This is a genomic window from Allorhizobium sp. NPDC080224 (genome assembly GCF_050281005.1).
Taxonomy (GTDB): Bacteria; Pseudomonadota; Alphaproteobacteria; order Rhizobiales; family Rhizobiaceae; genus Allorhizobium.
In genome coordinates this window covers 2,177,395-2,401,691 of sequence record NZ_JBNNWJ010000001.1, presented here as the reverse complement: position 1 = coordinate 2,401,691, position 224,297 = coordinate 2,177,395, and the positions used below count along the sequence as shown (strand labels likewise).

The window sequence follows — 224,297 nt, the reverse complement described above, 5'->3', positions numbered from 1 at the left end:
GATCGGCGCGGCGCTGGCGTGCCTCGACGAGATTGTTGAGGGCGGTGCGCAGGAAAGACTTGGCCATCTCTCGGTTCCTTTTCGGTTGCGGACGCTTCGTTGCTCACGTCCTCGATGACCCTGATATAGTCTGATCCGCGATGCTCAGTCAGAGGGCTTGAAGCACGGGAGGTCTGCGAATGCTGCATAGCAGCATAAACTCTGCCTGAATTTGCGGCATAACGATATCAGCGGGCGCGCATATGCTGCGAAAGCGTGCGGCGGTGGTGGTGGGGGCGATGTGGCCTTGCTATAAGCCCTGACAGAATCCGAAACCGATCGCGAGCCATGCCATGTTTCAGTCCTTTGAGGTCAAGTCCACGCCGCTTCACGGCAAGTCCAGGATCGCAGCCCTTCGCGCGCTGTTTGCCGAACTTCAGATCGATGGACTGCTCGTGCCTCGCTCGGATGAGTATCTCGGAGAATATGTGCCTGAGTCTACCGAGCGTCTCGCCTGGGCGACGGGCTTCACCGGTTCCGCCGGCATGTTGATGGTAACTGAAACGCTCGCCGTCGTTTTCGTCGATGGCCGCTATGTCACGCAGCTTGCCCAGCAGGTCGATGCATCGGTGTTCACGCCGGGCGACCTGGTCGGAGAGCCGCCGCACAAATGGATCGAAAACCGTGCACCGAAGGGTTTCCGTCTCGGCATTGACCCTTGGACCCATACGGGTGCGGAAGTCCGGCGGCTGGAAAAGGCGCTGGCCGACAAGGGCGGCAGTCTGGTCTTCCTGCCTTTCAATCCCGTGGATCGCCTATGGACCGATCGTCCGGCCGAGCCGAAGGGCGCGGTGACGATCCAGGCGCTGAACCAGGCCGGTGTTTCTGCCGCCGACAAGCTGAAAACCATAGCAGCCGATCTCCGCGACAGGGACCTGGCAGCCGTCCTGATTGCCGACCCCTCGTCGGTTGCTTGGATTTTCAACCTTCGTGGCAGTGACGTGCCGCATACGCCGCATCCGCTGTCGCGTGCGATCATCAAGGCCGATGGTTCGGCCGAACTCTTCCTCGACAGCGCAAAGACCAACCTCGAAGTCGAAAGCTATCTGCGCGATCTCTGCGAGCAGGTGGATCCGGCAGTTCTTTCCGAACACATCGAGCGGGTTGCGCGGGACGGTGCCCGCATTCTGGTCGACCCCGACCTCACGCCTTACGCACTTTCGCGGATGATCCGCGAGAGCGGTGGTGAAGTGGTCGAGGGCAACGACCCGGCAAAACTCGGCCGGGCAGTCAAGAACATGGTCGAGCTCAACGGCTCGGCGGCCGCACATCTGCAGGACGGTGTGGCGATGGTCGAGTTCCTTCACTGGTTCAACGAACAGCCACATGGCAGCCTGACGGAGATTGCGGCGGCGAAGAAGCTCGAAGCCGTGCGTGCGGCGGTTGGCGAGCGCATGCAGAACCCGCTCAAGGACATTTCCTTCGACACGATCTCCGGTGCCGGCGAAAATGCCGCCATCATGCATTACCGCGTCACCACCGAAAGCGACCGACAGATCCGCTCGGCCGAGATGTTCCTGATCGATTCCGGTGCGCAATATGTGAACGGCACCACCGACATCACCCGCACGCTTGCCGTCGGCAAGGTGCCAGAAGAGCAGAAGCGTTTCTTCACGCTGGCGCTCAAGGGCATGATCGCGATCAGCACGGCGCGTTTCCCGAAGGGCACGCGTGGTTGCGATCTCGATCCCCTGGCGCGCATCGCGCTCTGGAAGGCCGGTGCCGACTTCGCCCATGGCACGGGCCATGGCGTCGGTTCCTATCTCTCGGTGCATGAGGGGCCGCAGCGGATTGCCCGGCTTTCGACGCAGGAGCTGCTGCCCGGCATGATCCTGTCGAACGAGCCCGGCTATTACCGCCCGGGCAGCTTCGGCATCCGCATTGAAAACCTGATCTATGTGCGCGAAGCCGAGGCGATCGAGGGCGGTGACCAGCCGATGCTCGGCTTCGAGACGCTCACCTTTGTGCCGATCGACCGCGCGCTGATCGTCGAGGACCTGCTGACGCGCGATGAGCTGCAATGGCTGGATGCGTATCACGCCAAGACGCGGGCCGAACTCTTGCCGTTGATCCCGGACGCTTCGACGCGGGCGTGGCTGGAGCAGGCAACGGCGCCCTTTGGGCGCTGAGCGTCAGCCGAGGAACTGACGCATCAGCATGACGGCGGCCCAGCCGCCGATCAGCATCGGAATGGCGCCGAAGCGCAAGCCGATCAGGAAGGCCGCCGCCATGGCGACCTTCACGTCGATCTCGCCATAGAAGAAGGCGGGCGCGACGAGCGTCGTCAACACCGCTGCCGGAACGGCGTTCAGCGCCGCTTCCAAGCGGGGCGGCATATGCTTCAGGCGCTTCACCAGAATGTAGCCGCCAATGCGGGTCGCGAAGGTTGCAGCAGCTGCGGCAGCGATCAGCAGCGTCATGTAAGGCGTCAGGAGGGTGGTCATCAGATCGTCTCCTCGCGCTCGGCTCGCTGATCAGGCAGCGGCAACAGGGCCGCGAGCACGACGCCGGCAAGCGCCCCGACGCTGATATGCCAGGGGGAGCCGATCAGATGCTGGGCGATGACCGAGACCACGGCACTGACCGCCACAATCAGCAGGAAATTGCCGCGCTTGCGGAAGCCGAGCACCAGGCCGAGAAAATAGATGGGCAGCAGCACGTCGATTCCCCAGTCCGCCGGGTCGCCCATCGCCTTCCCGACCAGTCCTCCGACGGCCGTCATGGCGACCCAGGGCACATAGATCATCGCTCCGAAACCGAGATACCAGGGGAAGGAAACGCTGCGGCCGCTTTCGCCACGCGCCAGCGTTTCGGCGAATTGCGGATCGGTGAGCAGGAAGAAGCTCAGCATTTTCTGAGGCAGCGTGAAGTGATCCATGAAGGGCGTGATCGCGGCCGAATAGAGGATGTGCCGGAAGTTCACCGCGAGGATCGAGAGCACCACGACCCACATGGGCACCGCCTGACCGAAGAGCTCAATGCCGACCAACTGACTTGCGCCGGCATAGACGGTCGCGCTCATCAGGGCGGCCTCGGCGACCGTCTGGCCGTTTGCCACTGCCACGGCACCAAACAGCACGGCGAAAGGCCCCGCTGATATGATGACGGGGAGGGCCTTCAATGCACCCACGGTGAACTCTGATCGGGACATGGCGCAGTTTCTCACATTTATCTGCTGGCTAGCCGCTGTCGGCTTGTCGGACAAACCAATTCCGCTGATGGAACGACCATCGGCATTGATGATTGCCTATTGGCGTGGACGGTTGTTGGCGTCTTGTCGAAAAGTCGCATTCAAGGAAGATCACGGACTGCCCCGGCTCCGGCTTCATCGACGTGGCTGTCGATTGCGGTCAGATCGTCACCGGGCTTCGCCCGTCAATTACGACCCGCTTGCGCTGTGAAAGCGGCGGATACCTGAAAATACTGTGTTCAGGTTCCTCCTGGATCAGCGTTCCATCCACTTCGACCGCGCTGATCCAGGATAGGCCATATTGGGTGGCAAGATCCCGAACGGCCCTCCAATGCGCCGCTTTAGCAGTGTCTCCGGCTCGGATGGCCGTTCTGATATAGGTGATGCACTCTTCGGACAGTCCCACTGTCAGAGGGTGTCCCCATGCCTCACGCAGCGTACAAAAGTCGCGCCAAACCTCGCCGCTGACAACAAAGATCACGTCGGGGCGATAGTCTTTCATCGTCCCGGCTCGACTGGCAAATAAAGGCGTGTCGCAGCCTCGATGTAAGCGTTCCGCAGCGGCGACCGCGCTTCATCGAACTCCGTAGAGCTACCGGTTAAGTCGGAGAAACCATTCCGGTCAGCTGAGGGACACATCGGAATTTTGGCTACTTCTTCGGCCGGATCTGGAAGGTGTGTTCCTGACCGGGGAAGACGCGCTCCTTGACCTCGGTCGCGTAGTCGCCTGCGGCTTTCTCGATCACCTCGGCGAGCTCACTGTAGTGCTTGACGAAGCGTGGTTTGAACTCGTTGAAGAGGCCCAGCATGTCATCGGAGACGAGGATCTGTCCGTCGCAGGCCGGCGAAGCGCCGATGCCGATGGTCGCTGCCATCACCGTGGTCGTGATTTCGCGCGCCAGGGGCTCGACGGTCCCCTCGATGACCATGGCGAAGGCGCCGGCTTCGTCGATCGCCTTGGCATCGCGGCGGATCTTGTCCTGTTCGGCCTCGCTATGCCCCTTCGAGCGATAGCCACCCGACGTATTCACCTGCTGCGGCATCAGGCCGATATGGCCGAAGACGGGCACGCCGCGGCTGACGAGAAATGCGACGGTCTCGGCCATTTCGGCGCCGCCCTCGAGCTTCACTCCGTCACAGCCGGTTTCCTTCATCAGGCGGACAGCATTGCGGAAGGCCTGTTCCTTGCTCTCCTGGTATGCGCCGAAGGGGAGGTCGACGATGACGCAGGCACGGGATACGCCGCGCATGACCGCCTGGCCGTGGGCGACCATCATGTCCATGGTTACGCCAACCGTCGTGTCCATGCCGTAGAGCACCATGCCGAGGCTGTCTCCGACGAGCAGCAGGTCGCAGTGGCGGTCGAGGATGCGGGCGATCGGGGTCGTGTAGGCGGTCAGCGACACGATCGGACGGTTGCCCTTCAATGCCGTGATGTCGGCCGGGGTCAGGCGTTTCTGGCGGGGGGGTGTGCTCATGTCAGGCGGCCTCCATGCCGGTGGCGGCCGCTTGGCCGATGATACGGTTGTCGAGAAGCTTGGTCTTGCCGAAGCGAACATAGAGAAGAACGAGTGCTGTGGTCGTCACGGTCTCGATGCGCTCCAGCGTGCGCGGATGGCGGATAGCAACGACTTCCGGCTCTGCGAGCGGTTCCGTTTGCAGGAATTCAATGAGTTTTGCTTCCAGGGTCGCGACGTCGCGGATGCCGGTCAGCAGAAGCCTTTCTGCCTCGGCGAGGGTCTTCGGCACGATCACGGCTGCAGCGCGTTCGGCGGGCGAGAGATAGACGTTGCGCGAGGAGCAGGCGAGACCGTCGGCCTCGCGGACGGTTGGAACGGGCACGACGCGCACCGGTTGTGCGAGGTCCACGACCATCTTCTGGATGATCGTGACCTGCTGATAGTCCTTCTCGCCGAAATAGGCGGCGTCCGGCTGGACGATGTTGAAGAGCTTGGTGACCACGGTCGCGACACCGGCGAAGTGGCCCGGACGGGCCTCGCCCTCAAGCTCGGAGCCGAGCTTCGGCAGATCGACGACCGTCTGCATCGGTTCGGGATACATGTCTTCCACGCCCGGCGCGAAGAGATAGTCGACGCCGGCCTCTTCGAGCATGGTGCTGTCGCGGGCGAGGTCGCGCGGATACTTTTCCAGATCCTCGTTCTTGCCGAACTGAAGCGGATTGACGAAGATCGAGACGACCGTCACGTCGTTTTCAGACTTGGCGCGGCCGACAAGGCTCAGATGCCCCTGATGCAGGTAACCCATGGTCGGCACGAAGCCTATGGTCTGGCCGGCGCGGCGGCGGGGCGCGAGCTTCTGTCGCAAAGCGGCGATCGTGGTGACGACTTCCATGACCGGCGTCCTCCCTGTCTTCTCACTGGCTCGGCTCTAGCGCTTGCCGTCAAAAAAGGCAATCGCACGAATCCTTTGCAGAAACTTCCTCAGAAACCGATTCGGCCGCTGTCGATGATCTCGACGCCCGCCTCGCGCATGGCTTCGATCGCATCCTCCACGCCCTTCGCATCGATGCCACGGCAGCCATCGGAGATCAGGCGGACCTTGACGCCCGGCAGCATGTCGACGGCATCGAGAGCCGAAAACTTCACGCAGTAGTCCGTGGCAAGCCCCATGACGTCGAGTTCGGTCACGCCCTTTGCCTTCAGCCAATCGGCGAGACCGGTGAGGGCTGATTTGTCATTGTCGCGGAAGGCGGAATAGCTGTCGACGGCGGGGTTTTCGCCCTTGCGCTGGATGTAATCGATGCGGTCTGTGTCGAGATCGGGGTGAAACTCCGCGTCAAGCGTGCCCTGAACGCAATGGTCCGGCCACATCACCTGCGGCTGCCCGGAGAGTTCGCCCATGTCGAAGGGCTTCTTTCCCGGATGTTGTGAGGCGAAGCTGCCATGGTTTGCCGGGTGCCAGTCCTGCGAGGCGACGACGAGATCATAGGCGCCATGCGCCATCAAACGGTTCGCCACGGGCACGACCGCGTCGCCTTCTGCAACCGGCAGATTGCCACCCGGGCAGAAGCCGTTCTGGATGTCGATGAGTAGCAGAGCCTTGGTCATGATCGCACTCCCATTCTTGTGCGGCGCAAGATGGCAATCGCCAGCCGCGGGATCAAGGCCGAAAGACCTGAATTCAGAGGTTCCGAAACAGGGAACAATCATCTTGTTCCATCGTTCCGTTCAAATCGTCCTCCGACATGACCGCAGGCGGCCATGTCGGCAATTTTCAAAACATCGAATGGATTCGGCATGTTTCTCACCGTTACCGCCGTCGTCTTCGGGATTCTGGGGCTTGTCCTCGGAGCAGGGGGCATTCAGCTCCTGATCCTGGGGGGCAGCTTCTATTTCCTTCTCGCCGGACTTGCGTTTCTTGCGACAGCAGTCCTGCTTTTCCTGAGGCGGGTCGAGGCCCTTTGGGTCTATGGCCTCTTTATTTTGGGAAGTCTTGCCTGGGCCTTGTTTGAAGTCGGACTTGACTGGTGGCAGCTCGGTCCGCGCGGCGGGCTGATCATCGTCCTCGGCCTGTGGCTGATGTTGCCGGCCATTCGCCGAAAACTGGGACCGGCCGATCGACGCGAACGAGCGGCAACTGCCATCCTGCCGATTGCGGTGCCGGTTCTGATTGCCGTGATCGTCGCCGGGATCTCGCTCTTCGTCGAAACCTATGATCGCGACGGCGTTCTGCCGACCGAACAGGTGGCCGCAGCGCCGGCTCTCGGTGGCGCTGTTCCTGACGGTGATTGGCACCAGTATGGACGGACACCCTATGGCCAGCGCTATTCCCCACTGACCCAGATCAATACCGACAACGTTAAAGATCTGAAGATCGCGTGGACCTATCAGACCGGCGATGTGAAACTGCCGGAGGATGTGACCGAGACGACCTATCAGGTCACGCCGCTCAAGATCGACGACACGCTCTATCTCTGCACGCCGCACAATTGGGCGATCGCCGTGGATGCCGAGACCGGTCAGGAGAAGTGGAAGTTCGATCCGAATGCCGGTCTCGAATCCGATCGCCAGCATCAGACCTGCCGCGGTGTCACCTATTACCGTGATCCGACAGCCGTTGAAGGCACCGTTTGCGCCGAGCGCGTCTATCTGCCGACGTCGGATGCCAGGCTGATTGCCCTCGACGCCGGAACAGGCGCCATTTGCGAGAATTTTGCCGACGGCGGTACGCTCAGGCTCGAGCAGAACATGCCCTTCAATCCGGCCGGCTATTACTATTCGACCTCGCCGCCGGTCATCGCTGCCGGCAAAATCATTATCGGCGGCGCCGTCAACGACAACTACTCGATCCAGTCGCCGTCCGGCGTCATCCGCGCCTTCGATGTGAACACCGGTGAACTGGTCTGGAACTGGGACAGCGGCAACCCGACGGAAACTGCTCCGATCGGCCCCGATGAGACCTACATGCCCAATTCGCCCAACAGCTGGTCGATTTTCTCGGTCGATGAAGAGCTTGGCCTCGTCTATATCCCTCTTGGCAATCAGGTTCCGGACCAGCTCGGCATGGGGCGCAGCGAGAGTGTTGAGAAATATTCCTCTTCGATCGTCGCGCTCGACGTCAATACCGGACAGGATCGCTGGGTCATGCAAACGGTGCACCATGACCTCTGGGACATGGACGTCCCGGCACAGCCCGTGCTGATGGATCTGACGAATGCCGAGGGTGTCGTGACGCCCGCGCTGATCGGGCCGACCAAGCAGGGTGACATCTATGTGCTGGACCGCCGGACGGGTGAGCCGATCATTCCGGTGCGCGAGCTCCCGGCACCCGGTGGTGCGATCCCGGAAGATTTCACCGCGCCGACCCAGCCGATCTCGGATCTGACCTTCCGTCCGCCGACCATGACCGAGAGCAATATGTGGGGCCTGACCATCATCGACCAGATGATGTGCCGTATTCAGTTCCATCAGCTGAAATACGAGGGCCAGTACACGCCGCCCTCGCTGGAAGGCACACTCGTCTATCCCGGCAATTTTGGCACCTTCAACTGGGGTTCGGTCGCCGTCGATCCGGAGCGACAGGTGATGTTCGGCATGCCGACCTATCTGGCCTTCACGTCTAAGCTTGTGCCGCGTTCCGAAATTCCGCCGAAGGAAGAGGGCGAAACCGGCTCGGAGCAGGGGCTCAACCGCAACGAGGGTGCACCCTACGGGATCATCATGGGGCCGTTCCTGTCGCCGCTTGGCATTCCCTGCCAGGCGCCGCCATGGGGCACGATTGCCGGCGTCGATTTGCGTTCGGGTGAGATCGCCTATCAGAAGCGCAACGGCACGGTTTACGACATGACGCCGCTGCCGCTGCCCTTCAAGGTCGGTGTGCCCGGTATCGGTGGCCCGATGATCACCAAGGGCGGCGTTGTCTTCCTCGGTGCTGCCGTCGACAACTATCTGCGGGCCTATAACCTGACGACGGGCGAGCAGCTCTGGGAGAGCCGACTGCCGGCTGGTGGCCAGGCGACCCCGATGACCTATGCGCTCGACAACGGCAAGCAGTATGTCGTGATGGTCGCCGGCGGCCATGGCTCCGTGGGCACGGATCCTGGCGACTACATGATCGCCTACACGCTACCTGACTGACCATGGCTTAATAGCCTTGAACCCGCCCGCGACCGCGGGCGGGTTCACTTTCGGCACACTTCAGCGTGTCCGGCCTTGCTGCGAAACGGAACGTTAACCATGTGATTCTACACACATGTCGTAACGTGAGGATGTTTCGCATGAGTAGCCAAGCCATGAACGGCCAGTCCAACCCGACGACAATCGCCTTCTTTCCGCTCGCGAGCCGCCGGGATCTGGTGCGCCGTTCCGCGATCGAACTCGACCGCCTGAATGGCTATGCCGCGACGGAATTCTGGAAGACGACATGCCGTCGGCTCGGCAACGAACTTCTCGAACTCGGTTGCCCCGAGGACGAGATGCGTGCCGAAATCATGGACTTCCAGGCGGCCGTCCAGGTCGAACTGATGTGGCTGCATCGCGGGGAAGCCGCCCAGGGCTGAGCCCTTTGGCGTCACGCGTGATAGTTCCTGTTGGCAACGCTGAGCGGTGCTTGTCCCCCGTCTCACCTCTCCGGTAAGACGGCGGCAGCATCACTCCAGTTCGAGCAGCGCAGCCTTGGCCAAACTCCACTACATCTACGCCACCATGAATGCCGGTAAGTCGACGCTGCTTTTGCAGGCGGCGTATAATTACCAGGAGCGCGGCATGCGGGTGGCGATGCTGATCAGCTCGCTCGACAATCGTGCCGGCAAGGGCTTCATCGGCTCGCGGATCGGCCTGCGGGCCGAGGCTTCGGCCTTCGGCCCAGAGGCTGATCTCTTCACGGCCATCAAGGCGGATCACGATGCGTCGCGGCTTTCTTGTGTCTTCGTTGACGAAGCGCAGTTCCTCACCACCGAACAGGTTTGGCAGCTGGCACGGGTCGTCGATTCGCTCGACATTCCCGTGATGACCTATGGATTGCGGACCGATTTCCGCGGCGAACTCTTCCCCGGCTCGAAAGCGCTGCTCGCGATCGCCGACGAACTCACCGAGGCCCGTTCCATCTGCCATTGTGGCCGCAAGGCGACCATGGTCGTTCGCGTCGGCGAAGACGGCAAGGCGCAGCGGGACGGCGCCCAGGTGCTGATTGGCGGAAACGAGACCTATACCTCTCTCTGCCGCCGCCATTGGCAACTGGCCTTTGCCGCGGAAGAAGTGACCGCCAGCAACTGAGCGCTTGCAGCGTCAGCCGTTCCGGTTGACCAGCTTCTGCCAGAGCAGCAGTCCGCCGCGCGCGAGAACCCGGCTCACTTCCAAATAGGCGCGGTAGGGCAGAACGGTGAGATAGCGCCAGCGCGGCAGCTTATGGGCATTGATATTGCCCTGGATCTGCGATTCGAATTCTGAATCCTGGCTTGCCGCCAGGGGAGTGACGAAAGCGCCCTTCAGGCCCGACAGGTATTCGAGATCGAACGCGATGTCGTAAGCGAGCCGCATCGGCACGAGTTTTTCGGAGATCCAGCGGGCCGCCTTGCGGTTGATCATGTAGGCGCCCGAGCCCTTTTCGCGGGTCAGGGCGATTGAAAGGGAGCGGGCGTTCGTCAGCTTGCGAAAGGGAAACTTCCGGCCACTGCTGACCGTGGTGAGGCGCAGGATATCCCAGGCGTCGGCGTTTTTCGCTGCCGCGTCGATCGTTTCGAGAAAGTCCGGCTCGAATGTCACATCGTCTTCGAGAATGAGACAGAGATCCGCGTCTGAAGCGAGGAAGCGGCGCGCGCAGTCCACATGGCTCAGATAGCAGCCGACCTCGCCGTGTTTCAGGCGGCGACCATGCAGCAGCTTGTAGGAGAGTTCGGAGAATTCCGGGATCGGGAAATTGAGGTTTCGGCCGATCACTGCCGGGACACGCTCGGCGACGATGCCGGCGGCGGCCGTCTCGCGGTTCATCACCTCCATACGGTCTTCCGCGCCATCCATGTTGATCAGGTAGACGGCGAGGTTGAGGCGGCTTTCCGGCAGGACTTGCAATGCGGTCTCCATCGACACGTGCGGGCGCCCAGCCTTCTGCGCAATCTTCACGAAACCGTCAATAGTGCCGGGTGCTTCAGGCTTTCTCAACGAACCCGTCAAGCACGCGTTTCTGGCCCGCCCGGTCGAAGTCGATCGTCAGCTTGTTGCCCTCGATCGCCGAGACATTTCCATTGCCGAACTTCATGTGGAAGACGCGGTCGCCGACGGAAAAGCGTGACGGTTCTGATGTCGTCGACTTGGCGACAAGTTCGCCGTCGATCGTCTTCGCCCTCGGGCCGCTTTCGCCATAACCGATGCGCTCCACAGCATGACCTGAGCGGTTGCCCCAGTTGTCGCGGGTGGCGTCGGTCTTGTTGGCCTGGGCGCGTTTCCAGCCGGGTGTCGAATAGCTGTTCTGGAAAGGCTCCTGCTTGTCGAAGCGGGACTGGCCATAGGGGTTGCGACCATAGCCGCCATAGGAGGTCTCGGCTTCGGCGACCTCGACATGGGCGGGCGGTAGCTCTTCGAGGAAGCGCGAGGGCAGGGTGGATTGCCAGAGGCCATGAATGCGACGGTTCGAGACGAACCAGATGTGGCAACGGCGCTTGGCGCGGGTGATGCCGACATAGGCGAGGCGGCGCTCTTCTTCGAGACCGGAGCGTCCGCCTTCGTCCAGCGCCCGCTGATGGGGGAAGAGACCTTCTTCCCAGCCGGGCAGGAAGACGGTCTCGAATTCGAGGCCCTTCGCCGAATGCAGCGTCATGATCGAGACGGCGTCGAGGTTCTCGTTGGTCTCGGCATCCATCACCAGCGAGACGTGTTCGAGGAAGCCGCGAAGACTCTCGAAGGCTTCCATCGAACGGATGAGTTCCTTCAGGTTTTCCAGGCGCCCCGGCGCTTCTGCCGACTTGTCGTTCTGCCACATGGCCGTATAGCCACTCTCGTCGAGGATCTGCTCGGCGAGTTCGGTATGCGGCGTGGTTTCGAGCAGCGACTGCCAGCGGCGGAAATCGGTGACGACGTCGAAGAGCGCCTTGCGGGCCTTAGGCTTCAGCTCGTCGGTCTCAATGATGTCGGCCGCTGCCGCCAGCATCGGGATGTCGCGGGCGCGTGCATAGTCGTGCAGATTGCGGATCGTCGTGTCGCCGAGGCCGCGCTTAGGCGTATTGACGATGCGCTCGAAGGCGAGGTCGTCGGCCGGCTGGCAGACCATCCGGAAATAGGCCATGGCATCACGGATCTCGAGGCGCTCATAGAAGCGCGGGCCGCCGATGACTCGGTAATTCAGGCCGAGCGTTACAAAGCGGTCTTCGAATTCGCGCATCTGGAAGGAGGCGCGGACGAGGATCGCCATGTTGTTCAGCGGGTGCTGATTGCGCTGGAGCTGCTCGATCTCCTCACCGACAGCGCGAGCTTCCTCTTCCGAATCCCAGGCGGCATGGACAACGACTTTGTCGTCATTCGGATCAACGCGATCGGTGAATAGGGTCTTGCCGAGGCGGCCCTCATTATGCGCGATCAGAAATCCGGCAGCACCCAGGATATGTTCGGTCGAACGGTAATTGCGCTCGAGCTTGATGACCTTGGCGCCGGGGAAATCCTTTTCGAAGCGCAAAATATTGTCCACCTCCGCGCCGCGCCAGCCATAGATCGACTGGTCGTCATCACCGACGCAGCAGACATTCTGCGGCACGCCCGGCGGACGCTGGGCAAGGAGGCGCAGCCACATGTATTGGGCGGTGTTGGTGTCCTGATACTCGTCGACGAGCACATATTTGAAGCGCTGATGGTACTCCTTCAGCACGTCCGGGTTCGCTTTGAACATCCGGATCGGATGCAGGAGCAAGTCGCCGAAATCGCAGGCGTTCAGCGTCTTCAGGCGGTTCTGGTAGGCGATGTAGAGTTCACGGCCCTTGCCGTTGGCAAAGGCGCGGGCATCCCCTTCGGGGATCTGCGCCGGGTCGAGCCCCTTGTTCTTCCAGCCGTCAATCATCTGGGCGAATTGCTTGGCCGGCCAGCGCTTGTCGTCCAAACCTTCGGCCTGGATGATCTGCTTGATCAGGCGCACGACATCATCGGTGTCGAGGATGGTGAAGTCGGAGCGCAGGTCGACAAGTTCGGCATGGCGACGAAGCAGCTTGACGCCGATCGAGTGGAATGTGCCGAGCCAGGGCATGCCTTCGACGGCACCACCGACGAGATGGCCGATGCGCTCCTTCATCTCGCGGGCAGCCTTGTTGGTGAAGGTCACCGCCAGGATCTGGCTTGGAAAGGCTTTCCCGGTTGCCAGGATATGGGCAATGCGGGTGGTGAGGACGCGGGTCTTGCCGGTGCCGGCGCCTGCGAGCACCAGTACCGGACCATCGACGGTTTCGACCGCTTCACGCTGTTCCGGGTTGAGGCCGGAGAGATAATCGGGCGCTCTCGCCTGGTCGCGGGCTGCCATGGCGCGGGCCGCAATGCCAAGGCCACCGGCTGCAGGAGTGCCAGCAGCGGGGGCAGTGGACGCGGCAGGCTTGCGCGGTGCGGGCTCTTCGTCGAAGAAGGGAATGTCGTCGAAACCGTTACTCATGCGGCCCAATGTAGTGATTCGGGTCGGAAAGGCCAGTGACGGCGTTCTGGTTTTATTCCTTCCGCCGTGTTGCGCACGGAATTCGCGACGCTTCGTCCGCCGGATATGTTAGGCTATCCGAAGGACAGCTTTGACCGGCATGCAATCGGTGCAGGATCACGGCGGCGTGAAAAGACGCGAGATTACAAATCAGTAAGTTTGACGTTCTGGCATTGCCACTGCGGGTTTGCGCCCGATACTTAACCGACATCATCCAGTTCGACATTTCGGAGCCCTGCATGCCGCTTTGGAAGCAACTCGCCATCAGTATTGCCCTCTTGTTCATCGGCCTCTGTTCGTGGGTCTACTTTTCCCCCGGTGCCGGCCAGGCACTCGTCTCCATGGGCGTGCCCCAGTCTGTCGTCGGGCTGGTCGCTGCAACCCCGGAAGCCGAGGGGCAGGGCGGTCCGCGGGCGCAGGCAGGGGGCCAAGGTGGAGGTCAGGGACAAGGTCAGGGGCAGGGCAATCGGCGGGGCGGCGGGCAGGCCATTCTTGTCGCAACCGAGGCTGTCGCGATCGGCGTCGTCAATGACCGGCTGAGCGCCATCGGCGACGGTGAGGCCGTGGAGGCCGTCACGGTCATGCCGCAGGCGTCGGGCATGCTGGACGAGATCCTCGTGTCTTCCGGCCAGAAGGTCAGCAAGGGGGACATCATCGCCCGGCTCGATCGTGAGGAGCAGGTCATTCTGCGTGATCAGGCGGCCGTTGCGCTTCGCAGTGCGAAAGAGAAGGCCGAGTCGTATCGTAACCTGCAGAGCTTTTCGCGCCTCGACGTGCTCGACGCGCAGATTGCGGAGGAGCAGGCGCAACTGCAATTGACGACCGCCGAGCTCAATCTGAAACGCCGCGACATCATCGCGCCCATTGACGGTATCATCGGGATCGTCGGCGTGAGCGTCGGCGACAATGTCACCAATTCGACCCCCATCGTATCGCTCGACAACCGCAGCCAGCTGCTGGTCGATTTCTGGGCGCCCGAGCGTTTTGCCGCTGCCGTAACGCCCGGCATGCCCGTGGAAGCCCGGTCTGTTTCCCGTCCGGGGCAGGTGTTTCAGGGGAGCGTCGAGGCGGTGGACAGCCGCGTCGATCAGGCCAGCCGGACCATCCGCATCCGCGCGAAAATCGACAATCCGGACGACGTATTGCGTGCCGGCATGTCGTTCAACGTCGTGATGCGCTTCCCCGGCGATCAATATGCAGCGGTCAATCCGCTTGCCGTCCAGTGGGATGGCGAAGGCTCCTTCGTCTGGCAGATCGTTGATAACAAATCCGTGAAGACGCGCGTCACCATTGTGCAGCGCAACTCGGATCAGATCCTGGTGGACGCGTCGCTCAAGGAAGGCGATGTGGTTGCCGTTGAAGGACTGCAGCGGGTGCGAGAAGGCGGGACCGTCGAAGTCGCCGGGGTACCGCAGGATGGTTCTGAGGAGGTCGCCGCGCGATGAGTTCTACGGGGAACGGTTCCGAACAATCCGGACGCAGCTTTACCGCTCTTTTCATTCGCCGCCCGGTGCTGGCAGCGGTGTTGAACACGCTGCTGGTCGTGGCTGGCCTTGCGGCGCTTGCCGGCATCGAAATCCGCGAACTGCCCGATGTGGACCAGCCGGTCATCACCGTCAGCACCAATTATGACGGTGCCTCTGCGCAGACCATGGACCAGGAAGTCACGCGAACCATTGAGGGCGCCGTCGCCCGGGTGAGCGGACTGAAGTCCATGTCGTCGCGATCCTCGTTTGGCCAGAGCCGCACGACGCTCGAATTCAGCGACAGTGCCGACCTCGCCGTTGCTGCCAATGACGTGCGTGACGCCCTCGGTCGAATCCGGAACCAGCTTCCCGACGATGTCGACGAGCCGCGTATCGTCAAGGCTGATGCGGACTCCCAGCCGATCATGCGTCTCGGCGTGACATCCAGCACGCTTTCCATGGAGGACCTGACGCTTCTGGTCGAAAACGAGATCTCCGACCGGCTGGCCGCTGTCGATGGCGTGGCCGACGTCCAGATCTATGGCGACCAGGAAAAGGTCTTCCGCGTTGACGTCAACCAGGCGGCACTCGCCAGCCGTGGCTTGAGCGTCGCCGATCTGGCTTCCAGTCTGCAGAATGCTTCGCTCGACGTGCCGGCAGGTTCGCTCGAATCGCAGACGCAGGACATCGTCGTCCGTGCCACAGCAAACCTCACCACGGTCGAGGACTTCGAAAACGTCCTGATCGGCGAACGCGTCCGCCTGCGCGACGTGGCCACCGTGACACTCGGCCCCGATGACGGCTCGACGTCGCTGCGCTCCAACGGGGTGCCTGGCGTCGGCCTTGGTGTCATCCGCCAGGCGCAGTCGAACACGCTCAACATTTCGGCCGGCGTTCATGCGGCCGTCGAGGGGATGCAGGACGCTTTGCCCGAGGGCACCCGCGTCATCGTCACCAGTGACGATGCGGTGTTCATCCAGGGCGCCTTGCACGAGGTCGAAATCGCGCTCGGCCTGTCTGCGGCAATCGTGCTGGTCGTCCTGTTCCTTTTCCTGCGCGACTGGCGGGCGACGCTGATCCCGGCGCTGACGATGCCCGTTGCCTTGATCGGCACCTTGGCTGCGATCTATATGGTCGGGTTCTCGATCAACATCCTCACGCTGCTCGCGATCGTTCTTGCCACGGGCCTCGTCGTCGATGACGCGATCGTCGTGCTCGAGAACATCGTGCGCCGTCGTGGAGAGGGCTTGGGCCCCCGTGCCGCGGCCGTGCTCGGTGCGCAAGAGGTGTTCTTTGCCGTTCTCGCAACGACGGCGACCCTTGCCGCCGTCTTCGTCCCGCTGTCCTTCCTGCCCGGACAGCTCGGTGGCCTTTTCCGCGAATTCGGCTTTGTGCTGGCCTTTGCGGTGCTTCTGTCGTCCATCACGGCGCTGACGCTCTGCCCGATGATGGCCTCGCGCATGTTGTCGCGCGAGCAAGAGAAGGATCACGGCGTGCTCGGCGCCGTGGGTCGTCGCTTCGCGAACTTCTATTCGCGGACACTGCGAGGATGCCTCGGCAATCCGCTGATCGTGATCATCGTCGCCGTCGTATTCTCGGGTGCTGCTTATCTGACCTTCACCGCCATTCGCAGCGAGATCACGCCACGCGAGGATCGCTCGATGGTCATGATGCGGTTGACGACACCGCAGGGATCGAGCCTTGCCTATACGCGCGACCAACTCCAGCGGGTCGAGGAATATCTGCAGCCGCTGCGTGACAGCGGTGAAATCCAGAACATTTTCTCGATTTCCGGACAGGGATCGTCCAACAGCGCCTTCATGGTGATGACGCTCGCCCCCTGGTCGGAACGCAGCCGCACACAGGACCAGATCGCCCAGGACATCAATGCGGCGACGGCCAAAGTGCCGGCCTTGCGCGGTAACGTCTTCCAGTCCAACAGCCTGAGGATCCGCGGTGCGGGCAGCGGACTGCAGATGGCCATGGTCGGATCCAGCCATGAGAACCTAACGGAAGCTGTGCTATCGGTGGTCGAGCAGATGCGCGACCGACCGGAATTCCAGACGCCGCGGATCGACAATGAGCCGACGCAGGCGCAGATCTCGGTCACCATCAATCGTGAACGGGCGTCGGACCTCGGCATCGATATCGGTGCGATCGGAACCTCGTTGCAAGCGCTCCTCGAAGGGCGATCGGTGACCGATGTTTTCGTCGACGGCAATTCGATCCCGGTGCGGCTGGTTTCCAGCACGCAGCCGATCAATGACCCGACGGACCTTGAAAACATCTTCCTGACCACATCCGATGGACGGGTGGTGCCGATGTCGTCCATCGCCTCGCTGCAGGAGACGGCCGTCTCGCCCACGCTCAACCGCGAACAGCAGCTCGCGTCGGTGTCGTTCTCGGCGGGGCTCGCCGATGGCGTGGCACTCGGGGATGCGGTCGAAGTTGCGACGCAGTTGGCACAGCCGCTTCTGCCGCCGGGTTCGCGCCTGATCCCGCTCGCCGAAGCGGCGACGCTGGAAGAGAACAGCTATGGCATGGCGCTGACCTTCGGCTTCGCGGTTGCGATCATCTTCTTGGTGCTCGCTGCGCAGTTCGAAAGCGTGGTCTCCTCGCTGATCATCATGGCGACGGTGCCGCTCGGTCTTGCCTGTGCCGTCTTCGCGCTCGTCGTTACCGGATCGACGCTCAACATCTACAGTCAGATCGGCCTCGTTCTGCTTGTGGGTGTTATGGCGAAGAACGGCATTCTGATCGTCGAATTTGCCAACCAGTTGCGTGATCGCGGGCTTTCCGTTCGCGAGGCGATCGAAACGGCCTGCACCATCCGTCTTCGCCCGGTGATGATGACGATGATCGCGACCGTGCTCGGTGGCGTGCCGTTGGTGCTGGCGCAGGGCGCCGGTGCTGAAGCGCGCATCGCGCTTGGCTGGGTGATCGTCGGCGGCCTCGGTTTTGCGACGCTCGTCACGCTTTACATCACGCCGGTCGCCTATCTTCTGCTTGCCCGCTTCTCCAAGCCGCATGCCCAGGAAGAGGCGCGCCTGAAGACGGAACTCGAGGATGCCACGCTGAAGATCGCCAATGATCGTGGCGCGCCGCCGAGGGTTGCGGCCGAGTAACAGGAAGAGCTCGCCTCTGCGGCTGTCTGACGACTGGACAATCTCTGAGCCCTATCCCATAGCAGGGACGCACCATTTTCCCGGTGCGTCCCATGGCTATTATTCGGGAGGTCGCGGATGGCCCGCAAGGATGTGATCGACGGCAAACGCAATGAAGAAGGCATCGCTATGGCCTTGCCGCTCCTCAAGCAGCGTTTCGGAGAGCGCTTCCAGACAGGTCAGTCTTTCCGTAACCAGCACAGCCACACCACCACCTATCTGCCTTCACAGCGACCGGATGGGGTCGTCTTCGCCGAGAGTAGCGAGGATGTTCGAGAGGTCGTGCGGATCTGCGCCACGCATCGCGTGCCGGTCGTGCCCTTCGGCACGGGCTCCTCTCTGGAAGGGCAGGTGAACGCACCTTGCGGCGGGATATCGATCGATTTCAGCCGAATGAACCGGATCCTCGCGGTCAATGCAGAGGATCTGGACTGCACGGTCGAACCCGGCGTGACGCGCGAGGATCTCAACACCTATCTGCGAGACACCGGTCTCTTCTTCCCGATTGATCCGGGCGCGAATGCGTCGCTCGGCGGCATGGCTGCAACGCGTGCATCCGGTACCAATGCGGTGCGTTACGGCACGATGAAAGACAATGTGCTGGCGCTGACGGCGGTGACGGCCGATGGCGAGGAGATCCGCACCGCGCAGCGGGCCCGCAAGTCCTCGGCTGGCTATGATCTGACGCGGCTCTTCGTCGGTTCGGAAGGGACGCTCGGGGTCATCACCTCGATCACGCTCAGGCTGCAAGGCATTCCGGCGAAGATCAGCGGCGGCGTCGTAGCTTTCCCGACGCTCGAAGACGCCTGCAATGCGGTCATCATGACGATCCAGTTGGGGATCCCGGTGGCGCGCATCGAACTCCTGGACGAGATGCAGATCCGCGCCTGCAACGCTTATTCCAAGCTTTCCTATGCCGAGCGTCCGACCTTGTTCATCGAGTTCCATGGGACGGAAGAGACGGTGGCGCTCCAGGCAGAACAGTTCGGCGAGATCGCGGCTGAGTTCGGCGGTGGAGAATTTGCCTATACCGCCAACGCGGAAGAGCGGAACCAGCTCTGGAAAGCGCGCCACAACGCCTATTGGGCAAGCCGGGCGCTGGCACCGGAGCTTTCGGCCCTGTCGACGGATGTCTGCGTGCCGATTTCGCGTCTCGCCGAATGCGTGGCAGCGACGCAGGCTGATATTCGCGAACAGGGTTTTCTGGCGCCGATTGTCGGCCATGCCGGTGACGGCAATTTTCATGTTCTGCTGCTGTTCAACGACAAGGACGCCGCTGATGTCGAGAAGGCTGAAGCCTTCCTGGAGCGGCTGAACGGGCGGGCGCTTGCCATGGAAGGCACCTGCACCGGAGAGCATGGTATCGGACAGGGCAAGATCAGCTATCTCGAGCAGGAACTGGGATCGGCGCTGCCTGCCATGCGTGCGATCAAGGCAGGGCTCGATCCAGACAATATTTTCAATCCCGGCAAGATCTTTCGCCTGTGACTGCAAGAGCTTGCGGGTTGCCCATGCGGTGAATTGCGTTACCTTCGGGCCGTAATCAAGGGAGTGGCATTCGGTGCTCGGACGCATACTGGTAACGTTTGGCGGCCTTCTGGTGGTTGCGCTCTTTGCAGCGCTGCTCGCCCCCTTGTTTGTCGACTGGACCAATTTCCGCCGCGACTTCGAGGACCAGGCAAGCCAGTTGCTCGGCAAGAAGGTCGTCGTGCATGGCAGCGTCAGTGCCCGTCTCCTGCCGTTCCCTTCCGTCACCATGGAGGATGTAACCGTCGGAACCGATGTGGACGGCACACCGCTTGTCCGGGTTTCTCGCTTCTCGCTCGATGCGGAGCTTGCGCCCTTCCTGTCCGGAGAGGCGCGCATCTTCGACATGCGCATCGAGGAGCCGAAGGCACGCATCCGGCTTCGGCCCGACGGGACGCTGGACTGGTTGCGCGGCAGCAGACCCAGCATCCCTGCGCGCACCGTCGTTCTGGAAAAGGTCTCCGTTACCGGCGGCACGGTCGAGTTCATCGACGAGCAGTCGGGGCGCAATCGCATGCTCACCGAGCTCGACGCTGCTCTGTCTGCACGCACGCTTGCGGGGCCCTGGTCGGTCCAGGGCAGGGCGGTGCTCGACGGAGAGGCCGGGCAGTTCGGCCTGACCACCTCGGAATTTTCGAGCGTTTCGCTTCCGCTTCGCTTGCGGATCGATCCGGAAGCGCGTCCCTTCGACCTGATGCTCGAAGGAGAACTGGCGCTGGAAGAGGGCAAGCCGCAATACGCCGGCAGCTTCTCGTCCACCTGGAAGATCGCGAGACCGGCCGAGGCTCTGGAAGCTGGGCAGACGCCGGTGCCAGCGCCTCGGATGCGCGGCGAGTTCAAACTCGCAAATGACAGCATCACGGTTCCGAGCTATCGCCTCGAACTCGGCGATGCCGTCGATCCTTACGTGATCTCAGGCGAAGCCAAGCTCGACACCGGTGCAAATCCGGAGTTCCTGCTGACGGCCGAGGGCCAGCAAGTCGACGTCAACAGGCTGGCTGTCGATGGCAGCCGGGCAAAGACCTCGCGAAACGGTACCGTATCTGTTCAGCAGCGTCTGGCGCTCCTGCTCGCGACCGCCGCAGAAATCCCGATCCCCAAGGTTCCCGGACGGGCGACGCTGCGTCTGCCGGCGATCGTGGCCGGCGATACCGTGTTTCGCGACCTGCAGCTCGATGTGCGCCCTGCGGGCAATGGCTGGACCGTTGAGAAGGCCGTCGCCCTCTTGCCGGGCCGCACACAGGTCGAGGCAAGCGGCCGCCTGGCGCTCGTGGGCACACCCTCCTTCCAGGGCAATTTGCTGATCGCGTCCACCCAGCCTTCGGGCCTCGCCACCTGGATTGCGGGGCGTGTCGACCCGTCGATCCGTGGCCTTTCCTCGGCCGGTTTCTCGGCCTCGGTCAACCTTACACCCGAATTGCAGCGCTTCGAAAATCTGGAGCTTGCGATCGGCTCGGAGCCACTGAAGGGGCGGATCGAGCGGGAATCACCAAGCGGTCAAGCGCCGAGCCTCTCCATCGATCTGACCGGGGACGGTCTCGATCTCGATGCAGCACGGGCGATCGCCGCGCTGGTCGTCGGCGAGGATGCCGAACAGCGGCTGCTCGCCGAACGGGTCGCGACCCGTCTGAAGGTGGGTGCGCTGCGCGCCTTCGGTGTGACCGCCGAAGACGTCGAGGCGATTGCTACATACGAGGCGGGGCAGCTTTCGATCGAGAGGTTCAATCTCGGCAGCGTCGCAGGCAGCGCTATCCGGGTGACCGGCACCCTGCGGAATACGCTGGCCTCGCCAGCCGGGGAGGCGGAAATCAGCTTCGTCTCCGACGACCCAGGTCCGTTCCTTGCGCTCCTCAGGGAGCGCCTGCCGGCGAGTGCTCTCATCGACCGGCTGGCCCAAAGTGCCCAATGGTATCCGCAAACCGACATCAAGGGCCGGCTGCAGGTGACGAAGGCAAGTGCCGTGACGCTTGGCCTGACCGGTCGTGTCGACCAGACTGCGCTTGCCGTGACGGCCGAGGCTGACGCGATCTCCGCGTTTCTCACGGGTGGCAAACGCAGCGTCGAAATCCGGCTGGAGAACGAGGAGGCGCAGGTCCTTCTCGGGCAGGCCGGTTTTGATCCGCTGCCATGGACCACCGGTGAAGGTGGCGTCCTGACCCTGACGATGAACGCTGCGGGCGAAGGCAATGCCGACGCCATGGTGCGTTTTGCGGGGCCTGCGACCACGCTCGAGGCGACGGCGCAGCTGACGGCTTTCGACACACCCGGCATGCTGGATGGCGAGTGGGATGTTTCGCTCGACAGCCAGGATATCGGCCCTTATCTGATGGCTCTGGGTCTTAGCCTTCCCGATGCGGCGACGGGTCTTCCGGTCAAGGGGGAGACCCAATTCTCACTGGCCGATAACCAGCTTGCGATCGAACGCATGACTGGGACGATCGGTGGACAACAGGTCGAGGCTGTGGGGCAGGTGACCCTGACGGGATCCGTTCCCTCGATAGCCGGCACTGTGAGCCTCGATGAACTCGATCTCGGCTGGCTTGCGGCGACCATGGTCGGCCTGCTCACGGATCCGGTTGATGGCGCGTTGTCGGAAGCGGCTCTCGGCGCCGCCAGCTTGCCCTTCGATCTCGATCTAGGCCTGACCGTCAAGCAATTCTGGCCCGGTGCGGCAGAGGCCATGACGGATGTGTCCGGAAGGCTGCGGAACAGGGCCGGCGAACTTAGCTTCGATGACATCGCAGGCGACTGGCTGGGCGGCAAGGCGAAGGGTCGGTTCTCGGTGGCCAACACCGACGGAAACGGCTTTCTGCAAGCCCGCCTCGATCTCGAGGATGGCGATCTGCTGAGGACGATCAATGCGCTGCGTCTCGGCCGTGGAATGACGGAGACCGAAACACCCGCCGGACGCATGGATGTGACTTTGGTTGCCGAAGGCGCCGGCAAGACGCCGGCCGAGTTGATCGGCACGGCCAGTGGCTCTGGCGAGGCGCGGTTCCGCAGCCTCACGCTCGACCGCTTGCATCTCGATATCATGCCGGCACTGACTGCCGAGGTGGACGCCCTGGGGACGGAGATCAGTGAGGACAAGGTTCGGGATATCACCGAGCGGCTGGTCGGGAATGGTCGAACGGAACTGACGGGGTTGATCCTGCCCTTTGCCTTGTCGGACGGGACGCTGCGCATTCAGGCGGCGAGCCACCAGACGGATGCGGCCAAGATCGACGGTGCGCTCCGGCTCGATCTGCGAGCCGCCGTGCTCGATGGTGAAATCGGTGTGGCCCTGAACGCCGGAGAGTCGGCCATGGAGGGAGGAGAGCCTAATTTCCGGCTCCTCTTCCGAGGTGATGCCCTTTCGCCCAGTCAGTCACTTGACGTCACGGAACTCACAAACTTCGTCTCGCTACGTGCCTTCGAGACCGAGCGACGGCGGGTCGAGGCGCTGCAGGCAAGCGTTCTCGAAAAGCAGAGGCTGAGGCGTGAGGCAGCATTGGCGCGGTCGCGTGCCGAAGAGCGGGCGCGGGCAGAAGCCGAACGTCTGCGGCTGGAAGAGGAGGCGCGGCTCAAGGCTGAAGCTGAAGCCCGGGCGGCACAAGAGGCCGATAGCTTGGATGCTCAACCGGAGGTGCCGCCAGCCACACCGGTGGAGCCCCTGACGACCGAAACGGTGCCCGTCGCGCCCGTTCTTCCAGTGGCACCGGAAGAACGCGTGATCCGTCAGCCCTTGCCCGAGATGCGGTTCGAGGGACTGCCTGGGGTCAACTGAGCAAATTGCGTTGGACGTTCGCCTCTGCCGTTCTGTCCAAGACCTTGTCTTACAACGAGGCAGCCGCCTGCTTGAGTTCGCGCAAGACGAACAGGCGAAGTGCAGAGGATAGGTTCGAGTCGAGCGCACGGCCCTCGTCGATTTCGGCGATCAGGGCTGCAAAGCTCAAACCGCGTTTCCTGGCGATGGTTTTCAACTCGTCGAGGAAGGCGTCTTCGACCGAAAAACTGGTGCGGTGTCCGTGGAGGGTGATCGAGCGCTTGCGGATCATGGCGGTCACCGTCTTGAATGTTCGAGGTATGGCTGTGCCGATGCGCCCAGGCACCTTTTCGGATCAATCCTGCTCGGGCTTCTCGATCCGCCCCTGTTCGTGCTGCCGGGCCGCCTTGTCATTGCGTGCTTTGGTCAGCGTTTTTTCCGCTTTGGTTCTGCCATGGCTGATGCGGTTCTGTTCGGCCACGGCCTCCCGCTCGTCGCGGGCTTTCGCCTTGCGGAACTGGCGGAGATTGACGATGTCGGCCATGGCCTAAACTCCACGGAAAAGGCCGGACAGGAGCCCGGCCGTCGTCATGTCACTGCTTCTTGCGGAAGGCGTCGAGCGAAACGACGGAGCCTTCCTTCTTCTCTTTTGTCTTACCGGCTTCCGCTTCTTCCGTCTTGGCGACGGCCTCCAGCGGATAGGCGGTGATTTCGGCTTCGCCTTCTTCCTCGTCGGCCAGCGGTACGTCGAATTCGAGTTCGAAGTTCACCGAGGGGTCGTAGAAGCCGCGGATGGCGTTGAAGGGCACCACGAGCTTTTCCGGCGTGTCGGAGAAGGAGAGGCCGATCTCGAAGAGGCTGTCGGTGACCTTCAGGTCCCAGAACTGATGCTGGACGACGATGGTCATCTGCTCGGCATATTTTGCCTTGAGATGCTGGGAAATGCGAACGCCTGGCGCACCGGTCAGGAAGGTGATGAAGAAATGATGGTCACCCGGCAGGCGCCCCGTCGCGGCAACCTCGGCCAAGACCTTACGGATGACGCCACGGAGGGCGTCCTGGGCCAGAATGTCGTAGCGAATATGGTCGTGCCCCATCAGATCCTGCTTTCGTTATCATGCCGATTTCAGCGGCTTATGCCACGACGCGGCGGCGCGGAAAAGCCCCGACGCGTGAAACTGGTTCGCGCAATGTACATCAAATCTCGGCCTGCTGGTAGCAGCGAAATCCGAAGCAAAGTCATGGAAAAAGACTGAAGGTAAATTGGCCGTGGAGGGTAGGTGAAGGCTTCTGTTGCCAGGCGCCTTCGGACCCCGCCTTAAGGGGCTAACCCTAAGGACTTAGAGCGGGTTTCCCGCACCGCCATTAGGCAGCGAGAGCGTAACCCTTAGCGTTGTTGTCGTTTGCAACTACACTTGTGACCCGATAACGGCGGTATCATGCCGAGCAAAAGTTCGATCTTTACGCCCTTGTCGATCCTATTTCGCCCCCATCAAAAGCCGGTCCGAATAGTCTTCGTCACCGACCGGTTTTTGGTGGAGGCGCCGGGTACCGCCCCCGGGTCCAATAGGTTTATTACACCGACCGTTTATTGCCATAGCCGGAGCAAGCCCCGGCAAGGCTGATATAGGTGTTTCCTTTCCCGATGAAAAGAGGCTAACCGACAGGATCGCGGATTATGCCGCGCGGACCGGGGAAAACCCATGAAGCCGATTGGTTCGCGGCCCGGCCGGCGATAAGATGGCGCCGACAACGACTCGATGATGGACCCATGCACCAGTATCACGACCTTCTGCGCCACGTTCTGGAGACCGGCAGCGATCGCGGTGACCGCACGGGCACCGGCACCCGCTCCGTGTTCGGTTACCAGATGCGCTTCGATCTGGCGGAAGGCTTTCCTGTCATCACGACGAAACGACTGCATCTGAAGTCGATCATTCACGAACTGCTCTGGTTCCTGAAGGGCGATACGAATATCCGCTACCTGAAGGAAAACGGCGTCAGCATCTGGGACGAATGGGCCGACGAAAACGGCGACCTTGGTCCCGTCTATGGTGCGCAGTGGCGTTCCTGGCCGGATTATGACGGCGGGCAGATCGACCAGATGGCGAAGCTCGTCGAGAGCATCAAGACAAACCCGAACTCACGACGCCACATCGTCACCGCCTGGAACCCGGCGCTGGTCGACGAGATGGCACTTCCGCCCTGCCACTGCCTCTTCCAGTTTTACGTGGCCGATGGCCGCCTATCCTGCCAGCTCTACCAGCGCTCGGCCGATATCTTCCTCGGCGTTCCCTTCAATATCGCCTCTTACGCGCTGCTGACCCTGATGATTGCGCAGGTGACCGGTCTCGAGCCGGGAGACTTTGTCCATACGCTGGGCGACGCCCATCTCTATGCCAATCATTTCGATCAGGCGAAGCTTCAGCTGACACGCACGCCGAAGGCGTTGCCGGTCATGAAGCTCAATCCCGACGTCAAGGATCTGTTTTCCTTCGCGTATGACGACTTCACCCTGATCGGCTATGAGGCCGATGCAAGCATCAAGGCGCCGATTGCCGTCTGACGGTGCGGTGAACGGGTTCGGCATGGCTGACATCAAGACCGTCATCATCGTTGCCGTGTCGCGGAACGGGATCATTGGCCGCGACGGCGACATGCCGTGGACGCTTTCGACTGACCTGAAACGCTTCAAGGCGCTCAGCATGGGCAAGCCGTTGGTGATGGGACGCAAGACCTTCGAATCGGTCGGATCGAAACCCCTGCCGGGGCGACCGCATATCATCGTCAGCCGCAGTCAGGCCTTCGATATGCCGGGTGTCGAAACCGTGAAGAGTCTCGACGAAGCTCTCGAACGGGGCAGGGCGATTGCGGCCGAGCTCGGTGTGAACGAGGTGTGCGTCGTGGGCGGTGGCGAGATTTATCGCCAGGCACTGGCGTTTGCCGATCTCCTGCATGTCACCCATGTCGAGACAGTTGTGGACGGGGATACTTCGTTTCCGATGATCGATCCCGCATCGTTCGAATGCGTCCAGGAAATTGGCGTTCCGGCCGGCGACAAGGACAATTACCCCACACGATACGCGATATACCGTCGCAGGGCCGCCTGATAACGCAAAATTTGCCCTTTCCGAAGAAGAAGTTGGCCTCTTCGCGTTGAAAGCAAGGGCTTCGATACCTATAACCCTTTGGAACCTCATGCATGCTGGTCAATCGGCCAGCGGGCGGGGGACTTGGGAGCTTTTACAGCAAAGAGGTATTGATGCCCTGGAGCAATCAAAACGGCGGCGGCGGCGGTCCTTGGGGCGGCGGCGGCGGCGGCGGTAACAATCAGGGCCCCTGGGGGCAGGGGCCAAACCGGCCACGCGGAAACGGCGGTGGCGGCGGCGGCAACCAGCCCCCGGATCTGGAGGATCTGATCCGCAGAGGTCAGGATCGACTGAAGAATGTCGTGCCCGGCGGGTTCAACGGCGGTGCATTCGTGATCGTCGGTATTGTGCTGGTCGCCTTCTGGGCGATGCAGGCCATCTACACGGTTCAGCCGGACGAGCGCGGCGTTGAACTGCGCTTCGGCAAGCCGAAGGAAGAAATCTCGATGCCGGGCCTGCATTTCCATCTCTGGCCGATCGAATCGGTCGAGATCGTCAAGGTCACCGAGCAGCAGCAGAACATCGGCAGCCGTCCGACCTCGAACAATCCTGGCGCCGGCCTGATGCTCAGCGGCGATCAGAACATCGTCAGCGTCCAGTTCTCGGTGCTCTACACCGTATCGGACCCGCAGTCCTATCTCTTCAACCTCGAAGATCCGACCCAGACCCTCCAGCAGGTGTCCGAGAGCGCCATGCGTGAAGTTGTCGGTCGTCGTCCGGCCCAGGATGTCTTCCGCGACAACCGCGAACAGATCTCCACCCAGGTTCGTGACATCATCCAGGGCACCATGGACACCTATGGCGCCGGCATCGCGATCAACGCGGTTCCGATCGAAGACGCGGCTCCGCCCCGCGAAGTGGCCGAAGCCTTCGAAGAAGTGCAGCGCGCCCAGCAGGACGAAGACCGCTTTGTCGAAGAAGCCAACCAGTACGCCAACCAGCGTCTCGGTCAGGCGCGAGGCCAGGCCGCTCAGATCCGCGAAGAGGCAGCCGCCTACAAGGATCAGGTCGTCAAGGAAGCCGAGGGTGAGGCGCAGCGCTTCATCTCGATCTACGACGAATACGTCAAGGCGCCCGACGTGACCCGTCAGCGCATCTACCTGGAGACCATGGAGAACGTTCTGCGTAACTCGAACAAGGTCATCATGGGCGACCAGCAGGGTGTCGTGCCTTACCTGCCGCTCAACGAACTCATGCGTCAGCCGGGCAACCAGGGCGCAGGCCAGTCTACGACGGGAGGGAACTGACATGCAGAACCGTGTTCCCTATTTCCTCGTCGCTTTGGCCGTCGCACTGTTCTTGGCCTATTCGTCGATCTTTGTGGTCAACGAGCGTGAGCAGGCCATCGTCCTGCGCTTCGGTCAGATCCAGGATGTGAAGAACGAGCCGGGCCTCTATTTCAAGCTGCCCTTCGCCTTCATTGATGCCGACCGCGTGCAATATGTCGAGGACCGCGCCCTGCGCTTCGATCTGCCTGACATCCGTGTTCAGGTCCGTGGCGGTGCGTTCTATGAGGTCGATGCATTCGCGGTCTATCGCATCACCGACGCACGGCGCTTCCGTGAAACGGTGTCGGCCGACCGAGAAGCTGCGGAATCGCGTCTTCGTACCCGTCTCGATGCCGCACTTCGCCGCGTCTACGGTCTTCGCAACTTCGACGCAGCGCTGTCCGAAGAGCGTGGCTCGATGATGTCCGACGTTCGCAACGATCTCCAGGCAGCGGCTGAAAGCCTCGGCCTGCAGGTCACCGACGTCCGCATTCGTCGTACCGACCTGACGCAGGAAGTCTCGCAGCAGACCTTCGAGCGTATGAAGGCCGAGCGTCTCGCAGAAGCGGAGCTGATCCGTGCGCGTGGTAACGAAGAAAGCCAGCGTCGCCGGGCGATCGCCGACCGTCAGGTCGTCGAGTTGCAGGCCGGAGCGCAGCGCGATTCGGAAATCCTGCGTGGTGAAGGCGATGCCGAGCGTAACAGCATCTTCGCCGATGCCTTCCAGCGCGACCCGGCCTTCTTCGAGTTCTATCGCTCGATGCGCGCCTATGTCGGTTCACTGAGCAATCAGGGCACGACGATGGTGCTGTCGCCCGACAGCGACTTCTTCCGCTTCTTCAACAGCGGAGCCGGTACGGGCAACTCGGCGACCGTGGCACCTGCACCTGCTGCCGCCCAGCAACCGGCCCCACCGCCGGCGCCTGCCGGCAACTGACATCATGGACGACCTGCTCGCAGGGATCGCCATATTTCTGATTATCGAGGGGCTGGCCTATGCGCTGGCCCCTCGTTTTCTTGTGCGGATGGCGCGGCTTCTGCCACAGATCCCGGAGGATCAGCTTCGATTGCTTGGCCTCACCGCGATCACCACGGGCGTGGCAATCGTCTGGTGGGTGCGCGGCTGACAAGATGTGGTCGCAAGTTGAGGTTAGATCTCTTCCGGCAATTGTGATTTTCCCTCAGCCCATTCCGCCTTATGTTCACTCAGACTCCAGACAATCCAGTGAGGAAGCCGATGATGAAACCTGCCCGCGCGTCGCGAATGATTCTCTCGGCGCTTCTCACGGGAACGGCCGTGACCGTCGGTGCCGTGGCGTCGCCCATCCCGGCGGTGGCGCAGCAAGGGCCTGAATCCGTTGCGGATCTCGCGAGCGGCCTGCTCGGTGCCGTCGTCAATATCTCGACGTCGCAAAGCGTCGCCGAAGAGGGCGAGGGTCCGCGCCCGCAGGTTCCGGAGGGCTCGCCCTTCCAGGAGTTGTTCGAAGACTTCTACCGGAACCGCGAAGGCGGGGGCACGAGCAACAAAGTGAACTCGCTTGGCTCCGGCTTTGTGATCGACCCGACGGGCTTCATCGTCACCAACAATCACGTGATCGAAAACGCCGACGATATCGAGGTCATTTTCTCCGACGGTTCGAAGCTGAAGGCGACGCTGATCGGCACCGACACGAAGACCGATCTGTCCGTTCTCAAGGTCGAGCCGCCGCAGCCGCTGACAGCGGTGAAGTTCGGCGATTCGACGAAGATGCGCATTGGCGACTGGGTCATGGCGATCGGCAATCCGTTCGGCCTAGGCGGTTCGGTGACGGTCGGCATCATCTCGGCGAGCGGCCGCAATATCAATGCCGGCCCCTATGACAACTTCATCCAGACGGATGCGGCGATCAACAAGGGCAATTCCGGTGGACCGCTGTTCAACATGAGCGGCGAGGTGATCGGGATCAACACGGCGATCATATCGCCGAGTGGTGGATCGATCGGCATCGGTTTTGCCGTCCCGACGGAATTGGCGGAGAACATCGTCAATCAATTGATCGAGTTCGGTGAAACTCGCCGTGGCTGGCTCGGGGTTCGCATCCAGCCGGTTTCCGACGAGGTGGCGCAGAGCCTGAATATCGACCGCGCCCGTGGCGCCCTGATCAGCGGCATTGTCGAAGGTGGCCCTGTCGCCAATGGCCCGATCCAGGTCGGCGACATCATCACGCGTTTCAATGGACGTGCGATTTCCGAAACCCGCGACCTCACCCGCATTGTGGCCGAAAGTCCGATCGGCGAACCGCTCGACGTAGTCATCCTGCGCGACGGACAGGAACAGACGGTGAAGGTGACCCTTGGGCGTCTTGATGATGACGAGGTCGCGAGCAACGAGACGGATCCAGAAACCACGGTCGAGCCCGACGAGGAGGGCACGGCGCCCGACGGCGATCAGCAGGCGCCTGCAGAGCCGCCTGCCGGCGAGGAGGCTCCTGACGGAGACGAGCAGGGTGAGGCTCCGGCCACGCCTGATCAAGCCGAACAGAGCGCGCCCGTGACGGAAGGGCTCATCGGCGTCGAGCTGACCGCGCTTACCGATGCGAACCGTGTGAGCTTCTCGATTGCCGAGGGCGTTGAAGGGGTTCTGATCACCCGCGTGCTTCCCGGCTCCAAGGCTGAGGGCAGGGGGCTGCAGGTCGGCGAGGTGATCGTCGAGGTGGCGCAGGAGTTCATGAGAACACCGCAGCAAGTGGCCGAGAAGCTGACCAACATCAAGGGTGAGGGACGCCGCAGCGGCTATCTGATGATTGCCGACAAGGACGGCAATCTCCGTCTCGTGGCGGTTCCACTCGAATAGTTCAGGCGTAGAGCCGCTCGACCGAGATGCTGTTCTGTCTCAAATACTCCTCGAACTGGTCGACCGGCATCGGTCGGCCGACGAGGAAGCCCTGGATCTCGCCGCAGCCCATTTGCCGCAACAGGTCGAACTGACCTCTGGTTTCGACGCCTTCTGCCGCAATGCTCATGCGCAGGTCACGCGCAAGACGGATCACGGCGTCGACGATGGCGCGGCTGTCGGCATTGGTCTCGAGGTCCGAAATAAAGGACTGATCGATCTTCAACTTGTCGAAGCGATACTGGCGCAGGTAGCTCAAGGAAGAGAAGCCCGTCCCGAAGTCGTCGAGCGCAATGCGAAGTCCGAGCCTTGCCAGGGAGGCAAGGGTCTGTTCGACCCCGATTGTGGTTTGCATCAGCAGACTTTCCGTCACCTCCAGTTCCAGACGGTGCGCGGGAAGCCCGTTCTGCTTCAGCGCGCTTTCGACAAGCGGCAAGAGGCCCGGGCTCAGAAACTGACGTGAGGACAGATTGACGGCAACGCGGATGTGGTCCGGCCAGTTGACGGCGTGCTTGCAGGCCTGACGCAGCACCCAGCTACCGATTGCGCTGATCTGGCCGGATTCTTCGGCGATCGGGATGAATTCGCCGGGGCTGATGGGCCCGAGCGTCGGATGGTTCCACCGCAGCAATGCCTCGGCACAGACCACCTGCCGGCTCTGGGCGTCGACGAGCGGCTGGAAGTTGACGGTCAGGCTCTCCTGGGCAACCGCAAGCGCCAGTTCCTGTTCGATCAGATTGCGGCGTCGCGCAGCGGCATCCAGCGAGCTATCGAAGAAGCGGTAACGGTTGCGTCCGTCTGTCTTGGCCCGATAAAGGGCAAGATCTGCATTGCGCATCAACTGGTCCGGATCAGTGCCATCGATCGGGGCGCAGGCAATGCCGATGCTGACGCCGACATGGGCCGTGCCGCAGCGGAGGCTGATCGGCTTGCTGAGGCTTTCGATGATGCGGGAGGCGAGGCTCGCGGCGCTCTGCGGATCGTCGCCCGTCACATGCAGGATCGCGAACTCATCACCGCCAATGCGCGCCAGCGTGTCGCTCTCGCCGCGGATCTGGCTCAGAATGCTGGCAATAGCGCGCAGCAGTTCGTCGCCGCCGGCATGGCCGAAATTGTCGTTGATATGCTTGAAACGATCAAGATCCAGCAGCAGGACCGAGAAAGGGTCGCCGAAGCGTTGATAACGCGATACCGCGCGTTCGAAATCTTCGGAAAGGAGAACCCGGTTGCCGACTTCCGTCAACGGATCGTGTCGGGCCATGTGTTCGATCCGCAGCCGGCTTTCACGGCTGGCGGTGACATCGCGGCCCACTCCGCGATAGCCGCAGAACTGTCCGGTCTCGTCCTGGATCGCCTTTGCGGTCAGCGACCAGATCGCCAGTTCGCCTCCGAGTTCGACACAGATGTCCTGATCACGGAAGGACTGGCGCGCCTCAAGACAGGTGATGAAGTTCTCCTTGCAGTCCATGCCGTCGACCCCGACTTCGGCGAAGGGCATGATCCCGGTCAGCGGCTTGCCGATCACCATGGCTTCCGGAACCTGCATCTGATCGTAGAAGCGGCTGGAGGCGCGCACCAGGTTGAGGTTCTCGTCTGTGCCCCACAACCAGTCAGCCGCATTCTCTTCGAAGTCGTTCAGCAACAGATTGATGACGTCGCGCTGCTCGTCGGCGGCAAGCTTGGCCCGGACGCGCTCCGTCAGGCTCCGGCAGACAGCGAGCGATGAGCGGATGATGATTGCAGCAAAGATCAGGTAGAGGACGAAGAGATAAGCGCCGACAACCGTCGGATCTCGCGAGAGAGCGAGCGCGGCCCCGACGGCAACGGTGCCGCAAAAGACGATCGATGCCGGCGGGATGGTCGCCAGGGCGAAGCCGCCGCCGCCGGCCATACCGACGGTGAGCGCGATCAGCACCATGCGTTGTGTTTCGTCGGCCGTGTGGTAGGCGGCCACATCGAGGGCTGCCCAGAGGCCGCTCAGGATCGCGGCATAAATGATCGCGCGAACTGTCCCGCGCAGGCTTGCCCGCTCGCGCATGCCGCGTTTGCGATTGCGCCACCAGGACAGGGTCGTAAATACCGCAACAGTGAGGATGAGGCCGCAGATCACATAGACTTCAGTCGCGGACGGGCTGCCGTAAAAGGCAAAAACTGTCAGGACCGCGTTGCAGAGGTTGGCCGCCATCATCCATGGCGTGCTGGCGCCGACGACCGACAGTCGGACCGCGCGGATACGCTCGGCCTCTTCCGCGGTCTGGTTGCCTTCACCAAGGCGCAGAAAGCGGTCGTACAGGCTCACAATCGGGGCCGCGACATGCGCGGAAAACATCTTCTGCATACGGGAATTCGTAGCAGATACATTTTAAGTCTGCGTAAATTAGGAATATCATCTTGTTCAGATCGGGGTGGAATCGAACTGAGCTCTGAACAAGACATGCCGCTTCAGGTGCGGATGCGTATCAGGCACCTTGGGATGATCGAAATCCTGGCCAGCCAGACGCTGCATGCCGATCCGTTGCATGACAGCCGTCGACCGATGATTGGCGTCGACGGCAAAGGCGTAGACTGTCGGCAGATGTAGGTCGGTGCGTGCGTATTCGATCAGGCGGGACGCCGCTTCGGTGACGTAGCCGCGGCCCCAGAAGCGGGTGGCCAAACGCCAGCCGATTTCGACCGATCCCTCCGGCAAGATGCCGGGAAGGTCCACGGGTGAGAGGCCGCAGAAGCCCATTGCTTCGTTTGTGGTCCGATCGGCGAGCGCGTAGAATCCAAGGCCCTTTTCACTGATCATGTCCCGGTTCCGATCGAACAGGGTGTCGCATTCCGCATGGGAGCGGCGGAACGGGAAGAACTCCATGACCTTTTCGTCGCGGTTGATCTCGTAGAAGAGGTTTCGATCCTCCTCCTGCCAGTTGCGCAGGATCAGTCGCTCCGTTTCGACGATCAGCATGATCAGCCCTTATGCGGTCACGAAGTCCGACTTGCGGTAGCCCTGCAGATAGAGAAGGGCGGTGAGGTCGCCGTGGTCAATGCGGATCTTCGCTTCGGCGGCAACGGCCGGCTTGGCATGCAGGGCGACACCGGAGCCGGCGATGCCGAGCATGCCCAGATCATTGGCGCCGTCGCCGACGGCAATCGTTTCGTTCGGGCTGATGCCAAGACGGCTTGCGATGTCTAGCAGGGAATCCACCTTGGCCTGCTTGCCGAGGATCGGTTCGGCGACCTCGCCAGTCAGGACGCCGTCCTCTTCGATCAAGATATTGGCACGGTTCTCATCGAAACCGAGCATGGCGGCGATCGGACCGGTGAAGACGGTAAAGCCACCGGAAACAAGCGCGGTATAGCCGCCTCTCGCCTTCATCGTCGCGATCAGTTCCTTGCCGCCCGGGGTCAGGGTGATGCGCTTGGCGATCACCTCGCCGACCACCGAGATCGGCAAACCCTTCAACAGCGCCACGCGTTCGCGCAGGGCGGGCTCGAAGGCGATCTCGCCGTTCATGGCCCGGGCCGTGATCTGGGAGACCTTTTCCTTCAGGCCGACTTCGGCCGCGAGCTCGTCGATGCATTCCTGGCCGATCATCGTCGAATCCATGTCGGCGATCAGGAAGGGCTTGCGGCGAGTGTCGGCATCCTGGACCGCCAGGTCGACGGGCTGACCCGCCAGCACCTGACGCAGGGCGCCTTCGGCCTTGATCGGATCGGTGCCATCGGGAAGGGGAATGTCGCAGGCGATCCCGTCGGCCAGCCAGTAGAGGCGCGAAGACGCGACGGCATCCGCAGCCTTCTCACCGAGGGCGGGGCTCAGAACAGGGTTTGACGGATTGGCGACAAGCGTGGCAACCAAGGCCATGATGGAAGATCCTGACAAGAACAATGACGCGATCCTGATAACCGGGCCGACCGCCAGCGGCAAGTCTGCGCTCGCGCTTCAATTTGCCCGCCGCCATTACGGCGTCGTCATCAATGCCGACAGCATGCAGGTCTATGACACGCTGCGCGTCGTCACCGCCCGTCCTGGTGAAGCGGAGATGGGCGGGGTGCCGCATGAACTCTATGGCCATGTCCCGGCAGGCCAAACCTATTCGACTGGCGACTGGTTGCGTGAAGCGGGCGCGCAGCTGGAGCGACTGAAGCACGAGAAGCGCCTTCCGGTGTTCGTCGGCGGTACCGGGCTCTACTTCAAGGCGCTGACCGGGGGGCTTTCGGAAATGCCCGCGATCCCGGCTGGCCTGCGGTCAGAGATCCGCGACCGGCTTGAAGCCGAAGGGGCCGAAGCGCTGCACGGGGAATTGGCCGATTTGGATCCGGCGATAGCGCAGCGCCTCAATCCAGGTGATGGTCAAAGGATCGTGCGTGCGCTCGAGGTGTTCCGAGCGACAGGGCGGTCGATCGCCGAGTTTCAGAAGCAGTCCGGACCGATGCTGGTCGATCCGGAGCGTGCCCGCAAGCTCGTGGTCCTGCCGGATCGTGCGGTGCTGCACGACCGCATCAACAGGCGCTTCCAACAGATGATGGACGAGGGGGCGATCGAGGAGGTCGAAGCGCTTCTGTCGCTTGGCCTGAAGCCGGAGATGCCTGCCATGAAGGCGATCGGCGTGGCGCAAATCGCCGACATGCTTGCGGGTCGGATAACCCGACAAGAAGCGATCGAGCGGGCCTCTGCCGCGACGCGCCAATATGCCAAGCGACAGATGACCTGGTTCCGCAACCAGATGGATGAAAGCTGGGAACGAGTCGATCCGGCGGTGTTCCGGATCGACTGACCGTCAGTCGCGCTTGTAGAGGCTCGACAGCGGTTTTTTGAGAATGCTCTCGCGCAAGGATGAGCCGCCCTCACGGCGCAGGGGCTGGGAGCCGAAGGTCGCTGGCGGGGGCTCGCCAGCCATGGAGTGAGCCGGCGCCGGGCTTTCCATGCGCGGGCGGGGCGCCTCGTCGATACCAAGGCGCGGCAGCATGTCCGGACGATAGGGTTCGATCGGCGGTGTCTCCGAGACCGGCAACGTCTGTCGCGGCAATGGCGTCTCGAAAGGCTGACGCGTCATGGGGGGTGGTGATGCCGTCGGGAAAGGAGAGGCGGCCGGGCGCGCCGGAGTCTGTGGGGCAAACGACGGACGCAGCGAGTCGAAAGGTCCGTCGTCGTCGTCGAACTCCTCGTCGTCATAGATGCCATCAGGGGCGCTCGGGGTGCCGCCGAAACCGGTCTCGAAGCTCTGCTGGAAGGCCGAGATGTCTGGCCCCGCGATGGCACGCATACGACCGACAATGGTACGCAGATCGACGGTATCAGGCGTTTCCTCGGTCTGCTTGGCGTTGACGCCATTGGCTTTCGGCAGCGCCGATTCCGCCACACGGGTGAAGCGCATCCGCATGGGAACGGCGATCGCCTCGCCGAAGGCGATGGCTTCGCCATTGCCGATCGAGGAAATGAAGCTGGTGGTCGAGATCGAACTGTCGGGGATGGCCGAGCGGATGATCTCCTGGTCGCGGTCGTTGGCAAGGCGCATGGCAAACAGCGTCGAGCACTGCGATAGGATCGTCTGGTCGAGTTCGCCCGGGCGCTGGGTGATCACGCCAAGCGATACGCCGTATTTACGGCCTTCCTTTGCAATACGGGCGATGGCCTGGCGCGTCGGGAAGAAGCCGAGAGTGGGGTCGGCCGGCACATAGCGGTGGGCCTCTTCGCAGACGACGAGCATGTGGATCGCGCCATTCGACCAGAGCGCCAGCTCGAAGGCCATGCGGCAGAGAACCGAGGCGACGGAGTTGACGACTTCCGACGGTATCCCGGCAAGCTGGAAGGTCGAGATCGGGCGGTCGTCTCCCGGTATGCGGAAGATATGCGCGATCGTCTCCATGATCGTGTCGCTGATCGTGTTGTTGGAGAACATGAAGTGATAGCGCGGATCGTTGACCGCCGACATGATGCGCATTTTCAGCGAGCGCAGATAGGGCTTTTCACCACGGCCTTCGAGGCGTCCGATGCGCTCGTCGATGAGCGCGAGCAGGTCGGCGATGCGGTAGGGCACCGGTGTGTCGGCGGTCATCGAGCTCTTGTCGGCCATGCGCCGCATCAGGGCACTCTCATTGCCGCGGAAGGCGCGTTTGGCTTCTGGCATGAGATCGCGCAGGATGTCGAGCTCTTCCGGAACCGGCGGGCGACCGCGGAACAGAACCTCTGCGAATTCATCCAGGCGCATCAGCCAGAAGGGCAGGTCGAGCGTGTCGGTATCGATGACGACGGCCAGCTCGGGAAAGGCGGCCGCGAATTCGTTGTGCGGATCGAGAATGAGAATGCGCAGCTTCGGATCGCTTTCGATGGCCTTGCGCAGAAGTAAGGAGACGGCGGTCGATTTGCCAACGCCGGTCGAGCCGACCACGGCGAAGTGCTTCGACAGCATAGACGGGACATGGATCGTCGCGTCGATCGTTTCGTCCTGGGTGAGCTTGCCGATGACTGCAGTGTCGCCGAGGCGGGTGTCGTAGATGCGCAGAAGATCAGCCGCGCGAATGCGGTGGGCGATGGCGCCGAGATAGGGGTAGCGCGAAATGCCGGTCGAGAAGAGTTCCTGGCCGTCTTCGTGAACGTAGACTTCGCCGAGCAGTTCGACCTCGATGAGAAACTGGTTGTCGGCCCCTTCGCCCCAGTCCTTGCCTTCCGTCTGCATGGAATAGGCGAGGGCGACGACGCGGTTCTTGCCAACGGTGATCGAGATCAGACGGCCGACGGACCACAGCTCCGTGAGATCCGTGCCACCGTCTTCGGCGACGGCTGCGATCGTCGCGCGCGAGCCGTTGCAGGCGACGACGCGTCCGAGCATCCGGTTGCCAGGCCGCATGCCATCGCGGCGGTCTTTATCTCCGGCTGCGCCGGACTTGTGAAGATCATCGTTCAACAAGCGCATTCTCCCTGCTGGCGCAAGTTTATGGGGGCGCGCTTAAAATTTCGTGTAATGCATTAGGCTGGCAGTGATAGTTTATCATTGTCTGCGCAACAAACTTTCGCTTCAGCGTCCGAAAATTTGCAAAAGATGCGTTGACGCTTGAGGGCTTTCTGGCTAACACTTCGCTCCATGAAAAACTCGGTGGCACTTATCGTGGTGGGACGGCGCATGGGCAGGATGGTGTAACCATCCGGCGATAGCCACCCATGCGCTAGATGACAGGCTCCTCAAGGGGCCTTTTTTTATGCCCTGAACCGGGTTATCAGCCCCAAAACCAAGAAGGCAGATGGAAACACAGCATGACGGGTAAAGACAATCAGATGACTGGCGCCGAGATCGTCCTGCGCGCGCTCAAGGATAACGGTGTCGAGCATATCTTCGGCTATCCCGGTGGGGCCGTGCTTCCGATCTATGACGAGATCTTCCAGCAGGAAGACATCCAGCACATTCTCGTCCGCCACGAGCAGGGCGCGGGCCATGCGGCGGAAGGCTATGCCCGCTCGACTGGCAAGGTCGGCGTCATGCTGGTCACGTCGGGCCCCGGTGCCACCAATGCGGTGACGCCGTTGCAGGATGCGCTGATGGACAGCGTTCCGCTCGTCTGCATCTCCGGCCAGGTTCCGACCTCGCTGATCGGCTCGGACGCCTTCCAGGAATGCGACACCGTCGGCATCACGCGCCCCTGCACCAAGCACAACTGGCTGGTCAAGGACGTCAACCAGCTGGCCTCGATCATCCACGAAGCCTTCCGCATCGCCCAGACGGGTCGTCCCGGTCCTGTGCTCGTCGATATCCCGAAGGATATCCAGTTCGCCACCGGCACCTATACGCCGCCGGATGCGCACAAGGCGCTGAAGAGCTACCAGCCGAAGGTCTCTGGCGATGCCCGCGCCATCCAGGCTGCCGTCGAGCTGATGGCGACGGCCCGCCGTCCGATCATCTATTCCGGTGGCGGCGTCATCAATTCCGGTCCGGAAGCCACCAAGCTGCTGCGTGAACTGGTCGGTCTCACCGACTTCCCGATCACGTCGACGCTGATGGGGCTCGGCTGCTATCCGGCCTCGGGCAAGAACTGGCTCGGCATGCTCGGCATGCACGGTTCCTATGAGGCGAACATGGCGATGCATGACTGTGACGTCATGGTCTGCATCGGTGCGCGCTTCGATGACCGCATCACCGGGCGTCTGAACGCGTTTTCGCCGAACTCGAAGAAGATCCACATCGACATCGATCCCTCGTCGATCAACAAGAATGTCCGCGTCGACGTGCCGATCACCGGCGATGTCGGCCGTGTTCTCGAAGACATGGTCCGCGCCTGGCGCGCCCTGCCGAAGAAGCCTGAGGCCTCGCAGACGGCCGAATGGAATGCCAGCATTGCCAAATGGCGGTCTCGTAATTCCTTCGCCTATACGCCGTCCAAGGACGTCATCATGCCGCAATATGCGCTGCAGCGGCTTTATGAACTGACCAAGCATCGCGACACCTACATCACGACGGAAGTCGGCCAGCACCAGATGTGGGCAGCCCAGTATATCGGCTTCGAACAGCCGAACCGCTGGATGACCTCAGGCGGCCTCGGCACGATGGGCTATGGCCTGCCGGCCGCCATCGGCGTCCAGGTCGCGCATCCCGACGCGCTGGTCATCGATGTCGCGGGCGATGCCTCGATCCAGATGTGCATTCAGGAAATGTCCTGCGCCATCCAGTATGAGCTGCCGGTCAAGATCTTCATCCTGAACAACCAGTACATGGGCATGGTGCGCCAGTGGCAGCAGTTGCTGCATGGAAACCGTCTGTCGAGCTCCTACACGGAAGCCATGCCTGACTTCGTCAAGCTGGCGGAAGCCTATGGCGCGGTCGGCATCCGTTGCGAGAAGCCCGACGATCTGGACGGCGCGATCCAGGAAATGGTCGAGGTGAAGAAGCCTGTCATCTTCGACTGCCGCGTTGCCAATCTCGCCAACTGCTTCCCGATGATTCCCTCGGGCAAGGCCCATAACGAGATGCTGCTGCCGGACGAGGCGACCGACGAAGCGGTTGCCACTGCCATCGATGCCAAGGGCCGTCAGCTCGTCTGACCGGGAGGAAAAAGATCATGAACGCTCATCTTCAGCCGACCGGTTCGGCCTATTTCATCGCCAAGGAAACCTCAGCCATCGAGAGCCATACGCTCTCGGTACTCGTCGACAACGAACCGGGCGTTCTTGCCCGGGTCATCGGCCTGTTCTCCGGCCGCGGCTACAACATCGAGAGCCTGACCGTCTCCGAGACGGAGCATGAGGCGCATCTGTCACGCATTACGATCGTCACGCGTGGCACGCCGGGCGTGCTCGAGCAGATCAAGGCGCAGCTCGAGCGCATCGTTCCGGTGCACAGGGTGCTGGACCTGACGGTCCGTGCCAAGGATCTCGGCCAGGAGCGGCCGATCGAGCGGGAGGTGGCCCTGGTGAAGGTCGTATCAACCGGCGAAATGCGGGCCGAGACGCTTCGGCTTGCCGATGCCTTCCAGGCCAAGGTCGTGGATGCGACGGTCGACCATTTCATCTTCGAGATCACCGGCAAGTCGTCGAAGATCGACCAGTTCGTCTCGATCATGAAGCCGCTCGGCCTCAACGAGATCTGCCGCACCGGCATTGCCGCGATGAACCGCGGTCCGCAGGGCATGTAAGGAGTTCGGGAAAATCCCGAAATGAAGAAGGGCGGCCTCGCGGTCGCCCTTTTTGTTGCCTCGCCTCTTCAGTTCATGCCGAGGAGATCGAGGAGGCCCATTTGCTGCGGTGCCGGGGGCAGATCAGCCTCCACCTTTTTCGGCTTTTCCTTGACGGGTTTCTCGCTGGCCTTTGCCTTCGAAGTCTTCTCCGGTTTGTCAGAGCTTGCCTCGACTTCTGTCAAATCGTCCTTCTTCTTCGACGGCTTTTTGGCCTTGCCTACCGTTTCCTCGGCGGCCGACGCGCCTGCCGTCTCGCCATCGAATTCGGTCGTCGTTAGCATGGCAGTCAGTGCGTGACGCAGGGCTGAGGGTCTCAGACTGTAGTGGATGTACTGACCCTTCTTCTCGCCCTCGATGAGTTCGGCATTCTCCAGGATCGAGAGATGCTGAGAGATCGAAGGCTTCGCCATGTCGAAGCGGGCGGCGATCTCGCCGGCGGTCAGGGTCGATTGCGACAGATGCACCAGCATCATGCGGCGGGGATCGGAGGCGAGTGCGTGGAAGACGCGGGACGAGGTCTTGTCCATTGCCGGATGTATTTCGGTTTTTCCGCGCTTTGCCATGAGGCCCTCTGTCAGCCGCAGCCTTCGAGGCTGCCATTTGCGATTTAGGCAATCTCCTAATTTCCTGAGGGGCTGTCGTAAAGCGCTGGAAATGCGGGGGCTGTGGATAGATCGTGATTTTCCGATGCGTGGCTGAGCATATGGAGCCCCAGCTTCTCTCGACTACAGCATTTCCAGCGGTACCTTGCGGGCAGGGGGCGGGAAGGCCGCGTCCAGACGTGACCAGTCTTCATCGGAGACGTCGAGATCGACGGCGTCACGGTTTTCCTGCAGGCGGCGCAAGTTCGAGGTCTTGGGGATGGGAATGACGCCCTCGCGCTCGAGTAGAAAGGCGAGCGCCACCTGCGCCGGCGTCGCCTGATAGGCCTTGGCGACGTGGACCAGTTCGGGATGGTGCAGGATCCGTCCCTGCTCGATCGGTGAATAGGCCATGACCGGGATCTGGTGCTCCTGGCACCAGGGCAGAAGGTCGAATTCGATGCCGCGGCGGGAGAGATTGTAGAGCACCTGGTTGACGGCGCAGTTCTTGCCGTCGGCCACGGAGAACAGTTCCTCCATGTCCTCGACATCGAAATTCGAGACGCCCCAGGCGCGGATGCGGCCGGCTGTTTTCAGCTCTTCCATCGCAGCGACCGTCTCGTCGAGCGGATGCTCCCCGCGCCAATGCAGAAGATAGAGATCGAGATGGTCGGTCCCCAGCCGGTCGAGGCTGGTATGGCAGGCCTTGATTGTGCCATCGTAACTCGCATTCCAGGGCAGGATCTTGGTAACGAGAAAGGCGTCTTCGCGCCGATCCTTCAAGGCTTCACCGACAATGCGTTCGGCACCGCCGTCGCCATACATTTCGGCCGTGTCGATCACGGTCATGCCGAGGTCGAGTGCGAGCCTGATGGCATCAACTTCGGCTTTCGCGGTCGATCGATTCTCGCCCATCATCCATGTGCCGAAGCCGAGGCTCGGAACCTCTTCGCCGCCCGGCAGGGTGACAGTCGGTATGGCGTCGTGCATTGTGAAGCTCCTCGGGGCGGGTCGTGTGAAGGATAGCGAGGTGGTCCCGCGCGGCAAGCGACAAAGTCGCTCTCATTCGTGTCACCATAACAAGACTACGGATGGAATTGGTCCAAAGGGCAGCTAGGCTGACATAAAAATCCGGGAGAAACATCCATGTCGGCCGATACGCTTCTGGCGCTTGTGGTCTTTGCCTTCGCGACCTCGATCACCCCGGGGCCCAACAACATGATGCTATTCGCATCGGGGGTCAATTTCGGCTTCCGCCGGACGATTCCGCATATGCTCGGCATTGGTGCCGGGTTCCTCTCGTTGTTGATCGCGGTCGGCCTCGGTCTCGGCGCGGTGCTCCAAGCCTATCCGCCGGCCTTCCTCGCACTCAAGGTTGCCGGCGGCCTCTATCTTCTCTGGATCGCCTGGAAAATCGGCTCTTCCCGCACGATGGCCGAGGGGGAGGCTAAGGCGCGACCGATGACGTTCTTCGGCGCTGCCGCGTTCCAGTGGGTCAATCCGAAAGCCTGGGTCATGGCCGTGACCGCCATGGCGGTCTATCCGAATCCCAATCATTATGCTCTGACTGTCGGGATCGTTGCGCTCGTCTTCGCGGCCGTCAATGTTCCCAGCGTTTCCACCTGGGCCGGATTTGGCTCGGCGCTTCGGGAATGGCTGTCGGTCCCGGTGCGGCTCAAATGGTTCAACATCACCATGGCCGTGCTGTTGGTTCTCAGCCTTTGGCCCATGCTCTACTAGGAAACTGCGATGTCCGGTCACCACCCTGAAGAACATGATCATCATCACGGGCATGACCACCACCACGACAACCGGTATTCCGATATGGAGGCCCGCGTGCGGGCGCTCGAGACCTTGCTGACGGAAAAGGGCCTGATCGATCCCGCGACGATCGATGCCATCGTAGAGACCTATGAGACGAAGGTGGGGCCGAGAAATGGCGCGCGGGTGGTGGCCAAGGCCTGGGTCGATCCCGAGTTCGCCGACTGGCTGAAGCGGGACGCGACGGCGGCGATCGCGAGCCTCGGCTATACGGGCCGGCAGGGCGAGCATATGCGCGCCGTCTTCAACACGCCCGACACCCACAATCTTGTCGTCTGCACGCTCTGCTCCTGTTACCCTTGGTCCGTGCTCGGTCTGCCGCCCGTCTGGTACAAGGCGCCGGCCTATCGTTCGCGGGCGGTGATTGATCCGCGCGGGGTGTTGGCCGAATTCGGCGTGACCTTGCCGGAGAGCATGGGCATCCGGGTCTGGGATTCGACGGCGGAACTGCGCTATCTCGTTGTCCCCATGCGTCCCGCAGGTACGGATGGCTTCAACGAAGAGCAACTCGCCGATCTCGTCACACGCGACGCGATGATCGGCACCGGCCTGGCGCTCTCACCGGAGGGGGCGCGATGAACGGGCCGCATGATCTCGGCGGGCAGATGGGCTTCGGTCCGGTCGCGCCGGAGAAGGACGAGCCAATTTTCCATGCCGACTGGGAAAAGCGCGCGCTCGGGATCACGCTCTCCTGTGGGGCTTTCGGCGCCTGGTCGATCGACGAGAGCCGGCATGCGCGCGAGACTATTCCGCCTGCCAGCTATCTGGCGGCAAGCTATTACGAGGTCTGGATCCGGGGTGTCGACATGCTGCTTGAGCGGCATGGCTTTGCCACCGCCGAGGAACTGGCATCAGGACATCATCTGGAGCAGGGACGCGCGCCGAAACGTGTCTTGAAGGCCGAGATGGTAAAGGGTGTGCTGGCCCGTGGCGGGCCTTGCGATCGTCCCGTTGAGACCGGGCCGAAGTTTGGCGTGGGCGATCGGGTGCGCACGAGGAACTTCCATCCGACCGGTCATACGCGCCTGCCGCGTTATGCCCGCGCAAAGGCGGGAGTCGTCGAGGCAGTGCAGGGCGGTTTCGTTTTCCCTGATGATAACGCCCATGGACGGGGTGAAAACCCGCAATGGGTTTATACCGTCGTGTTCACGGGAGACGAGATCTGGGGCGAGGGTGCCGATGCGACACTGACCGTCTCCATTGATGCCTGGGAGAGTTATCTTGAGCGCGTGTGACCCGGTGACCGATCTCGCGGCATCACCGGGCCTGCCGCGATCGTCCGAAGGGGCACCGGTTTTTGCCGAGCCGTGGCAGGCACAGGCTTTCGCGATGACCGTGCATCTCCAAGCGCGCGGTGTGTTCAGCTGGGCGGAATGGGCCGACAGCCTGTCAGCCGAGCTGCATCTCCCAGAGCGGGCCGCGGACGGATCTGACTATTTCGATGCCTGGGTCGCGGCCTTGGCCGCACTGCTGGAGGGCAAGGGGCTTGCCGATCGCGACACCGTTGAGGCCTTGCGCGAAAGCTGGCAGCGGGCGGCGGAGGCGACGCCGCATGGTGCGCCGATCGAGCTTTCAAACGACCCGCTCAGGGTCTGATGTCCACGATTTGTTCTGATTTTTCCGGCTTTGACCTTGCATCGGGCCAACGAATCCGCGCATGACCTAGGCCATGCAATTCGCGCCCCAGCAAGACGAGGCCCTCAAGGCCGTTTCGAAATGGCTGAAGGAGGGGAAATCCCCCGTCTTCCGGCTGTTCGGCTATGCCGGAACGGGCAAGACGACGCTTGCCAAGCATTTCGCCGAGCATGTCGACGGTGAGGTGCTGTTTGCGGCCTTTACCGGCAAGGCAGCGCAGGTGCTGCGCTCGCGCGGTGCCTCCAACGCCAAGACCATTCATTCGCTGATCTACCGCCCACGCGGCGAAGAGGCGGTGGAGGACGAGGAAACCGGCAAGACCTCGATTGCGCCGATGTTCTCGATCAACCGACAGAGCCCTGTCGCCAAGGCGGCACTGATCGTCATCGACGAATGCTCGATGGTCGACGAGGCGCTCGGACGCGACCTGATGAGCTTCGGCACGCCAATCCTCGTGCTCGGTGACCCCGGCCAGTTGCCGCCGGTCTCCGGTGGCGGCTTCTTCACCGATCAGGAGCCGGACTATCTGCTCACCGAGATCCATCGCCAGGCGCGCGACAACCCGATCATCCAACTCGCGATGCATATCCGCGAGGGCAAGGAGATCATGTATGGCGACTATGGCACGACGGCCCGGGTGATCTCTAAGAACGAGGTGACGCAGGATCTCGTGCTCGGGGCCGATCAGGTTCTGGTCGGCACCAACAAGACACGGCGGCGCTACAACATGCGCTTGCGCGAGCTGAAAGGCTTTACCGTCGACTATCCGCAGGCCGGCGACAAGCTCGTGTGTCTCAGGAACGATCAGGTCAAGGGCCTGCTCAATGGCTCGCTCTGGCAGGTGATGACCTCGTCGCGCGAGACCGTGAAGCCTGGCATCAATCTTCTGATCAAGCCCGAAGACGACGACATGGATCGCGGCGCCGCCAAGATCAAACTGCTGAAGGCGGCCTTCGAGGAGATCGATACCGAGATCCCCTGGTCGACGCGCAAGCGTTACGACGAGTTCGACTACGGCTATGCGCTGACGGTCCACAAGGCCCAAGGCTCGCAGTGGAATGACGTCGTGCTGTTCGACGAAAGCTGGGCGTTCCGGGATACCCGCGAGCGCTGGCTTTACACGGCTGTCACCCGTGCTGCGGAGACGCTCACCATCGTCCGGTGAGCGCTCCTGTTTGGAGTTATCGCGCCTTCAGGGCGGCAAGCGTTGCCACCAGCGCCATCGTGTCCTTCTCCGATGCCGCGGCAATCTCGGATAACGGTGCCGTGGCGTCGGCGACGGTGAAACCGGCGAGTTTGAGGGCCGCGATCACATCCGCTTCCCCTCGTCCGAGTAGCGGTGCCACCTGTGCCGGCGTGCCGCCGGCCACCAATTTGATCATGGCGAAAGCCGGATTGCCGGCTGCACCGGTCGCGGTTCCGGTGATCGCCGGCCAGGCGAAGGCGAAGCCGGCGACCAGACAGATGCCGAGCGACAGCGCCATCGGCAGGCGCTTGAAATAGGCGGGGAACGGGCGTCAGTTTTTCCAGAGATGCAGGACAAAGGGCAGGATGAGCACCATGCTCAGCCACTCATGCATCTCGCGGAAGGCTGCGGTCCCGAGGTGGAAGAAGAGCGCGATTCCCGAGATCAGTGAGATCAGGAACAGGCCGGTCGTGAAGGGGGTTGCATAACGGGACAGGATATTCGGCATGGGGTGACCTCAGTCTTTGGTTATGACCCGCTCCTAACGCTGCCGCATTTCGCTGTCCCGTTAAACTTCCTCCACTATTGATGATGGGCAAGACCAAGGCGGGTCTTCAATTGGCGACCATGCCGAGAAGAACAGCTTTCGCCACCGCCTGGAAGCGGTTTTGGGCGTTGAGTTTGTCGACGATGCTCGCCTCCACCGCACTGACTTCCTCGGTCTTCATTTCGAGCGTGCGTGCGATCCGGATCGGGGTATAGCCTTCGACCATCAACTGCAGGCAGCGGGCTTCCGTTTCGGTCAGGCTCGGCCCCTTCTGTTCCGTGTTCAACTGGCCGGCCTCGGCTTCTTCGTGGTCGAGCAGGGCGTTGAGTTGCTGGAGCTGGCGATGGATCGTCGAAAGGTTGGACGCCAGTTCACGGCGACGGGCGAGCAGGGCTTCCTCAAGAATCAGGTTTGCTTCGCTTGTCGAGGTGGCGGTCGAGAGTGTCTCGAACAGGTCCTGGATGAGCGAGACTGACATGCCGACCTCTCGGCACACATTGATCAGGGCCATCCGGGCGATCTCATCGCATCCGTAGACCCGCATGAGGCCCATGCGTCGGGCGGTGAGAAGGCCCTTTTCCTCATAGAAATGCAGCGTTCGGTGGGTGACGCCGAAGAACTCAGCCATTTCGGCAATCGCGACCGGCTCTTTTGGTGGGGTTCTTGTCTGGACGAGGTCCGGGAAGAGAAACGCCTTGTTAGGCTGACCGGATACGCTGGTGATCGGTTGCAGATGGTGTGTTCCGTGCGGCATGTACCCCTCCATGTTCAGTGCCAACGCGTCTGCTGAAGCGTAAAGTTCTCTCCTCTTTTGCTGTGCTGTCTCGCTGACCCCGCTGCATCTCGAATCGCTGTCTGGTTGCAGATTATAGTATATTTGAAATTCATAAAATAAGTTTTCGCAAAAGGGCTTCGCGCCTCATGCCGGGAACGCGTGGTTCAGCGTGGCAGGGAGGAAAGGGCGATCAGCCTCGTCATCTCGGTGATGATCTCGCTGCTTTGACACAGGCCGGCCCATTGCTGCTGGGACTGACGGGCATTGATGTAGCTGGCGTCCGAACGCTCCAGCGTATAGCGATAGGTGGCGTCGAGGCACTGCATCTGCCCCGTCGACAGATCGTTCTTGTGACAGAAGCGATAGATCGAACCTGGAAGCGTCAGGTTTGCACCGGCAAAACCGTTGGCGAAGGCGCCGATTTCCAGACTGTCGCCGGAAGTCTCACAGACGCCCATGCTGATCGGCACCTCGCTGCCGGAGCGGAGATGGCGCATGCTTAGTTTCAGTGTGGTCCCGAGGCTTTGTGCCTTCAATTCGAAATGGAGGGGATGCGGTGCTCCGCCTTCGAAACTGGGTTTTTCACTCGGGCCGGCGATGCAGACCGCCCAGAGCCTCGTGCTCCAGAGCCGGGTCGCATTGACGAAGATCGAGGCGATGAGATCGTCGCCGTCCGGACGGCGGATGAAAAGCCTTGGGAGTGAGGCCTTGTCGTCGGCGAGAGCAGGATTTTCGACTTCGGCGAGTTCGGTGTCGAGGAATTTTATGTCGCGCTCACGGGTGTCGATGGCTTGCGATGCGACGCGGTCGTATACCGGAACATAACCGCCGAGCGGAATGCGAATGCGCAGCGGATCATCGCGGCCCTCGCAGGCATAGAACTGGTTGAGCAGCTTGCGCAACTTGCCTGCCTGGACACGGACCAGCGGATCTGTGCCCGGATCGAAGCCGTGGCTGCGGCTGAAAACATCGATGCCGATCGTATAGCCTTTCAACTGATGCGACAGGCCGAGCTGCTCCATCTCGACGATGAATTTGAGGAATGAGCGCAGCTTTTCGGAGCGTGCGAATGTCCTGCTCCGCAGCACCCGCTGCAGGGCGTCCGAAACCTCCCCGCTATCGATCCCGGTTTCCGTCAACATGCTTGCTCCAACCGCTGCAGGGAGGCCTGCGCCGTTATCCGATACTGCGCGTTTGTGCGATCCGTCACAATCGAGACCTGACTAAAGGATGGGGGCTAGGCGTCAATACCTTAAAGTCTAGGGGGTGGATGCGGTTGCCATTCATCAATTTCCCGCATCGGAGCATTTGCGATTCTCGTTGGCCTTCGATACCGCGATGCCGTAAGGATGCCCCAGACCTCTTCATCGCCGGATCATGCCGCCATGCCTGCCAAGCTTTCCGTCAACCTCAATGCCATCGCCATGCTTCGCAACCGCCGGGATCTTCCCTGGCCTGACGTGGCCGGTCTCGGCCGTATTGCCCTTGCTGCTGGTGCCAGTGGCCTGACGGTGCATCCGCGCCCGGATCAGCGGCATATCCGCTTCAGCGATCTGCCGGTGCTGCGGGCTTTGATCGACGACGCGTTCCCCACGGCCGAGTTCAACATCGAAGGCTATCCGAGCGAGGATTTCCTGGCGCTCTGCGAGGCAACCGAGCCGGAGCAAGTTACCCTGGTGCCTGATGACCCGTCGCAGGCGACGTCCGACCATGGCTGGGACCTTGTTGCGCATCAGGATTTTCTCAAGCGCGTCGTGTCGCGGCTTCGCGCCAAGGGCATGCGGGTGTCGCTCTTCGTTGACGGCGATGGGCGCTCCGAACCGATGGCGCTGGCCAAGGCGACCGGCGCCGAGCGGGTCGAGCTCTATACCGGGCCCTATGGCGGTTGCTACGACAATCCGGATGAGGCTCTGCGTCAGGTCGAACTGCTCGGCCTGACGGCCGATGCCGCCCGCGCCGAGGGGCTCGACGTCAATGCTGGCCACGACCTGACGGTGGCCAACCTGCCGATGCTGGTGGAGCGGATCCCGCATCTTGCCGAAGTTTCGATCGGTCACGGCCTGACCGCCGATGCGCTGGAATACGGGATGGCCGAAACCGTCAGGCGCTTCTGCCGCGCCTGCGGTCAGGCGATCTGAACGATCGCTACCTGATCAGGCAGCCCGGATGTCGCGATCGCCTTGCAGTGCGAAGGTCACGGCCGCTTCGGCATGGATGGTCGTCGAGTCGTAGCCGGGCAGCTGAAGCATGGTCGGGTCGAGGATGAGGCAAATCTCCGTGCAGCCAAGAATGACGCTGTCGGCACCCTCCGCCTTGGCCTGTTCGATGATCGCGTTCAGTTTGCCGCGCGATGCATCCAGAACGCGGCCTGCGCAAAGCTCTTCGAAGATGACGTCATGGGTAACGGTCCGCCCTTCGGCATCCGGCACCATGATCTCGATGCCATGGCGCCTCATGCGCTCGGCGTAAAACGGCTGTTCCATCGTGTAGCGGGTCGCGAGCAGCAGCGGGTGTTTGGCGCCGCCGGCCTTCAGAGCATGGGCGGTTTCATCGATGATGTTGATGAGCGGTACGTCGATCCTGGCCTGCACCTCGTCGGCGACGAGATGCATGGTGTTGGTGCAGATGAGAACGCAGTCGGCGCCTGCCTTTTCCAGGCCAGTTGCGACGTCGCCGAGGCGCTTCGCGGCAAGATCCCAGCGGCCGGCCTTCTGCAGTGCGACGATCTCCGCGAAGTTGACCGAGTGCATCAGGACCTCTGCCGAAGTGAGGCCGCCGAGGCGGGCGCGAACGGCCTCGTTGACCTGGCGATAATAGACCGCCGAACTTTCGAAACTCATCCCGCCAATCAAGCCAATCGTCTTCATGTCTCGTCTCCGTCATCTGATGCGAAGATGATGATGCGAACCCGGCGCAATTGGGTTGCAATGATGGGATCGAGAACAGCCCTTGGCGCATGACAGTTGGCGGGATATGAGGAGATTGCGCAGATTATTTGCGCGTTCAGGCGCTTGGGCCGGGGAGATGTGGCGTGATCGACGAAAGAGACAGGAAGATTCTTGATCTGCTGCAGCAGGATTCGAGCATTGCGGTTGCGGATCTCGCTGAGCGCGTGGCCTTGTCAACGTCTGCCTGCTCGCGGCGGATCCAGAAGCTGGAGGAACAGGGCTATATCGCCCGGCGCATCGTCGTCCTCGATCGCGAGAAAATTGGCGTGCCGACCACGGTCTATGCCCTGGTGAAGACAGCCCATCACGCCGACGACTGGATCGAGGAGTTCCGCCGCGCGATCAGCGATATCTCCGAGATTGTCGAAGCCCATCGTTTGACGGGGCATTACGACTATATCCTGAAGCTGGTGCTGCCGCGCGTCGAGCATTACGACGTCGTCTATCGCCGGCTGGTGAAGCGCGTCGAACTCTTCGACGTCTCTGCATCAATCTCGATGGAAATTCTCAAGCAGGGGCTGGCCGTGCCTGTCGATTACGCGCGTTGATTATTCCGGCGAGGGCAGGGCCTTGTCAGCGCGGCACTGGCCGATCGGCACCTGCTTCACGGCGTAGATGGCCGAGATCCTGCCGAGGAAGCTGTCACCAAAATCGCTGCTGCGCTCGGTCTCAGCTTCAATGCAGCCGCAGGCATAGCCGTAGTAGCCGTTCGTCTGGACGAAATCCCCTGTGGTGAAATCGGGCATGTTCTCCATGCCGAGCGGCTCGATCTCGGAGCCTTGCGTCATCAGTATCCATGAGCCTTCGCCGTCATCGAGCCAGTAATTTCCGGGGGTCGGATTCTGGATCCAACCGCAGCGGTTTTCCTTCGCGGCGATAGTCGAGGTCCCGGCAAGTGTGAGGGCGAGGCAGACGAGAAGCTGTTTGGCGCGCATGGTGTTTCCCTTGATTTTGCCGCAACATATTCTTCGCCCCTGGTGCTGGGAATGACCAACTCTGGACACTATGGCAAACGCAAAAAAAAAGGCCCCGGGACTGATGCCCCGAGGCCCACCACGCACCCTTGAATCAGGAAGCGTTGGAAACCGTGCGGGTGACGAGGGTCACCGTCTGGTCGGCATTGACCTTGTAGACTTCGTTGACGTCACGACCGCTGCCGTCTGAGAAGGTGTGGAAGAAGGTCGAACCGACCGGTGCCCGCTCCAGCTGGACGTTCGGGTTGTCATAGGTGATCGAGCCCGGGATCGGCTGGACGGAGGCGAAAGCGGCCGAGCCGGCTGCGAGGGTGATCAGGGCTGCAGAGATGATGGTCTTCATGGTGATATTCCTTGTGTAGCGTTGGGTTGGCGGCGGCCCGGTTGGGGGAAGGGGAGAGGGGACCGAGCCGGCCGCCGAAGGGTGTCACGTCTTGGGACGCGCGTTGATTACGAAGCGTTGGAAATCGTGCGGGTGACGAGGGTCACCGTGTGGTCGGCGTTGACCTTGTAGACTTCGTTGACGTCACGACCGCTGCCGTCCGAGAAGGTGTGGAAGAAGGTCGAACCGGCGGGAGCCTTTTCGAGCTGGGCGTTCGGGTTGTCATAGGTGATCGAGCCCGGGATCGGCTGGACGGAAGCGAAAGCGGCCGAACCGGCTGCGAGGGTGATCAGGGCTGCAGAAATGATGGTCTTCATGGTGATGGTCCTTTGTGCGTTTGTGGGCGGCGGCTCAGTGTCAGAGGGGAGGTGCCGAGCCTGCCGCCGAAGGGTGCGTCCTGGGAGGCGCGCTGATTACGAAGCGTTGGAAATCGTGCGGGTGACGAGGGTCACCGTCTGGTCGGCGTTGACCTTGTAGACTTCGTTGACGTCACGGCCGCTGCCGTCTGAGAAGGTGTGGAAGAAGGTCGAGCCGGCAGGAGCCTTTTCGAGCTGGACGTTCGGGTTGTCATAGGTGATCGAGCCCGGGATCGGCTGGACGGCGGCGAAAGCGGCCGAACCGGCTGCGAGGGTAATCAGGGCTGCAGAGATGATGGTCTTCATGGTGATGGTCCTTTGTGCGTTTTGTGGGCGGGGGCTCGGGGCGGTGGAGAGGGCCGAGCCTGCCGCTGGAGGTCTTTGGCGTCCTGGGAGGCGCGCTGATTAAGAAGCGTTGGAAACAGTGCGGTTAACCAGGGTCACCGACTTGTCGGCATTGACCTTGTAAACTTCGCGAACGTCGCGGCCGTCACCGTTCGAGAACGTGTGGAAGAAGGTCGAACCGGCAGGTGCCTTTTCCAGCTGAACATTGGCGTTGTCATAGGTGATCGAGCCCGGGATCGGCTGAACGGAAGCGAAGGCTGCCGAGCCGGCTGCAAGCGTGATGAGGGCTGCAGAGATGATGGTCTTCATGGTCAGGTTTCCTTATCTAAGATTGAGCCATGCCTCAGGCATTCAGCTCCAGATTGTGGTAATGGGTAGTATCTACCTGTGATGGGGATCGTCCTTGTCCTGTCAGTCGTTCGACATGGAACGGGAGACGAGGGAGACGGTCCGGTCTGCATTCACCTTGTAGATCTCATGGACTTCCGTGCCGTTGAGATGGAAGGTGTGGAAGAAGTTCGAACCGGCGGGTGCCTGTTCGAGCCTTGGCTGCGCACCGCCATAGGTGATTGAGCCAGGGACTGGCTCGATCGCGAAAGCGGCCGAAGCGGCTGCGATGGTGGTCAGGAGTGCTGCTGCGATGGTCTTCATTGTGTTGGCCTTTAGAACCTTGCGTGATCGAACTGCTCGGTTCGATGAGATGTATTTGGCGTATTGCGATTGGGAAATCAATACCCCTTTGCGCACAATCGAACTGATTGGTTCGGTGAAAGTACCCGGTATCATGGAGGATACTTGAAGGAAGGATTGAGGAAAAACAGCGGGTTAGAATGGAAAGACACCGTCATTTAACTATGACATACAACGATTATTTTTTGTCATCATCACCCTTTTGTGACAGTTTGGTGGGCTCCTTGGGGCGTCCGCGGATGCCCAAGACAGCGTCTCCTCTCCGAGGCATCTGCATTCTTTTTTCGCAAAACCTGTCTTGACCTCAGCCCTCCCGCGGGACATAAAGCCTGCGAACCGTACCGTACGGTACCAGGAGGCGCCCATGTCCATCGACAATCAGACCTCGGAATTTACGCCGCGTCAGAACGCTGTTCTGGCCGAGGCTCTGCGTCTGCTCGTCGAGGGCGGCGACAAGGCGGTCACCACGGCCGGTCTGGCGCGCGCCGCCAATTGTTCGAAAGAGAGCCTCTACAAATGGTTCGGCGACCGCGACGGTCTGCTGTCGGCGATGATTTCCTATCAAGCCAGCAAGGTACGGACGTTTGAGCGGCCGGGTGAGCGCCTGACTGTTGCCACCCTGACCGATCATCTGGAGGTCTTTGCCCGGGATCTGCTCGAGGTTCTCGCCGGCGACGTTTCGCTCGCGCTCAACCGTCTCGCCATTGGCCAGTCTAGCCGCGACGGTTCGAAGCTTGGTACATTGCTTCTGGAGCGTGGTCGCCGGCAGATAGATCGTCGGGCACGGGCGCTGCTCGATGCCGGCCAGCGCGACGGCCTGTTGCGTTTCGGCGATGGCGAGGAAGCCTATCGCATTCTTTACGGTCTGATCGTCAGCGATCTGCATGTGCGCATGCTGCTCGGCGAGGCGCCCCAGACTCACAAATTCGGTGTCCGGGCGACGAAGGCGGTTGCCGCCTTTCTCGCTCTCTACGGGACCGACCGCGTACTGGCGGGCCTGGATGGGGCATCCCGTTCCGGCTCGCCGATCAACAACATCCATCACAACTGAAAAGCATAGGGAAGGACACTACAATGCGCGTCTATTACGATCGTGATGCCGACTTGAACCTGATCAAGTCGAAGAAGGTTGCCATCATCGGCTACGGTTCGCAGGGCCGCGCCCATGCGCTGAACCTCAAGGATTCGGGCGCACAGAACCTCGTCGTTGCCCTGAAGGCCGGCTCGCCGACCATCAAGAAGGCTGAAGCCGACGGTCTCAAGGTCATGACGGTTGCCGAAGCTGCCGCCTGGGCCGACCTGATGATGATGGCGACCCCGGACGAACTCCAGGCCGACATCTACAAGGCCGACATCGCACCGAACATCCGTGATGGTGCAGCCATCGCATTCGCCCACGGCCTGAACGTTCATTTCGGCCTGATCGAGCCGAAGTCGACCGTCGACGTCGTCATGATCGCACCGAAGGGCCCCGGCCACACGGTTCGCGGCGAATACCAGAAGGGCGGCGGCGTTCCTTGCCTCGTCGCTATCCACCACAATGGTTCGGGCAACGCCCTTGAACTCGCTCTCTCCTACGCCTGTGGCGTTGGTGGCGGCCGTTCGGGCATCATTGAAACCTCCTTCAAGGAAGAGTGCGAAACCGACCTCTTCGGCGAACAGGTCGTTCTCTGCGGCGGTCTGGTGGAACTGATCCGCGCTGGCTTCGAGACGCTGGTCGAAGGCGGCTATGCGCCGGAAATGGCCTATTTCGAGTGCCTGCACGAAGTGAAGCTGATCGTCGACCTGATCTATGAAGGCGGCATCGCCAACATGAACTACTCGATCTCGAACACCGCCGAGTGGGGCGAATACGTCACCGGTCCGCGCATCATCACGGCTGAAACCAAGGCTGAAATGAAGCGCGTCCTGCACGACATCCAGACCGGCAAGTTCACCTCGGACTGGATGCAGGAATACCGTGCTGGTGCGGCTCGCTTCAAGGGTATCCGCCGCATGAACGACAGCCACCAGATCGAAGAAGTCGGTGCCAAGCTGCGCGGCATGATGCCTTGGATCGCCAAGAACCAGCTGGTCGACAAGGCCCGCAACTGATCTTCATCTCCAGGGATGAACAAGAGGCCGGAGAGGGAAACTTCTCCGGCTTTTTCTTGTGCGCGTGGCGCACTCAGGCGGAGCCGACGAGCCTTTCCTCATGGTCGGTGTCGCAGACCCTGTTCCTGCCGCAGGCCTTGGCATCGTAGAGCCTGCGATCAGCAAGGGCGATCAGGCTGCGCTCATCCTCTTCAGGGCCAGCGGTTGCCACGCCGATGCTGACAGTCAGGTCCGCTGATCCACCATCGGCCGTCGAAAGGAAGAGCGAGGCCACACGCCCGCGCAGATCTTCGGCGAAGACGCCGGCCTGCAGGGCATGGTCACCCTGCAAGACGACGGCGAATTCTTCACCGCCATAGCGTGCTGCCGTGCCGTCGACGTCCCCCATGCTTGCAGCGATCACTTCCGCCACTACCTGGAGCGCTGCATCCCCGGCCTGGTGGCCATGGGTGTCGTTGAAAAGCTTGAAGTGGTCGATGTCGATCAGGAGCAGCGCCAGAGGTTCGCGGTCATTGCGGTATCGACCGAGACGATGGCTGAACTGCTCGTCGAAACCACGCCTGTTGCCGAGCCCCGTCAGGGCGTCGGTCACGGCATGGCGGCGCAATTGCTCGTTTGCATCAGTGAGTTTCTCGTTGCTTTCGGCCAGGGCCGCCACCAGCGTTCGGGTCTTCTTCTCCGCCGCCAGACGTCTCTCGTCCATGGCGATCAGCCGGATCATGTAGCTGGCGAGAAAGCCGACATAGGCGAGGCAGATCGGAACCATGATCCAGTTGCCCTCGCGCACGGCGACCAAGTTGACCGAGGCGATCATCACCAGCATGACGAGCATGGTAGAGCGGGGCGCCATGTAAGCGCGCGCGGCGCTCGACTGAAGGATGCCGCAACCGATGGCGAGGATGACGACCTGCGTGTCAGGGGTGCCGCCGCTATAGAGGATGGCAAGTGAAGCGCCCCAGGCGACGCCTGACAAAACAGAGACGAGCGTGAAGCGCTTCAGCCATTTCTGCGCCGTGTCAGACAATTTCCGCCGCCGGAACCGGAAGTCGGCAACGCCCCGCATGCTCACCTGCAGCGAGAGGATGGCCGCAACGATCCAAACCTCCCATGTCCGACCCTCCATATAGGGGAGGATGGCGGCCGACAGGATTGCGATGGCTGCGACGATGTGGGGGAAGATATGGAAGAGAGTGCTCAGATGCTCCCAGGGCGGATCCGCTTCATTGTCGATGCCGACCATCGGCAGGGTAAGCTTTCGCATCGGCAAGTGGCGGGTCCTTTCACTGTTACGAAGACTATAGAGCGAATCATCTCGCGTTTTAGGCTTGCCTGAAGAAACAGCAGAAACATGGTTGCCAAACGGTAAAGCGCACGAGTTCACCTCGATAGGTCAGTATTGTTGACCTATCGAGATTTTCATGGTCTGCTGCCTCAGATAACAACAAGACTTGAGGAAACGCCGATGCTGAACTGGGATCATGTCTTTGCCACGCGGTCGTCGCGCATGCGCGCGTCTGAAATTCGAGAGCTCCTGAAGCTCCTCGACAAGCCTGATATCATCTCGTTTGCGGGCGGTATTCCCGATCCGGCGCTGTTTCCCGAAAAGGAGTTTGCCGAGGCTTACGCCGGCCTGTTTGCCGATGGAAAGGCCGGCGGCGCGCTGCAGTATTCGGTCTCGGAGGGGTATCTGCCGCTGCGTGCCTGGTTGAAGGAGGAATTGGGGCGGCTCGGCATTGCCTGCGAGCTCGACAACATCTTCATCACGTCAGGCTCGCAACAGGCACTCGACTATCTCGGGAAGCTGTTTCTGTCGCCCGGCGACACGGCGCTTGTGACCTGGCCGACCTATCTCGGCGCGTTGCAGGCCTTCAATGCCTACGAGCCGGCCTATGACCAGCTGTCGATCGGAAACCGGACGCCCGAGAGCTACAGGGCCGAGGCTGAGGCGCAGGGGAGCGCCGTGAAGTTTGCCTATCTCTCCACCGATTTCGCCAATCCGACGGGTCAGACGGTTAGCCTTGAGGAGCGGCACCAGATCCTGGCCTTGGCCGACGAGCTCGATGTTCCGGTGATCGAAGACGCGGCCTATCAGCATCTGCGCTATGACGGGGAGGCTATTCCGCCAATCCTTGCGCTCGACATTGCCCGCAGCGGCGGCATCGACGCCGGCCGGACCACTTATTGCGGCAGCTTTTCCAAGACGCTGGCACCCGGTCTGCGCGTCGGCTATGTCGTGGCCGCCAAGCCCGTCATCCGCAAGCTCGTGTTGATGAAACAGGCGGCGGATCTGCATTCCTCGACGATCAACCAGATGGTCGTGGCCGAGGTAGCAGCAAAGCACTTTTCGGCACAGATTGAGAAGATACGGGCAGCCTATGTGGCGCGCCGCGATGCCATGCTGGCAGCGCTTCAGAAATACATGCCTGAAGGTACCGAATGGACGCGGCCGGAGGGCGGGATGTTCGTCTGGGTCACGCTACCGGAGGGCATGGACGGAGCCGAACTGCTGGCGCGATCCGTCGAGACGGAAAAGGTGGCTTTCGTGCCGGGCCAGGCCTTCTTCGCCGATCGTTCGGGTGCCAATACGATCCGGCTCTCCTATTCCTGTGCGAATGAAGCGATGATCGAGGAGGGCATCCGGCGTCTCGGCAGGCTCGTCGGACATGCGCTGGCACGCGCGGCCTGACCTTGGGTGAGCGGCGAGGCGTGAGCCTCGCTTTGGGTTGCGGCGGCGGAGAGGGCGTGATTGACTGCGCTTGATCCGCCTCCCGCGCCGCTCCTCATTCCCGGGTGCTCATGTCCATTCGCATTGCGACCTTCAATATCGAGAACCTGATCGCCCGCTTCGATTTCACCGGTTATCGCAACCAGTTGAAATCGGACCGGGTGCTGAAGCTGTTCGAGATCAAGTCGGAAGCCGACTATCAGCGGCTTGAGGCCGCCCGAATCGTCTCTTCTACCGACGACACCCGGCAGCTCTCGGCGCTGGCGATCGCCGACACCAATGCCGACATCCTGTGCCTGCAGGAGGTCGACAACATGGAAGCGTTGAAGGCCTTCGAATACGGTTATCTCTTCCGCATGATCGGCTCGGGCTATCGGCAGAAATATCTGGTCGAGGGCAATGACAGCCGCGGCATCGATGTTGCCGTGCTGATGCGGGAAGAAACCCGTGACGGCCAGCCGATCGAGTTACGCGACGTCACCAGTCATGCCGCACTCACCTATCACGATCTCGGCTTCTATCATCCGGGCCTCGGGGAGCGGATCCGGCCGGACGACCGCATCTTCAAGCGCGACTGCCTGGAGCTCGATCTGCGCGTCGGAGGTCGTCCGCTGACGGTGTATGTCGTGCATTTCAAGTCGATGACCAATGGCCGGGACGGGACGGACGGGCGCACCTCGACCATGCCGATCCGCGAGGCCGAGGCGAAGGCGGTGCGACACATCATCGAGAATCGGTTTGGCCCGGACAACGCTTCGCGGCGCAACTTCGTGATCTGCGGCGACATGAATGACTATCAGGAGCGCATCGACGTGATCGGAGATCGCCGCTCTGGATATGAATATGTGCATCGGCCGGATCTACCGAGTGCGCTCGATGTGTTCTCGCATGACGGTTTTGCGGAAAACCCGATGCTGAGACGGGGCGCACTCGATCGCTGGACGCTCTATCATGCGCGGGGTCCCGAAGAGCAGCATCTGTGTCAGCTCGACTATATCTGGCTTTCCAGTGGGCTCGCAGAGGCCAATCCGAAGGCGCTGCCGGAAATCATTCGCAATGGTCAGCCATTCCGGACGCCCTTTCCGCCGGGGCAGGAGGTCGAACGCTATCCGCGCACCGGATGGGACCGGCCCAAGGCATCCGACCACTGCCCGATTGCCATCACCTTGCATCTGCCATGAGCGATCTCTTGACTGACGAGGTTGGCCTGCCCGCCGATGGCAGCCTGCATCCGGTTCGCTCGCTGGCGCTGAGGGTGGCAGCCGATCCGCATCCGCTTGACCTCACTCAGAGCACTGCGATCTCTGCCAATTGGGAGCGTGAGGTGACGGCGAACCCGGCACTCTTCAACGGCCGGATGATCCTGCAACGTCAGATCCGCTACCGCGACGGGCATCTTGAGGCACTCGGCCATGTGTCGAGCTTTGCCACCTTCCTCTGGTGGCGGCGCCAGCCGGAGCTTGCCGGTGCCTGTCATCTCTTCGGCTATCCTGTCCTCGTCTCATCTGACGGGGCGCTGGTCGCGGTCGAGATGGCGCCGCACACCGCCAATCCCGGACAGGTCTATTTCGCTGCGGGTTCGCTCGATTTGTCCGATGTCGTGGACGGGGCTTGCGATATCGAGGGCAATATGCGGCGCGAGGTCATGGAGGAGACAGGGCTTGATCTCAACCTGGCGCATGCGGATCCGGTGCTCTACGCCAGCTATCGCTCGCGACGCCTGACTTTGGCACGCGTCTTCACCTTTTCGGATACGGCGGAGGCTCTTGCCGATCGGATCGACGCCTTCGCCCGCGATTGTCCGGAGCCGGAAATCTCCCGGGCGGTCGTGATCCGCTCTGGTGATCCGGCAGCGCAGCCTTACGGGGCCGCGATGCTGCCGATTCTCGGCTGGTATTTTCAGGATCGGGGATGATCGGGGCTCGGCTTGCCTTGCCGTTTCGCCTCGGGCAGTGTGTGCCGCGAGCGTGACCTTCAACGGAGATAGGCCCGTGGCGAGACAGTATGCCATCTATGACGTGTTCACCGACCGCAAACTGGCGGGAAATCCGCTCGCTGTCATCTTCGACGGCGCCGGCCTGTCCGACGAGATGATGCAAACGATTGCCGGAGAGATGAACCTCTCGGAGACCGTTTTCGTCCAGCCCGCCGATCACGCATCGCACACCGCCCGGATCCGGATCTTTACCCCTGGCCGAGAACTGCCCTTTGCCGGGCACCCGACGGTGGGTACCGCGATTGCGCTGGCAGAGCGCGCCTATAGCGGCGAGACCGCCAACATGGATCTCGTCTCCGTGCTGGAGGAAACCATCGGTCCGGTGCGCTGTGCGGTCCGGGTCAGGCCGGGTGAGGCAAGTTTCGCCGAATTCGACCTGCCGCGCCTGTCGAGCCGCCATGAGTTGCAACTGGATCGGCAAGGGCTTGCCGATGCGTTGTCGGTCAAGGCCAGCGCCATTGGGTTTGAAAACCATGTGCCGATAGTGTGGAGTGCCGGCGTCCCGTTTCTTCTCGTGCCTCTGCATGATCTTGCGACGATCGAGAGCGTCGAATTTGAGCCGCAACTGTGGGAACGCGTGGCGCCGATGAGCGAGGGACGGCTGACGTCAGCTTACATCTATTGTCGCGGCGGGGTGCATCATGCCGCAAAATTCCATGCGCGGATGTTCTCGCCCGATATGGGCATTCACGAGGATCCGGCGACGGGCTCTGCGGTGGCCGCGCTTTCAGGCGCCATCCATCATTTCGACGCGCTGCCGGACGGTCATCACCCGATGATGATCGAGCAGGGTGTGGAGATGGGACGGCCTTCCTACATTCACCTGCATATCGATGTGAAGGATGGCGCAGTCTCGCGGGCGCGGATCGGTGGCCAGGCCGTCCGCCTGGCCACGGGAATGCTGGATCTCTGAAAACATTGGGCATTTCCCGGTTTTTGAAATTTTTTTGACCAAACGGCCAAGAATTTTTGCAGCGGCGCTAGACAAGGTCGCATATCCTGTTTATACGCCCGGTCACGCCACCGGAAACGGGGCGGACGAGACCGGAAACGGTGTCAGGCGGGTGATTAGCTCAGTTGGTAGAGCAGCTGACTCTTAATCAGCGGGTCGTAGGTTCGAGCCCTACATCACCCACCATATTCTTCTTCAAAACAATATGTGGTCTTTCGGCGGAGTTCTGCGCGCATCGGGTTTGTTGTGTCCTCAGGGCGTGGCTGGATGGCGATAACAGAGCCGATTGGTCGTTCGGCAAGCCGTTCTTGGCCTAGGCACACATCAGTTTAGCCGGCTATCAAAATGTCGCGGAAAGAAGTGTGCGGACATCTTTCGCTCTGGGCGCTGATGTTCGTCATACGTTCTCCAGTGCCGTCGCTCATGTTCCGGGTTTGTTGCGGATTTTTGTGCGCGTTCGTCGGTCTTGCCTTGTGGATAACTGTGGACAACTGAGGTAGCCGGCTCAGCGTGTCGCGCTGAACCGGGCCTGGGGCAGAACATAAGGGATCGCAGCACTCGGCAGCCGTCCGACGCTGCCGGCAATGCCGTAGACATGGGCAATCGTCTCGTCGTCGATCGTTTCCTTGGGATGACCTTCACGGATCAGTTTGCCGTGGTGGAGGACGGCCAGGTGATCGGCGAATTCAGCGGCGAGGTTGAGGTCGTGCAGGATGGCCAGGACGACACCGCCGCGTCGGGCAAAGTCACGGGCGAGCTCAAGAACCGAGATCTGATGACCGATGTCGAGGCTTGCCGTCGGCTCGTCGAGGAAGATCGCGCGGGGACGACCATCAAGAACAGGTTCGGGCATCTGTGCCAGAACGCGGGCCAGCTGCACGCGCTGTTGCTCGCCGCCTGATAGCGCGTTGTAGCTGCGCCCCTCGAAGCCACCCAGCCCTACACGGATAAGCGCCTGGCGGCCCGCAAGATTAGGATCGCGGCTGCCATGCGCGACCGCGCCCATGCGCACCACCTCAAGCGCCGTGAAGGGGAAGGAGAGTGCCGTGGACTGCGGCAGCACTGCCCGCTCTCGGGCGAGCTCCACGGGGCTCAGCGAGGCGATACGCCGGTCCTGGTAAAGGATGTCGCCGTGGTCGGGGCGCATCTCGCCCGAAAGGGTCTTTAAGAGGGTGGACTTGCCCGCCCCGTTGGGGCCGATGATCACGGTGACCTTGCCGGCTTGCAGATGGAGGCTGACCTTGTTGACGAGAACGCGTCCACTGCGGCTGATCGTGATGTCGTGTGCGCGGATCATTACAAGCCCTCCATGGCCTGGCGGCCCTGTTTGCCGAGTAGAAGCATCAGGAAGACGGGCGCGCCGAGGATCGCGGTGATGATGCCGATCGGCAGTTCTGCCGGTGCGGCGATGGTGCGGGCGACCGTGTCCGCTAGAAGCAGCAAGGCTGCCCCGCCGAGCGCTGAAGCCGGCAGCAGGAAGCGATGGGACGGGCCGATCGCCAAGCGCAGCAGATGCGGCACGACAATGCCGATGAAGCCGATCGAGCCTGCGGCGGCCACGGTTGCGCCACAGGCGGCGGCCACAGCGAGGATCGTCATGCGCTTCAGCCGCTGCACGGGCACGCCCATGTGGAAGGCTGCGGCGTCTCCGAGGATCAGTGCGTCCAAGCCGCGTGCGACGAAGGGAATGATCGCCAGCACGAAGACCACAAAGGGCAAGATGGCGATGATCTTATCCGTCGTCGCGCCGCTCAATGAGCCGAGAGACCAGAAAGTGATGTCGCGCAGCGCCCGGTCATCGGCGATGAAGATCAGGAGGCCGGTGGCAGCCCCGGTCATGGCGGCAATCGCAATCCCCGAGAGGATGAGGGCTGTCGTCGATGTCTGGCCGTTACGGGTGGCGATGACGTAGAGCAGGAAAGTGTTGCCGAGACCACCGAGGAAAGCCATCAGCGGCAGGAACTGTTGGCCGAACACGACCTGCAGCGGAAAGAGGAGGGTGGGGCCGAGCACGATGGCGATCACGGCGGCAAGTGCTGCCCCGGAGGTGACCCCGACGATGCCGGGGTCGGCCAGGGGATTGCGGAAGAGGCCCTGCATCATGGCGCCGGAGACACCCAGTGCTGCGCCGATCAGGAGGCCCATGCCGGTGCGTGGAAGGCGCACGGCTTCGAGGATAATCAGGTTCTGCTGATCCATGCTCGCATGATCGCCGGTCAGATAGGCGACCAGATGCGGCAGGCCGACGCCGGTCGGACCGATCACGATCGAAACGAAGACGGCAATCGCAAGCAACACAGCCAGCAGGGCAAGAACGATAAACCCGAGAGCAGAGCGATCTCCGTCACGTCTGCCGAGGGTCGACATCAGGGCCAGCGTGTTCACGGTTACTGCCCTTCCGGATAGAGCATGGCGTTCAGGTCACGGGCGGCGTCGGCAGCACGCGGTCCGAGACCGAGGAGATAGAGGCCGTCCATGGTGAGGAAGGCCTTGTTCGCGCCGGCCGGGGTTGCTGCAAGCGCGGGGAGCTCAAAGGCCTTTTCGGCCGTCAGATGCTGGGCTCCGCCGCTCATCACGAGGATAACGTCGGGGGCTGCGGCAATCACCGCTTCATCGGTCAGCGGCTTGTAGCCGGAGATCGTGGACACGGCGTTCTCGCCACCGGCAAGCCGGATCATTGCGTCTGCAGAGCTCTCGCTGCCGGCCGCCATGACGCGTCCATTGGCAAGGGAGAGAGCGAACAAGACTTTCTTCTTCGGGCCTGTTGCCGCCTTCACCTTGTCTTCAATGGCTTTGAGGCTGGCCTCGACCGATTTCGCCAGTTCGTCAGCCTTTTCCGCGCGTCCGATCGCCTGGCCGATGGCGCGGATCTTTGCCGGGATCGCCGATGTTTCAGGGGGCGAGGGGATGCTGACGAAGCTGAGGCCGCTCGCCTTCAGGATGTTGATGGAATCGATAGGGCCTGCGCCGGCTTCAGCGATGATCAGATCCGGTCTCTGGGAAAGGACGCCTTCTGCCGAGACCTGGCGAACATAGCCGATATCAGGCTTGGAGCTTGCCTCCGGCGGATAAAGGCTCGTCGTGTCGACGGCGACCACCCTGTCACCCTCGCCGAGCGCATAGATGATCTCCGTCACGGTGCCGCCGATCGCCACGATCCGCTCGGCATCCTTGGCCGCTGCCGTCTGAGGCAGAACGAGCGGCAAAGAAAGGGCGAAGGCGAGGGTGGAGAGGAGCTTGCGGCGGGATGGGCGAAGGGACAACATGGATGTGCTCGAACCTATGATCCGGGCGCCCGGAGGCCGGCACGATGCCGCTCTGGATCGCCGATGATGAGAAAGCTGATGTGCGGGAAGCTCCCGACATTTAACTTGACTGTGCTACACAAGTTTAAATAGGAAGGCAACAGAGCGCGGTTGTTCCAGTAGGCCGGATTTCGGGGTAAACTCGTCCGCCGAGATCATGCCCGACCGCGACGATCAGATCTTGTCTTGCAGAGAGGGAAACAGACCCATGTACATCGCCATGAACCGTTTTCGCGTCGTCCCGGGCTTCGAGGAAGCCTTCGAGAACCAGTGGAAGGCCCGTGAAGGCCGGCTCGCAGAAATGCCGGGTTACATCGAATTCCACATGCTGAAGGGGCCGAAGGCCGAAGACCATACGCTGTACGCTTCGCACACCGTCTGGGAGACCCATGGCCATTTCGTCGCCTGGACGAAGTCTGAGCAGTTCCGCGCCGCCCATGCGCGCGCCGGCGAGAGCAAGGTTCAGTATCTCTCCGGCCCGCATTTCGAGGGCTTCGACGTCATCATTCATGAAGACCGCTCGGGCAAGCGCTCGGCTTCCGAAGCCGCGTGAGGCTCTGATGGACACGTTGACGCAAAGCAACGGTGACAGACGCGAGCGGGCGCTGGCGGCGCTCGCCGAAAAGCCTGACGGCGTGATCGAACAGATCGCCGCCAAGGCTGAGGTGACGCCTGCCGAAGTGCTCGCCATCCTGCCGGAAGGGGCCGCCGTGGTGGTGCCCTCCGAGAAGTGGGAGCCGATCTGGAAGGACCTAACCTCCTGGGGCGAGATCCTGATGATCGTCCACACTGACGACATCGTACTCGAGGTCGAGGGCAGTCTTCCCGAAGGCAGCGAAGGGCATGGCTGGTTCAACATCCATGGCGACAGTCCGATCGGCGGTCACATCCGCAAGGAACGTTGCGTCTCGATCGCTTTCGTCGATCGCGGCTTCCATGGGCGCCGGTCTTGTTCCGTCTGGTTCATGAATGCCGACGGAAAGGCCATGTTCAAGGTCTTCGTCCGTCGCGACAAGGAGCGCAATCTTCTGGAAGAGCAGGTCGCGCGCTTTGAAGCATTGCGGCAGACAGTCGCCTGACGGATAAACTCGACCCGCCGGACCGTCTGGGACGGCGGGTTCTTCCATTAAGCCCTTCTTTCTTTTGCCTTTAACTGGATCTATTGTCCTGCGGCTTTCATCCACGCACTGGACCACGTTTTGATCCGATTCCGTTCGATTTATTTCGCTGTCACGCTCTGCCTGCTGGCGGCGGGTTCTTCTTTGCTGCTTTCGCCACGCGTTGGCCAAGCACAGAACACCGATGCTGCGCCGGCGGTGACTGAGCCGGCTCCGGTCGAAGTGCCCGAGGGGCCGCAGCTGCAACCGGGGACATCGGCGCCGACTGCGGCCCCGGCTGCCGCCCCGGTCGCACCGCCGCCACAACGCGATGAGCAGATCGTCGCTGCCGAACGGCGCATCGAAGAGGCTCGGGCACGGCTGACCGGTCTGCGCGAGCAGGTCGAGAAAAATCTGCAGGAAGACGGCGTCCTTGCAGACCTGAAGGTGAAGGCCGACGCGCTGGTGCGGGAGGCGCTGGCTATTACCGTCGATTTGCGTCCGCGGATCGATGCCATTCAGGGGCGGCTGACGGAATTGGGCGCGCCACCCGCCGAGGGGCAGCCGACCGAAAGCGCCAGCGTCGCTGAAGAGAGGTCGCGGCTCAACGCCGCGCGGGCGGAAGTTAATGCGCTCACCGGTCAGGCTGAAGACCTGTCGATCGAAGCTAAGACACTGTCCGACCGGATCTCTGACACCCGCCGCGCGCTCTTCACGAGCCGACTGCTTGAACATACCGACATCAATGGTAGCGTGCTTGAGGATGCGATTCAGTCCTTCTCGGCCGATGTCGAGCGGGTTCAACGGAGCATCCTGAGCTGGCTGACCTTCGTCTTCAAGTTCAAGGCCCTGCCGCTGGCCATCGCGGTGCTTCTCTCTATGGCGCTCGCTTCGCTAATCTTGTTTGTCGAGTACCGGCTGTTCGGGCGGATCAACAGGCGTGACCTATCCATCGAATCGCCCTCTTATCTCAGCCGTTTCTCGGTTGCCTTCTTCTCGACGATCCTGCCGTCCCTGGCACTCAGCTTCTTTCTGGCTTCCACCTATTTCCTGCTCGATACGTTCAATGTGCTGAGAACCGACATCGCTCCGATCGTTGCATCGGTCTTTGCATTGATCGGTCTTGTGTTTTTCGTCATGGCCATTTCAAGAGCGGTGCTTGCGCCCGCGGCGCCTAACTGGCGGTTGGTCAAGCTTTCAAACAAGGGTGCACGAGACCTCAGCATCGCAATCTTCCTGATGGCGCTCGTCAACGGCCTCGACTATGTCGTGTCCGTCATGAACGAGAGCTACAGCTCGCCGGTCGTGCTGACCGTGATGCGCAGCTTTGCCTCCTCCGTGGTCATCGGCCTGCTGCTCTTCTTCATGTCCTTCCTGCGACCGGTGCTCGCCGAGTCAGGCGATCCCGCAGTCCGGGGACGGCCCTGGCCACGGGCGGTGGCCATCACGCTTCGGATTGTCGGTGCCGTCCTGATCCTTGCTGCTGCCATCGGCTATGTCGGGCTCGCGCGCTTCCTCGCGACCCAGATCGTTCTCACGGGCGCGGTTCTGGCGACGATGTATATCGGCATCCTGACCGGCAAGGCGATTTCCGCTCCCAATCAGTTCGGGGAAACCAGGGTCGGTCGGTTCATCGGCCGTCGTTTCCGCCTATCGGCTGTCGTGCTGGACCAAAGCGGTATCGGCGCCGGTCTGGTCATCTACGCCTTCGCACTGGTGACCGGCATTCCGCTGATCCTGATGTCCTGGGGGTTCCAGCCGCGCGATCTGCAGCTCTGGCTCTTCAACCTGTTCACCGAGATCAATGTCGGCACAATCCGCATCTCGATCTTCGGAATCCTTGGCGGTATCCTGCTGTTCGCTGCCGGCCTAGTCGTGACGCGCTGGTTCCAGAAATGGCTGGACGGCAATGTCATGGCGCGCAGCCATATCGACGGCGGCGTGCGCAATTCGGTGAAGACTGGTGTGGGTTATCTCGGTACCGGCATTGCCGGCATCATCGGCATTTCCGCAGCCGGTATTGATCTCTCAAGCCTGGCGCTTGTTGCCGGTGCACTTTCGCTCGGTATCGGCTTTGGCCTGCAGAACATCGTCTCCAACTTCGTCTCCGGCCTGATCCTGCTGGTCGAGCGGCCCTTCAAGGTCGGCGACCACGTGATCACCGGGGTCAATGAAGGCATCGTTAAGCGGATCTCGGTCCGCGCGACTGAAATCGAGACCTTCCGGCGCCAGTCTATCATCGTGCCGAATTCCGAACTCATCAATGCGCCGCTCGGCAACTGGACACATCGCAACCGCATGCAGCGCTCCGAGGTGCCCGTGAGTGTGGCATACGATGCGGATCCGCAGGAGGTGATCGATGTGCTCCTGGCTGTGGTGAACGAGCGGTCAGACGTCCTGCGCAATCCCGAGCCGCATGTAGAGTTCCTTCGTTTCGGTGCATCCTCGCTCGATTTCGAACTGCGCTTTCATCTCGCTGATATTGCCAACGGTCTGCGGGTGCGTAACGAAGTCCGTATCGAGATCCTCAGGCGTTTCCGCGCCCGCGATATTGTCATGCCTTACCCGCACCAGGACGTCATGCTGCATATCCAGGAGCATGACCGGCAAGCTCTTGTCCGGCGCAAGACCCGGGCGGACGATCGTCCCGAACTCGCAGAGGAATTGTCTCCAGCGCCGGATGATGACAAACTCCTGCCATGAACGCCGCATTCAGCAGCCATTCAGGCGAAATGGGGCACAAGAGGGGCAGGAGCGGTCGGAGGTGTACCGGGCGCGGTTGAGAGGACGGAGCCTTTGGCTCCGCTATCGGCATGAAGCAGTTCTATGCGCAGCTGGTTGTCGTGGTGGTTAGCAGCCTGTTGGCGGGGCCGACACTGGCAGCCTCGGTGCTCAACACCGGCAGCTCCGCCGTGGTCATTGTCGTGGTTGAAGAGGGTACACGAACCGAGATTTCGCTCGATGCCGGGGGCTCCGACACGATCTGCGCATCCGGGTGTTTCCTCACCCTGCCCAACGGAGACCGGATCGGGCTCACCGGCGAAGAAACCGTCGAAATCAAGGATGGTATCGCCACCATCAAGTGACCGGTTCCAGCACTGCTCGCCGGAGTACCTGGATATTCTTGAATGCTTAACTATGCGGGATTGTTGATGCAGGCGAAGAGCCTGAGTTAACGCTTCCGCAAACGGCCTTTGTTAGATGTCTTACAAATAAACAAGACAGTGAAGGCTGGTCATGGCAGTTCTCGGCATTTCTGGAATGCAGTATTCGGGAGAGATGTTTCCCGACGTTCGGATCGTTCTCGGTGAGGACTCCAATGTCTTCACGCAGATGATCAGTCAGCGCCTGAAGGAACTTATGGGCGTCGACATCGAGATATGCCGCACGTTCGAGGACTTGCAGATGGCCAATGAGCTGTCGCAGGAGCCTGTGGTCCTGGCGATCTCGAACATCAACCTGCCGGGCGCCGAAAACGGCGAAGCGCTGGAATACCTGATCGACTGCAACATCCCGACCGTGGTCTTCACGGGCACGTTTCAGGATGAGATGCGCGAAAAGCTGCTCGCCAAGGACATTGTCGACTACATCCTCAAGGACAATGTCTTCGCCGTCGAAATGTTGGCGGAGTCGGTCTATCGCTTTCTGACCAACCACCGTCACCACGTGCTGATCGTCGACGACAGTCCGACCGCACGCGCCCTTCTGTCCAGCCGCCTGCGCCGCTACAATTTCCGCGTCAGCCTTGCCGAGAGTGGCGCCAAGGCGATCGAGATCCTGAAGGCCAATCCGGATATCGGCCTCGTGGTCACCGACTACAACATGCCCGATATCGACGGTTTCGAGCTGACGCGACGCATCCGTTCAGTGCGCGGGTCGCATGAGCTGCGAATCATCGGCGTCTCGTCATCGACCAACCGACTGCTGTCGGCCCGCTTCCTGAAGGTTGGCGGAAACGACTTCATGCTGCGTCCGTTTATCGACGAAGAGTTCTACTGCCGCGTGAATCAGAACCTGGACACGCTTGTTCAGATTAAAGCGGCGCAAGCCCGCAAAAAATAGGTGCGACTTATAATTAAGGTCGCTAGTGTTCTGCCGAGGGAGGAGGTCGCTTATTGAGCGACCTCGGGAATTCGGTGGATATTTTATGTATTTTTCTGAGAAGTTTGACACCAAGCCCGCTGTCGTGGGTTCAAAACGCGCGGAGCAGGGTCGAGTCCTGATCATCGAGGATTCACGCGCGGTCTCCCAGGTGATGCGTCACCGGTTGGAAAACGACTTCTTCTGCCAGGTGACCCAATGCGCCTCGGCAGACGTCTTTCGCAACGTGATACGCGGCGGCGACACGTTCGATGTCGCGGTTGTCGATCTCAATCTGCCCGGTGCATCGGACGGCGAAATCCTTGATGCCGTGATCGCCGAAGGGATTCCGGCGGTCGTTTTTACCGCTGATTTCAATCATGACCTGCGCGAGCGTTTGCTCCAGAAGGGCGTGGCCGACTACCATATCAAGAATAACGAAGGGGCGATCGACCTCGTCGTCTCGTCCGTCCTGCGCCTACTCGGCAATCGACAGGTCGGCGTGCTTGTCGTCGACGACCTGCCTTCGGCCCGGGCGATGCTGGCCGATCTCCTGCGTGTGCAGAAATTCCAGGTCTACGAGGCGGCCACCGGATATCAGGCCATGGATATCCTGACGCGCCAGCCGCATATCGAGCTCGTGATCACCGATTACAACATGCCCGACATGGACGGCTACGAACTGACGCGACGAATCCGTCGTGATCACAACAGCGACCGTCTCCGGATCATCGGCATTTCTTCGTCCGCCGATCGCCTTCTGTCGGCAAGCTTCCTCAAGGCCGGGGCGAACGACTTCGTCTATCGTCCCTATGTCATCGAGGAGTTGCAGTGCCGGATCCAGCATAACATCGAGACGCTGGCGCAGCTCCGGCAGCTCCGCGTGGCCGCGTTTAGCGATTATCTCACGGGTCTTCCAAATCGCCGCTATTTCTTCGACGAGGGACCGGCGCAAGTGGCAGGACGTCTTGAGCGGGACGAGCCATGCTGCATCGCCATGCTTGACATTGACCATTTCAAGAAGCTCAACGACACCTATGGCCATGAAATCGGCGACCGGGTTCTGCAGGCGGTCGGTGCCAAGCTCGCGCGCCGGCTCGACGGCAGCGGTCACCTCTTGGCCCGGCTCGGTGGCGAGGAGTTCAGCGTCTTGATGTTGGGCCTCGATGTCGAAAAGGGATCAGGGCTCTGCGAGACGTTGCGGCGCGAGATCGAGAGCCTGCGGGTGGCACTCGATGATCAGGATATCAGCGTAACGATCTCGATCGGGCTCGCGGAGATCGCCGGACGGGAGAGTTTCAGCAATTATCTCGCAGCGGCCGATCAGTTGCTATACCTCGCGAAAAGCTACGGTCGGAACCGTGTCTATTCCGAGACCATGCTTTCCTGATCTGAATTCCATTGCGCTCTGGTCGTGTCGCTGGTGCGTGCCTATATGTGACCGACCTTCCGCAGCCCGGAGTGTCAAATGGCTCCCATTATTTCCATCAATTCTCTCTCCAAGATCTATTCCAACGGTTTCAAGGCGCTCGACAGCGTCAGTTTCGATATCGAAGAAGGCGAGATCCTCGCGCTTCTCGGTCCCAATGGTGCCGGCAAGACGACGCTGATCTCGATCATCTGCGGCATGACCAATCCCAGCGGCGGTCAGGTGACCGTCGCGGGCCACGACGTGGTCAAGGACTTTCGCAAGACCCGCGCCGAAATTGGTCTGGTGCCGCAGGAACTGACGACCGACATGTTCGAGACCGTCTTCAATACCGTCAGTTTTTCCCGTGGCCTGCACGGCAAGAAGCCCGATCCCGCCTATATCGAGCAGGTGCTGAAGGATCTCAGCCTTTATGAAAAACGCGACAATGCGCTGCGGGAATTGTCTGGCGGCATGAAGCGGCGGGTGTTGATCGCCAAGGCATTGTCGCACCAGCCGCGCATCCTCTTTCTCGACGAGCCCACAGCCGGCGTCGACGTGGCGCTGCGCAAGGACATGTGGCAACTCGTCGAACGCCTGCGCAAGACGGGTGTGACCATCATTCTCACCACCCACTACATCGAGGAAGCGCAGGGGATCGCGGATCGTGTCGGCGTCATCAACCGTGGCAAGCTGCTGCTGGTCGAAGAGAAGAATACGCTGATGCGCAAGCTCGGGCGCAAGCAGATGACGATCACACTCACCGAACCCATCCAGGCGATACCGGCAGAGCTTGCCGGCTATTTGCTCGCACTCGGCGAAGACGGGCGTGAACTCGTCTACGACTATGAACTCGGAAGCGAAGACGGGGAGATCGCACGGCTTTTGGCGGCGATCGATGCCGCCGGCCTGAAGTTTGGCGATGTCTCCACACGTCAGACGTCTCTGGAAGACATCTTCGTCTCGCTGATCGGAGAGGCTGCATGAACATCGAAGCGATCAAGTCCATCTATGTCTACGAGATGGCCCGGATGCGCCGCACACTGCTGCAGAGCGTGATCTCGCCGGTGCTATCGACCGCACTCTATTTTATCGTCTTCGGCGCCGCCGTTGGCTCGCGCATGGAAGAGATCGGCGGCGTCTCCTATGGTGCTTTCATCACGCCTGGCCTGATCATGCTGGCGCTCATCACCCAATGCGTCTCGAATGGTTCGGCGGGCATCTATTTCCCGAAGTTCACGGGCACGATCTATGAGATCCTGTCTGCGCCGGTGGCGATGACGGAAATCCTGATCGGTTATGTCGGCGCTGCCGCCACGAAGGGCATGATGATTGGCCTGATCATCCTGGCGACCGCCATGTTCTTCGTCGATCTGGAGGTCGCTCATCCAGCGCTGATGCTGTTCTTCATGGTGCTGACATCGATCACCTTCAGCCTGGCTGGTTTCATCATCGGCATCCTGGCGAAGAATTTCGAGCAGTTGAGCCTTGTGCCATCGCTGGTCGTCCCGCCGCTCACCTTCCTGGGCGGCACATTCTATTCGATCGACATGCTGCCGCCCTTCTGGCAGGCGGTCAGCCATCTCAATCCGGTGCTCTACCTGGTGAGCGGCTTCCGCTGGAGCTTCTTCGAGGTGTCGGACGTGCATCCGCTCATCAGCCTCGGCATGATCGGCATCTTCCTCGCCGCCTGCCTCGGTTTCCTCGCCTGGATCTTCAAGACGGGCTACAAACTCCGACCCTGAACTGATCCGTTAATCACGCAGCCTGAGTTCGTCGGTTTGCATCTGCATGGAACTCAGCGTCGAGAGGAAACTCATGCCGAGAAGGCTCTGGTCGAGCAGGCCTTCTTCGAGCACTACGGCATCCACGCCTCTGCGCACGATCGGGCCGAGCCGAATTTCGGGAATACGAAGAGGGGCGGCCGATGCGCGACCGTTGGCGGTGAGGACCGTGCGCGTGAAGCTGAGTTCGCCGGGATCGATACCCATCCGCATCGCGTCCTCGTAACGCAGCGCGATCGAGCTTGCGCCGGTGTCGATCAGCATGGGCACGGTGACGGCTCCGATCTCGACCCTGGTCTCGAAATGCCCGCCCAGGCTCTTGTGCAGGATCACCTCCGCCGAACCGTCGGCGGTCGTGACCGTGATGGCTCGCCCAGGGATCAGTCCTGCAAGGACCCGCTCGCCGACGCTGCGGAAATCGCCGCGATAGAGATAGCCGGTGACCAGCACAAGAGCGATCAGCACCCAGATCGCCATCTGGCGCAGGCTCTGGCCCAGATTGCGCCGACCGACCAGAATGCCGGCCGAGATCATCAGGAGGATAGGAAGCGCGACGACCAGGCGGCCGAAGGCTTCGTTGTCCAGGCCGAAGCTCTGACCGCTATCGTGGTTCATCACGAGAATGACGAGGCCTATGGCGAGAATGGCGATGCCGATAACAAACCGCATCAGCCGCCCTCGCGCTCACGCACCATACGGGTGCGGCGGGTCTCGCGGCGGGGCTTGCGCTCGACGTTTTCGAGGCGCGCCGGCAGTTCAGCCATGATCGATCGCCGCTCGAGGCCGGTATAGCTCGTCCACAGGCCGATCTCTTCGCGCGTTCGGCCGCATCCGAAGCAGTAGCCGGTCTTGTCATCGATCGAACAGATGAGAATGCAGGGAGATTCCATCGCGAGCCCTTTGGTTTCGCCCCTATATCGGTTGCTCAGAGAATGATGGCAAGGGTGACGAGGAAGGCGATCTCGCAGAGTTGTTCACTGGCGCCGATGGTGTCGCCGGTCTGCCCCTCGATGCGCTTGCGGCAATGTCGGGTGAAAGCCGCCACCGTGCCAACGGCGATCAGTCCGGCCGCGAACCAGGCGTGAAATGGAAGAGCGAGGAGGCCGATGCCGGCCGTCAATACGCCACCGAGAACCAAGGCCATGCGCGTCGCCTCCGGATCGGGGGCACCGGCCGATCCGGCCACACCATCAGGCCTGGCCGAGGGCAGAGCAGACCAGTGCCAGACCATCAGGCTTCGGCTGAGGATCGCCGTTGCCAGCCATGCAAGAGCCGTGGCGAGCGGTGGCAGAGTTCCGATGAGGATGGAGAGCGCCGCGACGCGGAGCGCGACCGACAGGATCAGCGCCAGCGCACCATAGGTGCCGATGCGGCTGTCCTTCATGATCGCCAGGACCTTTTCGCGGCTGCGACCGCCGCCCAATCCGTCCGCCGTGTCTGACAGGCCGTCCTCGTGCAAGGCGCCGGTCAGCATGATCTGCAGCCCGACACCCAGGAGTGCCACAAGGACCGGGTCGACACCGGAGGCCGACAGGAGGCCAGTTGTCAGGGCTGCGGGCAGCGCGATGATCAGGCCAGCCAACGGGAATCCAGCGACCGTCCGGCTGAGGCTTCCGTCATGGCCTGCAAAGAAGCGATCCGGGACCGGCAGGCGGCTCAGGAAGGAAATGGCACGCGCCGTTTCCGTGACGAGGTTCTCGACGACCTGCATGGGTCCTTTCCGTTTGTCCTCGACCGACTGCGTCGCTTTTTTGAGTTGAGCAGCGCGGGTCCGGTCTCTATGAGAGAGGCCACAAAGCCTGATTTGCTGGAAGAATACAAGGAAGCCAGACCCATGAGCGTTACCGGCCTGCCATTCGACGATTTCCGCACGCTGCTGCGTGACCTGCCGGGACCCAGCACTGCGGCGCTCGTGGCTGCGCGCGAACGCGACAAGCAACTGACCAAGCCGCCGGGCGCGCTTGGACGGCTCGAAGAGATTGCCATGTGGCTTGCCGCCTGGAGTGGACGGGCCCCTGCGGTCAATCGTCCGCTGGTCGCGATCTTTGCCGGCAATCATGGTGTCACCAAGCATGGTATCACGCCGTTCCCGCCGTCGGTCACCCAGCAGATGGTCGAGAATTTTGCAGCTGGCGGCGCTGCCATCAACCAGATCTGCGTGACGCATGATCTTGGCCTGAAGATCTTCGATCTCGCGCTCGACTATCCGACGGGCGATATCACCTGCGAGGCGGCATTGTCGGAGCGCGATTGCGCCGCGACCATGGCCTTCGGCATGGAGGCGATTGCCGGCGGAACCGATCTGCTTTGCATCGGTGAAATGGGTATCGGCAATACGACGATCGCAGCTGCGATCAATCTCGCGCTCTATGGCGGCGAGGCGGAGGACTGGGTCGGTCCGGGCACCGGCTCGGAAGGTGATGTCCTCGCCCGCAAGGTGGCCGCCGTCAAACAGGCGGTCGAGTTCCACCGGGAGCATCTGTCCGATCCTCTCGAAGTCCTTCGCCGTCTCGGCGGTCGCGAAATCGCGGCGATGGCCGGTGCTATCCTGGCCGCCCGCATGGAAAAGATCCCGGTCCTGATCGACGGCTATGTGGCGACGGCTGCAGCCGCAATCCTGAAGGCCGCCAACCCTGCCGCACTCGATCACTGCTTGATCGGTCACGTCTCGGGCGAGCCTGGTCATCTGCGCGCAATTGAACGCCTCGGCAAGACACCGCTTCTGGCGCTTGGCATGCGACTGGGTGAGGGTACCGGTGCGGCGCTTGCGGCCGGCATCGTCAAGGCGGCGGCGGCGTGCCATTCCGGCATGGCAACCTTCGAACAGGCTGGGGTATCCAACAAGTCGCATGACTGATCGCACATCAAAGTCCGGCGATGCGGAGCCGCTCGCCTCGGCCGTCATCAAGAAGAAGACCGGCATCGCGCATCTGTTTGCCGCCGCTCAGTATTCGGCTCAGGGATTTCGACGTCTGATCCAGGAAGCTGCCTTCCGGCATGAGCTCCTGGGCTTTGTTGGCGGGCTGGTCGTGTTCGGTCTGGTCGGTGCGAGCCTCTTTGAATTCCTCGGCTTCGTCGTTCTGATGATGCTGATGTTTTCGGTGGAGGCTCTCAACACCGCGATCGAGGAACTGGTCGACCGCATCTCGCCGGAGATCTCGACGGTCGGCCGCAATGCCAAGGATCTCGGATCCTTTGCCGTCTTCTGCCTGATCATGGCCAATGGCGCGTTTGCTGCTTACGTCGTGATCAGCCGGCTGTTTCTCGCCTGATCAGGCGAACTGCCGGCGGCGGGGTTCGATGGCTTTGACTTCCGATACGGCAGGCAAGCTTTCGAGCACGCGGCTCGATGGCAGGATGGCGATGACTTCTGTGCCTTCCCGGAGCTTCGACTTCAGCTTGAATTCGCCGCCATGCTTGGCGAGGATCGCCTGGACGATCGGAAGGCCAAGTCCCGTGCCCTGTTCGGCACTCTTGATCGCAATCGAGCCCTGACCGAAGGCGGATAGGACCACGGGGATTTCATTTTCCGGAATGCCCGGGCCATTGTCGCGGATCGAGATGTATTGTCCGCCGCCGGCGGTCCAGCCGGCCTTGACCATGATCTCGCCGCCCTGGGGCGTGAATTTCACTGCATTCGACAAGAGGTTCAGGATCACCTGGCGCAGAGCCTTTTCGTCGGCCCAGAGCGACGGCAGCGCCTTCTCGAATTGCTGCTCGATGCGGATGTTCTTCGATTTGGCGCGCAGCTGGATCATGCCGATGCAGTCTTCGGCCACCTCCAGGAGCGACACACTCTCTTCGCTCAGTTCGTATTTGCCGGCCTCGATGCGCGACAGGTCGAGGATCTCGTTGATCAGTTCGAGCAGATGGCTTCCGGAGCGGTGGATGTCTCCAGCATATTCCTTATAGAGCGGGTTGTTCAGCGGCCCGAGCACTTCCGTTGCCATGACTTCGGAAAAGCCCAGGATGGCGTTGAGCGGCGTGCGAAGCTCGTGGGACATGGAGGCGAGGAAGCGCGACTTGGCCATATTGGCCTCTTCGGCCCTACGCCTTGCCTCATCGGACAGGGACTTGGCGACTTCCAGTTCCGCGATCAGGTCGTCCTTTTCCGTTTGAAAGGACAGGAGCTTGAGATTGGCCTGATGCAGTCGGTTGGTGATGTAGATGAAGAAGATCAGCGCAGTGGTGAAGACAGCCGTCAGGCCGATATCGAGGATGTTGCGGCCGGAGATGGATACGGCCGTGAGTGCAATCACGGTGGGCAGAAAACCGAAGAGCACAGCCTGGCGCAACAGCATGCTTGCCATCGCTGTGATGGAAAGCGCCACCAACAGCACCGCGCCCTTGTAGAAGGTAAAGGCGGTCGGATTGCAGCTCGCGCAGTCCTGGAGCACGAAGATCGCCCAGGACAGTCCCATGGCGGCCTGTGCGGCCAGCAGGATGCGACGCCATTTGATCTGGTTCTCGGGCGTGATTTCGGTCTTCGATGCGCGCTTGACGATCAGGATGCCGATCGCATGCATAGTCAGCGCGAAAAGGCCCCAGATGAGAAAATGTGGCTGGGTGGTGAAATAGGCGCCGGAGGCGGCAATCAGAAGGATGGTGATCGGGATGACGGCCGCGCCCTGCAGGCAGGCGCCGACATGCATGGCGAGGATCTCGGCATCGAAGGCGGGGGAGGTGCCCGGACCCGTCTGCAGACGTTCACGGGTGGAGCGGACAGCGCGGTTCGTTGCCCTGTTGCGATTATGTCGCGTCAGGTCGAGAACGTTTTTGTCCGCCGATGTGTCTACGCCGTTACTCATTGCGTTGCAGTCTTCCGCGCCTTGGTGAACCCTAGCGGCGAAATCTTAAGAAGATCCTGTCTTGGAAGGTTTTGTTTGCCATGTGTGAAAAGGATCTGTTGTTGAAGTGGGTGGAAATGTGACGAGGCATGTTCGACGCCTGCGCGATATGGTTCTGGGGCTCGCCATCCTGGCGCTTGCACTGCTTGTCATCGCCAAGCTTGAAAACGAATAGGCGCTCAGGTTCTTCGGTTCGTTCTCGGTGATCGATGGCGATACGCTCAGCGCAGACGGCGAACGGCTGCGGATCGAGGGCATCGATGCACCCGAGCTTGCTCAGGTCTGCAAGGCGGCGGATGGGTCGCCCTATGCCTGCGGCGAGGAGGCGCGTCGTGCCTTGGCAGCGCTCGTGTCCGGGCGTGACTTCGAATGCAGCGGCACCGGCCGTGATCGATATGGCCGGCTGCTCGTGGTCTGCAAACGTGGCCTCGACGATCTCGGCGATCTGCTGGTGAAGACCGGTTCTGTCTTTGCCGATGGACGTTATCTTGCAAGCGAGGCCAAGGCCCGGCTGGCGGGCGAGGGGATCTGGCGGGGCGAATTCGAGCGCCCAGCCGACTGGCGGCGTCGTCGGCAGATCGAGGAGGCGGAACTCACGGGTTGGGTCGAGGCGTTACTGCCGCGATGGCTGACACATTGGTTTGAGGACGAAAGAGACAATGGCCGCTGACAATCCTTCGCCGCCGAGCATGCCCCGCGGTGACTTGCCGCCGACGATCGACGTCTTGTCGAGCGCGATTGCGCGTTGTCGCATCTGTCGCGATTGTCCGGCCGGTGGGCCTGAGCGGCGGATGCCGCATGAGCCTCGGCCGGTTGCCTGGCTTTCCTCGACGGCACGGGTGCTGATTGCCGGGCAGGCGCCGGGGCTTCGGGTGCATGAAACGGGTATTCCGTTCAACGACGCCTCAGGCGACCGCCTGCGAGACTGGCTAGGCGTCGATCGCGACACCTTCTATGACCGCAGCAAACTGGCGATCGCACCGATGGGCTTCTGCTTTCCCGGTTATGACGAAAACGGACATGATCTGCCGCCGCGCCGGGAATGTGCGCCGCATTGGCGGCAGACGGTGATGGATGCGATGCCCCAGGTCGAACTCATCCTCGCAATCGGGCAATATGCGCAGGCCTGGCATCTGGGACGCTTGCGCCGCAAGACCATGACAGAGACGGTCACTCACTGGCGAGACTTCCTTCTCGCCAATCGCGAGGGGCCGCGCGTCTTGCCGCTTCCCCATCCGAGCTGGCGCAATACCGGCTGGCTGAAACGGCACCCCTGGTTTGAGGCCGAGGTGCTGCCCGTGCTGCGGCGAGAGGTTTCCTTGTTGATAGCTTGAAATGATTTTCCATAATTTTTATGAAATCGGCTATATCAAGGAAAATCAGTTTTATAGGGTTTTTCATGGACCGCCTCGATCGCAAAATTCTCCGGATTCTCCAGGAAGATTCCACGCTTGCCGTTGCCGATCTCGCCAAGAAGGTCGGGCTGTCCACTACGCCTTGCTGGCGGCGCATCCAGAAGATGGAAGAGGACGGTGTGATCCGTCGGCGCGTCGCATTGCTCGATCCGGCCAAGGTCAACACCAAGGTGACGGTCTTCGTCTCGATCCGCACATCCAGCCACTCGATTGAATGGCTGAAGCGCTTCTCCGAGGTCGTGTCCGAGTTTCCGGAGGTGGTCGAGTTCTACCGCATGAGCGGTGATGTGGACTACCTGCTGCGTGTCGTCGTGCCGGACATTGCGGCCTATGATGCCTTCTACAAGCGGATGATCGCCAAGATCGAGATCCGCGACGTGTCCTCTGCCTTTGCCATGGAACAGATCAAGTATACGACCGAGCTCCCGCTCGACTACATGATGATCGACAATCACAAGGCCGGCGAAGAATAAACCGCGCCGGTATCATTTGAGCTTCGCGATCCGTCTGGGGTCGCGCAGTTCACGCAAGGCATCCTTGCCGATCCAACGGGCTGTTGCATCGCTCTCTCCCGCCAGTCTTTCCGCCAGAAGAATAGCAGCTGCGTGGCATGTGCGGCTGCGCTTGCCCGTGTTGCGCAGAGCCCAGTTCACGGCCTTCTTGACGAAGTTGCGGGGATCGGTCGCGTGTCGCTCAATCAGCGGCAACCATTCGAGGAAAGTCGCGTCCGGCTCACTCTTGTTGTGAACGGTCGCGCCTGCGATCATGGCAAAGGCGGCTCGGCGGACGAACTCCCGGTCATCTGCCGCGAAGTCGTCCACCAGTGCGCGCCAGTAGGGCGTCTCGGTGAGCAGATCGGCCGCCGCATCGACGATTTCCCAAGAGTTGAAATCGGCAACGAGCCGCCGGATGTCATCCGGTGACAGGAGCGCCGGGACGAAAGTCCAGATCGCCAACAGGCGCGCTTCGCGTATGCCGGATGCCCAGAGGTCTTCGGCACGCGAATGGTTCGGGCCGATCACCTTGGCGATCTGCCGCAGGGCGGGATTGCCGATGCCAAGGGCATTGTCGGTGACAATCCCGTAGCGAGCCATGCCGGCAATGTTCTCCTCCGACCGCATTAAGCGCAGAGATGCGATGATCTCGGCTGCGGTGGAGGAGGGGCCGATCATTTTTTTTCCAGCCGCGCCAGCAGGGACGAGGTGTCCCAACGGTTGCCGCCGAGTTTCTGCACCTCGCCGTAGAACTGATCGACGAGCGCCGTGACCGGCAGGTTTGCGCCGTTGCGGCGCGCTTCCGAAAGGACGATGTCCAGATCCTTGCGCATCCAGTCGACGGCAAAGCCGAAGTCGTATTTGCCCTGGTTCATGGTCTTGTGACGGTTCTCCATCTGCCAGGAGCCAGCCGCTCCCTTGGAGATGACCTCGATCACCTTCTCGATGTCGAGGCCGGCCTTCTTGCCGAAATGCACACCTTCGGCCAGTCCCTGGACGAGGCCCGCAATGCAGATCTGGTTGACCATCTTGGTCAACTGGCCGGCGCCGGCGGGGCCCATCAGGCCGACCATGCGTGCAAAGGAGTCGATCACGGGTTTTGCGCGTTCGAAGGTGTCCGGTTCGCCGCCGCACATCACGGTGAGCACACCGTTTTCCGCTCCTGCCTGGCCGCCTGAGACTGGGGCGTCGATGAAGCCGCAGCCTTTGGCGGCTGTGGCCTCGGCGAGTTCGCGGGCGACCTCAGCGGAGGCCGTGGTGTTGTCGATCAGGATCGCCCCCGGCTTCATGGCGGCAATTACGCCGTTTTCGCCTGTGGTGACCGAACGCAGGTCGTCGTCATTGCCGACGCAGGTGAAAACGAAGTCTGCGCCCTCGGCCGCCTCCGCAGGAGTGAGACCATGACTACCGCCGAACTTCGCCACCCAGGCCTCGGCCTTGGCTGTCGTGCGGTTATAGACCTTCACCTCGTGGCCACCCTTGACCTTCAGGTGACCTGCCATGGGAAAACCCATCACGCCCAAACCGATGAATGCGACTTTTGACATTTCGTCTCTCCTGCCTTGCGGTATGAGACATGCATAGTCGAAGGCAGGGCAGGGTGAAAGGGCCGGGCTCCCTCAATGCGGCGGGTCCGGCGCATCGGATTTGGCGCCAATCTTGTGGTCCGGCGTCAGTTCGACACTCAACTGTCCGAGGCGGCCTGAAATCTCGTTCCACAGGCGTCGGAGGCGGCGAACGTGGAGGTCATCGCCGATCCAGTCCATGAGATGCTCGATAGCCCTGGATGACATTGCCTTGGTCTCGCTGATGGTGGTGAGCGCCCAGATGCTAAAGTCCTTCGCGTCCACTTCCGTGATCTTGCCATCTGCGCTCGGGATGAGAAACTTCGCCGTACTCTTCTCCAGTATGAGCTTCATCGGGCCAGTCGGTGCAAACAGCACGGATGCGTAGATCCGATCGAAGGCATCGATCGCCTGTTTGTCGGCCTCACTGTCGTCCTTGCGATTTTGCTTCAAGGCACGTTCGAGGTCGAAGATCGTGCGCACGTTGAATTGTCGCAGCAAAAGGAAGCGGTCGAGGCCGACGACGCAGCAGAGCTGTGCCTGGGCGATCCAGTCGACGGTCTGATAGATCCCGTATGGCGTCTCGATATGCAGCATGATCGGATTATAGGTGGCGAGCGACTGAACGTCTGAGATGCCGCATTCTTCAAGGCGGAAGCGGGTGAAGAAGTCTATACCATCGATGGCATCCAGAGGGACGACCCGGGTCATGTCGATGAACCGATTGTCCGACTGCTTGATCCAGTTGATCTGGGTGCCGATCTTGACCAGGATGAACTGCAGGACACTGCCCGGCAGCAGACCAAAGGCGAGGCCGAGAAGGATCCAGAGCGCTGGCAGGTCCCCGATCGGTGTGGTCCGGTCGATGCTCACGGCCGCCTGAAGAGCGCTCAAGTCGGGAATGGCGCGGTAGAGCGTGGCCGAGGCCAGCACCGAAATCACGATCATTGCCGCCTGCCTTATCATCGTATAGCCGTTCAGGTCGAAGACGGCGAGCGCCTGGACGAGATAGCGCAAGGACGAGAGGTAGGCGCCAATGAATGTGATGGCCGCGACCGTCAGGACGTTTTCGGCGAGTTGTCTGACGTCAACTGCGGCGGTTTGATCCGAGAACTTCATGCCGCCTACCGTCAGCAGGTTGAAGGTCGTTCCATCAAGACAGGTCGCCGCCGTCTCGAAACAACCGAAACCCGAGAAGGCGAGGATGAAGCCGGTCGTGACGACGAGAAGATAGGGAATTGCAGCGGTCAACAGCCGCAGGTCGCCCCGGTTCAGAAAGACGCGGGTCCTAGAGATCGTATCATTAATCTCGCTGATGATGTCCTCCGCCGATCGGAGGTTGCCGCTCGAAGCTCTCACTTCCCGTTCGTCATCGCTGCTAACATCGGCGGCGTATTTGCTGCGAACGAATTCGAAAGACGGGCTGGTGCCTTCCTCTCCCAGGTCGATGACAGGGAAGGTTTTCACGTAATCGCGAATGAGACGGAGCCGTCGGAGCCTGATCTCGTATCGGCCGAAGATCAAGGCGAAGACGGTAATCAGGGATATGGCGAAGGCGACGACCACCGTCCATGTCAATGAGGGATCGGTGATCGCTTGAGCGGCAAGTTCTGTTTGCATGGCTTCCCCCTTTTTCTGAGGGAAGCCTAAACTCTTGATGGTAGCTGACTACCAATTAGGCGCGATCTATGATTGAAGATTCAATCAAGGATTGTCTATTTCGTCTTTTTCGCCACCACGAGATGACCGGGAGAGGGCTCACCGTCCTGCATGCGCACGTTGATGTCGGTGATTTCGACCACTTCGAAGCCTGTCGCGGCCAGCCGTTCACGCACATAGGTCTCCGCATGCACGAAGCGCTGGTGCGGGCCGACCATGAAGGGACGGCCGGCCATGACGTCTTCCGGCCGGGTTTCGGAAGAGAAGACAAAGATGCCGCCGTCGGTCATGTTCTCGGCAGCACCAAAGAAGAGCGGTTCCAGCGCGCCGAGATAGGGCAGCACGTCGGTTGCCGTGACGAGGTCGAAGGGTTCGTCGTCATTGTCTTCGAGGAAGTCCTCGAGTTCCGCCACATAGAGCGTCTCGTAGAGATCTTTCTCATGGGCAAGCTCAACCATCTTCTCCGAGATATCGATGCCGGTCATGTCGTCAACCATGTCGCGCAGCGTACCACCGGTCAGGCCGGTGCCGCAGCCCAGGTCGAGCAGTCGCTTGAACGGACCAAGGTTGAGCGCCTGCAAACGCTGGCGTACCATCATCGGAACTGTGTAGCCGAGCTGTTCGACGAGGATGTCCTCGAAGGCATCGGCGTGCTGGTCAAAGAGTGTCTCGACATAGGCGTCGGGTGCCTTTGGCGGGGCTTCGCCGCGGCCGAGCGCTGCAATTCGCACCGATGCGCCGCCGTGGTCATCGGGATCGATCGCCAGCACTTCCTCATAGGCTTTGACGGCTGCGTCGATATCGCCGGACTTTTCGAGGGCGAGTGCGCGGTTATAGGCTTCCGCCAGGGCTTCTTCGTCGATCTTGGCCATGTGAGGCTCCTGTTTTCTTGGCCGCTCATCGGGCCTTTGCCGGTCGTCTAGCGGGTCGGGCCGGGCTTGGCAATGAAAAGGGAACCGCGAGCGGTTCCTGGTGTTTTCTTGATATGGAGCCAAGCATGGAACAAACCGCACAAGACAAAGCCGGTATACTACCGCTGGAGAGCGCAACGCCCGCGCGCCTCGCGCCGGCGCTGCCAGCCAGTTCGGCTGAAAAAGCCAATATGATCATCCACTATTATCGCGGTGAGATCGGTCGGATGACGAGCTGGCGCGACCGGATAGATCGGACCACGAACTGGTCGATGACGGTGGTGGCCGGCCTACTTTCCGTGTCACTGTCGACGCCATCGTCGCACCATGGTGTCGTGCTGTTCGCCATGCTGCTCGTCTCGGTCTTTCTTCTGATCGAGGCGCGGCGCTATCGCTTCTTCGACGTCTACCGGGCAAGGGTGCGCCAGCTCGAGCGGCACTACTTCTCCCAGGCGCTCTGCCCGCAGGCCGAATTGAAGCCCGATTGGGCGGAAGCAATTGCTTCCAGCCTTCGACGGCCCGTATTCCTGATGGCATACCGCGAAGCGCTCTTTCGTCGCATTCGCCGTAACTACATTTGGATGTATCTCATCCTGCTCCTTGCCTGGGCGCTCAAGATATCAAGCCCGAAGCTGCAACAGAACGAAGCCCCCGCCGAGTTCGTCAGCAGTCTGTACCAAATCGTTCAGAACGCCCATCTAGGACCGCTGTATGGCGGCGTCGTGCTGGCGCTGGTCGGCGCCTTCTATGCTGCGTTACTCTTCGCCATCCTCTATCGGAAGCCGAAAGATGGGGAAATTGCCCATGGCGAGGTGCATGTCTGAGCTCAGTGCAGGATGAACTCGCCTTTCAAGGAGCGCCATTCGCTGGCCGCGATCATCTTCTTGTGCACATAGGTCACAGAGTGAAGCGGCCCCTCGATCTTGTCCTGCCAGAAGCGCAGGAAGCCACGCATCTCCGGAAAGTCCGGAGCCAGATCGTAGTGCTGCCAGATATAGGTCTGCAGCAGGGAAGGGTGATCGGGCAGGCGATAGAGGATCTGGGCGGTTGTCAGCCCATAGCCCTTCAGCATCAGTTCCATTTCGCTGTTCATGTGCCAGCGTTCCCCGTGTTCTCGTGGAATACGGATCGACGCGGGCGGTGTCATCGCTTCCGCGACCGACCGGGGCCGCGACCGACGCGGGCCCTGACATGATGGAAACATCTGTTGGTGAAGGAAGTGCTAATGGAGTTGAGGGGCGATCCAGGCCGGGTCGCCACCCGATAGTCATCGTTTCAGGTGACGGGTCAGGCGTGCCTCGATCGCGGCCCATGTATGACGCAGTGCCTCGACGATGGCGAGATAGAAAATCGCCGCCCAGAGATAGGTCTGATAGTCGAAGGTGCGCGAGAAGGCGTAGCGCGTCTGGCCCATGAGATCGAGAACGGTGACGACCGCGACGACGGCCGAGCCCTTGATCATGAAGATGATCTCGTTGCCATAGGGGCGAAGGGCGACGATCAGGGCTTGCGGCAGGATGATCTTCCAGAAGGTAATCGAGGTAGGTATGCCAAGGGATTTGGCACCTTCCGTCTGACCACGCGGTACGCTTTCGATCGCACCGCGCAGGATCTCCGCCTGATAGGCTGCCGTGTTCAGCGTCATGGCAAAGAGCGCGCAATACCAGGCCTCGCGGAAGAACCACCAGAGGCCTATGGCCTCGATCTGCGGACGAAAGGAGCCGAGGCCATAATAGATGAGGAAGATCTGCAACAGCATCGGCGTGCTGCGGAAGACATAGACATAGGCATAGGCGATCGTGTTCAGAATCGGGTTGCGTGCCATGCGCGCGAATGTGACGGGGACAGAAAGGAGCGCGCCGAGCGTGATTGAGCCGAAAGTCAGGATCAAGGTCGTGGCAAGACCGTCCAGGTATCGCCAGCCATAGCGTTCGATCTTTGCCGGGTCCCAACTCGATGCCAGGTACCAGACCAGGGCAAGTCCGAGAACAGCCCAGAGGGTCAGGATGGCATAGCCTGCGACGCGGGCCAGGTTAATACGGCTTGCTTTTGTCGGCGGCGCCGGGCGAGCGGGGATCATGTCCAGCGCATGGCTCATCGGTTTGCCTCCGCGCGGTTTGCCCAGCGTGCGATGGCATTCAGGCCGATCGACGAGACGGTGGCAAGCGCGAGATAGAGGAGGCAGGCAATCCCGTAGAACATGAAGGCTTCCTTGGTGACGCGTGCTGCCACACCGGTCTGCCGTACGATGTCGGCAAGGCCTATGACCGAGACGAGAGCCGTGTCCTTGAGGAGCACCAGCCAGAGATTGCTGAGGCCCGGGAGCGCGATGCGGATCAGTTGCGGCACGATGATCAGCCACATGGTCTTGCGCCGGCTCAGGCCGACTGCGCTTCCAGCTTCATACTGTCCACGGGGAATGGCCTGAAAGGCCGAGAGCAGAACTTCCGAGGCATAGGACGAGAAAACGACGGAGAGCGCGATCATGCCCGCAACAAATGCGTTGATTTCGACGCGCTGGTCGATGCCGAGCGAGGACAAGACGGACTGAACGAGAATCTGGAAGCCGAAATAGACGATGAAGAGGGTCAGCAGCTCGGGCAGTCCGCGAAAGATTGTCGTGTAGACGCCGGTCGCTGCCCGCAGGCTCCATTCTCCAGACTGGCGCGCCAGCGCAATCAGAAAGCCGAGGGCAAGGCCCACGGGCAGGGTCGCAAGTGCCAGCGAGATCGTCACCTTGACGCCGAATGCGATCTCGTCGCCCCAGCCGGTGTCGCCGCAGCCGACGAGCGTGTCCGCTGCAAACAGCCGGAAGAGCCCGATCGGTCCACAGAGCGGATCGAACGCGTAGTTGATCCAGTCCCAGATCGAGCCGAGCGCGGAAGACAATCCGCCCATGCCGTTCCCCCTTGGCGGTTTTTCCCGCCTTTTTTCATGTCGTTACAGTTCAAATGCAAAATGGCGGAAGTGTTGGACTTCCGCCACCTGGTTCTATCGGTTTATGCCGGGATCACTCGCCGTAGACGTCGAAATCGAAATACTTCTTGTTGATTTCGGCATATTTGCCGTTTGCGCGAATGGCCTCGATCGCAGCAGACAGCTTGTCTGCGAGTTCGGTTTCACCCTTGCGCACTGCAATGCCTGCCCCTTCACCATTGATCTCGACATCCACCTCAAGCGGGGTCAGGATCTTGCAGCAGGTGCCGGCGTCTGACTTCAGCCATTCCGACAACACGACGATGTCATCGACGACGGCGTCAACGCGGCCGCCTTCGAGGTCGAGCTTGTATTCATCAGCAGTCGGATAGAGCTTCAGCTCGCTGTCCGCCATGTGCTTTTCGGCATAGTTGGCATGGGTCGTGGAGGACTGCGCGCCAATTGCCTTGCCCTTCAGGCCGGCCAGATCGGTGATCGGGGAGTCCTTGGGAACGGCGACGGCCGGCGGCGTGTTGTAATACTTCTTCGAGAAGTCGACTTTCTCCAGGCGCTCTGGGGTGATCGACATGGACGCGATGATCGCGTCGAACTTCTTGGCTTGAAGGGCCGGAATGATGCCGTCCCAATCCTGTGTGACGAATTCGCAGGAGACCTTCATTTCTTCACAAAGCGCATTGGCGATATCGATGTCGAAGCCAACCAGGGTGCCATCGGCTTCCAGATTGTTGAAGGGCGGGTAAGCGCCTTCAGTGCCGATGATCAGCTTCTCTTGAGCCATCGTCGAGCCGGCAAAGAGCGACAGGGCAGCGATGGAAGCTGCGGCCAGAAAACGTGTCGGAATACGCATGAGATCCTCTCTGTTGGGTGGACGCCGTTTGTTGTTGTAAGGCGGCTATCCGTGATCGTGTGGCATGGTCGACCACACTTGGGCCCAATATTCGTCCGGTTTTACAGCCGAAATCAACAACAAACCGCGTGATCGACAAAATTTGCCCCCTTTAAATCCGCCGGGGGCCACGAAAGACATTTTTTTGTTCCATCCAGCCTTGTTCGGTGGAGCAAAAGCCGTTCCAACTCGTTCAGCCACGGTTAATTATGCGAAATCTAGTTTGGCCGCAGCTTCGGTTCGCACAATCGAGCATGCATTCAACAGCACGGATCCGGATGACACTGTCACTGGCCCGTGCGTAGGGAAGGAAACGCAAGGTATGTTCAAGAAGAGATTGCTCAACACGGTGGCAATCCCGGTCCTGTCCGTCGCGGTACTGGCAAAACCGGTCGCTGCGTCTGTCACCGGACACCCAGAACGCCAGACGCAAACGCGGCAGGCTGAAGAACAGCTGATCCAGCTGGCCCAGGCCGTCACCTGCAACGATGGTTCGGAAGCGCCTGACGCCGAGACTTGTGCTGCCCGCGACGCACAGGCTGCGGCCGAGGAAGAAGCACGCCGCCAGGCGGAAGCCGAAGCGCAGCGTGCGGCCGAAGAGGAAGCCCAGCGCGCCGCTGAAGCTGAAGCTCAGGCTGCCGCGGAAGCGGAGGCGCAGCGTCAGGCAGAAGCAGAGGCTCAGGCAGCCGCCGAGGCCGAAGCCCAGCGCGCTGCTGAAGCAGAGGCTCAGGCTGCCGCAGAAGCGGAGGCACAGCGCCAGGCGGAAGCCGAGGCTCAGGCCGCCGCTGACGCGGAAGCCCAGCGTCAGGCCGAGGCAGAAGCCCAGGCCGCTGCCGAGGCAGAGGCACAGGCAGCCGCTGACGCGGAAGCACAGGCCGCTGCTGAAGCTGAAGCTCAGCGTGCCGCCGAAGCAGAAGCCCAGCAACAGGCAGAAGCCGAGGCGCAGCGTGCCGCTGAAGCGGAAGCCGAAGCCCAGCGCGCAGCTGAAGAGGCTCAGCAGGCCGAGCCGGCCGTCGAAGAACAGCCCGCCACCGTTACCTGCGCCGATGGATCGCAGGCCGCTTCTGAAGCAGAATGCGCTGCACCTGCCCAGCCGGAAGAACAGCCGGTGGAAGAGCAGCCTGCTCAGACGGAAGAGCAGCCTGCGGAAGAGGTGCAGCCTACGCCGGATCCGGCTGCTCCGGAACAGACCGAAGAACTGCCGACCGAAGAGCAGGCAACCGGAGAAGAGGTCCCCGCCGAAGCCCAGCCGGAAGGCGAGCAGGTTCTCGTGCCCGCAGTCGAGCCTACGGAGGATCAGCCGGTTCAGCAGATCACCGATACCCGGACCACTGAGGAGAAGGAGGCTATCGCCGAAGACCCGTCGCAGACGTCTGAAACCGTCGTGCTTCCCGTCGACAACGGTGCCGCCGTCCTCGACAGCGACAAGGATGCCGACAACAGCGGTGGCGAGAATGTCCGTCAGCAGCGCAGCGAACTGAGGGCCCAGGAAGACGTGGCTCCTCCGCCGGAGACGGATGCCGATGCTCAGTCCGAGGCCGTGGCCTTCGATCCGCAGACGTTGCAGGCAACTGTCTCCGAGCAAGGCACCACCATGGATGTCGCGCCGACCTTCGAAGTGCCGACCACGGTTACTAACGTGACCAACAGCACCGTGACCAATAACGTCACCAACAATGTCACGAACAACAACGTGACGAACAACACGGTCATCCAGAACAACGTGGTCAATCAAGTCACGGAAGTCCGGGTCATTGAGCAAGTCGACAACCGCACCGTCATCAATGTCGGCAACCAGATTGTCGTTCGTAGTGACGACCGGCCGCGTCTGCGTTGGGATGCGGACCGTACCTATTACGAGCAGCTGCCGCGTGGTCGCACGCGCGAAACCATCGAGCGTGCCGATGGCAGCAAGCTGGTGACAGTCTACAACCGCTACGGTGACATCATCATCCGCTCGCGTATCTCGCCGCGCGGCCGCGAATATGTCCTGATCTATTCGCCAGAGGCCGATAGCGAACGTCCTCGCGTCCTCGTGGATGTGGGGCTATCGCTGCCGCCGATGCGTCTGACCATCCCGGTCGACGACTATATCGTCAGCACGACGCGTTCGCCAGATCGTGACTACTACGACTTCCTCGCCCGCCCGCCGGTCGAGCGTGTTGAGCGCGTCTACTCGATCGACGAAGTCAAGTCGTCGGCGCGTATCCGTGACAAGGTCCGTCGTATCGATCTCGACACCATCACCTTCCCGTCGGGTTCGGCCGAGGTGCCGCTCGAACAGGCCCGCACCCTGCGCCGCGTGGCCCAGGCCATGGAAAAGCTACTCGAAAACGATCCGGGCGAAGTCTTCCTGATCGAAGGCCATACGGACGCCGTCGGTTCGGATCGTTCGAACCTGATCCTTTCGGACAAGCGTGCGGAAACCGTCGCCAACCTGCTCACCGAGGTCTACGGCATCCCGCCGGAGAACATGTCGGTCCAGGGTTACGGCGAGCGCTTCCTGAAGATCCGCACGGAAGCCGCCGAACAGCAGAACCGTCGCGTGGCCATTCGCCGCGTCACAACGCTGGTTCGCCCTGCGAACGTGTCGAGCAACAACTGATCGACCACGCTCACGAAAGAAAGAAGGCCGCCGGAGCGATCCGGCGGCCTTTTCTTTTGGTGCAATGTCAGGTGCGGGGTGGGAGCTCCGTGACGGCGGCGATGAAGTCCGCAATCGCCTGGGTATCATCGAGGTCGAAGACCGGAAGATCGGTGTCCTCCACCCGGTGATCGGCCGCGATCGCGCGGATGTGCGGATCGGATGGCGCCAAGGGTTCTCGATTGGCGGATGCTTCCCGCCGCGCTTCGATCTTCGGCACGGGCTCGCGCTTGTAGCCCTCGATCAGCACGAGGTCGCAGGGGCCGATGCGGGCGAGGATTTCCTCGAAGCTCGGTTCTGGAGCGCCACGCAGCTCATGCATGATGGCATAACGAGTACCGGACACGATGACGACTTCATGGGCGCCGGCCTCCCGGTGCCGGTAGCTGTCGGCTCCGACCTTGTCGATGTCGAAGTCATGATGGGCGTGCTTGATGGTCGAAATCTTGTAGCCGCGGCGAGTGAATTCCTCGACGAGCCGCACGGCAAGCCCGGTTTTTCCGGAATTCTTCCAGCCGGCAATGCCGAAGATGCGCGGAGCGTTCGTCATACTGTACCCTGTTCGATGATGGCCTCGGCCATTGCGAGGTCCTCGGGCGTGTTGATGTTGAAGAAGGGATCGACCGGACCGAAGGGTCCTTCGAAGGATGCGAACTCCACGGTCTCGTTTGGGTGGCGGGCGACGAAGTCGAAGACGCGGCGGTGATCGGGGTCGTCAAGCCAGCGTTCGAGATCGTCCGCCAGCGTGACCGGCCAGAGGGCGGTGATAGGATGGGTGCGGCCGTTGCAGGCAGCCAGCATGATCGCGTCGCCTCTCACCCCGTCTTGCAGGCGCCTTACCAGGTCGCACGGCAGAAAGGGGTTGTCGCACGGTGTAGTCAGAATATGTGTGGGTCCGCCAGGTAGTTCGGCAAATAGCTTCACGCCTGCGAGCACGCCAGCGAGGGGGCCGGGTCGGTCTGGCCTCGTATCCTGGAGGAGGGGAAGGCGTGCGGCCAGCGGATGACCTTCGGACGCATTGAGGTAGACCGCCGAAGTCTGCGGCCGCAACCGGTCGGCAACCCTCAGGGCAAGCGGCGTCGTGCCCAGGATCAGTTCCGCCTTGTCCCGGCCCATTCGGCGCGACAGGCCGCCAGCGAGAATGACGGCTGGGGGGCGGCTGTCCTGCGTCATGGGGTCACCGCTCTTCGCCCGGGGCAAAGCGCAGGAAAACCACTGCGACGAGGGCGAGAAGGCAGCAGGCGAGCATGACGAGCATCAAGGGCATGGCGCCGCTCTCGACCGACAGGATGCGGGATGCAATCCAGGAGACGAAGGCGCCGCCGCCCATGGTGATCGCGCCACCGAGCCCGGAAGCCGAGCCCGCGAGTTCCGGCCGGACGCTGACGATGCCGGCATTGGTGCTCGGCAGGGAGAGGCCATTGCCGAAGCCGACGACGACCTGCGGGGCGAAGAAGGCCAGATAGGAGACATATCCCTGGGCAAGCAAGATGATCGGAATGGCGGCGCCGACCAGGGCGACCACGCCACCGACCAGCATCATCATATCAATCCCGGCACGACGGGCGAAACGTCCGGAGAGATAATTGCCAGCGATATAACCGGCTGCGATGAACATGAACTGCAGGCCGAGCATGCTGGGTGTCAGGCCCAGCAGCGTGCCACCGACAAAGGGTGCGCCGCCGAGAAAGGCGAAGAAGGCGCCAGAGGTAAAGGTGCCAGCCATGGTGTATCCCCAGAAGCGGGGCGAGGCGAGAAGTCTCGGCCAGGCCCGGAACTGCTCGGAAAAACTGCCGCTCTTTTGCCGGTTGGTTTCGCCGAGGTCGCGATAGACGAGCAACAGAACGGCAAGGGCTGCAATCAGGATGGCTGTAAAATTCGAGCGCCAGCCGAAATTGTCGCTGAGCACCCCGCCAAGCGTCGGGCCGATCATCGGGATCAGCGTCATGCCCATGGTGACATAACCGATCATCGAGGCGGCTTCGTCCATCGGGACCATGTCGCGGATGATGGCGCGGGAGAGAACGAGGCCGGCGACCACGGCCGTCTGGATCATCCGGGCGAAGGTCAGGATCTCGATCGAGCTTGCCAGCAGGCAGACCAGCGAGGAAACAATTAGGATCAGCAGAGCGCCGATCATCACCGGACGCCGGCCGTAGCGGTCGGACAGAGGGCCGATCACCAGCTGGACCAGGGCGGTCATCGCAATATAGCCGGAGACCAGCACCTGCACCCGGTCGTAGTCGACGCCCAAGTCGAGCGCCATGGCCGGCAGCGCCGGCAGAAAGATGTTCATCGTCAATGCCGACAGTCCGGCCACCGCCACGAGACTGACGATATGCGGGGCCGTGGTCCTGTCGAGAAAGCGAGACTGCTGCTGCACGCTCAAATGTCCTTGCACTGCAAACGTGATCAGCCCGGGGAGGCCGGATCGGCGCGGCGGGCGAGGGCCGCCTTTCGCTTGCTCTCGCGATAGAATGTGTAAAGGCCAGAGCCAATGACAATAGCGGCGCCAACGACCATCCAGATATCCGGCACTTCGCCGAAGAAGAGCATGCCGAGCAGAACCGCCCAGAGGAGGCTGGTGTAGCGGAAGGGCGCGATGAAGGAGATCTCGCCGGTGCGCATGGCCATGATGATCGCCTGGTAACCGGCAAACAGGAAGATTGAGGCAAAGGCGAGCTTGCCGAGCGCGCTGCCGGACATGGGTTGCCAGCCGCCAAAGACGGGAATGAGCAGCAGGCCGGCAAAGGAGATGGAGGCTGCGGTGAAAAGCGTGACGGAGAGCGACGAGATGCTCGGATCGATCCGGCGCGTCACGAGATCACGGCCGGCTGCCGTGATGACGCAGAAGACGATGTAGAGCGAGGCGAGCGTGAAGCCCTCCGGGCCGGGCTGGATGATGACGAGCACACCAATGAAGCCAAGGCCGATCGCCGTCCATCGGCGCCAGCCCACCGGCTCCTTGTAGAAGAGCGCGGCGCCAAGGGTCACGGCCAGAGGCAGGGACTGCAGGATTGCCGAGGCATTGGCGAGCGGCACCTGGCCGAGTGCCGCAAGGAAGGCGACGGCTGCGACCGTTTCGAAGGCGATGCGGATCAGGATCAGGGGCTGCAGGATGTTCCTGATGTGGTCGAGCGCGCCCATGCGACGCGCAACGATATAGACCAGAACGGCGGTAAAGGCGCCGCGCACGAACATGATCTGCGCCACGGTCAGTTCCGCGGTAACCGATTTCGTCAGAGCGTCGTTGAAGGTGAAGCCCGCCATCGAGATCGCCATCAGAAGGGCGCCTCGGGTGTTCTCGGATAATGCCATGCTCGATTCCCGTGCGTACCCGCTGGTTCTAAACCAAGCAGCACGCGCGAGAAACCTTATTCCCACTGTAATGACCCTGAAACGATGCTGCAGTGCCAAAAACGCGGTGGCCGGTTAACCTTTGCTCAAGCTCCCGAAGACAAGCTCGCCGATGGAACTGCATGAGGCGGCTCCTTTCCTTCGATCCTGCGCGATGAGCTCGCGGGATTTCGGCCTTTCCGAGGGTCTCATGAGTTTTATTGATCGCCTCCTGCAAAGTCGCAGGATCGTCACCAAAGTTTTGCTTTTTGTCGTTCCTCTTGTTCTGCTCATGGCCGGTGTCGGCCTCCTGGGCTATTGGACTGCCACCACCCTCAACGGCCATATGACCGTCACGCGTGCCACGATCGGCAATATCAGCGACTTGGAAAAGCTGCAGCAGGGCCTGCAGGAGTTCAGCCTTGATCCGACAGAGGAGAGCAGGGCAGCTCTTCTTTCGGCCATCGACGGCCAGGACAGGGGGCTCGGCGTTCTGAACGGCGTGCTCGCCAAGCAGGCTCAGACGGCTGATCTTTCGGCGCTGACGCAGTTGCCGGCGCAGATGCGGGTTCAGACGTCGACGCTTTGGGACAACAAGACCGCGCGAGAACAGCTGGATTCCGGCCTGAATGCGGCCGTTGCCGCCTTGCAGGCGGAGAGCCAGCAGATCGTCAAGCAGGTCGATTTCGTCCGCAACGATCTTGCCGGCAAGGAGCGCTTCGCCAAGGAGTTGCTGTTCGACGCCTCTGCCTTCAAGACGCTGCTTGACCGTCTCGGCAAATTGCGTGTCGGCGTGCAGATGGCTTTCACTCCCGAAGAGCAGCTGGACGAAGCGAAACTCTATCTCGCACCGATGCAGAAGGATCTGGCCAAGGCCAACGAGATCGCCTCCGAAAAGGGCAAGGTTCTGGTCGGCGAAGTCGGCGCTGCGATCGGCAAGATCGAAACGATCCTCGGGCAATCCACCCCAGTTGATGCCAGGGCCCGAGAACTCGGCCTCGTGCTTTCCGAACTCGTCGAGATCGAGCAGAAGATCACGTTGCAGGCCGCCAAGAACAGCGATGTCGCCGCCGACCGCTTCGTCAGCCTTGACCGGCTCGTCGCCGAGCAGAAGGAGCTGATGGCCCTGGTCGATACCGCAGCACTCGGTGTTGCAACCATCGAATTGCGGGTCCAGCAGATGCTGGGGTCGCTGGACGACGCACGCCGTGTGGTGGTCATCAACGAGATGGAAGCACTCCAGACACTGGCCGGCCGGATCTCCGAGCTCGGTGCCAAGAACAGTGCGCTTCGCGACTTCCCCCAGAAGATTGCGCCGCATCTGCTCGCGATCACCGAAAAGTCCCAGGCGATGCTGGACGCAGGCCGGAGCTGGCAGAACGAACGGCTGGCCGCCAATGCGGCAGTGTCGGCCGCCATGGAATCGCTTCGCAATTTCGTCGCCCAAGCTCAGGAAATCGGCCGCGAGGACAGCGAAAGGTCCGCGACGATCTCCGTCATCACCATGGTCGTCGGCACGCTGCTCGCGATCATCGGCGGACTGATGCTGGTGGAAACGCTGCGTGCGCCACTGAAGCGGATCACCGGCGTGATGTCGAGACTGGCGAGTGGCGACCTGTCTGTTCCGATCGAGGGCCGCAATCGCGGCGACGAAATCGGCGATATGGTGCGGTCGGTTACCGTCTTCCGTGATGCGGCGCTCGAAAACCGCCGCCTGGAAGAAGAGGCGGAAGCTGCGCGCACCCGTTCGGAGCAGGAAAGCGCGCAGCGTGCCCAGGACCGGGCCCGTGTCGAGGCCGACCAGCGGTCTGCGCTCGAAGCTCTGTCTTCTGTGCTTGAGGCACTTGCCAACGGTCAGCTCAACGTCTCCATGCGTGACGACCTGCCGGCCGATTTCGTCGCCATGGCCTCGACCTACAACCAAGCTGTGGAAGCCCTGCGGGCGACCCTCGAAGAGGTTCGTGCGGCAAGCGTCGACATCAATGCCGGCACCGAGAACCTTGCTGTCTCCGCCGACGATCTTGCGCGCCGGACCGAGCAGCAGGCCGCGGCGCTTGAGGAAAGCGTGAGGGCGCTCTCGCATCTAAGCGATGTCGTACGCTCGACGGCTGATGGGGCAGGGCGCACCGCACAATCCGTGCAGTCCGCGCGTGATCATGCCCGCCAGTCCGGCGTGGTGGTCAAGAAGGCGGTCGAGGCCATGGCTGAAATCAGCCGTTCGTCTGAAAAGATCTCGACCATCATCGGGGTCATCGACGAGATCGCGTTCCAGACGAATCTGCTGGCACTGAATGCGGGTGTCGAAGCGGCCCGAGCCGGCGAGGCTGGTCGTGGCTTTGCTGTCGTCGCACAGGAAGTGCGTGACCTTGCACAGCGCTGCGCCAATGCAGCTAAGGAGATCAAGACGCTGATCTCCGTCAGCGGTAATCAGGTCAAGTCGGGTGTCGAACTGGTCGAGAATACCGGTGTCGCGCTGCAGTCGATCATCGATCAGGTCGAAGAGGTGCAGTCGCTGGTGGAACGCATTTCGGCTGCGACCCGCGAGCAGTCGACCGGCATCAGCGAGGTGACGTCTGCCGTGCGAGATGTCGAGCTGATTACCCAGCAGAACGCCGCCATGGTCGAGGAGAACAATGCTGAGATCCAGGGCCTGCGCCAGCGCGTCGATATCCTGATGCACAAGATCTCGCGCTTTCGGACCGATACTGAGCGCGGTGCACCGCAGGCCTATCGCCGCTCGGCGTAAGTGTGAAGAATAAGCCGGCGGCGCTTAGCCGCCGGTGACGCTCATGTGGCGGGCCACCGCTGGTTTGCGGTGATTGCGATCGATGATAAAGTCGTGGCCCTTGGGCTTGCGCGAAATCGCTTCGTCGATTGCGGCAGAGAGATAGGCATCATCGTCGGAGGCCCGCAGTGCCGTGCGCAAGTCGGCGGCATCATCCTGACCGAGGCACATGTAGAGCGTGCCTGTGCAGGTCAGGCGAACGCGGTTGCAGCTTTCGCAGAAATTGTGGGTGAGTGGCGTGATGAAGCCGAGGCGCCCGCCGGTTTCCTTCACCTCGACGTAACGGGCCGGGCCGCCGGTGCGGTAGGGAATTTCGTCGAGGGTAAACTGTTCGTCGAGCCGCTGGCGCACGAGGGAGAGCGGCAGATACTGGTCTGTCCGATCCTCGCCGGTCTCGCCCATGGGCATGGTCTCGATCAGTGTCAGATCCATGCCTTCGCCATGGGCGAAGCGCAGCAGCTCAGGTATCTCGTGCTCGTTGAAATCCTTCAGAGCGACAGCATTGAGCTTGATGCCGATGCCGGCTGCCTGCGCTGCGCGGATGCCTTCGAGCACCTTGTCCAATTCGCCCCAGCGGGTGATTTCCTTGAACTTTGCAGGGTCAAGCGTATCGATAGACACGTTGATGCGGCGAACGCCGCAATCCGCAAGCTCCGCGGCATGGCGGGCGAGTTGCGAGCCGTTGGTGGTCAGGGTCAGCTCGTCCAGACCGCTGCCGAGATGGCGGGAGAGGCCGCGTACGAGATGCATGATGTTCTTGCGCACCAGCGGTTCGCCACCTGTCAGGCGCAGCTTGCGCACGCCCTTGGCGATGAAGGCGGAACAGAGCCGGTCGAGCTCTTCCAGCGTCAGGAGATCCTTCTTCGGCAGGAAGGTCATGTTTTCCGCCATGCAATAGCTGCAGCGGAAATCGCATCGATCCGTTACGGAGACGCGCAGGTAGGTCACCGCGCGCCCGAAGGGGTCGATCATCGGGCTTGCTCGATCGACAAGCGGTTCTGCATGGCGCCAATCGGCGGGGCTATGATCCAAAAAAACTCTCCCGGTGTTTGGAGCAATGTGGTGCCAAGGCTAGCAGGCGTCAAGTTGACACCGCCCTGTGCGATCAATTCGGATTGCAAACGGCGCGGGTTCGACCTAGGTCTGCGCCAACCGCCTGGAACACTGCGAGGACTGCATGACCGAGATCTGGCCGACCGAACTGAAGGTGTCCAAGGACAGGCGCCTGCTGACCGTGAGCTTCAATGACGGTGTCGCAGCCGTGCTTCCTGCCGAGATGTTGCGCGTGCTGTCGCCCTCGGCAGAAGTCCAGGGCCATGGTCCAGGCCAGAAAGTCACCGTTCCAGGCAAGCGCAATGTCGCGATCCGGCAGATGGTGCCAACCGGTAATTATGCCGTTCGCATCGCCTTTGACGACGGCCATGATACCGGCATCTTCACCTGGAACTACCTGCGCGAACTCGGCGAGACCGGCGACGAAAAGTTCGCGGCTTACGAACAGGAACTGGCGGAGAAGAAACTCAGCCGCGATCCTCGCTGAGGTCAGGATCGACGAGCCCGTCCGAGGAAAGCATACGCTGGATCAAGAGGTCCATCGTCTCGGCGAGGTGTTGGCACTCGTCGAGCGGTGTTGCAGAGAGCGTCCGCTCGATGAGCTCCGTCTGGATGCGCATCGCCTGTTCGCTTAGGCTCCGGCCCTCTTCCGTCAGGAAAAGTCTCAGCACTCGCTTGTCCCGTTGGTCGGCCCTGCGCTCGAGAAGCCCGCGCTTTTCCATCTGCGGCAGCAGCATACTCATGTTGGAACGACCGACAAGCAGCTTGCGGGCGAGTTCCTGCTGGGAAATCCCCTCGAACCGATAGAGGTTGACCAGGATATCCAGGTGCGGCGGCTTGATGTCGAGGGGTGCCAGCGCGCGTGCGAGTGCCTGCTGCATGAGCTGGCAGGCGCGCGCCACCGATATCCAACTGCGAAAACGAGGATGGTCCCAGGGGAAGGCTTGCTTTTCGTTCATTCTTGTACTTTATTGTTCAGCATTGAACATTATGATGGGATTCCGACTATGCCATCCTTTCCTCTCAAGGTCACCCGCCTGGCTTTCGCGCAGCTGGAGAAGGTTTCGCCGACCGTTGCAGGCCGGATTGCCTTCGAGCTCTTCTGTCGAACCCCGAGCCGCCGCCCGAAAGGCGACAAGGCCAAACAGGTCTTCATCGTCGGGCGCAGTCGATTGAGGCAGGCTTCGACCGTTCGTTTGGCGCTTTCGCGCGGCATGGCTGCTGCCCATCACCTCAGCTCGGGGCCGGAAAGCGGCAATGGGGCACGGTTTCTCGTTGTTCACGGATGGGGCTCGCGGGCGGAATATCTCTCCGAGATGGCGCTCGGATTGCGCCAGACGGGTGCCGAAGTGGTCGTTCTCGATCTGCCCGGGCACGGCGCTTCCAGCGGGCGGCGGCTCGACCTCAAGATTGCGGCCGAAGCCATTGTCGCCGCCGAGCGCCATTTCGGCCGATTCGACGGTGTTGTCGGCCATTCCTTCGGTGGCGCTGCTGTCATGATGGCGGCGGGGCGGGTCTTTCCGGACCTGCAGCCGTTGAATGCGCCGAGGATCGCGCTGATCGGCTCACCCTCCAGCATGGGCGAGGTGTTCAACGGCTTCGCCTCCATGGTGGGGCTCGGACGTGGCAGCGTCGGCGCTATGCGCAATCGAGCCATGGATCTCGTCGGAGCGCAGGTCGAAGACTTGGATGGCGTCGCGGTGGCGCGGCGTATCGACCGGCCGCTGCTCGTGGTGCACGCGGAAGACGACAAGGAGGTCAATGTCGGCCATGCGCAGCGCTATATCGGCGTGTCGCCGCATGTCCGTCATCTCTGGGCGAATGGTCACGGACACCGCAGGATCGCCAGTGCGCCTGAGGTGATTTCTGCTGTCGCCTCTTTCCTGGCAGGCGCCGAGGGCGCGTCGAGGGCCGGGAACCGCAAGGTGTCATAGTCCCGTCATGGCTCTTGCCTAACCCGGAGCTGCCGCTAGGCTTGGGGGGAGTGAGGAGTCAGCATGACAGTGATAACGACGATCGAGGATCTGAAGGCCATTTACGGCGAGGCAGGCGAGGCATCGACCGCCAAGGTCACCGCATTCTTGACGCCGGCCTACAGGACGATGATCGAGCGCTCGCCTTTCGTGGCGCTCGCGACCGTTGGTCCGGAAGGCCTTGATTGCTCGCCCCGCGGTGATCGCGGCGCGGTGGTCCGCATCGAAGACGACCGGACGCTCGCGCTGCCGGACTGGCGCGGCAATAATCGCGTGGACTCGCTTCTGAACATCGTGCGCGACCCCCGCGTGGCGCTGATGTTCCTCATTCCGGGCTCGAACAGCGTCATGCGGATCAACGGCCGGGCGGTGGTTTCGGTCGCGCCCGAGCTCATCGAGAGCTTCGTTATGGATGGACACCATCCGCGAAGCGTCGTCGTGGTGACGATCGACGAGGCATACTTCCAGTGTGCGCGGGCCGTGATGCGGGCAGAACTTTGGAAAGTTGAAAGACAGGTCGCGGCGAACGACCTGCCGACGCCCGGCGAGATGCTGAAGGCTGCAAAGCAGGACTTCGATCGCGAAACCTATGATCGCGAATGGCCGGAGCGTGCAGCAAAGACGATGTGGTGATCTCGGGCAGCGATTACCGCTTGTAGATCAGCCAGCTCTTGGTGAAGTCCTTCTTCATCCCGTCTTCATAGGGCTTCGTCCGGTTCCTGCCGGCATTCTTGGCGCAGTAGAGGGCGATGTCGGACTTCGCGTAAAGTTCGCCCGCATCTTCGGAATCAGCGGCCATAGCGAAGCCCAGCGAGATGGTGATCGGGCCGTAATTGACGCCGGTCTTGGAATTTTTGAACGGCGTCGTTTCCAGTGCGATGCGGATGCGCTCGCAGGTCTGGTAGATTTCCTCTGCCGTGTTGCCCTCGACGATGATGGCAAACTCTTCACCGCCCGTGCGGGCCACGAAGCAGTCCTTTCGGACATTGCTGCGGATGACGGTGGCAACGGTCGCGAGGATCTTGTCGCCGACCGGATGGCCATAGGCGTCGTTGATCTTCTTGAAGTTGTCGATATCGGCGAGGACGAGGCCAGCCAGCGGTCTGGCATCGCTCGAGTAGACGGCGGCAAGCTTTTCGTCGAAGGCGCGACGATTGGCAATGCGCGTCAGGGAATCGGTGTTGGCAATCCGCTTGTATTCATCGAGCTCGCGACGGACTTCGTCCATCTCCTTCGAGCGCTCGGACATCTGTACGACGGTCTGTTCGCCGTGTGCCATGGTCGAGCCCGTGGCTTCCGTCAGGATGTTGATGGCGCTGCGCAGGATGTCGGCGCTGTTCGTGCTTTTCGAGTTGATCCGGTGATAGGTCTCGCCGAGGAGCCGGTTATAGCTTTGCAGCGATGTCTGTTCCTGCTGCAAGAGACGCAGCAATCCATCCAGTTCGCCGATCAGCTTCGAATGGGCATTCTCGATGGCGCGGCCCTGATGGCTGCCGAAATACTGCTCTCCGAGCGCGTCGAGTTCGTCTTGGTTGGCGCGACTGCCGAGCGCTGCCAGCTCGCGGGTGAGTGACGGGTTGGAGCCGATATAGGCTTCGTAGAACAGCTCGTAATTGCGCGGGATCGGGGCGACCCCCATCGAGCGCATCGCATATGTGATCTGTGCCGCGACGTCAGGTGCCTGCGTCTTTGGCGGTGTTGCCGTGCTCATTCGGCCAACTCCAATGGTCGTCACTCGAGACATTCAAGGGTCCAAAGATTCAATTAGCGGCAAATGATTGGAAAATGTTTAATCTTCTCGCCATGAGAAGTGACGGGCGCAAAATGAGCACTCAGCGCTCACTTGCGCAACCTCTTGTAAAACAAGCGGTAATTTGCCGTTGCGGAGGGAAACCTCCGCAACGTGCCAGCATTATTTTCGACGAGTTTCAGCCGAGATTGAATTCCTGGAAGAAATCGTTGCCCTTGTCGTCGGTGACGATGAAGGCCGGGAAGTCTTCGACTTCGATCTTCCAGACGGCTTCCATGCCGAGTTCAGGATACTCCAGAACTTCGACCTTCTTGATGCAATCCTGGGCGAGACGGGCGGCCGGGCCGCCGATCGAGCCGAGATAGAAGCCGCCATGGGTCTTGCAGGCCTCACGCACGGCGCGCGAGCGGTTGCCCTTGGCCAGCATCACCATCGAGCCGCCGAAAGACTGGAACTGGTCGACATAACTGTCCATACGGCCGGCGGTGGTCGGTCCAAAGGAGCCTGAGGCATAACCCGTTGGCGTCTTGGCCGGACCGGCGTAATAGACCGGATGGTTCTTCATGTAGTCCGGCATGCCTTCGCCCTTTTCCAGGCGATCGCGGATCTTGGAATGGGCGAGGTCGCGGGCAACGATGATCGTGCCGGTCAGCGACAGGCGGGTCTTGACCGGGTGTTTGGTGAGTTCGGCCAGAATACCGCTCATCGGCTGGTTGAGGTCGATCTTGACCACCGAAGACGACAGGGCGGTATCGTCGATCTCGGGCATGTATTTCGACGGATCGGTTTCCAGCTGCTCGATATAGATGCCGTCCTTGGTGATCTTGCCCTTGGCCTGGCGGTCGGCGGAACAGCTAACACCGAGGCCGATCGGCAGCGATGCGCCGTGGCGGGGGAGACGGATGACGCGCACGTCATGACAGAAATACTTGCCGCCGAACTGCGCGCCGACGCCCATCGACTGGGTCAGCTTGTGGATTTCCTTCTCCATCTCGATGTCCCGGAAGGCGTGGCCGCTTTCGGAGCCTTCGGTCGGGAGGTCGTCGAGATAGCGCGCCGAGGCGAGCTTGACGGTCTTCAGCGTCATCTCGGCGGAAAGGCCGCCGATGACGATCGCCAGATGGTAGGGAGGACAGGCTGCCGTCCCTAACGTGAGGATCTTCTCCTTGAGGAAGTCGATCATCCGGTCATGGGTCAGAAGCGACGGTGTGCCCTGGTAGAGGAAAGTCTTGTTTGCTGAACCGCCACCCTTCGCCATGAACAGAAACTTGTAGGCGTCCTCGCCCTCTTCGTAGAGGTCGATCTGGGCGGGGAGGTTGGTCTTGGTGTTCTTTTCCTCGAACATCTTGATCGGGGCGAGCTGCGAGTAACGCAGATTGCGGCGCTCATAAGCGTCGCGCACGCCTTTGGCCAGTGCAGCGTAGTCCTGACCATCCGTCCAGACGCGGCGACCTTTCTTACCCATGACGATTGCAGTACCCGTGTCCTGACACATCGGCAGGATGCCGCCGGCGGCGATGTTGGCGTTCTTCAGGAGGTCGAAGGCGACGAAGCGATCATTGTCGGTCGCCTCGGGGTCTTCGAGGATCGAGGCAAGCTGTTTCAAGTGGCCGGGACGCAGCAGGTGATTGATGTCCGAAAGCGCGGTCTCCGCGAGGAGACGCAGGCCCTCAGGCTCGACGGTCAGGATCTCCTGACCCTTGAAAGTTTCGACCGAAACATAATCGGATGTGATCTTGCGATAGGGGGTGAGGTCTTCGCCTAGGGGAAAGAGATCGTCTGCCATCACAGGGCCTTTCGTGGCATCAGCTTGGAGTTTGCGGTGGTTTAAGCGCAAGCCCTTAAGATTTCAATGCGGCGAAAGCCGAAGGCTCAAGCGTTGACAGGGCAGCCGCGGATCTGAAAAACCCCGGCTCGGACACGCGTCGCGTGCGATGGATTCGGAGGTGCATCATGAGCTTGAATGTGGCGAAGGGAACGAACTGGCGCCGATCGATCGTCGTCAAGATTTTTCTGGTCTGCTTCGTCTGCATCCATATCCCGCTGATCGCCTTGCTGTTGAACTTCGGTACGGGAGCCAGTTCGAACCCGCTGTCCGTCGGTCTTGTCGTTCTGGTGGCTACGCTGATCGGTACTGTCGCCTGCCTAGCGACAATGTGGTGGCTGACGCTGCCTCTGCGCAATCTGGCAAAGGCCATCAGCCAGTACCGTGCCGGGGGCGCCTTCAGCGAGGACCAATTGAGCAAATACGGCGAAGACGAAATTGCGGTGGTTACGCGCGCCGTCTGCGGGATGGTCGGGGAGATTTCGGCGCTTGCGGAACGGGTGAACGGAGAGCCGGGACTTGATCCGCTGACCGGTCTCATGAACGCCAGCGCCGTCTATAGCGTGCCGTTGCCGAGGCTTCCCGCACAAGCCGAGGGCGGCATCGACATCTATGTCGCCGTTTTCGAGTTGGAAACGATCGAGGCCGTAAGTGCCAAGCATGGCCGCGAGGTGGCCGATATGGTGCTCGTTGCCGTCGGAGATCTGGTGCGCCTGCACTTCGCGCCTCGACAGATTGCAGCACGCATGTCGGGAACGACCTTCATGCTGCTTTTTGCCGATGATCCGATCGCCGTCATCCACTCCTGCTGTGAGGCCATCCGAAAAAACGTGGAGCAACTCGAGGTTGGCCCCCTCGCGGCGGGCAGCCTTCGGCTGACCTTCGGCCTTGCTCCGCGTCGGACCGACGAAGCGATGGCCGATCTGCTGCACCGGGCAGACATGGCGCTTTTCAGGGCCAAGGATACGCTACGCACCGGGTTGGAAACGCTGAAGCCCTGAGGGCGAGGGGCTCGCACCCCTCGCATGCGCGGACCTGATGACAGGCGTCACTGCGGTCCGATCATCAGTTCCGGCCGGACATACTGGTCGAATTCCTCATCGGTCAGATAGCCGCCGCCGACAGCCTCCTGACGCAGGGTGGTGCCGTTCTTGTGGGCGGTCTTGGCGATCTTGGCGCAGGTGTCATAGCCCAGGCGGCTGTTGAGAGCCGTCACCAGCATCAGCGAATTTTCCACTCCCTTGCGGATGTTATCTTCTCGGGCCTCGATTCCGACGACACAATTGTCGGTGAAGGAGACGGCCGCATCGCCCAGGAGCTGGACGGACTGCAAGAAATTATAGGCCATCATCGGATTGTAGACATTGAGCTCGAAATGGCCCTGGCTGCCGGCAAAGGTGATGGCCGCCTGGTTGCCGAAGATATGGGCGCAGACCTGGGTCAGCGCCTCCGACTGGGTCGGGTTGACCTTGCCCGGCATGATCGACGAGCCAGGCTCGTTTTCCGGGAGTGCCAGTTCGCCGAGGCCAGCGCGCGGACCGGAGCCGAGGAAGCGGATGTCATTGGCGATCTTGAAGAGGGCAGCTGCGGCTGCATTGATGGCGCCATGGGCAAAGACCATGGCGTCATGGGCGGCCAGCGCCTCGAATTTGTTCGGCGCGGTGATGAAGGGCAAGCCGGTGATCTTGGCGATTTCCTCGGCCACCTTTTCGGCAAAGCCGATCGGGGCATTGAGGCCCGTGCCGACGGCCGTGCCGCCCTGGGCGAGTTCGTAGAGGCCAGGCAGGGTGATTTCGATGCGCTTGATCGATGAGGCAACCTGAGCGGCATAACCGCCGAACTCCTGGCCAAGCGTCAGCGGCGTCGCATCCTGCGTGTGCGTGCGACCAATCTTGATGATGTGCGCGAAGGCTTTCGCCCTGGCATCCAACGCCGCATGAAGGTGCTTCAGGGCCGGGAGCAGATGATGGACGACGTGCTCTGACGCCGCGATATGCATGGCCGTAGGATATGTGTCATTCGACGACTGGCTCATGTTGACGTGGTCGTTGGGATGCACAGGCTTTTTCGAGCCCATCTCCCCGCCCAGCATCTCGATGGCGCGGTTCGAGATCACTTCATTGGCGTTCATGTTCGACTGCGTACCAGAACCCGTCTGCCAGACCACCAGAGGAAAGTGATCGTTGAGCTTGCCGTCGATCACCTCCTGGGCGGCCGTGACGATCGCCTCGCCGAGTGCCGGGTCGAGCTTGCCGAGCGCCATGTTGGCGCGGGCGGCGGCCTGCTTGACGATCCCCAGCGCTCGCACCACCGGCAGAGGCTGCTTTTCCCAGCCGATCTTGAAGTTGCCGAGCGACCGCTCAGCCTGTGCGCCCCAATAGCGGTCGGAGGCGACCTCGATCGGGCCGAAAGTGTCGGTTTCTGTGCGATGGGTCATGGGATTTCCTGCCTGTGGGATGGTGGATGTGGCTGGTCGTGAAGCGGTGCTTTGCATTTAGGGAGTGACGCATGCGATACAAGCCGATGAACAGAAGTCGATAATTTCTGTCAAGTATTTCTCGCGCCGTGGACGCTCGCCTCGTGTCGGGTGCCTGTGTCCTTTCCGGCACGTCTGACGACTATTTGTCCGCGACTGGAAACGGTTCGCCCACCGTCGCTGTGCAGGATTTGTTAACGTCAATCAAAATTTAACGAATATTTCCATTTAGTTTGCGCGGAGGCGATGGCGGACATCGCCGGTCGGGTCACGCAAAGTTGAGGCCGACGGGTGTGCCCGCATGACATTGTCCAACTTTTCAATGAAATGCCGATCCGCTAGTGATCCGCGCATGACCAAACGTGCTTCGAGTCCGTTTGTGACTCGGACCGGGAAATGGAACAGAGAATGACGAGAAACAGGAAATTCGTAGTCACCGCGCTCCTCGCTGCGACGACTGCGGTCGGAACTCTTCCGGGCGATGCTGCCGCCACGACGCTTCTCGATCTTCTCCGGGGCGGACCAGGACGCCAGGCAAAACAGCAGGCGGCTCCCGCCTCTCTCGAAAGTCAGGCACGCGGTGGGCTCGAAATGGGCGATCCCGAGCCACTGCCGAAAGTCGCCGGCCCTCGGTACTATACCTACAAGCCCGAGGCGCAGCGCGCGATCAAGATCAAGCTGCCGGTGACGGACGCCGCAGCCGGATCGACCGAAGCGCCGTCTGCGGAGGTGCTTGGCGCCCGCCGTTTTCTGTCCGACGTTTCCGTGCGGGCCACGGACGAGGTCGCCAAGACCGTCGAGGGCTATTACGGCGATCCCAACAAGCCGCTGATCTGGACCAGCGAGGATGGCATTTCCGAGCGTGGTCGCGCCATGATCTCGGCGCTCGCAGGCGCCGATACGGTCGGTCTGTCGCCAGACGACTATCTCGTGGCGATGCCGACCGAGAACGCTGACCCGGCGGATCCGGAAAAGCGTCAGCGCGAACTCATGGCCTTCGAGGTTGCTCTCTCCGCTAAGGTCCTCACTTACGTGCAGGACACGGTTCGCGGCCGTATCGATCCGAATAAGATCTCCGGCTACTATGACTTCAAACGCAAGGGCGTGAATATTGCCCCCGTGCTCGACATGCTGCGGAAGAGCCCTGATGTTGCGGCCTATCTGCGTAACCGCGATCCAAAGAGCCCGCAATTCGTGGCGCTGCGCGACGAGCTTATGCGGCTGAAGGCAGAGGATGCCGAAGCTGAAACGCAGGCGATCACGATTGCGCCCGGCACACTGCTGAAGCCTGGACAGAGCAAGCCGGAGACGGCTCAGGTCATCGGTGCCCTGAAGCAGGTGGCGTCGGAAGCGGTGCTCACGCAGCATTCGGCGACGCTGACCGCCTATACCGGCACGCCGGACTACACGCCTGAACTTGTCGCTGTGGTCGAACAGTTCCAGAAAGAGAAGGGCTTAAAGCCGGACGGCGTCGTCGGTCCGGCGACGATCCGGGCCATGACCGGTCACAGCAATTCCGAGAAGATTGCCAAGCTCGAAGTCGCCATGGAGGCCCTGCGCTGGCTGCCGGCCGACCTCGGCTCTCGTTATGTCTTCATCAACGCGCCGGCCTTCGAGGCGACCTACGTCAACGACGGCAAGGAGCAGTTCTCAATGCGGGTCGTCGTCGGCTCCAAGGCCAACCAGACCTATTTCTTCCAGGATCAGATCCAGACCGTCGAGTTCAACCCCTATTGGGGCGTGCCGAAGTCGATCATCGTCAACGAAATGCTGCCGAAGCTCAGGGCCGATCCGTCCTATCTCGATCGCCTCGGCTACGAGGTTTCCTATGGCGGTCGGAAGGTTGCCTCGAGCCAGGTCAACTGGAATGCCACCCATGCCGTCGACGTTCGCCAGCCGCCAGGCGGCGACAATGCGCTGGGCGAGTTGAAGATCCTCTTCCCCAATGAACATGCGATCTACATGCATGACACGCCGTCGAAGAGCTACTTCAACCGCGACATGCGCGCGCTGAGCCATGGTTGCGTGCGTCTGGCCGAGCCGCGCGTCATGGCGGCCGCCGTCATGGGCACGACGGTCGAGGAGATCGGCAAGCAGATCGCCTCCGGCCAGAACCGCGCGGTGCAGGTGCCGCAGAAGATCCCGGTCTACGTTGCCTACTTCACCGCCTGGCCGAACAAGGATGGCGTGATCGAATATTTCGATGATGTCTATAGCCGCGACGACCATACGGCCAAGGCGTTCAAGGCGACGACCGATTCACGGGCGCCGCGCGTCTAAGTCGGCGATCAGATTGGTGACTTGACAAATGGCGGACCCTCGGTCCGCCATTTGCATTTTGTCGTGTCAGCCGACCAGCTGCTCGACGAGTTCGACTGTGAGCTCATCGAAATGGCTGATGATGTGCGAGGCGCCAAGCTCTTCGACGGCGACGTCGGAATAACCGAAGGGCACCGCGATCGAGGGGATGTTGCCATTTCGGGCGGCCATGATGTCGTTGATGCTGTCACCGATCATCAGGACCTTGCCAGCCTGACCGCCGGCACGCTCGACGGTCGCAAGGATATGCGCCGGATCCGGCTTGCGAAAGGCGAAGGTGTCACCGCCGGTAATCGTGGCGAAATAGCCGGTCAATTGCAGGCGTTCGAGCAGCGGGAGCGCCAACCGCTCCATCTTGTTGGTGCAAACAGCAAGAATGTATCCGGCAGCCTTCAGCCGCTCGAGCGCTTCGATCAGCCCGGGATAGGGGAGGCTCTTGCCTGGCATGCCGGCTTCATAGTGGGTGATGAAGCGGTCGAGCAGGGCAGGGACATCCGCTTCCGCAAGCGGTGCGCCGCGCAGGGCAAAAGCGCGCTGGATCATCACGCGCGCGCCTTGGCCGACCAGATGCGTCAGGTCCTCGTAACCCACGGGTGCCAGATCGCGGGCCGCGATCGTGTGGTTCAGGCTTTCGACAAGATCGGGTGCGGTAGCGATCAGGGTGCCGTCGAGGTCGAAAACGATGGTCGTGGTGGTCAAGCCGGCTCTCCCGAGACAATTCCAAAGTGCTGGCGGGTTATGGGAAATCCTCTGAAAAGGCAATGTCGCATGGCGATGCAGGGCTTTCACTCGGTCGAGGAGGCGTGTAAACAGCTTCCAACGAAACGGACGGGAGCTTTCGGCGCATGGACGCCCGCGAAATGAAGATCAAGGCCGCAGCTGCGGCGCTGGAGCATGTTGAAGACGGCATGCGTCTTGGGATCGGAACCGGTTCTACGGCCGAAGAATTCGTCCGGCTGCTGGCCGAGAAGGTTGCCGGCGGACTAAAGGTGCAGGGCGTGCCTACCTCTGAGCGCACGGCGCGTCTCTGCGTCGAACTCGGCGTTCCCCTGAAGTCGCTTGATGAACTGCCCGAGCTCGACCTGACCATCGATGGCGCTGATGAAATCGATCCGCAGTTCCGTCTGATCAAGGGTGGTGGCGGTGCGTTGCTGCGTGAGAAGATCGTCGCTGCGGCCTCGACACGAATGATCGTGATTGCCGACGAAACCAAGCTGGTCGAGACGCTCGGGGCCTTCCCGCTGCCGATCGAGATCAACCCGTTCGGCCAGGCATCGACCGTCTTGGCCATTGAGCGTCTGGCTTCGGATCTGGGGCTTTCCGGCCCGATGAAATTGCGCACCCGGTCGGACGAGAGCCTGTTCATGACCGATGGCGGGCACCTCATTCTCGACGCATCTTTTGGCCGCATTCCTGATGCAGACGCACTGGCAAGCCGGCTCAATCAGATTCCCGGCGTGGTGGAACACGGCCTCTTCATAAACTTGGCATCGCTTGCAATCATCGCCGGACCGGCAGGTGCGCGAGTGCTGGAGCCGAAGAACTAACAGGAGCATAGAATTTCATGATCAGCTTTACGCGTATGGGCCGCTTCGCCTCGATCGCCGTGATTGCCGGTAGCGTCATGCTGGGTGCGGTCTCCGCCAAGGCCCAGGATGTGCCGGCAGAACATCTGCAGGCTGCACGCGAGGCGATCAGCGCCCTCGGCGTCACCAACCGTTTCGACGCCATCCTGCCAAACATCGTCGATCGCCTGACCGCCCAGCTCATTCAGGCCTATCCGAACCTGCAGGACGTCATTTCGGCGAAGGTCGAAGAGGAAGCCCTGAAGCTTGCCGCGCGCCGCGCCGATCTGGAGCGTGAAGCCGCCGTCGTCTACGCCAAGGCCTTCACCGCTGCGGAACTGAACGAGATCACCGCCTTCTACGGCAGTGAAACCGGCAAGAAGCTCCTCAAGGACGGTCCGATCGCGACCCGCGAACTGCTGAAGGCCGCGGATATCTGGACTGCCGGTATTGCACGCGATCTGGAGCAGCAGGCGAACGAGTCGCTGCTTGCAGAGGTTCAGGCGGAACAGCCTGCGCCCGAAGCAGCGCAGCCCTAAGTCGACCAACGTCGGTTTTTTAAGCCCGGGCAAACACCCGGGCTTTTCTTTTTGTGCTCCCGCCTCCTATATCAGGCGCAGTTGCAAGCAGAGCCCGAACGGGCAGGAGATCCCCCATGAGCCAATTCGACTATGACCTCTTCGTCATCGGTGGTGGCTCCGGCGGGGTGCGCAGTGCGCGGGTCGCGGCATCTCTCGGGAAGAAGGTTGCGATCGCGGAAGAGTACCGGTTTGGCGGGACCTGCGTCATCAGGGGATGCGTGCCGAAGAAGCTGTTCGTCTATGCGTCGCAGTTCCACGAGCATTTCGAAGATGCCGCTGGCTACGGCTGGACTGTGGGAGAAAGCCGGTTCGACTGGCCATCGCTGATTGCCGCCAAGGACAGGGAAATTTCGCGCCTCGAAGGCCTTTACCGCAAGGGGCTGGAGACTGCAGGCGTCGAGATCCTGGAGACGCGTGCCGAGCTGACCGGGCCGCACAGCGTTCGCCTGGTGAAGTCCGGCAAGGAGGTCACCGCCGAGCGCATCGTTGTTGCCGTTGGCGGTGCCGCCAATCCCCATGCCGCACTTCCCGGCCACGAGCTCTGCATTTCCTCCAACGAGGCGTTCCATCTGGAGGCGCTGCCGCGTTCGATCCTGATTGCCGGGGGCGGCTATATCGCGGTGGAGTTTGCCAACATCTTCCATGGGCTCGGCGTCGAGACGACGCTGATCTATCGCGGGGCGGAGATCCTCAGCCGCTTTGACCTGGACATGCGGCGCGGCTTGCACGAGGCGATGGTCGCCAAGGGTATCCGTATTGTGTGCCAGGACCACATTCAGAAGGTGACGAAGTCGGCGGCCGGCAATCTTGAGGTCGAGACGATCAACAATGGTCGGCTTGTCGTGGAGCAGGTGATGCTGGCGCTCGGCCGCGATCCGAACACGACGGGCCTTGGGCTCGAAGCTGCGGGTGTGGAGACCAACGAGCGCGGTGCGATCGTGGTCGACAGCTATTCGCGCACCAATGTGCCGAGCATCTTCGCGCTTGGCGACGTCACCGATCGTGTCCAACTGACCCCCGTCGCCATCCACGAAGCGATGTGTTTCATCGAGACGGAGTACAAGAACAACCCGACGTCTCCGGACCATGACCTGATTGCCACAGCTGTCTTTTCGCAGCCGGAAATTGGCACGGTTGGATTGTCCGAAGAAGCCGCCGCCAAGAAGTTCGAGGAGATCGAGGTCTATCGTGCGCAATTCCGCCCGATGAAGGCGACGCTGTCGGGCCGGGCGGAAAAGATGATCATGAAGCTGATCGTCAATGCGGCGGATCGCAAGGTGGTCGGCGCGCACATACTCGGACACGACGCCGGCGAGATGGCCCAGTTGCTCGGCATCACGCTGAAGGCTGGCTGCACCAAGGACGACTTCGACCGGACCATGGCCGTTCATCCGACGGCGGCGGAAGAACTTGTGACGATGTATGCGCCGAGCTATCGGATCAGGAACGGCGAACGGGTCTGATCCGTCGCTTCTTCCGACGATGAACGAGGCAGGGCGGGCCTCGAAAAGGCCCGCCTGCGCCATCTAGAACTTCGAAATGAGGTCCAGGCCCAGAACGGGTGCCGACAGTGCGGCCAGGGTCAGGAGAGAGAGCAGGACAATCCGGAGCCTGCGGGTCTTTCGGGTTTGTACGCCAGTCCAATCATACGCCATCACACGATCCTCATGATCAACGCGGGAAGTCGAAACTTCCCGAACACCACGCTACGCCCCCGGGGGCCGGGGTAGAGGTCGAGGCTTGCGTGAAGCTTGCCTCCGACCGGATCCATGAACGACTGCTTAGAACACAGTGCCTTCAGACATTGCATGCTGGCATCAATGATTTGCTTTGCAAGGAAATGCTGATGCGGCGACTGTATGCCCCCTGTGAATCATGTGGGTAACGATGATGCAGTGCAGCAGTTGTCTAGCGTTTCAACCAGTCGATCGCAGGTTGCCACAATGTCTCCTTGAAGGCTGATCGGAAGAAGCCAAGGTGTCCGACGCGGCCGCCGGCTTCCTCCGGCGAAATCCAGCGGACCTCCGTCGGAGCACGGTTGTAGTATTTGAGCAGCGCCTGCTGCGCTTTCGGCGTGCCCCAGGGGTCGTCCGTCAGGCCTATAGCCAGGATAGGCGTCTCGACCTCGGCAAAACGGCGGGCGGCATCCATCGTCGGGTCGGCGAAGAAATATTCGGGATGTCTGCCCCAGCGCGCCCATTCCCTGAAGATGGTGCCCGGCAAGGTCTGGCCAAGGCCGATCTGGCCTGGGACCTTGCCGAGCAGCGTTGCCAGGGGAACGCCGACGAGGTTCATCTGGCTGAAGACGCGAAAGCGCGGCTTGGTGTTGCCCCAGTAGCCCGTCATTGTCGCCACCATCAGATAGCGGGAGAAGCGCTTCGAGCGTCCGCCAAGGGCGAGCACCTGTCCGCCGAAGGATTGGCCGATGCCGACAAGCGGGTGATCTGGCGCTTCCAATTCAAGCCGATGCAGGGCGGCGGGCATGTCGAAATGCGCCCAGTCGCGCATCAGCAACGGACGTTTCCAGTGGCGCGGAGCCTGTGAGCCGGCGACCCCGCGATAGTCGTAAATGAGTGCCGCTCTGAAACCGTGCTGGGTCACGAGATGCTCGGCAAAGCGGGCATAGAAACCGCGGGGGACCGCGGCTGCCGACGAAATCAGAGCCAGCGGCCCATCACCGCTGCCGCGCATCAATGTGCCGTGCAGGGCAAAATGATCCGTCGTTTCGAACTGGATCTCGAATTTTTCCATCACGTGTTGCGTCATGCCGAACCTCCCGCTCCGGATGCCAACTCCGATCTTACGTTTACGTTCATGTCATATCAAGCACCGCGCGAGGTTCGTTCGGGTGAGGTCACTTTTCGCCCATGTGGACGGTGCCCGTTCCCGGCGTCCCACCCTTCGAAAGTCCCTAAACTACGGCTTTGCAAGCGGTGATTAACCGTTTATAAGCCCCCATCCGATGCGGCCGGGAGGTTGCCGCAGTTAGTTTCAGACAGGTGAAGACCATGGCGCAGAATTGGACCCCGAGCAGCTGGAGACAGAAGCCTATCAAGCAGGTTCCGGCCTATCCGGACCTCGATGCATTGAAGGCTGCCGAGCAGCAGCTCTCGACCTATCCGCCGCTGGTCTTTGCGGGTGAAGCCCGTCGCCTGAAGAAGTCGCTCGCGCAGGTCGCCGAAGGCGAGGCCTTCCTGCTGCAGGGCGGCGACTGCGCCGAGAGCTTTGCCGAGCATGGCGCCGACAACATCCGCGACTTCTTCCGCGCCTTCTTGCAGATGGCTGTCGTGCTGACCTTTGGTGCGCAGCTGCCGGTGGTCAAGGTTGGCCGTATCGCCGGCCAGTTCGCCAAGCCGCGGTCGTCCGACATGGAAAAGATCGGCGACGTCGAGCTGCCGAGCTACCGTGGCGACATCATCAACGGCATCGAATTCACCGAGGACGCGCGCATTCCGAGCCCGGAACGCCAGCTGATGGCCTATCGCCAGTCGGCGGCGACGCTCAACCTGCTGCGCGCTTTCGCCATGGGTGGCTATGCCAACCTCGAGAACGTGCATCAGTGGATGCTGGGCTTCGTCAAGGATAGCCCGCAGGCCGAGCGCTACCGCAAGCTGGCCGACCGTATTTCCGAAACCATGGATTTCATGAAGGCTGTCGGCATCACCTCGGAAAACAATCCGAGCCTGCGCGAGACCGATTTCTTCACCAGCCACGAGGCCCTGCTTCTCGGCTATGAAGAAGCGCTCACCCGCGTCGATTCGACCTCGGGCGACTGGTATGCCACGTCTGGCCACATGATCTGGATCGGCGACCGTACCCGCCAGGCCGATCATGCACACCTGGAATACTGCCGTGGCATCAAGAACCCGATCGGCCTGAAGTGCGGCCCGTCGCTGCAGGCGGACGATCTTCTGAACCTGATCGACATCCTGAACCCGCAGAACGAAGCCGGTCGCCTGACCCTGATCTGCCGCTTCGGTCACGACAAGGTTGCCGAGCACCTGCCGCGCCTCATCCGTGCCGTCGAGCGCGAGGGGCGCAAGGTCGTGTGGTCCTGCGATCCCATGCATGGCAACACGATTACGCTCAACAACTACAAGACCCGTCCCTTCGAGCGGATCCTGTCGGAAGTCGAGAGCTTCTTCCAGATCCACCGTGCGGAAGGCTCGCATCCGGGTGGTATCCACATCGAGATGACCGGCAAGGACGTCACCGAATGCACCGGTGGTGCGCGCGCGGTCACCGGCAATGATCTTGCCGACCGCTACCACACCCATTGCGACCCGCGTCTCAATGCCGACCAGGCTCTGGAACTTGCCTTCCTGCTTGCCGAGCGGATGAAGAGCGGCCGCGACGAAAAGCGGATGATGGTTGCGAACGGCTGAAACATAGGTTCAGCTTTCCGAGTTTGACGACCGGGCGGGCTTCCATGAAGCTCGCCCGGTTCGCGTTTCGGAGGTGACATCATGCAAGACAAGACGGGGCGCTGCCTGTGCGGCGCGGTGACGATCACGGTTCGGGGAAAACTCGCTCCGGTCAGCTATTGTCACTGCTCGCAGTGCCGTCGGCAGACCGGGCTCTATTATGCTACGGCGGATGCCGCGATCTCCGATGTCGAGATTACGGGGCGCGACAGCATCGGGACCTTTCGCGCAAGCGCGGACGCTGAACGTGCTTTTTGCCGCCAGTGCGGCTCGGCACTCTACTGGAAGGGTAATGGAGAGGGCAGGATGTCGCTCATGGCCGGCCTTTTCCCGAACCCGACGGGGTTCGAAGGCGGCTACCACATCTTCTGCGCCGACAAGGGCGACTTCTACGAGATCAATGACGGACTGCCGCAATATGCCGCGAGCCGCAACTGAGCTTAGTCAGGCTGCAGCTGCGTTCGAGGTCTTGATACCCAATTCCGCCAAGGCTTTATCGTAGGAGAGATCGACGGCGGCGAACTTGGCGGACTGCCAAGCGAAATAGTCCTCGACAAATCGGCTGCTCAGCATCAGATCGCCCCGGCGTCGCGGCTGTTCCCAATGCAGCAGGTTCTCGGTCTCGGCCTTTTTGAACATGCGTTTTAGGTTGGTGGTCGAAACCTGATAGGTCTCGCTGAGGTCCGTGAGGCTGACCGGGCCACAGGAGTGCGCCTCGGCCGTCCGGTTCACGTCATCAAGCCGCGCGATCATGTCGTGAAGAATGATTCCGCCGAGATCCGACCACAGGAAATGGCCGATCGTATCTGGCGGATCGCGCCAAATCGGATCGCCCACCATAAGATCAGCGCCAATGGGCTGGGCGATCACGAAGATCCGCTCGTCCGCAAGCGAGGTCATTTCCCGGTTGCCGCCATCGAGGCGATCGAGACAGGCGAGGTGGCCGTTGAACCAGCTTCGAAGCCCATTCAGGCTGAGTTCTGTGGGCTCGAGGACGCGCACGCGCTTGTCGGGCACTTCGGGAACATCCCGCAGGAACTTGTAGGCGACCAACTCGGCGAGGTAGCCGGTTGCGGTATTGCGGCTGGCTGCGCCGAGGCGCATGACCGTTTCGACGAAGCGGGTCGCCGTCAGGCCCGACAGCGGATCATCGGGCGTACGCCGCAGTGCCAGCGCAAAGACCGACTGTGTCATCAACCACTTGCGATGGGATGCCTTGAGGCGCGACATGCGCGGTGTGCGCATGTGGATCGCGATCAGGTGTTGGGCAATCTGTTTTTCGATGGCCGGGTAAAGCGGATGTGCAAATATTTCGGCGCGCGTCAAAAACGGCATGGCAATGGCTCGTCTCTAAACTTTGAGTGCCAACAGAGTGGCTGGCTGCAAACGCAGTCGGGCCATGACAGTGGTCGCAATACTGTCAAGAACTCTGATTTGTCGAACAAAAAAAGTCTATGGCCGAAATTGTGGGGCGCTGCAATAGCAGCGCCCGGTCAAAATCTCTTTATGGATAATTGTGATCGCAAGTAACGGCCGGCTCAACTGCTCGGCTGAAGTCTACCCGATTGTTCCGGGAAGAAACGTTCCATTCCGTAGCCTTCGCCGAACATCACGTCATGCTGAAGCAGGCGATAGTCACGGATAAGCGGATCGATCCGGCCGGACAGCGCCCAGTCAGCCTGGGCCTTGTTGTTGCGGCCGATGAGCTGATGGCGGTCGATGACGGCGTAACGTTCTGCCACACGACCGAGCATGCCGGTGTAATAGGGGTGACGGTAGCCGGCCATGTGGACGATATAGTAGGGCAACTGCGACGGGCTGACGGAGCCGATATCCTTCTGGACGCCGCGCTTGGACGACCAGACGACCAGCGGCGTCTCATGCTCGCGCTTCATCGTCTCGACCGAGGCTTTGCGGGTTGCAACCACATTCGCCATATAGCCACTTTCGGTATAGACCTCGTGGAGTGGCGGTAAATGGTCGCCGAAGAGAACAATGATCGTTTCGCGGCGCCGCTTCTTGGCCCAGTCCATCAGATCCTTGAGGCTCTCGTCGGCTTCCTTCACGCCCTGTGTATAGGTCTCCAGCGCGCTGACATTGCGCTCGGACAGGGTGGGGGCATCAACGCCGATGGTATTCTTCACATAGCGGTTGCGCTCGTACGGGCCGTGGCCCTGCAGCGTGACGGCGAAGAAGAAGAAGGGCTCGTCCGTGTTGTCGGCCTCCTTGATGATGTAACGGGTCAACGCATCGTCGGAAGCAAAGATGCCGCGCTTGTCCATGGCCGGCATAGTCTCTTCCGAATGAAACTGCCGGAAACCGAGCGACTGGTAGACATTGTTGCGGTTCCAGAACCAGCCCTGGAAGGGATGAAAGGCCTTTGTCACATAGCCCTTCGATTCAAAGAAGGTCGCAAGCGAGGGTACCGGACGGCGGATATACTGCTGATAGGGGATGCTGCCATAGGGCAAGAAAGCGTTCGAGAAACCGGTCAAGGCCTCGAATTCGACATTGGCGGTCATGCCGCCGAATTCCGGCGAGAAGACGTGGCCGGACTGGCTCGCCCGGATTGTCGGCATCGGGTCAGCCGAATAGCGGATGCTGCTCATGCGGGTCGGATCCCAAAGGGATTCGCTCATGACGACGATGACATCCGCCTGACGGCCCGAGAAAAAGGAGGCCGGCAGCAGATCGGTTTGCATGTCGGTGATCGCGACCTTGCTGTAGCCATCGGGTGCAGCGACGTTGGCCATCGGCACGTTGAAGGCGAAGGCGAGCAGGAAGCCGTTGTGGCGATAGTTTTCCTTCTGGTCCCACATCATCGGCACGATTTTCAGCCGATCGCGCAAGGCCGAGTAGGTCATCGGATCCATCAGCGACGCGAAGCCGGCGAGCAGCGGAATGGCAAGCGCAGCCCGAACTCCTCGGCCTGTCAGATTGAGGCGCGGGAAGACCTTCCGGCTCTTCCAGATGAGCGCGACAAAGGCCGCAACGGCAACAAGGCCGCCAATTGCAAGTGCGACTGCCTTCATCGGTTCTGCGGCGACCATGGCCGGCAGGAGCTGCAGGATCTGGCGACCAAAGAGAAGGTCGCTGGGGAAGAGCGGATCCGACAGGAAAAGCTGCTTCTGGCCTGAGAAGAAAGCGGGCAGGAGGGTCAGCGGGGCGATGAGAAGTGTCGACTGATAAGCCTTGCCGATGATCGCATCGGCAAAGGCGAGTATCAGGAATACGATGCCGACTGCCACCAGACCCGGCCGGTTCGACGCCGTCATGTATTCAACCACATCGACCATAGTGCCGCGCGCCAAAATCTCGCTCAGGAAGACGATGGCGGCGGCAATAAGCCCGGTGTTTATCAGCTGGATCGCAAATTGGATGATCGAAGAGCCGCCGATTTCGCGCTCGCGCAGGACGCCGACGGCGCTAACGACATTTGCGATTCGCGATTTCGGGCTGGTTTGGACCACGTCGAACTCCAGGTCATGGAAGGGTGTCATGAAAGGTTCGCATAGGTGTCACATAAGCGTCATGAATGCTACATGAACCGCGACATATGAGCTTAAGTTCCCGGTGTTCTCCGCGGTTTGGTTAGTGTCGGGCCCGCCTGGAGCCCGCCTTCGAAAGAAGCAGCGTTGCGAACCGTCCGGCGAGCCGCTAAATCGGTTTCATGAGCGAAACAAAGAAGATCTCAGACGTCCTGCGCATTGCGGTGGCACAGTTCAATCCTGTTGTTGGCGATGTCGTCGGCAATCTGGCCAAGGCGCGTGCGGCGCGTGCGGATGCGGCCGGGCAGGGGGCTGACCTGGTCTTGCTGACGGAGCTCTTCATATCCGGCTATCCGCCCGAAGATCTCGTCCTGAAGCCGTCTTTCCTGAAAGCCTGCCTGCAGGCTGTCGAGGCGCTTGCAGCTGATACGGCCGATGGCGGACCGGGCGTTATCGTCGGCTTTCCGCGCCTGGGCGAGAAAGGCCGGCACAATTCCGTCGCGATCCTCGATGGTGGCAAGATCCTCGCCTTCCGCGACAAGATCGATCTACCGAATTATGGCGAATTCGACGAGAAGCGCGTCTTCGTCGAAGGCGAAATGCCGGGGCCCGTGAATTTCCGCGGTGTGCGGATTGGCGTGCCGATCTGCGAGGAGATCTGGAACGATCTCGGTGTCTGCGAGACGCTTGCCGAGACGGGCGCCGAAATCCTGCTCGTGCCGAACGGCTCGCCCTATTATCGCGGCAAGGTCGATATCCGTCATCAGGTGGCGCTGCGCCAGGTGATCGAGACAGGCCTTCCTCTTGTGTTTGCCAACCAGCTCGGCGGTCAGGACGAACTCGTTTTCGATGGTGCGAGCTTTGCCTTCAACGGTGACAAGTCGCTTGCCTTCCAGATGAGCCAGTTCGAGGAGACGCTGTCGGTCACGACCTGGAAGCGGACCGCGGATGGCTGGCGCTGCGATCAGGGGCCGATGTCGCGCATTCCGGAAAAGGAAGAGGCCGACTACCGCGCCTGCGTTCTGGGCTTCCGGGATTATGTCAACAAGAACGGCTTCAAGAGCGTCGTGCTCGGGCTCTCCGGTGGTATCGATTCCGCCATCTGTGCGGCGATCGCGGTGGACGCGCTTGGCGAGGAGCGGGTTCGCACGATCATGTTGCCTTACCGATATACTTCTCAGGAAAGCTTTGCCGATGCCGAAGCCTGCGCCAAGGCACTCGGCTGCCACTACGATATCGTGCCGATCCAGGACCCGGTCGAAGGGTTTCTCTCGTCGCTGTCCGACATGTTCGAGGGGACCGAGAGCGGCATTACCGAAGAGAACCTGCAGAGCCGGACGCGCGGCACGATCCTGATGGCGATCTCCAACAAGTTCGGCTCCATGGTCGTGACGACCGGCAACAAGTCCGAGATGTCGGTGGGTTATGCCACGCTCTACGGCGACATGAATGGCGGCTTCAATCCGATCAAGGACCTCTACAAGATGCAGGTCTATGCGCTTTCTGCCTGGCGCAACGAAAACGTACCGCCCGGTGCGCTCGGCCCTTCCGGCGAGGTGATCCCTGCCAATATTCTCTCCAAGGCACCGTCAGCGGAGCTTCGTCCGAACCAGACCGACCAGGACTCGCTGCCTCCCTATCCCGTGCTTGACGACATTCTCGAATGCCTGGTCGAAAAGGAGATGGGCGTTGATGAGATCGTCGCGCGTGGCCATGACATTGCGACCGTTCACCGGGTCGAGCATCTGCTCTACCTCGCCGAATACAAGCGGCGGCAGTCGGCACCGGGCGTGAAGATCACCAAGAAGAATTTCGGACGCGATCGCCGCTATCCGATCACGAACCGGTTCCGGGATCGATAAGAGTGTCGATTGAGAACCGCGACGCCCGGGCTGCTTTGCCTGATTTCACGACGGAAGAGCGCAGCTATATCTTTGCTGTCGGAGCGCATGACAATCAGGATAGCGGGCTGTACCGGACGCTCTCAAGCGCAGCCTACTTCCTGCCTTCGATGGCGATCGGCTGTTACGGTCTGTGGGAGGGGAGCTTCAAGATGCTCGGCATCGGCTTCCTCACGCTGATCGTCAGCTTGATCTGGGGTTTCTACACCGAATGGCGCAATGCTCACATTGAGCAGACGGGCCGGACGATCTTCGCCAAACTGCGCCAGGCGATGGAAAATCGCTCAGGTGCTGATTGATTCTTCCAAGGAGACCATGATGCGCAGTTCGGTCGAGATCTACGATATGACGACCCGAGAATGCGAGGTCGTCTGGCAGACGGATGACCTCGTCGAGGCGCCCAACTGGTCGCGCGATGGCGAGTTTCTGGTCATCAACGGCGATGGTCTGCTTTATGCGTTGCCGCTCGATGAAGACGATCCCGAACCGGAACTGATCGACACGGGTTTTGCCGTGCGTCTCAACAATGATCACGGGATCTCGCCGGATGGCGCCTCGATCGCTTTCTCCGACCATACGCTCTTCGGCAAGTCCTGCATCTATCTGCTGGGTGATGGTGACGACGAGCCGCGCCAGGTCACCGACAAAATGCCATCCTACTGGCACGGCTGGTCGCCGGACGGTAAGGAGCTTGCCTATTGCGGCGAGCGCAACGGCGCCTTCGATATCTATACCATCTCGACCAAGGGCGGGGCCGAGCGGCGGCTGACGAACGGCGAAGGGCACAATGATGGTCCCGATTATACGCCTGATGGTCAGTGGATCTATTTCAACTCCAGCCGGACCGGCACCATGCAGATCTGGCGCATGCGCATCGATGGCAGCGACCTGCAGCAGCTGACCTCAGACGGTTATGGTGACTGGTTCCCGCATCCCTCTCCGGATGGGAAGAAGGTGCTCTTCCTCTCCTACGATGCCGATGTCGAAGGCCATCCGCGCGACAAGCAGGTACGGCTTCGGTTGATGGATGCCGATGGCGGCAATGTCGAAACACTCATCGAGTTCTTCGGCGGTCAGGGCTCGATCAATGTGCCGAACTGGGCGCCGGACGGATCGGCTTTCGCCTTTGTCCGCTACTTCCCGGTCGAGGCCTGAGCCTGTCGCATTCGGGTCTGTCCCGCTGCTGGTTCTTGCGGTATTGATCCTAAGTCAGGTGCTTGCCGTTAGGTGAGAGAATCGGGAAGCCGGCGAAAATCCGGCACGTGCCCAACGCTGTGAGGCGGACTTGATGCGCAAGGGGAAACCCGGCCACTGGAGCGATCCGGGAAGGCGCGCATCCTGGATGATGCCCAGTCAGAAGACCGGCCTGGCGAGATAGACCTTTCCCGCGTGGACGGCGGGTGGTTGCGCATTGTGGGGATTACGATGCACGACAGACCGAACGAGTTGCTCGTCCGGACGGCGCCTTTCGCCGATCAGGATAAACAGGCCGTCTACCGGGCCATTCACACGCGACGCGATGTCCGCGACCAGTTCCTTTCCGATCCGCTGCCGGACGATCTGGTGCGCCGGCTGCTTGAGGCAGCCCATGCCGCACCCTCCGTGGGCTTCATGCAGCCATGGAGTTTCCTGATGATCCGCTCTGCTCGAAAGCGCGAGGCGATCTGGCAGGCGTTCCGACGGGCGAACGAAGAGGCGGAGGCGATGTTTCCGGTCGAGCAGCGCGACGCCTATCGATCGCTGAAGCTGGAAGGCATCCGCAAGGCGCCGCTTAACATCTGCGTCACCTGCGATCCGGATCGTGCGGGGCCTGTCGTGCTCGGACGCACCCATGATCCCAGGATGGACGCTTTCTCGACTGTCTGCGCCATCCAGAATCTCTGGCTTGCCGCCCGTGCGGAAGGGGTCGGGCTCGGCTGGGTCAGTATTTTCCACGAATCGGAGGTGAAGGCGCTCCTTGGCATTCCGGAGCGGATCCAGATCATTGGCTACCTCTGCCTCGGCTATGTCGACGAACTCTATGCGACGCCGGAGCTTGAGGTAAAGGGATGGCGCAAGCGAATGCCGCTCGACGATTTGATCTTCGAGGAGAGCTGGGGGCAGATCGCGGAACGGCCGATCACTCCTGCAGCGGCTGTGGACCTGATGTCGCCGGGTTCCTGAGATCGATCGTTCCCTTGTCGGAAGGGAGGAAGGCAGGGCCAACGCGGCGGACGTTGAGGCTGGCCTCATCCAGTACGCGCTCCGTAGCAGGCACCGTTGCTGACGCAGCCTCTCGTTTTTCCGGTGAAACTTCGATGACGGACGACTGGTAATCGGGAACGGCCGGACGCGGCGTCATGCGCTGGTGGTATTGCTGCAGGTTGCAGGCGCAGGCGGGTTCCGCGTCGCTGCGCCGGTTGCGGTAGAGGAAGGCGTTGGGCAGATCGCGATAGGGGCGGCCGCTGACTGCCGAGATCATGTCCACGGTTTCGCTGCGTTCCGGCGCGTGGAAAAACAGCTCCGTCTCCGTGCCTGGACACATCTGCTGACATTGCGCCGCATCGCGGGCGAAGTTCATTGCCGAGGTATGTGACGAGATCGGGAAGAAACCGCCATCGCAGGTACGCACACACAGCGTGCGGACATTGCCGGTAGGCATCATGCTCATCGGCGGGGGCGAAGCGGAATAGGCGGCCTCGGCTGCCCGGTCCGGGCGATAGGGTTCCGCCAGCGTGTCGAGATATGGAATGCGCTCGGCGTCCTCCGGATAAGCCGCTTGATCCGGTCCACAGCCATTCGCCTCAAGTGCTGTGACCAGGGCTGCTCGCGCATCCTCGACACGGCTTTCGCGCAGATCGGAAAGTCTTGCTGCCAGGATGTCGCGATTGGCCTCCATGCGGGAGATTGCCGATGCCAGATCGCTGCAGTCATTGCCGCCATCGGGGCGGATCTGAACAATGGAGGAGGTCAGGCAGCGCAGCCGCCGCTGATCCTGGCGCGCCTTGCGCAGCTCGAGGTTCTGCTGGGCTATGGCGCTGGCATAGCTGTTGATTTCAGGCGACTGTCCGCCCTGTTCCACCAGAACCAGCCTGTCGCGCAGCCGCTCGCAGAGCGCCGAGGCCTCAGCCCCGTTCGGCAGCGCGCTGCCAAGGGCGATCAGCAAGGCGATGGAACTGACTATCCTGCTCGGCACATTCGGATCCCAGTTGTCGTTTACAAGGCATAATACGACCCTTGTGATCTGAAGATAGCCGAGTGCCGGCCAAATGAAAATGACGGATGCCGTGGCGGATGCGCGAGCGGCCATCCGCCACGTCTTTCGTCAGGCGGCCTGTGCTGCCGTCAGGGTCATCGGCGCTTCAAGCACGCTGCCGTCGATGGCGGCCACCGTTTTCATTCGATCGAGCAGATCCTGCGACACCTCCCAGGAGACCGCCACCGCCTGGACCACGCCGATCCGCTGTGGCTCGCCGATCCGGATGCCCGGGCAGCCCATGCGTTTGAACATGCGCTCCAGGAAGACGTCGGTGACGGTGACAATGTGGCTGAGACCAGATGCAAGGCCCAGTTCGCCCACGCCACACATCAGTTCGGCTGCCGCGATCGTCACCTGGTTGCTCGCCCGGTCCTGGGAAATCCCCGGATCGATACAGAAGCGACTGGATTCCCAAACTGCGGCGCTGCGGATTTGTGGTCCATCACCGAGGAGGATGGGAAAGGTGTCGTCGAGCATGTTGGGGCCGAGCGTCGGCAGGAGGCGCAATGACCCACGCAGTCTTCCCTCGTCGCCATAGGACAGGACATAGAGAGGGTTGGCTCGGTCGTAGTCGTCGATCTCCCAGGCGTCACGCACCTGGACTTCCCAGCCCAAAAGGTCATGGAATACCCGCTTTCTCAGCCTGTGCATCGCGTCGATATCGGCGGGAAACTGATTGCGACGCGTGCCGTTGATGATCCTGATCATGCTTTGCTCCTTCTTGCAGAACGGAACAGGCAGCATGCGTTGCAGGGGGACGCGCTAAAACTGGCGGTGGCGCCAGCTTCATGAAATACAATCTATGATATCGTGATGCGATTTGCCCTAATCACGGGAACTTGGCTCTACGAGCCGCGGGATCAGGCCACGCCAGACGGCTTCCGCGACAGCTTGTGCATTGTTGACGACGTCGAGTTTCTCGCGCGCATTGGCCATGAAATGGCGGATAGTGCGCTCGGAAATGCCGAGAATGACGGCCGTTTCCCAATAGCTCTTGCCAGCGGCGATCCAGGCCAGCGTTTCCCGTTCGCGGCGGGTGAGAGGACGGGCGCGAGCCGCTTCCAATTGTGCATCGGTGGACGCTCTGGCCAGGCGCGCATTGAGCAGGGTGCCGAGGCTCAGCATGTCGCGGTCATGGGCGCGACGCCAAGCGGACAGAGCCTCCGGAGTAGAGGTGAACTCGACCAACAGGCAGCTTTGGCGTCCCGGCAGCGGATAGCCGATGATCCTTTGGTCGCGATTTACGCTTCGCTGCCATGACGTAAGCTCGATGGGTTCGAGCCCGGCAAGGAGGCTGGCGACCTGTTGAAAAGCCGCTCTGCGGTTGAGCAAGCGCGCCAGGTGATGCGGGTTTCGTCGGTGGCTATCCGAGATGTTGTGAGGCCGCACGCGTGCGCTCGCGATCATTCCATTGAGATAAGTGATCCGGCCCGTCCGGTAAGCGCTCTGAAGCCTGGATAAGAAGTCTCCGGGATCAGGCGTCTCCTGCCGATCCAGCCACTCCAGGAGATCGAAATACGCGTCTGACAGCCCCATCAACAATACCCAGCATTTCAAGGGGCGCAGTGTCGGGGCTACCGCTTTGGCTTGTCCAGATGGCAAATTTCGCCAAAGCAAGCGGCAAACCGTTTGCCGCTCGCAAAAGCTTCTTCAGACTGCCGGCTGCGAGGCTTCCACGACGGCAAGCGCCGCCATGTTGACGACGCCGCGCGAGGTGACCGAGGTCGACAGCACGTGGGCGGGCAGGGCGGCACCGAGGAGGATCGGGCCGACATGCAGCGCGTCCATCATCATGCGGACGATGCCGAGCGAAATGTTCGCGGCATCGAGGTTAGGGAAGACGAGGAGGTTCGCTTCACCGGTCAGCGTGCTGTCCGGCATGGCGCGTTTGCGTAGAACTTCCGAAAGCGCCGAGCCGCCCTGCATCTCACCGTCGACTTCGAGGTCCGGTGCGGCAGCTCGGATGATTTCCAGCGCCCGGCGCATCTTCGAGGCGCTGGCGGACGGCCGCGAGCCGAAGTTCGAATGCGATAGCAGCGCTGCCTTCGGCGCGATGCCGAAGCGACGGATTTCCTGGGCTGCCAGCATCGTCATTTCGGCGATCTCTTCGGCACTCGGGTCGTCGGTGACGAAGGTGTCGGTGAAGAAGATCGCGCCGCGCTGCGAGATCAGCAGGCTCAAGCCCGAATAGTCGCGCACGCCGGCGCGCTTTCCGATGATCTGGCGAACGTCGCGCACGTGGCGGTCGAAACGGCCTTCGACGCCGCAGATCAGCGCATCGGCATCACCGCGCTTCACGGCCAGCGCACCGATCACGGTCGTGTTGGTGCGGACGATCGTGCGAGCCGCTTCCGGGTTAATGCCGGCTCGGCCAACGAGGGCGAAGTAGTCATCGACATAGTCGCGGTAGCGCGGATCGTCTTCCGGGTTGACCAGCTGGAAATCGGTGCCCGGGCGGATGCGCAGGCCATAGCGCTTCAGGCGGGTCTCGATGATCTGCGGGCGGCCGATCAGGATCGGTTCGCCGATGCCGTCTTCGAGCAGCACCTGGGCGGCACGCAGCACGCGCTCGTCTTCGCCTTCCGAGAAGATCACACGCTTCTTGGTCGCCGTCTTCGCTGCCGCGAAGATTGGCTTCATCACGAAGCCGGAGCGGAAGACGAAGCGGTTCAGCTGGTCGAGATAGGTGTCGAAATCGGCGATCGGGCGGCGGGCGACGCCGCTGTCGGCCGCAGCCTTGGCGACAGCCGGGGCGATGCGCAGGATGAGGCGCGGATCGAAAGGCGAGGGGATGAGATAATCGGGGCCGAAGGTCGGCGTTTCGCCGGTATAGGCCTTGGCGGCCACTTCCGAGACTTCCTCGCGGGCGAGCGCTGCAATCGCGCGCACTGCCGCCATCTTCATTTCTTCGTTGATCGTGGTTGCGCCACAGTCGAGCGCGCCGCGGAAGATATAGGGGAAGCAGAGGACGTTGTTGACCTGGTTCGGGAAGTCCGAGCGGCCGGTGCAGATCATCGCGTCCGGACGGGCAGCGCGTGCCTCTTCCGGCATGATCTCGGGCTTCGGGTTTGCCAGTGCCATAATCAGCGGCTTCGGCGCCATGCGGGCGAGCAGCTCCGGCTTCAGGACGCCGGCGGCCGAGAGGCCGAGGAAGACGTCGGCATCGTCGATGCTTTCGGAAAGGGCGCGCTTGTCGGTTTCCTGGGCGTAGACTTCCTTCCAGGGATCCATCAGCTCGTTGCGGCCCTTGTAGACGAGGCCCTCGATGTCGTGCACCCAGATGTTCTCGCGCTTGGCGCCGAGAATGACGAGCAGGTTGAGGCAGGCGAGAGCTGCAGCACCAGCGCCGGAGGCGACGATCTTAACGTCCTCGATCTGCTTGCCGGCGAGTTCGAGGCCGTTCAGGATGGCGGCTGCGACGATGATTGCCGTGCCGTGCTGGTCATCGTGGAAGACAGGGATGTTCATCTTCTCGCGAAGCTGATCCTCGACCTGGAAGCATTCAGGCGCCTTGATGTCTTCAAGGTTGATGCCGCCGAAGGTCGGCTCCAATGCCGAGATGGTGGAGACCATCTGGTCGACACCGGGAGCATCGATCTCGATATCGAATACATCTATGCCGGCGAATTTCTTGAAGAGGACGGCCTTGCCTTCCATGACGGGCTTGGAGGCAAGCGGTCCGATATTGCCGAGGCCGAGAACGGCCGTGCCGTTGGAGATGACGGCGACGAGGTTGGAGCGTGCCGTGTAGTCATCGGCGGCTGCCGGATCGTCCTTGATGGCGAGACAGGGGGCGGCGACGCCGGGCGAATAGGCAAGGGCCAGATCGCGCTGGTTGCCGAGTGGCTTGGTGGCCTGAATCTCCAGTTTCCCGGGACGGGGATAGCGGTGATAGAAAAGCGCCTGTTCGTCGAGATCAGCGGTCGGGTTTGCAACTTGCGGCTTGTTCTTGTCCTGAGAAGTCATCGGTTCACCGGCAATTCCTGTCTTCACTTACTCCTTGTCGTCATACACGAATTGGCCGCGAGTGGTAGACTTTAGTTCCGTGATCCCCTGTCCGCGCGGAATGCATGGGCGAACCGGCGATCCGCCGAAAATCTTCCGATGTCATCTTCCTGAAACACGAGTCTGATTTAGCGCTGGTCAGACAGCGAAGAGGATCGTGCCGTGGAAGACGCCAGCGAAACACGCCATTTCAGGACCCTGTTTATCTCGGACGTCCACCTCGGATCGAAAGCCGCCAAGACCGACTTTCTCCTGCATTTCCTGCGCACGCACGAGGCCGACACCATCATACTGGTCGGAGATATCGTCGATGGCTGGCGTCTGAAGCGCAGCTGGTACTGGCCGCAGTCCTGCAATGACGTGGTGCAGAAGCTGCTGCGCAAGGCGCGCAAGGGTACGCGTATCGTTTACATCCCCGGCAATCACGATGAATTCATGCGCGACTTCCCGGGCATTCACTTCGGCGGCATCGAAGTCGCGCAGCGCATCGTGCACGAGATGGCTGATGGCAAGAAATATCTGGTTCTGCACGGCGACGAGTTCGACGTCGTGGTGCGCAATGCCCGCCTGCTCGCCTATCTCGGGGACTGGGCCTATGACACGGCGATTGCGATCAATGTCATTCTGGCAGCCGTCCGCCGCCGGCTCGGCATGCCCTACTGGTCGTTCTCGGCCTGGGCCAAGCTGCAGGTCAAGCATGCGGTGAACTTCATCGGCGAGTTCCAGCGGGTGGTGGCCGACGAGGCCCGTCGCGCCGAAGTCGATGGTGTCATCTGCGGCCACATCCATCACGCTGTCATGGAAGACATCGACGGGATCCACTACGTCAACACCGGCGACTGGGTCGAGAGCTGCACGGCGATTGCTGAGCACCCGGATGGCCGTCTGGAACTGATCTCGTGGAGCCACAAGGTCAGCGAGGCGCCGGCCGGCAAGCGGGCGAGCAAGCTGGTGCCGATTCTCTTGCCGAAGCCCCTTTCGGAACCGTCCCAGGACGACGGCGTGCGCGCCGCCTGACGCGATCTCTGTTGCAAAGCGGTCATGACTGCGTGCAATCGGGCGGGAAAACGCAATTAACATTTCGCAAAGGATTTCTTCGCGGACACCGATGGTTATAGTGTGCAGCCATCTGTCACGTGATTTGCGGATCCGGATCATCCCGGCGCGAATTTGGAAGTAGTCGCCACTTTGAGTCCGGTTGAGCCCGAAAACGCCCGTATCGAGATCGAGGAACAGCCGGACGGCAACGGTCGGATGATCCGACTTGCCGGTCGCTGGAAAAACAACAGCCTGAGCTCGATGATCAAATCGGCCGGTCCGCTGGTGGATTCCGGTGCGACGGGCCGTGAGACGATCGATCTCGACGGCGTTTCCGACATGGATACCGCGGGTGCCTGGCTGATCCGTCGTTTCGTTACGGAGCGGCGCGCCGGCGGAGGCTCGGTCGAGATCGTCGGCGGCACGCCCGGTATGCGCGAGCTGATCGAAGCGCTTCCCGAAAGAGTGACCGCACCAGAAAAGCCCGTCGACCATCGCAGCCGCTTCGAACGGGTTTTCGAACCGGTCGGACGCGTAACGGTCAGCCTCTGGGGCGATACGGTCGCGATGATGTTCGTTCTGGGCTCCGCCGTTCGTGGCGCGCAGACCAAGCTTGGACGCGGTTCCGGCGTGTCGCCGGCCTCCGTGGTCAACCAGCTCGACCATATGGGGGTGAGGGCGGTGCCGATCATCGTCCTCATGTCCTTCCTGATCGGCGCGATCATCGCGCAGCAGGGCGCCTTCCAGCTTCGCTATTTCGGCGCGGAAGTCTTCGTCGTCGATCTCGTCGGCATTCTGCAATTGCGCGAAATCGGCGTGCTCCTGACCGCGATCATGATCGCCGGCCGTTCGGGGAGCGCGATCACCGCAGAAATCGGGTCGATGAAGATGCGCGAGGAAATCGACGCGCTGAAGGTCATCGGCCTCAACCCGATCGGCGTCCTTGTCTTTCCGCGGCTTGTGGCCCTGACCATCGCCCTGCCGCTCCTCACGATCGTTGCCAATTTCTCGGCGCTTTACGGTGCCGCTGTCGTGGCCTGGGCCTATTCCGGAATCACCTTCGACGTCTTCATCACGCGCCTGCATGAAGCGGTCGACTATTCGACGCTCGCGACCGGGATGATCAAGGCGCCGTTCATGGCGCTGATCATCGGCATCATTGCGGCTGTCGAAGGCATGAAGGTCGGCGGCAGCGCCGAATCGCTCGGCCGGCATGTCACCGCCTCGGTGGTCAAGTCCATCTTCGTTGTCATTCTCGTGGACGGGCTCTTTGCCATGTTCTACGCAGCCATCGATTTCTAAGGGAGGGCCAGATGATTTCCACGTCCTCCGAAAAGCGCGAAGCCATCCTGTCGGTGAAGGATCTCACCGTCGGTTTTGGCGATAAGATCGTTCTCGACAAACTCAATCTGGACATTTACCGGGGCGAAATTCTCGGCTTCGTCGGGGCATCGGGTGCGGGTAAGTCGGTCCTGATGCGCACCGTTCTCCGGCTTCTGCCGCGGCGCTCCGGCACGATCGAGATCCTCGGTGCGGATTACGATGCGGTCGACGACGCACAACGCATGGCGCTTGATACGCGCCTAGGGGTTCTTTTTCAGCACGGCGCCCTATTTTCTTCATTGACCGTGAAGGAAAATATCCAGCTGCCGATGCGAGAATATCTGGACCTGCCGCAATGGCTGATGGATGAGCTCGCTTATCTGAAAATCGAACTGGTCGGCCTTCATCCCGATGCAGCAGACAAGTATCCATCGGAACTGTCCGGCGGCATGATCAAGCGCGCGGCGCTTGCGCGTGCCCTGGCGCTCGATCCCGATCTCGTCTTCCTCGACGAGCCGACATCCGGTCTCGACCCGATCGGGGCCGCCGAATTCGATGAACTGATCGCACAACTGCGCGATACGCTCGGATTGACCGTCTATATGGTGACCCACGATCTCGACAGCCTCTTCTCCGTCTGCGACCGTATCGCAGTGCTCGGTCAGAAGAAGGTTCTGGTCGAGGGCACGCTGGACGACATGCTCGCCTTCGATGATGCGTGGGTTCAATCCTATTTCCGGGGCAAGCGTGCCCGTTCCATTCCCCGGCCGGAGCAATCCGCCGGACATCCGGTAGAGTGAGCCATGGAAACCAAAGCCAATTACGCGATCGTCGGTTTTTTCACGATGCTGGTCATCGGGGCCGCCTTCGGGTTTGTCTATTGGATGGCCGAATACGGAAGGGGCGGAGAGATGGCGCCGCTTGCGATCCGCATCCCGGGCTCCGCCAACGGTCTGAGCATCGGTTCGCCGGTGCGCTTCAACGGCATCTCCGTCGGTTCGGTGCGCAATCTCTACATCGACAACGAGGACCCGAACTTCTCCGTCGCCTTCACGGAGGTGCGCGCTGATGCACCCGTGACATCGGGAACGCGAGCCGTTCTTGAGATTCAGGGTTTGACCGGTGCGGCTTATGTCGAGCTTTCCGGCGGCGGACCGGGTTCGGGCGACGCGATCCTGCAGCGGGCGCTCGATACCGGTGAACCAGCCATTCTGACAGCCGACCAGTCGAGCGTGACCAATCTTCTCTCCACTGCCGACCGCATCCTTCAGCGCGCCGATGGCGCCGTTGCCGAATTGCAGGGCTTTATTGAGGATGCGCGGACACCGCTGACGAACACCGTGCGCAACGCCGAGACCTTTTCGAAGTCGCTCGCCGACAATGCCCAGGGTATCGATCAATTCCTGCAGAGTGTCAGCGCCCTTTCCGATTCCGTTTCCGGCCTGTCCGGCCGTCTCGACTCGACATTGTCAGCCGCTGAAGATCTGTTCAGGGCGCTCAACTCCGACAAGATCGATCAGATCCTGACCAATACCGAGCAGGCAACCGCGAGCTTCGCGGAAGCCTCGAAGAGCATCGGACCTGCGATCGACAGCTTCCGCGAGACTGCCGACACTTTCCAGCGCTTCGGCAACAATGCCGATCAGACGCTTGAAAAGGTCTCCAGTCTGATCGATGCAGTGGATAGCCAGAAGATTGGCCGGGTGGTCGACGATGTCTCTGTTGCAACGGCTGATGCGCGTGAGGCGATTGCCGGCTTCCGGGATCTGTCGACCAGCATCACCGGTCGCAAGGACGATATCGACCGTGCGATCGACGATTTCACGCAGCTTGCGAACCGCTTGAACACCTCGTCCGAGCAGGTTGACGGGATCCTTAGGAAGGTTGATGCGTTCCTTGGCTCCGGGGACGCAAATTCGCTGAGCGTCGAAGCCCGAAAGACGCTCGAGGCCATCCGATTGACCGCCGAAAATCTCAACTCTCAGATCGGACCGATCGCCGCCAATCTGCAGCGCTTCTCGGCTACGGGCCTGCGCGATATCCAGACACTGGTCAACGATACGCGCAACACCGTTCGCGGATTGAACGACGCGATCACCAATTTCGACCAGGATCCGCAGCGCCTGCTCTTCGGCGGCGATACGGTCAAGGAATTCGACGGACGGACACGCCGATGACGAGCAGCACCGAAAAGGACGACAGCATGGACAGGATCGGCGTGAAGCGGGTGGCGGGCGTGACACGGTTCCGGCGGCTGCTTCTGGCCTCGGTGCTCGTGCCGGGCCTGGGCCTTGGCCTTGCGGCCTGTGGCTCGAAAGCGAACAATGACACATTTGATCTGACTGCTTCCGTGAGCGAGGTGGCAACATCTGCCAGCGCCCGCAACCGGCAGCTTCTGGTGGCCGATCCGTCGGCGCTCAAGGCGCTCGACAGCGAGCAGATCCTGGTGCGCGTATCCGGCGCCGAGATCCGCTATCTGTCGCAGTCGCAGTGGAGCGACCGCCTCACGCGCGTTGTTCAGTCCAAACTCGTGGTCGCCTTCGAAAACACCGGGCGCCTCGGTGGCGTCGGACGGCCGGGGCAGGGACTGGCGATCGACTTCCAGCTGATCACCGATGTGCGTGCCTTCGAAATCTCTGCCGAGGGAACGGATCGCGGCGTCGTGGAGATCTCGGCCAAGCTGCTCAACGACCGCAATGGCACCGTCAAGGCGCAGCGTGTTTTCCGCGCCGAAGTGCCGTCCTCCGGCTCGGACAATGCGGCTTACGTCGCGGCACTCGACCGTGCTTTCGCCCGCGTGACGGCCGACATCGTTGCCTGGACGCTGCAATCGATCTGACCGACGACAATTCCATTTCAGCCGACCAAAAGAAAACCCCGGATCAATGATCCGGGGTTTTTCCGTTTTGCACATCGGAGCCGGATGGCCGGCTCCGATCTTATCATCAGTTGAAGCGGCCGGCCGCGTGGGCGAGCATGGTGTAGACCTTGCCCGTGTCCGAGGTCAGGTAGGACTGGGTAATCGACTTGTCGCGGTCGGTGCGGGCCACGTCCGAAAGCAATTTCTCGAAATCGGCGATGTAGCGGTCCACGGCGACGCGGAATTCCGGCTCGCGGTCGTACTTGCGCTTGATCTCGTCGAAGGTCTGCTGGCCCTTCAGCGTGTAGAGGCGACGGGTGAAGATGTCGCGCTCACCGCGCTGGTAGCGGCGCCACAGATCGACCGAGGCGTCGTGGTCGATGGCACGGGCGATGTCGACGGAGAGCGAGTTCAGCGATTCGACCATGTGACGCGGATTGCGGGTGTCACCCTGGCGGGCCGGCTGGCTTTCGGCGACCGGGCGCTGCGGAGCAGGGGCCGGGCGGGTCGGAGCAGCTTCCTGCGGCTCTTCACGCGAGGCACCGCGCAGCAGATCGCTGATCCAGCCACCGCCTTCGGCGCGTGTCGTGGCCGTGCTCTGCTGGCCATAGGCTTCGGTTGCCAGGCTGCCGCGCAGGCCGAGGGTCTCGGTCTGGCGCACCGGCGGCTGTGGCTGCGGTGCGGGTGCTGCAGCTGGCTGGCGACGGACCGGTTCAGGCTGGGCTTCGGCCAGGCGGCGGGCGACCGGCTCGGAGATTTCCAGCGTCTGGCTGGTACGGCCGACGAGCTGGGAGATGTCCTGCAGCGCCTTGATCTGCTCGGCCACGGCGCGGCGCATCTGGGCAGCACTTTCCTTGGCTTCCTCGGGCAGGTCGAAGGCGCCGCGCTTCAGCTCGTTGCGGGTCAGGTCGAGTTCCTTGCGGATATCGACGGCCGAGCGACGGATCTCGTCGGTAGCACCGGTGAAGCGGGAAACGGCCTCGCTGACGGCTTCCTGCATGGCCTGGCGGAGGGCAGCGGCTGCCCCTTCCGACTTGCGGCCGGCTTCGCCGAGCAGGTGGTCGATATCGTTGAGCGAGACTGCCAGTCCGCCACGCAGGCGGTTTGCCAGTTCGCCGGAACGCTTCTCGGCCTCGGTCAGCGTCTTGTCGATGGAAACCTGCGCTTCCTGTTCGGCAGACAGCAGAGCGTTGCGCATGTTGGCGGCGGTGATCTGCGCCTTCTTCTCGGTCTCGCCAAGCATCTGTCCGACGTCGGAGAACGAGGCCTGGACGCTGTCACGCATGGTGGCAGCCGTCGACTGGGCGCGCTTCTCTGTCTCGCCGAGGATTTGGCCGATATCGGAGAAGGAGGCCTGGACGCTCTGGCGCAGGTTGCCGGCCATCTGGCCTGAGCGCTCTTCGGCGCGATCGAAGGCGGTCTCGACCATCTTGCCGAGGGTCTGCATCGTCGTTTCGATCTCTTCCGAGCGCTTGACGAGGCCGATCGAGAGATCGCGGAGAGCCTGCTGGCGTTCTTCGAGCGTGCCCACGAGGTTCGACTGGGCGGCTGAGAGAAGTTCGGAGGCCTTGCCCAGCACCTGGGTGTGGTCGCCGAAGCGGCTGACGATCGACGATACCTGCTGCAGCGTCTCGCCGGAGACGGCAGTCAGGCGGCCGAGCTTGTCGTCGAGCAGGCGGTTCGAGGTCGAGAGCATGTCGGTTGCCTGGTTCGCCGTTTCGCTGAAACGGTTTGCCGTCGCACCGAGGCGGCTGTCGAGCGAGCCGATGCTCTGGACCGCCTGGTCGATCATCGTGGACAGGCCGACATTGCTGTCGCCGAGGCGCTCGATGAGCTGCGAGGCACTGGCAACGAGGTTCTGTTCGGCATTGCCGAGCGTCGCGACAGCGCGGTCGGTGCGCTGGTTGATCGCGTCGACGAGGGCTGCATTTTCGGCGCGCAGGCGCTCTGCGCTCTGTTCGGCTGCCGCAGCGATCTGCTCAGCGGCTGCACGGCCGGTCTCGGCATAGGAGGCGACCACGGGGGCTGCCTTCTCGTCGATGAGGCGCGATAGTTCGGCCGAGCGTGTCGAGAGCATGGAGTTCAGCTCGCGGGTGCGGTCGTCGAGCACCGAGCGGATCGAATTGCCGCGGGCTTCCAGCGCCTTCTCCACCGCGTTCATGGTGGTGGCGAGTTCCTGGGTATTGCCTGAAATCGCGTCGCGGATGGAGTTGCCGCGCGCCTCGAGTGCCTTTTCTGCCTCGTTCATGGCAGCGGCGAGTTCCTGTGTGTTGCCGGAAATCGCGTCACGGATGGCGGCTGCGCGTTGTTCCAGCGTGGTGCTGACTTCGCCAAGCGTACCCGAAAGGTTGGCCACCTGGGCGCTGACCAGCGCTTCTGCCTGGTTCACCTTGTTGCTGATGACATCGCCGGCCTGCGAGAAGGTTTCGGCGATCGTCGCAGCCTGTCCGGCGAGGCGGTTCTGGGTGTCGGTGATGCGCCGTGCGAGATCCTCCGAGCGCTCCTCGACCGTGCGGTTGAGTTCGGCGCTGCGTTCGCCGATCTGCTCGGCAAACTGCGAGGTGGTGGCCGCCAAGCGATCGACCGAGCGCTGGGCTTCGGCATCGAGGTCGCGGGCAGCGTCGGTAACGGCGCTGCGCAGTGCGGTTGCGAGACCGGCTGCCTTACCTTCGATGGTGCGATTGACGTTTTCGAGGCCGATATTGAGGGCGCGGTCCATGGTCGCCAGGCGCTCTTCGATGACAGGCGTGCGGCTGTCGAAGGTTTCGGCGACACGTGTGGTGCCTTCATCAAGGACCTGAGCGACGCGCATGCTGGCTTCTGCGCCGACACGTTCGATCGTCGCGACCTTGTCGTCGAGGCGGGCAGCGAACTTCTCGCCGGCATCGTTGACCCGGGCGTCGACGCCGTCGAGGCCGTTGCGCAGACGGTCTTCAAGCGTGCCGAGGCTCTGTTCGATGCGGGTGCTGGTTTCGTCGAGGCGGCTGGTCATGCCGGAGACGGACTGTTCGACCGTGCCCGAGAAACCCTGCGCCGAACGGGTGATGTCGTCGGCGGCGTCGCGGATCTGTTCCGTCAAGGCGCCGGCGGTGCCACGCAGGCGCTCGTCCAGGGCACGGCTCGATTCGTCGATCGCCTTGCGCAGGCTTTCCTCGTGATCCTCAAGGCTCATTTCGAGCATGCCGGCGCTCGCGGCGACGGAGGCGCCGATCGATGTCGCATGTTCGCCGAGGCTCAAATCCAGCGCATCGCGTGCGTCGCCGATGGCCGCCGTGATCGCCTGTGTCCGGTCGTCGAGCGTGGCGCGGATCCGGTCATGGGTGTTGACCAGACGGTCGTCGATCGCGTTGACGCCCTGGTCGATCGTTTGGGCGATGCGGTCGGTGTTTTCGCCAAGTGTGGTTGCGAGTGCGCCGGTTGCGGCATCCAGGCTGGAGCGCAGATAGGCGCCGGTCTCGGCGATACGGCCGTCGATGTCGTTGACGCCGGATTTCAGCGTTTCTGCGATCTGGCTCGCATTGTCGGCGACGGTATTCGAAATCGTGCTCGAGGCGGTCGTGAGCAGGGTATCCAGCTGCTGCTGGCTCGCACCCAGTCGGGTTTCGAGCTCGGAGATGCCGTTGGCGACAGTTTCCGCGATATGGCCGGAGGCTTGGCCAAGGCTACGCTCGATGTCGCCGGTGGCGTCTTCCAGCGTCGAGGTTAGGTAGGAGGTGTGGCTGGCAAGCGAAAGTTCCAGCCGCTCCTGGTTTTCGCCATAGGCGTTGCGGATAGTCTCTGCCTTCTCGCTGAAGGCCGCGTCGATGCGACGGTCCGCATCGGCGACCGTCTCGATGATCGCGGAGGCGCGCTGGGTCAGAGTTTCGTCGATCCGGCGCTGGCTGTCGTTCAGCGTTTCGGAGAGATCCTGGGTACGGGCGGTCAGCGTCAGGTCGAGTTCGAGGCTCTTGGTGTTGAGAGCGTCGATCAGCTGCTCGCTCTGACCTTCGACCAGGCTCGCGATGCCCCGGGCCTTGGTGTCGAGGGTCTCGGCGAAACGGTCCTGATTGGTTTCAAGCGCGTTGACGATGTGCTCGGCGCGGGACGAGAGCGTCTGCTCGAAACGCGACTGGTTGTCGGTCAGCGCATTGTAGAGCGATCCACTGCGCTCTTCCATGACCTGGTCGATCCGCTTCTGGGCGCTTTCCAGGCTCTCGGTCAGAGCCGCCGCGCGTGCCGACATCGCTTCCGCGATTTCCTGGGCGCGGTCGGACATCGAGCTGTCAAGCATCTCCTGGCTGGTGCTCAGCGTCATCGCAAGTGCAAGCGACTGGTCGGTCAGCGTCGAGCCAAGACGCTCGATGCTCGAACTCAGGATGCCGCTGATCGAATCCGTTCCGCCGTTCACAGTCTCATTGATGCGAGCGAGGCTTTCCATCAGCTTGGAGTCGAGCGAGCCCGAGCGCTGATCGAAGGCGCTGGCAAACTCGGCGACCCTTTGGTCGAAGGTCGCGTTGATCTGGCCGATGGTGGTCTGGAAGCGATCCTCGAACAGGCCCGAACGCAGGTCGAGATCGACGATCGCGTCGTCGGCGCTTGCCTGCAGGCTCTGGCGGAAGCTGCGGCCACGCTCGTCGAGCGAGCTGTTGAGGCGTCCCAGCACGTCGTCGAGCGACGAGGTGATCGCGCTTTCGCTGCCCTTGAGGGTTTCGGCGATATCACGCGTACGCTCGACAAGCGTTTCGTTCAGCTGGCGGGCACGCTCGTTGAGGGCGGCGTTCAGCTTTTCCGTGTTGGCGTCGAGGGTCGAGGCCCGGGTTTCGAATTCACCAAGGAGTTCGCGGCCGCGCTCACTGAGCGTCGAGGTCAGCGACTGCAGCTGCGTGTCGAACTCGTTCGACAGTGACATGCCGGACGCGGCCAGCGTCTGGACCATGCTTTCCGTCTTGTGCGCGAGCAGAGAGCCGAGTGCGGTCACGGCCGCGTCGGACTTCTCCATGATCGTTGCCGCGCGGGTGTCGATCATCGAGGCGAAGGCTTCGCCGGAGGTCTGCAGGCGTACGGAAATCTCTTCGGTTGCCAGCGACAGCTCTTCCTTGAGCTGCTCGTGGGCGCCAACGATCGAAGAACGGATACGCTCGGCGTGATTGACGATCGCGTCACGCTCGGCGCCGAGTTCGTGGACAAGACCGCGGACGCGCAGCTCGTTGTCGGTGTAGCTGCGCTCGAGCGCGGTCACTTCGGAGTGAACGAGTGTTTCGAGCTCGGTGGCGCGGGCAATGGTGCGCTCGATGCCTTCGTTCATCGCTGACACTTCGCGACGGACGGCCTGACCAACGGTCATGATGCGTTCGGAGGCGATCGTTTCGGGTTCTGCCAGACGAAGCGCCACTTCCGCCATCGAGCGGGCTGCATTGCGCAGGTCATGGGCGCGGGCCATCATGATCGCAAAGGCGAAGAACAGCATGATCGGCAGGAAGGTGCCGACGACGATGGCGACCACGCCCGGCATGGCGACGATGTCCGCAATCGATCCAGCCTGCCAGATCGTGCCGCCGTACAGAAGTTGGGTGAGGCCGAGGGCGCCGAGCACCCAGAGCGCCGACACGACGGCGGCATTGCGCAGAGCAGAGGTCAGCGACGCACCGTCCAGCGACTTCAGAATGGCAGACGGTGTGCGGCGAGAGCCGTCATTGGCCGGTGCGAAGGCGGGCGCCTTGGGGGCCGGTTCAGGATTGAGCTCGCCGGCGCGGGCAGATCGCCGCTCGATCGTCTTCTTTGCGGCGGAACGCGGAATACTATCGGACACATTTGCCTCCGGGGCGCGTGCTTGAGACCGTGCCTTGGGTGGCGCGGCGGCTTCCTCACCGTCGAAATCGATGCTCAGGGCCGCCTCGAGAGCCTGAAACGCGTTCTCGTCAATCGAGTCGGTCTTCTTGTTCGCCATAGGGTTACGCCTCGTTACCGCTTACTCTCGGGAGGACGGACTGAAGCGGCGATGCCGCTCATCGCCATGCCGTATCCGGACCTCACCGTTTACCTGAAACCCCGCCTGCCGCCACGCCAGACGAAATTCCTTCTTTTACAGTGCGGCCGCTGACAGCCGGCGTTCCCGCCGGAAGATCTAGCACCGACTGGCTTGCGGGCAAAGTTCACGCACTTTTGCCCAATCAACCGTATCGTACTGACACATTTGGTCATCCGATACAATTAATGCGCTTTCGCGGTGCCTGGTCCCGTGGCTCTTGTTAACAGTATTTCAATCAAGGTTGCGGCTGAAAAGCCAATCCCAGCCGGGGTTTAACTTCCATTAACCATACCTTTAGCTTTTTGCCGCCATCCTCAGCATTTTTAACGCGATGCCCATAGGGCGGCCGCAAACTGGCGGCAGCAAAGAGCAAGAAATCAGGATCAAGGGCATGGCAGCAGCAATCAATATCGCATTCGAGGCTCCGGACAACCTGCATGGCCTCACTCCCGCGCAACAGCGGCCGATCGATCTCGTTCATCTGGCGACCCAGACCAAGGGCGACAAGGCCGTGGAGAGCGAGATCCTGCAGATCTTCGCGCGTCAGGCTCGCGGTTGCCTGGTGGTGCTCACCGGTGATCGGAGCAAGGTAGAGGTGAAGGCCGCCGCCAACCGGCTTCGCAATGCCGCCATGGCCGTCGGTGCGCTGCGCGTTGCCGCTGCGGCCGATCTCCTCGAGACCAAGGGCGCCAATCCAGATGCACTCGCATCCGTTGCGGCTGCCGTGCTCGAAGCCGAACACTTCATTCTCAAGCTCGCCCGCTGAGCTGGAAACGATAGCGACGAGTAGCGATCCCATGATCGCTTCGCCGTGAGTTGACTGACTTTCCGATTTGGGAGATGACTTCGCCGGTTTTCACAAGGCGAAGTCTGGACAGGAACTCATGGCAAACATCAGCATCATCGCATTCGACGGCACACGTTTCGACATCGCGGCAGCCGACGGCTCCACGGTCATGGAAAACGCCGTCCGCAACTCGGTCCCCGGGATCGATGCCGAATGTGGCGGTGCCTGCGCCTGTGCCACCTGTCATGTCTATGTCGATGATGCATGGTCCGAAAAGGTCGGCCAGCCGTCGGCCATGGAAGAGGACATGCTGGATTTCGCTGTCGACGTCCGTCCGACCTCGCGGCTTTCCTGTCAGATCAAGGTGACGGCGGCTCTGGAGGGGCTGGTCGTCCACGTGCCCGAGCGCCAGGGCTAAGCCCACCTGTCAGCGCTATCCCGCGCAAAAAAGCCCCGCTTTCGTTTTCACGAAAGCGGGGCAAGCGGGCGCATCGCCAACCAGGCGAGGGAGGAAACACCTGTGGCACCAGGACGCGCCGGGAGAACGGGGAAATCGGTTACGCTCATGCAACGTATTCGATGACACTTATATTTCAGATTTGTATCAAGGGCCACGCCCAGAAATCGCCGGTTATTCACAGGCCATCACGCAAGCTTCGTGCAAGCCGAAGCGTCGCAGCAACACTTCCCCTCGGAATTCAGGGGTGATTTCTACTGATTTTCCTGGGATTCGCGGCGGTAGCGCAGGATCCGCTGCATGCGGTCCTGAAAATTCTTCGCCTCTACACGATCGAATCGCATCTGCGCCGTGTCATGGGCTGCTGTCACTTCGTCGGTGACGACTGCGACCCGATCCTGCAGGATCTCGCAATTGCGCTCCGGCCGCAGCTTCATCAGCCTCTGTTCGAGCAGTTTTGCATGCTGGCGCGCGATTTCGGCATGACGCTCTTCATGCCGCTTGATGTCGGCCGATAGGGCATCCCACAAGAGCGCCATCTCGGTCGAGGCGCGTTTGCGGTTCTTCCAGCGCGGCAAGATGAGCTTTGTTTCGACGGTGACGCGCACGTCGTCGATCGCGCAACGGGTCCCGCGTCGTGTGTAGGTGAGGTCGCCGCCGAAGCGGATCTGGGTGGCACCAGGATGGCGACTGCCGCTTGACTGGGTGAAGGGCCCCTTGCGCGACAGTTCCGCATCGAGTTCGGCTGCCGTGCGTCCGCCGATCTGAAAGTAGGTGATGGACTTCTGGACGACGACGTCCGCGCTGGCCGAAAGCGGCAGGGATAGGCCGGTCAGGACTGCCATGATCACGGCGGCCCGAAGACGGCGGGAGTGCTTCATTCTTTTTTCCGCAATGTTGTATTCGCCGCGCCCTTGGGGCATAGCCAACCCGGTCTGCACTATCGCAGCTTCATGCTTTTCCGTCGAGGGGTCCGAAGGTCTGGTGGCCAGAGTTGAGCATACAATTTGGCGTGTAGGACACGGGCGCACGCTCGACCTCGCCGCGCGAGGCGCACTGATGGCCATCGTCAATGTGACGCCGGATTCCTTTTCCGATGGCGGTCTGCACAATTCTGTCGATGCGGCCGTCCGGCACGCACTTTCTTGCGCCGATCAGGGTGCCGAGATCCTCGATATCGGCGGTGAATCGACGCGCCCGGGTGCGGCTGAAGTGAGCGTCGATGACGAGATCGGTCGCGTCGTCCCGGTGATCGCGGCGCTCCGTGAGAAAACCGACGCGCTGATCTCCATCGACACCTATAGAGCGGCCACAGCGAAGGCAGCCGTCGAGGCCGGGGCGCATATTATCAATGACGTGCATGGCCTGCAGCGGGAACCCGACATCGCGAAGGTCGCGGCCGAGCATCGCTCCGGGCTCTGCATCATGCATACCGGCCGCGGTCGGGAGAAACTATCCGATCCGATTGCCGACCAGCGCCATTTTTTCGAGCAGTCCTTTGCGATCGCCGAGCGGGCCGGTGTAGCGATGGAAACAATCGTGCTCGATCCGGGTTTCGGTTTCGCCAAGGAAAGCCCGGAAGAGAACATGGAGCTCATCGCGCGCTTCGAGGAATTGCACGACTTCGGTCTGCCACTCCTGGCCGGCACGTCGCGCAAACGATTTCTCGGTGCGCTGACCGGTCGGGATGCCGCCGACCGGGACGTGGCAACTGCTGCGACAACCGTAGCACTTCGCTTGAAGGGGGCCTCCGTTTTCCGGGTGCACAATGTCGCGATCAACCGGGATGCCCTGGTCATGGCCGATGCTATGCTCGCAACCGAGCGGCGGATTGCTGCGATGAAGGATAAGACTGCATGAGCGGTGTTTTCACCATCACCCTGAAGAACTGTGCCTTTTTCGCCCATCACGGCGTGTTCCCGGAGGAGGGGGTGCTTGGACAGCGCTTCTTCGTCGATGCGGAGTTCGACGTTGATGCGCTTGCTGCCGCAGAGACCGATACGCTCGATGGGACCGTGCATTACGGTATCGCCTTCGAGGTGATCCGCGACATCGTCACCGGCAGCCGCCGGCAGTTGATCGAGGCGCTGGCGCTGGCCATTGCCCGCGGGCTGCTCGACCGTTTCCCCGAAATGCTGCGCTGCCGGATCACGGTGCGCAAGCCGAGTGCGCCGATCGCCGGCATCCTCGACCATGTGCAGGTGAGCATTGAGCAATTCAGAAACTAAGCGCTGGCAGGCCGCGACACTTGGGCTTGGTGGCAATGTCGGTGATCCCGTCACGGCGATGGCCGAAGCGCTGCGCCGTCTCGACCAGCGGTCGGATTGTCGCGTGACCTCCGTTTCGCGTCTCTATCGCACGCCGCCCTGGGGCAAGACGGACCAGGCCGATTTCTACAATGCCTGTGCGGCGGTCGAGACGCTTCTCGAGCCGCAGGAACTGCTGGCTGCCTGTCTCGAGATCGAGCGGACGATGAAACGGGTTCGTGTCGAGCGCTGGGGCCCGCGCACCATCGACATCGACATACTGACTTTCGGTGATCGGGTCATTGATGCGGAGCATCTGAAGGTTCCGCATCCGCGGATGACGGAGCGCGCCTTTGTACTGATGCCGCTTGCCGACATCGATCCGCAGCTTCAGGTGAAGGAGCGGGCGGTCGCTAGCTGGATCGCGGAGGTCGATCGGACCGGCATTGCCGTTGCAAACGAAAACCGCGCCTGGTGGCGCGGTTGAACTTTTAGCCGAAGGTTAACAGGCAGATCAGTCGTTCTCGGCCATGGCGGTTGCCTGGCGGTTCAGCTTGAGGCCGATGACAGGAATCATCCGGTCTTCGACCTTCACTGAAATTGTGATGTTCATCGCATCGCCCTCTTCGAGGCGCGCGACCATGGCGCCGTTCAGCTTGGCGCGATTGATGCCCATGACCGCACGGTTGCCGGTGACCTGACCCGAGACGATGTCGAGGCCCTTGCCGTCTGCGCCATCCAGGAACTGGCCCTTGTAGCTGCCGCCGGCCTGAGAAATGACGGCCGACATCGGCTGGCTGAACATGCCAACGCGGCAGGTGCCGTCCAACTTCAGGCCGGTTTCCTTGCCCTCGGCCGGCAGGCCGATGAGATTGCAGGTGAACTTGGTGCCTTTGTATTTTCCGGCAACGATCTCGCCCGGTCCCTTCCAGGATCCGGCGACGGATTCAAAAAAGCGCTTGTCGCGCGAAGCAGCATCAGCGACCGTGACCGGCATCAATGCGGCAACGGCAAGGATCGCGGCGCAACGGCCGAATGTCGAAGAGCGAGAGAACATCGATTTGCCTTGGTACGAGAAACCAGAAACCCCGCGAAGACCCTAGCGGAAAAATGGTTAATGCATCCTTGCCAATACCCTCAAATCGGGTGATCGGCAATCGGCAAAACTCACTGGTTTCTCGGGTGTGACCCGTCTGCCTCACCCGGTCTTTGTTCCATCCTTGCCCGTCATCGACGGCGTCAGGTCACCGATGAAGTCGCCGATGCTAGGGCGCTTGGCGGCGCGGAATGGCAGGGGGCGGCAGAGGTCCATGGCGGCGATGCCGATTCTGGCTGTCATCAGGCCGTTGATCACCCCTTCGCCGAGGCGAGTGGACAGCCGGGCCGCAAGGCCATGACCCAGCACCTGCTGGGCAAGGCCATCGCCAATGGCAATCGAACCGGTGACCGCGAGATGGGCAAAGACATCGCGGAGCAGCCGCAGCATGCCGAGAGATCCGGGGCGCCCGCCATAGAGATCCGCCATGCTGCGGACGAGGCGCACCACCTCGAAGAGGACATAGGCGAGGTCGACGACGGCACGGGGGCTGACGGCGGTGACGACCGAAACCCGCTTCGCCGAATTCAAGATCAGGGCGCGTGCCTTTACATCAAGCGGCGACAGCAATTCCCGTTCGGCAAGCTCGATCAGCTGCGGTGCATCGATGATATCGTCTTCGACAGCCGCTAGCGTCTTCTGGCCGCGCGCAGTCTCGGCACGATGTGCGACGAGTGCGGTCAGTTTCTTCACGACCGTGGCCGCCTGCTTCCGCTTGCCGCTCTCGGCCGCTGCTTCCGCCTCAACCTTGAGGTCTTGAACGGTATCGAGGCGCCAGAGCCCGACCAGCTCGCGCCCGACCGCGACCATCAGCGCCAGAAGCCCAATGGCCAGGGCGCCAATCGCGAGGTAGCCGAGCCAGTCGGCCCGGGCGAAGAGATCCGAGATCAGACGGTCGACCCAAAGGCCGAAGGCGAGCGACAGGAGGAGCCCGAAGGCACCGGTCGCAAGCTTGGCGAAGGAGAAACGTCTGCGGCGCGGTTCAGCGACGGGCACTTCGGGCAGGGCCTCGGTTGCGGCGATGAAAGGGTCCTGGTCGTCGGGGACGATCACGATATCGCCGGCAAAGCTCCGCGGCGCGCGGTTTTCGGCCGGACGGCTACGCGGCGCTTCTGGCTCCACGGTGAAGGCCGCTGGCCGCCTCTGGGGATCAGAGTGGGATGACGGAGATGGGCCGGTCGGAGGTACGGTCGGTTTCTTCATGCGAGACGGTCTCCGAGCAGGAATTGCAGCGCCCGGTCGAGGCGGATATGCGGCACGGACAAGGTGATGCCCTGCTTCTCGTCGAGTTCGGGCGGCCTGAAGCGCACTATGCTGAGATCCGGCAGGGCAGCGGAGGCGTCGTTTTCGTCGACCGAGCGGAAATAGGCTTCCGGATCGCGCGGCAGATCGCCGGGAAACACTGCCGTCTTGCGTTTGCCGTCGAAGAGTTCGTCGCCGATGCGCTCGCCGGCCATCGGGGTTCCGACGATAACCGGCAGATCGTGGCCGTCCTGCTTCACATTCGCTTCACGGGTCGCGCGCACGGAGGCCAGCGCCATGACCTCGATGCCTGCGCCGCTCATGCCGATCGTCTTGATGGCGCGGTTGACAAGGCGTCTCGTCAAAACCTCGAGACGGTCATGGCTTTCATGGTGCAGATGGTCCGCCTTGGTGGCGGCAACCAGCACCCGGTCGATCCGGCGGCGCACTAGGGCCGTCAAGATATTGTTCGACCCTGCGCGGAAGCAGGCGAGCACGTCGCCGAGCGCCCGTTCGAGATCCTGGACCGCTTCGGGGCCGCGGTTGATCGCCTGCAGGGCATCGACGAGCACGATCTGGCGGTCGAGGCGGGCGAAGTGTTCGCGGAAAAAGGGTTTGACCACGACGGACTTGTAGGCCTCGAAGCGGCGCTCCATCATCGCCCGCAGCGAACCCTTGGGCGCACGGCCTTCTGGCAGGACGGGAAGAGGAGCAAAGGTCAGGGCCGGCGAGCCGTCAAGGTCGCCCGGCATGAGGAAACGCCCCGGCGGCAGCGTCGATAGGGACCGCTCATCCGACTTGCAAAGCCGCAGATAGGTGGTGAAGGCTTCGGCCAGGCGTTTTGCCGTCATCTCGTCGGCCGGCCCATCGGGATCCACTGCCGCTGCGAGCGCCAGCCACTCCCGCGCCAGTTCCGCGCGAACGCCCGAGCCTGCAAGGTTCACGGTGTTTTCGGAGAAGGTCCGATAGTCTTGGCCCAGCAAGGGCAAGTCGAGAAGCCATTCGCCGGGATAGTCGACGATGTCGATCGACAGCTTTCCCGAGGATAGCATCCGGTTCCAGGTGCTGGCGCTCTTGTATTCGATCGTCAGCCGCAATTCCGAGATCGCACGGGTCGAGTCCGGCCACACCCGCTCCTCGACAAGCGCTCGGATGTGATCCTCGTATTGAAAGCGCGGCACGGCGTCATCGGGTTGCTCCTGAAGTGCTGCACCGGTCATGCGTCCGGACCGAAGCGGCTCGAACAGTGGCAGGCGACCGCCATGCAGGAGATTGTGCACCAGCGACGAGATGAAGACCGTCTTGCCTGCCCGCGACAATCCGGTCACGCCGAGCCGGATGGTCGGATTGACCAGATGGGCGGCGCGGTCGGCGAGATTGTCGAATGCGATCGCGGCTTCGTCGGTCAGGCTGGTGAGGGAAGGGGGCAAGGCATCGTCCTGCAGAGACTGTGGCGGGTCTGGCTCGTCGGCGGCACGCGGCCGTCAACGCCATTTCTCTCCATATAGGCGGGGCGTGCAGCGCAAAAAAGAGGCGGACCTACGCGTCTTGGCTGATCTCGTCAGCCGACAAGAAAGTCCCGAAGCGCATAGGCTTCCTCACTGAGGGCGTCGATCACCGCCAGGCCGGAGGTCGGATAGCCTTCTGGCACGGTCCGCGCCATGACGTCGTTTCCGCATAGCCGTGCAAAGACTTCCTCAATGGCAGGGTTGTGACCGACGAGCATCAGCGCGTCGACGCCGCGGGTCGAACTGACGATCTCCAGATAGGCCTCGGCGGGGGCGTTGTAGAGTGCGTCGACATAGCGGAACTCGACGAGGCCTGAGAAGACCCGGTTGATCGCCTCTGCCGTCTGTCGGCAACGCTTGGCCGTCGAGCACACCACCAGATCGGGGCGATACCCCCTGTCGGCTGCGGTTTCTGCCAGGATTTCCGCTTCGGCGAAGCCGGCATCCGAAAGGCTGCGGTCGAAATCGCGACCGCCGGGCTCGGCCCAACCGGATTTCGCGTGACGCAGCAGATAGATGCGCTGGGGAAGCTGAATGGAGGGCGTCATCCTTGAGGTATCCACATGCGATGGAGCTTGTGAACTGACGTACCGGTTCTTAGGCCTTGCCGTCAACCATGCCGCGTCGAAGCCAGCATCATCCCATCGCGGTAGGGGGGTATGTATCCGCCATCGAGATGAAAGCAATTTATGCTTAAAAAATAGAAGTTTAGATGAAAAATGTAACAGATTTAAAAATAGCTTGGAAACAGTCAGAAGGCTTGAACCGGTTGCCTTGAAAGGTTATACACCCGCCCATTGAGATGTTCTTCAGGAGAATCGCGTTGAGTGAGAAGATCAATCTTAGCAATTATGTGCTCTCGGAGGACGAAGAGTTCATGAACGCCAATCAGCGGGCCTATTTCAGGGCAAAGCTGATCGCCTGGAAAAACGACATCCTGCGCGAAGCGCGTGAGACGCTCGACCACCTGGCTGAAGAGAGCGCCAATCATCCTGATCTTGCAGACCGGGCTTCCTCAGAAACAGACAGAGCCATCGAACTGCGAGCCCGTGATCGGCAGCGCAAGTTGATTTCCAAGATCGACGCGGCACTGCAGCGGATCGATGACGGGACTTACGGCTACTGCGAAGAGACCGGTGAACCGATCGGTCTGAAGCGTCTGGATGCCCGCCCGATTGCGACGCTGTCGATCGAGGCACAGGAACGGCACGAGCGCCGCGAAAAGGTCTATCGCGACGAGTGAGGTAGAAACCTCAGGCAAGTCTTCTGAACGAATTCAGACCCGCCATTGGCGGGTCTTTTCTTTTTTGGTGACAAGCTGTCGTGCCAGAGCCGTAACCCGTCACGGATTTCGGCTGGCCGACATTTCGCCGAAGATCCGGGCGATCTCGTTCTGCAGATTGGGTTCGGGAGCCGGCTGTGCGGCGTTGGGCGCTGCTGCCGTTGCGCGATTGGCTTCCGGCAAGATCGCGGCAATCGGCGGGCGCGGGCGGTCGGCGCGGGTTTCGGGCAGGATCTGCGGCGTCTGAGGCGCAGGCTGCGGCGCCGGGTCCGTGGCCAGATGAAGAGCCATTTCTTCCTCGAGTACGCGCTCGAAATCACTCATGTCGCGTGCGTCGGGTTCTGCGGGTACGGCAGAAGCCTTGCTTTCGATCTGCGGTTCAAAACGTTCCGGCTCCACGAGACGGGAAGTTGCGGGCGCTTGAACCGGCACAAGAACCCGTTGGCGTGCCGCTTCCAGCAGATCTGCTGCGGCGGGCGTATCGATGACGGTGGGCGTTGCGACTTGCGGTCCGACCCTGACGTCCTCGACCTGCGGGGCATCAAGCTCGTTCCTCAAGACAGGCTCGACTGGCTCAACCCTGAAAGCTTCAATCGGAGGCGTGCCGCTGGTCTTGGCCTCCGAGGGGCCGTCACCCCTGTCGAGCATCGGCTCATTGCGGCGCATGACCGGTTCGACGTTTGCCGGAGCGGTTGCGGCGGGTGCCGATGCCACCAGAACAGGCTCAAGGGTTGCGGTCAGCTGGGTTGCTGACGGCTCGACAGGCGGTTCAGGACGCGCGATCGGTTCCATTGCGGGCGACTGGACCCGAACGGGAGGCGCCATCTCCGGGCGTGTGGCGGTGGTCACGGCCGCAGCCGCTATGGGGGCCGCTGCAACGGTCGCCACGGTTGCCACCGGCGAAGGCGTTACAAGGTTTTCGATGGCCGGTTCAAGGCCGCGCATAGGTGCCGCCTGCTGACGACGCTGCTCTGCCGCAGGCGTGGCAGCTGGTTGAGGATCTGCCGCAGGTGAAACGGCTGCTGGCCGAAGCGTTTCCGCGGCCATCGGGCGTCTGGCTGGTGCTTCTGCTGCGGCATTGGATATAGTAGCAGGGGAGGCGATTGCGGGAGATGCGATGGCCGGTGCGGCCGGTTCGGTCGCGACGAGCGCCGGTTGAGCGGCGGATTTGGGTAAATCCTGCTGCTCGGCCAAAGCCTTTGGCTCGATCGGCCTTGCGCTGAGATAGGGGCGTTCATCGCCGATTCCGCTTTCGATCACGATGTCGGTCGGGCCGCCGATCATCACGAGATGCTCGACATTGTCGCGGCGCACCAGCACGATCCGGCGACGGGTATCGACAGCGGCAGCATCCAGTACCTGCAGACGTGGCTGGCGGTTGCGACCGCCACGCACAAAAGGCGAGGGCGCGCGGTTGCGTAGAATCCAGAGCACGATGAACAGGCAGAGCAGAGCGAGGCTGACGCCGAGTGCCGCCACGAGAAACTTGTCGCCATAGGCCTTGATCAGCTCATCCAGCATGTGCGTGCTCCTTTTGACTGGCTTTCTGGCAGAAGACGGCCCCTTCCGCAATCTTGCGTGCGACCGCGCCCTGTCGCTGGGGGCGGAAGGTCGGGCAAGATCGGCCAGGATTGCGGCATTCCTGTGGGGGAGCGGCCGAGCGGGGCCGTCTGGCCCTTTCTTTGCTTTTTGCAGCTTCGGCATATTGATAAACAGGTGGAAGCGCCGATTCTCGCTAGGTCGGATCTTCCGTGCGCTTAGGCAAGAGGCATCAATGACACGAAAGCAGTATGATCGAGATGGAGACGGCCCGCTGGTCGATCGCCGTAATGGCGTCGGCATGGCGTTGCGCATCCTGCTGCTGGCCCTTGCCCTGATCGCCGCCTCCGCCGCCTTCATCTTTTTCCGCGACCAGCTCGACAACCAGGTCGTGCTCGGTGTTCTCGGGATCCTGGCGATGATGGGGATCTTCTTCATCGTCTCAGCGGTGATCGGTTTCATCGAGGTCATGCCGCAGTCGAATAGCGACACGCTGGCTCGCCGTTTCCTGTCTAGCCAGCCGGATGGAACGCTGATCACCGACAGCGAAGGCCGCATCGTTTTCGCCAATGTCGCCTATGGCACGATGACGGGCGCGCGCAAGGCAACCGAGGTTCAGACGCTCGAAGCGCTGCTCTCGCGCTACCGGGAATCGAGCGAGGCGCTCTACCGTCTGACCAATGGTCTGCGGGAAGGTCGCGACAGCTACGAGGAATTCCGGCTGCTGAAGCCGCTCGGCAATCAGACGGGCAACGGCTCGGGTGCCCATTGGTATCGGCTGAAGGCGCGGTTATTGCCCGGCGAGGGACGCGGCAAGCCACTGCATGTCTGGCAGATATCGGACATCACCGCCGAGCGTGACGATCAGGAGCGCTTCTTCAAAGAATTGCAGCACGCGATCGACTATCTCGATCATGCGCCAGCCGGTTTCTTCTCCGCCGGCCGCAAGGGCGAGATCTACTATCTGAACGCGACGCTCGCCGAATGGCTGGGTGTCGATCTCACGCAATTCAATCCGGGCTCGATGACGATCTCGGATCTCGTGGCCGGGGAAGGCATGGCGCTGATTGATTCGGTGCAGGCCGAACCGGGCCAGGCCCGCACGGAAACCCTCGACCTCGATCTCAGGCGCGTGAACGGCCAGAGCCTGCCCGTACGCCTCGTGCACCGAGTCCGCGCTGCCCGCGACGGTGCGCCAGGTGAGAGCCGTTCGATCGTCCTCGCGCGGACCCAGAGCGAAAACGGCGACCAATCCGATTCTGTCGCCTCGATGCGGTTCACCCGCTTCTTCAACAATACGCCCATGGCGATTGCGTCCGTCGACGGCGAAGGCCGGATCCTCAGGACCAACGCCCCGTTCATGAAGCTCTTTGCCGACATCATCTCGCGCGACGAGATCGAACGGCACGGGCTGATCGAGGTGGTGCTGCATGAAAGCGAACGCGAGGGCTTCCGGGGCGCGCTCGCTGCCGCCATGGACCGCCAGGTCGACATTTCGCCGATCGACAGCCGTCATCCGACGAATGACGTCAGGCATTTCCGCTTCTACGTGAACGCCGTCATCGACCAGAGCGACGAGGCGCCGGAAGAGGCGGCGATCGTCTATGCCGTCGATGTGACCGACCAGAAGGCGCTCGAGGCGCAGATGGCGCAGACGCAGAAGATGAATGCGGTTGGCACGCTTGCCGGTGGCATCGCGCATGACTTCAACAACGTGCTGACGGCGATCCTTCTGTCTTCCGATCACCTGCTCCTGCAGGCGCGGCCATCGGATGCGAGCTTTGCCGACCTCATGGAGATCAAGCGCAATGCCAATCGTGCAGCCGTGTTGGTGCGGCAGTTGCTCGCATTCTCGCGCAAGCAGACGATGCGGCCGAGCGTCTTGAACCTCACAGACGTGATCGGCGACTTGAGAATGCTGGTCGATCGTTTGATTTCGGGCACGAATGTCAAGCTCAAGGTCGATTACGGCCGCGATCTCTGGCCGGTGAAAACAGACCTGTCGCAGTTCGAGCAGGTGCTCATCAATCTCTGCGTCAATGCGCGCGATGCGATGCCCGATGGTGGTTCGATCACCGTGTCGACCCACAACATCACTGCCGAGCAGGCCGAAGGCTTCGGTTATCGCGGTCTGCCGTCGGAAGACATGGTGCTGGTCGAGGTTGCCGACAATGGCACCGGTATTGCGCCCGAGATCATGGACAAGATCTTCGAGCCCTTCTTCACGACGAAGGAAGTCGGCAAGGGTACGGGCCTTGGGCTTGCCATGGTCTACGGCATCGTCAAGCAGTCCGGCGGCTACATCTATCCCGAGTCCGAGGTGGGCAAGGGGACGACCTTCCGCATCTTCCTGCCGCGCCATGTGCCCGAGGTGCAGCCGGTTGCTGAAGGGCAAGCCGTCAACGCGACCGTCAATGGTGACACCATCACGGTCGCCCCGGCTCAAGGGGCAGCCGAGGCCCAGGAGACGCCGGATCTCACCGGCAAGTCTGCCGTCGTTCTGCTCGTCGAAGACGAAGAGGCGGTGCGGCGTGGCGGCAAACGTATGCTGGAGACGCGCGGCTACACTGTCCACGAGGCCGGATCCGGCGTCGAGGCGCTCGACATCATGGAAGAGCTGGATGGCGAGGTGGACATCGTGGTGTCCGACGTCGTCATGCCGGAGATGGACGGCCCCACCCTTCTCACCGAACTGCGCAGGAAGTATCCGGATCTGAAGTTCATCTTCGTCTCGGGTTATGCCGAGGACGCCTTTGCCCGCAATCTGCCGGCTGATGCCAAGTTCGGCTTCCTGCCCAAGCCCTTCTCGCTGAAGCAACTGGCTGTGGCAGTCCGCGAAATGCTGGACGGCGAAGGCTGAGGCTTTTCGTGTCTGTCCATCAACAAACAAAGAAGCCCGCCGGAGCGATCCGGCGGGCTTCTCTGTTTGAAGTGCGTTTGGCCGATCAGCCGTTCATCGCAACGGCGATCTCGGCTGCCAGACGGGCATTGTTTTCAACCAGTGCGATATTGGTCTTCAGCGAGCGACCACCGGTCAGGTGGAAGATATTGTCCAGGAGGTATGGTGTCACCGCCTTGCCGGCGATCTCGTCGCGTTCGGCATTGGCAAGCGCCCGGCTGATATAGATTTCCATCTCCTCCCGCGGGATCTCGTCGGCTTCCGGAACCGGGTTGGCAATCAGCATCCCGCCATCGATGCCGAGCTGGTCGCGCATCTTCTGGAAGTTTGCGATCGCAGCCGGGCTCTGCAGGTTGAGCAGGCTCTTCAGGCCCGAGCTGCGCGACCAGAATGCAGGGAAGTCTTCGCTGTCATAGGTGACGACGGGCACGCCACGCGTTTCCAGCACTTCCAAGGTCTTCGGAATGTCGAGGATCGCCTTCGGGCCCGCCGAAACGACGATCACTGCCGTGCGCGCCAGTTCTTCGAGGTCGGCGGAGATGTCGAAGCTTTCTTCGGCGCCACGATGCACGCCGCCAATGCCGCCTGTCGCAAAGACATGGATGCCGGCGCGGTAGGCAGCGATCATCGTTGCCGCGACAGTGGTCGCGCCGTTGCGGCGCTCGGCAATCGCAAAGGCGAGATCGGCGCGCGAGAGCTTCATGACATGCTCCATCTGCGCCAGCGCCTCGAGCTCTGCCGGTTCCAGTCCGATATGCAGCACGCCCTTGATGACGGCGATCGTGGCGGGCACGGCGCCCTGCTGGCGGATGATGTCCTCGACGCTGCGGGCCATCTCCAGATTGCCCGGATAGGGCATCCCATGGGTGATGATGGTGGATTCGAGAGCCACGATCGGTGCGCCGCGCTGCTTGGCGGCGCTGACTTCGCTCGAATAGGTGATGGGCAGAAGTGGCGATATGGAACGGGTCATGGGGGGATCTTCCGTTAGAAATTCAGGGTCTCATGACAGGAAACGGGCCGGCGGGACAAGAGCCATTTGACGTGCAAGCTTCTCAGGTGAGAGATTTTCATCGGTCGCATTGGGGCAGGCGAGGGTGATCGCAGCACTTGCCGTGCCCTGGCGGAGCGCTTCGTCCAGTGTCGCGCCGGACAGGCGGGCATGCAGGAAACCGGCGGCGAAGGCATCGCCGGCCCCGGTGACATCGGCGATCTGCTCGAGCGGCTTGGGCTCGATGACGGCGACGCTGCTCTCATCGAAGACGACTGTTAGGCCGCCGCCGCTTGTAACGCTGCCGCCGCGCAAGCCTTTGGCGCGCAACAGGTCCGGCCAGTGCTCAGGCCGCTCGGGGCGCTGACCGGCAACCGCTTCGGCCTCAGCGCCATTCATGAAAAGATGGGTGAGAAAGGGCAGGGCGCGTGCGAACTTCACCACTTTCGCCGGCGAAATCGCGATGGCCGACAGTCCCTTGCCGGCCGCATGACAACTTGCCGCCAGAGCGGTCAAGGTGTCCGCCGGCAGGTTGGCGTCGGCCAGAACGTGATCTGCCTCGGTGAGGCTGTCGCGCATCGACCGCGCCCGCATCCGCCGCGCCGAAAAGGCGTCGTAAAGCGCCATGTCGGCGAGGGCGATGACCAGATTGCCGTCTCGCTCGAGGACGGCCGTATAGCTCGGGGTGGCGCGATCGAGAAACATCACGGGCTGGTCGTCGAGACCGGCGCGTTCGGCTGCATCCGCCACCATCTGACCTGCGGCATCCCCGCCGCGCGGTGCAATCAGGCGGACCGAGTGGCCCAGGCGGGAGAGATTGCATGCCGCGTTGAAGACGCCGCCTCCGACTTCCTCGAACCATTGCCCGGGATTGCTCGCACCCGGCTTCGTGTCACCGAATATGCGGCCTCGCCGGTCGATATGAGCGCCCCCGATCGCCAGAATTTCGGTCGTCATGGGCCTGCCTCCAGCATTGGCGAAACACGAATCGAACCGACGCTTGCCACGGTCTGCCTTGGAGCTGCGCCCCTCACAGACGTGCTCGCACCGCCGCGCGGAACATCGTTCGAACACGGGCTCGAAAACGGTTTAGATTCAACCGCTTCGCTTGCTCTTGCAAAATGAGAACAAAAAGAGTACATATTCCCCATCGGCGGCTTCATTGCCTATGCGGCCTCAATAACCTAAAGGTGGATCAAATGGCACAGAATTCTTTGCGGCTGGTAGAGGACAAATCGGTGGATAAAAGCAAGGCATTGGAAGCGGCGCTCTCGCAGATCGAACGGTCGTTCGGCAAGGGCTCGATCATGAAACTCGGCGCGAACGAGAGCGTGGTCGAAGTCGAGACGGTCTCGACGGGGTCGCTCAGCCTCGACATCGCGCTCGGCATTGGCGGCCTGCCGAAGGGGCGCATCATTGAAATTTACGGGCCTGAAAGCTCGGGTAAGACGACGCTTGCGCTGCAGACCATTGCCGAAGCGCAGAAGAAGGGCGGCATCTGCGCCTTCGTCGACGCCGAACATGCCCTCGATCCGGTCTATGCCCGCAAGCTCGGCGTGGATCTGCAGAACCTTCTGATCTCGCAGCCGGATACAGGCGAGCAGGCACTCGAAATCACCGACACGCTGGTGCGCTCGGGCGCGATCGACGTGCTCGTTGTCGACTCCGTTGCAGCGCTCACCCCGCGCGCCGAAATCGAAGGCGAAATGGGCGACAGCCTGCCGGGCATGCAGGCCCGCCTGATGAGCCAGGCGCTGCGCAAGCTGACCGCCTCGATCTCCAAGTCGAAGACGATGGTCATCTTCATCAACCAGATCCGCATGAAGATCGGCGTCATGTTCGGCTCGCCGGAAACGACGACCGGCGGTAACGCTCTGAAGTTCTACGCCTCCGTGCGTCTCGACATTCGCCGCATCGGCGCGGTCAAGGATCGCGAAGAGGTCGTCGGTAACCAGACCCGCGTCAAGGTCGTCAAGAACAAGATGGCACCGCCCTTCAAGCAGGTGGAATTCGACATCATGTATGGCGAAGGCGTCTCGAAGACCGGTGAGCTCGTCGATCTCGGCGTCAAGGCCGGCATCGTCGAGAAGTCCGGGGCCTGGTTCTCCTACAACAGCCAGCGTCTTGGCCAGGGGCGTGAAAACGCCAAGCTCTTCCTGCGCGACAATCCTGCCGTCTCCCAGGAAATCGAGATGGCACTGCGCCAGAATGCCGGTCTGATCGCCGAGAAGTTCCTGCAGAATGGCGGGCCCGACGCGAATGACGCTGATGGTGCCGACGACGCGTAAACTGCCGTCCATCTTCGACTGATTTGTCGGCCGCGTTTCCTTCGAGACGCGGCCGGTTTTCGTTTCGGCTGCTGGACAGGGATGAAGCCGGGCGATAAAAGCCATTGATTTTGCAAATTGGCCGGGTTCCGGCCTGAATGAAGGGCGTGACATGAGCGGTGTAAACGACATCCGGTCGACTTTTCTCGATTACTTCAAGACGAACGGTCACGAGGTCGTTTCCTCCAGCCCGCTGGTGCCGCGCAATGACCCAACGCTGATGTTCACCAATGCCGGCATGGTGCAGTTCAAGAACGTCTTTACCGGTCTCGAACAGCGGCCGTATACCACGGCTGCGACGGCGCAGAAATGTGTGCGCGCCGGCGGCAAGCACAACGACCTCGATAATGTCGGCTACACCGCGCGCCACCACACCTTCTTTGAGATGCTCGGCAATTTCTCCTTCGGCAACTACTTCAAGGAGCGCGCCATCGAGCTTGCCTGGAACCTGATCACCAAGGAATTCGGCATCGACCGCAACCGCCTGCTGGTCACCGTCTATCACACGGACGACGAGGCGCATGGCCTGTGGAAGAAGATCGCCGGCCTCTCGGACGACAGGATCATTCGCATCCCGACCAGCGACAATTTCTGGGCCATGGGTGACACTGGCCCCTGCGGTCCGTGCTCCGAAATCTTCTACGATCACGGCGATCACATCTGGGGCGGCCCTCCGGGTTCGCCGGAAGAAGACGGTGACCGGTTCATCGAGATCTGGAACCTCGTCTTCATGCAGTACGAGCAGGTGACCAAGGAAGAGCGCATCGACCTGCCGCGGCCGTCGATCGACACCGGCATGGGGCTCGAGCGCGTCGCGGCCCTCCTGCAGGGTAAGCACGACAATTACGACATCGACCTGTTCCGCGCGCTGATCGACGCCTCCGTCGATCTCACCGGTGTCAAGGCCGAAGGCGAGCGTCGCGCGAGCCACCGCGTCATCGCCGACCACCTGCGCTCATCTGCCTTCCTGATCGCCGACGGTGTCTTGCCGTCGAATGAAGGTCGCGGCTATGTGCTGCGCCGCATCATGCGCCGCGCCATGCGTCACGCGCAGTTGCTCGGCGCGAAGGACCCGGTCATCTACAAGCTGCTGCCGGTTCTCGTGCAGCAGATGGGCCGCGCCTATCCCGAGCTCGTCCGGGCGGAATCCCTGATTTCAGAGACGCTGAAACTCGAGGAAACCCGCTTCCGCAAGACGCTGGAGCGCGGGCTGACCCTGCTCTCGGATGCAACTGCAACGCTCGACAAGGGCGACAGCCTCGACGGCGAGACCGCCTTCAAGCTCTACGACACCTATGGCTTCCCGCTCGATTTGACGCAGGATGCGTTGCGCGGCCGCGGTATCGGCGTCGACCTCACTGGCTTCAACGACGCGATGCAGCGCCAGAAGGCCGAAGCCCGTGCCAACTGGGCGGGATCTGGCGACAAGGCGCAGGAGACCGTCTGGTTCGAGCTGAAGGAAAAGTTCGGCGCGACTGAATTTCTTGGCTACAGCTCTGAAACCGCCGAAGGTCAGGTTCTGGCCGTGGTCAAGGATGGCAAGGTGATCGAGCAGGCAAGTGCCGGCGAAGAGGTGCAGATCGTTGTCAATCAGACGCCGTTCTACGCGGAGTCCGGTGGCCAGATGGGCGATATCGGCGAGATCATCGGCGAAGGATTCTCGCTCTCCGTCAGCGACACCCAGAAAAAGGGCGAGGGTGTCTTCGTGCATGTCGCGACCGTCCAGAACGGCGTGGTCAAGGCCGGCGGCGCGGTTCAGTTGAACGTCGATCATGCCCGTCGCTCGCGGCTGCGCTCGAACCATTCCGCTACCCATCTTCTGCATGAGGCACTGCGCGAAGTGCTCGGCACCCATGTCGCCCAGAAGGGTTCGCTTGTTGCACCCGAGCGCCTGCGTTTCGACATTTCGCATCCGAAGCCAATCTCGGCCGAGGAGCTGAAGGTGGTCGAGGAGATGGCAAACGAGATCATCATCCAGAACGCGCCGGTCACCACCCGCCTGATGGCGGTTGACGATGCGATTGCCGAGGGCGCCATGGCGCTGTTTGGTGAGAAGTATGGCGATGAGGTTCGCGTCGTCTCGATGGGAACGGCGCTGCGTGGCGAGAAGGCCGGCAAGTCCTATTCGACCGAGCTTTGCGGCGGTACGCATGTGTCGGCGACCGGTGATATCGGGCTCGTTCGCCTCGTCGGCGAAAGCGCCGTCGGCGCCGGCGTTCGCCGTATTGAGGCGCTGACGGGTGAGGCGGCGCGCGCCTACCTCGCCGAGCAGGACGAGCGCGTGAAGACGCTCGCTTCGACGCTCAAGGTTCAGCCGACCGACGTCGTCGCTCGTGTGGAGGCCCTCGTCGACGAGCGCCGCAAACTTGAGAAGGAACTCGCCGATGCCAAGCGCAAGCTCGCCATGGGTGGCGGCGCATCTGGTGGTGCCGAGGCGCCGAAGCAGGTGAACGGCGTCAACTTTATCGGTCGTGTGCTGGCCGGGATCGATGCCAAGGACCTCAAGGGCATGGCCGATGAGGCGAAGGCCGATTTGGCGACCGCTGTCGTCGTCCTGATCGCGGTTGCCGACGATGGCAAGGCGAGCGCCGTGGTCTCCGTCACGCCTGACCTTGTGGACCGTTTCAGCGCCGTCGATCTGGTGCGCGTGGCCTCTGCGGCGCTCGGCGGCAAGGGCGGCGGTGGACGTCCTGACATGGCCCAGGCCGGTGGTCCGGATGGCGCCCAGGCTGATGCCGCAATTGCTGCAGTCGAGGCGACACTCGCCTGATCAGCTTGCATCCTCAGATGATCCAGGCCGGGCTTTGCCCGGCCTTTTTTTGTTTGAGGTTATCGGGATTTGCCAATTACTTTTGAATTTTGTTCAGTCTTGTGTGCTATCTCACGAGCCTCTTTGAGGTTATCGATTTGGCCCAAGTTTTCCACATTCCTACACTCACCGTTTGCCTGGCGGGAACGTTGATCATGCTGTCGGGCTTTCTGACTTTGCTCTGGGCCCAGGAGCGGGACAATCGTGCTTTGGGTTTCTGGTCTCTGGGCTTTTCCGCAGGTGCGCTCGGCATGGTGCTTGTGAGCGTTCGCGAGCTGGCCCCGCCTATCGTCGCGTTCGGTCTCGGTAACGGCCTGGGTATCTCCTGTCTCGGTCTGATCTGGCTCGGCTGCCTGGCTTTCGAGGGCGAGACCAGAAAGGGAGCCGGATTGCTCGCGGCGGCAGGTGGTGTCGTCTGGCTGTCGCTGTTTGCCATTCCGACATTTGCGGCGGACCTTGGCGCCCGCATATTCGCCGCCTCCATCCTCTATGCAGGCTATTCCTTTCTGATCTTGCCGGTGCTGTTTTTCGGCCAGCGGCGCGAGCCTCTGCCCGCGCGGATGGTGGCGATCGTCGCCTTCGGAACGCATGGTGCCGCCCATCTGATCCGTATCCCGATGCAGTTGATCGAGCCGGTACAACTCGTCGCGGGACATGCGCCACTCTGGTACGGGGCGATGACGTTTGCTTTCTTCCTCCAGGGGTTGGCTTCTGCATTGGCGATCTTTGCGATGGTGCGTGAACGGGCCACACGGCGATACAAAATCGCGTCGGAGACCGATGCCTTGACCCTGCTGCGCAACAGGCGTGCGTTCATCGACGCCATCGCCCGTGCGCGTGGCGGTGCGGGTGGTTCGGCACCGGGTGCCTTGCTTGCACTTGTTGATGCCGATCATTTCAAGCAGGTCAACGATACCTATGGCCACCCTGCGGGTGACGCCGTTCTGGTGGAGCTCGGCCGTCTGTTAACCCGTGAGGTGCCCGAGGCGGCCATCGTGGGGCGCCTTGGCGGCGAAGAGTTCGGGGTCTATCTGCCGGCCAGTGTTGTGCTGCGCCAGCCTGATCTGCTGGATGATCTGCGTATCAGGGTCGGCCATATGCTCGTCGAGCATGAGGACCAGCTGCCGGCGATCACCATCAGTATCGGTGCGGCTTCGCTTCCTTCTGGGCCGCTCGACTTCCCCCTTGCTCTGGCGCGCGCCGACAAGGCGCTCTACGCTTCGAAAAAGGCTGGGCGCAACCGCGTGACCTGGGGCGGTTTGGATTTTGTTGGCGAGGGCCAGCACCAACTCGACGTGACCGAAGCCCCTTCCGAATTGTCGTCCGCAGCATCAAGGTCAGCAGCCTGATCCGTTCAATCGCGAGTGCGCGCCGTGCCACGGGCGAGGGTTTCGCGTGCCTCGGCGAGGGTTTGCACGAAATGAACGCCCTTTTCCGGCACTTCCTGATGATGCAGCATCGTCTTCAACTCGTTGCGCTCCGTAACGACATAGACCTCGACGCCGTGACGAACTGCCTTGCGGATGACGCTCGCCAGAAGATTGACGCCTGAGGTGTCGACGAAGCGGATCCCGGTGCAATCGAGCACGAGGTTGCGGTGGTCATCGCCGATACGATCGAGCACGGCGCCGGCCGCTGCCACGGCACCGAAGAAGAAGGCGCCGTCCAGGCGATAAGTAACCGTCGCCGTGTCTGTTGCGTCGAGCGGCTTTTCCGGCCCTTCGGCGGTCACGCGAATGTTCTTCGACATGTGGTGGATGAACTGCAGAGCCGCCAGCGAAAAGCCGACCACGATGCCTTCGGTCAGATCGCGGAAGACAACGAGCAGGAAGGTGACGGCGAGGATGAGCGCTTCGCCGCGCGAGGAGCGGACAAGTGCCGCAATCGCCGACTTCTCCACCATGTTCCACGAGACGACGGCGAGCACGCCCGCGAGCGCTGCCAGCGGGATATAGGCGGCAAGCGGGGCGGCGATCAGCATGAAAGCAAGCAGGAAGGCCGCATGCAGCATGCCGGAGACGGGGCTCGTGGCGCCGGCCCTCACATTGGTCGCGGTGCGCGCGATCGTGCCTGTCACGCAGATGCCGCCGAAGAGGGCCGAGCCGATATTGGCGACGCCTTGTGCCAAGAGTTCCGTATTCGATCGATGGCGCCGTCCGGTCATGCCGTCCGCGACGACGGCGGAGAGGAGCGATTCGATTGCGCCGAGAAGCGCAAAGGCGATCGCATCGGGGAGAACGGCGATCGCAAGCTCGGGGGTGATGCTTGGCAGGGACGGCAAAGGCAGACCGGAGGGGATGCCGCCGAATTTCGAGCCGATCGTGGCGACCGGCAGTTCTAGTAATGCGGCGGCTAGCGAGGCTGCGATCACCGCAATCAGCAGACCCGGCCATGTCGGACGCAGGTGGCGCAGGACAAGGATGAGGGTGATGGTAAGCGCTGCAATCGCAGCGGCGGGGGGTGAAAACGCCGGCAGTGCGGCAACGATCGCCCCCAGTTTGTCAGCGAGTGGGCCCGGTTCACCATCGGGAAATGACAGGCCCAAGAGTTCGCCGATCTGGCTTGCGAAGATGATCACGGCAATGCCGGCCGTGAAGCCGACGGTCACCGGATAGGGTATGAACTTGATGTAGTCGCCGAGCCTCAGCATGCCGCAGGCGATCAGCATGAGCCCTGCCATGGCCGTTGCGAGCAGCAGGCCGTCGATGCCGTGGGTGGCAACGGTCGTGCTGACCAAAACGATGAAGGCGCCGGCCGGTCCACCGATCTGGTGGCGACTGCCGCCCAGAAGCGAGACGAGGAAACCACCGATGATCGCGGTATAGAGCCCGCGGTCAGGGGTCACGCCCGAGGCGATGGCGATGGCCATGGATAGCGGCAGAGCAACGATGGCCACCGTCAATCCGGCCAGTGCATCGGCCTTGAGCCGGCCAAAGCCGTAGCCTTCGCGAAATACGCTGATGGTTTTGGGCAGGATGACGTCGGTCATGGTGATCGCGCTTGCCGGGTGGGGTGCGTGGCCGGCTCCTCCCGCCACACCTGCAGACCATTGGAGCCTGAGTCCCGACTTTTGACAACATGGCCAAAGGGATAGTGTCGGCGCGCAGCGCCCGGGGCAGCCAGGTAACGCTCACAGGCAGTTGTCATCGAACCGGTCCTATTCGGCGCCGCGATTCTTGCCTATGGTGATCGCCGATGAAGACCGAGACCTCATATCCCACCTTGATCGTCTATCCGCGCCGGGGCTTAGCCGTGTTCTGGGCCACGACGTCCGCCATCGTCTTGTCCGTTGCTTTCGGCGGGCTTCTCGCCAGCGTCCTGGGCGGTGGCTGGGCCAGTCCCATGACGCTGCTCTATCTTGCACTCCTTACGCTTGCCCTGTTCGGTCTTCGCAAGGGCTGGCAAGGGATCGCGGCGGCGATGCGGCCCTTGGTCGAGCTCAACAATGAAGAGCTAATCGATTATCGCACCGATCGGCGGATCGCCTGGGCATCCATGGTCGAAATGGCGCAGCGGCGCGTCGACGGGCGCTGGGTGATCGATATCGACCATATTGACGAGGATGAACCCGAGCGGTTGGAGACCTATGCGCTTCCGCTTTCGGGCTATCACATGACGGGTCGGAGGCTCGGCGCGGAAATCCGCAAGCGCTTTGCCGAGGTCGATCAGGGCGAGGATCTTGCTGATCCCGAATTGGAAAACCCGGCCACGTTGCCGTGACCGGGTTCTGAACTTTCAAACCTTGACTGCCGATCAGGCGGCCATGGCCTTCTTCAGGTTCTCGTCGACCTTGTCGAGGAAGGCGGTCGTGGAGAGCCACGGCTGGTCCGGGCCGATGAGCAGGGCGAGGTCCTTGGTCATGAAGCCTGCCTCAACCGTGTCGATGCAGACCTTTTCCAGCGTCGTGGCAAAGTTGGCGAGTTCAGCATTGTCGTCGAGCTTGGCACGGTGCGCGAGGCCACGGGTCCAGGCGAAGATCGAGGCGATCGAGTTGGTCGAGGTTTCCTGACCCTTCTGGTGCTGGCGGTAATGGCGGGTCACCGTACCGTGGGCAGCTTCGGCTTCGACCGTGCGGCCATCGGGCGACAGCAGAACCGAGGTCATCAGACCGAGCGAGCCGAAGCCCTGCGCAACCGTATCCGACTGCACGTCGCCGTCGTAGTTCTTGCAGGCCCAGACATAGCCGCCGGACCACTTGAGAGCCGAGGCGACCATGTCGTCGATCAGGCGGTGTTCGTAGACGATGCCGGCTTCGTCGAACTTTTCCTTGAACTCGGCCTGGTAGACTTCTTCGAAGATGTCCTTGAAGCGACCGTCATAGGCCTTGAGGATGGTGTTCTTCGTCGACAGGTAGACCGGCCACTTGCGCATCAGGCCGTACATCATCGAGGCGCGGGCGAATTCGCGGATCGATTCGTCGAGGTTGTACATGGCGAGTGCCACGCCGGCACCCGGTGCGTTGTAGACTTCCTTCTCGATCACTTCGCCGTCTTCACCGACGAACTTGATGGTCAGCTTGCCCTTGCCGGGGAACTTGAAGTCGGTTGCCTTGTACTGGTCGCCGAAGGCGTGACGGCCGACGACGATCGGCTTGGTCCAGCCGGGAACGAGGCGCGGCACGTTTTTGCAGATGATCGGTTCGCGGAAGATGACACCGCCGAGGATGTTGCGGATCGTGCCGTTCGGGCTCTTCCACATTTCCTTGAGGTTGAATTCCTTCACGCGGGCTTCGTCCGGGGTGATGGTCGCGCACTTGATGCCGACGCCGTGCTTCTTGATGGCGTGGGCGGCGTCGATGGTCACCTGGTCGTTGGTGGCGTCGCGGTTCTCGACGGACAGGTCGTAATATTCGATGTCGAGATCCAGGTAGGGGAGGATCAGCTTGTCCTTGATGAACTGCCAGATGATGCGGGTCATCTCGTCGCCGTCGAGATCGACGACCGGGTTGGCTACCTTGATCTTGGTCATGAATATCCTCACGAGTTTTTGCCTGACGCGCAGGCGCGGGGAGGGCGCTCTGCCGATGGCCTGCCTATAACATTCTCTCGTTACAAGGCAAACAGGAGAGGCCGCCTTGAAGGAAAATCTCGCTCAGACTTTCGGCGAGCGCTTTCGCCCCAAACTTGGTCCGGATCGCGCGCACGCTTTCGGCTAGAACGCCAACAGAGAGAGCCTCGGGAGAGTTTTCATGAAGAGCACCTGGATCGCATTGCTGCTGACGCTGTTGTCGGGCACCGCCATGGCAGCGGATGTGACGGCGCCTGTACGCGAAGTGGTGGAGGCGACCGCCCGCAACTGGGCCGAGGGCTCCACCGGGCAGGAAGAGGAGGTCTTCTCAACGGATCGCCTGACTCGCCTGTTCAGCAACGACTTCGCTTCCGCCTTCGAAGCGGCTTCGAAGAACCCGCCTTACGATATTCCCGAAGGCGAGACGACGGGCTTTCCCTTCGATTACGATCCGATCGCGCAGGGACAGGATGGCTGCCCCTTTGAAGACATCAGGATCGAGGATGACGGCGACGGGCAGGTAACCGCCCTCTTCGACAACCGCTCCTGTTTTGGTGGCGATGCGCCTGATACCGTCCTGATCTTCCATGTTGTCGAGGAGGGTGGTCGCCCTGTCATCGATGATATCTATCCCGTCGAGGACGGACAGTCCGGCAGTTCGATCAAGCAGGACCTGAAACGGCAGGGTGGCCTGTGACCCGCGTCCATCGCCCCATCGCCATCACTGCTGTTGCCGCAGCCGTCGCTTTATTCCCGGCAAGGGCCGTCTTGGCGGCCGATCCGCTCGAGCCTGTGCGGATCGTGATGAGCGTCGCCGGATGGAAAGACAAGGATGCGCCCAAGGTGGAGGCGTCCGGCTATTTCGATGATCGCCTGCTCGGGACGATCTACAGCGCAAGTTTTGCCGACATCTATGGTCTGGCCGAGAAGACGGACGAACTGCAGGATGGCAGTGGCTACATGCTCGGCTATGACGAGGTTATCGGCGGGCAGGACAGTTGTGAATTGAAGGATGTGCGCCTCGAGGCCCGGCCGGAGAAGGATGGCGTCACACCCGTAAACGTCTATTTCGATGCCATCTCCTGCTTCGGCCATTCTCCCGATCTCTCGCAGCCGCAGACGGTCTTCCATGTCATCGAGGAAGATGGTCGCTACATCATCGACAATCTCTGGAGCGAGGACTACCGCGAGGGTGCAGTCGAAAGCTCGGTCAAGGCGCAATTCGCTGCCATGGCCAAGGCCTTTCTCGATTTCCGGCTGACGGGATCCTGGCCCAAAGAGTAAGCGCTCCTCTTTGCCTGACGGTCATTTTGTGCCAAGGGGTGCGCAAAATCTCTCTGAAGGAAATGCAATGGCAGGGACGAACAGCGAGCGCGTCATGCTGGCCGAGGGGCCGGCCATCATTCTGGTGGAGCCGCAGCTCGGCGAAAACATCGGCATGGTGGCGCGCGCCATGGCCAATTTCGGCCTTGTGGAACTGCGTCTCGTCAATCCTCGCGACGGTTGGCCGTCCGACAAGGCCCGTGCTGCTGCCTCCAAGGCGGATCATGTCATCGACGGCACAGTCGTCTATGACACGCTTGAGGAGGCTATCGCCGACCTCAACTTCGTCTATGCGACGACCGCGCGCTCCCGCGACGGATTCAAGCCTGTCCGCTCGCCGGTGACGGCCGCGGAAACGCTTCGCGCCAAGTTCCGCACCGGCGAAAAGACAGGCATCCTCTTCGGCCGGGAAAAGTCCGGCCTGTCGAACGAGGAAGTGGCGCTCGCCGATGAGATTGTCACCTTCCCAGTCAATCCTGCCTTTGCCTCGCTCAACATTGCCCAGGCCGTTCTGCTCATGTCCTATGAGTGGATGAAGTCGGGCATGAACGATGTTCATGCTGTGCCCTTTGACGCGCCGGAACAGCCGCTGGCGACCAAGGAGGAGGTCATCGGGCTCTTCGAACATCTGGAAGAAGCGCTCGATGCGCGCAACTACTTCCATCCGGCCCACAAAAAGCCCAGGATGATCGAGAACCTGCGAGCCGTGTTCAGCAGACGTGCTTTCACCGGGCCGGAGATCCATGTGGTCCGCGGTGTCATCAGTTCGCTCGACCGTTTTGCGAGGCCGGGCCAGAGACCGCCCGCGGGAAAGAGCGAGAGCGAGGCTGAGGCTCAGCATGACGACGACCGGGATGCCTGACCTCAAGCCGATCCTGGTTTTCGATTCGGGGATTGGCGGTCTCACAGTCTTGCGTGAGGCGCGGCTTTTGATGCCGGAGCGCGGCTTCATCTATGTCGCCGACGATGCCGGGTTTCCCTATGGTGGCTGGGAGGAAGAGCCTCTCAAGGCGCGCATTGCCCGTCTCTTCGAAGACCTGTTTGACCGCTACGACCCGGAAGCGGTGATTGTTGCCTGCAATACTGCCTTTACGCTTGCCGGCGCCGATCTCAGGCATCGCTTTCCCGACATGCGCTTCATCGGCACGGTGCCTGCGATTAAGCCGGCTGCTGAACGCACGCGATCCGGGCTCGTCTCGGTTCTGGCGACGCCGGGCACTGTCAAGCGAGCCTATACCCGCGATCTGATCCAGTCTTTCGCCTCGCAATGCCATGTGCGGCTCGTCGGTTCTGAAAACCTCGCGCGCATGGCGGAAGCCTATATCCGTGGCGAAACTCTGGATGACGCGGCCGTTCTGGCAGAAATCACACCATGTTTCGTCGCTAAAGATGGTGCGCGGACCGACATCGTGGTGCTCGCTTGCACGCATTATCCCTTCCTCGCCAATGTTTTTCGCAGGCTCGCGCCCTGGCCGGTGGATTGGCTCGACCCGGCGGAAGCGATCGCGCGTCAGGCGCGGCGGCTTGTCCCGCTCGTCGACGGGGCCGAGCATCCCGACAATTTCGATTTTGCCGTCTTCACCTCCGGTAGCCAGGATTTTGCCACCCGGCGCCTGATGCAAGGCATGGGGTTGGCCGTGAAGTCGCTCGATACGCCATTTTTCCGCTGATCTCCCTTTGGGACCTGATGGGCGCCGTGTTATCTACGAGGCGCTGCCGGACGCTTAGCCGGTGTAGAGGAGCCTAGCCCCTTACTTGTTTACCGAAATTGCGATTGTTCTTTTTCTGACCGTGCTCAACGGCGTTCTCGCCATGTCGGAGCTTGCGGTTGTTTCCGCCCGGCCTGCGCGCCTCAAGGTGCTTGCGGAACAGGGCAGCCGGGGAGCCGAAACGGCGCTGAAGCTTCAGAGTGACCCCGGTCGTTTCCTGTCCACCGTGCAGATCGGCATCACGCTCGTCGGTGTGCTTTCCGGCGCTTTCTCCGGCGCCACCCTCGGAGCGCGCCTTTCCGGCTGGCTGCAGCTGCAGGGTTTGTCCGTTGCGGCATCCGATGCCCTCGGCGTTGGCACGGTCGTCGTTCTCATCACCTATCTGTCGCTGATCGTCGGCGAGCTGGTCCCGAAACAGGTCGCGTTGCGCAACGCTGAAGGTGTCGCTGCTCGCGTTGCAATTCCGATGTCGGTCCTGTCGAGGGTGGCCGCGCCGCTCGTCTGGCTGCTGGACGGGTCGGGTAAGCTGGTTCTCTCCCTTCTCGGCCAGAGTGGTGTCGGTGGCGGCAAGGTAACGGATGAGGAAATCCGCACCGTGCTTGCCGAGGCGCACAGTGCCGGTGTCATCGAACCCCGCGAATCCGCAATGCTCTCTGGCGTCATGCGGCTTGCCGACCGACAGGCGCGTGGTCTGATGACGCCGCGTCGCGACGTGCAGATCCTCGATATCGAGGACACGGTGGAGGAAGTCCGCCAGAAACTCCGCGAAATCCCTCATTCGCGTATCCCTGTGCGCAGTGGTGATTCAGACGAAATTGTCGGGGTGCTCTTCACCAAGAAACTGTACGAGCAGATTGCCGAGGGTGGCACGCTTAATCTCGCCGACCTCATCAGCGAGGTGCCCGTCGTATCGGACCTCGCCAAGGCGACCGACATCATCGAATCCCTGCGCCGCACCTCCTTGCATATGGTGCTCGTCTATGACGAATACGGCCACTTCGAGGGCATCATCACCTCCGGTGACATTCTCGAAGCCATCACCGGCGCCTTCAGTCAGGACGAGACGGAAGAGCAGGCGATGGTGAGGCGCGAGGATGGCTCCTACCTCGTGGCTGGTTGGACGCCTGTCGACGAGTTCATCGACATCATCCGTGTGCCGATCGATCCGGATCCGGACTACACGACCGTGGCCGGCTTCGTGCTGGACGAGTTGAAACGCATCCCCGAACTCGGTGAGAGTTTCGTCAAGGGAGACTGGCGCTTCGAAGTGGTGGACCTCGATGGCCGCCGGATCGACAAGCTTATCGTTTCCCGCGCCGTCGAGACCTGAAGTCGCCGCACGACCTGCGACAATTTGTTGCATAAGTGCAACGGCGCGCCGCAAGTTCTGCAATCTCGAATTGCGCGCTTGCGGCGCGCTTTTTCGCGTGGCATGTTCCCATCATCCGCAACACGACCAACAGGAGGCGACAGATGACTCATTTTTTCATGCGCATGCGCCTCTCTGGCGGATCGGTGCCATCGGCTTTCGTGGGATTTTCCTCGACCTGCCGCCCCACCCGATGACTGTCTGATCAGTCATTTTCCTGCCTTTTCGGCGTTTCTCCACCATCTGACGTGACTTGCCGCCTGCGCGTGTGAATGCGTTCGCGTGCCTGCATCACGTCGCTTTTCATCATCGAAAGGACCTGGGCGCATCCGCGTTTTCCGGGACGGACAAGTCATGCACAAAAATCAATCCATAGTTGAATTGCCGCTGGCCGAGCGGATAGACGAACTTCTTGAGCGTTTCGGCTCCTGGCGGCTGTTGGCCGCTCTGGTCAGGGCAAGCTGGAGGCGGCGGCAGATCCGCAATCTGGCGTCTCATCTGTCGCCCCAGCTGCGGCGCGACATCGGGCTCCCGGAAGAGGAGGACGAGGCGTGGAGAAGGCCGAGAAGCCTCGTCCTCTGGGATTTCCGTGTCTGAGGCAAAGAAGAACGGTTCAGGCGACTGAGCCGTTCTTCTTTTTCGTAGGCAAGAAGACCAGTCGACGCTGTGGTCTTCTTTCCAAACCGGTGCCCCTCGCCGACAGTTGGGATCCACGTGATTCCCTGCCAACTTTCTCCGGTTCGTTGATGTCCCCCAAACTCACCATCATGGCTGCCTTTTTCCTGCAGCCAATCGCGTTCGGTAGCTGGCTGCCGCAGATCCCCGGCGTTCAGGAGCGGCTGTCGCTCGGTCCGGCCGAACTTGCCATGGCATTGCTCGGACTGCCAACCGGCATCCTGCTGATGCTGCCCTTTGCCGGGCAGCTGGTCGGTCGGATAGGCAGTCGCAATACGCTGATCTTCGGGTTTCCGGTGTTTCTGGTGCTCGTGCCTCTGCCTGTGGCTGCGCCCGGTCTTGCCTCGCTGTTCTTCCTGCTCGTGCTTCTCGGGATCGGCCTCTCGACGATTGAACTTGGGCTCAATGTCGAGGCAGATGTGATCGAAAAGCGCGGCATGGCGTCGATCATGAACCGCTGCCACGGTTTCTGGAGCCTCGGCATCATGACCGGCAGCCTTATCGGTGCTGGTTTCCTTGCACTCCAAACATCGCCCTTCATGGCGATCTGTCTGCTGTCGCTCTTCCTGGTCCCGATTTCAGTGATGGTTTGTCGCGCACTGCCCGTCTACGAGGCTCCCGTGACCGAAGCGCAGCCTCGCTCGTCTTGGCGGCGTCCAAGCCCCAGTATTCTAGGCATCAGTCTCTTCGTCTTCGGGATCACGATGACGGAAGGAGCGGTCGCCGACTGGTCCGCCGTCTACCTCAAGGATGTGTTCGCGACATCAGGCATGGCGACGGGCATGGGTTACGTCGTCTTCGCCCTGATGGTCTCCGTCGGGCGATTTGTCGGCGATGGCGCGAAGGAGCAGTTCGGTTCGGTCATGCTTGCCCGGGTCTGCCTCGTCTTTGCGCTTTCCGGCATGATGGTGGTCGTCCTGGCGCCGGTTACGCCGCTGGTCTATCTGGGGCTCGCCTGCGTCGGGTTCGGCGTGTCCGTCGGTTTCCCGCTCGCGGTCACGGCGGCCGCCGATCTCGCCGACCGTCCGGCGGCCGAGAATGTTGCGATCTTGAGCTTCATTGCGCTTCTCGGCTTTCTCGTCGGTCCGCCGATGATCGGTTTCGTCGCTGAGATGCTCGATCTGCGCAGCGGGCTTGCCACGCTTCTGCCGACCCTGTTACTCAGCATCCTGCTTGCCGGGCTTCTGCGTCGGCGTCAGCGGGCCTGAGAGCCGCACTTCCCTGTGGGTTTCGCTTATGCGGCACACACGGGGGCGCCCAAGTCTGTTAGGGACTTGAGATCAACACATGATTTGAGGATGCCGCCATTGAAGGTCGGAATCGATATGGGAACGGTGCAGGGGGGACAGCCTGCCAAGCTCGATATCGAGGAGCTTCTCGCCACGCGCCTGTTGGTGCAGGGCAATTCGGGCTCGGGCAAGTCGCATTTGCTTCGCCGTCTCTTGGAGCAGTCGGCGCAATGGGTGCAGCAGGTCATCATCGACCCCGAGGGTGATTTCGTCACGCTCTCCGACAAGTATGGCCATGTGGTCGTCGACGGCGAGCGCACTGAAGCCGAACTTGCCGGTATCGCCGACCGTATCCGCCGCCACCGGGTTTCCTGTGTGCTGACGCTGGAAGGCCTCGATGTCGAGCAGCAGATGCGTGCGGCCGGCGCCTTCCTCAACGGTCTCTTCGATGCCGATCGCGAGTTCTGGTATCCAGTGCTGGTCGTGGTCGACGAAGCGCAGATGTTTGCGCCAGCCGTCGGTGGCGATGTCTCGGAAGATGCGCGCAAGATGTCTCTTGGCGCCATGACCAACCTGATGTGCCGTGGCCGTAAGCGCGGGCTTGCCGGCGTGATCGCGACGCAGCGTTTGGCAAAGCTTGCGAAGAACGTCGCGGCCGAAGCCTCCAACTTCCTGATGGGCCGCACCTTCCTCGATATCGACATGGCGCGTGCAGCCGACCTGCTCGGCATGGACCGTCGCCAGGCGGAGATGTTCCGCGATTTACAGCGCGGCAATTTCGTAGCACTCGGCCCTGCCATGTCGCGTCGTCCGCTGCCGATCGTCATTGGGGCGGTCGAAACGTCGGCGCGTTCGTCGTCGCCCATGCTGATGCCGCTGCCGGATGCGCTGCCGGATGTCGAAGACCTGATCTTCACGCCGGATCCGGAAGAGTTCACACGGCCGATCGTCCGCCGTGCACCACCGGCACCCCGTCCGACGACGGATATTCTGGCCGAGCTCTCGCGTTCGACGCCGGCTTCACTGGCGCCCTCCTCGAGTGAGGCGCCTAGCCGTGGCGCTGAAATGTCAGCCGAGGAGCGGGAGGACCGGCTGTCCGCCGTGCTTGGCGAAATCCTCGGCGATCCGCAGGCGGCCTATCGGACCGACAGCGTGCTTTACCAGGAGTTCCTAGTGCGCGCGCGCATGCGCCGTGTCTCCGGTCCGCCAATGCCGATGGGTGAGTTTCGTCGCCGCGTGGCGATCGCCCGTGCGGGTGTCGACGAGGAGACGGCTGCAAGCGAGGGCTGGCAGACGGCGCTGTCGCTGTCCGTGCGGGTTTCCGACGATTTGCAGGGCGTGTTCCTGCTGCTCGCTAAGGCCGCCCTCCGCAACGAGGAATGCCCATCCGACCAGCGGATTGCACGGGCATATGGCACCCATTCGGCCCGCCGCGCCCGGCGTCTTCTCGGCTATTTCGAGGAACAGGGGCTGGTCGTCGTGCACACCGACTTTTCCGGCAAGCGCATCGTTGCCTTCCCGGATCTCGAAGCCGAAACGCAGCCCGGCGATCCGAACCAGGTGGATGCCGAAGAGCAGACGCCATCGGCTGCCGAGTAAGGCTTTTCGCCTCCGTTGAGGGGCAGCCTACGCCGCCCGCTCTTCCCATACCCGGACCAGCGCGACGATCGTCTCGACGGCCTTTTCCATGTCCTGGACGCTCACCCATTCAAGCGGTGAGTGATAGGCATGGCCACCGGTATAGATGTTGGGGCAGGGGAGGCCCATGAAGGAGAGGCGCGAGCCGTCGGTGCCGCCGCGAATGCTGTGGCGGACGGGTTCTAATCCGACGCGGCGCACGGCTTCCTCGAGATTCTCCATGATCTCCGGATGGCGATCGAGGACCTCTTTCATATTGCGATACTGGTGCTTGACCTTGAGCGTGTGGCTCGAGCCCGGATAGGTCGCCATGACGTCCCGGGTGATCTTTTCCAGCAGCTCTTCCTTCTCCTTCAGGCCGGCTTCGGTGAAGTCTCTGACGATGAGCTGAAGCTTCGCCGCCTCCATGCTGCCTGTCATGTCGACAGGGTGGATGAAACCCTGGCGTCCCTCGGTGGTCTCCGGTGCGATGTCGCGCGGCAGGCGGGCGACGATGTCGCTTGCGGCCTTGATGGCGTTCTCCATCTTGCCCTTGGCATAACCCGGATGCATGGCGACGCCGGTAATCTCGATCACGACACCATCGGCGGAAAAGGTCTCGTTCTCGATCTCGCCGACGGTCGAGCCATCGAGCGTATAGGCGAAGCGGGCGCCGAGCTTTTCGAGGTCCACCTTGTCCGCGCCGCGACCGATTTCCTCGTCCGTCGTGAAGAGGATCTTGATCGTGCCGTGCTTGATGTCTGGGTTCGCCATCAGATGGGCGGCGGCCGTCATGATCTCGGCCACACCTGCCTTGTCGTCGGCGCCGAGCAGCGTCGTGCCGTCGGTGGTGACGATGTCGTTGCCAATCTGGTTCTTCAGCTGCGGATGGGAGGCGACACGGATCACCTGACTGGTGTCGCCGGTCAGCGTGATGTCGCCGCCCTGGTAGTTGCGCACCAGCTGCGGCTTGACGTTCGTACCGGTGAAGTCGGGTGCGGTGTCCATGTGGCTGCAGAAGCAGATGACCGGCACGTCCCTGTCCGTATTGGATGGGATCGTCGCATAGACGTTGCCATGCTCGTCGAGATGGGCGTCGGTAAGGCCAAGCGCCAGAAGTTCTGCCACCAGCACGCGCCCGAGATCCTTCTGCTTCTCAGTCGAAGGCTGGGTGTCGGAGGCCGGATCGGACTGGGTGTCGATGACGACATAGCGGAGGAAGCGGTCGAGAACGGTGTCGGTCATGGCAATGGCTTTCTCGGGGGCATTCTTGGGGCTTCCTGCCGTCACTGGCTGACTTTGGTGCCAAAATGACGGTCGAACAGCGTGATCATTTCCTGTGTGCGGGCATTGGCGCTTTCGGCACCCAGAACCACGCCGATCAGGCGGCGGTCACCCTGGCTTGCTGAGGTCACGATGTTGTAGCCCGAGGCATTGGTGAAGCCGGTCTTGATCCCTTCGGCGCCCGGATACTGCACGAGGAAGGCGTTGTGACCGCGAAATTTCATGCTGCGGAAGGTCATGCCGCGCGAGGCGAACAGCTTGTACTCTTCGGGGAAGTCCCGCAGCAGCGCCAGCCCCAAACGCGCCATGTCGGTGGCGGTCGTCACCTGACGTGGATCGGGAAGGCCTGAAGGGTTGGTGAAGACCGTGCTGGTCATGCCGAGTTCGCGGGCTTTCGCCGTCATCATCCGGCCAAAGGCTTCCTCGGAGCCTGCCAGCGTTTCGGCAACCGCCGTCGCTGCGTCATTGGTCGACAGTACGACCATGCCCATGACGGCTTCCTGCACGCTGATCGTGTTGCCGGCGCCGACTGCGAATTTGTAGGGCTCCTTGCCATTTGCATTCTCAGACATGACGAGGCGCTGGGCCCACTTGAATTGTCCCGAATGCAGCGCCTCGAAGGTGAGATAGAGCGTCATCATCTTCGTCAGCGATGCCGGATAGAGGACCATATCGGCATTCTCGGCCTCGAGGATTGCGCCGGTGCCAGCGTCGATCAGGATATGGGCATGGCCGGGTTTCTGGATCTCGGCCGCTGCCGGCGCAAACATTGAGAGCGTTACAGCGAAGGCGAGCAGCATACGGCGGGACAGGTCTGTCATCATCGAAGGAGAGACTTCTTTCATGGAGGATGGTATGGGGGATAGCGAACTTATGCCCGTCTGTCAGCCTTTGCAGGCCTTATCGCCTGGTTTTCCGCCAGAGAATGGCGGATACTCAAGTCACTCTTTCGTCACACACGTCCCTGATGACGTGTTGACTTTTCTCACACACCCCACTAATGACGCCCCAACGCCGGGCCACAAAGCCCGGTGTTTGTTTTGACATGTCCCGTGGTTTTCTCCGTTCGCTGACGTGAGAATCCTGTCGGAGCCTCGGAAACGGGGGCTCAGAGGAGGGCGTGTTTCCTTAAGCGGCTTGGTAACAAACCGCTGTAACCTGTTGAGAGGAAATACGGATGAGCAAGCGCGCATCTTCCAAGTACAAAATTGACCGCCGTATGGGCGAGAACATCTGGGGCCGTCCGAAGTCCCCGGTGAACCGTCGCGAATACGGCCCCGGCCAGCACGGCCAGCGCCGCAAGGGCAAGCTTTCCGACTTCGGCGTGCAGCTGCGCGCCAAGCAGAAGCTCAAGGGCTACTACGGCGATATCCGCGAAAAGCAGTTCCGCGCAACTTACGACGAAGCCAACCGTCGCAAGGGTGACACGGGCGAAAACCTGATCGGCCTGCTCGAGTCGCGTCTGGACGCCATCGTCTACCGCGCCAAGTTCGTACCGACGGTCTTTGCTGCCCGCCAGTTCGTCAACCACGGCCACGTCACCGTCAACGGCGTTCGCGTCAACATCGGTTCGTACCGCTGCAAGGCCGGCGACGTCATCGAAGTTCGCCAGAAGTCGAAGCAGCTGGTCACGGTTCTGGAATCGGTATCGCTCGCTGAGCGTGATGTTCCTGACTACATCGAAGTCGACCACAACAAGATGGTTGCCACCTTCGTTCGCGTTCCTGGCCTTTCGGATGTTCCGTATGCGGTCATCATGGAACCGAACCTGGTCGTCGAATTCTACTCGCGCTAATTGCTCGCGAGACGGATTTGTGGAAAGCCGCCCTTCGGGGCGGCTTTTTCTGTTTGCAGTGCAGCGTTCACCGGGAAATATGACGGGGTACAAACGCGGGTAAGGGGTATGACATGGATCTGCAGCTGATCGCCGACGAGATTGTCAGTGCGCTCGAACCGCGCCTTGGCGAGGGCAAGGTGGCCGACTACATTCCGGAACTCGCCCGCGTCGATCCGAAGCAGTTCGGCATTGCCATCACCACCGTCGAGGGCCAGACCTACAAGGCCGGCCATGCCGATACGGCCTTTTCGATCCAGAGTATTTCCAAGGTGTTCATGCTGACGCTTGCGCTCGGCAAGGCCGGCGAATCGATCTGGAAGCGCGTCGGTCGCGAGCCGTCCGGTTCGTCGTTCAATTCGATCGTCCAGCTCGAACACGAGCATGGCATCCCGCGCAATCCCTTCATCAATGCCGGTGCGATCGTCGTCACCGACATGGTGCTTGCGGGCCATGCACCGCGCGAGGCGATCGGCGAATATCTGCGCTTCATGCGCTATCTCGCCGATGACGAGACCCTGTCGATCGACGAGAAGGTAGCGCAGTCGGAGCAGCGCACCGGTTACCGCAATTTTGCGCTCGCCAATTTCATGCGCGGCTTCGGCAATCTGCAGCACCCGGTCGAACACACGCTCGGGGTCTATTTCCACCAATGCGCGCTGGCGCTCTCCTGCGTCCAGCTTTCCCATGCAGGCCTGTTTCTGGCCAACAGGGGCACCAATCCGCTGACCGGCTTTTCGGTCGTTTCGCCGAAGCGGGCGCGCCGCATCAACGCGCTGATGCTGATGTGCGGCCACTATGATGGCTCGGGCGATTTCGCCTATCAGGTTGGCCTGCCCGGCAAGTCGGGCGTCGGCGGCGGAATTCTCGCGGTGGCTCCGGGCAAAGCGTCGATCGCCGTCTGGTCGCCTGGGCTCAACAAGGTCGGCAATTCGGCGCTCGGCTCCGTGGCGCTTGAAATGCTCGCTACCCGCACGGGCTGGTCGGTCTTCGGGACTTGATCTTGCCGGTCGCACAGGGCATTGGAGAGCCGAACAGCCGCCGAGGCCGGAGCCGAAGATGAACCTCGTCAACATGATCGATAGCCAGAATGCCGCCGTGCTCGACGGCGAGGGCGAGCTTGATCTGTCGACGGTTCACCCCGTCTTCGCCAAGGCCCCACGCTCGGTCTCGTTCAACAAGCTGCGCAAACGGCTTATCCGGCAGGTGCGCCAGGCAATGTCTGACTTCGACATGCTGAAAGGCCAGCAGCGCTGGCTGGTCGGTCTTTCCGGCGGCAAGGACAGCTATGGCCTGCTTGCCATCCTCCTCGACCTCCAATGGCGCGGGCTCTTGCCGGTGGAGCTGGTCGCCTGCAATCTCGACCAGGGGCAGCCGAATTTTCCGAAACATGTCCTGCCAGAATATCTGGCTTCCATCGGGGTGAAACATCGGATCGAGTATCGGGACACCTATTCCATCGTGAAGGAGAAGGTGCCAAGTGGCGGCACCTATTGCTCGCTCTGTTCACGCCTGCGTCGCGGCAATCTCTACCGCATTGCCCGCGAGGAGGGCTGCGATGCGCTGGTGCTCGGCCATCACCGCGAGGATATCCTCGAGACCTTCTTCATGAACTTCTTCCATGGCGGCCGGCTCTCGGCCATGCCGGCCAAGCTGTTGAACGACGAGAAGGATCTCTTCGTCCTGCGTCCGCTGGCTTACGCTGCTGAAGAGGACATGGCGCGTTTCGCACAGGCCATGGAGTTCCCGATCATCCCTTGCGACCTCTGCGGCTCGCAGGACGGTCTGCAGCGCAATGCGATGAAGGACATGCTGGCCGGAATCGAGGCGAAGATGCCGGGACGCAAGGATGCGATGCTCAGGGCACTTGCGCATGTCGATCCCTCCCATCTGCTCGACCCGAAGCTCTTCGATTTCGCCGGTCTGATGGCGACCAGGGGCGAATGAAGCCCGGTTCGCCCGGTTTCTCTCAGGCTTGCTTGTAAAGACACAGGAAAATTGCTGCATTGCGCCAAGATCGGGCCGCGAGGCTGGACTGTGCGATAGGCTTCTTGCACATTGCGCTCGGATTAGGGGTCCTGCAGGTCGATTTGCCGGGCTCCGTGAATTGTGTGGGAGTAGGAATGTCTGAGGTCGCTCAGCCTTCGGTGTCGAGGCGTGCCGTCTTTCTCGTCGGGGGATATGAACGCAACGATGCTGCCGGCTTTTTTCGGCGAATCGGCCGCGAAATGGAGCGCTTCTGCAAGTGCTGGTCGGTCGAGGCGACACTCGGGGTACCGGTCGAGGCAGCGGAGGCTTCCGCGACGACGGCGGTCGCCGACTATCGAGGTCCCGACGGCGTCTGCCGATCCGAGATTACCTTTTTGAGCTTCGACGATATCGTCAAGCATGACGGTGCCAGACCGTTCGTCTCGCGGCTTCTTGCGTATCTCGTTGCCTTTTTCGACTACGTCGTCTCCGGCACGATGTTCCGCTTCTTTGCCACCAATTGGCGCTTCGCACTCTATTTCCTCTACCCCCTTGTCATGCTGGGACTGTTCGTCTGGTTCGGTACGATCACCTATCGTCTCGTGGACTGGATTGGACTTCCCGGTGGCCCGCTTTTGCCGGGACTTGCCGGGCTTGCTGTCACCTATGCTCTCGGTCGTTCTGTCGGCCGACGCTATTTCGTTTTCCACCTCATGGATCTCTGGTCGTTCAGCCGTGAGCACCTTCATTGCCGGCGCCCAGGCATGGATCAGCGGATCGATGCCTGGGCCGCGTTGATTTCGCAGCGCATGGCGCAATCGGCCTATGACGAAGTCCTGCTTGTCGGGCATTCGACGGGCGGCGCTCTCATCCTCGACGTGGCTCACCAATTGGCGGAACGACTGGCAGCGGAAGGAAGGCCCGTCGCCTTTCAGCTGGTTACTGTCGGTTCGACATCTCTAAAGGTTGCGCTGCACCCTGCAGCATCGCGCGCACGATCGCGCCTGCAGGCGCTTGCCCGTCATCCCGGCATTCGATGGACCGAGTTCCAGTCGCTGACGGACATCATCAACTTCTACAAGTGCGACCCTTACGCCCGTGCAGGGCTTGTCCATCAGCGCAGCGACGCCTTTCCGCGGCAGTTTCAGGTCCGCATCCGTGACATGCTGGAAAGGCGGACCTACAGGCGGATAAAGAAGAACTTCTTCCGCGTTCACTATCAGTTTATCTCGGCGAACAGCCGCCGCTATTTCTATGATTTCTTCATGATCTGCTGTGGCACCCGGCCGATCGACGCCGTAAGAGGCCACAGGCTGCCGCTATCGGCAGAGGTAGACAAGACCGCAAAGGCGACTTCATGATCCGCATTTCCTTCATCCTCTGGGCCCTGATGCTAGTGACCTGGTGCGCCATGCGCTATCCGGCCATGCGTCGGGCACGGCGTCAGAAGACGGCGGTCGACAAGCGCACGCCGCTCGACATTTCGCTACTCGTTCTCTGCACGTTCGGGCTGGTCGTGATGCCTGTTCTCTGGCGGCTGGATGTCCTTGGAGGACTGGCCGATCGCGGGCAGGGGGCGGTTATCCTCGTCCTCGGGACGCTCTCGGGGGTCGCCTTTCTCTGGCTCTTCCGTCGCAGCCACAAGGATCTCGGCAAGAACTGGTCGGTGACGCTGGAAGTGCGCGAAGGACATCAGTTGGTCACCGGCGGCGTCTACGCCTATGTGCGTCACCCGATGTATGCGTCCTTCCTGCTCTGGGGCGTGACCCAGGCGCTTCTCATCCCCAACTGGATTGCAGGCCTTGCCGGACTGGTCGCCGTCTTTGCCCTTTATGCCGTGCGCCAGTCGCGCGAGGAGGCAATGATGCGGGACACCTTCGGCGCCGAATACGACGCCTATTGCGCCCGCACCAAGCGGTTGGTTCCCGGCATATTCTGAGCGCATCAGCGACGACGAAGCGCCTGCTTGATCTCCTTGATCGACCGCTCGTGCAGCTTCGGGTTCTTGTCGATGTTGAAGTGGCCGATGCCGCTGATTGCCGTTTCGCCCTGGCGCAGGTTGATATTGGCGAGTTCGCCCTTGAAGCCGGGCGCGGGCAGGACGGGTGACCACAGGTTCTCGCCACCGGTGTAGAAGTTCAGCGTCTTCTTGACGTTGGCAGGCACCGGCCCCTTGCCGGTCGGATCGAAGCTCAGGATGAGTGCCACCGGGATCTTCATCGGTTGCAAGGCGCGTGCCACCGAAAAAGTCATGTCCGCTCCCAGCGAATGACCGACGAGCACGATCGGGCGGGCATCCTTCGAGACGCGGTAGCGATCGGCAATCCTGCGTGCAAAGGTCTGGGCATTGGGAAGCGACATTACCTGCGCATCTACCCCATCCGCCTTCAACTGCTGGCCGAGCGTGTTCATGCCCGTCGAAAAGATGTCCGCAAAGCCGCGAAACAGGTAGACCTGCCCATTCGGCGGCTGCGGCTTACGGGGCTTTGCCGCTTCGGCGGGCAGGACGGAGGCTACTAGAAAAAGGGATGCCTGGGAGAGGAGGGCGCGCCTGGAAATCATGTGGGGAGGACATCCTCGAAAATGGAGTAGTTTCGGATTCATGCATGATTTGTCGAGCCTGACAACCGACTTGCCGGGCCATTGGCCCTGTACTTCGCCATTGTCGACAGGCTAGAACGGGCGCATCCCGAACGGTGCCCGTTTTCGCGCCTCTTTCACGGAACAGAAAGGCCTCTCATGACCGCGACCATCGATATCGCCGCCCTTGCCAATCTCCTGCAGGAGGCTGCCGTCGAAGAGATCCTGCCGCGCTTTCGCAATCTCGGTGATGGTGATGTCAGAATGAAATCCGAGGCTATCGACCTCGTGACGGAAGCAGATGAGGCCGCTGAGCGCGTCATTCGCAAGGGAATCGAGGCGCTGATGCCCGATGCCCTGTTCGTCGGCGAAGAATCGGTCGCGGCCGATCCGGCGCTGCTCGATCGTCTTGAAGGCGCCGAGCTTGCCGTCGTCGTCGATCCGATCGACGGCACCTTCAACTTCGCATCGGGCCTGACGTTGTTCGGCATGATCCTCGCCGTTGTCTCCAAGGGCGAAACCATCGGCGGCGTCATATACGACCCGATCGGCAATGACTGGGCGCTGGTGGAGAAGGGCTCGGGTGCATGGATCTACCGGCCGGATGGCAGCCAGGAGCAGATGCAGGTGCGGCCCAGCGGCCCGCTCGAACAGATGATCGGGATCGCCAATACCGGTTTCTTCGACATCGAGACCCGCCGAAAGATCCTCTCCAATCTCGCCGAGGTCCGGCTGTTCACCAGCTATCGCTGTGCTGCCCATGAGTACCGGCTGCTCGGCCAGGGGCATATGGATTTTGCGATGTACAACAAGCTGATGCCCTGGGATCACTTGGCTGGTGCGCTGATGATGCAGGAGGCGGGCGCCCATGTCGCGCGCTTCGACGGTTCACCCTATCTGCCGCATCACACCTCGGGTGGGCTGCTGGTGGCCTCCGACGTCGACGCCTGGCAGGAGTTGCGGGAACGCATCTTCACCGTCGACTGATCAGCAAAAAGGCCCGGCATTGACCGGGCCTTTCGCATTTCAGTGGATTGTCTCGGATCAGACCGGCTTGTTGTGCGCCTGGAACAGGCGACCCTTCTCGCCGATCAGCACGAAGACGAGGCCGATCACCGAAACCACGAAGAAGCCGGCGACCATCGGCAATGCCGTGCCATTGAAGGCCTGGCCGATGGCAGCACCGATGATCGAGCCGCCGATCGTGCCCATGAAGCCGAGAACCGACGATGCGGTGCCTGCCACATGGCCCAAGGGCTCCATGGCCAGCGAGTTGAAATTCGAACCGATCCAGCCGAACTGGAACATCGCCAGCGAGAAGAAGGTGATGAACAGGAAGAACGGCATCGGCTGGGGCCCGAGCACCTGCACCACCAGCCAGATCAGGTTGATCGCGATGAAGCCGAGCAGCGAGCCATGCGAGAGCTTGCGCATGCCGAAACGCCCGACCAGCTTGGCGTTGACGAAGGAGGAGAGCGCCATAAACAGGGCGACTGCCGCGAAGGCGACCGGGAACCAGACGCCGAGCTGATAGATGCCGACATAGACCTGCTGGGCCGAATTGATGAAGCCGAACAGCGCACCGAAGATGAAGGTGCTGGCGATCGTGTAACACAGGGCCACACGGTCGGTGAGCACGATACGGAAGCCGTCGAAGATCACCTTCACGGTGAAGGGGCGGACATCCGCCGGCGCCAGCGTCTCGGGCAGGCGGATATACATCCACACGCCGACGATCACTGCGATTACCGCCATGAACACGAAAATCCAGTGCCAATCGCCGAAGAGCATGATCACCTGACCGGTGCCGGGAGCGACGACCGGAATGACCATGAAGACCATCATGATCAGCGACATCACTTCTGCCATTTGCCGGCCGCCGAAGACGTCACGAACGATCGAGACCGTGATGACACGGGTTGCAGCCGAACCGATGCCCTGGATGAAGCGCAGGAGGAGCAGCGATTCGAAGGAGGGCACGAAGACGACCGCGAGTGAGGAGACGACATAGATCGCGAGACCGAAGATCATCGGGAGCCGGCGCCCGAAGCGGTCGGCGATCGGGCCGTAGAAGAGCTGTGCGAAGCCGAAGCCGATCAGATAAGCGGAAACGACATACTGGCGATGATTTTCGTTTTCGACATTCAGGGCTGCGCCGATTTCCTGCAGACCCGGCAGCATGATGTCGATCGCAAGCGCATTGAGCGCCATGAGGAATGCCATCATTGCGATGAATTCGGCACGTCCCATTCCCCCAAGCGTCTTGGGAGAGGACTGTAATGAATCTGACATGAATTATGACCTTAGAACGGCATGAAGGCGTTGCTTGGGACAACGCCTTCATCGCCTGGAGATTTATAAAGCCTTGCGGCAGAGTTTGTCAGGCAGCGCCGCGGACGGCGATGCCCTGATCTTCGAAATGCTTCTGCAGTTCACCGGCCTGGAACATCTCGCGGACGATGTCACAACCGCCGACGAACTCGCCCTTGATGTAGAGCTGCGGAATGGTCGGCCAGTTGGAATACTGCTTGATTCCTTCGCGGATTTCCATGTCGGCGAGCACGTTCACGCCCTTGTAGTCCACGCCGAGGTAATCGAGGATCTGAACCACCTGACCGGAGAAACCACACTGCGGAAACTGCGGGCTGCCCTTCATGAACAGGACGACATCGTTGGTCTTGACTTCGTTGTCGATGAATTCGTGGGCGCTCATGGCATTCTTCCTTTTCACATGCCGTTCAAGGCGGCAGCTTCGATCTGCCGTAGAAATAGCAACACGGCTTTACTTTTGCCAGTGGCGACTTTGCGACAGCGCCGGAATTAACGGCTGCGCTGGCGGCTGCGCTTGGCAGCCGTGCGGCGACGGCTCACTTGTTTGCGGGCAGGGGCTTTGACACGTTTCGTCGTCTTGCGCATATAACGGCCCGTGGTCGCGGAGCGCGCCTGGCGCTTGCGCCGGCGCGTGGTGCCCTTGCGGGTCGACTTCTTGAGAATCTCCTTCAGCACGCCTTCCACGACGTCCTTGACGATGTTGCCGATCAGATCCGCCATCTCTGCTCCCCATGCCCTCGAATTCGGAGGGTTTTGTTCCCTTCGCTCTTTAAATCAGCGCAATTCTCGTCTAGCAAGCGCCACCTGCGGCGGCCTGCCGTCTATCAAGTGACAGTCTCAATGATCCAAAGCCGCATCGTGCTGCATTTTCCGGGCTTCGAACCGCTCGACGCCGAAGCCCATCGTCAGCGCTACAAGCGTTCGGCAGCGCAAGCCTCGGCCGTCTGGCATGCGCGATTTAATGTCGGGGACCTCGTGGTTGACGGGCAGGGTGCACATTTCGCGGTGAATACCCATGGGGACAGTTATGCGGTCCGGACGCAGATCCATGTCTTCGACCACAATGCCCTGATTTCTACCATGCGGTCAGAGCCGCTCTGGATGCAGATTGCGAAAGGCTTCAAGGCGGGCTTCGACGTGGTCTGGCAGGGCGGTGCCTGGGGCTATTTCCGTCATGCCTGGCGCTTTGGTCTTTTCTTCCTTTTCCCCTTCCTGTTCCTGGCCGCTGGCATTGCACTGGCGGTGAACATCGCAGCCATTCCCTCTGCGATCGATCTCTCTTCCTGGTGGTTGCTGCTGTCCGTGCCTGCCGGCTCTCTCGTCTTCCGCCACGGGGTCATTCCGTTTTCGGAGCGGTACCACGTCCTGCATTTGCTCGCGGATTGGCGTCTGGCGGTGGCCGTTGCGGAAAATCGCCAGGAGGTGGATGCCATCATCGAGCGGGCGGCAGGAGAGGCGGCTGCGGCCCTGGAAGGTCCTGCCGACGAGATTCTCGTGACATCGCACAGCATGGGTGCGAACTTCGCCATTTCCGTCATTGCGCGACTTCTCGAAAAGTCACCGGACGCGCTCAAGGGACGAAGGCTCGTCTTCGTTACGCTGGGCGGTGCCGCCCTGCAGTGCAGCCTGCTGTCATCTGCATCCCTGCTCAGACAGCGGATCGGGGCGCTTGCGGGTCATCCATCCATCGACTGGTTTGATATCCAGTGCCTGACGGACCCGATCCATCTCTACAAGTGCCACACCGCGGCCCTGTCGGGACACGCAGACGCGCCGCAACCGAAGCTCGTCTTCATCCGCTTCAAGCATGCGCTGTCTGCCGAGCGCTATCAGAAGAACCGCCGCGACTTCTTGAGAATGCATCGGCAATATGTGCTGGGACCGGATCAGCCGAGCGGTTTCGACTTCACGCTGATGACGGCGGGGCCGTTGCCGGCGCTGTCGTTCAAGACGCTGGATTCGGCGACGGCCCCGAAGCTTCAAGCCCCATCATGATAAAGGCCCGCCACTGATAGGGCAGGCCTTCTCGCGTCTGGATATCGGTGCGTCCTTGGTCAGTCGGGGATGCTTGTCTGCAATGCCAGTGCATGCAGAACGCCACCCATGTTGCCCTTCAAGGCGTCGTAGACCATCTGGTGCTGCTGGACCCGGCTCTTGCCGCGGAAGGCTTCGGCGACGACCTCGGCGGCGTAGTGATCGCCGTCTCCCGCGAGGTCACGGATGACGACCTTCGCTCCCGGAATGCCGGCCTTGATCATGTCTTCGATGTCGCCTGGTTTCATCGGCATGTAATGGATCCCTCATGCAAATCAGCAATGTGAGAACTATCGTGCATTCGCTGAGGCGTTTCAATGGGGCAGGCAGCGCCTACCCCATGCTCCACAGGCATGTGATCAAGAACTCAGGCAAGCTCGCCTTCCATGAGGGCTGGGAACCAGCCTTCGTGGGCCGTCTTGAGGTCCTCGACCGCTACAGGTTTTGCATCGCCGAGAACCACGTTCGAACCACCGGTGCGGCCGATCCACGGGCAGAAGACGCCAGCTGCTTCAGCGCGGACCTGCACCTGGTCGACATCGGCTTCCTTGACCGTCAGGACGTAACGGCCCTGGTCTTCGCCGTAGAAGACTGCGACCGGGTTGGCATCGTTCAAGGCGTTGATATGCGCGCCGATACCGGACGCCATGGCCATTTCGGCAACGGCAAGGGCCAGACCACCCGACGAGCAGTCGTGCACGGCGGTCGTCAGACCATCCTGAATGAGGCCGCGAACGAAATCGCCGACCTTCTTTTCATGCTCGAGATCGACATGTGGGGCTGGACCGTCGGTGCGGCCATGGATGTCGCGCAGGTAGCAGGACTGGCCGAGATGCGTGCCCCAGCCGGACGGGGCGCCTGCCAGCAGGATCGCTTCGCCCTGGGCCGCAAAGCGGATGCGGGCCATCTTCTTCCAGTCCTTCATCAGGCCAACGCCGGCAATCGTCGGGGTCGGCAGGATGCCCTGGCCATTGGTCTCGTTGTAGAGCGAGACATTGCCCGAGACGATCGGGAAATCGAGCGCCTTGCAGGCCTCTCCGATGCCTTTGATGGCGAATACGAACTGGCCCATGATCTCAGGGCGCTCGGGATTGCCGAAGTTCAGGTTGTCGGTCGCGGCGAGCGGAAGTGCGCCGGTCGCGGTGATGTTGCGCCAGCATTCGGCAACAGCCTGCTTGCCGCCTTCAAACGGGTCGGCCTCGACATAGCGGGGCGTGACGTCGGAGGAGAAGGCGAGTGCCTTCGTTGCGTGGCCTTCGACGCGGATGACGCCGGCATCGCCGCCGGGAAGCTGCAGTGAATTGCCCTGGATCAGCGTGTCATACTGTTCGTAGACCCAGCGGCGCGAGGAGTTGTTGGCAGAGCCGACGAGCTTCAGGAGGGCGTCTGCGACGTCGCCGGCCGGGATGTCGTTTTCGGCGAGCGGGGCAGGCGTCTTCGGCTCGACCCAGGGACGGTCGTATTCCGGCGCCTCATCACCGAGTTCCTTGATCGGCAGGTTGGCGACTTCCTCGCCCTGGTGGATGACGCGGAAGCGCAGGTCGTCGGTGGTGTAGCCGACGATCGCAAAATCGAGGCCCCATTTGACGAAAATCGCCTTGGCGACCTCTTCCTTGGAAGGCTCGAGCACCATGAGCATGCGCTCCTGGCTTTCCGACAGCATCATTTCATAGGCCGTCATGCGCTCTTCGCGCACCGGCACCTTGTCGAGATGCAACTCGATGCCAAGGTCACCCTTGGCGCCCATTTCAACAGCCGAGCAAGTGAGGCCAGCGGCACCCATGTCCTGAATGGCGATGACAGCGCCTGTTTTCATCAGCTCGAGGCAGGCTTCCAGCAGGCACTTCTCGGTGAAGGGGTCGCCGACCTGAACAGTCGGGCGCTTCTCCTCGATCGACTCGTCGAATTCGGCCGACGCCATGGTCGCGCCGCCGACGCCATCACGGCCGGTCTTGGCGCCGAGATAGACGACAGGCAGGCCGACGCCCTTGGCTTCCGACAGGAAGATGCCGTCCGCCTTGGCGAGACCTGCGGCAAAGGCGTTGACCAGGATGTTGCCGTTGTAGCGGGCGTCGAATTCGACTTCGCCGCCAACCGTCGGCACGCCGAAGGAGTTGCCGTAACCGCCGACACCGGCCACGACGCCAGCGACCAGATGCTTGGTCTTCGGATGATCGGGTGCGCCGAAGCGCAGGGCGTTCATGGCGGCGACCGGACGGGCCCCCATGGTGAAGACGTCGCGCAGGATGCCGCCGACGCCTGTTGCCGCGCCCTGATAGGGCTCGATGTAGGACGGGTGGTTGTGGCTCTCCATCTTGAAGACCACGACGTCGCCGTCATCGATGTCGACAACGCCCGCGTTTTCGCCAGGGCCCTGGATGACGCGCGGACCCTTGGTCGGCAGCGTCTTCAGCCACTTCTTCGAAGACTTGTAGGAGCAGTGCTCGTTCCACATTGCCGAGAAGATCCCGAGCTCGGTGAAGGTCGGCTCGCGTCCGATCAGGTTCAGGATGCGATCGTATTCGTCGGGCTTCAGGCCGTGGCTTGCGATCAATTCTGCGGTGATGGGACGGGAGTTGGAAACGGTCATCTGGCTCTCAGGGAAATGGGAGATCGGTTTCGAGGCAGGCTATAACGCAAGCCTGCGCCCGGCGCACTTGAAAAATGCGCGCAATCAGGCCTTTCCTGCGGCTTTGCAGCCCAAGAAGCCTTGGCTATTCCCGATGGTCAGACGATGGCGCTGGTACCGAGGGGGGATTGGTCGAGGATGCGGCGGACCGTCTTCAGCCCCTCGATGGAAATCGAGCGATCCCGGCCCTCGCTGAAGCCAACGCGGACATGATGATAGACCCGCGACGAACGCGCCGGCTTGAACTCGTCCTCGTCGTCGATCAGCACGTCGGCATCGAGCACCGCCTGCTTGAAGGTGCCGGACATCCAGGGCTCGGGCAGCTTCAGCCAGAAGAAGGGCAGGCGCGGATGGGCGCGCAATTCCTTGCCGGCGAAAAGCTCGCGGACGACTGCTTCGCGCGCGCCGATTTCTGTCAGAACCTTGCTCCTGATTTCACCCGCAGCGCCTGACAGCACCAGCCGTGCGGAGAGTTCCGCCAGAAGGAAGGGCAAGCCGCCGCTCACCATCTTCTGGGTGACGCGCACGCGCTGGCTCATATGGGGCGGACAGGCGACCCAGCCGCCGCGCACGCCGGCTGCGACCGATTTCGACAGGCCGTTCAGCAGGAAGGTGCGATCGGGCGCGAGTTCCGCCAGCAGCGGAATGCGGTCGTCGATCATGCCGCCATAAAGATAGTCCTCGATCAGCCAGACGTTGTATTTGCGAGCGATGGCGACGATGTCCTTGCGGCGGGAGAGCGGCAGGCAGGCAAGCGTCGGGTTCTGGCCCGAGGACATGATGAAGGCTGCCTTGGGATGTTCGCGGGCACAGACGCGTTCGAAGTCCTCGGGCAGGATGCCGTCCTGATCCGAATCGACCAGCGCGATCTGGCGTCCCATGAGGTTGGCGCTGCGCGACACCTGCGAATAGGTGAGATGCTCGCAGACGATCCGGTCGCCGGCACCACTGACCGCGGCGACGACGGCATTGATGCCGGCATGCACGCCAAGCTGCGGCAGGACCTGCTCGGCCTCCGGCTGCCAGCTACCCGAAGCGAGCCAGAGCCGACCGGCCTCCAGCCAATCGGGAGAGAGTGTTCGGGTATAGCTCGAGATCTCGCCCGGATGAGCCGTTGCGATCTCCGCCATGATCCGGCCGACCGTCTCGGCCTGACCGACATCGATCGCAGCCGTCGTGTCGAAGCGCAGTTTGCCCGGCGGCGGAACCATCGCCCGGGTGCCCCCATAATTGATCGTCACGGGATCGCGGGCCGGGATTTCGTTGCCGTCACTCGCCTGAACGTAAGTGCCGCGGCCAACCTCGCCGGTCACCAGCCCGCGTTCCCGAAGCAATGCGTAAGCACGCGAGATTGTTCCTATTGTCACCCCAACATCATAGGCGAGATCGCGCTGCGGCGGGAGCTTTGCTCCATGGGGCAGGGCGCCTGATTTGATAGCGCTTTCTGCGTCATCCGCAATGCGGATGTAAAGCGGGCCGGTGCCAGTGTCGAGTGAAGGAAGCCAATTTGTCATGAGGACAATTCTATAGATTGTCACCCTTTGGGAGTCAATTCATAGAGGCTTCGTTGAGATGAAAACGCAAGGAACTGCCGTCATGGTGACAATAGAGACAATCGCGCCGAACGACTCCCGTCACGACATCGCTTTGCCGGTCCGCAAGGAATCATCGTCGCCATTGAGCAGTCTTGCCCGAATGCTCAAGCTGTGGTGGCGGGGACGCAGGACCCGTGCGCACCTTTCGCAACTGACGGAAGAGCAATTGCGCGATGTCGGACTGTCGCCTGAGATGGCTTTGCGTGAAATAAGGAAATCTCGGCTTTTGCTGCTCGATCGGCCGGTCCAGCCGCCGTTCTGATCAGCAGTCTTTTCTGCCATTGGCCCAGCGAACGACGTCCTGGCGAATCCGCGGCGCCACATCCTCGTTCAAGAGGGGGCCGAAAGCGTCCAGCCGAGGGGGCTTTCCTTCAGCCTGAACGACCAGTACGGGGCGGTCGTCGCGTGATCCCTTGCGCACCAGGAGGATGCGTGGGCGACCGGAGAAGGAGCTGAGTTCAGGGGAAAGCTGGTAGGCCTTGAATGCGGCGTCGCCCGACTTGAACCAGCAGGTGTTCGCGGCGACGGCGACCTTTTCCATGATGTCGAGGGCCGATTGTCCGTTCGCAGGAGGGCGCGGAGCCTCAGGCTTGCAGGCCGCGAGGCCGGCTGCTGCGACGAGAATGGCTGAGAGAGCAAGGCGGCGCATGGGCGAACTTTCGGCTGATGGCCGCCTTCCCTTAAAGGTCTGTGGTTAAGCGAAGCTTACCTCAGGCCGCGATGACGTCCAGCGCCGAGGCGAAGATGCCGCGGCCATCGTTGCCGCCGTGGGCGGCTTCGATCAGGTTTTCCGGATGCGGCATCATGCCGAGCACGTTGCCCTTCGCGTTGATCACGCCGGCAATGTCGTTCATCGAGCCATTCGGATTGGTGCCGTCGGCATAGCGGAAGACGACCTGGCCGTTGCCTTCGATCGTTTTCAGCGTCTCGGCGTCGGCGAAATAGTTGCCGTCGTGGTGAGCGACCGGGCAGCGGATGATCTGGCCCTTGGCATAGGCGCGGGTGAAGTCGGTATCGGCGTTGACGACCTCGAGCTTGATTTCCTTGCAGACGAATTTGAGCGAGGTATTGCGCATCAGGGCGCCTGGCAGCATCCCGGCTTCGACGAGGATCTGGAAGCCGTTGCAGACGCCGATGACCTTGACGCCCTGTTCGGCCTTTTCCTTGATCGCCTGCATGACGGGCATGCGTGCGGCGATCGCGCCGCAACGCAGATAGTCGCCATAGGAGAAGCCGCCGGGGATGACGATCAGGTCGACATCCGGGATCTCGGTCTCCGTCTGCCAGATCGTCACCGGCGCATGGCCGGAGATCTTGGTGAGCGCCGCGATCATGTCGCGGTCACGGTTGAGGCCTGGGAGCTGGACGACGGCTGATTTCATGGCTGTGGCTCAAACCTTATCTGGGCTTCCTGGAACTCGCGCAGTTCCAGGCGATTTTCGATCCGATCGAGACGCGTCTCTTGGCGAGCAAGCGTCGTGTGGATGTTGTGGATGTCCTGATGCACGGAAACGAGTGCACCCCGTATCGCATTCATCTCGGCGCGCAACTCCCGCTGCCCCAGCTTTACGTCCGCAACATCGGCATGAATCCGCTTCAGAAGCTCGAACATCAATTCGCTGGTGACGTCAGCCATCGCGCATCTCCTGCAACCCTCAGGCGATGGAGATAGTATAGTTCTCGATGACCGTGTTGGCGAGGAGCTTGTCGCACATCGCCTTCAGGTCGCTTTCAGCCTTGGCCTTGTCTTCGCCTGCAAGCTCGAGATCGAAGACCTTACCCTGGCGGATCTGGCCAACGCCGTCGAAGCCGAGCGCGCCGAGCGCGCCTTCGATGGCCTTGCCCTGAGGGTCAAGTACGCCGTTTTTCAGGGTTACGGTGACGCGTGCCTTGATCACTGATCTCTTCTCCAAAGCTTACTTGACGAGAACCGGGCCGGTGCCACGGATCGGTTCGTTTTCATTCATGATGCCGAGCCGGCGGGCGACTTCCTGATAGGCTTCGAGCAGCCCGCCCAGATCCTGGCGGAAGCGGTCCTTGTCGAGCTTCTCGCGGGTCTCGATGTCCCAGAGGCGGCAGCTGTCCGGCGAGATCTCGTCGGCAAGGATGATGCGCATCATGTCGCCTTCATAGAGGCGGCCGCATTCGATCTTGAAGTCGACGAGCTGGATGCCGATGCCGAGGAAGAGGCCGGAGAGGAAGTCGTTGACGCGGATGGCAAGGGCCATGATGTCGTCGAGTTCTGCAGGGTTCGCCCAGCCGAAGGCGGTGATGTGCTCTTCAGAGACCATCGGGTCACCGAGCGTGTCCGACTTGTAGTAGAATTCGATGATCGAGCGCGGCAAAACGATGCCTTCCTCGATGCCGAGGCGGGTCGAGAGCGAGCCGGCGGCGACATTGCGCACGACGATCTCGAGCGGGATGATCTCGACTTCCTTGATCAGCTGTTCGCGCATATTCATGCGGCGAATGAAGTGGGTCGGAATGCCGATCTTGTTCAAATGCGTGAAGACGTATTCAGAGATGCGGTTGTTCAGAACGCCTTTCCCGTCGATGACTTCATGCTTCTTCTTGTTGAATGCCGTTGCATCATCCTTGAAGAACTGGATCAGCGTGCCGGGCTCGGGACCTTCATAGAGGATCTTTGCCTTGCCCTCGTAAACGCGGCGGCGACGGTTCATGGGTGGTTTTCTCTATTGTTGGCATCCCGGCGCCAGTTGCGCGGATGCAGTGGATCGGTCTTTGAAGCGGTCCCTTAACGGAAAACCTCGGTTTTCACAATGCGCAGATCACCCCTTCCTGCCAAAACGTCGCGCCATCGGAGACTCAGCTGGAATCGCGGAAGTTTGCATTGCACTTTGTACTCCCTTTTGATTAATGGGGAAACCAAACCGCGTTATGACGGGACAGAACGGGAGATCGATATGAGCGGCATGAGTGATCGCGAAAAGGCCTTCGAAAACAAGTTCGCACACGACCAGGAGCTTCGCTTCAAGGCGGAAGCCCGCCGCAACAAGCTGGTGGGTCTGTGGGCGGCCGGCCTGCTCGGCAAGGCCGATCCGGACGCCTATGCGAAAGAAGTCGTCGCTGCCGATTTCGAAGAGGCTGGCGACGAGGATGTGATCCGCAAGGTCATGGGCGATCTGACGGCTGGTGGCGTGTCGATCACCGACGAAGAACTGCGCGCTAAAATGATCGAGTTCCTCGGCCAGGCCATTGAGCAGATCCAGAACAGCTGATCAAACGATCCGCGACTGCAACGACAATCCGCCCGGGCTCAGCCTTGGGCGGATTTTCTGTTTCTGAGCCGTTCGGAGACATCACCGAAGCCGGCCGGGCGGGCCAGGCCGTAACCCTGCAGGACGTCGCAACCCAGCCGGGCGAGAATGCGGGCATGCTCTTCCGTCTCCACGCCCTCGGCCGTCACCTTGATCCCGAGCGAGCGCGCGATCTGGATGATCGACTTGACGAGGATCCGCTGCTCCTGGCTGCGTGGAATGTCTTCGATCAGCTGCCTGTCGATCTTCAGGGTGGTCGGCTTGAGGTTCAAAAGTCCGACGATCGAAGCATGGCCAGTGCCGAAATCGTCGATCTCGATGTCGATCGCCAGGCGTCGCAGCATGTCGAGATTGCTCATGACGGCAGAATCCTGACGATCCAGGAAGACGCTCTCCAGAAGTTCGAATGACACCGTGCCCGGCTTGATGTGGAGATCGGCGAGGCCGCGCGCCAGGTCGGGGTCAGTAAGCCGGCGGGCCGAGACGTTTACGGAGATTTTCGGCGGCGCAATGCCATCCTCGCGCCAGACCTCGAGGTCGCGAAGCGCCTTTTCAAGTATCAGGCCATCGATCTGTGCCAGAACACCATACTCTTCGGCAATCGGAAGAAACTTGTCAGGCCCCAGGATGCCGCGCGTCGGATGGCGCCAGCGTGCGAGGCATTCCGCGCCGACAACGGCGCGTGTGCGCGCGTCGAACTGCAGCTGGTAGTGCGGGAATATCTCGTCGTTCTCCAAAGCGCGCAGAAGTTCGCTGGACAGGCGGTTGGTGTCGGCAAGCAAGGTCCGGCTTGCCTGCTTGTAAAATTCGAACCGGTTGCGACCGAGATTTTTCGCCTTGTAAAGGGCGATATCGGCATTCTGCAGCAACTGTTTCGGATCGATGTCGCGGGCCAGCGTGTGCGCGATGCCAATGCTCGCCCCAAATCGGCATTCCTGGCCGTTGTACCAGGCCGGCTGGCGCATCTGGTCGATGATGCGGCTGGCGATGGCGGCGAGGGTTGCGGTTGCGCCGTCGTGGTCGATCAGGACGACGAATTCGTCTCCGCCGATTCGTGCCGCGAAGTCGCTGACGCGGATGTTGTCACGCAAGATGCGGGCCGCAAGTTTCAGCATGGCGTCGCCGGCGCCGTGGCCCAGCGTGTCGTTGATCTGCTTGAAGCGGTCGAGATCGATGTGCAGGATCGCGATGCCGGAGCCGAGCGTACCCTTGCCGACACGCCATTCTTCGAGCTTTTCCTCCAGATAGCGCCGGTTCGGCAAACCCGTGAGGTAGTCGTGAAGGGCGGATTGCTCGGCCTCGAGCCGAGTCCGCTCGAGTTCCGCGTTGCGCGCTTCGGCCAGCATCTTCTGCTGCTCGAGTTCCTGTCGCAGGCGCTGATCCTCGGTGACGTCCCAGTTTACGCCGATCATCTTCAGGCGGCCGTCGTGGTCCATGAAGGGGAGGCTGTTGGAACGGATGTAGCGCGTGCTGCCGTCCCGGGCGATGATCCTCTAATTGTCGGTGAAGGGCTTCAGTTCGGCGATCTTCGTCGCGACGTAAGCCAGGGTCCGGGCTCGATCTTCCGGATGCAGTTTGCTCTCCCAGAATCCGCCGATCTGCACTTCACAATCGTTGTCGACCTCGAAGATGCGGCGCATTCCTTCGTCCCATTCACTGGTGCCGGCCTCGAAATCCGTTTCGAAGATGCCGATACCCGAAATGTCGATGGCGAGCTTCAGGCGGCGGGAGAGACCCTCCAGCCATTCTTCCTGCTGCTTGCGGGCGCTGATGTCGGTGTCGGTGCCGATGATGCGGGCGGGCTTGCCATCTTCGTCGCGCTCCACGCAGGCGCCTCGGCACTCGATCCAGACATAGTGTCCGTCCCGGTGAAGCTCCCTGTACTGGAAGACGCTGTAGTCGGGATCGCCCGCGTTCTGCCGTTCGATGCAATGTAAGACGCGCTCGCGATCCTGAGGATGCACGAGTTCCAGCCATTCCTCCATTGTAGGTGGAAAGGTGTCGTTCGGTCCCATTCCCCGGATCTCGCGCCAGACGTCGGAGTAATAGAGTTCGCCCGAACTGCGTTGATCCCAGACGCCCAAGAGCGAGCCGACGAGCGCGTGGTTCCAGCGGCTTTCGCGCTCCTGCACGTCATTCAACTGGCGACGAAGGTCTGTCACATCCGTCATCTGGAGGAGTACTGAGCCGTCTAGGGAGCCTGCGGTGGCATGGCCCGCCAGAGTGACGACAAAGTGCTTTGCGTCATTGCCCGGCGTCGATATTTCCAGTGTCGACGGAGCCCCGTCCATCAGCCGACCAAGGGCGAGCAGCAATTTGGCGGCGTCGGCGCCCTGCAGGTGGCCGGCCAAATTGTCGCCGGGCACAATAGTCTCCCCAAGGGCCGCCCCCAAAGCCTTGTTCATCGTCCGGATGATGCCGTCGGGATTGAGCCACGCCGCCGGCCAGGGGAGGCAGGCGATGTCGATACCACCCGCGCCGGGGGTGGATGGAGAGGCCGCTTGTGGGCGCAAAATCAGGCTCCTCGCTGCACATGGTTGCGCGGAGTCTATGAGTGCTCGCTTAAGAAGGGCTTAAATTAGCCCTCACAATGCCGGGATTAACGCGATGTTTGGAGCTCATCCGAAGTGGGCGATTGCTCCCGGCTCAGCCCTGCAGACGGCCGAGAAACTGGGCGAAAACCATCGTGCCTTCCGGCCACGGTCCATGTCCGGATTCGGCGTTGATATGACCCGATTCGCCTGCGTCGATGAGGAAAGATCCCCAGGCATTGGCGATGTCCTCGGCATGGGCATATTCGCCGAAGGGGTCGTTCCGGCTCGCGATCAGGAGCGACGGAAAGGGCAGGGTCAGGCGCGGATATGGCCCGAAAGTCATCAGGTGCTTCGGCCGGATCTCGGGATTGGAGACATCGGGTGGGGCGACCAGAAAGGCGCCGGCGACCTTTTTCTTCATTTCCGAGATTGCGTGCACGATCGCGGGGACGCCGAGCGAATGACCGACGAGCACGACCGGCTTGGTGGCCGCGTTGACCTCTTCGGCAACGCGGGCGACCCAGTCATCGCGCACGGGCTTCGACCATTCCGCCTGTTCGACGCGCCGTGCCGTCGACAGCTGGCCCTCCCACCGGGTTTGCCAGTGGTCGGGGCCGGAATTGGTGTAGCCGGGAACGATCAGGATTTCTGCATCTGAAACTTTCATGGCCCCTATCTGCTGTCCCGCATGGTCCTCGTCAAGATTGGGGCAGCCTGCAGGATCGTAAAAAATAATATGCAACACTTACTAGTTCGAGTTTGGCGTCGATGTTACGATCGCGTCGTGCCCGGATCGGGAGGAGATCGATCAGGGCCGTTACCGGGAGGAATTTCATGAAGCACGTCCATTTGACGGCGGCGGCACTGCTGCTGCTCGCCCTTGATCCGTCTGCCGCGAAGGCGGCCATCGCTTGCGCCGACCTCGCCAAGTCAGAGAACCAACCATCCGATGTGACGATCACCGAGGCTGTTGAGACGCCGCCGGGCGACGAGGTTTCCGTCGCTCATTGCCTGGTCAGGGGCAAAACGCCCGACAGGCGGGGGATCGATGGGAAGACCTATACGATCCGCTTCGAGTTGCGGCTGCCGGTCGAGTGGAACGAGCGTTTCGTCCACCAATTCAACGGCGGCAATGACGGCGCGGTCGTTCCGGCGCTCGGTCCACTTCTCGGAGGCCGCAAGAGTGATACGGCGCTGGGACGCGGCTACGCCGTTGTTTCTAGCGATGCCGGCCACGACGGCAATGCCAATCCGGACCGAGGTCTGGCTGGCGGTGCGGCCTTCGGCTTTGATCCACAGGCGCGCCGTGACTATGGCTACGGCGCCGTTGCGACCCTGCAGCCGCTCGCCGAACAGATCGTCGAGACGCATTACGGCAAGCCGATCGCCTATCGTTATGGGATTGGCAGCTCCAATGGCGGCCGGCACGGCATGATGGCGGCGGAGCGTATGCCCGAGGTCTTCGACGGATTGCTGGTCGGCTATCCCGGTTTCAATTTGCCGAAGGCGGCGATCCAGCATGCGCTCGATATCCAGGCCTGGTCAAAGGTCGATGCCGACATCGCAAAGGCGTTAAGTCGGGATGACCTGAAGCTCGTGGCTGATGGGGTGCTGGCCGCCTGCGACAGTCTCGACGGTGTCTCGGACGGCATCGTTGCGGATGCCGACGCTTGCGAAACGACTTTCAAGATCGAGACCCTTGCCTGCGAGAGCGGGGCAAACACCGGCTGCCTTCGTCCGGAACAGATCGAGGCGCTCAAGACATCCGTCGCCGGTCCTAGGGATGTCGAGGGCAGGGCGCTCTATACGCACTGGATCTTCGATACCGGCATCGCCTCTGGTAACTGGCGCACCTGGAAGCTCGAAAGCCCGATCGAACCCTGGGGTAACAGGCCGATCATCGGGGTGATGGGGGCAGCGTCGCTGGCCCAGGTCTTCACGACACCGCCAACGGAAGTGGGCGGCACGCCGGACGAGCTGATCGCCTTCCTGCGCGACTTCGACGTTGTGCGCGACGGTGCGAAGATTGCAGCCACCGACGACACCTTTACCGAGTCGGCCATGGACTTCATGGTGCCGCCCGGTGCCGATGATCCGCGGCTCGATGCCTTCCGGGAGGCGGGCAGCAAGATGCTCGTCTTCCACGGCAATTCCGATCCGGTCTTCTCGGTCGTCGATACGGTTGACTGGTACAAGAAGCTCGATGCCAACCATGATGGCAAGGCGTCGGATTTCGTGAAGTTCTACCGCATCCCCGGAATGCCGCATGGGGCCAGTGGTCCGAGCTTCAACGACTTCGATTTCTTCACGCCACTCGTCGACTGGGTCGAGCAGGGCAATGCGCCCTCCGGCGTTGCGGCAGGAATCACGGAAGATAATGCGGAAGCGGCCACGCTCGAGGGCACGCGCTTCCTCTATTGCCCCTATCCCTCCGTGACGCGTGCCGCGGACGATCCCTCCGCCGAAGGCGAGGGCCGCTATATCTGCCGTTGACGGTCCGGCCCCGGCAGCGGCACTGCCGATCTGCCGGGGCTTTCACGGCTTCGTGCGTAACTTGCGCACGACATGACAAATGTTAGCTGATACACTAATTAGCTCAGGACAAGCGTGTCGCATGTTCCTTCAGGCATGCGGCGGCCCTGTTGACGGCGCGTTGTTGCGACCGATCCGGCCCGACGCCGCCCGCATTTCACTTTGCAGCTTACAGACCCTGTTGCTCGAGGAGGAAGTGAGAATGTCGACATTTCATGTGATGACCGGTGCCACCGGCACGATTGTCAGGCCTGCGGTACGGCAGATCGCCGTGTCCGACGTCTTCGCAGCCTTGCGCGAAGGTTATGAGGATTTTCGCGAAAAGCCTTCCCACTATGCCTTCGTCGCGCTGATTTATCCGATTGCCGGCGCAATCATGATCGGCTGGAGCGCCGGCGTCGAACTGCTGCCGATGGTCTATCCGCTCCTGGCCGGCTTTGCGCTTGTCGGCCCGCTTCTGGCGCTTGGGCTCATGGAAATCAGCCGTCGCCGCGAACTCGGCCAGCCTGCAGACTGGTCCGACGTGCTCAACCTCTTCAAGTCGCCATCCTTGCCCGCTCTCTTGATGATGAGCCTCTACCTGTTGACGCTCTTCATGGTCTGGCTGGTCGTGTCACGCGGGCTCTATCTCTCGCTCATCGGTGACTATCCTTCGCCGGGCCTCTTTGCCTTTGCGAGCGGAATTCTCGACCATCCCAATGCGCTGGCCTTCCTGTTCTGGAGCAACGCGTTTGGCTTCGTTCTTGCGCTAGTCGCGCTCGTCATCAGCATCGTCGCTTTTCCGATGCTGCTCGACCGCGACTGCGGCGCCGCCTCGGCGGTTTCGACCTCGGTCCGGGCAAGTCTTGCCAATCCGGTGCCGGTCGCCGTCTGGGGCCTGATGGTGGCCGCACTGCTGGCGATCGGGATGGCGACGTTGATGGTCGGGCTGGTGGTCATTGTGCCGGTGCTCGGCCATGCGACCTGGCACTTCTATCGCCGGCTGGTGGTCTAGTTCTGGTGGCCGTCAGGCGGCGCTGAAGACGTAGGCGGCCAAAGCCAGCACCGATAAGACGAGGGGCAGAATTCGTGCGCCCCTCGTTTTCGCGCCGATGGCCATCAGGGCCGAGGCCCCCAGTGCGGTTGTCAGCAGCAAATTTCGGACGAGTGCGCGGTTACCATCCGTCTCGATCGTCGAGGGTTCGATGCCCGGGTCGAGTTCAGCCATCCAGTCGTAACCGCTTCCATTGAGGAGCAAGAGGCCGAAGATGGCCAGAGCAGCGATCGCCGACAGAAGGAGGCGTGATAGGCTTGGCATGCTTTACTCCTCCCCAATCAAAACGGGCGCGAATGTCTCCGCGCCCGTCTCGTTATGTCACATGTCCGCTCGCCGGGTATCAGCCGAAGACGCGGGCAAATATCGTGTCGACATGCTTGGTATGGTACCCGAGGTCGAACTTTTCGCGGATGTCGTCTTCCGAAAGCGCGGCGCGCACCTCTTCATCACCCAGCAGTTCTTCCAGGAAGTCGGCACCCTTTTCCCAAACCTTCATCGCGTTGCGCTGGACGAGGCGGTAGCTGTCCTCGCGCGAAACGCCGGCTTGCGTCAGCGCCAGAAGCACGCGCTGGCTCATGACAAGGCCCTTGAACTTGTTCATGTTCTTCAACATGTTCTCAGGGTAGATCACGAGCTTCTCGATGACGCCCGCCAGACGGTTGAGGGCGAAGTCGAGTGTGATGGTCGTGTCGGGGCCGATGGCCCGCTCGACGCTCGAATGGCTGATGTCACGTTCGTGCCAGAGGGCGACGTTCTCCATGGCTGGGACCACCGACATGCGCACCAGGCGGGCAAGGCCGGTCAGGTTTTCGGTCAGAACCGGGTTGCGCTTGTGCGGCATGGCCGACGAGCCTTTCTGGCCCGGCGAGAAGAATTCTTCCGCCTCCAGAACTTCGGTGCGCTGCATGTGGCGGATTTCGATCGCGACGTTTTCGATCGAGGAGGCGACGACGCCCAGCGTGGCGAAGAACATCGCATGGCGGTCGCGCGGGATAACCTGCGTCGAGATCGGCTCAGGCACGAGACCGAGCTTTGCGCAGACATGCTCTTCGACGCGCGGGTCGATATTGGCGAAGGTGCCGACGGCGCCGGAGATCGCGCCGGTTGCCACTTCCGCACGGGCGTTGACGAGGCGGTCGCGGTTGCGGGCCATTTCGGCATAGAATCGAGCAAAGGTCAGGCCCATGGTCGTCGGCTCGGCATGAATGCCGTGGCTGCGACCGATACGGACCGTGTCCTTGTGCTCGAAGGCGCGGGCCTTCAGCGCTGCCAGGACCCGATCCATGTCGGCGATCAGAATGTCGGCGGCGCGGACCAGCTGGATGTTGAGCGTCGTGTCGAGAACGTCCGACGAGGTCATGCCCTGGTGGACGAAGCGCGAGTCAGGGCCGATGAATTCGGCGAGATGTGTCAGGAAGGCGATGACGTCGTGCTTGGTGACAGCCTCGATCTCGTCGATGCGGGCGACGTCGAATTCGGCGGGACCACCCTTTTCCCAGATGGTGCGGGCGGATTCCTTCGGGATCACGCCGAGATCGGCGAGCGCGTCGCAGGCATGGGCCTCGATCTCGAACCAGATGCGGAACTTGGTTTCGGGTGACCAGATGGCGACCATTTCCGGCCGGGAGTAACGCGGGATCATCGGGCTCGTCTTTCGTTGGACATGGGAAAATGCTGGCCCCCCCTTAGCAAAGTGGGGCGGCAAGCTCAACGGTTGCGGCGGGCCATCACCAGGCTGAGCACCAGAAGCATGGCCAGTCCGGTTGGCAGCAGGTGGCGCAGCCCGAGCACGGCGAACTGGTAGAGGGCAGACGCCGTGGTGAAAATCTGCTGATAAACCCAGATGCGCGAGAGGAATGGCGCGTGCCAGTGGGCATAGAAGGTTCGATATTGTAGCGCATAAAGCCCGGAGATCGCACCGATGGTGACGACACCGAGCAGCAAGAGCCAGGCCGCCAGAACGGTCTGCGGCCCGCCGCGCTTCTCGACCATGTGAATGAGGGGCAGGGCGACGAGCCAGCCGAGCAGACCGCCGGCAGCGTAGATCAGGGTCAAGGCGAGGTCATGGCTGCTTGTCGCGCGTCCGAAGAGGTGGACGGAGAGCTGAAAGCTCGTCGCCATCGCCAGCCCCCAGGCAAGCGAACCGCCCATCCACAACTGGATCGGCGGCAGCCGGCGGCGCGGCATCAGGGCTTCACCGGCACGGCGAGCCAGCGCAGATTGTTGCCCTCGAAGCCGAGAGTGGCCATCTGAACCATGACCATGTGCGGCCCGTTCGAGCGATAGCCGGGTGTGACGACACCGCCGACGGCGTAAGCGCTCGGGCAATTGCGGCTTTTCGGAATGGACTTGTCGCGGTAGACCTCGCGCCGGGCTTCGGGTTTCGCATCATCGGCGATCGAAAGCGCGAAGCCACGCACATTGACGTTCATGTTGACGCAGAGGTCCTCACCCTTGGCCTCGAAATCCTCGATGCTGACGCGGTACACCCCTTCCGAGACGTAGAAGCTCGGAACAGCTTGATAGCGTACCTCATCGACCTTGCCCGCGAGCTCGCCGATCGGTGTCATGGCCACCAGATATCCAGGATCGTCGCCAATCTTTCGTTCATCGAGGATGGCTTTCGCCTGCTTCAGGCTTTCACGCCGCGCTTCACCGATGGAAGCTTCTTCCCGCCGGATCAAAACGCTGACCGGGGTGCCAGCAACATACTGGTCCGTTTCGGTGTCGATCACCTGAATTTCGGCATAGGGGAAGCCGGAGCCATCCTGTTCGCCGAACTGCTCGAAGGCGAAGAACTTGCCGTCAGGCGAAAAACCCAGGGGCCGCATCTCCGCCACGTCTCCGGCTGAGGCCGCAGAGGCCGTCAGAAAAGCGAGCGCGATTGCGGATAGCTGCAGTCTCAAGCCCGACCTCCTTCGGCTGCCTTGCGCAGAGTGTCGACCGTCTTGCGGTAGTCGTCAACGCCCTTGCCCTTGAAGATCGCGGAACCCGCGACCAGTGCATTGGCGCCAGCCTTGGCGATTTCGGCGGCATTGTCGGCAGTGACGCCGCCATCGACCTCGAGGTCTATCGGGCGGTTGCCGATCAGGGCCTTGGCCTTGGCGATCTTGTCCGTCATCGCGGGGATATACTTCTGGCCGCCGAAACCCGGATTGACGCTCATGATCAGGATTAGGTCGAGATCATCCATGACGTGCTCGAGGACCGAAAGCGGCGTTGCCGGATTGAGCGAGACGCCGGCCTTCTTGCCGAGCGCCCGAATGGTCTGAAGCGAGCGGTGCAGATGTGGACCGGCTTCGGCGTGAACGGTGATGATATCGCAGCCGGCATCGGCGAAGACGGCGAGATAGGGATCGGCCGGCGCGATCATCAGGTGGCAGTCGAAGACCGCCTTGGTCCAGGGGCGCAGCGCCTTGATGATGGCGGGGCCGAAGGAGATGTTTGGGACGAAATGGCCGTCCATCACGTCGAGATGCACCCATTCTGCGCCACCGTCGACGACGTCGCGCACTTCTTCTCCGAGGCGGGAGAAGTCGGCAGCCAGAATGGAAGGCGAGATCAGGAGAGGACGGGTCATCGGAAGCTCCTCGCGGGCCAGGGATCGATCGATGCCGTCGCGGACGAGAGGCGCGGGCATCAGCTGTTGATGGCGGTCCGCATAGCATCGGCGCCCTTGAGCGGCAACCATGCCTTCGGATGAGACGCCTGTCATCGGCATGGCTGGCCTTGACGATTGCTGCCCGGCGCTGCATCCCTCGGCAAAAGCATAGCCATCCGGGAGGACGACATGGCCAAATTTGCAATCATCACCGGCGGTAGCTCCGGCATCGGCCGTCATCTGGTGTCGGCCTTTGTACGCGAAGGCTATAATGTCGCCTTTACCCATCTCAGTCAGCCGGATGCCGCAGCCGATGTCGAAAAGGAAGCGGCTGTCCTCGGTGGTCGGGCAATCGGTCGGGAATGCGAGGTGGCCAACAGTGCTGACATCGAGGCATTCCTCGACGAGGTCATCGCCTGGGCGGGACAGGTGCCTGATGTTCTCGTCAACAATGCCGGCATCCAGACCTGGGCCTCAATGCTCGAACTTTCCGAAGAGCGCTGGGACGCCGTCGTCAGCACCAATCTCAAGGGCACCTTCCTCAACAGCCAGCGCGTGGCGCGCCGCATGGTGGAGGCTGGCAAGGGCGGCTCGATCATCAATCTCGGCTCCGGCTGCAACAAGCATGCCTTCCCGAAACTGGTCGACTACACCGCGTCGAAGGGTGGCATCGAGCAGCTGACCAAAGTGTCGGCCGTCGAGCTCGGGCCGCATCAGATCCGCGTCAATTGCGTGGCACCGGGTGCTATCGAAACGGCACGCACCCAGGCCGAAGCGCCTGACTATGCGAAGACCTGGGGCGATGTGACGCCTCTGCGTCGTGTCGGCACGCCGGAGGATATCGCAGGGCCGATCCTCTTCCTTGCCGGTCCGCAATCGGCGTTTGTCACCGGCCAGACGATCTGGGTGGATGGCGGCGTGTTCAGCCAGGCCTTCTGGCCGTACCGGGACTGACCTCGGTTACTGCGATGGTTCGGACACGGGCACGAAGGCCTTGCCCTGCCATTGCAGTAAGCGATAGGGGTTCTCGGTCGGCTCATGCCCCTCGCCGAAGGTAATCGAACCGATCGCCGTCTCGAAGGTCGTGCCGATCAGGGCATCCGTGACGGGTGTGCCCATGGCAGACGAGATGCCCCAGGAATCCGCGAGCATGGTGACCGCCGCGTGGGCCGGCAGAACATAGCCCTCCGGCGCGATCCCCACAGCTTCGAACGCGCTCATCAGCGCCGATGCCGATGGACCTTGCGGTGTCTCCACTAGACCGACCGCGAGCACTCCATCTTCCAGAGGGACTGGTTCGTCTGCCGCGCGCATGGCTTCACCGCCGAGCAGCGTCAGCGACAGGCCCTCCGCTTTGGCATCCCGGGCGATGATCGAGACATCGTTGCGATCGCCACCGACGAAGGCGTGCGTGATGCCGGCCGTCTTCAGCCGCCGGACCAGCGTCAGTTGCTGTTCCTGTCCCGGCCGGAAGGTGTCGACGAAAGCGGGCTTCAGGCCGCGCTCCTCGAGCGTGATTCGGATGGCCTCTGTCAGTTCACGGCCGCGGATCGTGCCGTCTTCCAGCAGCGCCACGGGCTCGCCTGGCCAATCACGCAGGATGACTTCGGAGAGCTTGGCGGATTCCTGATCGCCATTCGGTGCGAGACGGAAAAGCGGCCAGCCAGCCTTTACCGCATCCTCCATCAATCCCGTCCAACGAACCGACAGCGTCACTGCGGGCAGATCGGCGTCTGCCAGTACGGGCAGGCCTTCCTTCAGTGTTTCGCTGCAGAGAAAGCCGACCGCTGCTGTCGCTCCGGCCGCCGTGATCGCTTCCGCGACCGCCTGGCCGCTGCCGTCTGTGCAGGGTTCATCGATCTCGACGAGGTTTATCGACAGGCCCTCGGCGGCGAGCGTTGCGCCCTTTCGCACCTGATCGCCGAGCACGGCGAAGCTGCCGGTTTTCGGCGCAACCAAGGCAAGTTTCAGCTCCGCTGCCGATGCTCCAGGTATGCCCGGCAGCAGGAGCAGTGGAAGCGAAAGCCAGGTTGTGAGCAAGCGCGATTGGGGCATGCCGCGATCCTAGCCGAAAGCGCAGGCAATTGGAAATGCTGGCTTTCCGCTTATCGAAACGGGTCCGCTGTGAAATCGTGATGGTGTTGTGGAAAAGGTAAGGGCTGCGGCCCATATTCCGATATCGACGGGGGAACATACCGAGGGGAGTTTCGAGTTTGAGCATGCAAGTTCTGGATCCGGTCGTCTATCGCGAGGCCATGAGCCGTTATGCGGGGCATGTGCAGATCGTGACGACGGAGCATCAAGGCATCCGGCGCGGGGTCACCATCACTGCCGCCTGCTCGGTGTCAGACAGCCCGCCCATGGTGCTTGCCTGCCTCAACAACAGCAATCCAAGCAATGCCGTGCTTTTCGAGAGTGGGCATTTCGCGTTGAACACGCTGGGCGCCCATCACCAGGATCTGGCGAATGCCTTTGCAGGTTTCGGCAAACTCTCGGCCGAAGACCGTTTCGCCCAGGCCGAATGGCAGGTGATGGAGACCGGCTCGCCGGTGCTTGTCGATGCGATCGTCGCCTTCGACTGCGTCGTGACTGACCGCAAGGTGACGAATACCCATACGGTGCTCTTCGGCGAGGTGAAGGCGGTGCATTTCGGTGAGCGTGAGCCGTCTCTCATCTATCTGGACCGGGGCTATCACACGCTATAGACTTTCCCTCGAACATGGGAGGAGACATGGCAGAGACCTCGGGAAAGGCGCTGCCGGAGACGATCGATGGCATCATCGATCTGCTTTCGGCTGAGGATTATCTGGCCGGCAGGCCGCTTGCTACCGTGCTGTTTCTGGCGCTCAGGATGAAGCGCCCGCTTTTCCTGGAAGGGGAAGCCGGCGTTGGTAAGACCGAAGTCGCCAAGGTGCTCGCCAAGGCGCTCGACCGCCCGCTGATCCGCTTGCAGTGTTACGAAGGCCTCGATGTGGCCTCGGCTGTCTACGAATGGAACTATCCGGCGCAGATGCTGGAAATCCGCATGGCCGAAGCCTCCGGCGTCTCGGATCGAACGCGGCTCGAAGGCGACATCTTCTCCGAGCGCTATCTGATCCGCCGTCCGGTACTGCAGGCGCTGCAAGGCGAGCCGGGACGCGCGCCGGTCTTCCTGATCGACGAACTCGACCGCACGGACGAGGCCTTCGAGGCCTTCCTGCTCGAGGTGCTCTCGGATTTCCAGGTGACCATCCCCGAATTCGGCACGGTGAAGGCCGCCGAGCCGCCCATCGTCATTGTCACGTCGAACCGCACCCGCGAGGTGCATGATGCGCTGAAACGCCGTTGCCTCTATCACTGGGTGGACTATCCGACTGCTGCCGATGAACTGGCGATTATCCGCCGCAAGGTCAAGGGCTGCAACGAGCAGCTGTCTCGGCAGATCGTCGCCTATGTCCAGAAGCTGAGGACCATCGACCTCTTCAAGAACCCCGGCATTGCCGAGACCATCGACTGGGCAACGGCACTGACCGAACTCGACCGGTTGGCGCTTGATCCTGAGACCATTGCTGACACGCTGGGCACGCTTCTGAAATACCAGGAGGATATCGCCCGCATCCAGGGCAGCGAAGGCGAAAAGCTGCTCTCGGAGGTCAAGGCCGAGCTCCTGGCAAAGGCTGGCTGAGATGGAAAGCTTCGGGCCGCATCCCGCCAGTGGACGCGACGGCATCGTGGTGCCGCCGCCGGTCAAGGGTGACGGGCAGCTCGCCGACAATATCGTGCATTTCGCGCGTGTCCTGCGAAAGGCTGGCCTGAAGCCTGGCCCCGGTGCCGTCATCGATGCCATCGAGGCGGTCGACGCGATCGGTATCGGTTCGCGCATCGAGTTCCATGCTGCGCTTTCGGCGATCTTCGTCAAGCGGCACGAGGATCAGCCCGTTTTCGATGAGGCCTTTTCGGTCTTCTGGCGCTCGCGCGATCTCGTCGGCAAGATGATCGCCTTGATGTCGCCGGTGGCGGCCATCGGTGAGCGACAGAAGCCGAAGGCCGGCGGTGCGCGTGTGAGTGACGCGCTGTTTGCGGATCGGAACCGCGAGCCGAAGCCACGCGAAGAGCCGGATGTCGAGGTCGATGCCCGGCTCACGGTCTCAGGCCAGGAGGTGTTTCGCCAGCTTGATTTCGGGCAAATGACAGCCAGCGAGTTGAAGGAAGCGCGGCGCGCGATCGAGCGTTTGGCTATGCCGCTTGATCTCGTTCAAACGCGCCGCTACCGGCTCTCTCCGCGCGGGCGCCTCATCGATCCGCGCGCCAGCATGCGTCAGTCGCTGCGAACCGGTGGCGATCTGATGCTGCCGAAGTTCCGGGAGCGTCGGCAACAACCGCCGCCGCTCGTCATCCTTGCCGACATTTCCGGTTCGATGAGCCAGTACACGCGCATCTTCCTGCATTTCCTGCATGTGCTGACCGAACGTCGCCGCCGGGTGCATACCTTCCTTTTCGGAACGCGGCTCACTAATGTGACGAGGCAACTCCGCCATCGAGATCCGGACGAGGCGATCGCGCAATGCACGGACGCCGTTGCCGACTGGTCGGGCGGTACGCGGATCGGCGAGACGCTGAAGCTCTTCTACCGCCATTGGGGACGGCGCGTGCTGGGGCAGGGTGCCGTCGTGCTCCTGATCACAGACGGGCTGGAGCGGGACGAGGTCGATATGCTTGCCCGCGAGACCGACCGGCTGCATCGCTCGTGCCGACGCCTCGTCTGGCTCAATCCACTGCTGCGCTTTGCCGGTTTCGAAGCGCGCGCGCGAGGCGTGCGGGCCATGCTGCCGCATGTCGACGAGTTGCGGTCAGTCCATACTCTGGAAGCGCTGTCGGATCTCGTGCAATCTTTATCCGGTGCGCCGGATCGGAATTGCGACCCCAAGCGTTACCTCGCTTCAGACAGGAGCCTGGCATGACCATCGACGCCGTTCTGCGCGATCCGCTTGAGATTGCCGAAAGCTGGTTCGCCGAAGGACGATCCGTCGCGATCGCGACCGTGATCGAGACCTGGGGCTCGGCGCCGCGCCCGATCGGCAGCCATCTTGTCATCGACGGCGAGGGCAATTTCGAGGGCTCGGTCTCCGGTGGCTGTGTCGAAGGGGCTGTTATCACGGAGGCGCTCGACGTGATCGAGACGGGCATGCCGAAGTTGCTCGAATTCGGCGTGGCCGACGAGACCGCCTGGCGGGTCGGCCTCTCCTGCGGCGGCCGCATCCGCGTGCAGGTCGAGAGGCTCGGCTGATGGAGATTTCGACGCTCAGGGCTCTGAATGCCGCGAAACGTGGACGTCTTGGTGCCGTGCTGGTGAGTGACCTGGCTGCTGGCACTTCGCATCTGGTGACCGAGGATCGGGTTGCTGCGGATCAACTCGGCGACGAAATCCGCGCGCGGCTTCTATCTGGCAAATCGGGCATCATTGATATCGACGGCAAGAGCCTGTTTCTCAACGTCTATCTCCCACCGCCCCGGATCGTAGTGATAGGCGCCGTGCATATCAGCCAGGCACTGGCGCCCATGGCTGCACTGTCAGGCTTTGCGGTTACCATCATCGATCCTCGCACGGCCTTTGCCACGCCGGAGCGCTTCGCTGGCATTGATCTGCGTGTGGAATGGCCGGACGAGGTCTTCGCCACGATGCCGCTCGACCGCTACAGCGCCATGGTTGCCGTGACCCATGATCCGAAGATCGATGATCCTGGCGTCATCGCAGCCCTTCAAGCCGGCTGTTTCTATGTCGGTGCGCTTGGCTCGCGCAAGACGCGTGCGAAGCGGATCGAGCGGCTGACCGCCGCTGGTTTCGACGCCGAGACCATCTCGCGCATTCACGCCCCGATCGGCCTCGATATCGGGGCTGCCACACCGGCCGAAATCGCGGTAGCCATCCTCGCCGATGTCATCCAGTCGCTGCGCCGGCGCACTGTCGGGGCGGCCTCCGGCTCCTATGAGGCATCGCCGTGAAGTTCGGGCCAATCCCGACATCGGAAGCTGGTGGTGCGATCCTTGCGCATTCCCAGCCTTTGGCTTCCGGCAAGCTGCCCAAGGGACACCGTCTCCAGACAGACGATCTCGCACGCTTGCAGGCAGAGGAGGTAAACACCATCATTGTCTGCCGGCTGGAACCCGGTGACCTGATGGAAGATGAAGCGGCCGATCGGTTGAGCGCCGTGATTGATCTTCGCGGGCTCACCCGCAGTCCGGCATCGACCGGGCGTGTGAATTTGTACGCTTCGGCGAATGGTCTCTTTCGTGCGAACAAGACCTTGGTCGACCGCTTCAACGCCGTCGATCCCGCGATCACGCTTGCCTGTCTCGCCGATCGGCGGGACGTGCGGGCCGGCGATCTCGTCGCGACCGTCAAGATCATTCCGCTGGCCGTGGCGGGTGCGCGTGTTATGGAGGCTGCTGCCATCCTGCAGGAGGGTATCGCCTTCGAGGTCGCGCTCTATCGCAGGCACCGGGTGCATCTCGTCGCCACCCAACTGCCGTCCCTGAAGCCGTCCGTCATGGACAAGACGACCCGCGTGCTCGAAGCCCGACTTCTGCCCTCGGGGAGCCGGCTCGCATCGGAACAGCGCGTCCCGCATCGAGCCGACGCCGTGGCGGACGCCATTAGTGCCTCGCTTAAAGACCGAACCGCCGAAGACGGTCCGCCGCTCATCATCGTCTTCGGTGCCTCGGCCGTGGCCGATGCAGAAGACGTCATACCCTCGGCCATCCGGCTTGCCGGCGGCGTGGTCGATCAGGTCGGGTTGCCCGTGGACCCGGGCAATTTGCTGGTGCTGGGGCATGTGGAGGGTGTACCCGTCATCGGCGCGCCGGGCTGCGCCCGCTCGCCGAAGGAAAACGGTTTCGACTGGGTCCTGAACGGTATTCTCGCCGGTCATCCGCCCAATCGTGTCGAAATGACCGGCTGGGGAGTCGGTGGTCTGCTGATGGAAATCCCGAGCCGTCCGTTGCCGCGCCAAAGCGCCACGAAGGATGTCGATCCTGCGGCCCTTGGCCTCGTCGTGCTCGCCGCCGGTCGGGCAAGCCGGATGGGCGAGGGTGGTCGCCACAAGCTGCTTGCCGAGTTCGAGGGCGAACCATTGGTCCGACGTTCGGTGCGCCAGGCGATCGAGGCCGATATTGGTCCCGTCACCGTCATCACAGGCCATCGCAGCGCCGAAGTTGCCGCAGCGCTATCGGGTTTTCCTGTGGAGGTCGCCGAGAACACGGATTTCGCCTCGGGCATGGCGAGCTCGCTGAAGACTGGCCTTGCTGCCGTCGAGGCCAAGGGCCTGCCTGGCATGATGGTTCTGCTCGCCGATATGCCTGATGTGTCCAGTGGTGATATCACAGCACTCGCCCGTGCCTATGCAAAGTCCGGCGGCAAGGCGATTGTGCGCGCTGTATCCGATGGCCAGCGCGGCAATCCCGTCATTTTGCCCGCAGCGACCTTCGAGGCCTTGAAGGCCCTGGAAGGTGATATCGGAGCCCGCCCGGTGATCGAGAGCGCGGGCCTTGCCGTCATCGATGTCGAAATCGGTCCGGCTGCCCGTCTTGATGTCGATACGCCGGAGGCTATTCTGGCGGCCGGCGGGATCCTGAAGGGCTGACCATGGACAATGCGGCGATCGAGGAAATGTTCGAGGCGGTCGGACCGGTGACCATCCGTCGGATGTTCGGCGGCAAGGGCATCTATGCGCGTGGCATCATTTTTGCGCTCGAACTGCGCGGCGACCTGATGCTGAAGGGCGATGAGGAGAGTGCGCCTCTCCTGGAAGAGGCCGGCGCGAAGCGCTGGTGCTATGAGGGTCGAAGCGGCAAGCCTGTCGCCATGCCCTATTGGACAATCCCCGATGAGGCGCTCGACGACCCCGATATCATGGCGAAATGGGCGCGGATCGCGCTCGATGCCGCAATGCGGGTCACCGAGCGTGAGGCCGCTCAGCGCAGATAGGTCAGAACCGTCTGGGTGAAGACGGAAAGCGGCTGTGGCAGGTCATCCAGATCGAACCAGCCGATTTCCGAAAGCTTGTCCGGTTCGGTCAGCTGCGGATCACCGGATGTGTCGTCGGTGACGTAGAGCAGCGAAATCCAGTGCTGACGGTCCGCCTCGATCAATTGTTCGGTCATACCGAGATAGCGGATCGGACCGATCGATAGCCCCGTCTCTTCCTCGGCCTCACGGCGCGCGGCGATCTCGGCACGCTCCATGTGATCGACCTTGCCGCCGACGATGTTCCAGTGGCCGGCTTCTGGCGCCTTCATGCGCTTGCACAAAAGCAGTTTGCCATCCCGAAGGATGGCAAGACCAACCCCGAGACCGGGGAAATCGATACCTGGCTGACCCACAGGGATCAGGCCTTGGCGGCAGCGACGATCAGCATGAAGGCCGGGATGTCATCGCCGAAGCCAACGGGCGTCGGACCGTCGTCATGGTCGTGATGACGGTTCCGGCGGCGATCACGATTGTCGTCGTTTGCAGGATAAGGATTGTTGCGGTTGTTGCGCGGATTCTGATCGCGGCGCTTGTCCGTTTTGCGTTCTGTCGCCACCGGCTCCACCTTGATCGCTTCCATCACCTGAACTTCCTCTGCCGCTTTGACTGGTTCGACGCTTGCCTCGACGGGCTTCACATACTCGCTGCGCGTATCGGATTTTTGACCGCCGCGCCGCTCGCGACCCTTGTCGCGGCCGCGTTTTCCACGGCTTTCGTCGTGGCTCTCAGCCGGAGCCGGAAGTGCCGATATGTCCCCGTCATGCCATTCGATCGTCTGACCGATCAGTTTTTCGATGGCGTCGAGGAATTTCGTGTCGCTGCGCGTCACCAGTGTGAAGGCTGCGCCCGAGCGGCCGGCACGACCGGTGCGTCCGATGCGGTGGACATAATCTTCCGCATGGATAGGTACGTCGAAATTGAAGACGTGGCTGACATCCGGGATGTCGAGGCCGCGGGCGGCAACGTCCGAGGCGACCAGAAGCGTGATCTGGTTGTCCTTGAAGCCGGCCAGCATGTTGGTGCGCGAGCGCTGGTCCATGTCGCCATGCAGGGCGCCGACGGAGAAGCCATGACGCTCCAGCGAACGGTACAGGTCGGCGACGTCCTTCTTGCGGTTGCAGAAGATGATGCCGTTCTTCAATTCGCTCTGGGTGCCGATCAGTTCGCGCAGCTTGGCACGCTTCTCGTAGTCCTTGTTGTGGCAGGCAACGAGACGCTGCGTCACCGTGAGTGCGGTCGAGGAGGGCTTGGCAACCTCGATGCGTTCCGGGTTCTGCAGAAAGCGATCCGCCAGTTTCTGGATTTCCGGCGGCATGGTGGCTGAGAAGAACAGAGTCTGACGCGTGAACGGGATCATCTTGGCGATGCGCTCGATATCGGGGATGAAGCCCATGTCGAGCATGCGGTCGGCTTCGTCGATGACGAGGATCTCGACGCCAGTCATCAGAAGCTTGCCGCGCTCACAATGGTCGAGCAGGCGGCCTGGCGTGCAGATCAGGACGTCGGCACCACGTTCCAGTTTGCGATCCTGCTCATCGAACGAAACGCCACCAATCAGCAGCGCCACATTCAACTTGTGATTCCGTCCGTACTTCTCGAAGTTCTCGGCGACCTGGGCTGCCAATTCGCGCGTTGGCTCCAGAATGAGCGTGCGCGGCATGCGAGCCCTTGCGCGGCCCTTTTCTAAGAGCGTCAACATCGGAAGAACGAAAGATGCGGTCTTGCCGGTGCCTGTCTGCGCGATGCCGAGAATGTCCCGCCGCTGCAGGGCCGGCGGAATTGCGCCTGCCTGGATCGGGGTCGGAATGGTGTAGCCGGCATCGGTGACGGCAGAAAGGACTTTTTGGCTCAGGCCAAGGTCAGCAAAAGTGGTCAAAGGGAAGTAGTTTCCGTTCCTGTTCTCGCGAACATCGCTCAATAGCCCGGAAGATCGGGCGACAATGGTTGCGGCGAATAGAAGGAAACTGCCGGAAAGTCAAGGAAACGGGCGGATTTACCCCTACAAAGGCTTAATGATCACGATTAATTGGCTTGCAACGTCATGGTGATCCGCAAACCGGAGCCCTGCTGACGGAAAACCTGCTGCGTATCGTCGCCTCGCCGTCAATTGATAAGCGGCGTGAGCTTCATTCCGGCATTGAGAAAACGCATGGGATCGACAGGGTCGCCGTTGCGCCGGACCTCGTAATGCAGATGCGGCCCAGTCGACCGTCCCGTCGAACCCGCCAGGCCGAGAATTTGCCCGGTTTCGACCGTGTCGCCCTCGCTCACCAGAATGCGGGACATGTGCCCGTAACGGGTGGACAGGCCGAGGCCGTGATCGATTTCGACCATGTTGCCATAGCCGCCGGAAAAGCTTGCGGTGACGACCTTGCCGGCCCCGGTGGAGCGGATTTCCGTGCCCGTCGGCGCGCGGAAATCGATGCCGGCATGCATGGCAAGCCCACCGAAGAATGGATCCGGACGGTTGCCGAATCGGCTGGTGATTTCACGTCCGGGTGCGGGGTTGGCAAAGGGCAGGCGCTTTGCCGTTTCGCGAACCGTCTCCAGGCGCGTTAGCGCCACATCCAGCGCATTCAGCGAGGCGTTGAAGTCGCGGTCTGACTGCGGCGCCAGATAAGGACCACCGACGGCGTCGGTTGCCGGCAGTGCAGCCTGTTCGTCGATCGGCACGCCCTGACGCCTGAGGATCGCGGCAATCTCGTCGGCGGTCTGCGAGGCGCCGTTCGCCAGTTCGTCGATTCGTTGAAGCTGCTCGGCCTCGATCTCCTTCAGCGACAGCGTCATGTGCGAAAAGAGGCGGTCGGCGCGGTCTGCGACATTTTCACCGGTCATGGGTACGTAACCAAGCGCGAGCGCGCGACGTTGCGGGACTTCCGATTTCGACGGCGCTGCTGTTTCACCGAGCAGGGCGGCAAAGGCTTGTGTTCCCGTCGAGAGGGAAGCTCGGTCCTTGCCCTCGACCAAAGGCTTTTCGGCCGGCATGGGGCCATCAGTGGGGAGAGCGTCCGGCGCACTGTCCGTCTGCAGAAGCGCGTCGATCCGACCGTGACGCGAGGTCAGCGCCATCTGCTGTTCGAGGAGTTTCTCGACCTTTTCCTCGACCACCTGCTGGTCGAGTAATTGGCGCGAGGTGACACGGTCCACCTGTGCGCGGAGCGCTGCGATTCGGTCTTCATATTCATGCTGCATGCGCGCCTGGCGCGCCATGGTGGCGCCGATCAGGTTGTCGCGCAGGACGAGATAGGTCGTGGCGCCGAGATAGCCGATCGCCATGGTGCCGAGGAAGCAGACGGTGAGCGCCACCATCCAGGGACGGATAGTCATATGCCGGATGCGGTCACCGCTTGCCAGAATGATGATGTGCTGTTCCCGGCGTTTTCCGAAGACCTGGTTGTTCGAACCCGTCGTCACGCTGCCCCCCATTTCATGCCGGGCAGGTCGCCGTCACGCGTCTGCCCGATGCAGCGAGTCGCCTGTCCGATCCGCCGTTAGCAATTACGCATAATTAGGGTTAATGAAGCGTTAGGCGCTTGGAATTGCGTGTCAAACCGACGAGTTGTTCTTCGAGGACAAGGATCGGTAGAAGGACGGCGTCAACCCTGCTTCGGCGCGGGCGACGTCGTTGAAAGGGGCCTTGAGCTGACCGCGAAAATTGGCCCGAACCAGATCCTGGAAGGCTTTCGCCGGATCGCGTTTCTCGCGGGCGCAGAGGAAGCGGAACCATTTCGCACCGACAGCGACATGGCCTTTTTCGTCGTCGTATATGACCTTCAGGACATCGGCGCTTTCGATGTCGCCCGTTTCGCGCATCTTGTCCTGCAGCGACGGGGTCACGTCGAGCCCGCGGGCTTCGAGGATGAGCGGCACGACGGCGAGGCGGGCGGTGAGGTCGTTCTTCGTCGAGTGAGCCGCCTGCCAAAGCCCGTCATGGGCGGGCATGTCGCCATAATCGGCGCCCAGTTCCCGCAGGCGATCACGCACCAGCCGGAAATGCTTGGCCTCCTCGTAGGCGACCTTCATCCACCCGTCGAAGAAGGAATGTGGCACCGGTTCGGTGGCGAAGCGGGCGACGATGTCGAGGGCGAGATCGACCGCATTGAGCTCGATATGGGCGAGGGCATGCAGCAGGGCGATGCGGCCGGGCAGGGTGTGCAGCGAGCGCTTTCCAACGGCTTTGGGCGGCACGAGCTCCGGTTTTGCCGGGCGGCCCGGCCGATCGGGAAGCGGCGGATCGAGCGGCGAGCGCAATGACAGGCGTCGCTCCTGCCAGCGCATCGCTGCGGTTTGAGCGAGCGCCGTCTTCTCGTCGAGGTCGGCGCTCAGGATGGCGAGGGTGGCAGCGCCGCGAAGGGAGTGAAAAGCCGTCTCGGGCTGCGTTGTCTCCAGCACGTCAGAGGGCCTGTGTCGCCTTCAGCACGGCCTCGGCATGGCCGGGAACCTTCACCTTGCGCCAGACCTCGGCAACCTTGCCGGATTTGTCGATCAGGAAGGTGGAGCGTTCGACACCCATATAGGTCTTGCCGTACATGCTCTTCTCTTTCCTGACGGCATAGGCTTCCAGTGCCTTGTGCTCCTCGTCAGATGCCAGCACCACCGAGAGGTTATGCTTGGCGGCAAACTTGTCGTGGCTCTTCACCGAATCAGGGGAGACACCGATGACGGTTGCGCCGAGCTTTGCGAATTCCTCCGTCAGGCCCGAGAAGTCGACGGCCTCCGTCGTGCAACCGCTCGTGTCGTCCTTGGGGTAGAAATAGAGAATCACCGGCTTTCCTGCGAAATCGGAAAGCGAAACGGTGCCGCCGCCATTGCGGGGCAGAGAGAAATCGGGGGCCATGTCCCCGGCAGCCAAATCCGTCATGGGATAACCTTTCTTTTGCCCGTTTTGTGGGTGATCGTGGGCGACTTCGATATATAGTCCGCTCCGCAGTCGTCCAGAGCGACTTGTTAGCGGCATCGATCGACGGAGACAATCACCAGGACATGTCGGAGATCCGGGGCGAAAAGCTACGGTTTCGCAAGCGGGACATTGTGCCGCTGCATGCTCTTCCGTCTGCCCAGGCCGAGGATCCCCTCATCGTGCATTGTCCGCCGCCGAAGCGATCGCTGTTTCGGCGCCTGTTGCGGGTGCTGGCCGGCTTCGCCGGGCTCTGGGTCGTGGTGTTTTTTGCTGTATATGCCGTGGTCGAAAGCGGCACGCTCGATGCCGCCCTTGCGCAACGGGCGCAGGCCGTCCTCAACAATGCCCTCGGACCGCAGTTCACCGCCAAAATTGGCGGCACGGAGGTGCGCTTTTCCAATGGGATGGAATTGTCCGTCGAGGCGCGGGATGTCACGTTGCACGAACAGGCGGGCGGCGAGCGGGTTGCCCTGACGAATTCGGTCCGCTTCATCCTCGAACCATTGGCGCTTCTCGGCGGTCGGTTCTCCATCCGGGAGATCGTCAGCGAGGGCATCGATCTCGATGCGACGGTGTTGCCGAAGGGGGAGCCTGTCGACATCTCGGATTGGCGGATAGATCATATTCCGGCCCGGTTGGCAGATGCCTTTGCCGAACTCGACCGGCTGCAGGGTTTCATCGCCCGCGGCGGTCTCGACCGCATGCGCCTTGCCGGACTGGAGATCGCATCCACGAGTGCCAGTGGGCGGCCTATGACGCTTGCGATCGACGACATCGTGCTGGAACGCGGCGATGACGGTTCGCTTTCGATCTTCGGTGCGGTCGCGGTCAACGGACAACAAACGGAACTGACGGCGCTGACGACGAATGTCGATGGTCGGGCCGAATCGCTGACGATGCGCGTTGCCGATATGCGGGTGACCCCGTTCCTGCTGCGACGTTCCAGCACGGGCGAGGCGCGCCAGGGGATCGAAGGTTCGGCCGAATTGCTGCTCAATGCTCGGCGCGAGGCGCCGGATCAGGGTGCCAGCGTTTCGCTTGGCATCAACATGCAGAAAGCCGGCTTCTACTCCGACGGCCAACGGCAGGAGATTACCGATGCCCGTCTCAAGCTCTCCTACGACTTCGCCAAGGACACGATCGAGCTTGCCGACTCGACCGCGCGTTTCGATCAAACCATTTTTCCGCTGTCCGGTGGCCTGATCGATCTCGACCGGCTGCCGGAAGGCAGCAGTTTCGGTAAGGGTTTCGGCATCGATCTCGTGGTCACCGATGGCCGAGCGAATGTGCCGAGCGCTGGCGAAGCACCGTTTCCCTTCTTCCTGAAGGGCTATGGTCGCTACCTGGTTGGCGAAAACCGCCTGCAACTCGACACGCTCGACGTTTCCACGCCGTCAGGCAACATGCGCGGCAAGCTGCAGGTAGGCTTCGGTGGAACGGGGCCGGAGATCCGGTTCAACGCCGTGGTCGAGAACATGCGCACCACTGTGGTGAAGCAATTGTGGCCCTACTGGATTGCCTCCAAGCCGCGGCAGTGGGTTCTCGAAAACCTCTATGGCGGCATGATCCCCAAGGGTACGATCGATGTCTTCATTCCTCAGAACCGCCTGTCGATCGATCCGACGCCGGTGCGGCTCAATGCCGACGAACTGAAGATCGGGTTTGATCTGGAAGATGCGCGTCTCAACCTGACAGGTGAACTGCCGCCGCTGCGTGACGTCTATGGCCGCTTCGATATGGTCGGCGAGCGGGTCGATGTCGCCATTCGCTCGGCCGGGTCCTTCTTCCCGTCAGGCCGCATGGTCAAGTTGGAGAGCGGTCGCCTGGTGTTGCAGGACGCCTATGAAAAGCCTCTGATGGCGGATATCGACCTCGATATCGCAGGTGCTGCGGATGCGGTGGCCGAACTCGTTTCCTTCAAGCCGATCGAAGCGCTGAAGGTTGTGGACCTCGAGCCTTCGGACTTTTCCGGCAAGGTCCGCGGAAAGGCGAAGATCCGCCTCGGTCTGGTGCCCGATCAATCGCCACCCGAACCGAGCTGGACGGCGGAGGTCGCGCTCGACGACGTGGATGTGGCCAAACCCTTTGACGGGCGTCTGATCGCCGATGTCACCGGATCCCTGTCGGTCGATCGCGACAAGGCCAAGCTCGCTGCATCGGCGAAAATCGATGACGTCCCCATGGAGGTGAACCTCACCGAGCCGGTGCGTCGCGGCGAAGGCGCTGTTCTCCGGGAACGGGTGGTCACGGCGACGCTCGACAATGCGGCCCGCGAAAAGCTTGCGCCGGGCCTCGGTGAGATCGTCAATGGAGCGATCAAGCTGGAACTTCGCCGGATCAATGAAACGACCCAGGCCGTCTCCGTTGATCTCCGATCCGCGACGCTGACCATTCCCTGGGTGGGGTGGTCGAAGGGGCAAGGCATCGGCGCAACCGCCAAGTTCGAGTTGGCCAAGGACGGAAAGCTGTCGCTGATCCGCAAGTTCGCTCTGGATGGTGAGGGCTTCGGCGCCTCCGGCGACATGACCGCGGATGATACCGGGCTTGTCGCCGCCAATCTGTCTCGCGTCCGCCTGTCGCCGGAAGACGAGGTGGCGCTGACCGTTCGTCTCAGCAGGGGCGTCTATTCGGTCGTGGCCAATGGCCGCGCCTTCGACGCTCGCTCGCTGATCTCCACCTTGCAACGGCCGTCCAGCGATAGCGGCGACACAAAGTCCTCGCGAACTTCGCTCAAGATCGAAGGGCGCTTCGACCGCGTGGTCGGGTTCAGCGGCGAGCAGTTGTCGGGTGTTTCAATCATCTATGGAGCGAGCAAAGGCCGGATCAGTGCCGTCGACTTTTCCGGCGTCACGGGCAGCGGTCAGGCGCTGGTCGCTAAACTGCGTCAACCTGAAGGCTTGAGAGAACTTTCCGTCACCACCAGCGATGCCGGTGCCGTCTTGCGTTTTCTCGACGCCTACAAACGCCTCGGCGGCGGTCTTGCCAACCTGCGCCTGACGGAAACCCGCGACGGCGCCTGGAGCGGCAATCTCGATTTACGCAACTTCCAGGTCGAAAACGAAGAGCGGCTCCAGACGATCGTCTCCGCGCCGACCGGTGCCGACGGACGCAGCCTCAACAATGCCGTTCGCAGCGATATCGACGTGAGCTCCGCGCGCTTCCAGCGCGCTTTTGCCCGCCTTTCCCTGGTCGGCGGCACGCTCAGCGTCGAGAACGGTATCGTGCGCGGCGAGCAGGTGGGCGCGACCTTCCAGGGGATCGTGCGCGATCAATCCGGACGCATCGACCTGACCGGTACCTTCATGCCAGCCTATGGGCTAAACCGATTGTTCGGCGAATTGCCTGTGATCGGTGCCATTCTCGGCAATGGGCGTGACCGCGGCCTGCTCGGCATCACCTTCAAGCTGACTGGGCCGACGATGAAGCCCAATCTGGTGATCAACCCCCTGTCGATCATCGCGCCGGGTGTGTTCCGCCAGATCTTCGAGTTCCGCTGAGCCGCAAGCTGTTCAGTCGCGTTCGAGCATCACGACCGGCAGGGCAAGACGTCGCGCCGCAGTGATCTTGGCGTAACCCGCGGGACCTCCCGAATTGCGACAGACCAAATGTGTGACCCCGTATGCCGTGAAGAGGTCTGCCTCGCGGTCGGGATCGCTTGCCGGTTTGCCGAGGACGAGGGTGTAATCCGCGAAGGCGAGTGGCATCTCCGGCGCATCGACCATGCGGACCACGAAGCGGCAATCGTCGCGCCCGACGAAGGCGTCCAGATGTTGCCGGCCAAGGGCGAGGAACACCGTCGCGCCCGACGGCAAGACCTCGGCCGCCGCCTCGAGCGTGGCCACGCTCCTCCAGCGGTCTCCCGGTTGCTTCTGCCAGCGCGGGCGCAGCCGCTGTTCGAGCGGCACGCCTGATATCGCCGCGGCTTTGATGGCGTTTTCGCTGATCTGCCGCGCGAAGGGATGCGTGGCGTCGATCATCCGGTCGATGCCCTCCGCCCGTAGATAGACTGCCAGACCTTCTGCCCCTCCGAAGCCTCCTATCCGAACGGCGCCCGCAGGCAGGATCGGGTCATTCGTCCGCCCAGCAAGTGAGGTGGTGACAAGATGGCCTTCGGCGATGAGCCTTTCCGCCAGAAGACGGGCCTCGGCCGTGCCGCCGAGGATCAGGACTTTCTGCGGTGCATGCTCTGGGTCAGGTGGCATGGGCGATGATCGTTCCCTTGCGATCGGTGACGATGATGTCGACCGCCACGCCGCTGTCGCGTAACACACCTTCGGCCGTCCGCTTTGCCGCCTGGGCAATGGCAGGGGCGATGGCGGCCCCTTCTCGCGTCATGATTTCAAGCACTTCGAGCGCAGTGTTGGCATTTTCGACGGCTCGACGGGCAGAGTATGTGAGAATATCGCTGCAAGGCATTGAAAGAAAGAAGTGATTGTCAATCTGACTGCGTGAGGAATGCAGATCGAGGGTGCCCTGGGCCAGTTTCGTCATCTTGGCGAAGCCGCCGGCAATCGTCAGCCGCGGGACAGGATGGGCACGCAGGTATTTGAGCAATCCGCCGGCGAAGTCGCCCATGTCGATCAGGGCGCCGTCCGGCAGCTTGTGAAAGATCTGGGCTGCTTTTTCCGAGGTCGAACCAGTCGCGCCGAGCAGATGGGTCAAGCCTTCGGCGCGGGCGACGTCAATCCCGCGGTGAATCGAATGGATCCAGGCGGCGCAGGAGAAGGGATGCACAATCCCTGTCGTTCCGAGAATGGAGATTCCGCCGAGAATGCCAAGCCTCGGGTTCCAGGTGCTTTCTGTGATCTGTGCGCCGCCGGGAACGGAGATCTTCACCTCGAGATCCGGCGCGACCTCATGGGCTGCAGCAATCGCTTCGATTTCCGCCGTCATCATGGCACGGGGTACCGGATTGATCGCCGGCTCACCGACTGCAATCGGCAGGCCCGCTTTGGTGACGGTGCCGACCCCGTCGCCAGCCACAAAGCGGATGCCGCTTCCGGGGGGTAGGCGCGTCACGGTCGCGATTACGGTGGCACCATGGGTCACATCCGGATCATCACCGGCATCCTTGACGATGCCCGCATAGGCGCTCTCACCGTCGAAACCTTCTCGGGCGAGCGCGAAGGCCGGCGTTTCGCCTTTCGGCAGGGTGATCGAGACCGGGTCTGGAAAGCTGCGCGTCAGGAGGGCCGTGAAGGCGGCCTTGGTCGCAGCCGTCGCGCAGGCGCCCGTCGTCCAACCATTGCGCAAGGGGGCGCCTTCCGGCTTTTCAAGCCGGTTGCCCTCGGTCGCGTTGCTGGCAGCCTGTTTCTCGACGTCACTCATGAACCGCTTATAGGCGAGCCGGTGGTCTTGAGGAAGGCATGTGGCCGAAGGTTTGGGTCGGAAAGAGCCATGGCGGAATTGCATTTTTGCCGCACGAGGCCTAGACCATGACCATGAGTGACACGACGCGTCTAGCCCTGCCCACGAGCCTGCCGGCCATCGAGCCCGGTCACGTGTGGCTGGCCGGCGCCGGCCCCGGCGATCCGGGCCTCCTGACGCTGCTCGCGGCCAAGGCACTGTCGGAAGCCGATATCATCGTGCACGACGCTCTGGTGAACGACGACTGCCTCAAACTCGCGCGCAGCGGTGCCATTCTCGAATATGCCGGCAAACGCGGCGGGAAACCCTCCGCCAAGCAGCGCGACATCTCGCTGCGCCTCGTCGAACTCGCCAAAGCCGGTCACCGTGTACTGAGGCTGAAAGGCGGCGATCCCTTCGTTTTCGGGCGTGGCGGCGAAGAGGCGCTGATGCTTATCGAACATGGCGTGCCCTTCCGCATCGTTCCGGGCATCACGGCAGGGATCGGTGGCCTCGCCTATGCCGGGATCCCGGTCACCCACCGCGAAGTCAACCACGCGGTGACATTCCTCACCGGACACGATTCCTCCGGTGTCGTGCCCGATCGAATCGACTGGGCCGCCATCGGTCGCGGTTCACCCGTCATCGTCATGTATATGGCGATGAAACACATGGGCCAGATCGCCGCCAATCTGATGGCCGCCGGACGCCGGCCAGACGAGGCCGTGGCCTTTGTTTGCAATGCCGCGACCCAGGAACAGACGGTGCTGGAAACCACGCTCGGTCGTGCCGAGGCCGACATGCTAGCAGCCGGCATCGAACCGCCGGCGATCGTCGTCATCGGCGAGGTCGTCCGCCTCCGGCCGTCACTCGACTGGCTGGGCGCCCTTTCGGGCCGCACGCTTCTGCCCGATCCCTTCGCCGTGGAGCGGAAAGACACGGCATGAGCGGATTGCTGATCGCCGCGCCGGCTTCCGGCTCGGGCAAGACAGTGGTGACGCTCGGCCTGATGCGGGCCTTGAGGCGTCGTGGTGTGGCTTTGGCACCTGGCAAGGCCGGCCCCGATTACATCGATCCCGCCTTTCATACGGCTGCGAGTGGTACACCCTGCTTCAACTTCGATCCCTGGGCCATGCGTCCGTCTTTTCTCAGCGCACAGGCTAACAAGACATCGCCTGATGCCTTGCTGGTCATCGAGGCGATGATGGGCTTGTTCGATGGCGCGGCCGACGGGAGGGGAAGTGCGGGGGATCTCGCAAGCCTCCTGTCCCTGCCGGTCGTGTTGGTGGTCGACTGCGCCCGCACGTCGCAATCCGTCGCAGCCGTCGCAACCGGGTTCGCCCGTTTTCGGGCTGACGTGCGGATCGCCGGAGTCATCCTCAACCGCGTCGGTAGCGATCGTCACGAGGCGATGCTGCGCGCCGCTATGGCAAAGACCGAGGTGCCGGTTCTCGGCTGCCTCAGGAGTGACCCGCAGCTTTCCCTGCCGGAGCGGCATCTTGGCCTGGTGCAGGCCGGTGAACATGCGACTCTCGAAAGCTTCATAGAGCGGGCGGCCGATGCCATCGATGCGGGCGTCGATCTTGACGTGCTGCATGCGGTCGCTCAGGGCGCGCCTCGCGGAGAGAGCGCGCCGGTGCAAGGCATCGCCCCGCTCGGTCAGCACATCGCCGTTGCCCGCGATCTCGCGTTTGCCTTTTCCTATCCGCATCTCCTGGACGGCTGGCGGAGGCAAGGTGCGACACTCTCCTTCTTTTCGCCGCTCGCGAACGAGGGTCCGTCTTCGGATGCCGATGCGATCTACCTTCCGGGCGGATATCCCGAACTGCATGCCGGGAGATTGGCCACTGCTGACGGCTTCCGCTCGTCAATGATGGCCGCGGCGGACCGCGGAGTGCGGATCTATGGTGAGTGTGGCGGCTATATGGTGCTGGGCGAGGGGCTCGTCGATGCGGACGGCCATCGCCACGCCATGCTCGGGCTCTTGCCGCTGGTGACGAGCTACGCGACACGCAAACGGCATCTCGGTTATCGGCAGCTGAGATCGCTCGCTCCCGATCTGTTCGGTGAGAACTACACCGGCCACGAATTCCATTATTCCACGGTTGTTTCGGAAGGCGCGGCAGACCGTTTGTTCGAGGCAGAGGACGCTCTCGGCCAACCGCTCGGTGCCGTCGGACTGAGACGTGGATCCGTAGCCGGGTCATACATGCACCTCGTCGATGTCGCGGGCGAGGGCGCATGAGCGGGCCGATCCAGCATGGTGGCGGTCTCGCTGCCGCTTCAGTCCTCTATGGCGGGCGCATCGAAGACTGGCTCGACCTCTCGACCGGCATCAATCCCTGTCCGCCTGATCTGCCCGAGATCCCGATGCGGGCCTGGCATCGCTTGCCAGACCAGGAGCGGGAGGTGGCTTCCCGGCAGGCGGCCCAGCGCTTCTATCGCTCGGGCCATCGGCTGCCCCTTCCTGTTCCGGGCACGCAGTCGGTCATCCAATTGCTGCCGCGCCTGGTGCCATCAGGCGCCCGGGTTGCCGTGATGTCGCCGACCTATGGCGAATATGCGCGCGCCTTCACGCTTGCCGGTCTTACGGTCGATGCGGTCAGTGATCTCAATCTGGTCAGCACGGCGCACGGTCTTGTCGTGGTGGTCAATCCGAACAATCCGGACGGACGGCTCCACACACCGACCGAGCTTCGAGCGCTGGCCGCCGATCTCGCAAACCGTGGTGGCATACTGGTGGTCGATGAGGCCTTCGGCGACATGCTGCCGGAGCAGAGCCTTGCAGGCGATGACAGTGCAAACCTCATCGTCTTCCGCTCCTTCGGAAAATTCTTCGGCCTTGCCGGCATTCGCCTCGGCTTCGTCATCGCCGCCGACGACGTCACAGCACGGTTTTCCGAGTGGCTTGGACCTTGGGCGGTGTCCGGCCCGGCGCTCGTGCTTGCCGAGCATTTGATGTCGTCCGATACCGGCCTCATTGCCCAGCATATCCGAAGCCGCGCGCTTGGACTTCAGGATATTCTGGCCGAATCCGGCCTCACAATCCGCGGTGGCACCGATCTCTTCCAGCTCGTCGAAGATGCGAGCGCCGGCGAATTGCACCGGCATCTCTGCAGCCGCCAGATCCTGACGCGCAAGTTCGACTACCGGTCGGACTGGTTGCGTTTCGGCCTTGCCCCCGACGAGACCGGCGATGCGCGTCTCCGCGAGGCGCTCAGAACTTTCCGGAGTGTGAGGGCATGAACCACCTGCTGCTCCTTCTTGCCGCCATCGTTCTCGACCGGGTCGTCGGCGATCCGCCATGGCTCTGGCAACGGGTGCCGCATCCGGTGGTGATCTTCGGCAAGGCGATCGATCTGTTCGAAAAGCGCCTGAACAGGACAAGTTTGACAGCCGAAGGTCGACGCTTGAATGGCGTCTTCACGATCGTGGCGCTGCTCGCCGGCTCGGCGGTCTTCGGCATGCTGCTTTCTGCCCTGTTCGGTAAACTCGGCCTCCTCGGCATCATCCTCGAACTGATCGTCGTTGCCGTCTTCCTTGCCCAGAAGAGCCTTGGCGACCATGTCCAGGCGGTGGCCGACGGTCTCTTGCGTGATGGTCTTGAGGGTGGTCGGCAAGCGGTTGCGATGATCGTCGGGCGTGATCCGAAGACCCTCGACGAGGCCGGCGTTTCGCGCGCGGCGATCGAAAGCCTGTCCGAAAACTTTGCCGATGGCGTCGTTGCACCGGTCTTCTGGTACGCGGTTGCCGGCCTTCCCGGCATCCTTGCCTACAAGATGCTGAACACGGCTGATTCGATGATCGGCCACAAGAATGAGCGGTTCCTGCAATTCGGCTGGGCCTCAGCCAAGCTCGATGATTTCGCGAACTGGCCGGCCGCGCGTCTCTCCGCCGGCTTCATTGCCCTCGCTACAGTCTTGAAACGCGGGGCAGGGGCGGGCCGTCGGTCGTTGTCTGCGGCCCTGCGCGACAGCGGATTGCATCGCTCGCCGAATTCCGGCTGGCCGGAGGCGGCGATGGCGGGCGCCCTCGATCTGAAACTCGCCGGCCCGCGGGTCTATGGCGGCGTCAGGGTCAGCGAGCCGATGATGCATGCATCCGGCCGCAGCGATGCCGGGCCTGCTGATATCCTTGCGGGAATCGGTGTTTTCTACGCAGCCTGCGGCGTCATGGCGGGATTAATCGCCCTGATATGGGCCATCTCGAAAATCATCTGACGTTTCGAGCTTAGACTGGCTCGCGGTATGCCCCGGTTTCGCCCCTTACAGCAGAACTGATCAGTCGATCCCCGCCGCGTCCTGTAGGCGTTCGAGCTTCGGCACGATGACGTGGCGGTTGTTCTCGATGACGATGATGCCGTCCTTGCGCAGTTTGGTCATCTGGCGACTGACGGTTTCGATGGTCAGGCCAAGGAAGTCGGCGATGTCTGCGCGCGACAGCGGCAGATCGAAGGTCTGTGTGCCCTCGCTTTCGGGATCAATGTGCGTCGCGATCAGATAGAGGAAGCTCGCCACTTTTTCCTGGGCGGTCTTGCGACCCAGGGTCAACATCCAGTCGCGGGCCTCGTCCAGCTCCTTCAACGACTGGGCATGCAGCTTGCGCTCCATGTCGGGCACTTCGCCAACCATGCGGTCTACGATGTTACGCGGGAAGGTGCAGATTTCCGTATCCGTTGCGGCTTCCGCCGTGATCGTGCTTTCGCCGAGGAACGGGCGGCCAAGGAAGTCGGGCGCAAATTGCAGGCCGACGATCTGCTGGCGGCCGTCCGCCATCATCTTCGACAGCTTGATGACGCCCTTCAGGATATTGCTGTAGCTGCCGACCTGTTCGCCTTGGCCGATTACCTCGTTGCCGCTGTCAATGCGGCGGCGGATCGAATGCTTGTTGAGTTCGGTCAGCTGGGCAGAGGTGAGCACGGAGCAAAGTCCGCCGTGGCGCGCCTCGCAGGATCGACACACGGCAGGAGCCTCACATTCCGGAAAATGTTTTCTGAAAGTGTCCATGGTCGTGCCATCCCGTAAAACCGGCTCCGGACGCCATGCGTCACCTGCGGTCAGTGCCCAATTTAGGCTTCTGAGTTTCAATAAACTCTACGTGAGAAATGTATCAGCAAATTGATCGATGTCAAAGGCCGGCACGATAGCCGGCGCTATCTTTGGTCGTAGCTCGACACGTCTCAAGGCAGCGCAAAACCATGCAAAATTCCCTTCTGGCCAAGTATTCCGGCGCTGTGCCTCGTTACACCAGCTATCCCACTGCGCCACATTTTCACGAAGGCATCGACTGCGGCAAATATGCGCAGTGGCTGCAGGCAATCACTGGACAGGAGCGCATCTCGCTCTATATCCACGTCCCCTATTGTGACCGTCTCTGTTGGTTCTGTGCTTGCCACACCAAGCATACGTTGAAATACGAGCCCATCTCGATCTATCTGGAATCGTTGAAGAAGGAGATCGCGGCCGTTGGCGCGCTGGTCAGTCGTGACGCTGCCGTGACGGCGGTTCATTTCGGTGGGGGCTCTCCCACGATGGTCCGGCCAGATGACATGATCGACTTGATGGCAGCACTGCGCTCGGCCTTCACCTTTGCCGAGGATGTCGAGATCAGCGTCGAGATGGATCCGAACGACCTCGACGAACCGCGCTACGATGCGCTTGCCGCCATCGGCATGACGCGCGCCAGCCTCGGCGTTCAGGACTTCCACCCTGAGGTGCAGAAGGCGATCAACCGTATCCAGACATTTGAACACACGAAGTCGGTGGTCGAGGCTGTCCGGGCGCGGGGCGTGCATTCCGTCAATTGCGACATCCTCTACGGTCTTCCGCACCAGACGGAGGCGACGGTGGCTGAAACGGTGAAGGACATCCTGTCCCTTGCCCCCGACCGCATCGCGCTCTTCGGCTATGCGCATGTGCCGTGGATGAAGAAGCATCAGACAATGATCAAGGACGAAATTCTGCCTGGGTTGGAAGAGCGTTTCGCGCAGATGAACCTTGCCGCCTCGATGCTGGTTGCCGCTGGCTACGAGCCAATCGGCATCGACCATTTCGCGCTGCCCGACGATCGAATGGCGATCGCGGCGCGGGAAGGGCGGCTGCGGCGGAATTTCCAGGGCTATACCGACGATGCCGCCGAAGCGCTGATCGGGCTCGGTGCCTCCTCGATCGGTCAGTTGCCACAGGGTTATGTCCAGAACATGCCGGCCACCGGCGAGTATCAGCGCATGGCCGACGCCGGCGGACTGGCAGCCGTCCGCGGCATCGAGGTCAGTGAAGACGACAGGCTGCGCCGTCGGGTGATCGAGGAAATCATGTGCCGCTTCGCCATGTCCTTCTCTGACCTGCGGCAGGAGTTCGGTGATGCGGTCGATGCGATCGCCGCCGAGGCGAAGAGCTTTGCGCTATCCAACCAGGACCGGATCTGCCTCATCGAGGGGGATCGCTTCGTCATCACGGATGCCGGCCGGCCCTTCGCCCGGACCATTGCCGCCGTCTTCGACAGCTATCTCGCCAATGGCAAGGGACGGCATTCGATTGCTGTTTAAGCAACACTTCGGCTCCAAATTTGGATGCCGCACAAAACCACCATTGGCATTTGACCGTGTTTTCCTTATGTGGAACCCAGAATTTAAGACACATGAGGTACTGGCGTGACCGCTACATTCGACAAAGTTGCCGACATCATTGCTGAGACCAGCGAAATCGACCGCGAAACGATTACGCCGGAAAGCCACACCATCGATGACCTCGGCATCGACAGCCTCGACTTCCTCGACATCGTCTTTGCGATCGACAAGGAATTCGGCATCAAGATCCCGCTCGAGCAGTGGACGCAGGAAGTCAACGAAGGCAAGGTTTCGACCGAAGAATACTTCGTGCTGAAGAACCTCTGCGCCAAGATCGACGAACTTCGCGCCGCCAAGGGCTGACCCGCCCCCAAAGGAGCGGAAATCGTCATGCTGCTTGAATATTTCCAGATGATTGACAAGGTCGAGAGCGTTGATCTCGGCCTTGGTCGTTTGAAGGCCACCTCGACTGTGCCGATGGAAAGCCCTGTCTTCGAAGGGCATTTTCCCGGCATGCCGCTGGTGCCTGGCGTTCTCCTGATCGAGACCATGGCGCAGGCCTCCGGCATGCTGCTGCTCGCCGTCAAGGACTTCGAGGCCATGCCTTTCCTGATGTCGGTCGATGGCGCCAAGATGCGCACTTTCGTCGAGCCGGGTGCCGTTCTCGATATCGAGGCGGAACTCGAGCATGACGGATCGGGCTTCGCCGTCACCAAGGCGAAGATCACGAGCGGCGGCAAGAAGGTCTGCGACGCGCAGCTGAAGCTTCGCACCATGCCATTCTCCGAGGTGCCGCTCGCTCCGATCGTGCGCAAACGCGCCGAGGAAGTCGGCCTGATGGCCGCGATGGCTGCCCAAGGCTGAGACGCTTTCGGCCGCAAGGGCGCAATTCCTATTGACCTTGGGGCCTTATTCGGGAAAACCCGCATTTTACGCCGGTGAGCCTGCCGG

General features: G+C 61.7%; 214 protein-coding genes, 1 tRNA gene, 1 other RNA gene, 1 pseudogene and 1 riboswitch (1 of these 218 running past the window's edge). Of the genes and pseudogenes, 112 read left to right on the top strand and 105 right to left on the bottom strand.

Annotation, left to right across the window (positions count from 1 at the left end):
- Positions 1-67 carry the 5' end (the start) of a hypothetical protein gene (locus ACQKP1_RS12005; RefSeq protein WP_006725966.1) on the bottom strand. Its footprint begins 107 nt before the window's first position, so the window shows 67 of its 174 coding nt (coding positions 1-67); the start codon lies at positions 65-67; the stop codon falls past the left edge of the window.
- A gap of 265 nt (positions 68-332) precedes the next feature.
- On the opposite strand from ACQKP1_RS12005, the gene ACQKP1_RS12000 reads away from it, so the two are divergent.
- Positions 333-2,168, top strand: coding sequence for an aminopeptidase P family protein (locus tag ACQKP1_RS12000; protein WP_427275397.1), 1,836 nt, complete (start codon positions 333-335; stop codon positions 2,166-2,168).
- A gap of 3 nt (positions 2,169-2,171) precedes the next feature.
- On the opposite strand, the gene ACQKP1_RS11995 is transcribed toward ACQKP1_RS12000, so the two are convergent.
- The 6 genes from ACQKP1_RS11995 to pncA form a co-directional block, all read right to left on the bottom strand.
- The gene (locus tag ACQKP1_RS11995; RefSeq protein WP_427275396.1) at positions 2,172-2,483 is read right to left on the bottom strand and encodes an AzlD family protein; all 312 of its coding nucleotides are present in this window, start codon (positions 2,481-2,483) and stop codon (positions 2,172-2,174) included.
- Entirely contained in the window at positions 2,483-3,190 is a 708-nt protein-coding gene (locus ACQKP1_RS11990; protein ID WP_427275395.1) for an AzlC family ABC transporter permease, read from the bottom strand. Before ACQKP1_RS11990 ends, ACQKP1_RS11995 begins: the two co-directional genes overlap by 1 nt.
- A gap of 199 nt (positions 3,191-3,389) precedes the next feature.
- Positions 3,390-3,731 carry a hypothetical protein gene (locus ACQKP1_RS11985; protein ID WP_427275394.1) on the bottom strand — a complete coding sequence of 114 codons (342 nt, stop codon included), beginning with the start codon at positions 3,729-3,731 and terminating at the stop codon, positions 3,390-3,392.
- Positions 3,732-3,879: 148 nt separating this feature from the next.
- Positions 3,880-4,707 (bottom strand): 3-methyl-2-oxobutanoate hydroxymethyltransferase, encoded by an 828-nt coding sequence (panB, locus tag ACQKP1_RS11980; protein ID WP_427275393.1) that lies wholly within the window; start codon positions 4,705-4,707, stop codon positions 3,880-3,882.
- Between the two features lies 1 nt (position 4,708).
- On the bottom strand, positions 4,709-5,581 hold the full coding sequence (gene panC, locus ACQKP1_RS11975) for a pantoate--beta-alanine ligase (protein WP_427275392.1): 873 nt from the start codon (positions 5,579-5,581) through the stop codon (positions 4,709-4,711).
- Positions 5,582-5,670: 89 nt separating this feature from the next.
- A complete protein-coding gene (gene pncA, locus ACQKP1_RS11970) occupies positions 5,671-6,297 on the bottom strand; it encodes a bifunctional nicotinamidase/pyrazinamidase (RefSeq protein ID WP_427275391.1) in 627 nt (208 codons plus the stop codon).
- Positions 6,298-6,486: 189 nt separating this feature from the next.
- Here pncA and ACQKP1_RS11965 point away from each other — a divergent pair, with 189 nt between their 5' ends.
- The 3 genes from ACQKP1_RS11965 to ACQKP1_RS11955 all read left to right on the top strand — a co-directional run bounded on the left by ACQKP1_RS11965 (position 6,487) and on the right by ACQKP1_RS11955 (position 9,963).
- The gene (locus ACQKP1_RS11965) at positions 6,487-8,826 is read left to right on the top strand and encodes a glucose/quinate/shikimate family membrane-bound PQQ-dependent dehydrogenase (RefSeq protein ID WP_427275390.1); all 2,340 of its coding nucleotides are present in this window, start codon (positions 6,487-6,489) and stop codon (positions 8,824-8,826) included.
- A 140-nt stretch (positions 8,827-8,966) separates the two neighbouring features.
- Positions 8,967-9,248 (top strand): DUF6074 family protein, encoded by a 282-nt coding sequence (locus tag ACQKP1_RS11960; RefSeq protein WP_427275389.1) that lies wholly within the window; start codon positions 8,967-8,969, stop codon positions 9,246-9,248.
- 115 nt (positions 9,249-9,363) lie between these two features.
- Positions 9,364-9,963, top strand: a complete 600-nt coding sequence (locus ACQKP1_RS11955) for a thymidine kinase (protein WP_427275388.1) — start codon at positions 9,364-9,366, stop codon at positions 9,961-9,963.
- A gap of 12 nt (positions 9,964-9,975) precedes the next feature.
- Here ACQKP1_RS11955 and ACQKP1_RS11950 read toward each other — a convergent pair whose 3' ends face one another.
- Entirely contained in the window at positions 9,976-10,758 is a 783-nt protein-coding gene (locus tag ACQKP1_RS11950; protein ID WP_246753981.1) for a glycosyltransferase family 25 protein, read from the bottom strand.
- A gap of 76 nt (positions 10,759-10,834) precedes the next feature.
- Positions 10,835-13,312: an ATP-dependent helicase gene (locus tag ACQKP1_RS11945; RefSeq protein WP_427275387.1), complete on the bottom strand. Its 2,478-nt coding sequence runs from the start codon at positions 13,310-13,312 to the stop codon at positions 10,835-10,837.
- Positions 13,313-13,590: 278 nt separating this feature from the next.
- On the opposite strand from ACQKP1_RS11945, the gene ACQKP1_RS11940 reads away from it, so the two are divergent.
- The 4 genes from ACQKP1_RS11940 to ACQKP1_RS11925 all read left to right on the top strand — a co-directional run bounded on the left by ACQKP1_RS11940 (position 13,591) and on the right by ACQKP1_RS11925 (position 23,274).
- Positions 13,591-14,796: an efflux RND transporter periplasmic adaptor subunit gene (locus ACQKP1_RS11940; protein ID WP_427275386.1), complete on the top strand. Its 1,206-nt coding sequence runs from the start codon at positions 13,591-13,593 to the stop codon at positions 14,794-14,796.
- A complete protein-coding gene (locus ACQKP1_RS11935) occupies positions 14,793-17,942 on the top strand; it encodes an efflux RND transporter permease subunit (protein WP_427275385.1) in 3,150 nt (1,049 codons plus the stop codon). The genes ACQKP1_RS11940 and ACQKP1_RS11935 overlap by 4 nt, the downstream gene beginning before the upstream one ends.
- Positions 17,943-18,059: 117 nt before the next feature.
- Positions 18,060-19,469, top strand: a complete 1,410-nt coding sequence (locus ACQKP1_RS11930) for an FAD-binding oxidoreductase (RefSeq protein WP_427275384.1) — start codon at positions 18,060-18,062, stop codon at positions 19,467-19,469.
- Positions 19,470-19,542: 73 nt separating this feature from the next.
- Positions 19,543-23,274 carry an AsmA family protein gene (locus tag ACQKP1_RS11925; protein ID WP_427275383.1) on the top strand — a complete coding sequence of 1,244 codons (3,732 nt, stop codon included), beginning with the start codon at positions 19,543-19,545 and terminating at the stop codon, positions 23,272-23,274.
- A gap of 49 nt (positions 23,275-23,323) precedes the next feature.
- Here the strand turns inward: ACQKP1_RS11925 and ACQKP1_RS11920 are convergent, their stop codons facing one another.
- From ACQKP1_RS11920 to ssrA, 4 genes are all read right to left on the bottom strand, one after another.
- A complete protein-coding gene (locus tag ACQKP1_RS11920; protein WP_427275382.1) occupies positions 23,324-23,545 on the bottom strand; it encodes a ribbon-helix-helix domain-containing protein in 222 nt (73 codons plus the stop codon).
- 63 nt (positions 23,546-23,608) lie between these two features.
- Positions 23,609-23,797, bottom strand: a complete 189-nt coding sequence (locus tag ACQKP1_RS11915; RefSeq protein WP_427275381.1) for a DUF4169 family protein — start codon at positions 23,795-23,797, stop codon at positions 23,609-23,611.
- A 49-nt stretch (positions 23,798-23,846) separates the two neighbouring features.
- Complete coding sequence (locus ACQKP1_RS11910) at positions 23,847-24,350, bottom strand: SspB family protein (protein WP_427275380.1); 504 nt, start codon at positions 24,348-24,350, stop codon at positions 23,847-23,849.
- Positions 24,351-24,532: 182 nt separating this feature from the next.
- Positions 24,533-24,909, bottom strand: a transfer-messenger RNA (tmRNA) gene (ssrA, locus tag ACQKP1_RS11905).
- 115 nt (positions 24,910-25,024) lie between these two features.
- Here ssrA and ACQKP1_RS11900 point away from each other — a divergent pair.
- The 6 genes from ACQKP1_RS11900 (at position 25,025) to ACQKP1_RS11875 (ending at position 30,503) form a co-directional block, all read left to right on the top strand.
- Complete coding sequence (locus tag ACQKP1_RS11900) at positions 25,025-25,819, top strand: thymidylate synthase (protein WP_203016565.1); 795 nt, start codon at positions 25,025-25,027, stop codon at positions 25,817-25,819.
- A gap of 22 nt (positions 25,820-25,841) precedes the next feature.
- On the top strand, positions 25,842-26,363 hold the full coding sequence (locus ACQKP1_RS11895) for a dihydrofolate reductase (protein ID WP_427275379.1): 522 nt from the start codon (positions 25,842-25,844) through the stop codon (positions 26,361-26,363).
- A gap of 152 nt (positions 26,364-26,515) precedes the next feature.
- A complete protein-coding gene (gene hflK / locus ACQKP1_RS11890) occupies positions 26,516-27,649 on the top strand; it encodes an FtsH protease activity modulator HflK (RefSeq protein WP_427275378.1) in 1,134 nt (377 codons plus the stop codon).
- A gap of 1 nt (position 27,650) precedes the next feature.
- The gene (gene hflC, locus ACQKP1_RS11885; protein ID WP_427275377.1) at positions 27,651-28,607 is read left to right on the top strand and encodes a protease modulator HflC; all 957 of its coding nucleotides are present in this window, start codon (positions 27,651-27,653) and stop codon (positions 28,605-28,607) included.
- 4 nt (positions 28,608-28,611) lie between these two features.
- Positions 28,612-28,797: a DUF2065 domain-containing protein gene (locus tag ACQKP1_RS11880; protein ID WP_427275376.1), complete on the top strand. Its 186-nt coding sequence runs from the start codon at positions 28,612-28,614 to the stop codon at positions 28,795-28,797.
- A 110-nt stretch (positions 28,798-28,907) separates the two neighbouring features.
- On the top strand, positions 28,908-30,503 hold the full coding sequence (locus ACQKP1_RS11875; RefSeq protein ID WP_427275375.1) for a Do family serine endopeptidase: 1,596 nt from the start codon (positions 28,908-28,910) through the stop codon (positions 30,501-30,503).
- 1 nt (position 30,504) lies between these two features.
- On the opposite strand, the gene ACQKP1_RS11870 is transcribed toward ACQKP1_RS11875, so the two are convergent.
- From ACQKP1_RS11870 to serB, 3 genes are read right to left on the bottom strand one after another with little or no spacing between them, the layout of a single operon-like run.
- The gene (locus ACQKP1_RS11870) at positions 30,505-32,880 is read right to left on the bottom strand and encodes a putative bifunctional diguanylate cyclase/phosphodiesterase (RefSeq protein ID WP_427275374.1); all 2,376 of its coding nucleotides are present in this window, start codon (positions 32,878-32,880) and stop codon (positions 30,505-30,507) included.
- Between the two features lie 57 nt (positions 32,881-32,937).
- Positions 32,938-33,492 carry a GNAT family N-acetyltransferase gene (locus tag ACQKP1_RS11865; RefSeq protein WP_427275373.1) on the bottom strand — a complete coding sequence of 185 codons (555 nt, stop codon included), beginning with the start codon at positions 33,490-33,492 and terminating at the stop codon, positions 32,938-32,940.
- Positions 33,493-33,501: 9 nt separating this feature from the next.
- Positions 33,502-34,392: a phosphoserine phosphatase SerB gene (serB, locus tag ACQKP1_RS11860; protein ID WP_427275372.1), complete on the bottom strand. Its 891-nt coding sequence runs from the start codon at positions 34,390-34,392 to the stop codon at positions 33,502-33,504.
- On the opposite strand from serB, the gene miaA reads away from it, so the two are divergent.
- The gene (gene miaA / locus ACQKP1_RS11855) at positions 34,391-35,305 is read left to right on the top strand and encodes a tRNA (adenosine(37)-N6)-dimethylallyltransferase MiaA (protein WP_427276445.1); all 915 of its coding nucleotides are present in this window, start codon (positions 34,391-34,393) and stop codon (positions 35,303-35,305) included. The genes serB and miaA overlap by 2 nt on opposite strands.
- Before the next feature lie 3 nt (positions 35,306-35,308).
- Here the strand turns inward: miaA and ACQKP1_RS11850 are convergent, their stop codons facing one another.
- On the bottom strand, positions 35,309-37,438 hold the full coding sequence (locus ACQKP1_RS11850) for a helicase HerA domain-containing protein (protein ID WP_427275371.1): 2,130 nt from the start codon (positions 37,436-37,438) through the stop codon (positions 35,309-35,311).
- A 365-nt stretch (positions 37,439-37,803) separates the two neighbouring features.
- On the opposite strand from ACQKP1_RS11850, the gene ACQKP1_RS11845 reads away from it, so the two are divergent.
- Both ACQKP1_RS11845 and ilvN read left to right on the top strand, forming a co-directional pair.
- Positions 37,804-39,561 carry an acetolactate synthase 3 large subunit gene (locus ACQKP1_RS11845; protein WP_427276444.1) on the top strand — a complete coding sequence of 586 codons (1,758 nt, stop codon included), beginning with the start codon at positions 37,804-37,806 and terminating at the stop codon, positions 39,559-39,561.
- 17 nt (positions 39,562-39,578) lie between these two features.
- Positions 39,579-40,151 (top strand): acetolactate synthase small subunit, encoded by a 573-nt coding sequence (gene ilvN, locus ACQKP1_RS11840; RefSeq protein WP_006725998.1) that lies wholly within the window; start codon positions 39,579-39,581, stop codon positions 40,149-40,151.
- A gap of 68 nt (positions 40,152-40,219) precedes the next feature.
- On the opposite strand, the gene ACQKP1_RS11835 is transcribed toward ilvN, so the two are convergent.
- Both ACQKP1_RS11835 and ACQKP1_RS11830 read right to left on the bottom strand, forming a co-directional pair.
- The gene (locus ACQKP1_RS11835) at positions 40,220-40,756 is read right to left on the bottom strand and encodes a metalloregulator ArsR/SmtB family transcription factor (RefSeq protein ID WP_427275370.1); all 537 of its coding nucleotides are present in this window, start codon (positions 40,754-40,756) and stop codon (positions 40,220-40,222) included.
- 162 nt (positions 40,757-40,918) lie between these two features.
- Positions 40,919-41,764, bottom strand: coding sequence for an aldo/keto reductase (locus ACQKP1_RS11830; protein WP_427275369.1), 846 nt, complete (start codon positions 41,762-41,764; stop codon positions 40,919-40,921).
- A 156-nt stretch (positions 41,765-41,920) separates the two neighbouring features.
- Between ACQKP1_RS11830 and ACQKP1_RS11825 the strand changes: the two genes are divergently transcribed.
- From ACQKP1_RS11825 to ACQKP1_RS11805, 5 genes are all read left to right on the top strand, one after another.
- Positions 41,921-42,514: a LysE family translocator gene (locus tag ACQKP1_RS11825; protein WP_427275368.1), complete on the top strand. Its 594-nt coding sequence runs from the start codon at positions 41,921-41,923 to the stop codon at positions 42,512-42,514.
- 9 nt (positions 42,515-42,523) lie between these two features.
- Positions 42,524-43,174 carry a nitrile hydratase subunit alpha gene (gene nthA, locus ACQKP1_RS11820; RefSeq protein WP_427275367.1) on the top strand — a complete coding sequence of 217 codons (651 nt, stop codon included), beginning with the start codon at positions 42,524-42,526 and terminating at the stop codon, positions 43,172-43,174.
- Positions 43,171-43,830 (top strand): nitrile hydratase subunit beta, encoded by a 660-nt coding sequence (gene nthB / locus ACQKP1_RS11815; protein ID WP_427275366.1) that lies wholly within the window; start codon positions 43,171-43,173, stop codon positions 43,828-43,830. Before nthA ends, nthB begins: the two co-directional genes overlap by 4 nt.
- Complete coding sequence (locus tag ACQKP1_RS11810; protein ID WP_246753980.1) at positions 43,817-44,191, top strand: nitrile hydratase accessory protein; 375 nt, start codon at positions 43,817-43,819, stop codon at positions 44,189-44,191. Before nthB ends, ACQKP1_RS11810 begins: the two co-directional genes overlap by 14 nt.
- A 73-nt stretch (positions 44,192-44,264) precedes the next feature.
- A complete protein-coding gene (locus ACQKP1_RS11805) occupies positions 44,265-45,395 on the top strand; it encodes an ATP-dependent DNA helicase (protein WP_427275365.1) in 1,131 nt (376 codons plus the stop codon).
- A 16-nt stretch (positions 45,396-45,411) separates the two neighbouring features.
- Here ACQKP1_RS11805 and ACQKP1_RS11800 read toward each other — a convergent pair whose 3' ends face one another.
- From ACQKP1_RS11800 to ACQKP1_RS11785, 4 genes are all read right to left on the bottom strand, one after another.
- Positions 45,412-45,714 (bottom strand): hypothetical protein, encoded by a 303-nt coding sequence (locus ACQKP1_RS11800; protein ID WP_427275364.1) that lies wholly within the window; start codon positions 45,712-45,714, stop codon positions 45,412-45,414.
- 33 nt (positions 45,715-45,747) lie between these two features.
- Entirely contained in the window at positions 45,748-45,924 is a 177-nt protein-coding gene (locus tag ACQKP1_RS11795; protein ID WP_427275363.1) for a DUF4405 domain-containing protein, read from the bottom strand.
- Between the two features lie 106 nt (positions 45,925-46,030).
- Positions 46,031-46,717, bottom strand: a complete 687-nt coding sequence (locus ACQKP1_RS11790; protein ID WP_427275362.1) for a MerR family transcriptional regulator — start codon at positions 46,715-46,717, stop codon at positions 46,031-46,033.
- A 185-nt stretch (positions 46,718-46,902) separates the two neighbouring features.
- A complete protein-coding gene (locus tag ACQKP1_RS11785) occupies positions 46,903-47,880 on the bottom strand; it encodes a hypothetical protein (protein ID WP_203016542.1) in 978 nt (325 codons plus the stop codon).
- Between the two features lie 243 nt (positions 47,881-48,123).
- Between ACQKP1_RS11785 and ACQKP1_RS11780 the strand changes: the two genes are divergently transcribed.
- Positions 48,124-48,876 carry a pyridoxine 5'-phosphate synthase gene (locus ACQKP1_RS11780; RefSeq protein WP_427275361.1) on the top strand — a complete coding sequence of 251 codons (753 nt, stop codon included), beginning with the start codon at positions 48,124-48,126 and terminating at the stop codon, positions 48,874-48,876.
- 15 nt (positions 48,877-48,891) lie between these two features.
- On the opposite strand, the gene ACQKP1_RS11775 is transcribed toward ACQKP1_RS11780, so the two are convergent.
- Positions 48,892-49,605, bottom strand: coding sequence for an aspartate/glutamate racemase family protein (locus tag ACQKP1_RS11775; RefSeq protein WP_427275360.1), 714 nt, complete (start codon positions 49,603-49,605; stop codon positions 48,892-48,894).
- A 164-nt stretch (positions 49,606-49,769) separates the two neighbouring features.
- Between ACQKP1_RS11775 and ACQKP1_RS11770 the strand changes: the two genes are divergently transcribed.
- Positions 49,770-50,234, top strand: coding sequence for an Lrp/AsnC family transcriptional regulator (locus tag ACQKP1_RS11770; RefSeq protein WP_203016537.1), 465 nt, complete (start codon positions 49,770-49,772; stop codon positions 50,232-50,234).
- Here the strand turns inward: ACQKP1_RS11770 and ACQKP1_RS11765 are convergent, their stop codons facing one another.
- The 6 genes from ACQKP1_RS11765 to ACQKP1_RS11740 form a co-directional block, all read right to left on the bottom strand.
- Positions 50,235-50,621 carry a DUF4087 domain-containing protein gene (locus ACQKP1_RS11765; protein ID WP_427275359.1) on the bottom strand — a complete coding sequence of 129 codons (387 nt, stop codon included), beginning with the start codon at positions 50,619-50,621 and terminating at the stop codon, positions 50,235-50,237.
- 133 nt (positions 50,622-50,754) lie between these two features.
- On the bottom strand, positions 50,755-51,003 hold the full coding sequence (locus ACQKP1_RS11760; RefSeq protein ID WP_427275358.1) for a hypothetical protein: 249 nt from the start codon (positions 51,001-51,003) through the stop codon (positions 50,755-50,757).
- 107 nt (positions 51,004-51,110) lie between these two features.
- Positions 51,111-51,359, bottom strand: coding sequence for a hypothetical protein (locus ACQKP1_RS11755; protein WP_427275357.1), 249 nt, complete (start codon positions 51,357-51,359; stop codon positions 51,111-51,113).
- A 96-nt stretch (positions 51,360-51,455) separates the two neighbouring features.
- Positions 51,456-51,704 (bottom strand): hypothetical protein, encoded by a 249-nt coding sequence (locus ACQKP1_RS11750; RefSeq protein WP_427275356.1) that lies wholly within the window; start codon positions 51,702-51,704, stop codon positions 51,456-51,458.
- A 99-nt stretch (positions 51,705-51,803) separates the two neighbouring features.
- Positions 51,804-52,052: a hypothetical protein gene (locus ACQKP1_RS11745; RefSeq protein ID WP_006728148.1), complete on the bottom strand. Its 249-nt coding sequence runs from the start codon at positions 52,050-52,052 to the stop codon at positions 51,804-51,806.
- Between the two features lie 102 nt (positions 52,053-52,154).
- Entirely contained in the window at positions 52,155-52,394 is a 240-nt protein-coding gene (locus ACQKP1_RS11740; protein WP_427275355.1) for a hypothetical protein, read from the bottom strand.
- Positions 52,395-52,797: 403 nt separating this feature from the next.
- On the opposite strand from ACQKP1_RS11740, the gene ACQKP1_RS11735 reads away from it, so the two are divergent.
- Together ACQKP1_RS11735 and ilvC are read left to right on the top strand one after the other, a co-directional pair.
- Positions 52,798-53,484, top strand: coding sequence for a TetR/AcrR family transcriptional regulator (locus ACQKP1_RS11735; protein ID WP_427275354.1), 687 nt, complete (start codon positions 52,798-52,800; stop codon positions 53,482-53,484).
- 23 nt (positions 53,485-53,507) lie between these two features.
- Positions 53,508-54,527, top strand: coding sequence for a ketol-acid reductoisomerase (ilvC, locus tag ACQKP1_RS11730; RefSeq protein WP_054151077.1), 1,020 nt, complete (start codon positions 53,508-53,510; stop codon positions 54,525-54,527).
- Between the two features lie 73 nt (positions 54,528-54,600).
- Here ilvC and ACQKP1_RS11725 read toward each other — a convergent pair whose 3' ends face one another.
- The gene (locus ACQKP1_RS11725; RefSeq protein WP_427275353.1) at positions 54,601-55,788 is read right to left on the bottom strand and encodes a diguanylate cyclase; all 1,188 of its coding nucleotides are present in this window, start codon (positions 55,786-55,788) and stop codon (positions 54,601-54,603) included.
- 201 nt (positions 55,789-55,989) lie between these two features.
- On the opposite strand from ACQKP1_RS11725, the gene ACQKP1_RS11720 reads away from it, so the two are divergent.
- The 5 genes from ACQKP1_RS11720 (at position 55,990) to ACQKP1_RS11700 (ending at position 60,386) form a co-directional block, all read left to right on the top strand.
- A complete protein-coding gene (locus tag ACQKP1_RS11720) occupies positions 55,990-57,213 on the top strand; it encodes a PLP-dependent aminotransferase family protein (RefSeq protein WP_427275352.1) in 1,224 nt (407 codons plus the stop codon).
- 110 nt (positions 57,214-57,323) lie between these two features.
- The gene (locus ACQKP1_RS11715; RefSeq protein ID WP_427275351.1) at positions 57,324-58,433 is read left to right on the top strand and encodes an endonuclease/exonuclease/phosphatase family protein; all 1,110 of its coding nucleotides are present in this window, start codon (positions 57,324-57,326) and stop codon (positions 58,431-58,433) included.
- 8 nt (positions 58,434-58,441) lie between these two features.
- Positions 58,442-59,167, top strand: a complete 726-nt coding sequence (locus tag ACQKP1_RS11710) for an NUDIX hydrolase (RefSeq protein WP_427275350.1) — start codon at positions 58,442-58,444, stop codon at positions 59,165-59,167.
- A gap of 76 nt (positions 59,168-59,243) precedes the next feature.
- Positions 59,244-60,161, top strand: a complete 918-nt coding sequence (locus tag ACQKP1_RS11705; protein WP_427275349.1) for a PhzF family phenazine biosynthesis protein — start codon at positions 59,244-59,246, stop codon at positions 60,159-60,161.
- Positions 60,162-60,310: 149 nt separating this feature from the next.
- A tRNA-Lys gene (locus ACQKP1_RS11700) sits at positions 60,311-60,386 on the top strand.
- A 319-nt stretch (positions 60,387-60,705) separates the two neighbouring features.
- On the opposite strand, the gene ACQKP1_RS11695 is transcribed toward ACQKP1_RS11700, so the two are convergent.
- Genes ACQKP1_RS11695 through ACQKP1_RS11685 form a run of 3 tightly spaced genes read right to left on the bottom strand, consistent with a single transcriptional unit; the run spans position 60,706 to position 63,466 of the window.
- The gene (locus tag ACQKP1_RS11695) at positions 60,706-61,497 is read right to left on the bottom strand and encodes a heme ABC transporter ATP-binding protein (protein WP_427275348.1); all 792 of its coding nucleotides are present in this window, start codon (positions 61,495-61,497) and stop codon (positions 60,706-60,708) included.
- Positions 61,497-62,567, bottom strand: coding sequence for a FecCD family ABC transporter permease (locus tag ACQKP1_RS11690; protein WP_427276443.1), 1,071 nt, complete (start codon positions 62,565-62,567; stop codon positions 61,497-61,499). Before ACQKP1_RS11690 ends, ACQKP1_RS11695 begins: the two co-directional genes overlap by 1 nt.
- A 20-nt stretch (positions 62,568-62,587) precedes the next feature.
- Positions 62,588-63,466 (bottom strand): heme/hemin ABC transporter substrate-binding protein, encoded by an 879-nt coding sequence (locus tag ACQKP1_RS11685; RefSeq protein ID WP_427275347.1) that lies wholly within the window; start codon positions 63,464-63,466, stop codon positions 62,588-62,590.
- A 247-nt stretch (positions 63,467-63,713) separates the two neighbouring features.
- Here ACQKP1_RS11685 and ACQKP1_RS11680 point away from each other — a divergent pair, with 247 nt between their 5' ends.
- The 8 genes from ACQKP1_RS11680 to ACQKP1_RS11645 all read left to right on the top strand — a co-directional run bounded on the left by ACQKP1_RS11680 (position 63,714) and on the right by ACQKP1_RS11645 (position 71,835).
- Complete coding sequence (locus tag ACQKP1_RS11680; protein ID WP_054151069.1) at positions 63,714-64,058, top strand: antibiotic biosynthesis monooxygenase family protein; 345 nt, start codon at positions 63,714-63,716, stop codon at positions 64,056-64,058.
- Positions 64,059-64,065: 7 nt separating this feature from the next.
- Positions 64,066-64,584, top strand: coding sequence for a heme utilization cystosolic carrier protein HutX (gene hutX, locus ACQKP1_RS11675; RefSeq protein WP_427275346.1), 519 nt, complete (start codon positions 64,066-64,068; stop codon positions 64,582-64,584).
- Between the two features lie 120 nt (positions 64,585-64,704).
- Positions 64,705-67,305 carry a DUF3772 domain-containing protein gene (locus ACQKP1_RS11670; protein WP_427275345.1) on the top strand — a complete coding sequence of 867 codons (2,601 nt, stop codon included), beginning with the start codon at positions 64,705-64,707 and terminating at the stop codon, positions 67,303-67,305.
- Positions 67,306-67,415: 110 nt separating this feature from the next.
- Positions 67,416-67,688, top strand: a complete 273-nt coding sequence (locus ACQKP1_RS11665; RefSeq protein ID WP_427275344.1) for a hypothetical protein — start codon at positions 67,416-67,418, stop codon at positions 67,686-67,688.
- Positions 67,689-67,839: 151 nt separating this feature from the next.
- Positions 67,840-68,664: a response regulator gene (locus ACQKP1_RS11660; RefSeq protein ID WP_427275343.1), complete on the top strand. Its 825-nt coding sequence runs from the start codon at positions 67,840-67,842 to the stop codon at positions 68,662-68,664.
- 85 nt (positions 68,665-68,749) lie between these two features.
- Positions 68,750-70,072: a diguanylate cyclase gene (locus ACQKP1_RS11655; RefSeq protein WP_427275342.1), complete on the top strand. Its 1,323-nt coding sequence runs from the start codon at positions 68,750-68,752 to the stop codon at positions 70,070-70,072.
- Between the two features lie 78 nt (positions 70,073-70,150).
- Positions 70,151-71,077 (top strand): ABC transporter ATP-binding protein, encoded by a 927-nt coding sequence (locus ACQKP1_RS11650; RefSeq protein ID WP_427275341.1) that lies wholly within the window; start codon positions 70,151-70,153, stop codon positions 71,075-71,077.
- Entirely contained in the window at positions 71,074-71,835 is a 762-nt protein-coding gene (locus ACQKP1_RS11645) for an ABC transporter permease (RefSeq protein ID WP_203016515.1), read from the top strand. The genes ACQKP1_RS11650 and ACQKP1_RS11645 overlap by 4 nt, the downstream gene beginning before the upstream one ends.
- Positions 71,836-71,844: 9 nt before the next feature.
- Here the strand turns inward: ACQKP1_RS11645 and ACQKP1_RS11640 are convergent, their stop codons facing one another.
- The 3 genes from ACQKP1_RS11640 to ACQKP1_RS11630 are packed head-to-tail and all read right to left on the bottom strand — an operon-like array spanning position 71,845 to position 73,585.
- Positions 71,845-72,546, bottom strand: coding sequence for a TIGR02281 family clan AA aspartic protease (locus tag ACQKP1_RS11640; RefSeq protein ID WP_427276442.1), 702 nt, complete (start codon positions 72,544-72,546; stop codon positions 71,845-71,847).
- Positions 72,543-72,764 carry a DUF1289 domain-containing protein gene (locus ACQKP1_RS11635; protein ID WP_427275340.1) on the bottom strand — a complete coding sequence of 74 codons (222 nt, stop codon included), beginning with the start codon at positions 72,762-72,764 and terminating at the stop codon, positions 72,543-72,545. Before ACQKP1_RS11635 ends, ACQKP1_RS11640 begins: the two co-directional genes overlap by 4 nt.
- A 35-nt stretch (positions 72,765-72,799) precedes the next feature.
- Positions 72,800-73,585: an adenosylcobinamide-GDP ribazoletransferase gene (locus ACQKP1_RS11630; RefSeq protein WP_427275339.1), complete on the bottom strand. Its 786-nt coding sequence runs from the start codon at positions 73,583-73,585 to the stop codon at positions 72,800-72,802.
- Positions 73,586-73,708: 123 nt separating this feature from the next.
- Here ACQKP1_RS11630 and cobT point away from each other — a divergent pair, with 123 nt between their 5' ends.
- The gene (cobT, locus tag ACQKP1_RS11625; RefSeq protein ID WP_427275338.1) at positions 73,709-74,731 is read left to right on the top strand and encodes a nicotinate-nucleotide--dimethylbenzimidazole phosphoribosyltransferase; all 1,023 of its coding nucleotides are present in this window, start codon (positions 73,709-73,711) and stop codon (positions 74,729-74,731) included.
- Positions 74,724-75,146 carry a diacylglycerol kinase gene (locus ACQKP1_RS11620; protein WP_427275337.1) on the top strand — a complete coding sequence of 141 codons (423 nt, stop codon included), beginning with the start codon at positions 74,724-74,726 and terminating at the stop codon, positions 75,144-75,146. Before cobT ends, ACQKP1_RS11620 begins: the two co-directional genes overlap by 8 nt.
- On the opposite strand, the gene ACQKP1_RS11615 is transcribed toward ACQKP1_RS11620, so the two are convergent.
- On the bottom strand, positions 75,147-76,682 hold the full coding sequence (locus tag ACQKP1_RS11615; protein ID WP_427275336.1) for a sensor histidine kinase: 1,536 nt from the start codon (positions 76,680-76,682) through the stop codon (positions 75,147-75,149).
- Positions 76,683-76,923: 241 nt separating this feature from the next.
- Between ACQKP1_RS11615 and ACQKP1_RS11610 the strand changes: the two genes are divergently transcribed.
- From ACQKP1_RS11610 to ACQKP1_RS11600, 3 genes are all read left to right on the top strand, one after another.
- Positions 76,924-77,391: a thermonuclease family protein gene (locus ACQKP1_RS11610; protein WP_427275335.1), complete on the top strand. Its 468-nt coding sequence runs from the start codon at positions 76,924-76,926 to the stop codon at positions 77,389-77,391.
- Positions 77,392-77,410: 19 nt separating this feature from the next.
- Positions 77,411-78,055, top strand: coding sequence for a uracil-DNA glycosylase family protein (locus tag ACQKP1_RS11605; RefSeq protein WP_203020038.1), 645 nt, complete (start codon positions 77,411-77,413; stop codon positions 78,053-78,055).
- A 65-nt stretch (positions 78,056-78,120) separates the two neighbouring features.
- Positions 78,121-78,609: an Lrp/AsnC family transcriptional regulator gene (locus ACQKP1_RS11600; protein WP_006726042.1), complete on the top strand. Its 489-nt coding sequence runs from the start codon at positions 78,121-78,123 to the stop codon at positions 78,607-78,609.
- 12 nt (positions 78,610-78,621) lie between these two features.
- Here the strand turns inward: ACQKP1_RS11600 and ACQKP1_RS11595 are convergent, their stop codons facing one another.
- The 4 genes from ACQKP1_RS11595 to ACQKP1_RS11580 form a co-directional block, all read right to left on the bottom strand.
- Positions 78,622-79,308, bottom strand: coding sequence for a DNA alkylation repair protein (locus ACQKP1_RS11595; RefSeq protein ID WP_427275334.1), 687 nt, complete (start codon positions 79,306-79,308; stop codon positions 78,622-78,624).
- Positions 79,305-80,177: an NAD(P)-dependent oxidoreductase gene (locus ACQKP1_RS11590; RefSeq protein ID WP_427275333.1), complete on the bottom strand. Its 873-nt coding sequence runs from the start codon at positions 80,175-80,177 to the stop codon at positions 79,305-79,307. The genes ACQKP1_RS11595 and ACQKP1_RS11590 overlap by 4 nt, the downstream gene beginning before the upstream one ends.
- A gap of 72 nt (positions 80,178-80,249) precedes the next feature.
- On the bottom strand, positions 80,250-81,815 hold the full coding sequence (locus ACQKP1_RS11585; RefSeq protein WP_427275332.1) for a hypothetical protein: 1,566 nt from the start codon (positions 81,813-81,815) through the stop codon (positions 80,250-80,252).
- A 95-nt stretch (positions 81,816-81,910) separates the two neighbouring features.
- A complete protein-coding gene (locus tag ACQKP1_RS11580; protein WP_427275331.1) occupies positions 81,911-82,726 on the bottom strand; it encodes a methyltransferase domain-containing protein in 816 nt (271 codons plus the stop codon).
- Between the two features lie 125 nt (positions 82,727-82,851).
- On the opposite strand from ACQKP1_RS11580, the gene ACQKP1_RS11575 reads away from it, so the two are divergent.
- Positions 82,852-83,589, top strand: a complete 738-nt coding sequence (locus ACQKP1_RS11575) for a DUF2270 domain-containing protein (RefSeq protein WP_203020036.1) — start codon at positions 82,852-82,854, stop codon at positions 83,587-83,589.
- 2 nt (positions 83,590-83,591) lie between these two features.
- Here ACQKP1_RS11575 and ACQKP1_RS11570 read toward each other — a convergent pair whose 3' ends face one another.
- The 4 genes from ACQKP1_RS11570 to ACQKP1_RS11555 form a co-directional block, all read right to left on the bottom strand.
- The gene (locus ACQKP1_RS11570) at positions 83,592-83,858 is read right to left on the bottom strand and encodes an usg protein (RefSeq protein WP_006726048.1); all 267 of its coding nucleotides are present in this window, start codon (positions 83,856-83,858) and stop codon (positions 83,592-83,594) included.
- 174 nt (positions 83,859-84,032) lie between these two features.
- A complete protein-coding gene (locus ACQKP1_RS11565; RefSeq protein ID WP_427275330.1) occupies positions 84,033-84,863 on the bottom strand; it encodes an ABC transporter permease in 831 nt (276 codons plus the stop codon).
- Positions 84,860-85,663: an ABC transporter permease gene (locus ACQKP1_RS11560; protein ID WP_427275329.1), complete on the bottom strand. Its 804-nt coding sequence runs from the start codon at positions 85,661-85,663 to the stop codon at positions 84,860-84,862. Before ACQKP1_RS11560 ends, ACQKP1_RS11565 begins: the two co-directional genes overlap by 4 nt.
- 112 nt (positions 85,664-85,775) lie before the next feature.
- Positions 85,776-86,549: an ABC transporter substrate-binding protein gene (locus ACQKP1_RS11555; RefSeq protein WP_006726051.1), complete on the bottom strand. Its 774-nt coding sequence runs from the start codon at positions 86,547-86,549 to the stop codon at positions 85,776-85,778.
- Between the two features lie 361 nt (positions 86,550-86,910).
- Here ACQKP1_RS11555 and ACQKP1_RS11550 point away from each other — a divergent pair, with 361 nt between their 5' ends.
- Positions 86,911-89,193 (top strand): OmpA family protein, encoded by a 2,283-nt coding sequence (locus ACQKP1_RS11550; RefSeq protein WP_427275328.1) that lies wholly within the window; start codon positions 86,911-86,913, stop codon positions 89,191-89,193.
- A 67-nt stretch (positions 89,194-89,260) separates the two neighbouring features.
- Here the strand turns inward: ACQKP1_RS11550 and mobB are convergent, their stop codons facing one another.
- The 4 genes from mobB to ACQKP1_RS11530 are packed head-to-tail and all read right to left on the bottom strand — an operon-like array spanning position 89,261 to position 92,550.
- Positions 89,261-89,782, bottom strand: a complete 522-nt coding sequence (mobB, locus tag ACQKP1_RS11545; RefSeq protein WP_427275327.1) for a molybdopterin-guanine dinucleotide biosynthesis protein B — start codon at positions 89,780-89,782, stop codon at positions 89,261-89,263.
- Positions 89,779-90,405: a molybdenum cofactor guanylyltransferase MobA gene (gene mobA, locus ACQKP1_RS11540; protein WP_427275326.1), complete on the bottom strand. Its 627-nt coding sequence runs from the start codon at positions 90,403-90,405 to the stop codon at positions 89,779-89,781. The genes mobB and mobA overlap by 4 nt, the downstream gene beginning before the upstream one ends.
- Positions 90,406-90,409: 4 nt before the next feature.
- On the bottom strand, positions 90,410-91,615 hold the full coding sequence (locus ACQKP1_RS11535) for a multidrug effflux MFS transporter (RefSeq protein WP_427275325.1): 1,206 nt from the start codon (positions 91,613-91,615) through the stop codon (positions 90,410-90,412).
- Positions 91,616-91,644: 29 nt separating this feature from the next.
- The gene (locus ACQKP1_RS11530; RefSeq protein ID WP_427275324.1) at positions 91,645-92,550 is read right to left on the bottom strand and encodes a DMT family transporter; all 906 of its coding nucleotides are present in this window, start codon (positions 92,548-92,550) and stop codon (positions 91,645-91,647) included.
- A 229-nt stretch (positions 92,551-92,779) separates the two neighbouring features.
- On the opposite strand from ACQKP1_RS11530, the gene ACQKP1_RS11525 reads away from it, so the two are divergent.
- Positions 92,780-95,314 (top strand): methyl-accepting chemotaxis protein, encoded by a 2,535-nt coding sequence (locus tag ACQKP1_RS11525; RefSeq protein ID WP_427275323.1) that lies wholly within the window; start codon positions 92,780-92,782, stop codon positions 95,312-95,314.
- Positions 95,315-95,338: 24 nt separating this feature from the next.
- On the opposite strand, the gene moaA is transcribed toward ACQKP1_RS11525, so the two are convergent.
- The gene (moaA, locus tag ACQKP1_RS11520; protein WP_427276441.1) at positions 95,339-96,325 is read right to left on the bottom strand and encodes a GTP 3',8-cyclase MoaA; all 987 of its coding nucleotides are present in this window, start codon (positions 96,323-96,325) and stop codon (positions 95,339-95,341) included.
- Between the two features lie 205 nt (positions 96,326-96,530).
- Between moaA and ACQKP1_RS11515 the strand changes: the two genes are divergently transcribed.
- A complete protein-coding gene (locus ACQKP1_RS11515; RefSeq protein ID WP_203016491.1) occupies positions 96,531-96,893 on the top strand; it encodes a gamma-butyrobetaine hydroxylase-like domain-containing protein in 363 nt (120 codons plus the stop codon).
- Here the strand turns inward: ACQKP1_RS11515 and ACQKP1_RS11510 are convergent.
- A complete protein-coding gene (locus ACQKP1_RS11510) occupies positions 96,874-97,365 on the bottom strand; it encodes a MarR family winged helix-turn-helix transcriptional regulator (protein ID WP_427275322.1) in 492 nt (163 codons plus the stop codon). The two genes, ACQKP1_RS11515 and ACQKP1_RS11510, sit on opposite strands and share 20 nt — an antisense overlap.
- A gap of 48 nt (positions 97,366-97,413) precedes the next feature.
- On the opposite strand from ACQKP1_RS11510, the gene ACQKP1_RS11505 reads away from it, so the two are divergent.
- Positions 97,414-98,340, top strand: coding sequence for an alpha/beta hydrolase (locus ACQKP1_RS11505; protein WP_427275321.1), 927 nt, complete (start codon positions 97,414-97,416; stop codon positions 98,338-98,340).
- Positions 98,341-98,403: 63 nt separating this feature from the next.
- Positions 98,404-99,012 carry a pyridoxamine 5'-phosphate oxidase family protein gene (locus ACQKP1_RS11500; protein WP_427275320.1) on the top strand — a complete coding sequence of 203 codons (609 nt, stop codon included), beginning with the start codon at positions 98,404-98,406 and terminating at the stop codon, positions 99,010-99,012.
- 13 nt (positions 99,013-99,025) lie between these two features.
- Here ACQKP1_RS11500 and ACQKP1_RS11495 read toward each other — a convergent pair whose 3' ends face one another.
- Entirely contained in the window at positions 99,026-100,090 is a 1,065-nt protein-coding gene (locus ACQKP1_RS11495) for a GGDEF domain-containing protein (protein WP_006726063.1), read from the bottom strand.
- 217 nt (positions 100,091-100,307) lie between these two features.
- Positions 100,308-101,915 (bottom strand): fumarate hydratase, encoded by a 1,608-nt coding sequence (locus ACQKP1_RS11490; protein WP_006726064.1) that lies wholly within the window; start codon positions 101,913-101,915, stop codon positions 100,308-100,310.
- A gap of 167 nt (positions 101,916-102,082) precedes the next feature.
- Between ACQKP1_RS11490 and ACQKP1_RS11485 the strand changes: the two genes are divergently transcribed.
- On the top strand, positions 102,083-102,955 hold the full coding sequence (locus ACQKP1_RS11485) for a GGDEF domain-containing protein (protein WP_203016482.1): 873 nt from the start codon (positions 102,083-102,085) through the stop codon (positions 102,953-102,955).
- 47 nt (positions 102,956-103,002) lie between these two features.
- On the opposite strand, the gene fumC is transcribed toward ACQKP1_RS11485, so the two are convergent.
- Entirely contained in the window at positions 103,003-104,391 is a 1,389-nt protein-coding gene (fumC, locus tag ACQKP1_RS11480; protein WP_427275319.1) for a class II fumarate hydratase, read from the bottom strand.
- 447 nt (positions 104,392-104,838) lie between these two features.
- On the opposite strand from fumC, the gene ACQKP1_RS11475 reads away from it, so the two are divergent.
- Positions 104,839-106,710, top strand: a complete 1,872-nt coding sequence (locus ACQKP1_RS11475; protein WP_427275318.1) for a L,D-transpeptidase family protein — start codon at positions 104,839-104,841, stop codon at positions 106,708-106,710.
- A 66-nt stretch (positions 106,711-106,776) separates the two neighbouring features.
- On the opposite strand, the gene ACQKP1_RS11470 is transcribed toward ACQKP1_RS11475, so the two are convergent.
- The gene (locus ACQKP1_RS11470; protein WP_427275317.1) at positions 106,777-107,448 is read right to left on the bottom strand and encodes an HAD family hydrolase; all 672 of its coding nucleotides are present in this window, start codon (positions 107,446-107,448) and stop codon (positions 106,777-106,779) included.
- A gap of 146 nt (positions 107,449-107,594) precedes the next feature.
- Between ACQKP1_RS11470 and rpiA the strand changes: the two genes are divergently transcribed.
- The 3 genes from rpiA (at position 107,595) to gor (ending at position 110,358) form a co-directional block, all read left to right on the top strand.
- On the top strand, positions 107,595-108,296 hold the full coding sequence (gene rpiA, locus ACQKP1_RS11465) for a ribose-5-phosphate isomerase RpiA (protein ID WP_427275316.1): 702 nt from the start codon (positions 107,595-107,597) through the stop codon (positions 108,294-108,296).
- A 17-nt stretch (positions 108,297-108,313) separates the two neighbouring features.
- Positions 108,314-108,853 (top strand): DUF2059 domain-containing protein, encoded by a 540-nt coding sequence (locus tag ACQKP1_RS11460; RefSeq protein WP_203016475.1) that lies wholly within the window; start codon positions 108,314-108,316, stop codon positions 108,851-108,853.
- A gap of 116 nt (positions 108,854-108,969) precedes the next feature.
- Positions 108,970-110,358, top strand: a complete 1,389-nt coding sequence (gor, locus tag ACQKP1_RS11455) for a glutathione-disulfide reductase (RefSeq protein ID WP_427275315.1) — start codon at positions 108,970-108,972, stop codon at positions 110,356-110,358.
- Positions 110,359-110,803: 445 nt separating this feature from the next.
- Here the strand turns inward: gor and ACQKP1_RS11450 are convergent, their stop codons facing one another.
- Entirely contained in the window at positions 110,804-111,661 is an 858-nt protein-coding gene (locus tag ACQKP1_RS11450; protein ID WP_427275314.1) for an alpha/beta hydrolase family protein, read from the bottom strand.
- Between the two features lie 242 nt (positions 111,662-111,903).
- On the opposite strand from ACQKP1_RS11450, the gene ACQKP1_RS11445 reads away from it, so the two are divergent.
- Both ACQKP1_RS11445 and ACQKP1_RS11440 read left to right on the top strand, forming a co-directional pair.
- Positions 111,904-113,280, top strand: a complete 1,377-nt coding sequence (locus tag ACQKP1_RS11445; RefSeq protein ID WP_203016472.1) for a class II 3-deoxy-7-phosphoheptulonate synthase — start codon at positions 111,904-111,906, stop codon at positions 113,278-113,280.
- A gap of 81 nt (positions 113,281-113,361) precedes the next feature.
- Positions 113,362-113,757 carry a GFA family protein gene (locus tag ACQKP1_RS11440; RefSeq protein ID WP_427275313.1) on the top strand — a complete coding sequence of 132 codons (396 nt, stop codon included), beginning with the start codon at positions 113,362-113,364 and terminating at the stop codon, positions 113,755-113,757.
- Between the two features lie 6 nt (positions 113,758-113,763).
- Here ACQKP1_RS11440 and ACQKP1_RS11435 read toward each other — a convergent pair whose 3' ends face one another.
- Both ACQKP1_RS11435 and ACQKP1_RS11430 read right to left on the bottom strand, forming a co-directional pair.
- Positions 113,764-114,654: a hypothetical protein gene (locus tag ACQKP1_RS11435; protein WP_427275312.1), complete on the bottom strand. Its 891-nt coding sequence runs from the start codon at positions 114,652-114,654 to the stop codon at positions 113,764-113,766.
- A gap of 203 nt (positions 114,655-114,857) precedes the next feature.
- On the bottom strand, positions 114,858-116,819 hold the full coding sequence (locus ACQKP1_RS11430) for an LTA synthase family protein (protein ID WP_427275311.1): 1,962 nt from the start codon (positions 116,817-116,819) through the stop codon (positions 114,858-114,860).
- 170 nt (positions 116,820-116,989) lie between these two features.
- Here ACQKP1_RS11430 and ACQKP1_RS11425 point away from each other — a divergent pair, with 170 nt between their 5' ends.
- The 4 genes from ACQKP1_RS11425 to bluB all read left to right on the top strand — a co-directional run bounded on the left by ACQKP1_RS11425 (position 116,990) and on the right by bluB (position 120,871).
- Positions 116,990-118,669, top strand: coding sequence for an NAD+ synthase (locus tag ACQKP1_RS11425; protein WP_427275310.1), 1,680 nt, complete (start codon positions 116,990-116,992; stop codon positions 118,667-118,669).
- A 2-nt stretch (positions 118,670-118,671) separates the two neighbouring features.
- Positions 118,672-119,007: a hypothetical protein gene (locus tag ACQKP1_RS11420; RefSeq protein ID WP_427275309.1), complete on the top strand. Its 336-nt coding sequence runs from the start codon at positions 118,672-118,674 to the stop codon at positions 119,005-119,007.
- Positions 119,008-119,026: 19 nt separating this feature from the next.
- Complete coding sequence (locus tag ACQKP1_RS11415) at positions 119,027-119,863, top strand: TolB family protein (RefSeq protein ID WP_203016462.1); 837 nt, start codon at positions 119,027-119,029, stop codon at positions 119,861-119,863.
- Between the two features lie 39 nt (positions 119,864-119,902).
- Positions 119,903-120,092: riboswitch (cobalamin riboswitch) on the top strand.
- A 41-nt stretch (positions 120,093-120,133) separates the two neighbouring features.
- Positions 120,134-120,871, top strand: coding sequence for a 5,6-dimethylbenzimidazole synthase (gene bluB, locus ACQKP1_RS11410; RefSeq protein ID WP_427275308.1), 738 nt, complete (start codon positions 120,134-120,136; stop codon positions 120,869-120,871).
- Here the strand turns inward: bluB and ACQKP1_RS11405 are convergent.
- The 4 genes from ACQKP1_RS11405 to ACQKP1_RS11390 all read right to left on the bottom strand — a co-directional run bounded on the left by ACQKP1_RS11405 (position 120,828) and on the right by ACQKP1_RS11390 (position 125,912).
- On the bottom strand, positions 120,828-121,883 hold the full coding sequence (locus ACQKP1_RS11405) for a DUF2865 domain-containing protein (RefSeq protein WP_427275307.1): 1,056 nt from the start codon (positions 121,881-121,883) through the stop codon (positions 120,828-120,830). The genes bluB and ACQKP1_RS11405 overlap by 44 nt on opposite strands.
- Before the next feature lie 129 nt (positions 121,884-122,012).
- Positions 122,013-122,654 carry an acyl-homoserine-lactone synthase gene (locus ACQKP1_RS11400; protein ID WP_427275306.1) on the bottom strand — a complete coding sequence of 214 codons (642 nt, stop codon included), beginning with the start codon at positions 122,652-122,654 and terminating at the stop codon, positions 122,013-122,015.
- 117 nt (positions 122,655-122,771) lie between these two features.
- The gene (locus ACQKP1_RS11395) at positions 122,772-123,482 is read right to left on the bottom strand and encodes a helix-turn-helix transcriptional regulator (protein WP_427275305.1); all 711 of its coding nucleotides are present in this window, start codon (positions 123,480-123,482) and stop codon (positions 122,772-122,774) included.
- A gap of 114 nt (positions 123,483-123,596) precedes the next feature.
- On the bottom strand, positions 123,597-125,912 hold the full coding sequence (locus ACQKP1_RS11390; protein ID WP_427275304.1) for an NADP-dependent malic enzyme: 2,316 nt from the start codon (positions 125,910-125,912) through the stop codon (positions 123,597-123,599).
- A gap of 201 nt (positions 125,913-126,113) precedes the next feature.
- Between ACQKP1_RS11390 and ACQKP1_RS11385 the strand changes: the two genes are divergently transcribed.
- The 5 genes from ACQKP1_RS11385 to ACQKP1_RS11365 all read left to right on the top strand — a co-directional run bounded on the left by ACQKP1_RS11385 (position 126,114) and on the right by ACQKP1_RS11365 (position 131,151).
- Positions 126,114-126,968 (top strand): UDP-2,3-diacylglucosamine diphosphatase, encoded by an 855-nt coding sequence (locus ACQKP1_RS11385; protein WP_427275303.1) that lies wholly within the window; start codon positions 126,114-126,116, stop codon positions 126,966-126,968.
- Between the two features lie 171 nt (positions 126,969-127,139).
- Positions 127,140-128,291, top strand: coding sequence for an ABC transporter permease (locus ACQKP1_RS11380; RefSeq protein ID WP_427275302.1), 1,152 nt, complete (start codon positions 127,140-127,142; stop codon positions 128,289-128,291).
- Between the two features lie 11 nt (positions 128,292-128,302).
- The gene (locus tag ACQKP1_RS11375; protein ID WP_427275301.1) at positions 128,303-129,112 is read left to right on the top strand and encodes an ABC transporter ATP-binding protein; all 810 of its coding nucleotides are present in this window, start codon (positions 128,303-128,305) and stop codon (positions 129,110-129,112) included.
- Positions 129,113-129,115: 3 nt separating this feature from the next.
- Positions 129,116-130,489 (top strand): MlaD family protein, encoded by a 1,374-nt coding sequence (locus ACQKP1_RS11370; protein WP_006726088.1) that lies wholly within the window; start codon positions 129,116-129,118, stop codon positions 130,487-130,489.
- Between the two features lie 26 nt (positions 130,490-130,515).
- On the top strand, positions 130,516-131,151 hold the full coding sequence (locus ACQKP1_RS11365) for an ABC-type transport auxiliary lipoprotein family protein (RefSeq protein WP_425958099.1): 636 nt from the start codon (positions 130,516-130,518) through the stop codon (positions 131,149-131,151).
- 106 nt (positions 131,152-131,257) lie between these two features.
- On the opposite strand, the gene ACQKP1_RS11360 is transcribed toward ACQKP1_RS11365, so the two are convergent.
- Positions 131,258-137,098, bottom strand: a complete 5,841-nt coding sequence (locus ACQKP1_RS11360; RefSeq protein ID WP_427275300.1) for a hypothetical protein — start codon at positions 137,096-137,098, stop codon at positions 131,258-131,260.
- A 472-nt stretch (positions 137,099-137,570) separates the two neighbouring features.
- Here ACQKP1_RS11360 and ACQKP1_RS11355 point away from each other — a divergent pair, with 472 nt between their 5' ends.
- Entirely contained in the window at positions 137,571-137,945 is a 375-nt protein-coding gene (locus ACQKP1_RS11355; protein ID WP_203016449.1) for an Hpt domain-containing protein, read from the top strand.
- A 118-nt stretch (positions 137,946-138,063) separates the two neighbouring features.
- Complete coding sequence (locus ACQKP1_RS11350; RefSeq protein ID WP_006726092.1) at positions 138,064-138,384, top strand: 2Fe-2S iron-sulfur cluster-binding protein; 321 nt, start codon at positions 138,064-138,066, stop codon at positions 138,382-138,384.
- Positions 138,385-138,677: 293 nt separating this feature from the next.
- Here ACQKP1_RS11350 and ACQKP1_RS11345 read toward each other — a convergent pair whose 3' ends face one another.
- Entirely contained in the window at positions 138,678-139,304 is a 627-nt protein-coding gene (locus tag ACQKP1_RS11345) for a DUF922 domain-containing Zn-dependent protease (RefSeq protein WP_006726093.1), read from the bottom strand.
- A 178-nt stretch (positions 139,305-139,482) separates the two neighbouring features.
- Here ACQKP1_RS11345 and folP point away from each other — a divergent pair, with 178 nt between their 5' ends.
- The 3 genes from folP to folK are packed head-to-tail and all read left to right on the top strand — an operon-like array spanning position 139,483 to position 141,156.
- A complete protein-coding gene (folP, locus tag ACQKP1_RS11340; protein WP_427275299.1) occupies positions 139,483-140,283 on the top strand; it encodes a dihydropteroate synthase in 801 nt (266 codons plus the stop codon).
- Positions 140,280-140,651 carry a dihydroneopterin aldolase gene (gene folB / locus ACQKP1_RS11335; RefSeq protein ID WP_006726095.1) on the top strand — a complete coding sequence of 124 codons (372 nt, stop codon included), beginning with the start codon at positions 140,280-140,282 and terminating at the stop codon, positions 140,649-140,651. The genes folP and folB overlap by 4 nt, the downstream gene beginning before the upstream one ends.
- A complete protein-coding gene (folK, locus tag ACQKP1_RS11330) occupies positions 140,632-141,156 on the top strand; it encodes a 2-amino-4-hydroxy-6-hydroxymethyldihydropteridine diphosphokinase (protein WP_427275298.1) in 525 nt (174 codons plus the stop codon). The genes folB and folK overlap by 20 nt, the downstream gene beginning before the upstream one ends.
- A gap of 27 nt (positions 141,157-141,183) precedes the next feature.
- On the opposite strand, the gene ACQKP1_RS11325 is transcribed toward folK, so the two are convergent.
- The 4 genes from ACQKP1_RS11325 to ACQKP1_RS11310 all read right to left on the bottom strand — a co-directional run bounded on the left by ACQKP1_RS11325 (position 141,184) and on the right by ACQKP1_RS11310 (position 145,063).
- Positions 141,184-141,726, bottom strand: a complete 543-nt coding sequence (locus ACQKP1_RS11325; protein ID WP_006726097.1) for a hypothetical protein — start codon at positions 141,724-141,726, stop codon at positions 141,184-141,186.
- Positions 141,727-141,867: 141 nt separating this feature from the next.
- Positions 141,868-142,968 carry a YcjF family protein gene (locus ACQKP1_RS11320; protein WP_427275297.1) on the bottom strand — a complete coding sequence of 367 codons (1,101 nt, stop codon included), beginning with the start codon at positions 142,966-142,968 and terminating at the stop codon, positions 141,868-141,870.
- A complete protein-coding gene (locus ACQKP1_RS11315) occupies positions 142,965-144,437 on the bottom strand; it encodes a YcjX family protein (RefSeq protein WP_427275296.1) in 1,473 nt (490 codons plus the stop codon). The genes ACQKP1_RS11320 and ACQKP1_RS11315 overlap by 4 nt, the downstream gene beginning before the upstream one ends.
- 131 nt (positions 144,438-144,568) lie before the next feature.
- Positions 144,569-145,063 (bottom strand): SixA phosphatase family protein, encoded by a 495-nt coding sequence (locus ACQKP1_RS11310; protein WP_427275295.1) that lies wholly within the window; start codon positions 145,061-145,063, stop codon positions 144,569-144,571.
- 275 nt (positions 145,064-145,338) lie between these two features.
- Here ACQKP1_RS11310 and dksA point away from each other — a divergent pair, with 275 nt between their 5' ends.
- A complete protein-coding gene (gene dksA, locus ACQKP1_RS11305) occupies positions 145,339-145,758 on the top strand; it encodes an RNA polymerase-binding protein DksA (protein ID WP_006726101.1) in 420 nt (139 codons plus the stop codon).
- A 1,281-nt stretch (positions 145,759-147,039) separates the two neighbouring features.
- Here the strand turns inward: dksA and ACQKP1_RS11300 are convergent.
- A pseudogene (locus ACQKP1_RS11300) lies at positions 147,040-147,318 on the bottom strand (flagellar biosynthetic protein FliO); the annotation flags it as partial.
- A gap of 253 nt (positions 147,319-147,571) precedes the next feature.
- On the opposite strand from ACQKP1_RS11300, the gene cckA reads away from it, so the two are divergent.
- On the top strand, positions 147,572-150,196 hold the full coding sequence (cckA, locus tag ACQKP1_RS11295) for a cell cycle histidine kinase CckA (protein WP_427275294.1): 2,625 nt from the start codon (positions 147,572-147,574) through the stop codon (positions 150,194-150,196).
- A gap of 85 nt (positions 150,197-150,281) precedes the next feature.
- Here cckA and ACQKP1_RS11290 read toward each other — a convergent pair whose 3' ends face one another.
- Positions 150,282-151,208: a pseudouridine-5'-phosphate glycosidase gene (locus tag ACQKP1_RS11290; RefSeq protein WP_427275293.1), complete on the bottom strand. Its 927-nt coding sequence runs from the start codon at positions 151,206-151,208 to the stop codon at positions 150,282-150,284.
- 30 nt (positions 151,209-151,238) lie between these two features.
- Positions 151,239-152,183 (bottom strand): carbohydrate kinase family protein, encoded by a 945-nt coding sequence (locus ACQKP1_RS11285; RefSeq protein WP_427275292.1) that lies wholly within the window; start codon positions 152,181-152,183, stop codon positions 151,239-151,241.
- A 242-nt stretch (positions 152,184-152,425) separates the two neighbouring features.
- Between ACQKP1_RS11285 and recA the strand changes: the two genes are divergently transcribed.
- The 3 genes from recA (at position 152,426) to ACQKP1_RS11270 (ending at position 157,711) form a co-directional block, all read left to right on the top strand.
- On the top strand, positions 152,426-153,514 hold the full coding sequence (gene recA, locus ACQKP1_RS11280; RefSeq protein ID WP_006726107.1) for a recombinase RecA: 1,089 nt from the start codon (positions 152,426-152,428) through the stop codon (positions 153,512-153,514).
- 151 nt (positions 153,515-153,665) lie between these two features.
- The gene (gene alaS, locus ACQKP1_RS11275) at positions 153,666-156,323 is read left to right on the top strand and encodes an alanine--tRNA ligase (RefSeq protein ID WP_427275291.1); all 2,658 of its coding nucleotides are present in this window, start codon (positions 153,666-153,668) and stop codon (positions 156,321-156,323) included.
- 194 nt (positions 156,324-156,517) lie between these two features.
- Complete coding sequence (locus ACQKP1_RS11270; RefSeq protein ID WP_427275290.1) at positions 156,518-157,711, top strand: GGDEF domain-containing protein; 1,194 nt, start codon at positions 156,518-156,520, stop codon at positions 157,709-157,711.
- 5 nt (positions 157,712-157,716) lie between these two features.
- On the opposite strand, the gene ACQKP1_RS11265 is transcribed toward ACQKP1_RS11270, so the two are convergent.
- The gene (locus ACQKP1_RS11265) at positions 157,717-159,351 is read right to left on the bottom strand and encodes a SulP family inorganic anion transporter (protein WP_427275289.1); all 1,635 of its coding nucleotides are present in this window, start codon (positions 159,349-159,351) and stop codon (positions 157,717-157,719) included.
- A 206-nt stretch (positions 159,352-159,557) separates the two neighbouring features.
- Here ACQKP1_RS11265 and ACQKP1_RS11260 point away from each other — a divergent pair, with 206 nt between their 5' ends.
- Positions 159,558-160,082 carry a hypothetical protein gene (locus tag ACQKP1_RS11260; RefSeq protein ID WP_427275288.1) on the top strand — a complete coding sequence of 175 codons (525 nt, stop codon included), beginning with the start codon at positions 159,558-159,560 and terminating at the stop codon, positions 160,080-160,082.
- Between the two features lie 33 nt (positions 160,083-160,115).
- Here ACQKP1_RS11260 and ACQKP1_RS11255 read toward each other — a convergent pair whose 3' ends face one another.
- Positions 160,116-161,330, bottom strand: a complete 1,215-nt coding sequence (locus ACQKP1_RS11255) for an NADP-dependent isocitrate dehydrogenase (RefSeq protein WP_006726112.1) — start codon at positions 161,328-161,330, stop codon at positions 160,116-160,118.
- Between the two features lie 220 nt (positions 161,331-161,550).
- Here ACQKP1_RS11255 and ACQKP1_RS11250 point away from each other — a divergent pair, with 220 nt between their 5' ends.
- The 8 genes from ACQKP1_RS11250 to ACQKP1_RS11215 all read left to right on the top strand — a co-directional run bounded on the left by ACQKP1_RS11250 (position 161,551) and on the right by ACQKP1_RS11215 (position 169,273).
- Positions 161,551-162,066: a hypothetical protein gene (locus ACQKP1_RS11250; protein WP_427275287.1), complete on the top strand. Its 516-nt coding sequence runs from the start codon at positions 161,551-161,553 to the stop codon at positions 162,064-162,066.
- The gene (locus tag ACQKP1_RS11245) at positions 162,063-162,653 is read left to right on the top strand and encodes a hypothetical protein (RefSeq protein WP_427275286.1); all 591 of its coding nucleotides are present in this window, start codon (positions 162,063-162,065) and stop codon (positions 162,651-162,653) included. The genes ACQKP1_RS11250 and ACQKP1_RS11245 overlap by 4 nt, the downstream gene beginning before the upstream one ends.
- Before the next feature lie 67 nt (positions 162,654-162,720).
- The gene (locus ACQKP1_RS11240; protein ID WP_427275285.1) at positions 162,721-163,554 is read left to right on the top strand and encodes an RNA methyltransferase; all 834 of its coding nucleotides are present in this window, start codon (positions 162,721-162,723) and stop codon (positions 163,552-163,554) included.
- A complete protein-coding gene (gene murI / locus ACQKP1_RS11235) occupies positions 163,532-164,362 on the top strand; it encodes a glutamate racemase (RefSeq protein WP_427275284.1) in 831 nt (276 codons plus the stop codon). Before ACQKP1_RS11240 ends, murI begins: the two co-directional genes overlap by 23 nt.
- Before the next feature lie 85 nt (positions 164,363-164,447).
- Positions 164,448-165,731: a hemolysin family protein gene (locus ACQKP1_RS11230; RefSeq protein WP_427275283.1), complete on the top strand. Its 1,284-nt coding sequence runs from the start codon at positions 164,448-164,450 to the stop codon at positions 165,729-165,731.
- 393 nt (positions 165,732-166,124) lie between these two features.
- Positions 166,125-166,367 carry a DUF1127 domain-containing protein gene (locus ACQKP1_RS11225; protein WP_427275282.1) on the top strand — a complete coding sequence of 81 codons (243 nt, stop codon included), beginning with the start codon at positions 166,125-166,127 and terminating at the stop codon, positions 166,365-166,367.
- A 149-nt stretch (positions 166,368-166,516) separates the two neighbouring features.
- Positions 166,517-167,653, top strand: coding sequence for an MFS transporter (locus ACQKP1_RS11220; RefSeq protein ID WP_427275281.1), 1,137 nt, complete (start codon positions 166,517-166,519; stop codon positions 167,651-167,653).
- Between the two features lie 99 nt (positions 167,654-167,752).
- The gene (locus ACQKP1_RS11215; protein WP_427275280.1) at positions 167,753-169,273 is read left to right on the top strand and encodes a helicase HerA domain-containing protein; all 1,521 of its coding nucleotides are present in this window, start codon (positions 167,753-167,755) and stop codon (positions 169,271-169,273) included.
- A 27-nt stretch (positions 169,274-169,300) separates the two neighbouring features.
- Here the strand turns inward: ACQKP1_RS11215 and pepT are convergent, their stop codons facing one another.
- Entirely contained in the window at positions 169,301-170,536 is a 1,236-nt protein-coding gene (gene pepT, locus ACQKP1_RS11210; RefSeq protein WP_427275279.1) for a peptidase T, read from the bottom strand.
- 41 nt (positions 170,537-170,577) lie between these two features.
- Entirely contained in the window at positions 170,578-171,399 is an 822-nt protein-coding gene (locus ACQKP1_RS11205) for a D-alanyl-D-alanine carboxypeptidase family protein (RefSeq protein WP_427275278.1), read from the bottom strand.
- Between the two features lie 353 nt (positions 171,400-171,752).
- Here ACQKP1_RS11205 and rpsD point away from each other — a divergent pair, with 353 nt between their 5' ends.
- From rpsD to ACQKP1_RS11180, 5 genes are all read left to right on the top strand, one after another.
- The gene (rpsD, locus tag ACQKP1_RS11200; RefSeq protein ID WP_427275277.1) at positions 171,753-172,370 is read left to right on the top strand and encodes a 30S ribosomal protein S4; all 618 of its coding nucleotides are present in this window, start codon (positions 171,753-171,755) and stop codon (positions 172,368-172,370) included.
- A 113-nt stretch (positions 172,371-172,483) separates the two neighbouring features.
- Positions 172,484-173,410, top strand: coding sequence for a glutaminase (locus ACQKP1_RS11195; RefSeq protein ID WP_427275276.1), 927 nt, complete (start codon positions 172,484-172,486; stop codon positions 173,408-173,410).
- Positions 173,411-173,468: 58 nt separating this feature from the next.
- A complete protein-coding gene (gene ttcA, locus ACQKP1_RS11190; RefSeq protein WP_427275275.1) occupies positions 173,469-174,356 on the top strand; it encodes a tRNA 2-thiocytidine(32) synthetase TtcA in 888 nt (295 codons plus the stop codon).
- Between the two features lie 176 nt (positions 174,357-174,532).
- Entirely contained in the window at positions 174,533-175,738 is a 1,206-nt protein-coding gene (locus tag ACQKP1_RS11185; protein ID WP_427275274.1) for an alpha/beta fold hydrolase, read from the top strand.
- Positions 175,735-176,316: a protein-S-isoprenylcysteine O-methyltransferase gene (locus ACQKP1_RS11180; RefSeq protein WP_427275273.1), complete on the top strand. Its 582-nt coding sequence runs from the start codon at positions 175,735-175,737 to the stop codon at positions 176,314-176,316. Before ACQKP1_RS11185 ends, ACQKP1_RS11180 begins: the two co-directional genes overlap by 4 nt.
- A 5-nt stretch (positions 176,317-176,321) precedes the next feature.
- On the opposite strand, the gene ACQKP1_RS11175 is transcribed toward ACQKP1_RS11180, so the two are convergent.
- Entirely contained in the window at positions 176,322-176,939 is a 618-nt protein-coding gene (locus ACQKP1_RS11175; protein ID WP_427275272.1) for a thioesterase domain-containing protein, read from the bottom strand.
- A 177-nt stretch (positions 176,940-177,116) separates the two neighbouring features.
- Between ACQKP1_RS11175 and ACQKP1_RS11170 the strand changes: the two genes are divergently transcribed.
- Complete coding sequence (locus tag ACQKP1_RS11170; protein ID WP_427275271.1) at positions 177,117-177,944, top strand: inositol monophosphatase family protein; 828 nt, start codon at positions 177,117-177,119, stop codon at positions 177,942-177,944.
- Positions 177,945-178,001: 57 nt separating this feature from the next.
- Here the strand turns inward: ACQKP1_RS11170 and ACQKP1_RS11165 are convergent, their stop codons facing one another.
- The 3 genes from ACQKP1_RS11165 to ACQKP1_RS11155 all read right to left on the bottom strand — a co-directional run bounded on the left by ACQKP1_RS11165 (position 178,002) and on the right by ACQKP1_RS11155 (position 180,008).
- The gene (locus ACQKP1_RS11165; protein WP_203016407.1) at positions 178,002-179,207 is read right to left on the bottom strand and encodes a multidrug effflux MFS transporter; all 1,206 of its coding nucleotides are present in this window, start codon (positions 179,205-179,207) and stop codon (positions 178,002-178,004) included.
- A gap of 130 nt (positions 179,208-179,337) precedes the next feature.
- A complete protein-coding gene (grxD, locus tag ACQKP1_RS11160) occupies positions 179,338-179,670 on the bottom strand; it encodes a Grx4 family monothiol glutaredoxin (RefSeq protein ID WP_054149756.1) in 333 nt (110 codons plus the stop codon).
- Between the two features lie 107 nt (positions 179,671-179,777).
- Positions 179,778-180,008, bottom strand: a complete 231-nt coding sequence (locus ACQKP1_RS11155; protein WP_427275270.1) for a hypothetical protein — start codon at positions 180,006-180,008, stop codon at positions 179,778-179,780.
- A 120-nt stretch (positions 180,009-180,128) separates the two neighbouring features.
- On the opposite strand from ACQKP1_RS11155, the gene ACQKP1_RS11150 reads away from it, so the two are divergent.
- Positions 180,129-181,283: a hypothetical protein gene (locus ACQKP1_RS11150; protein WP_427275269.1), complete on the top strand. Its 1,155-nt coding sequence runs from the start codon at positions 180,129-180,131 to the stop codon at positions 181,281-181,283.
- A gap of 59 nt (positions 181,284-181,342) precedes the next feature.
- Here the strand turns inward: ACQKP1_RS11150 and ACQKP1_RS11145 are convergent, their stop codons facing one another.
- The 3 genes from ACQKP1_RS11145 to ACQKP1_RS11135 form a co-directional block, all read right to left on the bottom strand.
- Positions 181,343-181,576 carry a BolA/IbaG family iron-sulfur metabolism protein gene (locus ACQKP1_RS11145; protein WP_054149753.1) on the bottom strand — a complete coding sequence of 78 codons (234 nt, stop codon included), beginning with the start codon at positions 181,574-181,576 and terminating at the stop codon, positions 181,343-181,345.
- A 113-nt stretch (positions 181,577-181,689) separates the two neighbouring features.
- On the bottom strand, positions 181,690-183,912 hold the full coding sequence (purL, locus tag ACQKP1_RS11140; RefSeq protein ID WP_427275268.1) for a phosphoribosylformylglycinamidine synthase subunit PurL: 2,223 nt from the start codon (positions 183,910-183,912) through the stop codon (positions 181,690-181,692).
- Positions 183,913-184,049: 137 nt separating this feature from the next.
- A complete protein-coding gene (locus ACQKP1_RS11135; protein ID WP_427275267.1) occupies positions 184,050-185,465 on the bottom strand; it encodes a PLP-dependent aminotransferase family protein in 1,416 nt (471 codons plus the stop codon).
- 82 nt (positions 185,466-185,547) lie between these two features.
- On the opposite strand from ACQKP1_RS11135, the gene ACQKP1_RS11130 reads away from it, so the two are divergent.
- Positions 185,548-185,808 (top strand): DUF1127 domain-containing protein, encoded by a 261-nt coding sequence (locus ACQKP1_RS11130; protein ID WP_203016402.1) that lies wholly within the window; start codon positions 185,548-185,550, stop codon positions 185,806-185,808.
- Here the strand turns inward: ACQKP1_RS11130 and ACQKP1_RS11125 are convergent, their stop codons facing one another.
- From ACQKP1_RS11125 to purC, 5 genes are all read right to left on the bottom strand, one after another.
- A complete protein-coding gene (locus ACQKP1_RS11125; protein ID WP_203016400.1) occupies positions 185,809-186,195 on the bottom strand; it encodes a hypothetical protein in 387 nt (128 codons plus the stop codon).
- 61 nt (positions 186,196-186,256) lie between these two features.
- On the bottom strand, positions 186,257-186,928 hold the full coding sequence (gene purQ, locus ACQKP1_RS11120) for a phosphoribosylformylglycinamidine synthase subunit PurQ (RefSeq protein WP_054149748.1): 672 nt from the start codon (positions 186,926-186,928) through the stop codon (positions 186,257-186,259).
- On the bottom strand, positions 186,925-187,182 hold the full coding sequence (locus ACQKP1_RS11115) for a hypothetical protein (protein ID WP_203016398.1): 258 nt from the start codon (positions 187,180-187,182) through the stop codon (positions 186,925-186,927). The genes purQ and ACQKP1_RS11115 overlap by 4 nt, the downstream gene beginning before the upstream one ends.
- A 19-nt stretch (positions 187,183-187,201) precedes the next feature.
- Positions 187,202-187,444 carry a phosphoribosylformylglycinamidine synthase subunit PurS gene (gene purS / locus ACQKP1_RS11110; RefSeq protein ID WP_427275266.1) on the bottom strand — a complete coding sequence of 81 codons (243 nt, stop codon included), beginning with the start codon at positions 187,442-187,444 and terminating at the stop codon, positions 187,202-187,204.
- Between the two features lie 18 nt (positions 187,445-187,462).
- A complete protein-coding gene (purC, locus tag ACQKP1_RS11105) occupies positions 187,463-188,227 on the bottom strand; it encodes a phosphoribosylaminoimidazolesuccinocarboxamide synthase (protein WP_006726144.1) in 765 nt (254 codons plus the stop codon).
- 243 nt (positions 188,228-188,470) lie between these two features.
- On the opposite strand from purC, the gene ACQKP1_RS11100 reads away from it, so the two are divergent.
- A complete protein-coding gene (locus ACQKP1_RS11100) occupies positions 188,471-188,785 on the top strand; it encodes a DUF1476 domain-containing protein (protein WP_203016396.1) in 315 nt (104 codons plus the stop codon).
- A gap of 38 nt (positions 188,786-188,823) precedes the next feature.
- Here ACQKP1_RS11100 and ACQKP1_RS11095 read toward each other — a convergent pair whose 3' ends face one another.
- The 3 genes from ACQKP1_RS11095 to ACQKP1_RS11085 all read right to left on the bottom strand — a co-directional run bounded on the left by ACQKP1_RS11095 (position 188,824) and on the right by ACQKP1_RS11085 (position 192,025).
- Positions 188,824-190,260, bottom strand: coding sequence for a putative bifunctional diguanylate cyclase/phosphodiesterase (locus ACQKP1_RS11095; RefSeq protein ID WP_427275265.1), 1,437 nt, complete (start codon positions 190,258-190,260; stop codon positions 188,824-188,826).
- A gap of 57 nt (positions 190,261-190,317) precedes the next feature.
- The gene (locus ACQKP1_RS11090) at positions 190,318-191,337 is read right to left on the bottom strand and encodes a PAS domain-containing protein (RefSeq protein WP_427275264.1); all 1,020 of its coding nucleotides are present in this window, start codon (positions 191,335-191,337) and stop codon (positions 190,318-190,320) included.
- A gap of 133 nt (positions 191,338-191,470) precedes the next feature.
- Positions 191,471-192,025 carry an RBBP9/YdeN family alpha/beta hydrolase gene (locus tag ACQKP1_RS11085; RefSeq protein ID WP_427275263.1) on the bottom strand — a complete coding sequence of 185 codons (555 nt, stop codon included), beginning with the start codon at positions 192,023-192,025 and terminating at the stop codon, positions 191,471-191,473.
- 167 nt (positions 192,026-192,192) lie between these two features.
- On the opposite strand from ACQKP1_RS11085, the gene ACQKP1_RS11080 reads away from it, so the two are divergent.
- Both ACQKP1_RS11080 and ACQKP1_RS11075 read left to right on the top strand, forming a co-directional pair.
- Entirely contained in the window at positions 192,193-193,851 is a 1,659-nt protein-coding gene (locus tag ACQKP1_RS11080) for a tannase/feruloyl esterase family alpha/beta hydrolase (protein ID WP_427275262.1), read from the top strand.
- A 241-nt stretch (positions 193,852-194,092) separates the two neighbouring features.
- On the top strand, positions 194,093-194,884 hold the full coding sequence (locus tag ACQKP1_RS11075) for a DUF2189 domain-containing protein (protein ID WP_427275261.1): 792 nt from the start codon (positions 194,093-194,095) through the stop codon (positions 194,882-194,884).
- 12 nt (positions 194,885-194,896) lie between these two features.
- On the opposite strand, the gene ACQKP1_RS11070 is transcribed toward ACQKP1_RS11075, so the two are convergent.
- The 5 genes from ACQKP1_RS11070 to rpe all read right to left on the bottom strand — a co-directional run bounded on the left by ACQKP1_RS11070 (position 194,897) and on the right by rpe (position 198,506).
- Positions 194,897-195,187: a hypothetical protein gene (locus tag ACQKP1_RS11070; RefSeq protein ID WP_427275260.1), complete on the bottom strand. Its 291-nt coding sequence runs from the start codon at positions 195,185-195,187 to the stop codon at positions 194,897-194,899.
- A 79-nt stretch (positions 195,188-195,266) separates the two neighbouring features.
- The gene (purB, locus tag ACQKP1_RS11065) at positions 195,267-196,568 is read right to left on the bottom strand and encodes an adenylosuccinate lyase (protein WP_427275259.1); all 1,302 of its coding nucleotides are present in this window, start codon (positions 196,566-196,568) and stop codon (positions 195,267-195,269) included.
- Between the two features lie 65 nt (positions 196,569-196,633).
- Positions 196,634-197,113 carry a hypothetical protein gene (locus ACQKP1_RS11060; protein WP_427275258.1) on the bottom strand — a complete coding sequence of 160 codons (480 nt, stop codon included), beginning with the start codon at positions 197,111-197,113 and terminating at the stop codon, positions 196,634-196,636.
- Entirely contained in the window at positions 197,113-197,832 is a 720-nt protein-coding gene (locus ACQKP1_RS11055; RefSeq protein WP_427275257.1) for a DUF2259 domain-containing protein, read from the bottom strand. Before ACQKP1_RS11055 ends, ACQKP1_RS11060 begins: the two co-directional genes overlap by 1 nt.
- Positions 197,829-198,506, bottom strand: coding sequence for a ribulose-phosphate 3-epimerase (rpe, locus tag ACQKP1_RS11050; RefSeq protein ID WP_427275256.1), 678 nt, complete (start codon positions 198,504-198,506; stop codon positions 197,829-197,831). Before rpe ends, ACQKP1_RS11055 begins: the two co-directional genes overlap by 4 nt.
- 210 nt (positions 198,507-198,716) lie before the next feature.
- Between rpe and ACQKP1_RS11045 the strand changes: the two genes are divergently transcribed.
- Entirely contained in the window at positions 198,717-199,481 is a 765-nt protein-coding gene (locus tag ACQKP1_RS11045; RefSeq protein WP_427275255.1) for an SDR family NAD(P)-dependent oxidoreductase, read from the top strand.
- A gap of 6 nt (positions 199,482-199,487) precedes the next feature.
- Here ACQKP1_RS11045 and ACQKP1_RS11040 read toward each other — a convergent pair whose 3' ends face one another.
- Positions 199,488-200,582: a branched-chain amino acid ABC transporter substrate-binding protein gene (locus ACQKP1_RS11040; protein ID WP_427275254.1), complete on the bottom strand. Its 1,095-nt coding sequence runs from the start codon at positions 200,580-200,582 to the stop codon at positions 199,488-199,490.
- A gap of 164 nt (positions 200,583-200,746) precedes the next feature.
- On the opposite strand from ACQKP1_RS11040, the gene ACQKP1_RS11035 reads away from it, so the two are divergent.
- The 7 genes from ACQKP1_RS11035 to ACQKP1_RS11005 are packed head-to-tail and all read left to right on the top strand — an operon-like array spanning position 200,747 to position 206,490.
- Positions 200,747-201,232 carry a flavin reductase gene (locus tag ACQKP1_RS11035; protein ID WP_427276440.1) on the top strand — a complete coding sequence of 162 codons (486 nt, stop codon included), beginning with the start codon at positions 200,747-200,749 and terminating at the stop codon, positions 201,230-201,232.
- A gap of 26 nt (positions 201,233-201,258) precedes the next feature.
- Complete coding sequence (locus ACQKP1_RS11030; protein WP_203016381.1) at positions 201,259-202,191, top strand: AAA family ATPase; 933 nt, start codon at positions 201,259-201,261, stop codon at positions 202,189-202,191.
- A 1-nt stretch (position 202,192) separates the two neighbouring features.
- Positions 202,193-203,467, top strand: coding sequence for a vWA domain-containing protein (locus ACQKP1_RS11025; protein ID WP_427275253.1), 1,275 nt, complete (start codon positions 202,193-202,195; stop codon positions 203,465-203,467).
- On the top strand, positions 203,464-203,793 hold the full coding sequence (locus ACQKP1_RS11020; protein ID WP_427275252.1) for an XdhC family protein: 330 nt from the start codon (positions 203,464-203,466) through the stop codon (positions 203,791-203,793). The genes ACQKP1_RS11025 and ACQKP1_RS11020 overlap by 4 nt, the downstream gene beginning before the upstream one ends.
- The gene (locus ACQKP1_RS11015) at positions 203,793-204,509 is read left to right on the top strand and encodes an XdhC family protein (RefSeq protein WP_427275251.1); all 717 of its coding nucleotides are present in this window, start codon (positions 203,793-203,795) and stop codon (positions 204,507-204,509) included. Before ACQKP1_RS11020 ends, ACQKP1_RS11015 begins: the two co-directional genes overlap by 1 nt.
- On the top strand, positions 204,506-206,146 hold the full coding sequence (locus ACQKP1_RS11010) for an NTP transferase domain-containing protein (protein WP_427275250.1): 1,641 nt from the start codon (positions 204,506-204,508) through the stop codon (positions 206,144-206,146). The genes ACQKP1_RS11015 and ACQKP1_RS11010 overlap by 4 nt, the downstream gene beginning before the upstream one ends.
- Positions 206,147-206,148: 2 nt before the next feature.
- Positions 206,149-206,490, top strand: a complete 342-nt coding sequence (locus ACQKP1_RS11005) for a TfoX/Sxy family protein (protein ID WP_427275249.1) — start codon at positions 206,149-206,151, stop codon at positions 206,488-206,490.
- On the opposite strand, the gene ACQKP1_RS11000 is transcribed toward ACQKP1_RS11005, so the two are convergent.
- The 5 genes from ACQKP1_RS11000 to bcp form a co-directional block, all read right to left on the bottom strand.
- Positions 206,478-206,885, bottom strand: coding sequence for an NUDIX domain-containing protein (locus tag ACQKP1_RS11000; protein ID WP_427275248.1), 408 nt, complete (start codon positions 206,883-206,885; stop codon positions 206,478-206,480). The two genes, ACQKP1_RS11005 and ACQKP1_RS11000, sit on opposite strands and share 13 nt — an antisense overlap.
- Before the next feature lie 5 nt (positions 206,886-206,890).
- Positions 206,891-208,408: a DEAD/DEAH box helicase gene (locus tag ACQKP1_RS10995; protein ID WP_427275247.1), complete on the bottom strand. Its 1,518-nt coding sequence runs from the start codon at positions 208,406-208,408 to the stop codon at positions 206,891-206,893.
- 227 nt (positions 208,409-208,635) lie between these two features.
- Positions 208,636-209,946, bottom strand: a complete 1,311-nt coding sequence (locus tag ACQKP1_RS10990) for a peptidoglycan DD-metalloendopeptidase family protein (RefSeq protein ID WP_427275246.1) — start codon at positions 209,944-209,946, stop codon at positions 208,636-208,638.
- Between the two features lie 132 nt (positions 209,947-210,078).
- Positions 210,079-210,924 (bottom strand): ferritin-like domain-containing protein, encoded by an 846-nt coding sequence (locus tag ACQKP1_RS10985; protein ID WP_427275245.1) that lies wholly within the window; start codon positions 210,922-210,924, stop codon positions 210,079-210,081.
- 1 nt (position 210,925) lies between these two features.
- Complete coding sequence (gene bcp, locus ACQKP1_RS10980; RefSeq protein ID WP_427275244.1) at positions 210,926-211,393, bottom strand: thioredoxin-dependent thiol peroxidase; 468 nt, start codon at positions 211,391-211,393, stop codon at positions 210,926-210,928.
- A 122-nt stretch (positions 211,394-211,515) separates the two neighbouring features.
- Between bcp and ACQKP1_RS10975 the strand changes: the two genes are divergently transcribed.
- Positions 211,516-214,929, top strand: coding sequence for a DUF3971 domain-containing protein (locus ACQKP1_RS10975; protein ID WP_427275243.1), 3,414 nt, complete (start codon positions 211,516-211,518; stop codon positions 214,927-214,929).
- A gap of 12 nt (positions 214,930-214,941) precedes the next feature.
- Here the strand turns inward: ACQKP1_RS10975 and ACQKP1_RS10970 are convergent, their stop codons facing one another.
- Together ACQKP1_RS10970 and ACQKP1_RS10965 are read right to left on the bottom strand one after the other, a co-directional pair.
- Complete coding sequence (locus ACQKP1_RS10970; RefSeq protein WP_427275242.1) at positions 214,942-215,634, bottom strand: cobalt-precorrin-6A reductase; 693 nt, start codon at positions 215,632-215,634, stop codon at positions 214,942-214,944.
- Positions 215,624-216,760, bottom strand: a complete 1,137-nt coding sequence (locus ACQKP1_RS10965) for a cobalt-precorrin-5B (C(1))-methyltransferase (protein ID WP_427275241.1) — start codon at positions 216,758-216,760, stop codon at positions 215,624-215,626. Before ACQKP1_RS10965 ends, ACQKP1_RS10970 begins: the two co-directional genes overlap by 11 nt.
- Before the next feature lie 107 nt (positions 216,761-216,867).
- On the opposite strand from ACQKP1_RS10965, the gene cobA reads away from it, so the two are divergent.
- From cobA to cbiB, 4 genes are read left to right on the top strand one after another with little or no spacing between them, the layout of a single operon-like run.
- On the top strand, positions 216,868-217,725 hold the full coding sequence (gene cobA, locus ACQKP1_RS10960) for a uroporphyrinogen-III C-methyltransferase (protein WP_427275240.1): 858 nt from the start codon (positions 216,868-216,870) through the stop codon (positions 217,723-217,725).
- Positions 217,722-219,023: a cobyrinate a,c-diamide synthase gene (locus tag ACQKP1_RS10955; RefSeq protein ID WP_427275239.1), complete on the top strand. Its 1,302-nt coding sequence runs from the start codon at positions 217,722-217,724 to the stop codon at positions 219,021-219,023. Before cobA ends, ACQKP1_RS10955 begins: the two co-directional genes overlap by 4 nt.
- Entirely contained in the window at positions 219,020-220,024 is a 1,005-nt protein-coding gene (cobD, locus tag ACQKP1_RS10950; RefSeq protein WP_427275238.1) for a threonine-phosphate decarboxylase CobD, read from the top strand. Before ACQKP1_RS10955 ends, cobD begins: the two co-directional genes overlap by 4 nt.
- Positions 220,021-220,998, top strand: a complete 978-nt coding sequence (cbiB, locus tag ACQKP1_RS10945; RefSeq protein ID WP_427275237.1) for an adenosylcobinamide-phosphate synthase CbiB — start codon at positions 220,021-220,023, stop codon at positions 220,996-220,998. Before cobD ends, cbiB begins: the two co-directional genes overlap by 4 nt.
- 60 nt (positions 220,999-221,058) lie before the next feature.
- On the opposite strand, the gene ACQKP1_RS10940 is transcribed toward cbiB, so the two are convergent.
- Positions 221,059-221,784 carry a Crp/Fnr family transcriptional regulator gene (locus ACQKP1_RS10940; RefSeq protein ID WP_427275236.1) on the bottom strand — a complete coding sequence of 242 codons (726 nt, stop codon included), beginning with the start codon at positions 221,782-221,784 and terminating at the stop codon, positions 221,059-221,061.
- Positions 221,785-221,975: 191 nt separating this feature from the next.
- On the opposite strand from ACQKP1_RS10940, the gene hemN reads away from it, so the two are divergent.
- The 3 genes from hemN to ACQKP1_RS10925 all read left to right on the top strand — a co-directional run bounded on the left by hemN (position 221,976) and on the right by ACQKP1_RS10925 (position 224,210).
- The gene (gene hemN, locus ACQKP1_RS10935) at positions 221,976-223,325 is read left to right on the top strand and encodes an oxygen-independent coproporphyrinogen III oxidase (RefSeq protein ID WP_427275235.1); all 1,350 of its coding nucleotides are present in this window, start codon (positions 221,976-221,978) and stop codon (positions 223,323-223,325) included.
- A 105-nt stretch (positions 223,326-223,430) separates the two neighbouring features.
- Complete coding sequence (locus ACQKP1_RS10930; protein ID WP_003502893.1) at positions 223,431-223,709, top strand: acyl carrier protein; 279 nt, start codon at positions 223,431-223,433, stop codon at positions 223,707-223,709.
- A gap of 27 nt (positions 223,710-223,736) precedes the next feature.
- Positions 223,737-224,210 carry a 3-hydroxyacyl-ACP dehydratase FabZ family protein gene (locus ACQKP1_RS10925; protein ID WP_054149717.1) on the top strand — a complete coding sequence of 158 codons (474 nt, stop codon included), beginning with the start codon at positions 223,737-223,739 and terminating at the stop codon, positions 224,208-224,210.
- Positions 224,211-224,297 lie beyond the last annotated feature (87 nt).

What these genes read in the sequence shown, in the direction of transcription:
- ACQKP1_RS11830 (WP_427275369.1), bottom strand. Translation starts at nt 41,764, where the DNA reads ATGCACGACGCCATACCGACTGTCACCCTGCCGGGCGGCGAAGAGGTT.
- ACQKP1_RS11360 (WP_427275300.1), bottom strand. Translation starts at nt 137,098, where the DNA reads ATGGCGAACAAGAAGACCGACTCGATTGACGAGAACGCGTTTCAGGCT.
- ACQKP1_RS11195 (WP_427275276.1), top strand. Translation starts at nt 172,484, where the DNA reads ATGGATCTGCAGCTGATCGCCGACGAGATTGTCAGTGCGCTCGAACCG.
- ACQKP1_RS11740 (WP_427275355.1), bottom strand. Translation starts at nt 52,394, where the DNA reads ATGAAGACCATCGCAGCAGCACTCCTGACCACCATCGCAGCCGCTTCG.
- ACQKP1_RS11665 (WP_427275344.1), top strand. Translation starts at nt 67,416, where the DNA reads ATGAAGCAGTTCTATGCGCAGCTGGTTGTCGTGGTGGTTAGCAGCCTG.
- ACQKP1_RS11935 (WP_427275385.1), top strand. Translation starts at nt 14,793, where the DNA reads ATGAGTTCTACGGGGAACGGTTCCGAACAATCCGGACGCAGCTTTACC.
- ACQKP1_RS11045 (WP_427275255.1), top strand. Translation starts at nt 198,717, where the DNA reads ATGGCCAAATTTGCAATCATCACCGGCGGTAGCTCCGGCATCGGCCGT.
- ACQKP1_RS11775 (WP_427275360.1), bottom strand. Translation starts at nt 49,605, where the DNA reads ATGAAGACGATTGGCTTGATTGGCGGGATGAGTTTCGAAAGTTCGGCG.
- ACQKP1_RS11250 (WP_427275287.1), top strand. Translation starts at nt 161,551, where the DNA reads ATGAAGAGCACCTGGATCGCATTGCTGCTGACGCTGTTGTCGGGCACC.
- ACQKP1_RS11505 (WP_427275321.1), top strand. Translation starts at nt 97,414, where the DNA reads ATGCCATCCTTTCCTCTCAAGGTCACCCGCCTGGCTTTCGCGCAGCTG.
- ACQKP1_RS11765 (WP_427275359.1), bottom strand. Translation starts at nt 50,621, where the DNA reads ATGCGCGCCAAACAGCTTCTCGTCTGCCTCGCCCTCACACTTGCCGGG.
- ACQKP1_RS11015 (WP_427275251.1), top strand. Translation starts at nt 203,793, where the DNA reads ATGGAGATTTCGACGCTCAGGGCTCTGAATGCCGCGAAACGTGGACGT.
- ACQKP1_RS11525 (WP_427275323.1), top strand. Translation starts at nt 92,780, where the DNA reads ATGAGTTTTATTGATCGCCTCCTGCAAAGTCGCAGGATCGTCACCAAA.
- ACQKP1_RS11590 (WP_427275333.1), bottom strand. Translation starts at nt 80,177, where the DNA reads ATGTCAAAAGTCGCATTCATCGGTTTGGGCGTGATGGGTTTTCCCATG.
- ACQKP1_RS11490 (WP_006726064.1), bottom strand. Translation starts at nt 101,915, where the DNA reads ATGGCAGACGATCTCTTTCCCCTAGGCGAAGACCTCACCCCCTATCGC.
- ACQKP1_RS11805 (WP_427275365.1), top strand. Translation starts at nt 44,265, where the DNA reads ATGCAATTCGCGCCCCAGCAAGACGAGGCCCTCAAGGCCGTTTCGAAA.
- nthB (WP_427275366.1), top strand. Translation starts at nt 43,171, where the DNA reads ATGAACGGGCCGCATGATCTCGGCGGGCAGATGGGCTTCGGTCCGGTC.
- ACQKP1_RS11355 (WP_203016449.1), top strand. Translation starts at nt 137,571, where the DNA reads ATGGCAGCAGCAATCAATATCGCATTCGAGGCTCCGGACAACCTGCAT.
- ACQKP1_RS11685 (WP_427275347.1), bottom strand. Translation starts at nt 63,466, where the DNA reads ATGTTGTCCCTTCGCCCATCCCGCCGCAAGCTCCTCTCCACCCTCGCC.
- ACQKP1_RS11580 (WP_427275331.1), bottom strand. Translation starts at nt 82,726, where the DNA reads ATGGCCAAGATCGACGAAGAAGCCCTGGCGGAAGCCTATAACCGCGCA.
- ACQKP1_RS11085 (WP_427275263.1), bottom strand. Translation starts at nt 192,025, where the DNA reads ATGAAAGTTTCAGATGCAGAAATCCTGATCGTTCCCGGCTACACCAAT.
- folP (WP_427275299.1), top strand. Translation starts at nt 139,483, where the DNA reads ATGGCCATCGTCAATGTGACGCCGGATTCCTTTTCCGATGGCGGTCTG.
- ACQKP1_RS11940 (WP_427275386.1), top strand. Translation starts at nt 13,591, where the DNA reads ATGCCGCTTTGGAAGCAACTCGCCATCAGTATTGCCCTCTTGTTCATC.
- ACQKP1_RS11785 (WP_203016542.1), bottom strand. Translation starts at nt 47,880, where the DNA reads ATGTTGACGGAAACCGGGATCGATAGCGGGGAGGTTTCGGACGCCCTG.
- ACQKP1_RS11100 (WP_203016396.1), top strand. Translation starts at nt 188,471, where the DNA reads ATGAGCGGCATGAGTGATCGCGAAAAGGCCTTCGAAAACAAGTTCGCA.
- ACQKP1_RS11790 (WP_427275362.1), bottom strand. Translation starts at nt 46,717, where the DNA reads ATGCCGCACGGAACACACCATCTGCAACCGATCACCAGCGTATCCGGT.
- ACQKP1_RS11755 (WP_427275357.1), bottom strand. Translation starts at nt 51,359, where the DNA reads ATGAAGACCATCATTTCTGCAGCCCTGATCACCCTCGCAGCCGGTTCG.
- ACQKP1_RS11395 (WP_427275305.1), bottom strand. Translation starts at nt 123,482, where the DNA reads ATGGGGCTGTCAGACGCGTATTTCGATCTCCTGGAGTGGCTGGATCGG.
- ACQKP1_RS11125 (WP_203016400.1), bottom strand. Translation starts at nt 186,195, where the DNA reads ATGCGCCGCCTTGCTCTCTCAGCCATTCTCGTCGCAGCAGCCGGCCTC.
- ACQKP1_RS11895 (WP_427275379.1), top strand. Translation starts at nt 25,842, where the DNA reads ATGGCTGACATCAAGACCGTCATCATCGTTGCCGTGTCGCGGAACGGG.
- ACQKP1_RS11630 (WP_427275339.1), bottom strand. Translation starts at nt 73,585, where the DNA reads ATGCAGGTCGTCGAGAACCTCGTCACGGAAACGGCGCGTGCCATTTCC.
- ACQKP1_RS11915 (WP_427275381.1), bottom strand. Translation starts at nt 23,797, where the DNA reads ATGGCCGACATCGTCAATCTCCGCCAGTTCCGCAAGGCGAAAGCCCGC.
- ACQKP1_RS10940 (WP_427275236.1), bottom strand. Translation starts at nt 221,784, where the DNA reads ATGGACACTTTCAGAAAACATTTTCCGGAATGTGAGGCTCCTGCCGTG.
- ACQKP1_RS11550 (WP_427275328.1), top strand. Translation starts at nt 86,911, where the DNA reads ATGTTCAAGAAGAGATTGCTCAACACGGTGGCAATCCCGGTCCTGTCC.
- pncA (WP_427275391.1), bottom strand. Translation starts at nt 6,297, where the DNA reads ATGACCAAGGCTCTGCTACTCATCGACATCCAGAACGGCTTCTGCCCG.
- ACQKP1_RS11460 (WP_203016475.1), top strand. Translation starts at nt 108,314, where the DNA reads ATGATCAGCTTTACGCGTATGGGCCGCTTCGCCTCGATCGCCGTGATT.
- ACQKP1_RS11310 (WP_427275295.1), bottom strand. Translation starts at nt 145,063, where the DNA reads ATGACGCCCTCCATTCAGCTTCCCCAGCGCATCTATCTGCTGCGTCAC.
- ACQKP1_RS11005 (WP_427275249.1), top strand. Translation starts at nt 206,149, where the DNA reads ATGGACAATGCGGCGATCGAGGAAATGTTCGAGGCGGTCGGACCGGTG.
- moaA (WP_427276441.1), bottom strand. Translation starts at nt 96,325, where the DNA reads ATGATCGACCCCTTCGGGCGCGCGGTGACCTACCTGCGCGTCTCCGTA.
- ACQKP1_RS11605 (WP_203020038.1), top strand. Translation starts at nt 77,411, where the DNA reads ATGCCCCGCGGTGACTTGCCGCCGACGATCGACGTCTTGTCGAGCGCG.
- ACQKP1_RS11795 (WP_427275363.1), bottom strand. Translation starts at nt 45,924, where the DNA reads ATGCCGAATATCCTGTCCCGTTATGCAACCCCCTTCACGACCGGCCTG.
- ACQKP1_RS11880 (WP_427275376.1), top strand. Translation starts at nt 28,612, where the DNA reads ATGGACGACCTGCTCGCAGGGATCGCCATATTTCTGATTATCGAGGGG.
- ACQKP1_RS11185 (WP_427275274.1), top strand. Translation starts at nt 174,533, where the DNA reads ATGTCTGAGGTCGCTCAGCCTTCGGTGTCGAGGCGTGCCGTCTTTCTC.
- bluB (WP_427275308.1), top strand. Translation starts at nt 120,134, where the DNA reads ATGCACGACAGACCGAACGAGTTGCTCGTCCGGACGGCGCCTTTCGCC.
- rpe (WP_427275256.1), bottom strand. Translation starts at nt 198,506, where the DNA reads ATGACCCGTCCTCTCCTGATCTCGCCTTCCATTCTGGCTGCCGACTTC.
- grxD (WP_054149756.1), bottom strand. Translation starts at nt 179,670, where the DNA reads ATGAGCGCCCACGAATTCATCGACAACGAAGTCAAGACCAACGATGTC.
- pepT (WP_427275279.1), bottom strand. Translation starts at nt 170,536, where the DNA reads ATGACCGACACCGTTCTCGACCGCTTCCTCCGCTATGTCGTCATCGAC.
- ACQKP1_RS11690 (WP_427276443.1), bottom strand. Translation starts at nt 62,567, where the DNA reads ATGTCGACCCTCGGCAGACGTGACGGAGATCGCTCTGCTCTCGGGTTT.
- ACQKP1_RS11450 (WP_427275314.1), bottom strand. Translation starts at nt 111,661, where the DNA reads ATGACGCAACACGTGATGGAAAAATTCGAGATCCAGTTCGAAACGACG.
- ACQKP1_RS11425 (WP_427275310.1), top strand. Translation starts at nt 116,990, where the DNA reads ATGAGCGAAACAAAGAAGATCTCAGACGTCCTGCGCATTGCGGTGGCA.
- ACQKP1_RS11390 (WP_427275304.1), bottom strand. Translation starts at nt 125,912, where the DNA reads ATGACTTCTCAGGACAAGAACAAGCCGCAAGTTGCAAACCCGACCGCT.
- ACQKP1_RS11725 (WP_427275353.1), bottom strand. Translation starts at nt 55,788, where the DNA reads ATGCGAAAGCTTACCCTGCCGATGGTCGGCATCGACAATGAAGCGGAT.
- ACQKP1_RS11560 (WP_427275329.1), bottom strand. Translation starts at nt 85,663, where the DNA reads ATGGGCGGATTGTCTTCCGCGCTCGGCTCGATCTGGGACTGGATCAAC.
- ACQKP1_RS11720 (WP_427275352.1), top strand. Translation starts at nt 55,990, where the DNA reads ATGCTGAACTGGGATCATGTCTTTGCCACGCGGTCGTCGCGCATGCGC.
- ACQKP1_RS11445 (WP_203016472.1), top strand. Translation starts at nt 111,904, where the DNA reads ATGGCGCAGAATTGGACCCCGAGCAGCTGGAGACAGAAGCCTATCAAG.
- ACQKP1_RS11990 (WP_427275395.1), bottom strand. Translation starts at nt 3,190, where the DNA reads ATGTCCCGATCAGAGTTCACCGTGGGTGCATTGAAGGCCCTCCCCGTC.
- hemN (WP_427275235.1), top strand. Translation starts at nt 221,976, where the DNA reads ATGCAAAATTCCCTTCTGGCCAAGTATTCCGGCGCTGTGCCTCGTTAC.
- nthA (WP_427275367.1), top strand. Translation starts at nt 42,524, where the DNA reads ATGTCCGGTCACCACCCTGAAGAACATGATCATCATCACGGGCATGAC.
- ACQKP1_RS11660 (WP_427275343.1), top strand. Translation starts at nt 67,840, where the DNA reads ATGGCAGTTCTCGGCATTTCTGGAATGCAGTATTCGGGAGAGATGTTT.
- panC (WP_427275392.1), bottom strand. Translation starts at nt 5,581, where the DNA reads ATGGAAGTCGTCACCACGATCGCCGCTTTGCGACAGAAGCTCGCGCCC.
- ACQKP1_RS11930 (WP_427275384.1), top strand. Translation starts at nt 18,060, where the DNA reads ATGGCCCGCAAGGATGTGATCGACGGCAAACGCAATGAAGAAGGCATC.
- ACQKP1_RS11170 (WP_427275271.1), top strand. Translation starts at nt 177,117, where the DNA reads ATGACCGCGACCATCGATATCGCCGCCCTTGCCAATCTCCTGCAGGAG.
- ACQKP1_RS11400 (WP_427275306.1), bottom strand. Translation starts at nt 122,654, where the DNA reads ATGATCAGGATCATCAACGGCACGCGTCGCAATCAGTTTCCCGCCGAT.
- ACQKP1_RS11115 (WP_203016398.1), bottom strand. Translation starts at nt 187,182, where the DNA reads ATGGCTGACGTCACCAGCGAATTGATGTTCGAGCTTCTGAAGCGGATT.
- purL (WP_427275268.1), bottom strand. Translation starts at nt 183,912, where the DNA reads ATGACCGTTTCCAACTCCCGTCCCATCACCGCAGAATTGATCGCAAGC.
- ACQKP1_RS11180 (WP_427275273.1), top strand. Translation starts at nt 175,735, where the DNA reads ATGATCCGCATTTCCTTCATCCTCTGGGCCCTGATGCTAGTGACCTGG.
- ACQKP1_RS11495 (WP_006726063.1), bottom strand. Translation starts at nt 100,090, where the DNA reads ATGAGCACGGCAACACCGCCAAAGACGCAGGCACCTGACGTCGCGGCA.
- ACQKP1_RS11570 (WP_006726048.1), bottom strand. Translation starts at nt 83,858, where the DNA reads ATGAACAGCGAAATGGAACTGATGCTGAAGGGCTATGGGCTGACAACC.
- ACQKP1_RS11865 (WP_427275373.1), bottom strand. Translation starts at nt 33,492, where the DNA reads ATGCTGATCGTCGAAACGGAGCGACTGATCCTGCGCAACTGGCAGGAG.
- ACQKP1_RS11205 (WP_427275278.1), bottom strand. Translation starts at nt 171,399, where the DNA reads ATGATGACAGACCTGTCCCGCCGTATGCTGCTCGCCTTCGCTGTAACG.
- rpsD (WP_427275277.1), top strand. Translation starts at nt 171,753, where the DNA reads ATGAGCAAGCGCGCATCTTCCAAGTACAAAATTGACCGCCGTATGGGC.
- ACQKP1_RS11320 (WP_427275297.1), bottom strand. Translation starts at nt 142,968, where the DNA reads ATGAAGAAACCGACCGTACCTCCGACCGGCCCATCTCCGTCATCCCAC.
- ACQKP1_RS11920 (WP_427275382.1), bottom strand. Translation starts at nt 23,545, where the DNA reads ATGATCCGCAAGCGCTCGATCACCCTCCACGGACACCGCACCAGTTTT.
- cbiB (WP_427275237.1), top strand. Translation starts at nt 220,021, where the DNA reads ATGAACCACCTGCTGCTCCTTCTTGCCGCCATCGTTCTCGACCGGGTC.
- ACQKP1_RS11270 (WP_427275290.1), top strand. Translation starts at nt 156,518, where the DNA reads ATGCTGTCGGGCTTTCTGACTTTGCTCTGGGCCCAGGAGCGGGACAAT.
- ACQKP1_RS11030 (WP_203016381.1), top strand. Translation starts at nt 201,259, where the DNA reads ATGGCAGAGACCTCGGGAAAGGCGCTGCCGGAGACGATCGATGGCATC.
- ACQKP1_RS11875 (WP_427275375.1), top strand. Translation starts at nt 28,908, where the DNA reads ATGATGAAACCTGCCCGCGCGTCGCGAATGATTCTCTCGGCGCTTCTC.
- hflK (WP_427275378.1), top strand. Translation starts at nt 26,516, where the DNA reads ATGCCCTGGAGCAATCAAAACGGCGGCGGCGGCGGTCCTTGGGGCGGC.
- ACQKP1_RS11080 (WP_427275262.1), top strand. Translation starts at nt 192,193, where the DNA reads ATGAAGCACGTCCATTTGACGGCGGCGGCACTGCTGCTGCTCGCCCTT.
- ACQKP1_RS11530 (WP_427275324.1), bottom strand. Translation starts at nt 92,550, where the DNA reads ATGGCATTATCCGAGAACACCCGAGGCGCCCTTCTGATGGCGATCTCG.
- ACQKP1_RS11780 (WP_427275361.1), top strand. Translation starts at nt 48,124, where the DNA reads ATGCCTGCCAAGCTTTCCGTCAACCTCAATGCCATCGCCATGCTTCGC.
- serB (WP_427275372.1), bottom strand. Translation starts at nt 34,392, where the DNA reads ATGGCCTTGGTTGCCACGCTTGTCGCCAATCCGTCAAACCCTGTTCTG.
- ACQKP1_RS11645 (WP_203016515.1), top strand. Translation starts at nt 71,074, where the DNA reads ATGAACATCGAAGCGATCAAGTCCATCTATGTCTACGAGATGGCCCGG.
- cobT (WP_427275338.1), top strand. Translation starts at nt 73,709, where the DNA reads ATGAGCGTTACCGGCCTGCCATTCGACGATTTCCGCACGCTGCTGCGT.
- ACQKP1_RS11150 (WP_427275269.1), top strand. Translation starts at nt 180,129, where the DNA reads ATGATCCAAAGCCGCATCGTGCTGCATTTTCCGGGCTTCGAACCGCTC.
- ACQKP1_RS11350 (WP_006726092.1), top strand. Translation starts at nt 138,064, where the DNA reads ATGGCAAACATCAGCATCATCGCATTCGACGGCACACGTTTCGACATC.
- recA (WP_006726107.1), top strand. Translation starts at nt 152,426, where the DNA reads ATGGCACAGAATTCTTTGCGGCTGGTAGAGGACAAATCGGTGGATAAA.
- ACQKP1_RS11475 (WP_427275318.1), top strand. Translation starts at nt 104,839, where the DNA reads ATGACGAGAAACAGGAAATTCGTAGTCACCGCGCTCCTCGCTGCGACG.
- ACQKP1_RS11035 (WP_427276440.1), top strand. Translation starts at nt 200,747, where the DNA reads ATGCAAGTTCTGGATCCGGTCGTCTATCGCGAGGCCATGAGCCGTTAT.
- ACQKP1_RS11130 (WP_203016402.1), top strand. Translation starts at nt 185,548, where the DNA reads ATGGTGACAATAGAGACAATCGCGCCGAACGACTCCCGTCACGACATC.
- ACQKP1_RS11075 (WP_427275261.1), top strand. Translation starts at nt 194,093, where the DNA reads ATGTCGACATTTCATGTGATGACCGGTGCCACCGGCACGATTGTCAGG.
- ACQKP1_RS11615 (WP_427275336.1), bottom strand. Translation starts at nt 76,682, where the DNA reads ATGAGTAACGGCGTAGACACATCGGCGGACAAAAACGTTCTCGACCTG.
- purB (WP_427275259.1), bottom strand. Translation starts at nt 196,568, where the DNA reads ATGATCCCGCGTTACTCCCGGCCGGAAATGGTCGCCATCTGGTCACCC.
- ACQKP1_RS11040 (WP_427275254.1), bottom strand. Translation starts at nt 200,582, where the DNA reads ATGCCCCAATCGCGCTTGCTCACAACCTGGCTTTCGCTTCCACTGCTC.
- ACQKP1_RS11500 (WP_427275320.1), top strand. Translation starts at nt 98,404, where the DNA reads ATGACAGTGATAACGACGATCGAGGATCTGAAGGCCATTTACGGCGAG.
- ACQKP1_RS11165 (WP_203016407.1), bottom strand. Translation starts at nt 179,207, where the DNA reads ATGGGACGTGCCGAATTCATCGCAATGATGGCATTCCTCATGGCGCTC.
- panB (WP_427275393.1), bottom strand. Translation starts at nt 4,707, where the DNA reads ATGAGCACACCCCCCCGCCAGAAACGCCTGACCCCGGCCGACATCACG.
- ACQKP1_RS11370 (WP_006726088.1), top strand. Translation starts at nt 129,116, where the DNA reads ATGGAAACCAAAGCCAATTACGCGATCGTCGGTTTTTTCACGATGCTG.
- ACQKP1_RS11995 (WP_427275396.1), bottom strand. Translation starts at nt 2,483, where the DNA reads ATGACCACCCTCCTGACGCCTTACATGACGCTGCTGATCGCTGCCGCA.
- ACQKP1_RS11945 (WP_427275387.1), bottom strand. Translation starts at nt 13,312, where the DNA reads ATGAGTAACGGTTTCGACGACATTCCCTTCTTCGACGAAGAGCCCGCA.
- ACQKP1_RS11635 (WP_427275340.1), bottom strand. Translation starts at nt 72,764, where the DNA reads ATGGAATCTCCCTGCATTCTCATCTGTTCGATCGATGACAAGACCGGC.
- ACQKP1_RS11135 (WP_427275267.1), bottom strand. Translation starts at nt 185,465, where the DNA reads ATGACAAATTGGCTTCCTTCACTCGACACTGGCACCGGCCCGCTTTAC.
- ACQKP1_RS11325 (WP_006726097.1), bottom strand. Translation starts at nt 141,726, where the DNA reads ATGTTCTCTCGCTCTTCGACATTCGGCCGTTGCGCCGCGATCCTTGCC.
- ACQKP1_RS11415 (WP_203016462.1), top strand. Translation starts at nt 119,027, where the DNA reads ATGCGCAGTTCGGTCGAGATCTACGATATGACGACCCGAGAATGCGAG.
- ACQKP1_RS11440 (WP_427275313.1), top strand. Translation starts at nt 113,362, where the DNA reads ATGCAAGACAAGACGGGGCGCTGCCTGTGCGGCGCGGTGACGATCACG.
- ACQKP1_RS12000 (WP_427275397.1), top strand. Translation starts at nt 333, where the DNA reads ATGTTTCAGTCCTTTGAGGTCAAGTCCACGCCGCTTCACGGCAAGTCC.
- ACQKP1_RS11760 (WP_427275358.1), bottom strand. Translation starts at nt 51,003, where the DNA reads ATGAAGACCATCATCTCTGCAGCCCTGATCACCCTCGCAGCCGGCTCG.
- alaS (WP_427275291.1), top strand. Translation starts at nt 153,666, where the DNA reads ATGAGCGGTGTAAACGACATCCGGTCGACTTTTCTCGATTACTTCAAG.
- rpiA (WP_427275316.1), top strand. Translation starts at nt 107,595, where the DNA reads ATGGACGCCCGCGAAATGAAGATCAAGGCCGCAGCTGCGGCGCTGGAG.
- ilvC (WP_054151077.1), top strand. Translation starts at nt 53,508, where the DNA reads ATGCGCGTCTATTACGATCGTGATGCCGACTTGAACCTGATCAAGTCG.
- ACQKP1_RS11375 (WP_427275301.1), top strand. Translation starts at nt 128,303, where the DNA reads ATGATTTCCACGTCCTCCGAAAAGCGCGAAGCCATCCTGTCGGTGAAG.
- ttcA (WP_427275275.1), top strand. Translation starts at nt 173,469, where the DNA reads ATGAACCTCGTCAACATGATCGATAGCCAGAATGCCGCCGTGCTCGAC.
- ACQKP1_RS10965 (WP_427275241.1), bottom strand. Translation starts at nt 216,760, where the DNA reads ATGAGTGACGTCGAGAAACAGGCTGCCAGCAACGCGACCGAGGGCAAC.
- ACQKP1_RS11070 (WP_427275260.1), bottom strand. Translation starts at nt 195,187, where the DNA reads ATGCCAAGCCTATCACGCCTCCTTCTGTCGGCGATCGCTGCTCTGGCC.
- ACQKP1_RS11735 (WP_427275354.1), top strand. Translation starts at nt 52,798, where the DNA reads ATGTCCATCGACAATCAGACCTCGGAATTTACGCCGCGTCAGAACGCT.
- ACQKP1_RS11845 (WP_427276444.1), top strand. Translation starts at nt 37,804, where the DNA reads ATGACTGGCGCCGAGATCGTCCTGCGCGCGCTCAAGGATAACGGTGTC.
- ACQKP1_RS11285 (WP_427275292.1), bottom strand. Translation starts at nt 152,183, where the DNA reads ATGACGACCGAAATTCTGGCGATCGGGGGCGCTCATATCGACCGGCGA.
- cobD (WP_427275238.1), top strand. Translation starts at nt 219,020, where the DNA reads ATGAGCGGGCCGATCCAGCATGGTGGCGGTCTCGCTGCCGCTTCAGTC.
- ACQKP1_RS11060 (WP_427275258.1), bottom strand. Translation starts at nt 197,113, where the DNA reads ATGCCGCGCCGCCGGCTGCCGCCGATCCAGTTGTGGATGGGCGGTTCG.
- ACQKP1_RS11155 (WP_427275270.1), bottom strand. Translation starts at nt 180,008, where the DNA reads ATGGCGGATCTGATCGGCAACATCGTCAAGGACGTCGTGGAAGGCGTG.
- fumC (WP_427275319.1), bottom strand. Translation starts at nt 104,391, where the DNA reads ATGACCCATCGCACAGAAACCGACACTTTCGGCCCGATCGAGGTCGCC.
- mobB (WP_427275327.1), bottom strand. Translation starts at nt 89,782, where the DNA reads ATGACGAACGCTCCGCGCATCTTCGGCATTGCCGGCTGGAAGAATTCC.
- ACQKP1_RS10955 (WP_427275239.1), top strand. Translation starts at nt 217,722, where the DNA reads ATGAGCGGATTGCTGATCGCCGCGCCGGCTTCCGGCTCGGGCAAGACA.
- ACQKP1_RS11985 (WP_427275394.1), bottom strand. Translation starts at nt 3,731, where the DNA reads ATGAAAGACTATCGCCCCGACGTGATCTTTGTTGTCAGCGGCGAGGTT.
- ACQKP1_RS11585 (WP_427275332.1), bottom strand. Translation starts at nt 81,815, where the DNA reads ATGCAAACAGAACTTGCCGCTCAAGCGATCACCGATCCCTCATTGACA.
- cobA (WP_427275240.1), top strand. Translation starts at nt 216,868, where the DNA reads ATGACCATGAGTGACACGACGCGTCTAGCCCTGCCCACGAGCCTGCCG.
- ACQKP1_RS11240 (WP_427275285.1), top strand. Translation starts at nt 162,721, where the DNA reads ATGGCAGGGACGAACAGCGAGCGCGTCATGCTGGCCGAGGGGCCGGCC.
- ACQKP1_RS11750 (WP_427275356.1), bottom strand. Translation starts at nt 51,704, where the DNA reads ATGAAGACCATCATCTCTGCAGCCCTGATTACCCTCGCAGCCGGTTCG.
- ACQKP1_RS10925 (WP_054149717.1), top strand. Translation starts at nt 223,737, where the DNA reads ATGCTGCTTGAATATTTCCAGATGATTGACAAGGTCGAGAGCGTTGAT.
- ACQKP1_RS11365 (WP_425958099.1), top strand. Translation starts at nt 130,516, where the DNA reads ATGGACAGGATCGGCGTGAAGCGGGTGGCGGGCGTGACACGGTTCCGG.
- ACQKP1_RS11650 (WP_427275341.1), top strand. Translation starts at nt 70,151, where the DNA reads ATGGCTCCCATTATTTCCATCAATTCTCTCTCCAAGATCTATTCCAAC.
- ACQKP1_RS11265 (WP_427275289.1), bottom strand. Translation starts at nt 159,351, where the DNA reads ATGACCGACGTCATCCTGCCCAAAACCATCAGCGTATTTCGCGAAGGC.
- ACQKP1_RS11870 (WP_427275374.1), bottom strand. Translation starts at nt 32,880, where the DNA reads ATGCAGAAGATGTTTTCCGCGCATGTCGCGGCCCCGATTGTGAGCCTG.
- ACQKP1_RS11435 (WP_427275312.1), bottom strand. Translation starts at nt 114,654, where the DNA reads ATGCCGTTTTTGACGCGCGCCGAAATATTTGCACATCCGCTTTACCCG.
- ACQKP1_RS11290 (WP_427275293.1), bottom strand. Translation starts at nt 151,208, where the DNA reads ATGACCCGTTCCATATCGCCACTTCTGCCCATCACCTATTCGAGCGAA.
- ACQKP1_RS11800 (WP_427275364.1), bottom strand. Translation starts at nt 45,714, where the DNA reads ATGGCGCTGTCGCTCGGCATCTGTCTGGTCGCCGGCTTCGCCTTCGCC.
- ACQKP1_RS11345 (WP_006726093.1), bottom strand. Translation starts at nt 139,304, where the DNA reads ATGAAGCACTCCCGCCGTCTTCGGGCCGCCGTGATCATGGCAGTCCTG.
- ACQKP1_RS11825 (WP_427275368.1), top strand. Translation starts at nt 41,921, where the DNA reads ATGTCGGCCGATACGCTTCTGGCGCTTGTGGTCTTTGCCTTCGCGACC.
- purQ (WP_054149748.1), bottom strand. Translation starts at nt 186,928, where the DNA reads ATGAAATCAGCCGTCGTCCAGCTCCCAGGCCTCAACCGTGACCGCGAC.
- ACQKP1_RS11510 (WP_427275322.1), bottom strand. Translation starts at nt 97,365, where the DNA reads ATGAACGAAAAGCAAGCCTTCCCCTGGGACCATCCTCGTTTTCGCAGT.
- ACQKP1_RS11655 (WP_427275342.1), top strand. Translation starts at nt 68,750, where the DNA reads ATGTATTTTTCTGAGAAGTTTGACACCAAGCCCGCTGTCGTGGGTTCA.
- ACQKP1_RS11910 (WP_427275380.1), bottom strand. Translation starts at nt 24,350, where the DNA reads ATGGGGCACGACCATATTCGCTACGACATTCTGGCCCAGGACGCCCTC.
- ilvN (WP_006725998.1), top strand. Translation starts at nt 39,579, where the DNA reads ATGAACGCTCATCTTCAGCCGACCGGTTCGGCCTATTTCATCGCCAAG.
- ACQKP1_RS11680 (WP_054151069.1), top strand. Translation starts at nt 63,714, where the DNA reads ATGTACATCGCCATGAACCGTTTTCGCGTCGTCCCGGGCTTCGAGGAA.
- mobA (WP_427275326.1), bottom strand. Translation starts at nt 90,405, where the DNA reads ATGACGCAGGACAGCCGCCCCCCAGCCGTCATTCTCGCTGGCGGCCTG.
- ACQKP1_RS11225 (WP_427275282.1), top strand. Translation starts at nt 166,125, where the DNA reads ATGCACAAAAATCAATCCATAGTTGAATTGCCGCTGGCCGAGCGGATA.
- ACQKP1_RS11600 (WP_006726042.1), top strand. Translation starts at nt 78,121, where the DNA reads ATGGACCGCCTCGATCGCAAAATTCTCCGGATTCTCCAGGAAGATTCC.
- ACQKP1_RS11025 (WP_427275253.1), top strand. Translation starts at nt 202,193, where the DNA reads ATGGAAAGCTTCGGGCCGCATCCCGCCAGTGGACGCGACGGCATCGTG.
- purC (WP_006726144.1), bottom strand. Translation starts at nt 188,227, where the DNA reads ATGAACCGTCGCCGCCGCGTTTACGAGGGCAAGGCAAAGATCCTCTAT.
- cckA (WP_427275294.1), top strand. Translation starts at nt 147,572, where the DNA reads ATGACACGAAAGCAGTATGATCGAGATGGAGACGGCCCGCTGGTCGAT.
- ACQKP1_RS11095 (WP_427275265.1), bottom strand. Translation starts at nt 190,260, where the DNA reads ATGGACCACGACGGCCGCCTGAAGATGATCGGCGTAAACTGGGACGTC.
- ACQKP1_RS11485 (WP_203016482.1), top strand. Translation starts at nt 102,083, where the DNA reads ATGAGCTTGAATGTGGCGAAGGGAACGAACTGGCGCCGATCGATCGTC.
- ACQKP1_RS11900 (WP_203016565.1), top strand. Translation starts at nt 25,025, where the DNA reads ATGCACCAGTATCACGACCTTCTGCGCCACGTTCTGGAGACCGGCAGC.
- hutX (WP_427275346.1), top strand. Translation starts at nt 64,066, where the DNA reads ATGGACACGTTGACGCAAAGCAACGGTGACAGACGCGAGCGGGCGCTG.
- miaA (WP_427276445.1), top strand. Translation starts at nt 34,391, where the DNA reads ATGATGGAAGATCCTGACAAGAACAATGACGCGATCCTGATAACCGGG.
- ACQKP1_RS11145 (WP_054149753.1), bottom strand. Translation starts at nt 181,576, where the DNA reads ATGCCGATGAAACCAGGCGACATCGAAGACATGATCAAGGCCGGCATT.
- hflC (WP_427275377.1), top strand. Translation starts at nt 27,651, where the DNA reads ATGCAGAACCGTGTTCCCTATTTCCTCGTCGCTTTGGCCGTCGCACTG.
- ACQKP1_RS11260 (WP_427275288.1), top strand. Translation starts at nt 159,558, where the DNA reads ATGAAGACCGAGACCTCATATCCCACCTTGATCGTCTATCCGCGCCGG.
- ACQKP1_RS11555 (WP_006726051.1), bottom strand. Translation starts at nt 86,549, where the DNA reads ATGCGTATTCCGACACGTTTTCTGGCCGCAGCTTCCATCGCTGCCCTG.
- folB (WP_006726095.1), top strand. Translation starts at nt 140,280, where the DNA reads ATGAGCGGTGTTTTCACCATCACCCTGAAGAACTGTGCCTTTTTCGCC.
- ACQKP1_RS11430 (WP_427275311.1), bottom strand. Translation starts at nt 116,819, where the DNA reads ATGACACCCTTCCATGACCTGGAGTTCGACGTGGTCCAAACCAGCCCG.
- gor (WP_427275315.1), top strand. Translation starts at nt 108,970, where the DNA reads ATGAGCCAATTCGACTATGACCTCTTCGTCATCGGTGGTGGCTCCGGC.
- ACQKP1_RS11575 (WP_203020036.1), top strand. Translation starts at nt 82,852, where the DNA reads ATGGAACAAACCGCACAAGACAAAGCCGGTATACTACCGCTGGAGAGC.
- ACQKP1_RS11965 (WP_427275390.1), top strand. Translation starts at nt 6,487, where the DNA reads ATGTTTCTCACCGTTACCGCCGTCGTCTTCGGGATTCTGGGGCTTGTC.
- ACQKP1_RS11715 (WP_427275351.1), top strand. Translation starts at nt 57,324, where the DNA reads ATGTCCATTCGCATTGCGACCTTCAATATCGAGAACCTGATCGCCCGC.
- ACQKP1_RS11745 (WP_006728148.1), bottom strand. Translation starts at nt 52,052, where the DNA reads ATGAAGACCATCATCTCTGCAGCCCTCATCACGCTTGCAGCCGGCTCG.
- ACQKP1_RS11595 (WP_427275334.1), bottom strand. Translation starts at nt 79,308, where the DNA reads ATGATCGGCCCCTCCTCCACCGCAGCCGAGATCATCGCATCTCTGCGC.
- ACQKP1_RS11175 (WP_427275272.1), bottom strand. Translation starts at nt 176,939, where the DNA reads ATGATTTCCAGGCGCGCCCTCCTCTCCCAGGCATCCCTTTTTCTAGTA.
- bcp (WP_427275244.1), bottom strand. Translation starts at nt 211,393, where the DNA reads ATGACGGATTTGGCTGCCGGGGACATGGCCCCCGATTTCTCTCTGCCC.
- ACQKP1_RS11835 (WP_427275370.1), bottom strand. Translation starts at nt 40,756, where the DNA reads ATGGCAAAGCGCGGAAAAACCGAAATACATCCGGCAATGGACAAGACC.
- ACQKP1_RS11565 (WP_427275330.1), bottom strand. Translation starts at nt 84,863, where the DNA reads ATGAGCCATGCGCTGGACATGATCCCCGCTCGCCCGGCGCCGCCGACA.
- ACQKP1_RS11255 (WP_006726112.1), bottom strand. Translation starts at nt 161,330, where the DNA reads ATGACCAAGATCAAGGTAGCCAACCCGGTCGTCGATCTCGACGGCGAC.
- ACQKP1_RS11020 (WP_427275252.1), top strand. Translation starts at nt 203,464, where the DNA reads ATGACCATCGACGCCGTTCTGCGCGATCCGCTTGAGATTGCCGAAAGC.
- murI (WP_427275284.1), top strand. Translation starts at nt 163,532, where the DNA reads ATGACGACGACCGGGATGCCTGACCTCAAGCCGATCCTGGTTTTCGAT.
- ACQKP1_RS11220 (WP_427275281.1), top strand. Translation starts at nt 166,517, where the DNA reads ATGTCCCCCAAACTCACCATCATGGCTGCCTTTTTCCTGCAGCCAATC.
- ACQKP1_RS11695 (WP_427275348.1), bottom strand. Translation starts at nt 61,497, where the DNA reads ATGATCCGCGCACACGACATCACGATCAGCCGCAGTGGACGCGTTCTC.
- ACQKP1_RS10975 (WP_427275243.1), top strand. Translation starts at nt 211,516, where the DNA reads ATGTCGGAGATCCGGGGCGAAAAGCTACGGTTTCGCAAGCGGGACATT.
- ACQKP1_RS11515 (WP_203016491.1), top strand. Translation starts at nt 96,531, where the DNA reads ATGACCGAGATCTGGCCGACCGAACTGAAGGTGTCCAAGGACAGGCGC.
- ACQKP1_RS11620 (WP_427275337.1), top strand. Translation starts at nt 74,724, where the DNA reads ATGACTGATCGCACATCAAAGTCCGGCGATGCGGAGCCGCTCGCCTCG.
- ACQKP1_RS11960 (WP_427275389.1), top strand. Translation starts at nt 8,967, where the DNA reads ATGAGTAGCCAAGCCATGAACGGCCAGTCCAACCCGACGACAATCGCC.
- ACQKP1_RS10970 (WP_427275242.1), bottom strand. Translation starts at nt 215,634, where the DNA reads ATGCCACCTGACCCAGAGCATGCACCGCAGAAAGTCCTGATCCTCGGC.